This is a genomic window from Pseudoduganella sp. UC29_71 (assembly GCF_042693265.1).
In the GTDB taxonomy this organism is placed as follows: domain Bacteria; phylum Pseudomonadota; class Gammaproteobacteria; order Burkholderiales; family Burkholderiaceae_D; genus Rugamonas.
Genome location: NZ_CP170549.1, coordinates 1,592,013 through 1,821,142, shown reverse-complemented (window position 1 = coordinate 1,821,142; position 229,130 = coordinate 1,592,013). Strand labels below are relative to the sequence as shown.

Here is a 229,130-nt window from a genome sequence, read left to right as displayed (position 1 = left end):
CTCGAACTGCTGCGCTGCTTCGGACCGGACGAAGTCTACCTGACCAATGCCGAGCTGGCCAAGCGCAGCTCCCTGCCCAAGCCCACCGTTTCGCGTCTGACGCATACGCTCACCACGCTGGGCTATCTGAACTATTCCGAATCGCTGGGCAAATACCAGCTGGGCGCCGGCGTGCTGGCGCTCGGCTACCGCATGCTGTCCACCATGGACTTGCGCAAGCTGGCGCGGCCGCTGATGGAGGAACTGGCCGAGTATGCGCAGGCGTCGGTGTCGCTGGGCGCGCGCGACCGGCTCAGCATGGTGTACGTGGAGAGCTGCCGCAGCAGCGCCAACGTCACCTTGCGGCTGGACGTGGGCGCGCGCATTCCGATGGCCACCACCGCCATGGGCAAGGCGCTGCTGTGCGTGCTGCCTGAGGCGGAGCGCAACTACCTGCTGGACCGCGTGCGCCAGCGCGACGAGGCCAGCTGGCCGCAGATCAAGGCCGGCGTGGAGCAAGGCTTCAAGGATTACCAGGACCGGGGCTTTTGCATGTCGGCCGGCGAGTGGCAGGGCGATGTGCACGCGGTGGGCGTGCCGGTGCGCGGACTGGACGGCGAGCAGGTGATGGCCTTCAACTGCGGCGGCCCGGCTTTCCTGCTGTCGCATGCGCGGCTGGAGGAAGACCTGGGACCGAAGCTGGTGCAGCTGGTGCGCCGCATCGACACGATACTCGGCCGCGGCTGAACTGACCAAGAGGATGCAATGATACGTGACGAAGAAACCTTGAACCTGCTGCTGGACGGTGTGCGCCGCTTCGTGCGCGAAGTACTGGTGCCGCACGAGCAGGAAGTGGCGGAGACGGACGAGATTCCGCCAGCCGTGGTGGCGCAGATGCGCGAGCTGGGTTTGTTCGGTCTGTCCATTCCGGAGGCCTATGGCGGCCTGCAGCTGACCATGGAAGAGGAAGTGCGCGTGGCTTTCGAGATCGCCTATACCTCGCCCGCCTTCCGCTCGCTGATCGGCACCAACAACGGCATCGGCTCGCAGGGCATCGTCATCGACGGCACCGAGGAGCAGAAGCGGCATTACCTGCCCAAGCTGGCGGCGGGCGAGATCATCGGCTCGTTCGCGCTGACCGAACCGGGCTCCGGCTCGGACGCGGCCTCGCTGCGCACCACGGCCGTGCGCGACGGCGACCATTACATCCTGAACGGCACCAAGCGTTACATCACCAACGCGCCGGAGGCCAGCATCTACACGGTGATGGCGCGCACCGACCCGGCGCGCAAGGGCGCGGGCGCCATCTCGGCCTTTATCGTGGAGCGCGGCACGCCCGGCCTCGCGCTGGGCAAGATCGACAAGAAAATGGGCCAGCGCGGCGCGCACACCTGCGACGTGATCTTCGAGAACTGCCGCGTGCCGGCGGCGAACCTCATCGGCGGCAAGGAGGGCGTGGGCTTCAAGACGGCCATGAAGGTATTGGACAAGGGCCGCCTGCATATCGCGGCCGTGTGCGTGGGCGCGGCCGAGCGCATGCTGGAGGACGCGCTGCGCTACGCCATGGAACGCGAGCAGTTCGGCCACGCCATCGCGGACTTCCAGCTGATCCAGGCCATGCTGGCCGACAGCAAGGCCGAGATCTACGCTGCCAAATGCATGGTGCTGGACGCGGCGCGCAAGCGCGACAACAAGCAGGACATTTCCACCGAGGCGTCGTGCTGCAAGCTGTTCGCGTCCGAGATGTGCGGGCGCGTGGCGGACCGCTCGGTGCAAATCCACGGCGGCGCGGGCTACGTTTCAGAATACGCGGCGGAGCGCTTCTACCGCGACGTGCGGCTGTTCAGGATTTACGAGGGCACCTCGCAAATCCAGCAGATCGTCATTGCGCGCAATATGATCAAGGCGGCGCAAGGGTGATGGATATCGACGCCCTCCTCGCCAGCCTGCCGGCGCGCATCAGCGACATTCCGCGCCGCTGGGCCGCGCTCGCACCCGACGCGCCGGCGTTAAGCGAGGCCATGCCAGGGCTGCCCTCAGCGCCCGGGGCGCGCCGGGTCTGGACCTATGGCGAGCTGGTGGCGGCGGTGGATGCGGCGGCGGAGCGCCTGCGCGCGCTGGGCGTGCGGCCGGGGGACCGGCTGATGGTGGTGGCGGAGAATTCAGTGGCGCAGGTGGTGCTGATCTTCGCGGCGGCCAGCATGGATGCGTGGATCGTCAACGCGAACAGCCGCCTGTCGGCGCGCGAGATCGACCAGTTCCGCGAGCATGCGGGCGCGCGGCGCGTGATCTATTGCAGCGGCGTGTCGCCCGAAGCGGCGGCGCACGGCGAGCGGCATGGCGCGCAGCGCGAGCACTGGCTGTTCGGCGAATGGATGATAGGCCCGCTGAATGATTCGCCCGCCGCCGCGCCCGAGCCGGTGGCGTCCGGCGCGGACTTCAGCGCACGGCAGCCGGCAGCCCTCATCTACACGACCGGCACCACAGGCCAGTCCAAGGGCGTGATGCTGTCGCACCGCAACCTGCTGTTCATCGCGGCCGTATCGAGCACCCTGCGCGGCCTCACGCCGGCCGACCGCGCCTACGGCGTGCTGCCGATTTCGCACGTCTACGGCCTGGCCTCCGTCATGCTCGGCACGCTGTACGCGGGCGCCTGCCTGCACCTGCAGCCGCGCTTCGCAGTCGACGCCCTGCTGCATGCGCTGCGCGACGAGCACCTGACCATCCTGCAGGGCGTGCCCGCCATGTATGCCCGCCTGCTCGAAGCAGTCGGCCAGCAAGGCGGCGCGACGCTGCGCACCAGCTTGCGTTTCGCCTACGCCGGCGGTTCGCCGCTTGACCCGGTGCTCAAGCGCCAGGTCGAAGCGCTGCTCGGCCAGCCGCTGCACAACGGCTACGGCATGACCGAAAGCTCCCCCACCATCAGCCAGACCCGCCTCGACGCCCCGCGCGGGGACACCTCGGTCGGCTACGCCATCCCAGGCGTGGAGACCCGCCTCGTCGCAGCATCCGGCCCCTCGCAGGGCGGGACCGGCGAACTGTGGGTGCGCGGCCCGAACGTCATGCTCGGCTACTACAAGGAACCGGCGCTCACCGCCGCCGCCATCGATGCGGACGGCTGGCTGAACACGGGCGACGTGGCCCGCCAGGACCCGGACGGCGCGCTGTTCATCGTCGGCCGCACCAAGGAACTGATCATCCGCTCCGGCTTCAATGTCTACCCGCTCGAAGTGGAAACGGTGCTGAACGCCCACCCCGCCGTGGCGCAGTCCGCCGTGGTCGGCCGCCCTGCGGCAGACGGCAACGAAGAAGTCATCGCCTACGTCGAACTTGATCCGCGCCACGCCGCCAGCGGCGCCGCGCAGGAGCTGATCGCCGAACTGCACGCCCACCTGGCGGCCTCGCTCTCGCCTTACAAATGCCCCACGGAGATCATCCCCATGCAAGCCTTGCCGGCCGCAGCCACCGGCAAGATCCTCAAAAGCCAGCTACGCCAACTGGCACAAGGAAGAGCACAACAAATGGCGCACACCACGGAGACCAAAAAATGAAAAGCCTGTACAAGAAGATCGCTCTCGCGGCCCTGCTGTCGGCCGCCTGCGCCGGTGCGGCGCGCGCCGAAGAATTCCTGGTCGGCGCCGAACTGCCGCTGACCGGCTCGCTGGCCCGCGTCGGCGCCGGCATGCAGGAAGGCGTAATGGTGGCGGCCGAAGTGTTCAACAAGACCAACGGCAAGCACAAGGTCAAGATCGTCACCGTGGACGACGAATCGGCCCCCGCCAAAGCCATCGCGGCGGTGGAAAAGCTTGCCAGCCAGGGCGTAGTCGCCATCACCGGCGGCTACGGCTCCAACAACATCGCGCCCGCCTCCGACGCGGCCAACAAGCTCAACCTGGTCTACATCACCTCGGGCGGCGTGGACGACAGCCTGGTCTCCAGCGGCCGCAAGAATTTTTTCCGCATCAATAACACCGCCGGCTACGAAAAAGCCGTGCTGGGCCTGATCAACGACGTCGGCGCCAAATCCGTCTCCATCATCTACTCCACCAAGGAAGCCACCTCCGACCTGGCCAAGTCCATCGAAAAGGAACTCACGGCCAGAGGCATCAAGACGGCCTCGCATTCCTTCGACCCGGCCATCACCGACTTCAAGCCCATCATCAACAAGATCAAGCTGCAGGACAAGTCCGAACTGGTGCTCATGTCCGGCTACGAAAATGACTACGTTGGCATCCTGCGCGCCGCGCGCGTGCTCAAGCCGAACGTGAAAGCCATGGTGGGCGTGTGGTCGCTGGCCACGCCCAAGATGGCGGCCGAATTCCCCGACCTGATGCCCAATGTGTTCGGTACCGCGCTGCTGCCCTTCCCCGCCACCTTTGAAACGGCCGACGGCAAGGCCTTCGCCGAGACCTACAAGCAGCTGTACAAGAAGGAACCGGACTATCTCGGCCAGTTCGGCTATGTGCAATCGATGCTGCTGTTCGAAGCCATCGCACGCGCGGCCGACAAGGGCAGCGTGAAGAAAGGCGGCATCGCCGAGGAGATGCGCAAGACCGACCGCGAAACGCTGATCGGCCGCGTGCAGTTCGCCGCAAACGGCGACAATCCCAACTTCGTGCACCGCATGGGCCAGCACCAGGACAAGAAGATCGTGATCGTCTGGCCCAAGGCCAACGCCACCGGCAAGATCGCCTACCCGGCCGTGCCTTGGTAAGCGCGGCAAGGCCGGCCCATGACTGAACTGATACTCCAGGCCCTGTATTCGGGCCTGCTGCAAGGCGGCTCGTACGCGCTGATCGCGCTCGGCCTGGCGCTGGTGTTCGGCACCATGAAAATCATCAACCTCGCGCACGGCGAGCTGGTGCTGCTGGCCGCCTACCTGGCCTACACGGTGGAAGCCAAGGCCGGCCTCGGGCCGGTGTTCGCCATTCCGCTGGCGCTGGTGCTGGTCAGCTTCGCCTCGGTGTGCGTGTACTGGATCGTCAACCGCATCAAGAAGGACCGCGAAATCAACTCGCTGATCCTCACCTACGGCATCGGCGTCATCCTCACCAACGCCATCCTGCTGATCTGGAAGGCCGACATCCGCACCACCAGTTCCAGCTGGCTGCAGGAAGCCTTCGTGGTCGGCCCGCTGTACAGCATGCGCAGCGAATTGATCTTTTTCAGCGTCAGCCTGGCGCTGATGGCGGGCCTGTGGTGGTGGCTCACGCGCAGCTGGTACGGCCGCGCGCTGCGCGCCGTCTCCAGCAACCGCGATGCCGCCAAGCTGATGGGCATCAATCCCGGCAAGGTGGAGCTGGTGTCCTTCATCATTGCCGGCATCCTGGCCGCGTTCGCCGGCGTGGCGCTGTTCAGCTACGGCGTCATCCAGCCCTCCTACGGCAGCGCGCTCACCGTCAAGGCCTTCATCATCACCGTGCTGGCCGGCATAGGCTCGATTCCGGGCGTGCTGCTGGGGGCCGTGCTGCTGGGCGTGTGCGAGGCGCTCACGGTCACGCTGGCCAGCTCCGCGCTGCAGGAACTGGCCGGCATGTCGCTGTTCCTGCTGGTGCTCTTTGTCATGCCCAACGGCCTGTTCGGTGCGGCAAGGAGGCGCGGATGAGGATCAACAGCGGCGTACTGTCCGCGCTCATCCTGGCCTACCTGGTGGTGCCGCTCACGCTGTCCGGCAACCACTACGTGATGAGCACCATCGTGGCCGCGCTGGTGATCGGCGGCGTGGCGCTGTCCTGGGCGCTGCTGGGCAACCTGGGCGGCATGATCAGCTTCGGCCACTCGGCCTTCTTCGGCGTGGGCGCCTATGTGTCCGCGCTGGCCAGCATGCGCCTCGGCGTGCCGGTGCTGCCGGCCATGCTGCTGGGCGGCGCCGGCGCGGCGGCCGCCTCCATCGCCATGCTGCCGGTGCTGCGCCTGCGCGGCCCCTACTTCGCGCTCGCCATCCTGGCCTACGCCCACATTTTCCGCATCATCGCCACCGAATGGACCTCGGTCACGCGCGGCGCGGGCGGGCTGGCCAACATCCCCGTGCTGCCCACGCTGGCCGGCTACGACTTCAGCGGCAAGGCCGGCGCCTACCTCATCATCCTCACCATCGTGGTGGTGTTCGCCTTCATCTACGCCGCCATCCGCGCCAGCCACTACGGCCTGGCCCTGCGCGCCATGCACGACAGCGAAGACGCCACCCGCGTGGTGGGCGTCAACAGCACCCTGCTGAAGGCCGCCATGCTGGTGGTGTCCGCCTTCATGGCCGGCGTGGTGGGCGCCTTTAACGCGCACTACATCAACTTCCTGGAGCCGGACTACGCCTTCCACGGCCTGTGGGTGACACTGCCCATCGTGGCGGCCATCTTCGGCGGCTACCGCACGATAGCCGGCCCCATCGCGGGCGCGGTGTTCGTTTCGCTGGCGGACCAGCTGCTGTTCAAGGAACTGCTGCCCACCGGCCACCAGCTGGTGCTGGGCGTGCTGCTGGTGCTGATGATCGTGCTCAGCCCCAACGGCCTGATGCCGCTGCTGCGCGGATTCGGAAGGAAACGCAACGATGCTTGAACTGGACCAGCTCTCGGTGCGCTTCGGCGGCCTCACCGCCGTCAACGCCGTTTCGCTCAAGATCGCCAGCAGCGACGTGATCGGCCTGGTGGGGCCGAACGGCGCCGGCAAGACCACGCTGTTCAACGCCATTTCCGGCCTGGTGAAGCCGACCGCCGGCGGCATCCGCTTCGAAGGCCGCGACGTGATGCGCGCCCCCATGTACCAGCGCGCCCGCCTCGGCATCGGCCGCACCTTCCAGATTCCGCAGCCCATGCACGAGCTGACGGTGCGCGAAAACCTGGTGGTGGCGCAGCGCTTCGGCACCGGCAAGGTGGACAACGCGCGCATCGACGAGATCCTGGACTTCACCAGCCTGGCCGGCAAGGCCCGGCGCGACGCCGCCACCTGCCTCTCGCTGACCGAGCTGAAAGCGCTGGAAGTGGCCAAGGCGCTGGCCACCAATCCCAAGCTGCTGCTGCTGGACGAAGTGCTGGCCGGGCTGGAGACGAACGGCAAGCGGCGCTTCATGGGCATGCTCAAGGAGATGCACCAGCGCTTCGGCGTGGGCATCGTCATCATCGAACACGACATCGAAACCATCAGCAGCCTGTGCCCGCGCGTGGCGGTGCTCAATTTCGGGGAGCTGATCGCGGACGGCACGCCGGACGAGGTGTTCCGCGATCCGGCCGTCATCAAGAGCTATACCGGAAGCGCGGGCGGAGGCCACCATGCTTGAACTGAACAACGTGCGCGCCGGCTACGGCGCCATCAACGTGCTGTGGGACGTGTCGCTGGCCATGCAGCCGGGCCGGCTCACCACCATCATCGGCCCGAACGGCGCCGGCAAGACCACGCTGCTGCGCGCCATCATGGGCCTGGTGCCGCTGAAACAGGGCGAGATCAAACTGGACGGCAAGCGCCTGGACGGCACGCCCACCTGGGACATGGCCGACCGCAGCCTGGCCATGGTGCCCGAAGGCCGCATGGTGTTCCGCGACATGAGCGTGGAAGAAAACCTCATCGTAGGCGCATTCAACAAGGCGCACCGCGCGCTGGTGAAGACGCGGCTGGAGGCGGCCTACGAGATGTTCCCGCGCCTGCGCGAGCGGCGCGGCCAGCTGGCCGGATCGCTGTCGGGCGGCGAAGCGCAGATGCTGGCCATGGCGCGCGGGCTGATGTCCGATCCCAGGCTGCTGATCGTGGACGAACCCTCGCTGGGCCTGGCGCCGCTGGTGGTGAACGAGCTGTTCGAGATCCTGGCGCGGCTCAAGGCCGAGGGCCGCACCATCATCCTGGTCGAGCAGAACACCGAACGCGCCATCGGCGTGGCGGACCATGTCTATCTGCTGCAAGGCGGCAAAGTGGCCCTTTCGCAGCCTGCCGCAGAGGTCAGCCTGGCCCAATTGCACGACCTGTATTTCAACCACTAGGCCGCCACGACAGGCCAGCCGGGCGACCCGGAATGGCCGCGTGTGGTAAAAGTAGCCATGTGAAAAACAGGAGCAGGCATGAGTACGGGAGACCACGACCAGCGGCGCCACGACCGCCGCCACGGAGACAAACTGGGCACGCCACGTTACCTGGACCCGGGCGACACGGTGTTCAGCCTGTGGGGCCGCATCATCATGGCGCGCTACCGGCGCCTGGCGGCGGCGGCCACGCGCCACATCATCCAGCGTCCGCTGCACATCGGGATATCGGCCCGCATCTTCCATCCCGAGGAAGGCGCCAAGGGGCTGCGCAGCAAGAACCTGCAATACCTGGAAGAGTCCATCGCGCAGTGGGTGATGTCGCGCGACGTGCTGGTGTTCATGATCCCGACCGTGAACACAGACGGCCTGCTGCACCCCTCAAACATCCGCCTGCGCGACTACGCGCGCCACCTGGACGGCCTGGTGCTGCAAGGCGGCGCGGACGTTTCGCCGCAGAGCTACGCCGAAACGCCCACCCGCCCCGAGTGGAGCGGCGACCGCGCGCGCGACATGTATGAACTGGAGCTGCTGCATGAATTCGTTGAAGCGGGCAAGCCGGTACTGGGCATATGCCGCGGCTGCCAGCTGATCAACGTGGCCTTCGGCGGCTCTCTGTACCAGGACATCGCCTCCGACGTGCCGGACGCCGTGGCCCACGTGCACGACGACTACGACCGCCACCGCCACGAGATCGTGTTCCCGGAAGGCTCCTCGCTGGGGCGCATGCTCCGGATGCACAGCGGCCAGGCGCTGGTGAACTCCATCCACCACCAGGCCGTGAAGAACCTGGGCCGCGACATGACGGTGGAAGCGCGCTCCGCGCCGGACGGCATGGTGGAAGCCATCCGCTACACCAAGGCTCCCTTCGTCATGGGCCTGCAGTGGCACCCCGAATTCCACCGCGCCGGCGGCGTCGAACTGCTCGACTGCACGCCCATCCTCGACAACTTCCTGCGCGTGGCGCGCGAGACGCGCTTCTAGGCGCTTCCTTTAGCCCCGGAAACGGTTCACCGCCGCATCCACCACGCCCTCCACGCTGCCGCTTTCGCGGAACTGGTCGCGCAGGTATTGGGCGTCGCTGCCGGTGTGGGTCACCTGGGTCAGGTGGGCCAGGCCGGCGCTGCCGCCCAGCGCTTCCGCGTGCGGCTCCATCTTGCGCAGCGTGGTGAGGATGTCCTCGCGCAGCGACAGGCTTTCATAGGTCTTCGGGTGCACGATGGTGCCGTCCAGGCCGAAGCGGCAGGCCTGGAAGCGGTTGTAGTTGTAGACCAGGTAGTCGTCCTCCTCCGGCGCGGCTTCGTGCCGCTCCAGCAGGTAGCGGCACAGCGCCTGCAGGTACACCGCCAGCGCCGCCGCGCGCTCCACCGTTAGCGGCGTGTCGCACACGCGCAGCTCGATGGTGCCGTATTCCGGCTTGGGACGGATGTCCCAGTAGAAGTCCTTCATGCTCTTGATAACGCCGGTGTGCTCCATCTTGGCGAAGTAGCCGTGCTCGAAGTCGTTCCAGCTCAGCGTAAACGGCGCACGGCCGCTCATGGGGAAAGCGAACACCGAGTTCAGGCGCGCGGAGTTGAACAGCGTATCGCCACCCTGCACGAAGGGCGATGACGCCGACAGCGCGATGAAGTGCGGCACGTAGCGGCTCAGCGAGTGCAGCAGGAACAGCGCGTCGTCGCCGTTGGCGCAGCCGATGTGCACGTGCTGGCCGAAAATGGTGAATTGCTTGGCCAGGTAGCCGTACAGCGCCGACACTTCCTTGAAGCGCGGCTTGGCGAAGATGCGCCGCTCCGACCATTTCTGGAACGGGTGCGTGCCGCCGCCGCAAATGCCGATGTTGAGCTTCTCGCAGGCCTGCACCAGCGTGTCGCGGATCAGCTGCAACTGCGCCACCATCTCGGTGTGGTTGGTGTGCACGTCGGTGTTAATCTCGATCATGCTCTCGGTGATCTCGGGCGTCACATTGCCCGGGAAGGGCTTGCGGTTCAGCAGGTGCAGCAAGTCGGGACTGGACGCGGTCAGGTCGAAGTCCGCATGGCTGATCAGCTGGAGCTCCAGCTCCACGCCCATGGTCAGCGGCTGGGAATTATTGAACGGTTCAAGCGCCATTTATGCCTCCTCTTCTTCCGGCGTTTCATTGGCCCACATCAGCGCGTACTGCGTGAAGATGGGGCCGAGTACTTCCATTAACAGCGTCATCGCGGCCAGTGCGGCCAGCTCGTCTACCAGCACGATGCCCATGCTCTTGGTCTGCTCCAGCAGCAGGATGACGAACACCGACATCGGCGCCAGCGCCACGCCGGTGAGCGCGCCCTTGCGCCAGGTGACGCCGCCGACGTGCGCGAACACCGCCACCGCCACCGTCTTGACGACGAAGCGCGCGAGCAGCAGCACGATGGCCAGGCCGGCGCCGGTGACGACACGGTCCCAGTCCAGCGTGGTGACGGCAAACACGAACAGCAGCACCGTCAGCAGCTCGCCGATGGCGCCGAAATTGCGCTCGGTGCGGCTGAAGGCGATGCGGCGGTGGCGCGCCATCAGGCCGAAGGTCAGCGTGGCCAGCACCGGCGACAGGTTGGCCGCGTGCGTAATGGCCACCAGCAGCACCACGGCCAGCGCGAAAGCGATGGTGCCGTCGCGCGAGACGTGGCCCAGCTGGCGCAGCAGCGCGGGCACCGCCACGCCGAAGACGGCGCCCAGCACGGCCGACGCCAGCAGCTCGATGGCGCTGTGCGATACGGCCTGGCCCAGGCTGCCGGAGGTCTGGAACACCCACACGCCCACGATCACCTTGTACACGAACACGGCCAGCACGCAGTTAATGGCCACCAGGTGCAGCACCCGTTCGGTCACCTGCCCCGCGCTGTTTTGCTCGTTGATCACGCGCAGCACGCCGGCGGGAGAACTGGACATGGCCAGCGACGCCAGCAGCAGCGAAGTCAGCGGCGGCATGCCGGACAGGCTGCCGATGAAATACACGACCGCGAAGGTGGCGGCCGATTCGACCAGTCCGGTGACGGCGATCCACGGATTCAGGCGCAGCCACTTCAGGTTGATGCGGTAGCCGAATTCGAACAGGATGAGGCCGAAGGCCACGTTGGCCAGGATGGTGACGGGGCTGGAACTGTCGCTGGTGTAGAGGTCGGGGAAGGCCTGCGCTACCGCGAAGCCCACCAGGCCGTACACGCTGATGCGCGGTACACCCGACCAGCGGTGCATGATCTCGCCCGCCAGCCAGGCCAGGGCAATTGCAAAAGGCCAGGCCAGTTCGGCCGTGATAACTACTAAATCCGGCATAGATGTTTCCTCCAATGCAAGTACAGCTCGTATTTTATTGCATTACGTTAAATCGCGTCACACCCGAGGCCGGAGTAGAATCATGCACAACCCAACGCAAGAGAAGGAATCCCATGCTGGAACTCATCAGCGAACACGTTTGTTTCGGCGGCGTTCAGCGCTTTTACAAGCACGATAGCAGCGCAATCGGCCTGCCCATGCGCTTCTCCGTTTTCATCCCCGCGCACGCCGGGGCGGACCGGTTGCCGGCGCTGTTCTACCTGGCCGGCCTGACCTGCACCGAAGAGACCTTTCCCGTCAAGGCCGGCGCCCAGCGCGTGGCGGCCGAACTGGGCCTGATCCTGATCGCCCCGGACACCAGCCCGCGCGGCGCCGGCGTGCCGGGCGAAACGGACGCATGGGACTTCGGCGCCGGCGCCGGTTTCTATATCGACGCCACGGAGGCGCCGTGGAGCAAGCACTACCGCATGGAAAGCTATATCCATGAATTGCGGGACCTGGTGACGCAAGAGCTGCCGGTGGATGCCGCCCGTGTGGGCGTGTTCGGCCATTCGATGGGCGGCCACGGCGCGCTGACGCTGGCGCTGAAGCGGCCGGACGTGTTCCGTTCCGTGTCCGCCTTCGCGCCCATCGCCGCGCCCACCCGCTGCCCGTGGGGCAAGAGAGCCTTTGGCGGCTACCTGGGTTCAGACGAAGCGGCCTGGCGCGCGCATGACGCGAGCGAACTGATGGCTGCGGCCAGCACGCCTTTCCCGCAGGGCATCCTGATAGACCAGGGCCTGGGCGACAAGTTCCTGGCCGAGCAGCTGTATCCGGAAGCGTTCGAGGAAGCCTGCCGCAAGGCCGCGCAGCCGCTGCAACTGCGGCGGCATGCGGGATACGACCACGGCTATTATTTCATCGCCAGCTTCATCGAAGACCATTTGCGCTTCCATGCGCGCAATCTGGCGGGTTACGGCTCCGCCTAACCCGCCAACGCGCCCAGCCGCTACAGCTTGATCTCGGTCCCCAGCCGCGCCAGGAACTGGCCCAGCCACTGCGGGTGCGCGGGCCACGCCGGCGCGGTGACGAAGATGCCGTCGGTCACGGCCGAGTCCACCGCAATGTCCGCGTACTCCGCGCCGGCCAGCTTCACCTCCGGCGCGCATGCCGGATAAGCGGAAATCTTCTTGCCCTTGATAACGTCGGCCGCAGCCAGCAGCTGCGCGCCGTGGCACACCGCCGCGATCGGTTTGGACGCCTGGGCGAATTCACGGATGATTTCGAGCACGCGCGGGTTCAGCCGCAGGTACTCCGGCGCGCGGCCGCCAGCGATCACCAGCGCGTCGTACGCACTGACCTTCACGTCGTCGAAATTGGCGTTCAGGGCGAACTGGTGGCCAGGCTTCTCGGTGTAAGTCTGGTCGCCCTCGAAATCGTGGATGGCGGTCTTGACCTTCTCGCCGCTCTTCTTGCCGGGACACACGGCATGCACCGTGTGGCCGACCATCTGCAGTGCCTGGAACGGCACCATGGTTTCGTAATCCTCAGCGAAATCGCCCGTCAATAACAGTATCTGCTTGGCTGCCACGGTCATCTCCCAGTTGGTTGGAAAAGTACGACCTGGCCATGATAGCGTTATTTGACGGACAATGTGATTACTCGTGCAGCACTTTGCGGATAGTTTCCGCCAGGTCCTCCGCCACGAACTTGGCCACGTAGGCATCGGCGCCAACGCCCTTGACGTGGTCCTCGTTGGTCTTGCCGGACAGCGAGGAATGGATCACCACCGGGATCTTGCTGAAGCGCGCGTCCTGCTTGATCAAGCGGGTCAGGGTGAAGCCGTCCATTTCCGGCATTTCCAGGTCGGTCAGCACCAGCGACACGCGGTCCTCCACCGGGATGCCCTCGGCCTTGGCGCCGTCGGCAATGTGCAGCAGGCGCTCCCAGGCTTCCTTGCCGGACTTGGTCATCACGAAAGGCGCGCCCATGGCGGTCAAGCCCTGCTCGATGAGGCTGCGCGCCACCACCGAATCGTCGGCCGCCAGGATGATGGTTCCCGGCTTGAGCAGCAGCTTGGGGCCGATGGTTTCCGGGTCCACGTCTTTGCCATCGGTCGGCACCATCTTGCGCAAGATGGTTTCCACGTCCAGCACTTGCGCCAGGCGGGTATTGTTCACGTCGCCGTCCAGGCGCGCGATGCTGGTCACCATGCCGCCGGCCGTGCTGCCTTCGGCCGACAGCACCTGGCCCCAGTCCAGGCGCACGATCTCGTCCACCGACTCCACGGCGAAAGCCTGCGTGGTGCGGGCGAATTCGGTCACCAGCATGATGTTCAAGCCCGTCTTCGGCGTCACGCCGACGATGCCGGGCAAGTCCATCACGGAAATGATCTGGCCGCGCAGGTTGACCACGCCCAGCATATGCGGCGCGGAACCGGCCACCGCCGTCACTTCCGGCATGGCCACGATCTCGCGGATCTTGAAGACGTTGATGCCGTACAGCTCCGAATGCTCGCCATTGGCGTCGGCGCCGAGCCGGAACAGCAGCAGTTCAAATTTGTTGGAATTGGTTAAGTTACTGCGTTCGTCAATTTCTTGTTGAACTGAATTCATAGGGAATCGTCTCCATCGCAAGGGCTGCGACCAGTATAACGATATTGCCCAGCGTTACGAAACATTTCGCCCGCCGATGTTGCAATTGCGCTTGGGGCATAAAAAAGGAAACCCGCAGGTTTCCTTTTTTTCGAATTCTGGAGCGGGAGAAGAGTCTCGAACTCTCGACCTCAACCTTGGCAAGGTTGCGCTCTACCAACTGAGCTACTCCCGCAGAAGGCAGGATTATGACAGAAAGGTTTGCTATTGACCAGAGCGGCCGCCTATATAATTGCGCAAGTTTAAGAAAAGGATATGCATGGATGCGATAGAAACAGTCCTGGCGATGCTGCTGGCGGTGGTCGGCAGCGCCTACCTGGTGCGCCTGCTGCCGGTGGCCGTGCCGCTGCCGCTGATGCAGATCGCGCTGGGCTTCATCGTCGCAGCCTTTTCGCGCCATGGCATCGCCCTCGAACCGGAATTCTTCTTCCTGCTGTTTCTGCCGCCGCTGCTGTTCCTGGACGGCTGGCGCATTCCCAAGAGCGGCCTGTTGCGCGACCGTGGCGTGATCCTGCAACTGGCGCTGGGCCTGGTGGTGTTCACCGTGCTGGGCATGGGCCTGCTGATCCACTGGATGATACCGGCCATGCCGCTGCCGGTGGCGTTCGCGCTGGCCGCCATCGTCTCGCCCACCGATCCGGTCGCCGTCTCGGCCATCGCCTCGCGCACGCCCATCCCGAAGCGGCTGATGCACATCCTGGAAGGCGAATCGCTGCTGAACGACGCCAGCGGCCTGGTGTGCTTCCGCTTCGCCGTGGCCGCCGCGCTGACCGGCACCTTCTCGCTCACCAGCGCCACCCTCACCTTCCTGTGGCTGGTGGCCGGCGGCGTGGCCATGGGCGTAGGCGTCACCCTGCTCATCACCTGGGTGCAGCGCTGGCTCACGCGCCACTTCGGCGAACCGGCCGGTTCGCCCATCCTGGTCAACCTGCTGATGCCGTTCGGCGCCTACCTGCTGGCCGAACACCTGCATGCCTCCGGCATCCTGGCGGCGGTGGCGGCCGGCGTCACCATGAGCTATGTGGAGCTGGGCGGCCATGCGCTGGCGGCCACCCGCATCCAGCGTTCGGCCGTGTGGGACACGGTGCAGTTCTCGCTGAACGGCGTGATGTTCGTGCTGCTGGGCGAGCAGCTGCCCAGCATACTGACAGGCGCGCGCGCCTCGCTGGAGGAAGTGGGCCACGTCAATCCGTGGTGGCTGGTGCTGTATGCGTTCTCCATCACCGTCGGCCTGATGGTGCTGCGCTTTGCGTGGGTGTGGACGGCGCTCAAGCTCACGCTGTTCCGCAAGAGCCGCATGGGCCACGACGCGCCGCCGCCGCACTGGCGCCTGCTGCTGGCCACCTCGCTGGCCGGCGCGCGCGGCGCCATCACCCTGGCGGGCGTGATGACGCTGCCGCTGGCCATGGGCGACGGCAAGCCCTTCCCGGCGCGCGACCTGACCATTTTCCTGGCCAGCGCGGTGATCCTGCTGTCGCTGCTGGCGGCCAGCATCGGCCTGCCGCGCATCCTGAGCGGGGTGAACTTCCCAGAGGAGTCCGAGGAAAGCCAGGAAGAAGACCGCGCGCGCGAAGTGGCGGCCAACGCGGCCATTGCCGCCATCGAAAAGGCGCAGATCGAGCTGATGTCCACCAGCGTGGACGCGGACCTGTATCCGCAGGCGGCCGGCCGCGTTATTGCGCTGTACAAGCACCGGCTGGTGGAGCACAAGGAAGTGGACGAGGCGCGCCAGTTCCGCAAGCTGGACGCGGCCGAGAAGGCGCTGCGCATGTCGGCGCTGCAGGCCGAGCGCAAGGCCATCTTCAACCTGGCCCGGCACGGCCATATCTCGGACGACATTTCGCGCAAGCTGGTGCGCGAAATCGACCTGAGCGAATCGCGCTTCCGCTAAGCCATGCAGAACCGCCGCGCCATCTACTCCCTGTGCGCCGCCTGGCTGCTGTTCTGGAGCCTGATGGTGACGACCGCCGTGCAGGACGCGCTGCGCGACGGCGAGCACGCGCTGTGGAAGCCTATGCTGTGGGAGCTGTCCTCGGCGGTGGTGGCCACGGTGCTGATGGTGGCCCAGCGCACGCACACGCGGCGCTACGACCACTTGCTTCCCACGCCGCTGCGCTGGGCCGGCGTGCAGCTCTTGTGGGCGCCAGTGTACTGGCTGAGCTTCGTGCCGCTGGCGTTCGGCATCCGGCATGGCGTGTATGCGCTGGCGGGCGAGACCTACGCGCACGAGGCGTGGCCGCAGGTGTTCCTGTATGAGGACGTGAAGATCACGGTGTTCTTCGGCTTGTTCGTGCTGATCCAGTTCGGGCTGCTGTCCTACCGTGCGCTGCTGGAGGAGCGCGTGCGGGCCGCGCAGGCCGCCACGCTGCTGCGCCAGGCGCAGCTGCAGCAGCTGACGCAGCAGATGCAGCCGCACTTCCTGTTCAACGCGCTGAACACGATATCGTCGCTGATGCACACGGACGTGGAGCGCGCCGACGCCACCCTGATGCAGCTGGCCGACGTGCTGCGCGCCACCTTGGACCACTCCGGCCAGCAGCAGGCGCCGCTGGCCACCGAACTGCGCCTGCTGCGCGGCTACGCGCACCTGATGAGCGAGCGCTTCGAAGACAGGGTGAGCATCCGCTGGGACATCGACGAGACGCTGCTGGGCTGCCAGGTACCTCTGATGAGCATGCAGCCGCTGCTGGAGAACGTGTTCAAGCACACTGTCGAACAGCGCCGCCAGCCGACCGCCATCGCCATCAGCGCCCAGCGCGACGGCGCCGACTTGGTGCTGCGCATCGACGACGACAGCGGCACGCTCCGCTGCCCGGCCGGCAGCGCTGTGCTCGGCAACGCAGTGCTCGGCGGCAGCGGCAGCGGCGAGGTTGCTGATTCCGAAGATGCTGGCTGCGGCATCGGCGTGGGCAATTTGCGCGAGCGGCTGGCGGCGCTGCATGGCGACGCGGGCTCGCTGCGGCTGCTGCAGCTGGAACCTGCCGGCGTGCGCGCCGAAGTGAGGCTGCCATGCGCGTGCTGATCGTCGACGACGAACGCCCCGCGCGCGACAAGCTGCGCCGCCTGCTGTCGCAGGAGCCTGACATTGCCGCCATCGAGGAAGCCCGCGACGGCGTGGAAGCGCTGGAACGCGCCGCCGCCTTCGCGCCGGACGCCATCTTCCTCGACATCCAGATGCCCGAAGTCGGCGGCTTCGACGTGGCCGCCTCCCTGCCCGCGCCAGCGCCGCTGATCGTCTTCGTCACCGCCTACGACGAATACGCCATCCGCGCCTTCGACGCCAACGCCATCGACTACCTGCTCAAGCCCTACGACCAGCCCCGCCTGCGACGCGCCCTCCAGCGCCTGCGCGACCGCCTCGCCATCCACCGCGCCGCCCCCGCCGCATCCGCCGCCTTCGCGCCCGCACCAGCCGCCGCGCCATCGGCCGCAGCCCCGTCGGTCGCAGCCCCGTCCGTCGCAGCGCCATCGCCCGCCGCCGCGCTAGCGGCCAGTACGCCTGCAACGCCAGCCGCCCCGCCAGTCCTGCCCGTGCGCCAATTGCTGATCTCCGAGCGCGGCACCACGCGCATCGTAAAGGTGGACGACATCGCCTGGATCGAGACCGCCGACAACTACGTCATCCTGCACACCGCGGCAGGCCAGCCCCTGCTGCGCCAGACACTGGCCGGCCTGCTCGACAAACTCGGCCCCGGCTTCCAGCGCTGCCATCGCCGCGCCGCCGTGCGCCTGACCGCCATCGCCGCCATCGAAGTGGACGACAAGGGCGACGGCGAACTGCTGCTGCACACCGGCGCCCGCGCCCCGCTCAGCCGCCAATACCGCCCCGCCCTCCTCGCCCACCTCGGCGCGCGCGGCTAGCCGTCCCCGGCTCGCCCACCCGGCTCATCCTCGGCTCGCCCCCGGCTCATCCCCGGCTCGTCCTCGGCGCTTCCCCGGCTCGCCCCAAGCTGCCCCCGCTTCGCCCCATTTCGCTGGCCCGCCCGCGCGTGCCGCCATAAGCTTGTCTCCATCGCAACCCGCACCGTGGAGACCACCATGCCGAACACCCGCCTCTATTTTCTCGACTGGATACGCATCTGCGCCTTCTTCCTGCTCATCCTCTACCACACCGGCATGTACTACGTCACGTGGGGCTTCCACATCAAAAGCCCCTTCGCCAGCGACACCATCGAACCGCTGATGATGATGTCCTCGCCCTGGCGCCTGGGCCTGCTGTTCATGGTATCGGGCGTGGCCGCAGCCTTCCTGATGAAGAAACTGAGCACCGCCGCCTTCCTGCGCCAGCGCAGCGCGCGCCTGCTGCTGCCGCTGATCTTCGGCATGCTGGTGGTGGTGCCGCCGCAATCGTATTGCGAAGTCGTCGAGAAAGTGGGCTACGGCGGCAGCTACCTGGACTTCATGAAGCTCTACCTGTCCGCCTACCACGGCTTCTGCAAGGACGCCTCCTGCCTGGACCTGCCCACCTGGAACCACCTCTGGTTCGTGACCTACCTCTGGGTGTACACGCTGCTGCTGGGCGCCATCGCCGCCGCCTTCGGCCCGCAGCTCCAGCGCCTGTCGGACAAGCTGGGCGGCGCGCTCACCGGCTGGAAGCTGGTCGCCATGCCGGCCGCAGTCCTGGCGCTGGCCCGCGTCGCGCTGTACAGCCGCTACCCTTCCACCCACAACCTGGTGGTGGACTGGTACAACCACGCGCAGTACCTGCCGCTGTTCCTGCTGGGCGCACTGCTGGCGCACCAGCGTGCCGTTTGGCAGCGCATGGAAGCGCTGCGCTTTGCGGCGCTGGGCCTGGCGCTCGGCTGCTGGTCCGCACTGATGGCCTACTACGCCCTCACCGACAACATGAACCCCGATGACATCATGCCGCTGATCCAGATCCAGCGCGCGGTCTGGGGCCTGCTGCAATGGAGCGCCATGCTGGCCGTATTCGGCTTCGGCCACCGCCACCTGCAATTCGACAGCGCGAAGCGCCGCTACCTGTCGCAGGCCGTGTTCCCGGTCTACATCGTGCACCAGACCCTGCTCATCGTGTTCGCCCACGTCCTGCAGCCGGCCCGCATGCAGCCAGCCAAGGAAGGCCTGGTATTAGTGCTGCTGACGCTCACCTGCAGCTTCGCCATCTTCGAAGCCGTGCGCCGCGTGCCGCTGCTGCGTGCCTGTTTCGGCATCCATGTCGGCAGCAGCGCCGCGCAGGCTGGCCCACGCGCCGTGCAGGATACGCCGGCGCAGGCGGCCTGACTCAGTATTTCACGAACGTCAGCGTATGCTGCGCGGCACCCGGCAGGAAAGGCGTGGCCTTGCCGCTCACCCAGTCGGCGTGGCCGGCCAGGAAGAATGGCGACAGCGGATGGCCGCTTTGCCCGCCCGGCATATTGAAAATGCCCTGCTCCTCCTTGCCCGGCGAGACCACCATGCGCTCGGACTGACCGAACTTGCGTCCCGCCACGCGCGGCATGTGGCTGTCGCCCGGCAGCTGGTCGGCCGGGGCGGACAGCCAGCGCCGCAGCGCCGGCACCGCCGAGGCGATCGGATGCGCAATCTCCTGGGTGTTGCGCTCGCCCCAGGTGGCCGAGGCCAGCGGCTTGCCGTCCTTGGTCAGCGTGCCCACCGCGCGGTCGATGGCCGCCAGTTGCAGTTCTTTCCAGCTGGCGTATTGCGGCGGCAGCCAGCCGGCCGGCTGCTCGTCCAGCAGGCGCGCCACCACGGCCGGCCAGCGCGACGTGGCTGCCGCCATGTCGGCCTTCTCGGCCAGCTTGCCCATCTCCGCGCTGGCGCCGCCGTACAGCAGTTCGTACAGCGACCACATATAGGAGCGCGCAATCCGGTAGCCGACCGAGTCCACGCTGGCGTGCCCGCTCCAGCTCTTGCGCAGCAGCTCGCGCGCCGCCGCGCGCTGCGCGCCGATTGCGCCCGGCGCCGTGCCCGGTGCCGCCCCGCCTGCCGCCGCCAGCGGCACGGGCACGGCCCCTGCCGCCTCTGCGGCCCCTGCGCGCCCTGCCGCCCCTGCGGCCCCTGCGGCCCTTGCCGCCCCTGCAGCCCCTGCCGCCGGTGCCGCCGGTGCCGCCGGTGCCGCCGGTGCCATTGCGGCAGCGTCGTCCAGCACCGCCAGCGCACGGTCGCGCCAGCCGCGCATGAACAGCGCGCGGTCGTCCAGCGCCACGCTGTACACGCCCTGCTCGTTGGTCTTGGCGCCCAGTGCCGCCACGCTGTCGCGTACCTGGTGGGCGCGCGCGCCGAGGTCGAAGCCGCCGTCGCCCAGCTTGGCCGCGTCCGCGCCCATCAGCTGGCGGCTGTTGGCGGTGGACAGCTGCCCGTCCGCCGGATTGCGCACGGCGGGATAGGCGTCCGGCGCCAGCAGGCCGTCCCAGCCCGCGGTCTGTGTGTCTTCCGCCAGCGGGAAGGTGGACGCGGCACCGGGATGCGTGCGGCGCGGCAGCGGGCCGGCGATAGTCCAGCCGATGTGGCCCTTGCTGTCGCCCGCCACGAAATTCTGCGCCGGCAGTCCGGAACGGTTGGCCACGGCCAGCGCATCGTCCACGGTGGTGGCCATCTCCAGCGCCGCAGCGGCGAGGTTGACCGCGCCCCTGGCGTGCGCCACCCAGTGCACCGCGTAGCTGCGGCCAGCCACTTCGCGCACCGGGCCGAGCGAGGTTTCGCGCACGGTAAACTTGCCGTCCTCGGCGTCCTTGACCAGGATGACTTCCTCGTGCACCGCCGGCGTCTCCCAGCCGGCCGGCGTGCGCAGCTTGCCCGGCTGCGCCGGGTCGGTCGCCAGCGTCACCAGGTCCGCGTAGTCGCCGTAGCTGTTGGTGAAGCCCCAGGCCACATGCCCATTGCTGCCCGCCACCACCAGCGGCACGCCGGGCAGCGTCACGCCGGCCACGCGGCGCGTGGCGCCGTGGCCGTCCGGCACCATCAGCACGGCGCGGTACCAGATGTGCGGCAGCTGGATGCCGAGGTGCATATCGTCCGCGACGATGGCGCCGCCGCCCTGGCTGCGGCTGCCCGCCACGGCCCAGTTGTTGCTGCCCACCATGCCGTGCAATTCCGCACGCTCCAGCGCGGCCACGCGGCTGGAACCCGGCGCGCCCGCCGCCGGCGGCTTGCCCCACCAGGCGGGCGCCTGCGGCGGGAACGGCGTGTCCGGCGCCGGCACGGAGGCCGCGTCCAGCGGCGCGTCCCACTGGCTGGCTTCAGGCAGCAGCACGGCCAGCTGCTCGGGCGTGGCGTTGTCCTTCAGCCAGCCGCGCGCCAGTTCGCGCGCCTCCAGCCCGCCCTGCAGGTCGAAATACATGGCCCAGAACACCAGCAGCGAATCGGCCGCGCTCCAGGCGCGCGGGCCGACCCGGATCAGCGCGTATTCGAACGGCCGCGTGCCCAGGTTGTTCAAGCCGTCGTTCACGCCCGCCACGTAGCGCTCCAGCAGCGCGCGGTCGCCCTGCGGCATGGCTTGCAGGGCCGCTTCGGCGCGGGCGCGGAAGCGATGGAGGCGGTGCTCGCGGTCCAGCGGCAGCGCGCGCGGGCCGAACAATTCGGCCAGTTCGCCTGCCGCCACGCGACGCAGCAGATCCATCTGGAAGTAGCGGTCCTGCGCGTGGGCGAAGCCGGTTGCGTAGGCCACGTCCTTGCGGTCGGTGCCGGTAATGGTGGGCACGCCCTGGGAATCGCGGGCGATGCTGGCCGAGCCGGTCATGCCCGCCACGCTACGCCGGCCGTCCAGCTGCGCCAGGCTGCCGCGCAGGAAGAACCACAGGCCCAGTCCCAGCAGCGCCACCAACAGCAGCAGCGCCAGCACGATGCGCTTGATCCACTGTCCCAGTCCCGCTTTCCGCATACCTTCTCCCATCATTAATCTCATAGGAATATTGCCAGAAGTCCAACTGGAATGGGGTGACTAATTTGTAACGCCGGCGGCGACGTCAAGGCTGAGCCGTTGCCGCGCTGCCGCGCATCAGGGCCTGGTAGCGGAACGCTTCCCGCAGCGCCGCGCGCAAGCCTTCCTCGTCCCACGGCTTGGTGAAGAAGCGGTAGATCTCGCCGGTGTTGATGGCGCTGATCACCATCTCCAGTTCCGCATAGCCGGACAGGATGATGCGCACCGTGTCCGGATAGAGCTGCTTCACGCGCCGCAGGAATTCCGTGCCGTTCATTTCCGGCATGCGCTGATCGCTGATGATGACCTGCACCGGGTGCAGCGCCAGCAGGTCGAACGCGGCGCGCGCCGACTCCGCCGTCAGGATGGTGTAGCCGTCCACCCGCAGCATGCGCTTCAGCGAGGCCAGCACGTGGGGCTCGTCGTCCAGCAGCAGCAAGGTGCGCTGGGCGGGGTCCTGCGCGCCGGGCAGCGCCAGCCGCCGCCCGCTCTGCAGCAGCGCGGTGAAAGCCTCGCTGTCCAGCGGCCGGCTGAAATGGTAGCCCTGGATCTCGTCGCAGCCGCAGCTGCGCAGGTAAGCCAGCTGCGGCTCGGTCTCCACGCCTTCGGCAATGATGCTGAAGCCCAGGCTGTGGCCCAGCGCGATCACCGAGCGCACGATGGCCGTCACGCTGGGCTGGTCCAGCATCTCGCGCACGAAGGACTGGTCTATCTTCAAATGGCTCAGCGGCAGCAGCTTGAGCGAGGACAGGTTGGAATAGCCGGTGCCGAAATCGTCGATCGACAGCGCGATGCCCAGCCCCTTGAGCCGCGTGACCGTGGCCAGCACCTCGCCGATGTTGTGCATCATCATGCTCTCGGTCAGCTCCAGCTCCAGGTATTGCGGCGCCAGCCCGGTGTCGCGCAGCGCGGCCTCGATGTCGTCGGCCAGGCCGGGATCGCGGAACTGGCGCGCCGACACGTTGACCGCCACCCGCAGCGGCGCCAGCCCGGCCTGCTGCCAGGCGCGCGCCTGCGCGCAGGCGGTGCGTATCACCCAGCGGCCGATCTCGACGATCTGCCCGGTATCCTCGGCCACGCCGATGAAGCGGTCCGGCGACACCATGCCCAGCTTGGGATGCGGCCAGCGCAGCAGCGCCTCCATGCCGCTCAGCTCCCCCGTCTCCAGGCTCACCTTGGGCTGGTAGTACAGCCGCAGTTCCTGGCGCGGCAGCGCGTAGCGCAGCTCGGTCTCGATGGCGGCGCGCTCGGCCACCCGCGCCTGCATGGCCGCTTCGTAGAACTGCGCCTGGTTGCGCCCGGTTTCCTTGGCGCGGTACATGGCGATGTCGGCATGCTTGAGCAGCACATCGCCGTCCGCGCCGTCGGCCGGAAAGACGCTCACGCCCACGCTGCAGGTGATGGCCACCTCGGCCTCGCCCAGCATCACGGGCGCGGACACGCCTTCCAGCACGTTCTGCAGCAGCCCTTGCGGCAGCGCCGCCTCGCTGCCGCCCAACAGCAGCAGCATGAACTCGTCGCCGCCGAGGCGCGCCACCGTGTCGCTGGCCCGCACGCAGGCGCGCAAGCGCGCGGCCACGGTGCGCAGCAGCTCGTCGCCGGCCTGGTGGCCCAGGCTGTCGTTGACCAGCTTGAAATTGTCCAGGTCTATGAACACCACCCAGACCGCGTGGTTGTAGCGGCGCGCGTAGCTCAGCGCCTGCTCCAGCCGGTCGCTGAACAGGTGACGGTTGGGCAGCTGGGTCAGCGCGTCATGGTTGGCCTGGTGTTCGAGCTGCGCCTGGTAATCCATCACCTCGGTCATGTCGCTCAGCACGCAGACGTGGTGACTGGCCTCCTCGCTGCGCACCGGCGCCACGTGCAGCTGGCACCAGTACGGCGTACCGTCGCGGTGGCGGCACTGCAGCAGCCGCGTGACGTCGCTGCGTGCGTGCAGCGCCGCGTGCAGCGCTTCGCGCCCTTCCGCGTCGCCGTCGCAGCCCAGCAGCGGCTCCAGCGGCTGCCCCTGCACCGCCTCGGGCGCGTGGCCGGTAAGCTGGCCGAAGGCCTGGTTGGCGTACTCGATGACACTGCCGTCCGGCCCCTGGCCGGTGATGACGATGGCGCTGACGCTGGCCTCCAGCGCCCGCCCGCGCAGCGCCAGCGTCTGCTCCACCTGCTTGCGCTGGCTGATGTCCTCGATGGTGCCCAGCACGCCGATGATGCGGCCCTGCGCGTCATGCAGCGGCAGCTTGTTGATGAGGAACCAGTGCATGCTGCCGTCGGCGAACAGCATGTAGTCTTCCTGGTTCAGGTTGGCCAGGCCGGTGTCGATGATGGTGCGGTCGTCCGCCATGATGCGCGCGGCGTTCACCGCCCACGGGAGATCCGCGTCGCGCTTGCCGCCGATGAAGGCAGGCCCGCCCACGCCGGCCGCGCGCGCAAAGCTCTCGTTGCAGCCCCGGTACACCGAGTCCAGGTCCTTCCAGAATATCTGGTGCGGAATGTGGTTGATGACCAGCTGCTGCATCTCCTGCGAGGCGTGCAGCGCCTCTTCCATGCGCAGCTTGTCGGTCACGTCGTGCGCGAACACCAGCCGCGCCGGCCGGCCCGCCAGCGTGATCGAATGCGAAGAGATGTCCACCGTGATCAGCGTGCCGTCCTTCTTGCGGTGCACCCAGTAGCCGGCGCGCTGCGCGCCCTTTGCCGGCGTGGCGGCCAGGTCCGCCTCCAGCCGGCCCAGGTCGCGCTCCGGGCGGATGTCCCGTATCGTCATGTCCAGGAATTCGGCCTCGGTGTAGCCGTAATGGTGGACGGCGGCGGCATTCACCACCAGGAAGCGCAGCGTGACGAGATCGTACGCCCACATGGGATGCGGATGGGCTTCGAACAGGCGCTTGAAGCGCAGCCGCGAGCCATAGGAATCGAACTCGCCCAGTTCGTAGTGCAGCAGCAGATAGGTTTCCGGACTGTCCGCCGAGGCGGGCTGGTGTTCGATCAGCAGCGCCACCGGCTTGGCCTCGCCGTCCTTCTCGGCCAGCTCCATCTCGCCGCGCCAGTTGCCGCACGCGCGCGCCGTGGACAAGCCCTCGCTGCGCACGATGCTGCCGGCCCAGGGCGCATACAGCGCCGCCACCGGCATGCCCGGCCGCACCTCGTCCGACTGCGCGGCGGCGGAACGGTTCAAGGCCAGCACGCGGCCTTGCGCATCGGCCAGCACGGCCATGTGCGCGCGTGCGCCGAACAGGCGGTTGAAGCCTGCCAGCCTGTCGTCTCCATTGGGCGGCGCTTGTTCAGTAAGGACGCGGTCGGTGTGCATCGGGGCATCTGGTATTCCGGAAGTCAGCCCCATTCTAGACGAACGCCCGCGCCCATGGCACACATACCGTACAGTGCAGAGCTAACTTGCACACTGCTAGCTAGCGGTGGCAAGCCGCCGCTAGGGCTGCGGCCAGGCGCCCGTGCGCAGCGCCGCCGGTGAGGCGCCGTTGTCCTGGGCAAGCCAGCGCAGCGGCAGCGCGCCGGCGCGCCGGATGATGCGCTGCGGCGTAAAGCGCCACAGCCGCTGCGCCCCTTCGAACGCCACCAGGCCGGCCTCGGCCGCCGCGCCCTCCAGCAGCGCGGCCGCGCCGCTCATCTGCAGCAGCCCGCCGCTGGCAAAGTCCACGAACACCAGCCCGGCGCGCGGATTGAGCGCGATATTGCCCAGCGTGTTGAAGAACATATTGCCCTGGAAGTCAGGAATGGTCAGCGAGCCGTCCGCGTCCAGCCGCACGAAGCCGGGGCGGCCGCCCCGGTGCGACACATCCACCTGGCGCGTGCCGTCCGCCAGGTCCACGTAGGTGGCCACGTAAAAGGAATCGGCGCCGGCGATGAGGGCGCGCGCCGCATCGTCCAGCCGCGCCAGCTCGGCCGGCGCGGCGGGCGCCTGCTCAACAAAGACATAGTCGCGCAGCTGGATATATTGCGGGCAGTTGCCGAACGACTGCAGCACATCGATCTCGAAGCCGTCGCCGCCGCTGCGCCGCAGCGTGCCGTTCATGCGGTTGCGGCGGCGCGTGTGCAGTTCGATGCCGAGCAGGCCGATCGCGTCGCCCTGCTCCATGCCGGCATCGGCCGGGTCCTGCGGCACGCGCGGCAACGCCGCCTGCAGGCGCTGCGGATCGGGCGAATGGAGAAAGCCGGGACGGCCGGCGCGCAGCGTGGCCCATGCGTCGCCGGCAGGGTCCACCGCGCCCAGCACCACAAAAGGCAGCTGCGCGAAAAACTCGCGGTGCTGGTCCGGCATGTAGCCGCGCACCACCTTGCGGCCCAGCGCGTCCATGCGCTCGGCCATGCCCACCGTGCGCTGCAGGGCCACCTCGCCCGCGTGCCAGGGCGAGGCTGCGTCGCTTACCGAGCCGTCCATGGCAAGCTCCTTACGCGGCCAGGCCGGCCGGGGTGGACGCCATGGGCACGAAGCCCGGCAGCGCCTCCACCCGGCGCAGCCACGCGTTCACGTTCGGATAGCCCGACAGGTCCACGCCGCCTTCCGGCGCGCGGGCAATGTAGGCGTACAGCGCCACGTCGGCAATGGTGGGGGTCGCGGCGCCGGTGGCGAGCCAGCTTTGTCCGGCCAGCTGGCCGTCGATCAGTCCCAGGATGCGGTGCGCGCGCGCCACCACCTCGGCCGGGTCGGCCGCGCGGCCGAACAGCGCCACGGCGCGCGCGGCAGCCGGACCGTAGGCGATTTCCCCCGCCGCCACCGACAGCCAGCGCTGCACGGCGGCGGCCGAGCGCGCGTCTTCGGGCAGCCAGTCCGTGCGCCCCTCGCGCTTGGCCAGGTAGACCAGGATGGCGTTCGAATCGCTGACCACCGTGCCGCCGTCGTCCAGCACCGGCAGCTGGCCGAAACTGTTCAGCGCCAGGAACTCCGGCGTCTTGTGCTCGCCCTTGAAGATGTTGACCTCAACCACTTCGTGCTGCAGCCCCAGCAGGGACAGGAACAGGCGGACGCGGTGCACGTGGCCGGAGAGCAGGTGGGAATACAGTTTCATGGGGGGTCCTCGTGGTCGGTTTATTTAACTACAACACCGACAGTGTGAATTATTTCACCGACAAGGAGAACCATCACCAAAACCAATTCAGCATTCCATTTTATGGAATAGTAGGCAAGACTTCGAACAGCAGGAACAGCATGGTCTGGCTTTTGTCGAAATTGTCGTCGGCGACGATCACCAGGCTATCGTGGCCGTTCGGCAGTTTGGGGCCGAAGCTCATGGCCTCCATGTTATCGAGCTGGATGCCGAGCGTGTTCAGGTCCAGCACCAGGCGCTTGGCGGCAGGACGGTAGCTCGCGCCGGCCAGCGCCGCCACGCCGCGCATGTCGCTTGGGCCGCCCGCGGCCGTGTCCATTTCATACAGGCGGATATAGCTCTTGTAGGCGCCGGCCGCGTCCTGCACGGCGGAGCGCTCCAGCACCAGCAAGGCGTGCTGGTTGACGGCAAGGATTTCGGAGATGCCGTTGTCGGCGTTCTTGCCGGGGCCGGGCGTGCCGGGGATGGGGTCCATCTGGTAGGCGTACTGCGCCAGCATGCGGCCCTCGCGGTCCATGCGGGTGATGCGCGACACGCCGCCGGCCGTGGGCGTAGGCAGGGGGCCGTCCTGGTACAGCGGCGCTTCCATCGACACCCACATCGAGCGGCCGTCCGGCGCGAAGCTCAGGCCTTCGAAGGCCAGGTTGTCGCGCGTGCCCTTCTGTTCTACCGAGACGCGGAACATCTCGGGCAGCTGCGCTTCGCCCAGATAGCTGCCATCGCCCCGCGCGTGGCGCACGAAGGGATCGAAGCCGCGCTTGCGGTCCCCTTCGCTGGTGTACCAGATGCTGCCGTCCAGCGGGTCGATGCGCAGCGCTTCGATGTCCGGCACGTCGCCGCTCTTCCTGACGTCATACTCTTTCACGCCGGGATAGGTGGTGCCGTCGGCCTGTTTGAAGCTGTCCACGCCGGTGAGCGTGACGCTGCGGAAGGCGCTGCCGTCGTAGTCCATGCGCGCGGTGTAGAAACGCGCCGGGCTATGTGCGCTGCGGTCGTCGCTGGCCATCAGCCAGTTGCCGCTGGCGGCATCGTAGTCCACGCCGGACAGGCCGCCCACCATGGTGCCCTTGTAGGCCAGCCGGAGCGGGATGCGCTGCTCGCCGATAAAGCGCAGTGCGGCGACAGTACGTTCGGATGGCGCGGCCGCAGCCGGCAAGGTGGACAGCAAGCTTGCCGCGCACAGTGCTGCGGCCAGGAGTCGATTCATGATAACGGATTCAGGGCGGAAAACCCGTCATTATGCCGCATATGCCGCACGTGCCGCAGCTTAGGCCGTATGCAGCCTCTTATGCATATTGCGCAGCGCCAGCCACACGCCGGCCACCACCACCGGCACCATCACGCCGATCACCACTTCCGGATTGCCGACCAGTCCCAGCACCTTGGCCGCCTTGGTGGAATAACCCACCAGGCCCACCACGTAGTAGGAAATGGCCGCCACCGACAGGCCTTCAACCGCCTGCTGCAGGCGCAACTGCTGCGCCGCGCGCGCGTTCATCGACTGCAGGATCTTGCGGTTCTGCTGTTCCTGGATGATGCCCACCCGGGTGCGCAGCAAGTCGTTGGTGTTGGCCACGCGCCGCGCCAGCGCTTCCTGGCGCGCCGCCAGCGCTTCGCAGGTGTTCATGGCCGGCGTGAGGCGCCGGTCCATGAATTCGCCCACATTGGGGATGCCTTCGATGCGCACCTCGCGCAGCTCCTCGATACGCGCGTTCACCAGCCTGAAATACGCTTTCGAGGCCGAGAAGCGGTAGCTGGTTTCCAGCGACAGCTTTTCAATGCGCGCAGCCAGGCGCGTGATTTCGCCCAGCAGCGCCTGTTCGGTGGCGCCGTCCACGCTGCCGCCGTCGGCCTGCGCCGCGTCGGTCTGCACCATGGCGCCGGCCAGCTTCACCAGCTCGGCCTCGATGGCGTTCAGCGCCGGCGCGGCCTGCTGCGCCTGCGGCAGGCCAAGCAGCGCCATCATGCGGTAGGTTTCAATCTCCAGCACGCGCTGCACCAGGCGCCCGGCCTGCTGGGCGCGCATGCCCACGTCGCGGATGATGAAGCGGCTGAAGCCGTCGGACTGGATGGTGAAGTCGGTGAACAGCTCGCCGCCCTGCATCACCTGGCTGCCCGCCAGCGTGGTGCCTTCGAACACGCGCTGCAGCACCTCGGCCGAGGCCGGGCCGCGCTCCAGCACCACGTGCGCGGCCACCATCAGGCGGCCCTGCAGCGTGAGCAGCCATTCCTGCGGCAGGTGGGTAACCGGCATCTGCTCGAAAGCCTGCTCGGTGGGCACCTCGGCCGCCGGGCGGCCGGCGAAGGTATAGGTGGAAAACTCGGTGTGGCATTCCCACTTCAGGCGGAATCGGCCGAAGTCGTGGTAGAAGTATTTGGCGTCGCTGGCCGGCGCGGACACGCCGAAATGCTTGCACAGCGCGCCCAGCGTGGCGTGGTGGCTGTGGCCCAGCGGCGCGCCGGCGCCGTTGTCGGGATTGCGGTAGACGGCAAAATGGGAAATCAGTTCGGGTGCGTCCAGCTTCAGGAAGGGACGCGAATGAATCTCGGCCGCGAGCGGCACGCGCAACGAATGGTTCAGGCTTGAAAACACAATGCTCATGCTGGAATTTCCTTGGCAGCGGTACGGACGGCGCGCAACAGCAAATCGGCGCCGGGCGATAACAGATGGTCCTGCTGGCGGATGATGCCGAATGCGTCCATTTTACATGGCAAGTCGATCGGCAGGATGCTGAGGATATTCAGGTCGGCGTAGTAGCGCGCCACTTCCAGCGGCATCACGTGCAGGAAATCGGTCTGCTGCAGCAGCGGCGCCACCAGCAGCATGGCGGTGGTGTCGACCACGTTGGACGGCGGTTCCAGGCCGGCGCGGCGGAACATCATGTCGCAGCGGTGGCGCAGGATGCTGCCGGGCGGCGGCAATATCCACGGCTGGCCGGCGATGTCCGACAGCTGCAGGTTTTCCACGCCCATCAGCGGATGGCCGGGGCGGCCCACGGCGCACGCCGGTTCCTCGGTCAGCTCCTCGTAGATCAGGCCCGAGGTGCCGTCCCGCTCCAGGATGCGGCCTATCATGAAGTCCAGGTTGCCGCGCTGTAGCATGTCCAGCAGCACGTTGCTCGGTTCGAGCTTGACGCCGATGCGCAGCAGCGGCGCGTGTTCCTTCACGCGCGCGATGGCCTTGGGCAGCAGGGACATGGCCGGCGTCATGATCACGCCCACCTCCACCTGCCCCACCAGCCCGGCCTTGAGCGCCACCACGTCGTCGTGCGCCAGCGACAGGCTGGTGAGCGCCATGCGCGCGTGGCGTATCATGGTTTCGCCGTAGATGGTCGGCTCCATGCCGCGCGGCAGGCGCTCGAACAGGCGCACGTCCAGCATCTCTTCCAGATCCTTGATCTGCTTGGACGCGGCGGGCTGCGTCATGTGCAGCGCTTCGGCCGCGCGGTGGATGTTGCGGTGTTCGTCCAGCGCGATCAGCAGCAGCAGCTGGCGGGTCTTCAGACGGGCACGTAAAAACCAGTTCGGGTTGAGGGTATCCATCTGTAAATCATATCATTGCCGATATCGGTACGGCGCAATATCGGCGATATGGATATCAGCCTTGACAGCCGGGGCTGGGGTTCGCGGCCGGGCCTTCGTCGGTCTGCGGAATGAAGCGGATGGTGCCGTCCGGGTTGTAGTGCAGCTCCTCCACGGCCGCCGAGCGGCGGAACTCGCCGCCGGTGGGCAGCTTGTCGTTGTGGTAGAAGATGTAGGACTTGCCGTTGTGCTCAATGATGGCGTGGTGGATGGTTTTCACCACCGCGTTCTTCTTCATGATCACGCCGCGGTAGGTCCACGGCCCGGTGGCGCTCGGGCCGGTGGAATACGCCGTCTCCTCCGGGAACTCGCGCGACCAGGACAGGTAGTACGTGCCCTTGTGCTTGTGCAGATAGGTCGCTTCGGTGAAGTGCGGCACGGCCACGGTGTGGATAGGACCGTCCGCCTCGATCATGTTCTTCTTCAGCTTCACGTACTTCATCACCTGGTTGCCCCAGTACAGATAGGCCTGGCCGTCGTCGTCGATAAAGACGGCGGGGTCGATATCGTCCCACGAGATATCGGTTTCCCTGGTCATGTCGTTGGTGATGATGGCGCTGCCGCGCGCGTCCTTGAACGGCCCGGTCGGGCTGTCCGACACCGCCACGCCGATGGCCTTGCCCGGAATGGTCTTGTGCTCGACGGTGGAATAGAAGTAGTACTTGCCGTCGCGCTTGGTGATGTCGGCGGCCCAGGCGTCCTTCTTCGCCCACGCGAAGGTCTGCACGTTCAGCGGCGAGCCGTGCGCCTTCCAGTTCTTCATGTCGCAGCTGGAGTAGACCAGCCATTCCTTCATCAGGTAATCCTTGCCGTTTTCCTCGGCCTCGTCGCGGCCCACGTACAGATAGACGCGGCCCTTGTCGCTCAGCGCGGCCGGGTCGGCGGTGAATTTATCCTTGAACAGCGGATTGGCGGCATGCGCGTGCGCAGCCGCGGCCAGGGTGATGGCGCAGGCCAGCAGGGACTTCTTGAACATGACTTCTCCAGTTATTGTGTTTTTTTGCCGCCGATGGACATCAGCCGCTGCACCACGCAGAACACGAACAGCAAGGCGCCGATCACGATCTTGGTCCACCAGGAGCTGAGCGTGCCGTCGAAGGCGATCAGCGTCTGGATGGTGCCCAGTATCAGCACGCCCGACAGCGCGCCGGCGATGTAGCCGTAGCCGCCGCTGAGCAGCGTGCCGCCGATGACCACCGCCGCGATGGCGTCCAGCTCCGTGCCCTGCGCGTGCAGGCCGTAGCCGGACAGCATGTAGAACGAGAACAGCACCCCGGCCAGCGCGGCGCAAAAGCCGCTCAGCGCGTAGATCAGCACCTTGGTGCGGCCCACGGCCAGGCCCATCATGTGGGCCGACTGCTCGTTGCCGCCGATGGCGTACACCGCGCGGCCGAAGGCCGTGTAGTGCGCCGCGTAGATGCCCAGCGCCAGCAGCGCCAGCGCAATGATGGCGCCCGGCGACACGAAGCCGCCCAGGAACTCGATCTGCGTCTGCGACATGGCGACGAACACCGGATCTTCGATGGTGATGGAGTTAATGCTGATCAGGTAGCACAGGCCGCGCGCCAGGAACATGCCGGCCAGCGTGACGATGAAGGCCTGCAGCTTGAAGTAGTGGATCAGCGCGCCCTGCGCGGCGCCGAACAGCGCGCCCAGCACCAGCACGAAGGCGATGACGGCGGCCGGCGGCCAGTGGGCACTGTGCAGCAGCCAGGCCGAGATCATGGTGGCCAGCGCCAGCACCGAGCCGACCGACAGGTCGATGCCGCCGGACAGGATGACGAAACTCATGCCGATGGCGATCACCAGCAGGAAGGCGTTATCGATCAGCAGGTTGAACACCACCTGCAGCGACAGGAAGCCCGGGTAGGCGGCGCCGCCGGCGGCGAACATCACCACCAGCAGGAACACCGTCACCAGGGACGTGAAGTATGGGGCGGACGTGAAGCCGCGCACTTGGGACATCATGCTGCTTTCCTTTTCCAGATCTGCTTGAATTCCGGCGACTGCGACAGGCAGACCAGGAACACCACTACCGATTTGACCACCATGTTTACTTCCGGCGGCACGCCGAGCGAGTAGATGGTGTAGGTCAGCGTCTGGATGATGAGCGCGCCTATCATGCTGCCCGCCAGGCTGAATTTGCCGCCGGCCAGCGAGGTGCCGCCCAGGGTGACGGCCAGGATGGCGTCCAGTTCCAGCAGCAGGCCGGCGTTGTTGGCGTCAGCCGATTTGATGTTGGAGCTGATCATCAGCCCGGCCATGCCGGCGCAGGCCGAGCAGAACACGTAGACGAAGAAGATCAGCGCGGCGGTCTTCAGGCCGGCCAGGCGCGCGGCCACCGGATTGATGCCGACAGCCTGGATGAACAGGCCGAGCGCGGTCTTGCGCATCAGCAGCGAGACGGACAGCACCACGGCCGCCACCACGTACAGCGAGAACGGCAAACCGAACAGGTAGCCGCTGCCGAGGAAGAAGAACGGTTGGTAGTAGACCGTGACGATCTGGCCGTCCGTCAGCAGCTGTGCCAGGCCGCGCCCCGCCACCATCAGGATCAGCGTGGCGACGATGGGCTGCAGGCCGAGCGTGGAGACCAGCAGGCCGTTCCACGCGCCGCACAGGATGGCCGCGCCCATGGCGGCGCACAGCGCCCATACCATGGGGGTGTTGGCCTCGTACACCGGCTGGCCGTTGTGCATCACCATGGTGCCGCCGATGAGCATGGCGGCCACGGTGCCGGACAAGGCCACCACGGCGCCCACCGAAATATCGATGCCGCGCGTGGCGATGACCAGCGTCATGCCGAGCGCCGCCAGCATCAGCGGCGCGGCGCGGTTGACGATGTCGATCACGCTGCCGTACAGGTGGCCGTCCTTCCATTCGAGGTGGAAGAAGCCGGGGATGAAGATCAGGTCCACCAGCAGCAGCGCGAACAGCGCGGCCAGTGGCTTGACGAGTGGGTGCTGCAACAGCATGGCAATGCTTTCAGGATGGTGGCCGCCGGCAGCGTGCGGCGCTGCCGCCGCGCTGTCCGGGGCGGCGTGTGGGGCTGCGCCGGGCGTGGCGGCGGCGCGGGGTGCGTTCTGGACGGTCATGCCGCCTCCCCTGCGATGGCGTGCAGCACGGTGGTGTCATCGAGCTCGCCGCGCTGGTATTCGCCGCAGGCTTTGCGGTCGCGCATGATGATCATGCGGTCGCTCACACGCAGCACTTCCGGCAGCTCGGACGAAATGAACAGGATGGACATGCCCTTGCGGCACAGGCCCGACACATAATCCATGATCTCTTCCTTGGCGCGCACGTCGATGCCGCGCGTCGGCTCGTCCAGGATCATCAGCTTCGGTTCCGTCGCCAGCCAGCGCGCCAGCAGCACTTTCTGCTGGTTGCCGCCGGACAGCGAGCCGATAGGCGTTTCGATGCTGGCTGTCTTAATACCCAGCCACTTCACGTAGTTATTGGCCAGCTCCTGCTGGCGTTTCAGCGGAATGGCGCGCAGCATGCCGGCCTGCGCCTGCATCGCCAGGATCAGGTTCTCGCGCACCGACAACGACAGGATCGCGCCCTCGTGCTTGCGGTCCTCCGAGCAGAAGCCGATGCCCGCGCCGATCGCGTCGCGCGGATTGGCGAACGGCGCCGAGCCGGCGCGGTTCCCCGCCGTGACGCCGCCGCTGTCTGCCTTGTCCGCGCCGAACAGCAGGCGCGCCAGCTCGGTGCGGCCGGAGCCCAGCAAGCCGCACAAGCCAAGCAGCTCGCCCTTGCGGATGGCAATATCGGTCGGCAGCAGCGCCCCGCGCCGTGCCAGGCCGCGCGCCTCCAGCACCACTTCCGCCGCCTGCGCGGCCGGGCGAGCATCCCCGGCAGCGGCTTGCGCCACCTCGGCAACGCGCGCGCCCTCCTCGGCCGGTGCCCCTATCATCTTGTTCACCAGCGCGATGCGCGACAGCTCGCTGCAGGCGTACTCCCCTTCCAGCTGGCCGTTGCGCATGACGGTGATGCGGTCCGAAATCGCATACGTCTGGTCCAGGAAGTGCGTCACGAACAGGATCGCGATGCCCTGCCCGCGCAGCCGGCGCAGCACCGTAAACAGCAGCTGCACCTCCGCCTCGTCCAGGCTGGAGGTCGGCTCGTCAAGGATCAGCACCTTCGCGTTCACATTCAAGGCGCGCGAGATCGCCACCATCTGCTGCACCGCCAGCGAATAATTCGACAGCGGCGCCGATACATCGATGTCGATCTCCATCATCTTCAGCATGCGCGCCGCCTCGGCCTGCATGCCCTTCCAGTCGATCCGCCCCCACTTGCGCGGATAGCGGCCGATAAAGATATTCTCCGCCACCGACAAATTCGGGCACAGGTTCACTTCCTGGTACACCGTGCTAATGCCCAGCTCCTGCGCCTCCAGCGTGGACGCCGGCCGGATCGGCTTACCGTTCAACAGCATGGTGCCGCGCTCCGGCGTGTAGACACCCGTCAGCACCTTGATCAGCGTCGACTTGCCCGCGCCGTTCTGGCCCATCAGCGTATGCACCTCGCCGGGGAACAGGCGCAAGCCCGCGTCGCTGAGCGCCTTCACGCCCGGGAACTCCTTGTGGATGCCGGTCAGTTCCAGGACCGGCGCAACGTCCGAAACAGGCATTTAGTACTTCCGGTTCGGGAATTCCTTGGCCGCCACTTCGGCCGGGAACACGCCCTCGTTCACCACGATACGCTTCGGCACCGGCTTGCCGGCCTTCACGGCGGCAGCCGCTTCCATCAGCTGAGGACCGAGCAGCGGGCTGCATTCCACGGTCACGTTCAGCTTCCCGGCGATCATCGCCTCGAACGCGCCCTTCACGCCGTCGATGGAAATGATGATGATGTCCTTGCCCGGTTTCAGGCCCGCTTCCTCGATCGCCTGGATGGCGCCGATGGCCATGTCGTCGTTGTGCGCATACAGCACGTTGATGTTCTTGCCCTGCGCCTTGAGGAAGGCTTCCATCACTTCCTTGCCTTTGGCGCGGGTGAAGTCGCCGGTCTGGGTGCGCACCACTTTCAGCTTGGGATTGCCCTTGATGATTTCCTCGAAGCCCGCCTTGCGGTCGATGGCCGGGGCCGAGCCCACGGTGCCCTGCAGCTCCACGATGTTCAGCGTGGCGGCGGGCGACTTCTTGGCATAGTCCACCAGCCAGCGGCCGGCCTTGCGGCCCTCTTCCACGAAATCGGAACCGATCAAGGTCACGAACAGGGTCGGATCGCTGACATTAACCGAGCGGTCGGTCAGGATCACAGGAATCTTGGCGGCTTTCGCCTCGCGCAGCACCGTATCCCAGCCCGACTCCACCACCGGCGAGAACGCGATGATGTCCACACGCTGGGCGATGAAGGAACGGATCGCCTTCACCTGGTTCTCCTGGCGCTGCTGCGCGTCGGCGAATTTCAGCGTCACGCCGGCCTTCTTGGCCGCGTCCTTGACCGAAGCAGTATTCGCGGTGCGCCATTCGCTTTCAGCGCCAACCTGGGAAAAACCGATCACCAGCGGCTTCTGCGCGAAGGCCGGCGTGGCCATGCTGCCGATGGTGGTAACGCTAGCGGCTACCGCCGCACCCAGGATCGTCCTGCGAGTGAAATTCATGCTGGTCTCCAATATTAGTTATGCGCTCATAGTATGAGAAAGCGCCATAGCCATCCAATTCATTTTTTGATTGAATCGATATCGTTTTCGGTATCGATAACAAGGTGGTCAGGCCACCTTATGTTAACGCAGCAGCCGCAGGCCGTACAGGCCGCCCGCCATCGAGCCGGGATGGGCGGCAAATTTCACCGTCAGCTTGCGCGCCTGGCCGGGCTGGCCGGCGGGGATGGCGAAGTCGCGGGTGTAGATGTCGTCGGCCGCGTCGCTGCCCAGCGTAACCGTGTGCAGCACGTCGCCGTTGACCACGATGTCGAACTTGCGGCCGGCGTCGGCCTTCGAGAAAGTCAGGCGCAGGGTCCTGGCCTGGCCTTCCTTGTCGGTCAGCTCGTAGCTGAACCAGCCTTTCGCGTGGCGCCAGTGGCGGCCCTTGTTGATACCGGCATCCGCGCCCTCGCCCTTGAAGAAGTGGTCGGACTCGGGCTGCTGCTCGCCCGGTGCCACCTGGTCCACAGTGATGGCGTCCAGCGCCAGGCGCTCGGACTCGGCGCGCGCGTTCGCGGCGCGCATCACGGCCAGGTTGGCGGGCGTGGTCTGCTGCCAATACATCATGTAGCGCGAGTCGTGCAGGCGGAAGAACGGGATGAAGCGGATGCTCTCGGCGCCCGGCCCCTGCACCAGCCCCGGCGCGCGGAAGGTCAGCGGCTGGCCCGGCACCGGCTTGAACTTGTCCAGGAAGGCCTTGCTGTCGCTGACGAACAGCGGCGCCGCCTCCAGCGGACACACCGGCCCCTGGGCGATATGGCCCATGCGGCTATCGTCGGCGAAGTAATTGAGCTTTTCGTTGGCGAAGGGCTGGGTCTTGGCCGCCAGCACGATGGGGCCGTGCAGCACCGCGTAGTAGTTGGACTTGTCCGGCATCTGCTCCAGGCGGGTTTTCATCGGCAGCCGGATCTCCACCTTGTCGCCCTTCTTCCATTCGCGGGCGATGGACGCGTAGGCGCCGGGCTTCGCGTCCACCTTCTCGGCCTTGCCGTTGACGCGGATTGTCAGCGCGCCGGCCGCCACCCACTCGGGGTAGCGCACCTTCATCGTGAACCGGCCGCCGGATTCCAGCGTAATGCTGGTACGGTCCTCGTCGGGGAAGCGGGTTTCCTGGCGCAGCTGGATGCCCTTCGCCTTCCAGTTCAGCGTGGACGGGATGAACAGGTTGACGAACAGCGCGTCCCCTTCGTGCGCGTAAATGAATTCGCCGTACTTGGCGTGGCTTTCGATGCCCGAACCCACGCAGCACCACATGCCCTTGTCCACCTGCGAATACACGCGGTAGTGGTTGGGCCGCATGGGCGTGAAGTAGACGAAGCCGCCGGTGTCGGGCCGCTGCGAGGACAGGATGTGGTTGTACAGCGCGCGCTCGTAGTAGTCGCCGTAACTGCCTTTCTGGTCGCCCTGGAACAGCAGCTCGGTGAGCTTGAGCATATTGTAGGTGTTGCAGGTTTCCGGGCCTTCGGTCTCCTTCACCATGGAGCTGTAGTCCTTGTCGTCGTGGAAGTGCTCCTTGACGCTGTTGCCGCCGATGGCCACGGTGCGGTGGTCGTGCACGGTCTGCCAGAAGAACTGGGCGGCCTGCTGCCACTTCGGGTCGCCGGTCATGTCGCCGATGCGCTTGAAGCCGATCACTTTCGGAATCTGCGTGTTGGCGTGCAGGCCGGTGAGCTGGTCGCGGCCCTCTTCCAGCGGCTTGAGGATGGCCTGATGCGAGAATCTGATGGCCAGGTCGAGGTATTTTTTATCGCCGGTCATCTCCGCCACCTGGGCGAAGACTTCGTTCATGCCGCCATGCTCGCTGCGCAGCATCAGCTGCATCTGCTCGGGCGTGAGGTGGGCGCTCAATTGCAGCGCCCAGTCCGACAAGGCGATCAGCACGGTCTTCGCTTCGGCGTTGCCGGCCAGGCGCCACGCGTCGTACAGGCCGGCGTACACCTTGTGCAGGTTGTACCACGGGACCCATTTGCCGTTGACGGAAAAGTTGTCCGCCTTGAGCTTGCCCTGCGCGATGGCGTTCCACACGTCCTTGCCGCCGGGGATGCCGCCGATGTAGCCGTTGGCATTGCTCTCCTGGCAGCGCTTGAGCTCCGCCACGAAGTAGTTCAGGCGCTTCAGCACTTCGGGGTCGCCGGTGGAGGCGTACATCAGGGCCAGCGCGGACAGGTAGTGGCCGCCCAGGTGGCCATCCAGGCCGCTGGATTCCCAGTTGCCGTAGCTGGCGTCCTTCTGCGGCAGGCCCGCCTCGCGCAGGAAGGGAGCGAGCAGCTTGTCCGGTTCCAGTTCGAGGATGTATTTCAGGTCGGTGTTCTGGGCGTCCAGGAAGGGGCTGGGCGACAGGCGCACGTCGGACAGCGGGAACAGCTCGGCGGCGAAGGCGGGGGCGGCCAGTGCCAGCTGCAGCGCCAGGGCGATGGGGATGAGTTTCATGTCGTGGGGCGCGGCGTGACCCGCGCTTATTGCAAGTGGCTTTGGTAGCGGTTCAGGTCTCGCTGGTCCAATACCGGCCAGCCGTCCTTGTCCCATTTCATGTCGAGGATTTTCAGCTTTTGCTGGTATTTGTCCGCGGTTTCGTAGGCGTGAGTGACGAAGTAATCCTTGCCGTCGAAAGTGTAGGCGCTGTTGTGGCCCACGCCTTGCCAGTCCTTGTCGCCGGCGATGAGCAGCGAGCCGCCGCCTGCCGCCATGTCCTTGCCGCTCTTGTCCAGGTAAGGGCCGGTCACGTCATGCGCGCGGCCCACCACCACGTGGTAGGTGCTTTTCTCCTTCTGGCAGCACAGGCCCCAGGAGGCGAACAGGTAGTAGTAGCCGTCCTTCTTGAAGATGTACGGCGCCTCGATTTCCGCCGGGCCGCCGCTGTCGTCCGCCGTGAAGGCGGGACGCTCGCGGCGCGCAATGGTGCGCCATTCCTGCGGCTCGGCGAGCTTCGTGCGGTCGTCGTTCAGCTTCGCCAGCTTCAGCCCGCCCCAGAAGGAGCCGAAGGCCATCCAGCCCGAGCCCTTGCCGTCTTCGACCACGTTGGGATCGATGGCGTTCCAGTTGTCGCGGCCGGGAACCGACTGCAGTATCATGCCCTGGTCTTCCCACTTGTACTCCGGCGAGCGCGGGTCCAGTGTTTTATTCACGGTGACGCCGATGCCCGACGTGATCTTGCCGAAGCCTGACACCGAGTAGTACAGGTAGTACTTGCCCTTGTAGTGCTGCACGTCCGGCGCCCAGATATGACCGTCGAAACTGGGCGCGGCCTTCTTCGCCCACGCCGGCTGGCCGGGGAAGACGCGGCCTTCAGGCTTCCAGTCCTTCATATTGGTGGAGCTGTAGAAGGTGATGCCCGGCCCGGTGCTGAAGACGTAGTAGGTGTTGCCCTCCTTCGCCATCACCGGGTCGTGCACGCCGACCTGCGCCGCCTGCGCTGAAAAGCCCAGGCACGCTGCCACCGCCACTGCTGCTGCATATTTCATCGTCATTCCCATCCGTTTCTGCGCCGCGCGCCATGAGCCCGGACATCAGGCTCACGGCGTGCGGCACACAGCTTACTCTACAGCGACGACCACGACCGCCTTGGCCGGCAGCTTGACCTGCAGCTTGCCGTTGCTGGCTTTCGCCTCGAAAGGCACTGGCTTCACGGCTTGCGGCTTGGCGAAGGTGTTGTGCGCATCCATCGCGTCCGCCGTCAGCAGCTGGCCGCGCGCCACGCCGGCCTTGGCGCCCGCCACGTTCACCGACACGTCGGCAGCTTCCTTAGGATTGGTGTTCACCAGCGCCAGGTAGACCTTGCCGTCCTTGCCGCGCGCAGCCGAAGCGCTCACCTGCGGCACGCTCACGCTACCCACGCTGTACTGGCCGTTGCCGGACATGGAAACCGGCAGCGAAGTCGCGTCCTGGAACGGCACGTACATGCGGTAGGCGTGGTAGGTCGGCGTCAGCAGCATCTTGTCCTTGTCGGTCAGGATCATGGCCTGCAGCACGTTGACCATCTGCGCAATGTTGGTCATCTTCACGCGGTCGGCATAGTTGTGGAAGATGTTGAAGTTCAGCGCCGCCACCACCGCGTCGCGCAGGGAGTTCTGCTGGTACAGGAAGCCGCTGTTGGTGCCCTTCTCCACGTCGTACCAGGTGCCCCATTCATCGACATAGAAGCCCACCTTCTTGGACGGGTCGTTCTTGTCCAGGATGGCCACGTTGTTCTTGATCAGCTCATCCATGCGCATGGTGTTCTTCATGGTCGAGATCCACTCGCCTTCCGCAAAGCCGGTGGCTGCGCCCTTCACTTCCCACTTGCCGGTCGGGATGGTGTAGTAGTGGAAGCTGATCGCATCCATCTTGTGCTTCACGTTGGCCGACAGCACCTCGGTCCACTTGGTATCGTTGTCGTTGCCGCCGCTGGCGATGAATTTCGGCGACTGGCCGTGCGGCGCCTTCAGGAACTCGGCGGCCGTCTTGTACAGATTGGCGTAGTGCTCCGGCGTCATCTGGCCGCCGCAGCCCCAGGCTTCGTTACCGACCGCGAAATAGTCCACCTTGAACGGCTTGTCGCGGCCGTTCTTGCGGCGCAGTTCAGCCAGCGTGGACTTGGATGGCGACGTCATATACTCCAGCCATTCCGCCATCTCCTGGTTGCTGCCGGTGCCCAGGTTGCCGTTCACATAGGTCTCCGCGCCCAGCAGTTCGGCCAGGTCGAAGAACTCGTGCGTGCCCACCGCGTTGTTTTCCTCGACGCCGCCCCACATGGTGTTGACCTTGACCGGACGCTTGTTGCGCGGGCCGATGCCCTCGCGCCAGTGATACTCGTCGGCGAAGCAGCCGCCCGGCCAGCGCACCAGCGGCACGTGCAGTTCCTTCAGCGCGCCCAGCACGTCGTTGCGCCAGCCCTTGGTGTTCGGCTGCTTGGAATTCGGGCCTACCCACATGCCCTCGTAGATGCCGGTGCCCAGGTGCTCGGCGAACTGGCCGTACACGTTCTTGTTGATGACCGGGCCAGGCTTGGCCGCGTCGATGGTGACGCTCACTTCGCCCGCCGCGAAGGCCGCGCCGCTCGCCAGGCTCATGGCGAGGATGGTTTTCTTGATGATGTTCATTCCGTCTCCTAGTTTTGATTTTATCTAAATACAGCGACGAAGCCGCCATGCGGCTTGATCGTGATCTTGCTTGCCTTGCCCGCCGTGATGGCCGACCGGGTAAATTCGCGCTCGCCAGCGCCGTCCGTCATCAGCACGCCTGCGCGCTTGCCGATGAAAGACAGGTCCAGGTCCAGCGTCTTGTCCGATGCCTCGGAATTGATGCCCGCCACGTACCAGGCATTGCCCGCCTTGCGCGCAATGATGGCGAACTTGCCGGGGAAGCCAGCCACGAAACGGGAATCATCCCAGCTGCGCGGCAGCTCCTGCAGGAAAGCCTTCACATAAGGCGGCACGGTGGCCATGCCCTCCGGCACTTCGGCAAAGTGCTGGATACCCGACAGCAGCAGCACCGACTCGGCCAGCTCGAAGCCGTTGCGCGTGGCGCGCTTGATGTTGGGGATATCGCCGAACACCATGGGCGTAAAGTCCATCGGATCGAACAGATTGCGCGCGAACGGCAGCATGGCCATGTGCGGCGCCACCGCATCCTGGTCGCGCTGATCGAAAGTGGTGAACTCCAGGCCCTTGATGGCTTCGGCCGTCATCAGGTTCGGATAGGTGCGCGCCCAGCCGCGCGGCAAGGTGGCGCCGTGGAAGTTCACCAGCAGGCCGTAGTCGGCGGCGTCCTTCAGGATGTCGATGTAGTACGCGATCATGGACTTGCCGTCGCCGGCGAAGAAGTCCACCTTCACGCCCTTCACGCCCATGGCCTGCAGGCGCGCGAACTCGGCCCGGCGCGCCTCGCGCGTCAGCAGCTTGCCCTTGGGCGAATACTCGGTCTGGTTCCATGCGCCGGACGAGTTGTACCACACCAGCACGCCCACGTTTTTGGCGGCCGCGTAGGCGGCCAGCTCCTGCACCTTCTCGTAGCCGATCTTGCGGTCCCAGTCGGCATCGATCAGCGTATAGTCCCAGTGCATATCGGCCGCGTAGTCGATGAACTTCTTCTGCACATCGTAGACCGTATTGTCATCCTTCAGCAGCGCCCAGCTCCAGGACGCGTGTCCCGGCTGCGGCAGCGCCGGCGCGTTCGCGTCGCGCGGCGGGGCAGGCGCGGCCAGGTCCGTGCCCAGCGTCGAATTCACCAGCGTGGACAAGGTGCCGACCGCCAGCACGCGCCACGGCGTGGCGAGCGTGCCATTGGCCTCGGCCAGCAGCGCGCCGTCCGTAAACACTTCCGCCTCGGCCGGGCCGCCGATGCGGTACACGCCGTTCGGCGACTCCGCCTGCAGGCGCGAAGCATGGAAGCTGCCGTCCATATTCGCCTCGGTGAGGGCCACCCAGGTATCGCCGGTCTTGAACAGCGCCGGAAACACCCAGCCCGCCTTCATCGGCGACGGCGTCCCCACCGGGATACCCATCTGGTAATGCTCCTCGTACGACGGGTTGGTATTCTTCCACCCCGTCTGCGCCACCGACATCGGCTGCAGCCAGCCCTGCGCCGATTTGGCGAAGGCAAAGCTGGTGCTCTCGCTGACGAACTTCTTCAGCGGCAGCGAAGGATCAGAGACGACATAGCGGAAAGCCACACCGTCATTCGACACACGGAACGCCACCTCCATGGTCTGCTTCTGCGCGTTGCGCAGCGTATAGACCTGCTCATTGGCCGCATAGCTGATATTGCGGCGCTTGCCCACGGCCAGCTGATACTTGTCCGACACCGGCCGCGCTGCGGTCAGGCCGGCCAGCACCAGATCCTGCGTAAAGTCCGCGCCCTCCAGTATCAGGCCCAGCGCAGACGGCAGCAACACCGGCTTGCCATCGCGCGAAACAGCATACGTCACGCCGCCCTGCGCCACCCGCACGCTCACCGCCAGGCGGCCGTCCGGGCTGCTCAAGGCAGCATTGGCCGCCGGCGCAGCCCCGAAAACAGCCGCCAGCACCACGCCATAACTCAAATGCCAATTCTTCATAGTTCCAAATCCTCTTGGGGTCAGGTCCGGCATCACGCCACAAATCCTCTTGGGGTCAGGTCCGGCATCACGCCACGGGCTCAGCCATTCGACTGGTAACTGATGTGCTCGTGGCGCGATGCCGGACCTGACCCCAAGGTTATAACTAGACCCAGCCGGCGTCGACGATGAATTCCTGGGAGGTGCACATGGCGCTGTCGTCGGCGGCCAGGAACAGGATCATGGAGGCGATGTGGCCGGGCATGAGCTTGCCGGGCAGGCATTGCATGCGCTGGATTTCGGCTTCGGCGGCGTCGTCCACCCACAGGTCGATCTGGCGCTGGGTCATGACCCAGCCGGGGGTGACGGTGTTGACGCGGATGTTGTGCGGGCCGAGGTCGCGCGCCAGGCTGCGGGTCAGGCCGATCACGGCGGACTTGGTGGTGGCGTACACGGGGTAGCCGGCGCCTTTGGCGTGCCAGGAGATGGAGCTGACGTTGATGATGGAGCCGCCGCCTTTGCGCTTCATGCCGGCCAGTACGGATTGGGCGGTGAAGAACATGGGGCGCTGGTTGATGGCGATGCGCTCGTTCCAGTAGTCGAGGGTGACGTTTTCGGCTTCGTGGCGCTGGTCGTTGGCGGCGTTGTTGACCAGGACGTCGAAGTCGCCCAGCTTGTCGGCCAGGGCGGCGATGGTCGCTTGCAGCGCGGGGATGTCGGTGATGTCGCAGTGGCGGAATTCGGGCGCGGGGTGGCCGGCTGCGGCGATGCGCTCGACCAGCGCTTCGCTGGCGTCCTTGGCGATGTCGACGAAGCCGACCAGGGCGCCCTGGTCGGCGAAGGCCGTCACTAGCGCTTCGCCGATGCCGGTGCCGCCGCCTGTGATGAATACGCGCTTGCCGCGCAGGCTGCCGAATTTGGCATGTTCTGTCATGGTGTCTCCTGCTGTATTGTTATTTGTTGCTGTGCTGCGGCGGGTTACGGCTGCGCCTAACCCGCCCTACGCGTTGCTTCTCTACCTCTGCGGCGTGCGTCGCCGCTACCGTCAGGCCTTGCCCAGCGCGCCGTCGCGGCGGCGCCAGATGGCCAGCGGATTGTCTTCGCGCAGCTCCACCGGCAGCAGTGCTTGCGCCAGGTTCTGGTAGCACACCGGCCGCAGGAAGCGGTTGATCGCTCCGGTGCCTACCGAGGTGCTGCGGCCGTCGGCCGTTGCCGGGAACGGGCCGCCGTGCACCATGGCGGTGGATACTTCCACGCCGGTCGGGAAGCCGTTGGCCAGGATGCGGCCCACTTTGCGCTCCAGTACCGGCAGCAGCGCCTGCGCGTCGGCGTAGTCGCCTTCGTCCAGCTGCAGCGTGGCGGTCAGCTGGCCTTCGAGCTTCTCGGTGATGGCGCGCATTTCGGCGACGTCCTTGCAGGCCACCAGCAGCGAGGCCGGGCCGAACACTTCTTCATGCAGCGCGTGCTCGCCGAGGAAGGATGCGGCGCTGGTCTTGAAGAACGCCGGAGCGCCCTTGCCTTCCAGCTGTTCGCCGTTGGCCAGCGTGGTGACGCAGCCCTGGCTGGCCAGGTTGGCCACGCCGCGCTGGTAGCTGCCGGCGATGCCGGCGGTGAGCATGGTGGCCGGTGCGGTCGGCTGCAGCGCCTCGGTGGCCGCTTGCGCGAAGCGGTCCAGGTCCGGGCCGTCGATGCCCAGCACCAGGCCGGGATTGGTGCAGAACTGACCCACGCCCATCACCAGCGAGGCGGCGAAGCCCTGCGCGATGCTGTCGCCGCGCGCGGCCAGCGCCTGCGGCAGCAGGTAGACCGGATTGATGCTGCTCATTTCCGCATACACGGGTATCGGTTGCGGACGCGCTGCGGCCACTGCCATCAGCGCGGTGCCGCCCGAACGCGAGCCGGTGAAGCCGACCGCCTGGATGGCGGGATGCGCCACCAGCGTCTGGCCGATGCCGTTGCCGGTGCCGGTCAGCAGCGCGAATACGCCGGCCGGCAGGCCGCACTGTTCAACCGCCTTGACGACGGCGCGCGCCACCAGCTCCGAAGTGCCAGGATGCGCCGAGTGGGCTTTCAGCACCACCGGGCAGCCTGCGGCCAGCGCGGAGGCGGTGTCGCCGCCGGCCACGGAGAACGCGAGCGGGAAATTGCTGGCGGCGAAAACAGCCACCGGGCCGACCGGGATCAAGCGCATGCGCAGGTCCGGGCGCGGCGGCGTGCGGTCCGGCAGCGCGGTGTCGATGCGGGCGTCGCGCCAGGAGCCTTCGCGCAGCAGGTCGGCGAACAGCTTGAGCTGGTTGACGGTGCGGCCCCGCTCGCCCTCCAGACGCGCGCGCGGCAGGCCGCTTTCGGCCATGGCGCGTTCGATCAGCGTGTCGCCCAGCGCCATGATCTGCGCGCCGATGGCTTCGAGGAAGCTGGCGCGGTCCGCGTCGCTGGTGGCGCGGAAGGTGTCGAAGGCGGCGCCGGCCAGGCTGCAGGCCTGGTCGATCTGGGCCGCGTCCACCATGTGGAAGGCCGGCTCCATGGCCGCGCCTTCGGCGGGGTTCATGGCCTGGAAGGAGCCGCCGTTGCCTTTGACGGCAACGCCGCCGATAAGTGCTTCACCTGTAATGATCATAAGGCGGTCACTTTCGTGTAGCTGGTTTCAACGACTTCCAGGCGGTTGCGCAGCGCAGGGCCGAAGGCAGGCGCTTCGATCTCGAAGGTTTCGCCCGGCTGCACGCTGATGTTGTCGGCCACGCTCAGGGTGGCGGTGCCGAAGAAGTGGATGTGGACGTCGCCGGCGCGCTTGAACAGGCCGTACTTGAAGTGGTGGTACTCCAGGTTGGCGATGGTGTGCGACATATTCTCTTCGCCGCTGAAGAAGGCTTTCTCCCAGCGTACCTTGCCTTCCTTGTCCAGGATGCGCGAGGTTCCGGTGACGCTGGCAGGCAGCTCGCCCACCAGCAGCGCCGGACCCAGGCCGCAGGCGCGCAGCTTGGAGTGCGCCAGGTAGAGGTAGTTCTGGCGCTCGGTCACGTGGTCCGAGAACTCGTTGCCGATGGCGTAGCCGACGCGGTATGGCTGGCCGTCGTCGCCGATGATGTACAGGCCGGCGATTTCGGGTTCTTCGCCGCCGTCCAGCGCGAAGTCGGGCATCACCAGCGACTGGCCGGTGGCGGCCACGATGGAGCCGTCGCCCTTGTAGAACCATTCCGGCTGCACGCCGGCGGTGCCGGCGGCAGGCTTGCCGCCTTCCACGCCCATGCGGAACATCTTCATGGAGTCGCTCAGGGATTCGACGTCGCCGCCGATTTTCTTGTGCATGGAGTCGCGCGTGTCGGCGCTGCCCAGGTGGGTCAGGCCGGTACCGGTGACGTAGGCATGGGCTTCGTCCGCGTGGTCCAGCGGCGTGAGCAGGCGGCCGGCTGCGGCCACGTCGCCGTAGTTGTGGGTTTGCGGGCCGGCGTCGGCTTGCGCCAGTTCGGCCAGGCTTTTCTTCTGCGCGATGGCAGCTTGCGCCAGGGCGTAGGTGGTGGTGAAGCTTTCCAGTTCGCGGATGGTGGACTGCTCCAGCAGGCCAACGCGGCGTTCACCGTTTTCTTTCTTGAATTGTACGAGCAGCATGGGTATCTCCGGTTGTGGCGGGTTAGCGCAAAGCGCGTAACCCGCCAATCTTTTTAGTGTGAATGCTTGGGAACGGCCGAGCCGCGGCTGCCGACCAGGAAGTCGAAATCGCAGCCTTCGTCGGCTTGCAGCACGTGGTCTATGTACAGCTGCTGGTAGCCCGACTTGGCGCCCTCCACTTTCTGCTCGGCGCGCGCCGCCAGGCGCTGCTTCATTTCCTCGTCCGGGATTTCCAGGTTCAGCAGGCCGCCTGCGCAGTCCAGCGTGATGAAGTCGCCGTCGCGCACGATGCCTAGCGGGCCGCCGGCCATCGCCTCGGGCGCCACGTGCAGCACCACGGTGCCGTAGGCGGTGCCGCTCATGCGGGCGTCCGAGATGCGCACCATGTCCTTCACGCCTGCCGCCAGCAGCTTGGGCGGCAGGCCCATATTGCCCACTTCCGCCATGCCGGGGTAGCCTTTCGGGCCGCAGTTCTTCATCACAAGGATGGAGCTGGCATCGACGTCCAGGTCCGGGTCCATGATGCGTTCCTTGTAGTGCTCGAAGTTCTCGAACACCACGGCCTTGCCGCGATGCTGCATCAGCGCCGGGGTGGCGGCGGACGGCTTGAGCACCGCGCCGCGCGGCGCCAGGTTGCCGCGCAGGATGCAGATGCCGCCATCCTTGAGCAGCGGCTTGTCCAGCGGACGGATCACTTCATCGTCGTAGATCGGCGCATCGTTATTGTTTTCCCACAGCGTCTTGCCGTTGGCGGTCAGCGCGTCCTTGTGCGGCAGCATGCCGCCCTCGCCCATGCGGCGGATCACGCCCGGCAGGCCGCCGGCGTAGTAGAACTCTTCCATCAGGAAGCGGCCCGAGGGCAGCAGGTCCACCACGGTTGGCTGTCCACGGCCGATGCGGGTCCAGTCTTCCAGCTCCAGGTCCACGCCGATGCGGCCGGCGATGGCCTTCAGGTGGATCACGGCGTTGGTGGAACCGCCGATGGCGGCGTTCACGCGGATGGCGTTCTCGAACGCTTCCTTGGTCAGGATCTTGGACAGGCGCAGGTCTTCCCACACCATGTCCACGATGCGCATGCCCGACATATGGGCCAGCACGTAGCGGCGCGCGTCCACTGCGGGGATGGCGGCGTTGTGCGGCAAGGTGGTGCCCAGCGCTTCGGCCATGCAGGCCATGGTCGACGCGGTGCCCATGGTGTTGCAGGTACCGGCCGAACGCGAGTGGCCCGCTTCGGCGGCCAGGAATTTGTGCATGGAGATCTCGCCGGCTTTCACCTGCTCGTGCAACTGCCATACGGCGGTGCCGGAACCGATGCTCTTGCCGTCCAGCTTACCGTTCAGCATGGGGCCGCCCGAGACCACGATGGTGGGCACGTCCACCGACGCGGCGCCCATCAGCAGCGCCGGGGTGGTCTTGTCGCAGCCGACCAGCAGCACCACGGCGTCCATTGGATTGCCGCGGATGGATTCTTCCACGTCCATGGACGCGAGGTTACGGGTCAGCATGGCCGTTGGGCGCAGATTCGACTCGCCGTTCGAGAAGACCGGGAATTCAACCGGGAAGCCGCCGGCCTCCAGGATGCCGCGCTTGACGTGTTCGGCCAGCTTGCGGAAATGGGCATTGCAAGGGGTGAGTTCGGACCAGGTGTTGCAAATGCCGATGATGGGCTTGCCCTGGAATTCGTGGTCTGGAATGCCTTGGTTCTTCATCCAGCTGCGGTACATGAAACCGTTCTTGTCCTGCGTACCGAACCACTGCGCCGAGCGCAGTTCCACTTTTTTCTTCGTCTCCGACATGCAAAATCTCCTGTAATTTTTCGCACTGCAATAGTGGAATACTAAAGAAGGTATCGATGCCTTTCCAATGAATTAAAAATCGATATCGATACTAAAATTGATATCGCTTGTGAAAGTTGCCTTGCGCTTATAATCTGTATAACTTTTATACTCTTTCCCACCGTCCCATGAGCCTGCAATCCGTGCGCGAATTTTTTGCCTCCAGACAGCTGGACCTGCCCATTATCGAACTGGAGGTGAGCACCGCCACGGTGGCGCTGGCGGCCGAGGCGCACGGGGTGGAGCCGGGCCGGATCGCCAAGACGCTGTCGTTCCGACTGGGCGACGGCCGCGCCATCCTGCTGGTGGCCAGCGGCGACGCGCGCATCGACAACCGCAAGTTCAAGGACGCCTTCGGCAAGGGCCGCATGATGGACGCCGACGACGTGGTGCGCATGACCGGCCACCCGGTGGGCGGCGTGTGTCCCTTCGGCCTGGCCGAGCCGCTGCCGGTCTATCTGGACGCGTCGCTGCGCAAGTACGATGAAGTGCTGCCCGCCGCCGGCGCCGTGCACAGCGCGGTGCGCATCACGCCCGAACAGATTGCCGCCGTGACGGCCGGCCAGTGGGTGGACGTGTGCCAGCAGGCGTGAACGACGCCATGGTCAAGCCGCAGTCCGACGCCGAGCGGACGTGGAGCGAGATCAAGCACGAAATCGCCATGTTCGCCGATTTCGTGCGCCGGCCGCGCCGCACGCTGGGCGGCGAGAAAAAATGGCTGAGCCGCTTCCTGCTGCTGTGGGGGCTGTGCCTGGCCGTGGCGCTGCTGCAGATTCCGCTGGAACTGGGTTTCGAGCAGTTTGCGCCGTCCATCAAGTACGCCCTCACTGCCGACACCAGGTTCATGCTGATGGCGGTGTTCATCGCGCCGGTGGTGGAAGAACTGGCGTTCCGCGCCGGGCTGCGCAGCGCGCGCTACACCTTGTTCCTCGGGCCGGCGCTGTTCATCGTCTCGCGTCCCGGCACCTGGCAGCTGTCCCTGGCGCTGATGGCTGCCCTCGCCCTGATCGGCCTGATGGACTGGATCTACCGCCGCCATCTGGCCCGTCCCGGCCTGGTCATGCGGCGCGGCCGCGCCTTCCTGCGGCGCTACCGGCTCGTGGTATGGTCGTACGCCGGCGCGTTTGCCGTCATCCATGTCGGCAATTTCGAATATTCGCACAAGGCCGCCTTCCTGATGCCGCTGATGCTGCTGCCGCAACTGTTCTGCGGCCTGGTGTTCAGCTACATCCGCATCCGCCACGGCCTGCTCTACAGCATACTGCTGCACGCGGCCTACAACGCCAGCCTGTGCTCCGTGCTGCTGCTGGGATGACCTTCTTGCTATATTTTGGACATGGACTACGAAACCGTCGGCAAACTGATATTCGGCCTGAATCGGCTGCAATGTGAACTGAGCCAGTTCAGGGCAGCGGGCGCGCCCGCCGAGGGGGCCGCATGGGATGCGCTGCTGGCCGATGTCGCGGCGGCGGAAAACGTGCTGGACACGATACAGCGCCGCCCGGCCGAGCTGGACATCGACCAAGTGAAAGCCGCGCTGGAGCGCTGCGTTCGGGCCAGTGACACGCTGAAAGGCATGCAATGCTGATATTGAAAGTCATCATGGTCATATTCGTGGTCGCGGTGGGCATACCGTGCCAGCTGATCGACTACCGGCACCGCAGGAAGAACGCCTACGTGCCCGGCCATGGCTGGTCCTATTATTCACGCCTGAAGCGCGAGGGCAGCTGGGAGGGCCGCTTCATGATGAACAGCGCCTACATGGGCATCGCCCTCATCCTCGCCATGCTGGGCTTGCTGGCCGCCCATTTGTTCCGTGCCTGAAGGAGCTGACCAATGCCCTCACCATCCCGCAAACCTGAACCCGCCGCCGGCATCAAGCGCGTGGGCGCGACAGAGATCCAGCCGCTGCACCTGGCGCATTGCCATTGCGGCGCGGTGGAGCTGGAACTGTCGCTGCCGGACGGCATCGTCGACCCGCACCGGTGCGATTGCTCGATCTGCCGGCGCAAGGGTGCCATAGTCGCGCCGGTGCCCTTGTCCGGCATCCGTGTGGTCCGCGGTCAGGACGTGCTGACGCTGTACCAGTTCAACACCTGCAAGGCGCGGCACTACTTCTGCTCCGTGTGCGGCATTTACACGCACCACCAGCGCCGCTCCAATCCCGGGCAGTACGGCTACAACGTCGGCTGCCTGGATGGCGTTAATCCCTTCGACCTGGGCGACGTGCCGACCAACGACGGCGTAAACCACCCCGTCGGACCGCCAGCCATGACGGCACAGCCTTCCGGCTATTCCGGCACCCCGCTTGCGAAGAAGCTCGGCATCAAGTCCGGCCGCGCGGTTTACGTGTCCGCCGCGCCCGGCGATTACGCGGCCCTGCTGGCGCCGCTGCCAGACGATGTGGCGTTCGAGCCCGCCATGTCTGTAACGACCGACATCGTGCACCTGTTCTGCGACCGCAGCGCCGCGCTGGCCGCCCTGCTTGCCGAGGCAAAACGCACGCTGAAGCCCGATGCGGCCGTATGGGTGTCGTGGCCGAAGAAGGCCGCCAAAGTCCCGACCGACATCACCGAAGACACAATCCGCGCGCTGGCGCTGCCGCTGGGTTTCGTGGACGTCAAAGTGTGCGCCGTGAGCGAGATCTGGTCAGGTCAGACGCTGGTTGTGCGCAAGGAGCTGCGCGCGTAAGAGAATCGATGACCGGCCGGTGCCGCCCTGAAGCCGTCGGTCGCGCTGCATGATCTTTTGACCTAACAACTAATTCTTCAGCAATTGCCAGTAGTTCTCGGTCCCCTTGCCGTCGCTAATCACCGTCGCATAGATTGCCATGGCAGCCGTCACCTCATGGAAATCAGCCTGACGAGACGTGGTTTGTTCCTGTCCGAATAAAGGCGGCGCGCCAACCCCGCCACTGGACGCCTGCTTCGAGCGCGGCGGGCTTCCGTCTCCGTGCCCAAAACCGCCCATCAGCCGTACATCCCCGAACGAACGGCTGATGCCTCAAGCCGGCGCAATATAGCTGATCTGCCCGTCCTGAAAGCCTGTGGGGGTAAAGCGGTTCACGGCGATGCGCCAAAGGTATCGTAAAAGCAGTAGCCCATGAAGCCATGTGAGAAATCACGCCCAAGGCGGAGCTCACCATACTGTTTCGAGAACAGCGACACGGTGGCCCGCCGGCTGAAGATTCGATCCGGATCATTCAGTTTTCCGAAACGGGATTTGTTTCCCGCTTCACCTCGCAACCCTATGCGGTTGGCTGCAAGCCCGCCACCACGGCCATGCTGGTCCACGTCGATGATCCCGAATGCGGTCACCGAGATGCGGCCGCAGCCGCGAGCAAAGCGCTAATCACGGCGCCACTTCGACCACCCGGTCGTTATAGGCTACGGGCACCCAACGGTAGGATTGGCCGTCCTTGCGCAAATGGCCCATCCCCGGGAACGAGAAGTGGGGAGCAGCGACGACCACACCGCTCGCGGCCACTTCGTCGAAAAGCTTGCGGCGGGAGACTGAGGCTTCGGGCTGGTTCTCGTCGTACGAAATGGTGATCCCGGGATGTGCCAATTGAACCTCGGCGACGTGCGCCGAATCGCCCACGAACAGCATACGATGGCCCTTGCTCTCTACGAGGTAAGCGCTGTGTCCCGGCGTGTGGCCAGGCATCGGGCGGGCAGTGATGCCAGGCAGGACCTCACCGGTGTCCGGCAGATACTTGACGCGACCGGCATCCAGATACGGCCCCACAGTCGCCTTGGGCGCCGGTTGGTTGATCCAGTACGCCACTTCCTTGCGGTCGGCATAGACCACCGCATTCGGGAATAGGCGCTTGCCGCCAATCGACAGGCCGCCGGAATGGTCGCCGTGAATGTGCGTCAGCAGAACGGCATCGATTTGCTCGGGCTTGTAACCCGCTGCCGCCAAATTGGCCAGCAAATGGCCGCTGGTGGGGCCGAACAGCTCGCCGGCGCCGGTGTCTACCAGGATTCGGTGTTTGCCAGTGTCCAGAAGGTAGACATTGATGGACAGGTCCAGCTTGTCATGCAGGTGATTGGCACGCAGCTCGGCACGCGCCGTCTTTGCGTCGCTCAGGATCTCGGTGACGTCGCGCGCTGCCACGCCATCCGACAGGACGGTAACTTTAATATCGCCCAACATTGCGCGATGAAAGCCCGGCGCTTGGTCAGCCGCGAAAGCCTGCATTGGGGCCTGTGCGTAGATCGCAACCAAGGCCGCTGCAATCATTCGTTTCATGACAGTCTCCTCTTGAGGGTGGTGAATGATTGCCATTGTGGACGCGGCCGACCTATACTACAAATCAATTGTTTATATTCGACCCATAACCCATATGGATATAAGACCTCCCGACCTTGCTTTGCTGGTATCGCTCAACGCCCTGCTCCAGGAGAACAACGTGACACGGGCCGCCGCCCGGCTCCATATCAGCCAGCCTGCACTGTCCGCGCAACTGGCCCGCTTGCGAAACCTGTTCGGGGATCCGCTCCTTTTGCCTTCGGAAAGCGGCCGCGGCATGGTGCCTACCCCGCGTGCGCTGGCGTTACGTGATGGATTGCGGGAGTCGCTGCGTCAACTGGAAGCTGCCGTACGTGACCCCGAGTCGTTTGATCCGGCCCGGGCCGAACGCAGGTTCATGGTTGCTGCCAACGACAACGTCGTGACGATGTTTGGCATCGAGCTGGTGCGACGCATTGCAGCAAGCGGCGGAAAAGGCCTGCGTGCGGGTTTCTGCGAGCCGAACCTGGATGGTATCGTGGCCCGGATGGAACGAGGAGAGCTCGATCTGATCCTGGGTGCGGTGCAGTCGATCCCGCCACAGCTGAGGGCAGTGCCCCTCTCCAGCGAGCGGTACGTGATGGCACAAAGACGTGGCCACCCACGCGGGACACGCGCACCAACGCTGAAACAGTTCTGCGCTTTAGGACATGTGCTGGTCTCCACCAAAGGGGACTTTCACAGCTTCCTGGACCAGCGCCTGGGCGAACTCGGGCAGAAGCGCCAGGTCGTGGTGGTGGTACCGCATTACAACCTTGTACCGACCATACTGGCGAATACCGACTATGTGTGCACGCTGCCGATCAGGTTCCTGCAGAAGTTTGAAGGGCAGTTAGATATTTTCAAGCTTCCGTTCGACCTGCCCGAGTTTGCCATCGCGATGGCATGGCATCCGCGCAGCGAACACGACGCCGGACATCGCTGGCTGCGCGAGCAATTGAAGTCAGTTCAACTTTAGAGTCGGGCTGTAATGCCCCATCGGTTCCTGCTCAACTCAAGCCGCTAACGGCCACCGCACCCGCAAAAATCGACGAAAAAATGGCCAAAAATACCTGAAACGATAGGCGCATGTTGCCTGCAACACGATAAAAACCGATTACGGACTTAACATAGGGCTCATTAGTTACCCAATCCCGGCCGCGTTGCAATCAGTGCGTACAAGAGCGGCACGGAAACGATTAAAGTGAGGGCAAACAATCCCACGGCGAAGCGATTGTGCTTCACTGCCCCCTTGGGAGGATATCGTCCATACGTAATTAATCGAAGCAGTAGCCAACCGGGCCAATAGAATACTTTCTCGATCAATGCTCCAAAAAGTCGACTAACAAGGCCCTTAATAGCCGAGCCAATCGCATCAACAATCCAGTCACCCATGTAGCGTTCTCATATTAGGAAAACTGCAGAGACAATATTCCTAGCCGACAGGAGGCCGCTTAGCTGCGCTCACGCACGTAACTACCGATGGCCTTGCCGTGCAGCTCAGTCTCCATTTCGTAGGCCATCCCCAAGCGCTCTGCAACGCGACGGGACGATTCATTATCTGCACTGATAAGCGCCTGAACTTTAGGTTCGCGCCGCACCTCGAATACATAATTCAAGACCGCCTCAGCCGCCTCGCTCGCAATCCCTTTCCCCCAGAATGCCCGATAAGTATTCCATCCCATTTCTATCACAGTTGATTGTTCGCGAAAGAAAGCTCCCACACTGCCGACGAGCTGGCCAGTCTGCTTGTCCTCTATAGCCCACCAACCAGCGCCGTGGACGAGCCATAATCCGGCATGTGAAGTGAAGATTCGCCAAGCCGTCTGACGGTCAGCTGAGCCTAAGTGAACCGAGCTTTCCGGATTCATCAAATGGTCTGCAAACAAATCGAAGTCGGCGCGCCGATATTCGCGAAGCGTCAGTCGCTCTGTCTGAAGGTGCGGTACGGAAGTGGTGAAGGTGTAATTCATCAGGAGTGCATCCTTTAATTTTTGCGAAAGTACTAGGGGCTATGCACCATCTGCTGCTGGCCGTGAGACGGCAAGTTGCTATCACACGACAGATGGCCTGGCCCGCAGACTATTTCCAAGCTCCATACCGAACCACACAAGCACTGCAAAGCCGGCCAGTAAGGGAAGCGCTAGTAAAGCAAACCCGTAGGTGACCAACACTACAGGCGACCACATGATTAACAATCCAATAAAAGTTCCTAGGCTGATGGCTCTATGCAATGGGCGCGCGATAAAGATGCCTTCCAACATTCCTATTGACAGGCCGGTGATTGCGACCGCAAGCCACTGAGCCAAGCCAGGAAATTCTTCGAAGACTGTGTATGCGATAAAGGCTGCCAGCGGATTTGCCACGGCACCGCACGCACCCACTATCGCTGTCTTGGGTATCTTCATTGCAGGCGAAAGGTCAGATTTCCTGGTTTGTTGGACGGCTATCGGCCGGCTGCTGTTGTCCCAATGCGTTGAACATGCTGTCACCAGCTAGAGGTGGCGCACTTCTGCTGGCGGATGTTCCCAATTATCGTTTCTACCGTCCAGATAAGTAATGGGCGCATTCACCAGTTCTTCCGGCGTCACATCGTCCAGGCATGGCAGATTTACTGCATAGAACTCGCCCCAGCGCGGCGAGCGGCCGATGCCGAAAGAGCGGACACCGCAGTGCTTGCAAAACAATTGCTGGTCGGTCTTGGTCAGAAATTGATATTTGGTGAGCTCCGTTTCGCCCGACAGCAATCGAAACGCGGCCGGCTTCACGATAGCCGGCCAGAATCTGATCTTTGTGCAGATGGAGCAATTGCACCGGATGGTGCCTTCGCTCAGGTCGATGTCCGCTTCGAACCGGACGATGCCGCAATGACAGCTGCCACGATATGTCTTCACTTGTGTTCCAGTTGAGCCGGGATTGCACCGACTCTAGCAGGCCATTGCCGATATGGCAACCACGCTGCCGTTTATACGCGGGTCACCGGCACGCCGGCGCGTATGGTGTTGTGGACTTCGGCCACGGCATCGGTCTCGCGCAGCAGCCTGGCGATGTCGTCGGCGCAGGCGGATGAGCTGATGGAGGCGGTGTAGCGGATGTCGCTGGCCGCTAGGCCCACAGCGGCGAATTCGCCGCTTGCCTGCACGTGCGCGCCGTCGATGGGGATGCCCAGGCGCTGCGCTTCGCGGTACAGGTCGTTGCAATAGCAGGTGGCAAGCGCCAGCATGAGAAATTCGCCGCCATTCACGGCTGAACCCTGGCCGGAAGGCTTGGGCGGTATGGTCAGCGCTCGGCCGTTCCCAGCCGTGTCTACCGACACCAGATGCCCGGCGGCCGAACTGTCCACTGTCGCGGAAATGCGCATGCGCCTCCTCCTGTGAGTAATTTTGCACGCCTTCCGTATTGTGCCAGAATCGTTCCTCGTCAACATGCCAAGAACGAACACCATGCATCTGCCAACTCAATGGCCCGCAGCGCGGCTGGCGTCCCGAGTCTGCCGCTACGCTGTCTCGGCCACCGGTATGGCGGTGGCGGCGCAAGCCCTGGCGGACATGCCCCCTGCGACGCGCACCGCCTCCGAACAGACGTTGGCGTCTTTTTATCCCACGCCGGACAAGCGGGCTTTCGTAGGCCTGTCCGACCACGGCTGGCCGGCAACGGCGGCCATTGTTCTCGACAGGGACGGGAAAATCCTGCTGCTGGCCCGCCGCGGAGAGGCCAGGCCACACCCCGGCCGTCACGGTGAAGGATTGCCGGGGCGGCATCGTCAAGCTGCAGGACTTGGTGTCGAAGCCTGGCGGCAGCCGCTAGGGGCAGCTGCTAAGCACCCCGCTAAGCGCCGCCGCTTTGCGCGCGGCCTTGGCCTGGTACATGGCGTCATCCGCTGCGGCCAGCAGGCTCTCCAGCGTGGCGCCGGCCTGCGGGAACACGGCCGCGCCGATGCTGGCGGCGGCTTGCAGGGCGATGCCGTTCACCACATAAGGCTCGGCCATGAGCTTGCCGAGCTTGTCCACCACGTTCGCCGTTTCCGCCGCACCCGCGCCGCACAGCACCACGGCGAATTCGTCGCCGCCGAGACGCGCGGCCACGTCGGCCTTCCTGAGCTGCGAGGTGAGGCGCGCCGTGGCGCTGATCAGCAGCTCGTCGCCGGCCGCGTGGCCGTAGGTGTCGTTGATGGTCTTGAAGTTGTCCAGGTCCAGGTAGAGTACCGACAGCGGCGCGTGGCTGCGGCTGGCGATGGCAATCTGGCGCTCCAGGAAGTCGGTGAACATGGCGCGGTTGGCAATGCCGGTGAGGACGTCGTGCGTGGCCTGGTGCCTGGCCTGCTGCAGCATGGCGGACGCCTTCACCATCGCGTCCGCCACTTCGTCCGCCTCGCGCAGGCCGTAGCTGGCTGGCTGCACGCGCTCGCCGGCGCCCAGCGCCAGCGCGGGCGGTATCAGCCCGGCCAGAGAACGGCGTATGCGGGTGCCGATGCGCCACGCGAAGAACAGGCTGCTGCCCAGCAGGCCGGCCGTGGCCAGCAGCAGCGACCACAGCTTGCGGTTCATTTCGGCGCCGAGCTGGTCGAGCGGGATGCCGATCACCACGGTCCATTCGGAGTTGCTCGCTTGCGCCAGCACGGCCAGGATAGGGACGCCATCCAGCGACTGCGTCTCGAACGCGCCCTCGGACCGCTGGCGCAGGCGCTGCATCACCTGCGGAATCGCCTGCTTGCCCATGAAGCGCTTCATGTCCTGCGAGCGCGCCACGATCAGGCCGTTGCGGTCGATGACGCTGGTGACCCAGTGCGCCGGATAGCGCTGCTGCCGCAGCACGGCTTCAAAGCGTTCGGCGGCGATGGTTGCGGTCAGCGCGTAGCGCTGCCCTGCCGTGCCGCGCACGGGAATGCCGACCGAGACAATATGCCGGCTGGAGACCGGTCCCACGAACAGGCTGGATATAAAAGTGCTGTCGCGCGCCATGATGAAGCGCAGCGCCTGGTCCTGCGGATCGCGCGGCAGCGGCTGGCCGTACGGCAGGAAGGTATTTATGAGCTGCTGGCCGGCCGCGTCCTCCAGCACGATGTTAAAAATATTCTGCTGTGCGCCCAGCTTGCGCGCCTGCGCATCGAATGCCCGCAGATCGTTGGCGGCGAGGCCGGGTGACGTGGCCAGCGCCACCAGCGCCGACTCCACCATGGCCAGTTCCTTGTCGATCTCCAGCGCATTGGCGCGCGCCGTGGCCATGGCGCTGTGGACGAAATTGTCGCGGCTCTGCTGGTAGTCGTACCAGATCATGGCCACGGCCATGAGCGCGGCGGGAAGGATGCAGGCCAGTACCAGTAAAACCAGGCGGGAACGGATGGAGGGCGCGTGCTGGAGCGGGTTCGCGGGGACGGCGGAGAGTGTTTTCAAAGCTAATTCGCGTAACGTTTTCTTGCCATCTTACAATGAATCTCTCTGCGCAGATATTTCACCCACGATCAGGCTTGTATGCCAGAATTAGTTTTTCACCAACATGCCCTGAAAGACATGAACGTTAAAAAACTCGCTGTCCTCCTCGCCGCCAGCGCGGCACCCACCGCCTTCGCTGCAGCCTCCTTCGAGCACCAAGCCGCGTTTGCCAAGCCCCAGCAGATGGTGGACATTGGCGGGCGCAAGCTGAACCTGCATTGCAGCGGCAGCGGCCCGCTCACGGTGGTGTTCGACTCGCCATCCGGCGACGCGGCCTGGAGCTGGATCAATGTGCAGCCGCAGATCGCCATGCGCACCCGCGCCTGCGTTTTACGACCGCGCCGGGTTGGGTTTCAGCGAGCCTTCGCCGCGCGAAGGGGTGTCCGGCCATGCGGTGGAGGATCTCCATGCGCTGCTTGGCAAGGCCGGGATTGCGCCGCCGTATGTGATGGTCGGGAACTCCTACGGCGGCGCGAACGTGCAGCTGTACGCCTACCGCTATCCGGATGAGGTGAAGGGCCTGGTGCTGGTGGAGCCGCAGCACGAGGACGAGACCGAGCGGCTGGACAAGGTAGTGCAGGGCAAATTGAAGCAGGCGTACGCGCAGCAGAACGAGGAAGAAAAGGCTTGCGCGGCGCAGGCAGAGCAAGGCTTCAAGCCGGGCAGCGAGGAGCTGAAGCGGTGCATAGGCGGGATGCGGGACGGCTTCGGGCCGGAGCTGGCGCAGGCCTACCTGGGCGTGGTGTCGTCGGCCCAGCACTGGCGTGCGGCCACGTCGGAGGACTTCAACTTCGACAAGGGCAACGCGCAGCTGCGCGAGGCGCGGCGCAGCTTCGGCAATATGCCGGTGGTGGTGCTGACACGCGGGGTGAGTCCGTTTGCGGTGCCGGGCAAGCCGCAGAGCGCGCTGAACAAGGCGTTCGAGGCCGAGAACCGCAAGATGCACAAGGAAGTCGCGGCGCTGTCCAAACACGGAACCGAGCGCGTGGTGCCGGGCGCGGGGCACATCATCCAGGCCGACAAGCCGGAAGCCGTGGTCAAGGCCATAGCCGAGGTGCTGAACAAGCTGCGTTAGCGGTGATGGTGGCGGGTTACGGTGAGGGCGTTCCTAGGGCGGATTAGCGGGGCGTGCCCCGCTAATCCGCCGATACGCGGCCAGCCCGCTCAGCCCGCGCTGAAGCGGTACAGCGACTCGGTGAAGTAGGTATCGCCCGGACGGAGAATGGCGCCGGGCCACTCGGGATGGTTGGGCGAGTCCGGATGGTGCTGGGGTTCTAGGCACAAGCCGCTGCGGTAGTCGTAGCTGCGGCCCTTCCCTTTCAGGCTGCCATCCAGGAAATTACCGCTGTAGAACTGCAGCCCCGGTTCGCGCGTGAACAGTTCCAGCACGCGGCCGGACTGCGGGTCGCGCAAGGTGGCAGCCAGTCCCAGTTCGCCGCTCTGGTTGTTCAGCACCCAGTTGTGGTCATAGCCCTTGCCGTTGGCCAGCTGCGCGTCCCCTGCGCCGATGCGCGAGCCGATGGCTTGTGGGGCGCGGAAGTCGAACGGCGAGCCGGCCACCGGCGCCAGCTCGCCCAGCGGGATGGACTTGCCGTCGATCGGCGTGTAGCGGTCCGCCTGGATGGTGAGCTCGTGGCCCAGGATGTCGCCCTGCCCCGCCAGGTTGAAATAAGCGTGCTGCGTGAGGTTGACCGGGGTGGCCTGGTCGGTCACGGCGGTGTAGCGCACGCGCAGCTCGTTGGCGTTGTTGAGCTCATACACCACTTCCACCCGCAGGTTGCCGGGGTAGCCTTGTTCGCCGTCGCGGCTCAGGTACACCAGCGTGAGACCGACCGAGTCCGGCGCCACGAAGGGCGTGGCTTGCCACACTTGCTTGTGGAAGCCCTGCGCACCGCCGTGCAGGTGGTTCTCGCCGTCGTTCACGTCCAGCTGCACGGTGCGCCCGTCCAGCTCGAAGCGGCCGTGCTTGATGCGGTTGCCGTAGCGGCCGATCAGCGCGCCGAAGTACGGCACGTCGCCGCAGTACGGCGTCACGCTGTCGAAGCCGTGCGTCACGTCGGCCAGGCGGCCGTCGCGGTCGGGCACGTGCAGCTCGGTGACGATGCCGCCGTAGTTGGTGATCTTGACCTTCATGCCGCTGCGGTTGGTCAGCGTGTACAGGTTGACCGCCACGCCGCCGGTGGTGGCGCCGAACGGTGCTTCGGTAATGCGCAGTTCCATCATGCCTCCGATGCCTTGCCGAATACCGGCATGCCCTGCTCGTCCCAGCGCAGCGCCTTGACGAAGGTGTGGCGGTCCGGGTTCCACAGCGGGTCGCCGACAATCTCAGTATAGGTGCGCGCGTGGTAAACCAGCAGCACTTCATCGTCGTCGCCGTAGGTGAAGCTGTTGTGGCCGGGGCCGTAGATTTTGCCATCGTAGCAGGTGCGCAGCACCGGCTGCTCCAGCTTGGCCCACGAGGCCGGGTCCAGCAGGTCGGCGTTCTCGTCCGCCCAGAGCAGGCCCATGGCGTAGTTTTCGTCGGTGGCGCTGGCCGAGTAGCTGATGAATATCTTGCCGTTGCGCTTGAGGACGGACGGGCCTTCGTTGACCCAGAAGCCGCGGATTTCCCAGTCGAATTCCGGCTTGCTGAGCATGACCGGCGGGCCGCCCAGCTGCCACGGCGTTGCCATCGGCGCGATGTAGAGGTTGGAATTGCCTTCGATGGCCACGTCCTTTTGCGCCCACAGGTAGTACAGCTGGCCCTTGTGGGTGAAGGTGGTGGCGTCCAGGCAGAAGGTGTCGATGCCGGTGTCGATCTGGCCCATGAATTCCCACTCGCCTTCGAGCGGGTTGGCGTTCTTGTTGCGGATGGCGTACATGCGGTGCTGGAACAGCTTGTACTTGATCTCGCGGCTGGGCGCGGCGGCGAAGTAGACGTACCAGGCGCCGTCGTTGTAGTGCAGCTCGGGCGCCCATACCAGTTCGCTCCACGCGCCGCTGTCGGGCTTGAACCAGACGTCGACTTTCTCGGCGTCGGCCAGGCCGGCAATGGTGCGCGCGCGGCGCAGTTCAATGCGGTCGTACTGCGGCACCGAGGCGGTGAAGTAGTAATAGCCGTCGGTGTGCTTGTAGATATAGGGATCGGCGCGTTGCTCGATCAGGGGCTTCAAAGTCTCAGCCACGTAAGTCTCCAGTTCCAAAAATTCAGCCTGCCACATAGCCTTGCGATTTCATCTCGGCCTTCACTTCCGTGTAGTACGCGTCGCTGATGCGGTATTTGAACATCAGCATGCCCATCAGGAAGTGGAAGAAGCCGGGAATAATGGACAGCATCAGCGCGATGCCAGTGAGCGCGAACGGGGTCTGCTCCTGGTTGGGCTGGTAGTTAAAGTAAGTCAGCAGCACGCCCACCAGCACGCCGGCGATGCCCATGCCTGCCTTCTGGCACACGGAAATACCGCCGAAGGCAAAGCCGGAGACGCGCTTGCCGGTCTTCACCTGGCCGTAGTCGATGGTCTCGGCGATGGCCGACCAGAATACCGGCGCGTGCAGGTCCACCACGAAGGACAGCAGGAAGTACAGCACGAAGGCCAGCATGATGTCGCCCGGCTTTACCAGCGCGTAGATCATCACGCTGATGATGGCCACGCCGATCTGGGTGTAGCGGAACAGCTTGACCTTGCAATAGAACTTGGTGATCCAGGTCGAGGCGATCATGGACACGATGGCCGCGCCCACGCCGATGGACATGAAGGTGGACACCACGGCGGTGTTCCCGCCCAGGTAGTACTTGGCGTAGTAGATGGCCACCGAGCCGCGCAGCACGTAGCCGATGGTACCGGTAACACAGACGCCGCACAAAATCAGCCACTGGTCGTTGCGCAGCAGGAGCTTCAGTTGCACCCACAGCGACTGGCGCTCCACCACGTGCGTGACGCGCTCGGTGGTGGTGAAGAAGCAGAACAGGAACAGCGCCACGCCCATGGCGGCCATCACGGCCATGGCGGCCTGGTAGCCCACCGCAGGATTGCCGCTGCCCCAGCGCTCGGCCAGCACCGGCACCACGATGGTGACCAGGAAGCCGGCGATCTTGGCGAAGAACAGGCGGTAGCCGTTGGCCGACAGGCGCTCCTGCGGGTCGCCGGTCAGGCTGCTGGGCAGCGAGATATAGGGTATGCCCACGCCGGCCGTCATCACGGTCATCAGGATGTAGGTGGAATAGGCCCACAGCAGCTTGGCGTCGTAACCCCAGTCCGGGGTGGAGAACACGAAGAACACGCTGATGCCGTAGGGGACGGCGAGCAGCAGGAAGTATGGGCGGTAGCGGCCCCAGCGGCTGGTGTAGCGGTCGGTGATCTGGCCCATGACCAGGTCGGCGGCGGCGCCGACGAACTTCACCACCAGGAACAGCATCGCCAAATCGGCCGTGTGCAGGCCGTAGATGTCGGTGTAGAAGAAGGTAATGATCAGCATCATCGACGAGATCACCACGTTCAGGGCCATGTCGCCGGCGCCGAAGCCGATTTTTTCCAGCGTGCTGAGCTTTTGGGTACGCATAGTTGTTCCGATACTTTTAATGTACAAGAGCCGCCGGGGCGGAGGGCCTCGGCGGCTCGCGGCGGCTTACGGCGCTTTGCGCACCAAGCCGCCCTACGCCAATTTTCAACGCAGCTTACATCTTCCAGCGCAGCGACAGGCCGATGGTGCGGTCGTAGCGGCGCACGTCGCGCGGGTTGGTCGGGATGCCGTGGTAGTCGTTGTACGTGCGGTCCAGCAGGTTTTCCACGTCCAGCGTGACGCCCATGTTGTCGTTGATCTTGTACGACAGCGACGCATCGGCGGTCTTGATCGGATCCACGATCAGGTCCAGGCCCAGGGCGCGGTAGTTGTACGTATCGACGAAACGGCTGCGCCAGTTGTAGGCCACGCGGGCCGACCATGGGCCGCGCTCATACAGGCCGACGATATTGTAGGCGTTCTTCGACATACCCTGGAAAGGATTTTTCTTGCCATCCTCCATCAGGTAGCCCTTCATATAGGTGTAGTTCGCTTCCAGGCCGAAGCCGCTCAGCCAGCCGGGCAGGAAGTCGTAGAACTGGCGGTAGCCCAGCTCGATGCCTTCCAGCTGGCCGTCGTTCACGTTGCGCGGACGGTCCATGCGGTAGGTCTTGCCGTCGATCTGCTCCAGGCTCAGGCGGCGGATCACGTAGTCCTCGAACTTGTGCTTGAAGACGGTGGCGGTCACGCTGCCGGTCGGGGCGAAGTACCATTCCAGCGCCGCGTCCACGTTCTTGCCGACGATGGGCTTCAGGTCCGGGTTGCCGCCGTTGCCGTCGTACACGCCGGCCGAATTCGGCGTGGCGCCCAGCGATACGCCGGGGTTGAAGTCGCCGAAGTTCGGGCGCTGCACGGCCTTGCCGGCGTTCAGGCGGGCGATCAGGTCGCGGCGCAGCGTGGCTTTCAGGGTCAGGTTGGGCAGCACGTCGGTCGAGGACGTGTCGCGGTTCACCGCCACCGGATTGCCGTTGATGTTGCTGAAGCCGTTCACGTCCAGTTCGGTGCGCACCACGCGCACGCCGGCCGTGCCGTCGAACTGCACGCCGAAGGCGTCGAAGCCGAAGCGGGTCTTGCCGTAGAACGCGGTGGTGTCTTCACCGTTGCGGTACAGCGAGTACGGATCGGGCGCGGTCTTGCCGTCGCGGCCATACAGCTTGCGGATGGCGTCGATGTTGGCGTGCTGGTAGCCGGCGCACGCCACCAGCCACTGGTTCATGCCGTAGTCGTTGGCCAGCTGCATGGACGGGCACAGCAGGCCGGGCAGCGAGGAGACGGACGGCGGATTGGCCAGCCCGGGCAGGAAGTTGTTACTCTCGTGCATATACGACGCCTTGCGCTGCGCCAGGCGCACGCCGCCGCTGAATTCGCGGAAGAAGTGCTCGTCGCCGTTGTTGTAGATGGCGTCGGCGCGCCAGTCGTTCGACTGGCCGCCCGAGGCTTGCCAGTTGTCGATGAAGGCGCCCAGGCGGTAGTTGGCCGGGTTGGTCATGTCGTAGCCCGGATAGTCGAAGTAGGCGCCGCCGTTCACGTAGGTGCTGCCCACCATCTTGGTCGGGCTCGCCGTCATTTCCAGGATAGGGAATTCCTGCTTCCAGCGGCTGTTCACGCGGGAGAATTCGGTGGTCAGGCGCAGGTCCGGGGTCACGTCCCAGCGCGCGCCGATGGCGCCCTGGTGGCTTTCCGAGTCATCCTGCGGCGCCTGGTTGGAGCTGAGCGCGAACAGGCCGTTCGGATTGGTGGAGGTGACCGTGGCGACCTGCTTGGTTCCGGGGAAGAAGGTGTAGGTGGAATTCGCGTTCCAGCCCACGCCGCCGAGGAAGAACTGGCGCTCCATGTCGTGGTCGATGCGGGTGGACCAGCCTTCGGCGTACAGTTCCACCGTGTTCGACGGACGCCATTGCAAGGCCCAGTTGGCGGACAGGCGCACACGCTTGCCCAGCGCGTTCACGTGGCCCAGGTCGATCGGACCGGTGGCGGCAGGGTCACCCGGCACCAGGTGCTCCGGCGGCGCGCTCCAGGTGATTTCGTCGTGATAGTTGCCCTTCTGGTAGGACAGGCCGAGCAGCGCGCCCACATCGCCGAAATCGGTCTTCCAGCGGTTCGAGATCATGCCCGACGCTTGCGGATCGTTGGTCTTGGCCTTGTCGCGGTTTTCCACGCGGCCGGCCAGGTTGGCGGTAAAGCCCTTGAAGTCGAACGGACGCGAGGTGCGCACGTCGATCACGCCGGCAGTGCCGCCTTCGACCATGTCCGCGCTCTGGGTCTTGTAGACGTCCACGCGCTGCAGCATGGTGGTCGGGATGTCGGCCAGGAACAGGCTGCGGCCGTTGGAGGTGTAGATTTCGCGGCCGTTCAGCAGGGTCACGAGGCCGGGCAAGCCGCGCACGATGATGGAGCTGGCTTCGCCGGACTCGCGGCGGATCTGCACGCCGGAAACGCGGCCCAGTACTTCAGCCACGTTCTTGTCCGGGAACTTGCCCGCTTCTTCGGCAACGATGGAGTCAATCACCTCGTCGGCGTTGCGCTTGATGGTCTGCGCGCTTTGCGCCGCCTTGCGCACGCCGGTCACGGTCACGACCGGACCCGCGTCGGCGGCGGGCGCTTCCTGCGCCCAGACGGAGGCGCTACTCAGCAAGCCGGCTGCAAGCAGCGTGCCGACGGAAGCTTTCAAGATAAAAGTAGAAGATTTGGCCGCAATTTGGCCGGTGGTCCGTTCCATAAGGTCTCCGTCTGTTTTAGTTATATGTGCAGGAAGCACATCCCTGCCAGTTCGGAATCAATCTTATTAGGTAGACCGAATACAATCCAATCAATTTTTAACCGTTTCCGATACCGTTTTCGATATCCCGTGCCGTGCGCGAAAGCGTGACATTACCATACCCGCGCACTGTAGAAGGAGTGTCATGCGCTTGTCATTCAAGCAAGGTAGAGTCTTGCCGTTATCAACCGACGGAAGCACCGCAATGACCAAGAATAAGACACTGGCAGCAGTCATCGCCTCCCTAGCCGCAGCCAGCCTGGCCGGCTGTTCCAGCAACGGCGACGTGCCGCCGGCGCCAACGCCCGCGCCCTACGCCGAAGGCACCACGGTGACGCTGGCGCTGCTGGAAACCACCGACCTGCACGCCAATGTCATGAGCTATAACTATTACTCACTGGCGGAAGACACCACGCTGGGTGTGGAGCGCACCTCCACCCTGGTGCAGGCCGCGCGCGCCGAGTTCCCGAACAATATCCTGCTCGACAACGGCGACACCATCCAGGGCACGCTGCTGGGCGACCTGCAGGCCGTCACCTCGCCGGTGCCGTGCAGCGCCACGCTGGCCATCCACAAGGCCATGAACAGCATGAAGTTCGACGCGGGCGGCATGGGCAACCACGAATTCAACTACGGCCTGCCCTACCTGAGCCAGGTGACCAATACCGAATTCGGCATTGCTGGCGTGAGCAAGCCCGCAGGCAACTGCGGCGCGCCCACCTTCCCGCTGGTGCTGACCAACGTGACCGGCGTGGCCAGCGGCAAGCCCATCTTCTCGCCCTACACCCTGTTGGCGCGCGAATTCGCCGGTACCGGCCCGGACGGCAAGCCGGTCAGCGTGAAGCTGAATATCGGCGTAATGAGCTTTGTGCCGCCGCAGATCCTGGAATGGGACCAGAAGAACCTGGCCGGCAAGGTGGCCGTGACCGGTGCGGTGGAAGCGGCGCGCAAATACGTGCCCGAACTGCGCGCCAAGGGCGCCAACCTGGTGGTGGCGCTGTCGCACGGCGGCCTCGATGCCAGCGCCTACAGCCCGAAGATGGAAAACGCCAGCTACCACCTGACCACGCCGGGCATGGACATCGATGCGCTGATGATAGGCCACTCGCACTTGATCTTCCCCAAGGGTAAAGAGACCGGCGCCGCCGCGCTGGACCCGTCCTTCACCGCCCTGCCCGCCAGCGCCAACGTGGACGGCGTGAACGGCTTCGTGAACGGCGTGCCCACCGTGATGGCGCAGAGCTGGGGGCGCCGCCTGGGCATCATCAAGCTGCAGCTGGTCTACCAGGGCAACAAGTGGGTGGTTGCGCCGGGCAAGACCACAGTGGAATCGCGCGGCTTCAAGTACACCGACGGCACCACCAACGTGAAGGCCGATCCGGCCATCGCCGCGCAAGTGATCACGGAGCACGCCGCCACCATCGCCTACGCCAAGCAGCCGCTGGGCGTGAGCACGGACTTCCAGATGTCGGCCTACTTCGCGCTGGCCGGCGACGTGAGCGCCATCCAGCTGGTGAACCAGGCACAGATCGACTACGTGAAAAACTTCATCGCCACCAGCACCGACGCCACGCTGGCCGGCTACAAGTCGATTCCCGTGATCTCGTGCAGCGCGCCGTTCAAGGCCGGCCGCAACGGCCCATCCGACTTCACCGACGTGGCGCCGGGCGCCAGCGCGGCCGCGCCGGTGGGCCTGCAAGTGCGCAATCCGGGCGACCTTTACCTGTACAGCAATAACAACCTGCAGGCGGTGAAGATCAAGGGTTCGGACCTGAAGGCGTGGCTGGAAACGGCGGCGCGCCAGTTCGGCCAGATCGACCCGGCTAAAACGGCCGAACAGGACCTGGTGCCGAGCTACGGCACCATCTACAACTACGACGTGTTCTACGCCGAGAACAACGAGCTGACATACCAGATCGACGTGACCAAGCCGGCCGGCAGCCGCATCGTGGGCCTGAGCTACAAGGGCAAGCCGGTGGCGGACGCGGACGACTTCATCGTGGCCACCAACGACTACCGCGCGGGCGGCGGCGGCGCGGTGCCCGGCATCGACGGCAGCAAGACCATCATCAAGTCGCCGGACGCCAACCAGACCGTGGTGAGCAACTACCTGCAGGCGCTGGGCAAGAGCAGCGGCAAGGTCACGCTGGCGGCCAACGGCAGCGCGCGCAGCTGGAGCTTCGTGAAAGTGGCGACGGCCGGTCCGGTGATCCTGCGTTCGGCGCCGGGCCACCTGGCGCAGGCCAAGGCCAGCGGCCTGGCCAACGTGACGGCCGAAGGCGGGCTCGATGCCAGCGGCTTCGCCAAGTACACGATAGACCTGAGCAAGTGATGCCCGCCATGAAAAGCACACATCTGCTTGCGGGGGCATCGGTGGTGCTGGCGGGCGCGGTGCTGGCCTGGAGCTCGCACCGCGCCAGCGCTCCGGCGGCCGCGCCGTCGGCTGCACAGATAGAAGCGGCCGCCATGGCGGCTGCGCAGACCGGCAATCCCGAAGCGCGCCAGCAGCTACAACGCTGGGCGCGGCAAGGGTTGCCGGTGGCCGAGCGTGAGCTGGGCACGCTGTACCGCAAGCAGCCGGAGCGCCAGGGCGCGGCACGCCAGCTGCTGGAGCACGCGGCGCGCGCAGGCGACGCGGAAGCGGCGTTCCAGCTGGGCGAGCTGCTGCGCGGAGGCAGTCCGGTACAGGCGGGCTTGCCGGAGCAGGCATGGCCGTGTACCGCCAAGCCGCCGAGGCGCGCCACGCCAAGGCGGCGCTGATCCTGGGGCAGATGGCGGCCAACGGCGAAGGCATGCGCAAGGACGCGGCGGCGTCCGTACGCTGGCTGGCCGTCGCCAGCGAGCTGGGGAACGCGCACGCGATGTTCTTGCTGTCCAACGCCTACCGATATGGGATAGGAGTGCAGCGCGACGAGGCCAAAGGCCTGAAGCTGCTGGAAGACGCGGCTGAACACGAATACCCGCCCGCGCTTCAAGACCTTGCCATGGCCGTGCAAAACGACGACGCGCAGCGCGCCGGGCATTTGCTGAAAGAAGCAGCGGAACACCGGCGCAATAACTGGAACAAGTATTAGCGGCACGGATTAGCGCCACCGGCGGCGCGCGGCGGGTTAGGCGGCGCATGCCGCCGTAACCCGCCGAACCGCAGTCAACCGCCCCCGCCGCGCAGCTCCAGCGCATAGGCACGGGTGGTGCTCGGCAGCCGGTAGCGTGCGCGCGGGCCGCTGTGGTCCACCATCGCCAACGAATGGCTCACCAGCCCTGCCAGCGCATCGATCGCCTCATACAGCGAGAACCCGTGCGGTGCCAGCGCGGCAGCTGCCGCCTCGATCCCAAATCCATCCGGCAACGCCGCCAGCTGCTGCAAGGCGCAGCGCATAGGCTCGGCCAGCAGCGCATAACTCCAGTCCAGCGCCGCGCGCATCGACTGGTGCCGTAGCGGCGCATTACGGCGGCCACGGCGCAGCAGCCGCAGCATGTCCTCCAGCCCCGCCGCAGTCTGCTCCACGCCCAGCGCAGGCACGCAGGCCGCAGCCAGCTCGATCGCCAGTGGCAGCCCCTCCAGCCTGCGGCAGATCACCGCGATCTGCACCGCCACGCGCTGCGCCGGCAGAAAGCCGCCGTCCGCCGCGCGCACGCGCGCCACGAACAGCTGCACCGCGCTGTACTGCAGCAGGTGCGCCGCATCCACCACGTCCACGTCCGGCACTGCCAGCGGCGGCACGCGCCAGACCGTCTCGCCTGCAGCTAACAAGGGCTGGCGGCTGGTCACCAGCAGCCGCAGTTGCGGGCAGCGCTGCAACAGCTCCTCCGCCAGCCGTGCCACCGCATCCGGCACATGCTCGCAATTGTCCAGCACCAGCAGCACCGGCTGCTGGCCTATGCCGGCGGCCAGCGCGGCAAGCGCCTGGGTGTCCGCCAGCGCAGTATATGCCTCACCAGGCGACGCACTGGGTACCGCCCCGAGGGTCGCCCCGGGTGTCGGGCCAGGCGCCTCCCCGGGCACCTCGCCAGGTGCCGCGCTGGGTGCGGCGCTGGATGATGCCCCAGCCGCCGGGCCAGAACTCGCGCCCGGAGCAGCAATCCCAGAGTGGCCGTTGAGCGCCAGTCCCAGAGCGCCCGCCACGACACCGGCGACGCCCGCCGCATCGCCAGCCTCCGCCAATTCAGCCCACGCCACGCAACGCTCAGGCACGGCCGACGCAGCCGCAACCCGATGCGCCATGCCCAGCGCCAGCAGCGTCTTGCCGATACCGCCGGTGCCGGCCAAAGTCAGCAAGCGGCAGCCGTCCAGGCGCCCCAGCGCATCGTGCAGCTGCGCCTCGCGGCCTATCAGCTCCGCCATCGGCAGCGGCAAGGGCCGCGCGCGAAGCCGCATTTCCACGCTCCACGACGCGGCGGCCGCAGCGGCCGCACCGGACGCACCGGACGCACCTAACGCACCGCGCACACCATGCACACCATGCACACCATGCACACCGGACACGCCGGCCGCACCGGGCGTCGCCGCATTCAGCCGCCCCGCAAACACATAACCCCGCCCCGCCACGGTCCCGATCAGATTCCTGTCCTCGCCCAGCGCCTTGCGCAGCGCAGCAATCTGCACCCTCAAATTGCTCGCGTGAATGTCCTGCCCGGGCCAGGCCAGCTCCAGCAATTGGTTCTGGCTGACTACCGTCCCGCGCGCCGCAATCAGCGCCATCAGCACCGCCGTCGCGCGCGGCCCAAGGGCAACAGCGCTACCGCCGCCCTCTCCCGCGTACAGTTCACCCCTCGCCGGCAGCAGCGTAAAGCGACCGAAAGCGATGACCTCTGTACCATGTTCCAGCAATGTATCCATACGGCCCAGCGTAACGCGGCGGCGCACAATGCCCTACCCCCGATTGGGGTATACAGGACGTAAAATACGGTTGTCCCATGTAAAATATTGCCTTTACCAAACTTCCTGACCGTGAACGCTCCGCAACCCATCCGAGTTTTAGTCGCCGACGACCATCCCATGCTGCGCGAGGGCCTGGCTGCCGTGCTCGAACATTGCCCGGACGTGGCGCTCGTGGCCGAAGCGGGCGACGGCGCGCAGGCAGTGGAGAAGTACCGCGAACACCGGCCGGACGTCACGCTGATGGACCTGCAAATGCCGGTGATGAACGGCATCGACGCCATCACGGCCATCCGCGCGCAAGATCCGCTGGCGCGCATCATCGTGCTCACCACCTACAAGGGCGACGTGCAAGTGCTGCGCGCATTGAAGGCCGGCGCGGCAGGCTATCTACTGAAAAGCATGCTGCGCAATGAACTGCTGGACACCATCCGCAAAGTGCACGCGGGCCAGCAGCACATCCCGCCCGAAATCGCCGCCGAGATGGCCGCCTATTTCGCCGCCGACGCCCTCACCGCACGCGAAACCGACGTGCTGCGCCTGGTCGCGCTGGGCAACTCCAACCGGCGCGTAGCGGCGGAACTGGGCATCGCCGAAGAAACCGTGAAAGCGCACATGAGCGGCCTGCTGGCCAAGCTGGGCGCCAACGACCGTACGCACGCCGTCACCATCGCCATCCGGCGCGGCATCATCGACCTCTGAGGCGCTTGCCTCAGCGAAGGCCGCAGCGGCAGCAGCAGCAGCAGCAGCAGCGGCATCGGCAGCGGCAGCGGCAGCAAGCTGTATACTAGCCATCCGCTCAGCCATTCCACCCTACATGCCGCAACGCTGGAAAACCCTCGCCATCCTGGCCTGCACGCAAATCATGTCGTGGGGCGCGCTGTACTATGCCATCGCCATCCTCGCCCCCGAGATCCAGCGCGAGATGGGCTGGCGCAACGAAGCCGTGGTGGGCGCGTTTTCCTGGAGCCTGCTGGTGTCCGGCCTGGCCGCCACGCCCATCGGCGCGCTGCTGGACCGGCACGGCGGACGCGGCGTGATGGGCGCCGGCTCGCTGCTCGGCGCCATCGGCTTTGCGGTCCTCAGCCAGGTACACAGCCTGCCGGCCTACTACGCCGCCTGGACCATACTTGGCCTCGCCATGGCCATGACCATGTACGAAGCCGCCTTCGCCACCATCAACCGCCAGTTCGGCATGGACAGCCGCAAAGCCATCTCCACGCTCACCCTGTTCGGCGGCTTCGCCAGCACCGTCTCCTGGCCGCTGACGCAATACCTCGACGCGCACGCCGGCTGGCGCGACACCTGCCTGATCTACGCGGCGGCCCAGCTCCTCCTCAGCCTCCCGCTGCACCTGCTGCTCCCGGCAAGCAAGCACCTGCCGCCGCTCCACAGCGCCCCGGTGCCCGACGCCGCCTCTGCCCACGCCCCTGCCGCCGGGCCAGCCAACCATGCCGGCCCGCGCGACCATACGCTGCAGGAAGCGGTCCGCCATCCGGCCTTCTGGAAGCTCGCCTTCGCCTTCTCCGCCAACAGCTTCATCTTCTCCGCGCTGTCCGTGCACCTGATCCCGCTGCTGCAGCAATACGGCCACGGCGCCGCGCTGGCCGTCTGGATGGCCGCCCTGGTCGGTCCCATGCAAGTGGCCGGCCGCATCGGCGAAATGACCATCGGCCGCAACGCCCTGCCCCGCACCGTGGGCAAGATCACCTTCGGCGCCCTGCCCGCTGCCCTGCTCGCGCTGCTGCTGTTCGGCGCCCACGCCTGGGCCGCCGCCCTGTTCTGCATGATGTATGGCATGAGCAACGGCATCCTCACCATCGTGCGCGGCACCATCCCGCAAACCATGTTCGGCCGCCGCCACTACGGCGCTATCTCCGGCGCGCTGGCCGGCCCCGCCCTCATCTCGCGCGCCGCCGGCCCGCTCGCCGTGGCCGGGCTGGTACAGCACAGCGCCCCCGCCAGCCTGCTGCTGGTGCTGCTCGCCGTGGCCATCGCCTCGCTCGCCTTCTACCTGCTCGCCATCCGGGAGACCGACAGATGATGTTCAAAGCACGTACCGCTTTCGCAATCGTAATGCTCCTGGCCTGGCAGGCTCCGGCCTGCGCCCAATCGGGCTGCCTGGACATCTTCCGCAACCCTCAGCGCCTGTATCCCAACAACACGGCCAGCGCGTCGGCAGCGCCTCTGACGCTTGCACCCGGCACGCCACTGCAAACCGTCGCCTACCGGCCGCCGGGCGACAGCGCCGCGACGCTGGAAGACTACCTGACAAAATACTGCACGACCGGTTTCCTGGTCCTGAAGGACCAGAACATCGTGTTCGAGCGCTATCTGCATGGCAGCTCCGCTTCCGACAAACTGCTCTCGGCCTCCATGTCCAAGACGGTGCTGTCGCTGCTGATCGGCATCGCCGTCTCCGAAGGCAAGCTTGCCCTCACAGAGCGCGTGGACGCCGTCCTGCCGGACTTCAAGGACAGCGCCTTCGCCGCCGCCACCGTTGAAGACCTGCTCCGGATGTCCTCAGGCGCCGCCCTGGTCAACTCCTTCGAACCGGGTGCCGACTCCGACAACCGCGCCACCAATCCCATGGTTTCGCCGCGCCAGAACGTGCGCGAATATCTGCGCCAGAAACGCGACCGTTCATCGGCGCCGGGCACGCAATTCCAGTACAACGGCGCCCAGACCGCGCTGCTCGGGGCCATGCTGCGCCAGCGCGTCGGCACCGACCTGACCAGCTATCTCGAGCAAAAGCTGTGGATACCGATGGGCGCGGAAAGCAGCGCGCACTGGATCAAGAACCAGCACGGCGAAGAAGGCGTGCAAGGCCAGTTCGCCGCCACGCTGCGCGACTATGGCCGGCTCGGCTACCTGGTGATGAACCAGGGCCGCATCGGCGGCAAGCAGGTCGTCCCCGCCGACTGGATCGCCAGCATGACCACGCTGCGCACCGACAAGGCGCAGCCCGGCAGGCCGCCCTATTACGGCCTGCACATCTGGATACCGCAGGCAGCCGGCGGCCGCGCCTTCTTCTGGGGTGTCAACGGCCAGAACATTTTCATCGATCCGCTGGCGCGGGTGGTGATCGTCCATACCGGCAATTCCCCCAAGGCGGAATTCGACGGCAACCGCCACCTGTTCGCCCTGCGCGACGCCATCGTGCGCAGCTTGAAAGCCCCCGCCCAAGTTTGCGAAAAGTAGCGTGCGCCGCCGCACCGCCCGTCTCACTACCATGGCCACATTGCAAACCATGCGGAAGGCCAGCCATGTCAGCGACAGTGGGCGATTTCCTCTTGCAGCGCCTCGGCCAGTGGGGCGTGCGGCGCGTGTACGGCTATCCGGGCGACGGCATCAACGGCATCGTCGGCGCCTTCGGACGGCAGGACCAGATCGAGTTCATCCAGCCCCGCCATGAAGAAATGGCCGCCTTCATGGCCACCGCGCACGCCAAGTTCACCGGCGAAACCGGCGTCTGCCTGGCCACCTCGGGTCCCGGCGCCATCCACCTGCTCAACGGCCTGTACGACGCCAAGATGGACCACCAGCCCGTGGTGGCCCTCATCGGCCAGCAGGCGCGCATGGCCATGGGCGGCGACTACCAGCAGGAAGTGGACCTGCTGTCGTTGTTCAAGGACGTGGCGCACGAATACGTACACGTGGCGAACGATCCGGCGCAGGTACGCCACCTGATCGACCGCGCCATGCGCATCGCCAAGGAGCAGCGCACCGTCACCTGCATCATCTTCCCCAACGACGTGCAGGACCTGGACGCGGTGCCCAAGCCGCCGCGCGAACACGGCGCGCTGCACACCGGCATCGGCGCGCTCAGTTCCAGTATGCAGCCCAACATCGAAGCGCTGCAGCACGCAGCCGGCATCCTCAACGCCGGCGGCAAGGTCGCCATCCTGGCCGGCGCCGGCGCGCTGCACGCCACCGATGAACTGATGGCCGTGGCCGACCTGCTGGGCGCCGGCATCGCCAAAGCCCTGCTGGGCAAGGCCGCCGTGCCCGACGACCTGCCCTACGTGACCGGCTCCATCGGCCTGCTGGGCACCAAGCCCAGTCACGACATGATGAACGGCTGCGACACCCTGCTGATGGTGGGCTCGTCCTTCCCCTACGCCGAGTACCTGCCGAAGGAGGGCCAGGCGCGCGGCGTGCAGATCGACATCGACGCCCGCCGCACCAGCCTGCGCTACCCGATGGAGCTGAACCTGGTGGGCGACGCCAAGGCGACGCTGGCCGCGCTGATCCCGCTGCTGCAACGGAAGACGGACCGCAGCTGGCAGCAGCAGATCCAGGAAAACGTGCAGCGCTGGTGGCGCGTGCTGGAAGCGCGCGCCATGAACGACGCCGACCCGGTCAATCCGCAGCGCGTGTTCTGGGAACTGTCGCCGCGCTTGCCGGATGGCGCCATTCTCACCATCGACTCCGGCTCGTCGGCCAACTGGTACGCGCGCGACGTGCGGCTGCGGCGCGGCATGATGGCCAGCCTGTCCGGCGGCCTGGCCACGATGGGGCCGGCCGTGCCCTACGCCATTGCCGCCAAATTCGCCTGGCCCGAGCGGCCAGTGATCGCGCTGGCCGGCGACGGCGCCATGCAGATGAACGGCATCAACGGCCTGATCACCATCGCGCGCCTGTGGCGGCAGTGGGCCGACCCGCGCATGGTGGTCATGGTGCTGAACAACGGCGACCTCAATCTGGTGAGCTGGGAACAGCGCGGCACCGGCGGCGACCCGCGCTACGCACCTTCGCAAGGGCTACCGGACTTTCCGTACGCCGCCTACGGCGAGCTGCTCGGCCTCAAAGGCATCCGCGTCTCGCGCCCGGAAGACATCGGCCCCGCATGGGACGAGGCCTTGCGCTGCGACCGTCCCTGCGTGCTCGAAATGGTCACCGACCCGAACGTGCCGCCGCTACCGCCGGACGTCTCGCTCAAGCAGGCCCGCGCCTACTTCTCGGCGCTGCTCAAGGGCGACCCGGATTCCATCGCCATCATCAAGGCCACCATCAAGGAGACCTGGGACTCGTGGTTCCCGCCCAAGACCTAACCGTAGGGCGGCTTAGGCCGCAGGCCGTAAGCCGCCATCACTGGAACGCCACCTCCGCAAAGCTGCGCAGCTTACGGCTGTGCAGCTTGTCCACGCCCAGCTCGCGCAGCAGCTCCACCGCGCGGATGCCGATGCGCAGGTGCTGGTCCACGCGCTCGCGGTAGAACGCGTTGGCCATGCCCGGCAGCTTGATCTCGCCATGCATCGGCTTGTCGCTCACGCACAGCAGCGTCCCGTACGGCACGCGGAAGCGGAAGCCGTTGGCCGCAATGGTCGCGCTTTCCATATCCAGCGCCACCGCCCTGCTCTGGCTGAAACGCCGCTCCGGCGTGCGCTGCGGCAGCAGCTCCCAGTTGCGGTTGTCGGTGCTGGCCACGGTCCCGGTGCGCATCACGCGCTTCAGGTCATGCCCGGTCAGCTTGGTCACTTCGGCCACGGCCGCTTCAATGGCCACCTGCACCTCGGCCAGCGGCGGAATCGGCACCCACAGCGGCAAGTCCTCGTCCAGCACATGGTCTTCGCGCACGTAGCCGTGGGCCAGCACGTAGTCGCCCAGCTCCTGCGTGTTGCGCAGGCCCGCGCAGTGGCCCAGCATCAGCCAGGCGTGCGGACGCAGCACGGCAATGTGGTCAGTGATGGTCTTGGCGTTGGCCGGCCCCACGCCGATGTTGACCATGCTGATGCCGCTGCCGTCCTTGCGCACCAGGTGGTAGCCCGGCATCTGCGGCAGGCGCGGCAAGGGTGAGCCCAGTTCGTCGCCCGGCTCGGACGGCGCGCCGGCGCGGCGCAGCACCAGGTTGCCCGGCTCCACGAAAGCCACGTAGTCGTCATCCCCTTGCGCGGCGCGGCCCATGATTTCGTGGCCCAGCTTGATGAACTCGTCGATGTAGAACTGGTAGTTCGTGAACAGCACGAACTTCTGGAAGTAGGCGGGCAAGGTGCCGGTGTAGTGGCGCAGGCGCTGCAGCGAGTAGTCCACGCGCGGCGCCGTGAACAGCGACAGCGGCTGCGCTTCGCCGAACGGCGCCTCGAACGTGCCGTTGGCGATGCCGTCGTCCATGGCGGCCAGGTTGGGCAGGTCGAACACGTCGCGCATCAGCAGGCGGCGCTCGGCGCTCATGCTGCCTTCAATGTGGTCGTTCTCGGCGAAGGAGAAATGGATGGGGATGGGCTGGGCGCTCATGCCCACTTCGATCTGCACCTGCTGCTTGCTGCCGTGGTTTTTCAGCAGCAGGCGGAATTGCTCGTGGTAGTAGCGCGCGAACAGGTCGGGACGGGTGAGCGTGGTTTCGTAGGTGCCGGGACCGGCCACGAAGCCGTAGGACAGGCGCGAATCGGCGCGCGCCACGGTATCGGTGTGTACCCGCACGTAGGGGTAGCAGGCGCGTACATGCTTCTCGGGCGTTTCGCCGTCCACGAAGCGTTGTAGCGATTCACGCAGATGCCGTATGCTGCCGTCATACAGCTCCTGGACCCGGGCCAGCGCGGCCGCCGGGTCGTTGAAGCGCTCGGGCGCGATGAAGGGACGGTTCTGCATGGTCGTTCTCCTTTACTAGTCAGCTTTATTCTATTGTATCGGCGATCACGTTGCAGTGCAGCATTTTGATTATTTTGAGGAGACGGGAATGAAGGTGTGCATAGTCGGCGCGGGCGCCATCGGCGGATTTCTGGGTGTGCGGCTGGCGCGGTTGGCCGAAGCGGACCTGCGCGTGACTGCGCTGGCGCGCGACGCCACGCTGGCCGCGCTGCGCGAACATGGCTGGCGCATGCAGACTGCGGACGGCCTGCTGCAAGCGCCGGCTGCCACCGCGGATGCTGCCAGCCCGGCGGACATCGCCGCGCTGGGCGCGCAGGACCTGGTCATCATCGCCGTCAAGAGCCAGTCGCTGGGCGCGGTGGCGCCGTCCATCGCTCCCCTGCTCGGGCCGGACACGGTGGTGCTGCCCGCCATGAACGGTGTGCCGTGGTGGTTCGACGCCAGGCCACTGGAGAGCGTGGACCCGGGCGGCCGCATCGCCGCCGCCATCCCGCAGCGGCATGTGCTGGGCTGCGTGGTACATGCCAGCACCTCCACTGCCGAACCGGGGCTGGTGGTGCACAAGATGGGGCAAGGCCTGATCATCGGCGAGCCGGAGGGCGGTGTGTCGGACCGCGCGCGGCGCGTGGTGGCGCTGCTGGCACAGGCGGGCTTCAACGCCACGCTGTCCGAGCGCATCCGCTACGACATCTGGTACAAGCTGTGGGGAAATATGACCACCAACCCGGTGTCCGCCATGACCGGCGCCACCGCCGACCGCGTGCTGGACGATCCGCTGGTGGCGGCGTTCTGCATCTCGGCCATGCACGAGGCGGCGGCGATAGGCCGCTGCATCGGCTGCGCCATCGATGAAACGCCCGAGGACCGGCACAAGGTCACGCGCAAGCTGGGCGCGTTCAAGACGTCCATGCTGCAGGACGCGGAAGCGGGCCGGCCGATGGAGATCGACGCGCTGGTGTCGGCGGTGCGCGAGATCGGCCAGCGCGTCGGCGTGGCCACGCCCAATATCGACGCCCTGCTCGGCCTCACGCGGCTGTTCGCCCGCACGCACGGGCTGTATCCGGACGCCTGAGGCCCGACCCAGCTGCCGCTTAGCTGCAGCTCAGCTGCCGCTCCACTGCCGCTCAATGCGCCGCATCTCTGGCCCGCAGGCGGCGGCGCGCGGCGCGCGCGTGCGGCACCCAGGCATGCACGGACCAGCGGCGCCACATCGTCAGGCCGCGTATCCATTCGTCGGTGGCGTAGGCGATCCACAGGCCGACCAGTCCCAGCCCGAAGTAAATGCCCAGCAGCCAGCTGCCGCCGGCCAGCACGATGGCCATCGACGCGGCGCCCGCCGCCACCGGGTAGCGCGCATCCCCCGCCGCCCTCAAGGCATTGATCACCACCAAATTGAAGGTGCGGCCCAGTTCCAGCAGCACTGCGATCCACAGCAGCACGGAACCGTTCCTGATGATGACCGGGTCTTGCGTGAAGCAGCCCAGCAGCCACGGTCCGGCCAGCGCCACGCTGCCCGAGATGACGCCACTGATGACCAGGCCGCGCCCGAGCGCGCCGCGCACCAGGCCGTGCGCCTCGCGCAGCTCGCCCGCGCCTATCATGTGGCCCACCATGATCTCGACCGCGAACGCGGTCGCAAGGCTGAACATCACCACCACGCTGCCCACCTGGTGCACATAGGCCAGCGTCGCCAGCGCCTGGGCGCCCAGCGTGCCGGCCACCGCCATGCTGGCCATGAACGCCAGCCGCCATGCGATGTTCTCCGCCGCAGCCGGCACGCCGATGTGCAGCACAGCGGCCAGTTCGGCGCGGCGCAGCTTCCACCAGTCGCTGGCTACGGGGTGGATGTTCAGATGGCGGCGCCACAGCATCAGGTGCAGCACCAGGCCGAGCACGCGGCTGAGCAGCAGCGCGAAGGCGAAGCCGGGCAAGCCCATGGCGGGGACCGGTCCCCATCCGTACATCAGCGGCACGGCCAGCACCAGGTGGCTGAAATGCATGGCCACCAGCACCACCAGCGTGTCGCGCGTGCGCAGGTGGGCGCGCATCACGCTGGCCATGGCCGCATTCCACGCGTCGAACAGCATGGCGGCGGCCAGCGCCTGCAGGAAAGGCGTGGCCAGCGGCAGCACCTCGGCCGGCGCGCGCATCAGTCCCAGCAGCCAGCCCGCGCCCGCAAAGGCCAGCAGCGCGGTAAAGGCGCCCAGCCAGGTGCTCGCACCCAGCATCGCCAGCGCCACCTTGTCCGCCATGTCGCGCCGGCCACCGCCCAGGTTCTGCGTGATGACCACACCGATGCCGGAACCGACAATGCGGAACAGCAGGAACAAGGTGACCGAGATATTGTTGGCGATAGCGAAAGCGGCGCCGTAGGTATCGGACAAGCGCGCCGCCATCGCCGTGCCCACCACGCCGGCCAGCACGGCAAGGAACAGTTCTATCAGCAGAGGCCAGGCGAGGGTGAAAATGTGGGGACGGGGAGCGGCAGCGGTAGTCATCCCGCCATGATAGCGATTTTCGCCCGCTCACGCAGGCAAAATGTTATCGCTCACACGGCGTCCAGCGACACCAGCTGGGCGGGATCCGGATAGGACCGTAACGGCGAGAAGTCCGACTTCCAAAAAGCGAGTTCGAATAACTCTCCCTGCTCATCCAGATTCAGCGAAATAACGACGGACACGCCGTCCGCATCTACATATTTCGCTTCAGCCGCGCGCCGCCCGAACAGGCGCTGCACTCCGGGCCTTGACAAAAACCGCACGCCGCCCATACCGCCGTCGGCCATATCCTCAACCAGACCGGCCCGCAACCGTTCCCCGGTCTCGTTTGCCTGGCCTAGCAGCACCGCGAGCAAGGCAAGCTCGTTCGGCCGCAGCGGCCTACCTGATTGGGGTGATTCGTCCAACATTGGTCGCTCCATCCATAAATTTGTAGGCCAGGAACTCGAACCATTGTCCGTCGATACAGACACGACAGCGATTGGGACCGCCAAGCAATTCCCCCTCGCGCGCAGCCAGATCGGCCACTATTGCCGCACGCACGGAGTGGCGCTCAATTCCTACAGCATCGCAATGCCGGAACGCATGCGCCTCCTGGGTAACTGTTCTCCCAAAACACACTCGTCAGTGCCGGTTCGTCACCATAGTATGCTCCGCTTTTTCCGCGCGGGATGCTAGCGTGCGACGGATGAGCAACCATTATCGATGCGGGCCTCCTGTCTGAGAAGGGTATCTGAAGCGGTTTTGCGACCGATCAATTGCGACAGCCCTTTTACCTCTGCGGCGGCCCTGGCGCCGCAGCCAGCAGCAAGGCTGGCGCGGCGCGGGGGATGAGCCGTCGTCCCTGCGTCAATGCAGTTTCACCGATGGCGAGATACGCTTGCGCAGCCAGTCGGCCAGCGTGACGGCGGCGGCGCGGACGAAGCCGTGCAGCGCCATCAGGTGCTTCTGGTACATCAGCCCGTACAGCAGGTTGGCGAAGGCGCCGCTCACCGGCACCTTGCTGCCGAACGAGCCGCCCAGCAGCACGCCCACCGCCGCCACCGGGCCGAGCGACACCAGCGAACCGTAGTCGCGGTAGCTGAACTCGGGCAGCGGCTTGCCTTCCTTGCGGCCCAGCGCGGCGGCCAGGAACACGGCCTGCTGGTGCGCCACCTGCGCGCGGGGCGGCGCGGCGCCCTTCACCGGGCAGACGAAGCTGGCGCAGTCGCCAATGGCGAACACGTTGGGATCGTCCACCGACTGCAAGGTGGCCTTCACCATGATCTGCCGCATGCGGCTCAGCGACAAGCCCAGCGTGCCTGTAATGGCGGGGCCTTCCACGCCGGCCGCCCACAGCGTCAGGCTGGCCGGACGCACCTTCCCTTCCCCCACATGCACGCTGTCCGCGCCCACCTGCGTGACGCCGGTGCCGGTGCAGATCTCGATGCCGCGCGACTTCAGGTATGCCTCGGCGCGCGCCGACTGTTCCAGCGGCAGGTGCGGCAGCAGGCGCGGGCCGCGTTCCAGTATGGTGATGCGCACGTCGCGCGCCGGGTCGAGCGTGTGGATCTTGTACTTGGCAAGCGCGCGGGCGCTGTAGCCCAGCTCCGCCGCCAGCTCCACGCCGGTGGCGCCGCCGCCCACGATCACCACGTTCACCTGCTGTCCCGCGCCCTCGCTGGCCCGCACGCAGGCGCCGAAGAAGCGGCGGTAGAAGCCCTTCGCCTCGCGCACATTATCCAGCGTGCAGACGTGTTCGGCCGCGCCGGGCACGCCGTAGAAGTTGGTCACGGCGCCGAGCGCCAGCACCAGCGTGGTGTAGCCCAGCGTGCGCGCGGCGCGCACTTCGCCCACGTCGTCCGACAGGCATGGCGCCAGCTCCAGCATGCGCGCCGCCCGGTCCACCGAGCGCAGCTCCGCGTGCATGAAGGTGAAGCCATGTTCGGCCGCCTGGGCCGAGTATTCAATCTGGAACACCTGCGGATCGCGCTTGCCGGAGGCAACCGTATGCAGCAGGGGTTTCCAGAAGTGGGTGGGCGAACGGTCAACCAGTATCACCCGCGCACGGCCCTTGCGGCCCATGGTGTCGCCAAGCCGGGTTGCCAGTTCGAGGCCGCCTGCGCCTCCGCCTACGATAACGATGGTTTGCATGGATTTTCCCTCCTTCTGACTGTTAATATAGTCCCCTCAAAAGGAAAACAAAAATTACTTCTTTCGACTGATTGATAAGGTATAGCTTATGTATCACGCGAGTTTCCGCCAGCTCCAGGCACTGGTTCTTGTCGGCCGGCACGAAAGCGTGTCACGCGCAGCGGAGGAAATGCACGTGACGCAGCCCGCCATCTCCGCCCAGCTGCGCGCACTGGAAGAACTGGCCGGCACGGCCCTCACGCGCAAGGTAGGCCGCAACATCCAGCTCACGGCGGCGGGCGAAGTGCTGCTGCAATTTTCCGAACGCATCCTGCAGCTGTGGGAGCAGGCCGGCGACGAACTGGGCGAACTGCACGGCGTGAGCAGCGGCACGCTGCGCATCGGCGCGGTGGTGACGGCCGAGCACTTGCTGCCGTCCATGCTGGTGAAGTTCACCACCGAGCGTCCCAACGTGCGCATGAAGCTCCACGTGGGCAACCGCAGCGAGATCGTGGCCATGCTGTCGCGCAAGGAGATCGACCTGGCCATCATGGGCACGCCGCCGCGCGAGTTCCGCATCAACGCGGCGCGCTTCGCGCACCATCCGATGGCTTTCGTGGCCAGTCCCAAGCATGCGCTGATGCGCAAGAAGCGCGTGACGCTGGACGACGTGGTAGCCGCCAACCTGCTGGTGCGCGAGCGCGGCTCTGGCACGCGCACCACGGTGGAGCGCGTGTTCAAGGAAGCGGGCCACACGCTGCACTTCGGCTCCGAAGTATCGAGCAACGAGGCCATCAAGAGCATGGTGGCGGCCGGCCTGGGGGTGGGCTTCGTGTCGGTGCACGCGTGCGCGCTGGAGTTCGAGGCCGGGCTGATCGATATCCTGCCGATGAAGGAAAGCCCGGTGGAAGGCGACTGGCACGTGATGCACCTGGTGGACCAGCCGCTGCCGCGCATCGCCGCCGCCTTCCAGGACTTCATGGTCACCTCGGGCCAGGAGCTGATCGGCGCGGAACTGGAATCCTTCTACCGCAAGCACAGGAAGCCCGGCCGATAAAGTTGCCGCAAGGAATTTGGTCCGTCCACCTTGATATATTGGTCAGGCCAAAGTAGAATCAATTGTGCAAAAGTGCAACATGCAAGTTCTCCCCGCAGAGACCTCGGCACGCCATTCCCCGCCCTCGTCGAAACGGCACCGGACACGCGAGGTGTCCCCACAGCTCCCGGCGTGCCGGGACGCTGCTTCTTCCCTGCTGTCCCACAATCCGGAGTACACATGAAAAAAAGAACATGGGAGACACTGGCGCGCACGGCATTCGCCGCCGCCATCATCGGCAGCGCCGCCTGCGCGCACGCCACCACGCTGCCGCTGCAAGGCGCCGTCATCACCGCCAGCTACAACGGCACGGCGGCCGCCATGCTGGGACTGGACGACGCCTTCAGCGGCTCGGCCGGCGGCAACACCACCGCGCTCGATCCGCTCAACGCCAGCGTTGAGTTCCTCAGCGCAGACTTCGCCTTCGCCTTCGACTTCGCGGCCGACGGCACCCTGTCCATCTACAACAACAGCGGCGCGCCGCTGGACCCGGGCGCCTACAGCTTCCGCTTCGACTTCGGCAGCACGCTGGCCGCGCCCATCACCGCCTTCAAGCTGCTGGACGGCAGCGCCGTCGGCGGCCTGCCGCTGTTCTCCATCCTGGACGGCGGCACCGCGCTCGGCCTGGACCTGGGCGCCCTGTCCTGGAACGGCGACTTCACGCCCATCACCGCCAGCATCGAGGCGGCGCAGGCGGCGGCCGTGCCGGAGCCGGGCAGCATGGCCATCCTGCTGGCCGGCGCGGGTGCGCTTGCGCTGGTGCGTCGGCGCAGCAGCAGCAGCAGCAGCAGCAGGGGCAGCGGCAGCGCCGCACCGCGCACCTAAAAGACAGCAGTTCCACTATAGATTCCTGCCACAGGAGCACACATGAGACACTTCCGTTTCAAGGCCGCGCTTTGCCTTGGGATGCTGCTCGCCGTTTCGGCGCCGCCATCCCTGAACGCCGCAGCCATCGATCCCGCCCGCCAGGCCGCGCCGGCAGACGGCTGGGCCGGCCAGGCCGGCGGCACCGCCGGCGGTTCCGCCGCCATCAGCAGCTACATCTACACGGTGAACAACCGCGCGCAGCTGCTGGCCGCCCTCAACAACGGCGGCAACAACGCCAAGATCATCAAGCTGGTGGGCACGGTGGACATGAGCGAGGGCATCCCCTACGCCAACACCGGTGACCAGGCCGCGCGCGGCGTCATCCGCATGAAGCCCAACACCACGCTGATCGGCGACGGCGCCAACGCCGGCATCATCAACGGCCACATCCAGGTCACCAACATCAGCCAGGTCATCATCCGCAACCTGAAGATCGTGGCGCCCTGCGACGTCGGCCCGATCTGGGATCCGACCGACGGCGCAAACGGCAACTGGAACTCGGCCTATGACGGCATCGCCGTCTCCGGCGCGGACCACGTCTGGGTGGACCACGTCAGTTTCAGCGACGGCGCCATGACCGACAACCTGCTGCCCATCGAGAACGGCATGCCCAAGCAGTGCCACGACGGCGCGCTGGACATCACCAACGCCTCCGACTACGTGACCGTGTCCTACAACGTGTTCACGCAGCACCGCAAGAACAACCTGATCGGCTCCAGCGACAGCGCCTCGGCCGACGAGGGCAAGCTGCGCGTGACCTTCAGCAACAACGTCTTCCGCGACGTCACCAGCCGTTCGCCGCGCGTGCGCTACGGCCAGGTCCACCTGTTCAACAATTACTTCGTGGGCAGCACCACCGAGCCGCTGTACGGCTACGAGTACAGCGTGGGCGCGGGCTACAACGCGAAGATCCTGTCCAACGCCAACGTGTTCGACATCGCCGGCACCAGCAACTGCGCGCAAGTGGTGAAGAACCCCGGCGGCACGCCCACCGGCGCCTTCAAGGACACCGGCTCGCTGCAGAACGGCGCGCCGCTGGCCGGCTGCACCGTTCCCAACACCGTCGCCTGGACGCCGCCGTACGCCTTCAGCGCCCGCCCTGCCGCGCTGGTGAAAGCGAACGCCCTGGCGCAGGCCGGCGGCGGCAAACTGGCCACCACCATCTCCGGCACCGGCGACGTTTCCGTCGATCCCGGCCTGACGCTGACCTGCCCGGCCACCGGCCTGTACTTCTGCGACGACTTCCAGAACGGCAGCAGCGCCAACTGGGACCTGCTGCCCGTGGCCGGCGCCAACGGCTCCTTCTCCGTCAAGGCCGAAACCGTGGGCGGCACCAACAAGGTGATGCAGTACACCGCCGCCACCACCGGCGGCGTGCTGGCCCTGCTCAAGTCCAGCGCCATGGCGGCCGTGCCGTCCGGCGACTACTTCGTGGAAGCGCGCATCAAGCCGCTCACCAACGGCACCACCGGCAACAAGCAGCTCTACCTGATCACGCGCTACGTGAACGCCACCAACTGGTACGGCGGCGGCCTGAACGTGCAAAGCTCCACCGCCAGCACCCAGGTGGAAATCGCCAAGATGCTGAACAACTCGCTGAGCCGCCCCAAGCAGGTGAAAAAGCCGATCCAGATGGACACCCAGTTCTACACCGTGCGCTTCGAGATGACAGGCAGTACCCTGACCATCTACCTGGACGGCGAATCGCTGGGCAGCGTCACCGACACCAGCTTCAGCGCGCGCGGCCTGGTCGGCCTGTACACGGCCAACAAGTCCTTCCAGATCGACGACGTGCGCATCGGCGACCCGGCGCTGAAGCCGGCCCAGCTCACGCTGAACCCTTCCGGCACCACCTACGCCGCCGAAGCGGGCGACGCGCCGCTGCAGGTGGCCGTCACCGCCGTCAAGGCCGACGGCACGGCCGACGACTACAACGCCAGCTCCAGCAACCCGGCCGTGGTGGCCGTGGGCGTCAACGGCGGCACGCTGACCGTGACGCCGGTGGGCGCGGGCACGGCCAGCATCATCGTCACCAGCGAATCCGATCCCACGCTCAAGCGCAGCATCGCCGCCACCATCGCGCCGCAGTTCATCCAGCCGACGCAGACGTATGGCCTGGCCGGCATCGCCAGCCCCGCCGTGCAGCAGGAAGGCGTGAACGTGGACGCGGCGCTGCAGCTGACGTTCGACAGCCCGCCCGTGCTGGGCACTGGCGGCACCATCCGCGTCTTCCGCAAGGCCGACGACGCGCTGGTGGACGTGATCAGGATCAGCGGCGAAACCGAGGAAATCGGCTACGCCGGCCAGGCCGCCATCCGCAAGGTCAACAGCACGCCGGTCACCATCAGCGGCAACACGCTCGCCGTGCGCCCGCACAGCAACCGCCTGGCCTACGGCACCGAGTACTACGTGGCCATCGCCAACGGCACCGTCATCGGCACCCTGGGCGGCGCGCCCTTCCTCGGCATCGGCAAACTGGGCGGCTGGACCTTCGCCACCCGTTCCGGCCCGCCGGCCGTGTCCTCCACCCTCACCGTGGCGGCCGACGGCAGCGGCGACTTCGACACCGTGCAGTCCGCGCTGAACTTCGCCATGAAGGAACTGGCCAAGGCCGCGCCGGTCACCATCAGCATCAAGAACGGCACCTACCAGGAGCTGCTCTACCTGCGCGGCAAGGATAACGTGACGCTGAAAGGCGAAAGCCGCGACGGCGTGGTGATCCAGTACACCAACCACGACACGCTCAACACCGGTTCCGGCGGCAGCCAGGCGCCGGGCAGCGCCGCGCCGTCCGGCGGCCGCTCCGTGCTGCTGGTGGAAACGTCCGACATGCTGCGCCTGGACACGCTCACCATCCGCAACACCACGCTGCGCTCATCCTCCATTTCGGCGCAGGCCGAAGCCATCTACTTCAACAACGACGCGGGCCGCCTGGTCGCCATCGACGCCGCCTTCCTCAGCGAGCAGGACACGCTGCAGCTGAAAGGCTGGTCGTGGTTCTACCACGCGCTGGTGGCCGGTAATGTGGACTTCATCTGGGGCGGCAGCCGCGCGGCCCTGTTCGAGGAAAGCGAAATCCGCTCGGTGGGCGACACCACCAGCGCCACCAGCGGCGGCTACGTGCTGCAGGCGCGCGTGCCGAACGCCGCCGACAAGGGCTATGTGTTCCTGAACAGCCGCCTGACGCACGGCGCCGGCCCCGGCCCGCTGCACGGCGACGTGCCGAACGGCGCCACCTGGCTGGCGCGCAGCCCCGGCGGCACTGCCACCTGGGACAACATCGCCTTCATCAACTGCAGGATGGACAGCCACGTGGCGCCGGCCGGCTGGGCGGGCCTGGGCGTGAACGGCCAGCCCGCGCCGAATCCAACCGTGCCGACCGCCGCCAGCGGCTGGCGCGAGTTCGGCACCACGGACCTGGCGGGCAATCCGCTCAACCTGGCCACCCGCGTGGGCGGCTTCCAGCTCAGCGCGGGCGACGTGGCGGCAGGCTTTGCCACGCGCGCGCTGGTGTTCGGCGCCTTCAACGGCGGCGCCGGCTGGGATCCGCAGCCGTAAAAGCAGGTGCGCAAGCCGGAGGAATGAGGTATAACGCTGGGCGAAATCAAGCGCACATCGTCAACCTCACCTCCGGCTTCACCATCATGCTTCATACACGGCTCAACCGGACCTTCAACCGGGCCTTCTTCCGGACCTTCTTCTGCGCCGTTCTGCTGCAGCTGGCCACGCCCGCTGCGGCGCTCGATCCCGGCGTCCTCCTGCAGGACTACAACCACACCGTCTGGACCGTCAAGGACGGCGCCCCGACCGCCATCCAGTCGCTGGCGCAAACGCCGGACGGCTGGCTGTGGCTGTCCACCGCCACCGGCTTGTACCGCTTCGACGGCGTGCGGTTCGAACGCTTCCGCCCCCGCAACCGCGAATTGCCGCGCCAGCGCATCTACGCCATAGCGGCCGAGGCCAGCGGCGGCCTGCTGGTCGGCTTCTTCGGCGGCGGCATCGCCGCCATCGACCGGCACGGCGACCTGGCGCTGCTGGCCGACATGGATGAAAGGAGCAGCGTCGCCGCCGGCTTCGCGCGCGACAGCGACGGCAGGCTGTGGACCGTCAGCGAGACGGGCGTGCATCACCAGGAAGGCGGCAAGTGGCGCAAGGCGGGCAAGCAGGACGGCCTGCCGGAAACACCCGCCAGGGCGGTGCTGCTGGACCAGTACCGCCAGCTCTGGATTTCCACCCCGGCCGGCCTGTTCGTGCGCAGGACGGGCGGCGCGCGCTTCGAGCTGGCTGCGGCAGCCGGTGCCGTCTCGATCGCCGGGGCTGGACACGGCGGCAACCTGTCGCTATCGCCCGACGGGCGCCTGTGGCTGGCCGACGCCACCGCATTGCGTGCCGTGCCGAACGCGGCCCCGGCGGGCGGCGCCGCGCAGGCCATGCCGCGTCCCGCCTGGTTCAACCAGGCCGAATCGCGCCGCTCGGGCCAGTTCGACCGCGACGGCAACCTGTGGTCGGCCTCGTGCCCGGAGGGCCTCTGCATTATACGCGGCGCAAGCGGACGCCGCGAAGCGGATACCGTACTCGAAATCGCCAACGCCCCCGCCGAGCGCGCCGGCCGGCCATGGCAAGCCGGCCCGCCGATGGTGAACGCCCTGCTGGAAGACCGCGAGGGCAACGTATGGATCGCCACCCACTCCGGCCTGGAACGCTTCCGCGACAACAAGGTGCTGCGCACCAGCGTCCCCGGCGCCCATGGTGGGTTCAGCATGGCCCGCAGCGGCGACGGCGACGGCGGCGTGTGGATGGTCGATCCGCGCACGGCCACCGCCTGGCAGTTCGGCGGCGCTGAAGGAGCGGCCGCCGCGCCGGTGGCGCACCGCGAACAGCCCTGGCTCCATGCCACCAATGCCAGCGACGGCGCGCTGCTGCTGGCCGGCCTGCGCCATATCGAGCGCCGCCACCAGGGCACGGTCAGCCGCATCCCGTATCCGCCCGGGCCGGACGGCAAGGCGATGGACCTGCACGTGCAAGGCATGCTGGACGACGGCACCGTGCTGTGGGCGGCCTTCACGGAGCTGGGCTTCTGGGGCTACGCGGACGGCCGCTGGCTCCCGCGCAGCAAGTTCAACTTCCCGCCCCGTATCTACGTGGGCACGGCGGCCGGCAAGGGCCGGATGTGGCTTGTTTGCGCTGACGGATCGATCCAGCTTTACGACAACGGCAAGCTCACGCGCTACGACGGCCAGGCCGCAGGTTACTTTACCGGCGTCTTCGTCTTCGCAACGCCCGGCGCGCCGGCCGGCGGCGACGTGCTGGCCAGCGGCGACAAGGGTCTGCTGGTGCTGCTGAACGGGCGCTTCCGCAAGCTGGCGGCCGCGGACCCCGAAGCGCTGAGCAGCATCACCGGCGCCGCGGCGACGCCGGACGGCGACCGCTGGCTCAACGGCGCCAAGGGCCTGGTGCACGTGCGCGCGGCCGACTGGCGCGCCGCGCTGGCCAGTCCGGACCTGCCGCTGCGCTATGAACTGCTGTCCGCGCTGGACGGCTATCCCGGCCAGGCATCGATCAACTTCCGCCTGCCCACCATCCTGAACGACGGCCACGGCAAACTGTGGCTCATGACCACCGAAGGCCCGGCGACGCTGGCGCCGCAGCGCCTGCGCCGCAACACCGTGGCGCCGGTTCCCTACATGGGCCGCATCCGCGCCGGCGGCGCGGAGTACAGCGCGGCGCCCGGCCTGCGCCTGCCGCCGGGCTCGAACAGTTTCAGCATCGAGTTCGCCGCGCCCAGCCTGGCCCAGCCCGAGCGGGTGCAGGTGCAATACCAGCTGCAAGGCGTGGACGCCGGCTGGCAGGACGCGGCAGCGCGCCGCACCGCCTACTACACCAACGTCGGCCCCGGCGCCTACCGCTTCCGGGTGCGCGCCGTCAATGAGGACGGCGCAAGCAGCGGCCAGGAGGCCGGTGCAGCCTTCGAGACCGCGCCCACCTTCACGCAGACCGCCTGGTTCAAGGCCCTGTGCGGGCTGGCCGGCGCCGCCCTGCTGTACGCGCTGTACCGCCTGCGCCTGCGCACGGAGACGGCCAAGGTGGCGGAGCGGCTGCGGGTGCGCATGTCCGAGCGCGAACGCATCGCCCGCACGCTGCACGATACGGTGCTGCAAAGCGTGCAGGCGCTGATGCTGCGGCTGCACAGCGTGGCGGCCGAGCTGCCCGGCGGCAGCGGCGCGCGCACCAGGCTGCTGGCCATCCTCGACCAGGCCGAGCGCACCGTCGCCGACGGCCGCGATCAGGTGCATGAGCTGCGCAGCGGCCAGCTTGGCGACGCGCAGCAGATCGCCGAGGCCATCGAGCGCGCCACCCGGCTGCAGCGCGAGCACCATCCCGGCGTGGCCTTCAGCGTGGCCGCCGACGGCACCGCGATGGCACGCGCCCTGCAGCCGCAAGCGGCCGAGGAGCTGTGCGCCATCGCCATCGAGGCGGTCAACAATGCGTTCAGCCATGCGCAGGGCAGCCGCATCGCGGTGCGCATGGCCTGCGGCGCGGACGGCGTGGAGCTGACCGTGGCCGACGACGGCAAGGGCACGGGCGCGGCGCGCCGGCCGGGCGACAGCCTGCACTGGGGCCTGATCGGCATGCGCGAGCGCGCCGGCCGCATCGGCGCCCGCTTCGATATCGGCAGCGCGGAAGGCGCCGGGACCCGCGTCCGCGTGCAGGTGCCTGCCGCCCTCGCCTACGCCCGCGTGCAATCAAATCCGTGAGAATTTCGGTATTGCCTCAAAAGAATGTTGCCAATTTAGCAGGCTCGGACAATAATTGCCGCGTTTGTCCTATCCGAGCCCCTACATGAATTTGCGCCTCACCCCGATCGCCCTGGCGGCCGCCCTGCTCGGAACGGCCGCCGCCGCCCAGGCACAGCAGCCCGCACCCAAGGCCCCCGCCAGGCAAGCCGCCAAGGAAGCCGCTCCCGAGCCCATCGCCAAGGTCGAAATCAAAGGCAGCGCCGAGGAATACGACGCGCGCCGCGACGACACGGCCAGCAAGACCGTGATGAACCACGAGGAGATCATCAAGTACGGCGACACCAATGTGTTCGACGTACTGAAACGTGCCCCCGGCGTGACGGTGATCGGCAATGCCATCCGCATGCGCGGCCTGGGCAACGGCTACACGCAGATCATGGTAAACGGCGAGCGCCCGCCTCCGGGCTTCACCATGGACACGCTGGCGCCGGACCAGATCGAGCGCATCGAAGTGGTGCGCGCGGCCACCGCCGAGCACTCCATGCAGGCCATTGCCGGCAGCATCAACATCATCCTGAAAAAAGTGGTGTCCAAGCCGCAGCGCGACGTGCGCATCAACACGGCCTACTCGGAGCAGCAGCGCAACCTGTTCGTCAACGGCACGCTGGCCGACCGCGACGGCCGCCTGTCCTGGTACCTGAACGGCGTCGCCTCGCGCTTCCTCGGCAAGAATCCCAGCGACAGCACCGAACAGTTCAGCGCCCCGTCCGGCCAGGTGGTGCAGCTGCGCGACAAGGCCACCCGCCAGAGCAACGACTCCGCCTCGGTCGGCCTGTCGCCGCGCCTGAACTGGAAGCTGGACGACGATGGCCAGTTCAACCTCAGCTCCTACATCCAGTCGCAGCGCTTCAACTGGGGCTCCGACACCTTGACCGCCAACCGCGTCGGCAGCTTCCCCGTGCCGGACTACGTGGAGCGCAACAGCGAGGGCCGCAACCGCTCGTCCTATGGCAATTTCGACGTGAACTGGGTGGTGAAGCTCGCCGGCGGCAAGCTCGATGCCAAGGCCAATATGGGCCGCGCCAACACGGACAGCGCTTACCACTCGCTGTCCTACACGGCGGACCGCCAGACCGTGCTGCTGCGCGATACATCCTCCGAGTCGCAGTTCACGCACTCCGGCACCACCGGCAAGTACACCCGCACTATGTTCGACGGCCACGCGCTGTCCACCGGCTGGGAAGCCAGCCGCCAGGGTTCGGACGACAGCAACCACCGCGTGGAAGGCGTCGTCGGCCTGGCGCCGAACCGCATCGACGAAGCCTTCAATCCGGTGGTGACGAAGGTGGCGGTGTACGCGCAGGACGAATGGAACGTCAGCAAGGACTGGTCGGTCTACCTGGGCGCGCGCTGGGAGACCATCAACACCGACAGCGCCGGCACCGGCCTGCAAACCACCGAGTCGCGCAACCGCGTGCTCAGCCCCGTGGCGCAGACGCTGTACAAATTCCCCGACAAGAGCGGCCGCCAGCTGCGCCTGGCACTCACGCGCACCTTCAAGGCGCCCAACACCGGCCAGCTCACCGCGCGCCGCTACGAGGCCGACCTGAACACGCGCTTCACGCCCGACAGCAGCGGCAACCCGGACCTGAAGCCCGAACTGGCCACCGGCGTGGACCTGACCTATGAGCACTTCTTCGCGCCTGGCGCCGTGTTCTCGGTGGGCACCTCGCAGCGCCGCATCTCGGACTACATCCGCAGCAGGCTGGGACAGGACGCGCGCGGCTACTGGCTGGTGCAGCCGGTCAACGACGGCAACGCCACCGTGCGCTCGCTGGACGTGGAACTGAAGTTCCCGCTCAAGGCCATCATGAAGGACGCGCCGGGCTTCGACTTCCGCGCCAGCGCCAACCGCAACTGGTCCAAAGTGGACTCCGTGCCCGGCCCGGACAACCGCCTGGACCAGCAGATTCCGCTGACCATGGTGCTGGGCACCGACTACCGCGAAGACAAATACAGCGCTGGCGCCAGCCTGTCCTACCGCCAGGGCGGCGCAGTGCGCATCTCCGAGCAGCAAAGCAGCCGCCTGCAGGGCCGGCGCGAGCTGGAAGGCTACTTGCTGTACAAGATCCGCACCGGCTACCAGCTGCGGCTGGCCGTCAGCAACGCGCTGGGCGAGGACAACCTGAGCGACTCCCAGTACCTGGACAGCAACGGCGGCAGCCGCACCTGGACGCGCTCGCCCGGATCGGCGCGCTACCAGGCCAACCTGGAGATGAAATTCTGATCAGCGCGCGCCGCCCTGGCCGCCGGCGCCGCTAGCCTGCTCAGGCGGCGGCACGGCCGCCAGGCTGGTCAGCGCACACCGGGTTTGCATCTGCAACGCCCGATAAGCGTACACCCGCTCAGGCGCGGTTCCCGCGTTGCCCGCGCACAGTTCCGCAGCGCCCGGCGCCACCTCGGCCTCCGCGTACTGGTATCCATGCACGATATTCAGCCACTGGGTCAGCAGCGCGCGTTGCCCGGGCCTGGCCAGGATGGCACTGGCCGCGCCTTTTTTGGCCGCCTGCGTGGACGCATCGGACAGCACCGCGTCCACTTCGCCGCTGCCTCCCGCTTGCGCAGCCAGCAGCCGTGCCAGGCCGGGTTCTATCCACAGCGCCGTGCGCAAACCCTGCACCAGTTCGTCCGCCGCCGCATCGGCTTGCCAATCGTCCGCGCTGCGCGGCTGCTTGCCGGCCTGGTAGCGCGGTATGCGCACCATGGCATAGCTGAAGGTGGAGGTATTGCCGGCGCCATCCGCGTAGCTCTTGCTGATCACCTTCTTCTGCCAGTAGGCGGCGGGAGCGTCCAGCGCATGCAGGCACGCGCCTTCCGCAATCAGCGGGCAATCCGGCGCGGCCGCCGCGCCCGACAGATCGCCCTCGAACTGCACCCGCACCATGGCGCCACGGCCCACGGCGCCAAACACCGGAATGACGGGGACGGAGGCCACGGGAGCGGCGTTGTCGAGCCAGTCCACCTCGTACGCCGTCAGCGACAGCGGCGATAGCGGCTTCGTGTCCAGGCCGTAGCCAAAGCGCACTTCGCATGCGCCGCTGGCACCGGTCTGGTTTTTCACGCGGTCGACGGCGCAAGCGGCGACCGTGTACACGCCGTCTTCCGGGAAGTCGATCATGCCCTCCAGTGCGCCGTCCGCATTCCGGCTGACCGGCACCTCCCATCGCTGCGTGGCAGGACCTGTGACGCCCAGCACCAGCGATTCCACGCCCGCATCCGCGTCGAGAGCCCGGACCTTCAGCTGCCGCTCCCGGCTCCAGCCGGCAAAACTGCCGCAAGCAGACCATGCTCCCGCGCCGGAACGGCACTCGAGCACCGGCGGCAGCGCATCCACGCGGATCGTTCCAAGCGCCGCCCTGGCGTACTGGCGCTGATAGTTCACGTTGCGCGCATCCCGTACCAGTTCGAAGCTGGCGCCGTGCCCGCCCAGCGGCGCAGCCGGCTGCTTCATGCAGCCGCTCCCCCCGAGCTCCGCCAGCGGCGCCGTTTGCCCGTCAATATAAATCTTTTGGCATACGCCGTCGGCAACCGCGCCGGCATACCTGAGCACTGGCCGTGCCGACGTCAGCAGCACCCCTCCGGCCCGGGAGGCCGGTTCGAGCAAGATGCTGCGCCCGTCCGGCTCGGCATCGACCGCGGCCGCGAATTCGGCGGCGGCCTGGCTGCCCACGATTTTCTCGTTGTACTCCCAGCTTGGATGGTAGCTGCCGTTCAGATTGGCCTGCAGTGCCGCCGAGTCCTGGGGCGCGCGGAACCAGCGCTGCTGGCTGGCATAAAAGGGCTTGCCACCCGGCCTGCACCAGCCATGCCGGTTCACGACGTCAGCGCCGTACCTGCTCACGTTCAGCGTCCGCCAGCCATATGTTCCGGCCGTCTCCACTATCATCCCGTTCAGCCGCTTCAGCACCGCCGTGCGGACAAACTCCAGCTCTTTCCTGGAAAACAGCAGCTGCGACACGCCTGTCGCCAGTCCGATATCTTCGGCCTGCAGGTCCTGCACGTCGCCCATGTCGCTGCGGGTGCAGCTGGCGCTGTCGGACTGCGACGCAAAATCCGGATACGGGACCGAGACGATGCTCCGCACCGCATACTCGTCGTTATTCATGCGGAACACGTTGTTGCGGAACGTGTCGGCAAACCGGTGGTAGTCCTTCCGCAGCGCGTCGAAGCGGTGCTCCAACGCCACCGCCAATTTCTGCTTCTTCTCCTCGCTCGCCAGGTTTTTCAGCATCAGACCCACCATCATCGGCCCAAACAACACATCGTTGCCGCCGCCGCTCAACAGCAACAGATCGATGCTGGTTTTCCTGCGCTCGCGCGCGGCGCGCTGCGTGCCTAGAAAGGTGTGCAATTGCTCGATCTGGGGCTGCATGGTGACGTCGGTATCGAGCACAGCGTCCTTGCCGGTGTACTCTTTCACGCTGCGCTCTTTCATCACGTCCTTACGCAAACGGACGCCGGTATAGGAGCCCAGCAGGCTATCCGACAGCTTGCCTCCCGAGCACGCGAAGCTGACCACCGTCAGCGCGCCCGCCGCCAGCGCCTGCCTGTAGCGGGCATTGGCGACGCTATCAGGCTGCCGGAGCAGCTTCAAGCCCGCCCGCAGCGGGCCGGCGTAGGCCGAGCGGTGGCACCATGGGTCCATCCAGACCGCCGGCACGAAGACGGACTTCGGCGGCATGCCCACTTCGGACGTGTCCTGCACTTGCTCGTAACGCTTCGGCGCGTCCGGATTCCCTTCCCCCGATGCGAAGGAATCCCCCAGCGAGACAATCAGTACATCCTCCGGCACACTGGAGTTGAGCTGCACGGCGTCGCTGCCAGGCATCTTGATCTTGATCCTGACCGGCGTTTCCGCGTTCGACGCCAGGGTCGCCTGCACAGCGCAAAAGCTCGCCCCGCGCTGCGGCCGTGTATTGCCGATCTGGTCCGGCAGGGAGAACTCGCACGATTGCGGCGTTGCGCCGCCCGGCGCCAGGACCGTGATCAGGACGCGCCGCGCGCCGTAATTGCAGTCCGCTGCCTTGCCCGGCAATTTGGTCGTCAGGATATCCCAGCCGGGTATGTTGAACAGCGCCGCCGCGCTGGCCGACAGTCCGGCGTCGGGCAACTGGTAGTCCAGCGGAGGCGTTTGTTTGTCGAGCAGCCGGCGGTAGTCCTCCCACCCCATCTTCCCCCCGGACGCACCGGCGGGGGCGCAGCCCTCGTTGCGCGCCTCTTTGAACAGGTCCGCATCGAAGGCGCCCAGGCGCGGCGTCACCCTGACTGCGATCCGGTATCCGCCGTCCTCCACCACGTAATCGCAGCGCCCTGCCAGCGGCGCAAGCAGGCAGCAAAATACCGTGAGCAGGCCTAGTTTCCGCACAAATGGTTGGCGCATTTCATCCTCCGACGGGGTTGGATCTTGCATTGGGCAAAGCATTATGCGCCGTTGCCGGACCCAAAATATTCACCAAAAGTAACGAGCAGCCATGTTTCCGCATTGCGTTATAATGTTGCAGTTAAGATAATTATCCACTGCAATGAAAGTCCGTTCCCTGCTTGCCCTGACCATCACGGTTGCCCTGGTGCCCGTGGTGGTGTTTTTCGCTGCGCCGCTGGCGCGCCTGGTGGACGCCGAGCGCGACGCGGGCGTGCGCAGCCTGCAGGAGGCGGCGCGCGCCACTTCGGTGGCGGTGGACGCGCAGTGGAACGAGGCCGCGGGCCTGATGCGAGCGCTGAGCGCCTCCAGCAAGCTGGAGGCCGAGCAGTTGGACGCTTTCGCCGCCAAGGCCCGGTCGCTGATGGCCGGCCGCGACGCCGACCTGGTCCTGTACGACGCCAACGGCCAGCAGCGCGTCAACACGGCGCTGCCGGAAGGCGTGGCGTTGCCGGACACCCGCGCCGAGCGCGCACGCATCAGCAAGATGCTGGACGGTTCCAGGGTGATGGTCACGGACCTGCTCGACGGTTCCGTCACGCGCAAGCCCATGGTGGCGCTGGAGTACCCGTTCTCGCTGGCAGAAGACCGCGCCTACGTGATGGCCTACGCCTTCGAAGCGGCGCTGATGGCCAGGGCGCTGCCGCCGCCGGACCATGACGGCACCACCTACCAGATCTACGACAGCAAGGCCCGGCTGATCCAGTCCAACCGTCCCGGCGCCGTGGCAGGCACAGCCGCGCCGCCGGCCATTGCCGCCGCCATGCGCGCCGCGCAAAGCGGCCTGGTGTCGCTGCCGGACGGCGGCTATGCCTTGCTGGCCTCGTCCCGCCTGTCCAACTGGTGGGTGGTGGTGACGACCAGCGCCGACCGCATCGACGGCAACGCGCGCCGCATCGCGCTGCTGTCCGGCCTGGGCCTGCTGATGGCGCTGCTGCTCGCGGTGGCCACCGCCTGGGCCATCAGCGCGCGCATCGCCAAGGCCATCGCGCAGACCAGCGCCGCGGCCGGCGCCATCGGCTCGGCGCCGCCGCAGCGCCCCGCCCCATCCGGCATCGCCGAGGTGGATGAACTGGGCGAGAGCATCTACCAGGCCTCGCACCTGCTGGCCGAGGCGGCGGCCGAACGCGAGCGGCTGCTGGTGCAGGCGCAGCACGCGCGCGAAGTGGCGGACGCGCAAAACCGCGCCAAGGATGAATTCCTGGCCATGCTGGGCCACGAGCTGCGCAACCCGATGGCGCCCATCAGCGTGGCGGCCCACATGCTGGCCATGCCCGGCCTGAGCGAGCAGCAGCTGCGCCAGGCCAGCGACGTGATCGCGCGCCAGAGCAGCCATATGAACCGCCTGGTGAACGACCTGCTGGACGTGTCGCGCGTGACGCGCGGCCTGATCTCGCTGGAGCGCAAGCCGCTCAGCATCGGGCCGGTGATCGCCAGCGCCGTCGAACAGACCGGCAGCATGGCCGCCAGCCAGCACCACACGCTGACCGTGGCGCCCATGGCGGAAGAGCTGTGGGTGAACGGCGACGCGATCCGGCTGGTGCAGGTGCTGGCCAACCTGCTGGCCAACGCCATCAAGTATTCGCCGCCGCGCTCGGAAATCCGGGTGGAGGCCGCACGCGACGGCGGCGAGCTGGTGCTCACCGTGAGCGACAACGGCAGCGGCATCGAAGCGGGCCTGCTGCCGCGCATCTTCGAGCTGTTCTCGCAAGGCGTGCGCCGGCCGGACCGCGCCGACGGCGGCCTCGGACTGGGCCTGGCGCTGGTGAGGAAAATCGTGGAGCTGCACGGCGGCAGCGTGGCCGCCTACAGCGAAGGGCCGGGCATGGGCAGCCGCTTCGTGATCCGCATGCCGCTGCACACCATGCCGGCGCATGCTGCGCGGCAGTGACAATTCGCGTATCTTATTGCGCTGGAACTGGAGTAAGGTAGACGCCCCGCTGCAACCCTCTGTTGGAGGCATGCATGACAGCAAAGCGAGTCACCCGCACGGCATTCACCCGCCGCGCATTGTCCCTGTGCTTCTTCCCCTTGCTCACGGTAGTGGCGGGCAACTTCACCCTGCTCAAGCTGCCGCAGGCGCGTGAAACGCTGGAGGCCGTGCAAAGCTTTGACAGCAACGCCTTCTGGTATGACGGACCCTACTGGTACTTCCTGCTCGCGCTGGCCTACTGGGCCTTCGCTGCCTGGTATTGCGCCCGCATCATGCTGGGCAAGCGCTTCCCGCTGGACGATATCGGCCACTGCGTCAGTCCGCGCTATGCATGGGCGCTGGTGAACTGGCTGCCGCGCGTGCTGGGCCTGATGAGCTGCCTGCCCATGACGCTGTATTTCGCGCTGGGCGACCGGCCGTCCGGCCTGTACTGGCTGCCGCTCGCGGTGCTGTCCGGCGTCTTCCTGGCGTTCGTCGTGGTGCGCAAGAAGCTGTTCGGCGTGGCCGGCTGGGAGCACCGGCCCGGCTGGGCCTATCCCCGCTTCAATGAACTGGGCACGCTGGCCGTGCTGATGATAGCGGCCATGGTGACGGTATCGTGGCTGCTGCTGTTGTCCATCGTCGTGGGCAACGCCGACGCCGCGCGCGCCGTCGGTTCGCCTGCCTTGCTGCTGGCCGCGCTGGGCGGCTGGACGCTGTTCGGCAGCATCGCGCTGATGTACATCCCCAAGAGCCGGGGCTGGCCGGCGCTCACCTTGCTGCCGTTCGCCATCGCGCTCGCCGCCTCGTTCAGCAATGAGAACCACCTGGTGGCGCAGTCGGGCGCTTCGGCAGCCGGCGCCGAACACAGCGCGCCCGACAAGCTGATCGCCGACTTCCGCGCCTGGAAGGACAAGCATGACGCAAGCCGTCCCGGGCAGCCGATTTACCTGGTGGCGTCGGCCGGCGGCGCCTCGCGTGCCGCCTACTGGACCGGGGCCGTGCTGTGGCAACTGGAGAATTTCGCGCGCGCCAATGGGCGCAGCTTCGCGCCCAACATCTACGCCATGAGCGGCGTATCGGGCGGCAGCCTGGGACTGGCGGCCTTTGCGGGCGCGCTGGCCAGCCAGCCCGGCCAGCAAGCCGCCCCGCTGCCGCGCACCATGCTCGATTTCCTGGGGCAGGACTTCCTCGCCCCAGCCATCGGCTACATGCTGTATCCGGACGCGCTGGCGCGCTTTTCGCCCGTGCCGTGCACGGCCTGCGACCGCTCGCGCGGCCTGGAGGAAAGCTGGGCCGAAGACTGGCGCCGCCTGATGCCGGACGACCCGGCCGCCGACTGGTTCCAGCGCAAGCTCCCCGCGCTGAAACAGGGCCGGGACGACCTGCCGCACCTGATCCTCAATTCAGCCTCCGTCAGCGACGGCAAGCGCGTGGTACAAGCCGGACTGGACTTCCTGCCGCCCGAAGCCTACGACCTGCTCGACAAGCGGCTCGACACCAGCCGCCTCACGCTGGCCGGCGCGGTCCACAACAGCGCCCGCTTCCCCTACATCAGCCCGGGCGGGCTGGTGTACGTGCGCAGCCCAAAATCGGAGTGGGACTACCTGGTGGACGGCGGCTACTTCGAGAACTCGGGCGTGGCCACCATCAACGCCATCCTCAACCGGCTGAAGGCCGAACCCGGGCTGCTGCGGCCCGAGGACCAGGTGGTCGTGATCGTGATCGAAAACGATCCCGTTTGGGAGCACGAATGGCTGTGCAAGGGCGACCAGGAAAACATCTGCAAGCACGACGCGAGCGACGCCGCAGCGGACAAGGCGAACGCCGTGGCGCGGCAGGCGCCTGCGGGTGCAGGCAGCGACCGCGCCAGCGCCTGCCCCGCCGCCGCGAAAACGCCGCTGCTGGCCGAAGTGACGATACCGCCGCTGGCGCTGTACCAGAGCCGGAACGCGCGCGCCCACGCGGCTGAAGCGGAAGCCATCCGCATCCTGGGCGGCTGCACGGCGCGGCGCGTGGTCGAACTGCGCTACCCCAAGGTGGAAGGCGAAAAGGAACCGCCCATGAGCTGGTTCCTGAACGCAGGCAGCAGGAAGATCATGGAAAAGAAACTGGGCGGCGAGCGCCCGGACGCGTCGCAGAAGGCCTACCTGGCCTTCCGCGAGCAATGGCAGCAGATGCAGCGCTATATCGCGCCGCCGGCGCCGTGAATCAGCGCAGGTTGTAGAACGCGCCGCGGCCCGGATAAGTAGCGGTTTCGCCCAGGTCTTCCTCGATGCGCAGCAGCTGGTTGTACTTGGCCATACGGTCCGAACGGGACATGGACCCGGTCTTGATCTGCAGCGCGTTGGTGCCCACGGCGATGTCGGCGATGGTCGAGTCTTCGGTTTCGCCCGAACGGTGCGAGATCACGGCGGTGTAGCCGGCGCGCTTGGCCATTTCGATGGCGGCGAAGGTTTCGGTCAGCGTGCCGATCTGGTTGATCTTGATCAGGATGGAGTTGGCGATGCCCTTCTGGATGCCTTCCTTGAGGATCTTGGTGTTGGTGACGAACAGGTCGTCGCCCACCAGCTGCACGCGCTTGCCCAGTGCCTCGGTCAGGATGGCCCAGCCTTCCCAGTCGCCTTCGGCCATCGCATCCTCGATCGAGATGATCGGGTACTTGTCGCACCACGAGGCCAGCAGGCCGGTGAACTCGGCGGCGGTCAGGCTCAGGCCCTCGCCTTCCAGTTCGTACCTGCCGTTCTTGTGGAATTCGCTGGCCGCGCAGTCCAGGCCCAGCGCAATCTGCTCGCCCGGCTTGTAGCCCGCTTCCTCAATCGCCTGGATGATCAGCTTGATGGCTTCCTCGTGCGACGACACCGACGGCGCGAAACCGCCCTCGTCGCCCACCGCCGTGGTCAGGCCCTTCTTGTGCAGGATCTTCTTCAGTGTGTGGAACACCTCGGCCCCGTAGCGGATGGCTTCCTTGAAGGTTGGTGCGCCCACCGGGATGATCATGAATTCCTGGATGTCCAGGTTGTTGTCGGCGTGCGCGCCGCCGTTAATCACATTCATCATCGGCACCGGCATCTCCATGCCGCCCGAGCCGCCGAAGTAGCGGTACAGCGGCAGGCCGGCTTCATCTGCGGCCGCCTTGGCCACGGCCATGGACACGGCCAGCGTGGCGTTGGCGCCCAGGCGCGACTTGTTCTCGGTGCCGTCCAGTTCAATCAGCGTGCGGTCGATGAAAGCCTGCTCGTTGGCGTCCAGGCCGATGATGGCTTCCGCGATCTCGGTATTGATGTTCTCGCAGGCGCGCAGGACGCCCTTGCCGAAGTAGCGCTTCGGGTCGCCGTCGCGCAGCTCGATGGCTTCGCGCGAACCGGTCGATGCACCCGACGGCACGGCCGCGCGGCCGGTGACGCCGGACTCCAGCAGCACGTCGCATTCAACGGTGGGATTGCCGCGCGAATCGATAATCTCGCGTGCGATAACGTCAACAATTGCAGTCATTCCAGGTCTCCAGTAGTGTCGATACGTACATCTCGTTACATACATCTCGTAGGGCGGGTCAGGCGCGCAGCGCCGTAACCCGCCGCTCAATGCGCAGGTGCGCCCAGCTTCATGATCTTCAATGCGTTGGTGCCGCCCACCAGCCCCATAGGCTCGCCCCAGGTCAGCACCACGGTATCGCCGCGCGCCGCGATGCCGCGCGCCACCAGCAGTTCCTCGACCGAGCGCAGCACCATCTCGCGGTCGCGCGTCTGCTTCAGTTCCAGCGCCTGCACATTGCGGTACAGCGCCAGCTTGCGCTGCGTGGCCACGCTAGGCGTGAGCGCGATGATGGGAATATTGATGTTGTTACGGCTCATCCACAGGCAGGTCGAGCCGGATTCGGTCAGCGCCGCGATGGCCTTCACGCGCAGGTGGTGCGCCGTGAACAGCGCGCCGTAGGCGATGGACTGGTCGATGCGGCTGAAGGTGGTGTTGATCAGGTCCACGTCCGGGTTGGACGGGTTCCACTTCTCGGCGTCCAGGCAGATCGCGGCCATGGCTTCCACCGTCTCCACCGGATACTTGCCGGAAGCGGTTTCGGCCGAAGTCATCACCGCGTCGGTGCCGTCCAGCACCGCGTTGGCCACGTCCGATACTTCGGCGCGGGTGGGCACGGCGTTGACGATCATCGATTCCATCATCTGGGTCGCGGTGATGGCCAGCTTGTTGGAGGCGCGCGCCATCTTGATCATGCGCTTTTGCAGCGCCGGCACCGCCGCGTTGCCCACTTCCACGGCCAGGTCGCCACGGGCCACCATGATGCCGTCGGACGCGTCCAGGATCTCCTGCAGCGCGGGAATCGCTTCGGCGCGCTCGATCTTGGCGATCATGAACGGCTTGTGCTGATAAGGCTCGCCGGCGATGTTGGCCAGCTGGCGCGCCATCACCATGTCGGTGGCGTTCTTCGGGAAGGACACGGCAATGTAGTCCGCCTGGAAGCTCATGGCGGTCTTGATGTCCTCCATGTCCTTGGCCGTCAGGGCCGGCGCGGTCAGGCCGCCGCCCTGGCGGTTGATGCCCTTGTTGTTGGACAGTTCGCCGCCGATCTTCACGGTGGTGTAGATTTCACTGCCGCTGATGCGGTCCACCACCAGCACGATCAGGCCGTCGTTCAGCAGCAGCACGTCCTGCGGGCGCAGGTCGCGCGGCAGGTCCTTGTAGTCCAGGCCCACGCGCTCCTGGTTGCCCAGTTCGCCGTTCTCGCCCCACTTCGCGTCCAGGATGAAGCGCGCGCCGTTTTCCAGCTGGATCTTGCCTTCTTCGAATTTGCCGACGCGGATCTTCGGCCCCTGCAGGTCGGCCATGATGGCTACCTCGCGGCCGCAATGCGCAGCCGCCTCGCGCACCATGCGGGCACGGTCCACGTGGTCCTGTGCTTTGCCGTGCGAGAAGTTCAGGCGCACGACGTCCACGCCGGCCTTGAACATGCGGATCAGGGTTTCGATGTCGTTCGACGCTGGGCCGATGGTGGATACGATTTTGGTTGCGCGTGGAGTCAGGATGGACACGTTGTCTCTTTCGTTCGTTTGTTTGTCAGTTTGGTGAAGATAGCCGTGGCTTAACCGCTGTTCCTCAAGCCGGCGGCGACGCCGTTGATCGATAAATGGATGCCCTCGCGCGTGGCGGCGTCCGAGTCGCCTTCGCGGAAGCGGCGCAGCAGCTCGACCTGCAAGTGGTTCAGCGGGTCGATGTAAGGGAAGCGGTTGCGGATCGAGCGTTGCAGCAACGGGTTGGCGTCCTGCAGCTCGGCCTGGCCGGTGATCTCCTTCAATGCGGCGATGGTGCTCTCATGCTCGGCGCGGATGCGGCCGAAGATGGTTTCGCGCAGCGTCACGTCGCTCACCAGCGTGGCGTAGCGGCTGGCGATGGCGATGTCGCTCTTGGCCAGCACCATGTCCATGTTCGACAGCAGCGTGTTGAAGAACGGCCAGTCGCGGTACATCTGCTGCAGCAGCGCCAGCCCGTCCTTGTTCTGCGCCAGGAATTTCTTCACGGCCGAGCCGAAGCCGAACCAGCCCGGCAGCATCACGCGGCACTGCGCCCAGCTCAGCACCCACGGAATGGCGCGCAGGTCTTCGATCGAGGTGGACTTCTTGCGCGAGGCCGGACGGCTGCCGATGTTCAGCGCGGCGATTTCCGAGATCACGGTCGATTCCCAGAAATACGTCTCGAAGCCTTCGGTCTCGTACACCAGCGAGCGGTAGCTGCGCATCGCCTCGTCCGACAGCGCCTGCATGGCGGCCAGCTGCGCCGCGTCCGGCTCGATGCCGCGCGGCGGCAGCATGGTCGCTTCCATGGTCGCTGCCACCATCACTTCCAGGTTGCGGCGGCCCACTTCAGGGTTGGCGTACTTGGCGGTGATGACTTCACCCTGCTCGGTCAGGCGGATGCGGCCCTGCACGGCGCCCTGCGGCTGCGCCAGGATGGCTTCGTAGCTTGGGCCGCCGCCACGGCCGACCGAACCGCCGCGGCCGTGGAACAAACGCATCTTCACATTGTGGCGCTTGAACACTTCCACCAGCTCGATCTCGGCCTTGTACAGCTCCCAGCCCGAGGTGAGGAAGCCGCCGTCCTTGTTCGAGTCCGAATAGCCCAGCATGACTTCCTGCAGGCTGCCGCGCGAGCGCAGCAGGTCCATGTACAGCGGCAGGCGGAAGGCGCGGTCCATGATGTCCGGACCGGCCTGCAAGTCGCCGATGGTTTCGAACAGCGGAATGATGTTGACCGCCATCGACGATTCCTCGGTCACCGAACCGGCGCGTAGCAGGCCGTGCTCCTTCAGCAGCAGCGCCACTTCCAGCAGGTCGGACACGCTATCGGCCTTGGAGATGATGTAGTTGGTGATCGATTCGGCGCCGTAGGCGCGGTGCGCCTCGCCGACGGCGCGGAAGATGGCCAGCTCGCCGGTGGTCTCTTCGGAATACGTGGTGTACGGGGAAATCAGCAGGCGCGGCGTGTGCAGCTCTTCCAGCAGCAGCTTGCAGCGCTCGGATTCGGACAGCGCGGCGTAGTCCACGCCGGGACGCGCGCTGGCCAGGATTTCGGCCACCACGCGCTGGTGCACGTCCGAGTTCTGGCGCAGGTCGATCGGCGCCAGCGAGAAGCCGAACACCTTCACGGCGCGGCGCAGCTGGCGCAGGCGGCCCCGGGCCAGCACGGCCGAGCCATGCGTCACCAAGGATTCATGCACGGTTTCCAGGTCGGCCAGCAGTTCCTGCGCCGAGGCGTAGGGCTGGGCGCCCGCGCCGGGAGCGGCCGGCGCGAAGCCGGCAGCGGCGGCGGCCGGCCAGATGGTGGCCACGGCGGCGCGCGCGCTTGCGGCGGCGCTGGCAGCGGCGCCGGCGTCGGCGCGGCCGGCGGCAGCGGCACTGGTCAGCAGCGCGCGGTTGGCGGCCAGGCGGTTATGGATGCCGTAGATGGCGCGGCGGTACGGCTCGTCCACGCGGTGCGGCGAATGGTCGGGCGACGCGTCGGCCAGCTGGCGCAGCTGCTCGGAGCAGCCGGTCATGGTCTGCGCCAGCGACAGCTGCGAGGCCAGCTTGTGCAGCTCGCCCAGGTAGTGTTCCAGCGCCACGTCGGCCTGGCGCGCCAGCGTGGCGCGCAGCACGGTGGCGGTGACGAAGGGGTTGCCGTCGCGGTCGCCGCCGATCCAGCTGCCCACTTTCATGAACGTCGGCAGCTCCTCGCTGGCCCAGCGCGCGTCCAGCTTGGCCAGCATGTCCTGCAGGGTGCTGTACAGCTGCGGCAGGCCGCTCAGGATGGTGCGGTCAAAGAAGGACAGGCCGTTTTCCACCTCGTCCAGCACGGACAGCTTGGCCGTGCGCAGCAAGCGGGTCTGCCACAGCGTATGGATGCCGCGCGCCAGCGCCTCGTCGTTGTTTTCCTGCTCTTCGGGCGTCATCTGCACGCGGTCGCGCTCATCGAGCTCGCGCGCGATGGCCATCTGGCAGTTCAGGGTGCTCTTGCGCTGAACCTCGGTCGGGTGCGCGGTAAACACGGGGCTGATGTGCGCTTCGGCGAAGAAGTCGCCAAAGGCTTCGGTGCGGCCGGCGGCCACCACGTTCTGCACCGCCTTGGCCAGGCTGCCCAGGCGCGGCGCGGAACCGGCCAGCAAGTGCGCGCGGCTGCGGCGGCTGTGGTGCTGGTCTTCCGCGATATTGGACAGCAGCGAGAAGTAGCCGAAAGCGCGTATCAGCTGGCTGGTTTCGTCCGGCGACAGCGCGTGCAGCGCCTCTTCCAGCTGCGCCTGGGCGCCCGCGTCCTGCTCGCGCCGGAAGCGGATCGCCAGCTGGCGCACGTTTTCAATGCGGTTGAATGCCTCATCCCCATGCTGCGCGCGTATCGTCTCGCCCAGCATGCGGCCCAGTTGGCGGATGTCGCGCCCCAGTAACTCGTCCTTGAACTCCACCGACTTTGAACCGTCCATCTCCCGCCTCACCAGTATGTAGTAATTTTTCAGTTTAGAATCAGAATTACAGCAAAACTTGCACGGAGACACAATGCACCGTGCCAGATACCTGCTATATCGTAAATTTACTACATTATGTGACAGAAAAGCCAGGAACGGCAACTGAATTCTTTGCCGTTTCGTATATGGATTTGGAATGGCGCCACACTCTGGCGCACGCGTTAATCAGCGTACGGATGGCGCGCGCGCGCCGGTGCATGCTGTGGGCTGGACCAACCAGAGGAGAACAGCATGACTAACCGTATCGGCAACAAGGACGTCGCCCAGCAGCGCAACAAGGCGGAAAAAGCCCGCATCAAGCGCACGAACCGGGAAATGGAGGCCGTGAAGCAGGCCGCCGCCCGGGCCAAATACCGCAACGAAGTAAAGGGCCGGATTTCGGCCGCCCAGGCCGCACAGACGTTCCAGGCTTCGTCCTAAGCTGCGCTCCAAGCTGCGTTCCAAGCAGCGTGCCGCGCCAGCGCCGCCGGCGCTGGCGGCCCCTTCCCGCCTCGTTCATCAATAGTATTAAACCGCCTGGTCAATTTCGGAATTGCGCCGGCGCGGCCAAGATCGCAGAATCTCGGCCGTGCCATGCTCATCCTGAAGGACGGCTACCGGCGGCGCCCCCCTCTCCCGCGTCCGTGCCGCCATCCCATGCACATCCGCACGACTACGAAGAGGACAATTGATGGACACAACACGCATTGCCGCGCCGCTGCTGCTTGTGTGCGGCGGCCTTGGCCTGCCCGCGCAAGCGGCTGAACTCAGCCTGGCGCGCATCTTTTCCGACCACGCCGTCCTGCAGCGCGACCAGCCCATCGCGCTCTGGGGCACCGCGCCTGCGGGGCGCCAGGTCACGGTCTCGCTGGGCGAACGGGTGGTGCGCGGCAGCGCCGACGCCCAGGGAAAGTGGAAGATCCAGCTACCGCCGCAGTCCGCAGGCGGACCGTACGCGCTGACCGTGGGATCGGATGGACAAACAGTCAGCCGCACCGACATACTGGTTGGCGACGTCTACCTGTGCGCGGGCCAGTCGAATATGGAATTTACCGTGCGCGCATCGACCAATGCCATGGGCGCGGCCTACGGGGCGCGCAACGACCGCCTCCGCTACCTGAACATACAGAAGACCAGCGCGGCGACGCCGCAGGAAGACCTGCAGGCCCCGGTCCAGTGGACGCCCCTGGCGCCGGAAACCGTCGGCGACGCCTCGGCCGTCTGCTACTACATGGCGCGCTCACTGCAGGAGCGTTACAAGATCCCGGTCGGCTTCATCAACGCCAGCTGGGGCGGCACCATGATCCAGAGCTGGATCGGCGCCGAGTCGCTGCGCCGCCTCGGCGACTACAGCGAAGGGGTGGACGCGGTGGCGCAATACGGCGCCGATCCGGCCGCCGGAATGCGTGCCGAGGACGCCCGCAACGAGGCCTGGTGGCGCGCGCACGACCCGGCCGCGGCGGCGCAGCGCGCCTGGATTGCGCCCGGCTTCGACGACAGCGGGTGGCCTGCCGTCACGCCGGCCGGCTCCTGGAAGGACAGCGGCGTGGCCGGCTTCAAGGACTTCGACGGCGTGGCCTGGTACCGCACCGCCGTTACGCTGACGCAGGCCCAGGCGCAGGCCGCGAATGCGCTGCAGCTCGGTCCCGTCGACACCTACGACACCACCTGGGTCAACGGCGTACGCGTCGGCGGTGCAGGCCTGTCGTGGACCTGGCGGAACTACGCCGTGCCGCCGGGCGTATTTAAGCCAGGCCGCAACGTCATCGCCATGCGCGTGCTGAACGGCGGACAAGGCGGCGGCCTGTCCGGGCAGCCGGCCAGCCGCAACATCGTCACGGCCGATGGCCAGGCAATTCCCCTGCCCGCAGCCTGGAAGGTGCAGCGCGGCAGCGGATTGAAAGGCTTGTCCGTGCGCCCGGCGCCGTGGGAGGTGCCGACCAGCCTCACCACGCTGTACAACGGCATGATCGCACCGCTGGTCGGCTACAAATTCAAGCTGGCCGCGTGGTACCAGGGCGAGGCCAATGCCGGCGAGGACGCCGCGAACCCCGGCGGGCCGCGACAATACCGCGCGCTGCTGCCGCTGTTGATGCAGGACTGGCGCCAGCGCTTCGGCCAGCCCGCGCTGCCGTTCTTCGTCGTGCAGCTGCCCGCCTTCGGCAGGCCTGCGCGCGCGCCCGGCTACTCCGCCTGGGCCGAGCTGCGCGCGGCGCAGGCGCAAGCCGTGGCGCAGGATGCGCACGCGGGACTTGTCGTCACGCTCGACGTGGGCGACCGCTTCGACATTCATCCGAGCCAGAAGACGGTCGTCGGCGAGCGCCTGGCGCGCGCGGCGCGCAGCGTCGCCTACGGGGAAAACACGGCGGGTGGCAGCCCGGCGCCAGTATCGGCGCGGCGCGACGGCCGCGATATCGTCATCGCGTTCCGGGGCACGGGCGGCGGGCTGGCGACCTATTCGTCCAACCGCGCCAACGGCTTCGAAGTGTGCGCGGGCGAGGCCTGCCGCTATGCCGAGGCGCGCGTGGACGGCGACACGGTCGTGCTGTCCGGCGCGGGAGATCCCGCCGTCACGCGCGTGCGCTACGCCTGGGCCGATGCGCCCTTCGTGAACCTGTTTGGCGGCGATGACCTGCCGGCCGCGCCGTTCGAGCTGGACGTGCAATAACCGGCAGCACACGCCCGCTGGGCGCGGCGCTGCCCCCTCCGTCGTGCAACACCACACTCATTTGAATTGGACATCCCGATGCAAGAGCAAAATAACCCAGGCTGGCGCCCCTTGCTGGCACTTTTCCCCCTCTGGCTCATCGCACCGGCTGTGCACGCGGCGAGCGATGCGCTGGCGCCCACTGCCCACTGGAGCGCCTACACCGCCGGCCGCGCATCCACGCCGCCGATGGGCTGGAGCAGCTGGAACGCGTTCGGCACCGACATCGATGAAGCCAAGATACTGGGCTCGGCCCAGCGTATCGTGGACACCGGCCTGGCCGCCAAGGGCTACCGCTACATCAACATCGACGACGGATGGGCGCTGCGCCGCCGCATACCGGACGGCCACCTGGAAATACGGCCCGACCGCTTCCCTTCATCCGTGACCGGCGGCGCCAGCAGCTTCCGGCCCTTCACCGACAAGCTGCACGCGATGGGACTCAAGGCCGGCATTTATTCAGATCTCGGCCGCAACACCTGTTCCCAGGCCTATTCCGGCAGCGACGCCGACCTCCCCAAGGGAAGCGTGCTGGAACGCGAGGTGGGGCTTTACGGCCGCATCGACCAGGACATCGCGCTCTTCTTCGCCGACTGGGGCTTCGATTTCATCAAGGTCGACGGCTGCGGCCTGCGCGCCTACGGCGCGGCAAGCCCGAAAGTGCGCTCCGGCCAGTACCGCGCGCTGCAACCGGTGCTGGACCTGGAATCGGTCAGCCGCTCCGACATCCCGGCGGTGCAGGCGGAGTTTTCGGAGATTAACGCGGCGCTCCGGCGCAACAAGCCCGATGGCGACTTCCTGCTGTCGCTCTGCGTCTGGGGCGCGGCCGACGTGCGCGCGTGGGGCAAAAACTACGGCAACCTCTCCCGCACCAGCGACGACATCACGCCGTCGTGGACGCGCATGCTGAGCAATTTCGACAGCGCGGCCAGGCGCGAACTGTACGGCCATCCCGGAAGCTGGAACGACCCGGACATGCTGTACATCGGCAAAGGCGACTTCGATGCCGAGCACCTGGTGGAGGCCCGGTCGCACTTTTCGCTGTGGGCCATGCTGAACGCGCCGCTGATGATAGGCGCCGACCTCAGGACCATGCCGCAACCGCTGATGGACATCGTCGGTAATGCCGACATCATCGCAGTGAACCAGGATGCCGCCGGCAACCAGGCCACGCTCGCCTATGACGCGGACGATTTGCAGATACTGGTCAAGCCGCTGGCATCGGGCCAGAAGGCGGTGGCCATCGTCAACCGGGGCATCGCGCCGATAGAAGTCGATCTGACCGCCGAGCACCTGAAGTTCAGCAAGGACGCGCCGGTTACGTTGACCGATCTCTGGACCAAGGCCGATGCCGCCTTCACGAACGAGACCAGGCTGCGCGTGGCTCCGCGTGAAACACGGATCTTCCGCGCCTCCGGCACGCGCGCGCTGGCGCAGGGCATCTACCTGTCGGAGCAGACTGGCAGCGTGAACCCGGCCGTGGACGGCGTGGTCCGGCCGCAGGCCGATCCCACGATCTTCCGGTCGTCCGCCGGCTGGACCGGGACCAAGGGAGCAGGCGAAAGGCCTATGTACGCCGGCTGGGGTGGCGCCCGCGCCGACAGCACGCCCTACGGCCAGGTGATGCGGATCGCCGGCACGCCTTACGCTGCCGGCATCGGCATCCTGGCCAATTCCAGGCTGGAGGTGCGCAATCAAGGCTATGGTCGCCTCAACGCCCGGGTTGGCGTCGACGATTCCGCGCATAACCGCGTCCATGACGTCACCTTCATGATCTACGGCGACGGCAAGCTGCTGGCAAAGAGCAAGCCGCTGCGCTGGGGCCAGCCGGCGCAGGCACTCAACGCCGACGTCGCCGGCTTCAAGGTAGTTGAGCTGGTCGCACGCAGCGCGGCCAAGACCAATGAACAATTGCCGGTCAACTGGGGCGACGCCGCGCTGTTGTCGCCGTCGGGGCCTGGGAAGTAGGCGGCGCATCGTTATCTCAATTAACTCAAGCTAGCTGCGTGCGGACTTCAAATATTTGCAGCGGCGTCACAATCTGGCCTTATCATGTCACGCCAAGATGAACCCGCCGGAGATAACGATGCAAAAAACCACAGTCCTGGGCGCATGCCTGCTAACCCTGCTGCCCGCCTTCGCGCACGCCAGCGAGACCGTCAACGGCAGCTTCACCGCCAGCAAGGCCTGCGAGGCATACGCCTCCTTCGCCAAGGGGACCAATCCCGGCGGCGTGCAGGTCAAGCCGGGCAGCACCTACGAGGTGCGCGAGGTGAACAAGCCGGGCAACTACGAACAGCTGCGCGTGGAAGTGCCGGGCGCCACGCCGCCGCTGCGCTGGGTAGCGCGCGACTGCGGCACGGCAGCGCTGGGCGGCGCCGCGCCGGCCCCGTCCGCGCCGGTGAGCCAGGACGGCCCGCAGGACAGCGCGGGCGGCAAGCGCGAAATGTGCTCCACCGCCAACCAGCAAGACAGCTACCTGCTGGCCCTGAGCTGGCAGCCCGGCTTCTGCGAACACACGCCGCGCACCTCCGGCAAGCCCGAATGCGCGGCCATGGACAAAGGCAGCCTGGTGGTCTCCAACCTCACGCTGCACGGCCTGTGGCCGAACAAGAAATCCTGCGGCACCAGCTACGGCAACTGCGACGGCAAGCCCTTCGCGCTGAAAAAAGAGACCGTGGCGCAGATCGCACCGTGGATGCCGAACTTCTACTACGAAAACAGCTTCGGCAAATATGAGTGGAACAAGCACGGCAGCTGCCAGGCGCTCGACCCGGACGCCTACTTCACCAAGGCCGTCGCCGCGGTACAGGTCGTCAACAGCTCCGCCATCGGCGAGCAGATCCTGAAAAACATCGGCGGCTCCTTCAACGCCGACAAGTTCTTCGCCACGCTGCGCAGCCAGTACGGCGAAGCCGCCGCCAGCCGCGTGATGCTGGTATGCGCCGGCCAGAGCTACCTGCAAGAGATCCGCGTGCAGCTGCCGCTGGACTTCAGCGTGGACAAAGGCCTGGCAGGCCTGGTCGGCGCCACGCCCGGCCAAGGCCCGCAAACCTCCCGCTGCGGCCCCGAAATCCGCGTCGAAGCCAGCGGCAGAAACTAGCTTCCCCCGGGGTCAGATCCGGCATCACGCCAAATCGCACCTAAACCACCCGGGGTCAGGTCCGGCATTACGCCAATATGGCGCGATGCCGGACCTGACCCCGGGCTAAATGGCGTGATGCCGGACCTGACCCCGATTTTTAGAAGGCCATGCGCAGGCCGACGTTGACTCGGCGGCCGACGTCTTCCAGCGTCAGGAACTGGCTTTCGTTGAGCGCGTATTCGTGCATCCGGGCGTTGCTCAGGTTGATCGCGTCGGCGTACAGCGCCAGCGTGGGCGTGATGTTGTAGCGCAGGCTGGCGTCGGTCTGGCCGTAGGCGGCCCGGTTGCGCGGCATGGTGCTGCCGCCGCCGCAGTCCACCGAGAAGTGGTTGCGCCAGTTGTAGCTGACCCGCGCCGAGAATTTGCTGTTCTCGTAGAAGATGGAGCCGTTGTACGATTGCGGCGACAGGCCGGGGTAGCCGCACGAGGTGTCGCCGCCTTCGCGGGTGGCCTTGGCGTCCACGTAGGTGTAGTTGGCGGCGACGCCGAATCCTTGCAGCCACGGAATGGCGCTGTCGAAGGCGTACTGGCCGGCCAGCTCGAGACCCTTGATCTTGCCGGACTGGCCGTTGCGCACGCGCGTGTCGTGCACCACTTCGTCGTACTGCGGTATCTTCAGGTCCACCAGCTTGGTCTCAAGGAAGTTGGAGACCTTTTTCTGGAATACGGCCGCGCTGACGTAGTTGGTCTTCGAGAGATACCATTCGTACGACAGGTCCAGGTTCTTGGATTCCATCGGCTTCAGGTAGGGATTGCCGCCGCCGGTCTGCACGTCGCCGTAGCGGCCGCCGTACCAGTTGTCCACGCCCATCTGGTTCAGCGTGGGCCGGGTCTCGGTCCTCGATGCGCCCAGGCGCAGCAGCATGTCGCTGGTCAGGTCGAACTTCACGTTGGCCGACGGCAGGAAGCTGTTGTAGCTGTTGCTGACCGTGGTGGTGCTGGACGGGCCGTAGTTCAGGATGTAGGTGGTGTCGTTCGGGCTCTTGGCCGCCGACAGCAAGGTGCGGCTGATGCCGGTGGAGGCCGAATTGACGTGCACCACGCGCATGCCCGCGTTGGCGGACCAGCCCTCGCCTTCCCACTTCGAGTCCACGAAGAAGCTCGATACCTTTTCCTTCACACCCCACATATTCGGCTTGGTGTAGTCGATCGCCATGGGGCCGTTCGGATACTTGGTCTTGTCCGAGTACAGCGCCGGGTCGTTCGACTGCGCCAGCAGCGAGGGCTGGTTCAGGTAGTTCATGTAGGCGTAGGGGTCGAAGCGCAGGTAGGCGCTGGGCATCTGCACGCCGTCGCCCATGAAGTTGTCCATCGGCGTGACGGTGAACAGCGAGGCCGGCAAGGCGACGTGGTAGCCGCTGAAGGCGTTCCAGGAGTCGCTGTTCCACTGGCTGCGGCCGACGTTGCGCTGCGAGTAGGCCACGCCGGAGTCGAGGCCCTTGAAGTAGCCCAGGTCGTGGCTCCAGCCCAGGTTCAGGCGCCCTTCGTGCAGCTTGTCGGTGTTGCGGATGTCGCCGAAGGAGACGGCGTGGGCGCGCACGGCGGTGGGATCGGCGATGCCGTCGCCGAAGGTGATGCTGGGGGTGCCGTTAAAGGTGAGTACGTCGCCATTCTTCGGCACCATGCCCGCCACGATCCACATGTCCGGCGACTTGGACGAGGTGCGCGAGCTGGACACGTCGCCTTCCAGCTTCCATTCCGGCGCCAGCGCCCATTTCGAGTTCAGGCCGAAGGCGCGCGTGGTGGACAGGCGGTCGCCGCCCTTGACGATCATGTCGTTGGAATTGGCTTCGCCCAGCAGCTTGCCGCTGCCGGCGATGGCCGGGTTGTTGGCGTAGAAGGTGGCGCCGGGGCGCAGGAAGCTGGTGATCTGGTTGTTGGAGTCGTACTTCACGCCGAGCTGCTGGGGGTTGTTCCAGTCGCTGAAGGCGATCACCGCGTTTTCCTGGTCCAGGCGCGAGTACAGGGCGTCGGCGGTGAGCTTCCAGGTTGGCGACGGGTTGTACTGCACCGTGAGGTTGCCGACCAGGCGCTTGCGGGTTTCGTCTTCCTGCTGGAAGCCGTAGCTCTGCGGTATGTAGAGCTTTTTGGTGGTGACGTCGGCCATCGTCAACCCTTTGGAATTGAGGTCGCCGTTGATCATGTTGACGTCGCGGTAGTTCCAGGCGTCGGTGACGGCCTTGTTCTGCTTGGACTTGCGGTCGGTGAACGACAGGGAGCCGGTCACGCCGAAGGTGCGCTCCTCGTTGGCGAAGGAATACATGCCGCTGGCGTTGGGCGTGTGCTTGCGGGAGTTGGAGTCCCACGAGTCCGACACGTTCACCACCGAGGTGTGGCCGACCTTGCCGGACAGCGGACGCGCGGTCTGGATGTCCACCGTGGAGCCGATGCCGCCTTCCGGCAGGAAGGGCTGCGAGGTCTTGTAGACCAGGGCTTTGGAGATCAGGTCCGAGGACAGCAGGTCGAACGAGAACTCGCGGCCGCCGGTGTCGCTGGTCATGGTGCGGCCGTTCACCAGCACGTTGTTGAACTCCGGTCCCAGGCCGCGCACCGAGATGTAGCGCCCTTCGCCGTTGTTGCGCTGGATTTGCACGCCGGTGACGCGCTGCAGCGATTCGGCGATGTTCGTGTCCGGGAACTTGCCGGCGTCTTCGGCCGACACGGCGTCCACCACGCCGTCCTGCATGCGCTTGGTGGTCAGCGATGAGCTGAGCGAGGCGCGGATGCCGCTGACGATGACCTTGGGGCCTGCGTCCACGGGTTCGCCGGCCGTCTGCGCCGAGGCGCACACGGACGTGAGCAATTCGGCGATGAGCGCCGCCAGTACGGTTTTACGTAGTTTGTTACTAGGCATTTTGTCTCCGATGGTTATTTGAACTAAGGCGCTTGCGAGCGCCCTTTTTTCTCTCGTCGGTATTTATATTTTTGCCTGCTGGGAGTCATCCTACGTAGCTGGACATGCGCTAACCAATGGTTTCTTTGTTAAATAGTATTCCGAAAACGTATAAGTCCTGGTTGGAAAAGTACCGGTGCCGGTGCCCCGCCCACCATTTTCCGAGGGCGGATCAGGCAAAATAGCGCCATGAAAATTACCCTTGTCAGAGCGCCCGCATCGGCGGGCAGGCGCGCCTGGATCGGCGCTTCGGTGGCGCTGGGCGCTTCGGCCAGTCCCTGGATGCGGGCGCTGGCGGCCGCGCCGGCGGAGGACCAGCATGCGCATCCGAATCCGAATCCGAATCAGCATCAGCATCAGCATCAGCAGCCGCACCAGCATGATTCCGCCGCTGCCTCGCCGCTGGCCGCTTGGGCCGACAGCGAGCCGCAGGCGGCGCTCGGGCTGGCGCGGCGTGTGTTCGCGGCGTTCGAACGGCTCGGCGAGCCTTTCCCGCCCGCGCGCATGACTCCAATCGACGCGGCCGAATCGGGCGGCGACTTGCGCACAGCGGCAGCGGCGGCGCTGCTGCTGCTCGACACGCGCGTGCTGCTCACTGCCGCCATCTCGCCGGAAGCGCGCATGAGCGTGCGGCGCAGGCTCACGTCCGCCACGCTGGTGCAGGCCGGCTGGCGCCTGTTCCTGGCGCGGGTGGATAATCCGGCCCGGGTGCCGGGCAAGCTGGCGGCGCACAGCCCGAACGCGGTTCCCGTCCATGGCGCCTATGCGCCGGATACGCCAGGTGGGCTGAACATGGGGACGGTGGGCCGCCCCACCACACGCGGCGACGTCGCCCAGCGCTGGATGGACCTGGACGTATACGACGAGGCGCCGCTGGACGCGCAGCTGGAAGACCTGCCGTTCGACTTCAAGATCCTGCGCATCTACGCCCGCGACGCGGGCCGGCGCAGCGCCATGATCCAGCTCGACATCGGCGCCGGCACGGCCGACATCGGCGCACGGGACGGCGCAGCGCTCACTTTCAACGTGCTGCCAGCGAAGGCAGTGCGGCTGGACATCCGCGATGCGGACGGCGCGCCGGTCACCTGCTCACTGCTGATCCGCGATGCGCTGGGCCGGGTCTATCCCTCCCAGACGCGGCGCTCGGCACCGGACATGTTCTTCCAGAAGCGCATCTACCGCGCCGACGGCGAGACAGTGACGCTGCCGCCCGGCCGCTACCAGCTTGAGGCGGGGCGCGGCCCGGAGTACCTGATGCAGCGCGCCGAGTGGCTGGTGCCGGAACACGGCGCGCCGCGCTGGGACATCAGGCTGGTACGCTGGATCGATCCGGCGGCGCGGCACTGGTACAGTGGCGACCATCATATCCACGCGGCCGGCTGTTCCCACTACCAGCATCCGGAGGAAGGCATATCGCCCGAGATGCTGGTGCCGCAGGTACGCGGCGAGGCGCTCGCGATCGGCAGCGTGCTGACCTGGGGACCGGGCTTCCACACCCAGAAGCGCCACTTCTCGGGGCGCGACCATGCGGTGTCGACGCCCTCTTCCATTCTGCATTACGACCTGGAAGTGTCGGGCTTCCCGTCCGCCCACTGCGGCCACCTGGGACTGCTGCAGATGCGGAGCATGGACTATCCGGGCACCACGCGGCCCGACCAGTGGCCTTCTTCCAACGCTCCGGTGCTGCGCTGGGCGCGTAGCCAGGGCGCCCTCACCGGCTACACGCACGCGGGGCTGGGGCTGTGGGCCAATACCCCGGCGCTGCCGAACGATGCCATGCCGCCGTTTAACAGCATCGGCGCCAACGACTACATCGTCACCCTGCCCGAGGGGCTGGTGGATTTCATCGGCACCTGCAACCAGCCTGCCGCGTCGGAGCTGAACATCTGGTATCACACGCTCAATGTGGGGCTGTGGTCCACCATCGCCGGCGAGACCGACTGGCCCTGCATCTTCGACGAGAGCATCGGCATGGGCCGCAGCTACGTGAAGGTGGAGGGGCCGCTGAGCTACGCCGCCTGGTGCGCAGGCATCAAGGCCGGCCGCGCCTATGTGTCCGAAGGCCGCGCGCACCTGATGGACTTCAGCGCCAGCGCGAGTGGCGCTCAGCGCGACGTGGGCGGCGGCGACTTGCATCTGGCACGGCCTGCTACGGTGACGCTGCGCGCCGACGTGGCCGCGCGGCTGGAGCCGGAACCCAGCGCCGCCACGGAAGCCATCCGCAGCCTGGCGCCGCTGGACAAGCCGTACTGGCACATCGAACGCTGCCGCCTCGGCGCCACGCGGCAGGTGATGGTGGAGCTGGTGGTCAATGGCTTGCCGGTGGAGGCGCGCAGCATGGCGGCGGACGGCGACATCAGGACGCTGAGCTTTGAGTACGCGGTGACGCGCAGCTGCTGGATCGCGCTGCGCATCCTCGGCGCGGCGCACACCAACCCTATCCGCGTGATCGTGGACGGCAAGCCGATTCGCAGCAAGGGCAGCGCCGCGTGGTGCCGCGCGGCGGTGGACCAGTGCTGGCGCGAGAAAATGCCGCGCATCCGTCCCGCCGAGCACGCCGCCGAGGCGGAGCTGTACGAGCGCGCGCGCCGCTTCTACGAGCGCATGATCGCCGAGGCGGCAGCATGAGGGCCATGCTGGCCGCCCGCCGCCGCCTGCGCGCGCGGGCATCGCTAGGCGTGGCGCTGGCAACGCAGGCGGCGCTGACGCCGCAATGCGCTGCGGCCGCGCCGGCACCGCCTGCCCCGGCGCAGGCACGCGCGCACACGCCGCCCAAGCCATCGGGGGCAGCGGCCACCGCGAGCTATGTGTTGAAACGGTTGCCCGACATGCCCGACGGCGCGCCGGCCTTCGTCATCCTCGGCCCGGACGGCCAGCCGCTGAAACGCATCGAATGCCTGCAAAACGGCTGGGTGCGCGCCGACGAGCTGGCGGCGCAATTACTGAGTTCCACCGCCGTCATGTCCGCCATCATCGCCAGGCGCGGCCAGGTGGGCATCGAAGACCTCGGCCCCGCCATGCATAACTGCGTGCCGGCGGCCCCGCCGCAGCGCTAGCCCCCGCCGCGGTACTGCCGTGGCGTGACGCCGACTTCCGCCAGAAACTGGCGGTTGAAATTCGATAGGTTGGCGAACCCGCACTCCTGCGCGATCAGCGCGATCGGCCGGTCCGTCTTGCGCAACTGCAGGCACACAGCGCTGCAGCGTATGGCGCGGACGTAGTCGCTATAGGTCTTGCCGGTCTCGCGGCGGAAAAAGCGGCTAAACGCCGCCGGCGAAACGCAGGCGATGGCGGCAGCGTCCTCCACCCGCAACTCGCCGCCGATATCGCCATGTATCCAGTCCAGCACCTTCTGCACCGGACGGCCCGTCTCCGCGCCCCGGCTGGCGGCAATGGCGCTCAGGCTGGCGGCGTGTTCGTGCAGGCAGGCGAAGATCTCGAGCAGCAGCGGCAAGCGCTGCAAGGCCGGCAAGCCCGGCATGCGCGCCAGCAGTGCGCTGACGCGGGCATGGCATGCACCGGTAATGCGCAGGCCCAGCGCGGCCCGCTCCAGCACCCCGCGCAACTGCGCCAGCTCCGGCAAGGTGGGCTGCTCGAAGAACTCGGACGGTACTTGCAGCACGGTCACCAACAAGCCTTGCGCGCGCGCCCCAGCGACCGGCATCCACAAATGCGGCAGGTTCGGGCCAAGCAGGGCCATGTCGCCGTCCTCGAACGGCAGCGCGCTGTCGCCGACAAAGCGCACGCCGCTGCCGCGTTCTATCCAGGTCAACTCTATCTGCGGATGCCGGTGCAGCCGGCCAATTTCCCCGCCGTCGATACGCAAGTAGCGGAACGACTGCGCCGGATGGCTGACGAATTCCTGCGCGATCTTCATGGAGGCCTCGTAATCTCGTCCTGCGATTATAGCAAGCCGCGATATCGGCCATAATGTGCAGATTAACCCCAATTAAGCGCACAAAATGTGCATGAACAAGGAGATTCCATGACCACCATCAGCGTAGACCGGCACGACCTGGCCCTGCTGGCCGAACTGCAGCGCGACGGCCGCGCCACCAACGCCGCCATCGGCGAGAAGGTCCACCTGTCCACGTCCCAGGTGAGCCGCCGCATCCAGCGGCTGGAGGAGGCCCGCGTGATCGACCACTACGCCGCCATGCTGGACCCGCTGGTGGTCGGCCTCGGCGTAATGGCCTTCGTCCACGTGACGCTGGACCGCCACGGCAGCGCCTGGGGCGAAACCTTCGAACAAGCCATCAGCGACCTGCCCGAAGTGCTGGAGTGCTTCTCCGTGACCGGCGAGGCGGACTACGTGATCCGCGTGGTGTCGCACGACCTGGCCTCGTTCTCGGAGCTGATGATGAACCACCTGCTGCGCATTCCCGGCGTGACCAACGTGAAGTCGAACATGTCGCTGAAAAAGGTCAAGCAGGTAACCGAGCTGCCGCTGGACCATATCGCGCAGCCGCGCCAGTCCAAGATGCGGGTGCATTTCGCCAACTGAGCCGCGCTTGTCGGCCCGTTCTTACAGCCCAACGCGGCGCGCGCCGCTTGGGCAGCGCGGCGGCGACGCACATACTAGCCCTTTTCAGGAGGGCATCATGGAAAACAAGGATGACGCGCGCAACGCGCAAAAAAGCGAACCGGGCAACGTGGCCAGCGGCCATCCGGCCAACAATGTGATCACGCCGCAGCGCCAGGGCATCGCTTCCACTGAAGCGCGCCCCACGGTGGACCGGGGCGCATGCGACTTCACTTCCCAGCGCCACGGCGAATCGGCCCAGTCGGAGCAGGCGGCCCGCCACGGCGCACCGGAAGACGGCGGCACCTCCGGCGAACGCGGCACGCGCGGCTCGGGCATGCCGGTCGACAGCGGCGCCGGCCAGCTGGCAGACGACCGGCCGGGCCGCGACACGCCCAAGGGCGGCTGAGGCCACGCGCCACCGCCTGCCCTTCCGAACAGCCCCGTTGCCCTGCTAGAATCGGGAACGGCAATGACAGCAGAGGCACAACGTGGCGGACAAGAAGGTGGAGATGGAATCCAGGGGCGCATACCGCAGCGGCGTGGCGGCAAGGCTGGCCGGGCTGCCGGTGGAGACGCTGCGCGTGTGGGAGCGCCGCTACAGCGTGTCCGGCGCGGACCGCTCGCCGCACGGGCAGCGGCTGTACTCGCCCGAACAGGTGCGCCGCCTCGGCCTGCTCAAGCGCGTGGTGGACCTGGGCCACCCGATCGGCACCGTCGCGTCCCTGCCATTCGAGGAACTGGCCGCCATGGCGGGCGGCCTGCCGCCGCCGGCCGAGCTGGCGCGCGAAGGGGCAGGCTCGGTGCCGCTGCGGGTGGCCGTGGTGGGTGCCGCCATGGCGCGCCGGCTGGCCGCCGTGCACACCGAGCCGCCGCTGGAGATCGTCCACACCTGCAGCACGCTGGAGGCCGCGCCGGCCGCCCTGCCCGGCGTGCAGCTGGACGTGCTGCTGATTGAATCGTCCGAAATGTCTGCCGACACGGTGCCGTTGGTGGCCGCCGCGCGCGCCGCCGCGCCGGGGGCCGCGCTGGTGGTGATGTACCGCTTCTGCGACAGCGCCACCGTGCGCCGCCTGCGCGAACAGGGCTGCCTGGTGGCGCGCGTGCCGGCCGATCCTGCCGAAGTGACGGTGCTGTGCAGTTCTGCGCTGGCGGGCCACCCGCTGCAGGCCGTGCTGCCGGTCACGCCGCCGGCCGCGCCGCGCCGCCTGGACGAGCAGGCGCTGGCCATCCTGGCCACGGCGCCCAACAGCATCAACTGCGAATGCCCGCGCCACCTCGCCGACATCCTGATGATGCTGGGCAGTTTCGAGCGCTACAGCCAGCAGTGCGCCGCGCGCCACGCGGACGACGCCGCGCTGCACGAGGAGCTGAGCAACTCGGCCGGGCAGGCGCGCGTGCTGCTGGAAACCGCGCTTGAGCGCCTGGCGCGGGCGGACGGCCTGCCGCTGCCACCGTCGCTGGCTTGAGCGCCGCCGCCCTGCCTAGCTCGCGGCGCGGCGCTTGAGCAGCCGCATGAAGCCGCCCAGCAGCGGTATCTTTTCGTACAGTTCTTCGGCTGCGTCCCAGTAGTCGCGGTGCATGGCCACGCGCCCGTCCGTGCCGAACTCCAGATGCGATGCGCCGCGTATGGTGTGCATGCCGGCCGCGCGCTGCATGCGGAAGTGGAACTCCCAGGTCAGGAAAGCATGTCCACGCTGCGCCATGCGCTGCCGCACCACGAAGCGCGGCTGCGCGACCTGGGCGAACATGTGCTCGAAGATGCGGATAATGGCCGCGTGGCCGCGCACTTCGTTGAACGGGTCCTTGAAATACGCGTCCGGAGAATACACCTCGCGTACCTGGCCCACCGTCTCCGGTGCCAGCGTTTCGTAGAAGCGCACCAGGCGCTCCAGTGCGTGCAGTTGCTGTTCGTCGTTCATAGTCCGGTTACCTTGCGTACCATCCAGAAGTAGGCGCTGTAGGGCAATAGCCGCAGCAGCCGCAAGCTGTTGCTGAAGCGGCGCGGGAAGTGTATGTGGAATTGGCCTTGCTCCAGGCCCCGCACCAGCGCCTGTGCGGCCGCCTCGGGAGTCATCAGGGCGGGCATGGCGAAGTCGTTGCCTGCCGTGAGATCGGTGGCCACGAAGCCGGGATTGATCTGGTAGACGCTGACGCCGCGCGGCGCCAGGTCCAGGTACAGCGTTTCGGTGAGGTTGATGAGGGCAGCCTTGGTGGGCCCGTACACCAGCGCCTTGGGCAAGCCGCCGTAACCTGCGACGGAAGCGACGATGCCGATGCCGCCGCCGCCCTGCTCCAGCAGCGTGGGGAGCACGGCGTCCAGGCAGTTGTACACGCCGCGCAGGTTCAGGTCGAGCAGCAGGTTGGCGTGCTCCAGCTTGAAGCCGTCGGCGCGCATGGCGTGGTAGCCGCCGGCGACGACCAGCACCATATCGATGCGCCAACCGTGCCGCTCGATCTGTTCGCGTGCGGCGTGCACGGAGGTGGCGTCGGTGATGTCGAGCGGCGCTGCGAGGGCGCGCGGCTGGCCATGGCATAGCGCTTCCAGCAGTGGCGCGCGGCGCGCCGAGACAGCCACGCTGGCGCCGCGTTCGAGCAGCAGCTGCGCGGTGGCGGCGCCGATGCCGCTGGAGGCGCCAATGATCCACACGCAGCGGCCGTTCCAGTCGCGGACCGGCTTATTGAGCGCCATCGCCATCTTTCGGCTTGATGAACGACAGCGTCACCGACCCCAGGCCGATGCCGAACTTGCTGATGGCGGCGCGGTTCAACATGACGTTTTCGCTGATCATGAACATCCAGTCCTCGAAACCGACATTGATCGTCTTGCCCTCCACCGGCAGCGCGAGCACGTAGTTCCAGCGCAGCGCATTGCCGGCGACGACGCCGTGCGCCTCGCCCACCACGTCCGCCGCCGTGCCGGTGTAGCGGCCCTCGCCGGTCTTGCGCAGCGTCCAGACGCGGCGCTGGCGGGTGCCGTCGGCGTACACGAATTGCTCGTCCAGGGTGCCGGTGTCGCCCTGCCAGCTGCACAGCATGGTGACGGTGAAGCGCTTCTGTACGGTGCCGCTACGGTCCTGGAACATGCCGTAGGCAAGCACGCGGCCGTTGAAGTAGCGCTGCACATCGAGCGCGGGCGCCTGGGCGGCGTAGTGCGAGGGTTCGGCGGGTGCGGCGCAGCCGGACAGCAAGCCGGCCAGCATGGCGCTCAAGGCGGCGCCGGCATAGCAGGCGCGCAGTAGTTTGGCTTGCATGGATGTCTCCTGGTGAGGCTTTTGAGGCTGCCCGTGGCTGCACGCATGAGCAGCAGCCAGGCCAGCAGCTTGAGTGCGCATGGCAGCAAGGCGTACGCGGCGGCCAGTACTGCGGTGCCTTGCGGCGCCCCCATCGGGCCGGGGCCGGGGCCGGGGCCGGTGCCGGGACCGGCGCTGCCGGGCTGGTAGCCGAGCAAGGCGAGCAAGGGCAGTGTCGCCCCCGCCGCGAGTGCCAGCGCCAGCTGCGTGCACCAGTTCCACCAAGCGAAATACGGCGCGGGGGACGGCGCGGCGCGGCCAAGCACAGCTAGCGGAGCGCCGGCCGCAGGCGCGTGGAGCTGCGCAGCGGTACCAGGCGCAGCTAGCGGGGCGCCGGGTACGGGCGCGGCTGCCACGAGGCCGGCCGCAGGCGCGGCGGCGGGTTCGGACAGGCTTGCCAACAAGGCGGGCGGCAGTGCCAGATCCGCGCCACCGGCGAGGCCGGTCAGCACGCAGATGGCGGCGAAAGCGGCGCCGTCGCCGGGCCCGAGCGCGTAGGCCCAGATGAATACCAGGGCGCACATCAGCATGCCGCATTGCCATGCCGCGATCTCTCCCCAGCGCCGGGCAAGCGCGGACCACAGCGGCATGGAGCCGGCCGCCGCGAGCAGGTAGAGCACCAGTAGCGGACCGGCCCAGCTATCGGGCAGGCGCACGCGGTCCGCCGCGAAGAACACGAACAGCGTGGCAGGCACTGCGCCCGCCAGTGCGCTGGCTGCGTAAATGCTGAACAGCGCACGGAAGGGCGCCTCGCGCCAGGGCGCTATCAGTTCCGCCAGGCCGGCTTTGCCATGCGGCGCAGCGCAAGGCCCGGCCGGCCGGGGCCCCACAAGCTCTGCCAAGCTGGCGCCGTTGTCGGGCGCTATGGGAAGCCCGCCGGGCCGGGGGGCGCGCCGCAGCAGCAGCCAGGCTGCGCACAACAGGCCGGCGCCAAACACCAGGGACAGCGCGCCATAGCCCAGCAGGCCGCTGCAACCCGCAGCCAGCACGGCGCCAAGCAGGCCGCATCCCTCGCGCGACGACATCAGGCATACGCGATCGGATGCATCTGCGGCTAGCGCCGCGCCCCAGCTCTGGTGCGCGATGGTCGCCAGTCCGTAGCCCAGGTAGACAAGCATCAGCGCGGCGCCGAACCAGGCCAGCAAGGCAGCTGCCGCAAGCGGCGGCGGGTGGAACAGGGCCGCGCAGCCTGCGAGCAGAAGCGGCAGCGACAGCGCTGCATGCCAAGCATAGCCACGCCCATTGCGAGCCATCCACCAGCCCAGCAAGGGGTCGGCCAGCGCAGCCAGCACGCGCACTGCCAGCAGCACGGTTCCCACTTCCGCCAACGGCAGCCCGCCGCTGCGCACGTACAGCGGCGGCGCGAACAGGTAGACCGGCAGCGCCATCATCGCCAGCGGCAGCGCGAACAAGGCGTAGCTGACCAGCGCCCGCCGGTCCAGCACCCGACGCGCCTGCCCCGCAGGCTGCGGCAATGGCGAGTGCAGCGACGGCGCCTGCGCAAGCGGCTGTGGCCTTGGCGTGCGCGGCAAAGGCGCCGGCCCGGGCGGTTGAGGGTCCACCGAAGGCGGCTGCGCAATCGGCAACGGCCCGGGCGTGCGAGGCAAAGACGCCGGGCCGGGCGCTTGGGAGCGCGGCGGAGGCGGCTGAGCGCTCATGGCTGCGGGGCGGCGTTGCGCAGCAGGGCTGTGCGGAGCGCGGGCGCCGTGGTGCGGGGAGAGAGCCAGATGGCAAAGAAGGCTTGCGCAAACTCGGCGTCCTGTAGTCCGCCCAGCGGCGCACCGTTCAGGTAGAAGCGCATGCCCTGCCCCGGCGTGTAGCGCCCCGCAATGCGGTCGTGCTTGCGCACGTCCGGAAACAGCGCCAGCATGGCCGCCAGCCATATCCTGCGCTGGGCAGCGCTCCCCGCGCCTACCTTCTCCATCTGCTCCGCGCTCGCCTCGGCGATGCGGCTCCCCTGCAGATCGCGCGCGTAGCGCAGTTCCAGCACGAAGGGCGTCGCGCCAGGTTCACTGTCCCGGTATCCTCGCGGCCCGACCCACAGCCGGGCCTCGTAGACCAGCAATCCGAACCACCGGTAGCTGCCCTCGCCAGCCAGCCGCAGCGGCTGCAAGTCTTCCACGATAGCCAGCGGCGCAGGCGGCTCCAGCACGGCGGGCGCCGCAGCGCAGCACACGCCGGCGGCAGCGGCCAGCAGCAGCGCCGCCGCGCAGCCACGCGTGAAAGCGCCGGCCGGCCCCGCGCACGCCGGTCCCATGTCAGTCCTTCACCAGAGTGAACTGCACCACGTCCGTATTGCCCGCATCGAACGCACCTTCGCAATAGGCCAGGTAAAACTCCCAGGTCCGCATGAAGCGCGCGTCGAAGCCCAGCGGCGCGATCCACTCCTGCTCGCGCAGGAAAGCGGCGCGCCAGCGGCGCAGCGTTTCCGCGTAGTCGCGGCCGAAGCGCAGCTCCTGCTCCACGCGCAAGCCGTGCTGCGCCGCGTGCCGGCGGAACTCCGCCTGGGACGGCAGCATCCCGCCGGGGAAGATGTATTGCTGGATGAAGTCGGTGCCCTTGCTGTAGCGCTCAAACAGCTCGTCCGCGATGGTGATGGTTTGCACGCAGGCGCGCCCGCCCTGCTTCAGCTTGCGCGCCACGCAGGTGAAATAGTCGGCCCAGTACAGCTGCCCCACCGCCTCGAACATCTCGATGGAGGCGACGGCGTCGTACTGCCCTTCTGCGTCGCGGTAATCGCACAGCTGGAGGTCAGCCTTCGCAGACAGGCCCGCCACTGCCAGCCGCACCTTTGCATACGACAGCTGCTCGTGCGACAGCGTCAGCCCCGTCACATGCACGCCTGCACGCGCCGCCGTTTCGGCGAATCCGCCCCAGCCGCAGCCTATCTCCAGCACGCGCGCGCCCGGCGCCACCTGCAGCTGCGCCAGCATGCGCGCGTACTTGGCAGCTTGCGCCTGCTCCAGGCTCATGCCCGGCTCCAGGAACAGCGCGCTGGAATAGGTCATCGACGGGTCCAGCCAGCGCTGGTAGAAGGCATTGCCCAGGTCATAGTGCGCGTGGATGTTTTTCCTGCTGCCGCGCCGGGAATTGCGGTTCAGCAGATGGCGCAAGCGGTACAGCAGGCTGCCCCACCAACTGCCGTAGACCAGCGACTCTAGCTGCGTTCGATTGCGCGCCAGCAGTTCCACCAGGCCGGGCAGATTGTCGGTGCTCCAGCCGCCCTCGATAAAGCTTTCGGCAAGACCGATGTCGCCCGAACGCAGCACCGCGCCACACACTTTCCAGCTGGCCAGCCGCAGCGTAATCGGCGTCGCCCCTTCGCCGTACAGCGTGGTGCCGCCGTCGGGTACCTGCAGAAGCAGCGCGCCGTGGCGCAGCCGGGACAGCGCCGCCAGCAGTACGCGCGCGGCGGCCGGCATTGCGGACGCGCCAGCGGAAGGCTGGATGGAAGGAGCAGTGACGGCGCGCTTCAGCACGCAGCCGGTCATGGGCACTTGAGTGGTCATTTCGATAGTTCCTCGGTTGGGGCTGGGGGTTTGCTGAAGAAGGGAGCGCGCTTGCACCACAGGCGCAGCGCTTGCCAGTGAATCCTGGCCATCACGCCGAGCGTAAGCAGCGGATGGGCGGCGCAGGCGCGCAGCACGGCGGCATCGCTGAGCGGCTGCGCCGTACCGCTGATGCTGGTGGACAGCGCGAGCTCGCCGCCGTCCAGGTAATCGATGCAGGCCAGGTGGCGCTCGCCCTCGCCGGCGCGCGCGGCGCGCACGAAGCGGAAGCGGTAGCTGCCCCGAAGCGGCAGGAAGGGCGACACATGAAACGACTTTGCCGCTTCCAGCAAGGCACCGTTGGCGATGCCCCCGCCGTTTTCCAGCAAATACAGATGCCGCTCGCCGAAGGTATTGCGCACGTCGCACAGCACGGCGCGCAGGACGCCGTCGGCGCGGTGGCAGAACCAGAACGACACCGGATTGAACAGATAGCCCAGCACGCGCGGCATGGTCTGCAGCCAGATCTCGCCGTCCGCATCCTGCACGCCGTGCCGCGCTAGCAGCGCCGAGATCCACGCCTGCAGCGGTTGCGTGCCGTCGCCATGGTCCGCGTCGTGGAAGGCCAGCAGGTTGAAGCGGTTGCGCGAGAACCAGCGCAGCGCAGGCAAGCCCGCGTCGGGCGCATGCACGGGCACGCGCAGATAGAACACGCCGTAGCTGAACGCGTTGCGCACCGGCCGCAGGCGCTTGTGACGTACCTGGCCCTGGCACAGCTGAACGATGGATGGCGCTTTATGTCGCATTGGTCGCATTGGTCGCATTGGTCGCATTGGTCGCATTGGTCGCATTGGTCGCATGGGTTGCATGCGATGCATGGCTCAACACCGTCTTCTGCACCAGCGCGGCAGCAATCTGCAGGCCGGACTTCAGGCCATCCTCGTGGAAGCCGTAGCCGGTCCAGGCGCCGGCGAACCAGGTGTGCGCCTGCCCTTGCAGCGCAGGCAAGCGCTGTTGCGCGGCCACGGCCCGCTGGTCGAACACGGGATGCGCATAGTCGAAACTGGCCAGCACGCTGCCGCGCGCCGGTTCGTCGATCGGGTTGAGCGAGACCATCACCGGCGTGGTGAACGGCAGCGGCTGCAGCATATTGAGCAGGTAATGCACGCACACGCGGGAAGCACCGTATTCGTCCACGCCGCCCTGGTAGTTCCAGGCCGACCACGCCTTGCGCCTCTGCGGCAGGCAGCGGCTGTCCGTATGCAGCACGGCGCGGTTGGGCTGGTAGCGGATGGCGCCCAGCACTTCGCGCTCGGCCGCGACGGGACGTTCCAGCATGGCCAGCGCCTGGTCGCTATGGCAAGCCAGCACCACTTCGTCGTACAGCTCCGTGCCGCTGCCGGTGCGCAGCCCCACGGTCAGCGCGCCGCCGCCCGGCAGGCGCTGCACCTGCCGCACCGGCATATTCAGGCGGCGCTGCGGAATGCTGGCCAGCATGCGCTGCACGTACTCGCGCGAGCCGCCGCTGACAGTACGCCATTGCGGCCGGCCGCTCACCTGCAGCAGCCCGTGGTTATGGCAGAAGCGGACGAAGCTCGACAGCGGGAACTCCAGCATCTGCCCGGTGGGGCAGGACCAGATGCAGGCCGCCATGGGCAGCAGATACCAGTCGCGGAAGGCGCGCCCGTAGCCGTGCAGGTCGAGGTAGTGGCCCAGCGCCATGCCCGCCGTGGCGGCCAGGCCGGAGCCGGGGGTGCTGTCCAGCGCCAGCGCCGTGGCGGCGCGATTGAAGCGCAGGATGTCGCGCAGCATGCCGAGAAAGGCGGGACGCAGCAGATTGCGGCGCTGCGCGAACACGGTGGCCAGGCTGGCGCCGGCCCATTCCAGCTGGCGGCCGCCCAGCGGCAGCTTCACGGAAAAGGACATGTCGGTGCCGGCGGTGTCCACGCCGAGCGTGTCGAACAGGCGCGTGAGGTTCGGATAGGTGGCATTGTTATAGACCAGGAAGCCCGTGTCCACGCCATGGGTCACGCCGTCCAGCGTCACGTCCACCGTGTTGCTATGGCCGCCAAACCAGCCGCCGCCTTCGTACAGCGTGACGTCCTGCCCCAGCTGCGCCAGCCGATGCGCGCACGCCAGTCCGGCTATCCCGGCCCCTACTACCGCAATTTTCATGAAACCATCCTCGTGTTGTAGGAATGAACTGCCTAACACCACAACACTACGGACAATTACGGGTCACGTCCAGCCATCACGCGTCAGCTCGGCCACTATTCCAGTTCATTAACGGGTCACTCCGTCATGCAAAGCCATACTGATAGAATAGCAAGCTAACCCTACCTCCCGAGGCTTCCCATGGACCTGCGGCACCGTAACAATATCCGCCTCGCGGGCGGCAGCGGCAAACCCCTGATGGTGCTGCTGCACGGCTTCGGCTGCGACCAGAGCATGTGGCGCTACATGGTGCCGGCCTTCGAGGACAGCCACCAGATGCTGCTGTTCGACCTGGTGGGCAGCGGCGGCTCTGACCTATCGGCCTATGACCGCGACAAGTACGGGACCTTGCACGGCTACGCGGACGACCTGATCGAGATCATCGCCGCCCACGCCGGCGGACCGGCGGTGTTTGTCGGCCATTCGGTCAGCGCGATGATAGGCCTGCTGGCCTCCAACAAGCGGCCCGACCTGTTCGTATCGCAAGTCATGGTGGGGCCGTCGCCCTGCTACATCGACAGCGACGGCTACCGGGGCGGCTTCTCGCGCGCCGACATCGACGACCTGCTCGACACCATGGAAGGCAACTACCTCGGCTGGTCCAGCAATATGGCGCCGGCCATCATGGGCGCGCCGGACCGCCCCGAACTGGGCCAGGAACTGACCAACAGCTTCTGCCGCACCGATCCCGAGATCGCGCGGCACTTCGCGCGCGTGACCTTCCTGTCCGACCACCGCGCCGACCTGCCGCTGTCGCGCACGCCGGCACTGATCCTGCAATGCACGGACGACCTGATCGCGCCGGTGGAAGTGGGCCAGTACATGCAGCGCGCCATGCCGGGCAGCGTGCTGACCATGATAACGAACACCGGCCACTGCCCGCACATGAGCGCGCCGGGCGCCAGCGTGGACGCGATCCGCCACTTCCTGGGCCGCGCGGATTGACCATGGCCGGTCCGCCTTCGCCCGGCGATTGGGACGACGCGCCCTGCGGGCTGCTCGTCACCGCCGTCGACGGCGCCATCCTGCGCGCCAACGCCACCTTCTGCCGCTGGCTCGGCTACACCGAACCCGACCTGGCGGGCGTACTGCGCTTCTCGCAGCTGCTGCCGATGGGCGCACGCGTGTTCCACCTGACGCACTGGGCGCCGCTGCTGCAGATGCAAGGCTCGGTATCGGAAGTGCAGCTCGACCTGCTGCACCGCGACGGACGGCGTGTGCCGATGCTGCTCAACGTGCAGCGCAAGCAGCGCGCCGGAGAGGATGGCAGCGTGCAGGTCGACGAGATCGCCGCCTTCGTGGCCACCGACCGCAAGCTGTACGAGCGCGAGCTGCTGCAGGCGCGCCGCAACGCCGAGGCGGCCGCCGAGAGGCTGCGCGAAGCGGAAACCCGGCTGCGCGCGCTGAACGACGCGCTGTCGCTGGAGCACCGCCGCAAGGACGAATTCCTGGCCACGCTGGCGCACGAGCTGCGCAATCCGCTGGCGCCGATGGCCAGCGTGCTGGAAACACTGCGCCGCCAGGACAGCGACCCGGCCCACCTGGACTGGGCGCGCGCCATGCTGGAACGCCAGCTGCGCCAGATGACGCACCTGGTGGACGACTTGTTGGACAACGCCCGCATCAGCCAGGGCAAGATCGAGCTGCGGCTGGAGAAGGTGGACCTTGGCGCCCTGCTGCGCGCGGCAGCCGAAACGGCGCGCCCGGCCTTCGACTCGGCCGGGCAGACGCTGACGCTGGACGTGGCAAGCGCTGCGGAGGGCGGCGTCAATCGCGGCATCGATCGCGGGACCGGTAGCGGCACCGATCGCAGCATCGATGGCGACACCGGTAACGGCATCGCTGGCGGCCGGGATGCCGGCGGCGTCGCGCCCTGCTCGCCGCTGCTGCTGCGCGGCGACCCGGTGCGGCTGACCCAGGTCGTCTCCAACCTGCTGACCAACGCCAGCAAATACACGCCGGCGGGCGGCAGCGCGCAATTGTCGCTGCGCCGCGAAGGCCAGCAGGCGGTGATCACGGTGCGCGACGACGGCATCGGCATACCTCCCACGCAGCTGGACCATATCTTCACCATGTTCTCCCAGCTCACGCCAGCCATGGAGCGTGCGGCCGGGGGGCTGGGCATCGGCCTGTCGCTCACGCGCGGGCTGGTGGACCTGCACGGCGGCAGCATCAGCGCGCACAGCGCCGGCACCGGCCAGGGCAGCGTGTTCACCGTGCGCCTGCCGCTGCCGGAGGAAGAACTGGCGCCACAGGCAACTGCGGCGCCGGAGGCGGTCGGCCATGCCGGCGGCGTGCGGGCGCTGATCGTGGACGACAACGTGGATGCGGCCGACAGCCTGGCCATGGCGCTGGAGTTCGTCGGCTACGATACGCATGCCGCCTACACGGCCGGCAGCGCGCTGGAGGCCATCGCCGCGTTCCAGCCTCGCCTGGCCCTGCTCGACATCGGCCTGCCGGACTTCGACGGCTACGAGCTGGCGCGCCGCATCCGGCAGCTGCCCGGCGGCGCCGGGATATTACTGATTGCCGCCACCGGCTGGGGCCAGGACGCCGACCGCCAAGCCGCGCTGGACGCCGGCTTCGACCTGCACATGACCAAGCCGGTCGATTTCATGCAGCTGCACCAGGCCATCGCGCAGCAGCTCGCATAACGCCATGGCCGGCACCAGGCATCATTGGGCCTTGCGCACGGCCGCCAGATAAGGCGCCGTGCGGCTGCCCTCGGTCCGCGCCACCGACGCCGGCACGCCGGCGGCCACGATAGTGCCGCCCTCCTCGCCCGCGCCCGGCCCCACGTCGATCACCCAGTCGCTGTCCGCCAGCACCTGCATATTGTGCTCGACCACCACCACCGTGTTGCCCGCATCGACCAGCCCATGCAGCTGCACCAGAAGCTTGTCGATATCCGACGGGTGCAGGCCGGTAGTCGGCTCATCCAGCACGTACAGCGTGTTGCCGCGCCCCGTGCGCTGCAGCTCCGTGGCCAGTTTGATGCGCTGCGCCTCGCCGCCGGACAGCTCGGTGGCCGGCTGTCCCAGGCGCAGATAGCCCAGCCCCACTTCGCGCAGCGTTTCCAGCGCGCGCCGCAGCGGCGCCTCGTCGGCGAAAAACTCCCAGGCCGCGTCCACCGTCATCCCCAGCACCTCGGCGATGTTGCGCTCGCGGTAGCGCACCTCCAGCGTCTTCGCGTTGTAGCGCGCGCCGTGGCACACCGGGCAAGGCGCGTACACGCTGGGCAGGAACAGCAGTTCCACCATGACGAAGCCCTCGCCCGCGCAGTTCTCGCAGCGGCCCTTGGCCACGTTGAAGGAGAAACGCCCCGCGTCGTAATGGCGGGCGCGCGCCGGCTTGGTGGCGGCGAACAGCTTGCGCACATGGTCGAACAGGCCGGTGTAGGTGGCCAGGTTGGAGCGCGGCGTGCGGCCGATGGGTTTCTGGTCCACCTGCACCAGCCGCCTGATGCCGCCCAGTCCCGCCGCGCCGCCGGCGATGCGCCCGCCCACCGGGCCGGTGTCGGCCGCGCCGGTGAGCGGATCGTCAGGATCGTCGTCCGCCGCCGGGGCCTGGCCCAGCTGCGCGGCCACCAGCTGCACCAGCGCCTGGCTCACCAGGCTGGACTTGCCCGAGCCGGACACGCCGCTCACGCCGGCCAGCACGCCCAGCGGAAAGTCCGCATCCAGCCGGTCCAGGTTGTTGCGCACCACGCCGCGCAGGCGCAGCCAGCCTGCCGGTTCGCGCAGCGGGCGTGCGGCGCGCCGCGCCTTGCCGAACAGGTAGTGCGCGGTGCGCGACTGCGCCACCGCTTCCAGCCCCGGCGGCGGTCCGCTATAGAGCACATGGCCGCCATGCTCGCCCGCCTGCGGCCCCACGTCCACGATCCAGTCCGCGTGGCGGATCACGTCCAGCGCGTGCTCCACCACGAACAGCGAGTTGCCGGACGCCTTCAGCCGGTCCAGCGCGCGCAGCAGCGCTTCGGTGTCCGCCGGGTGCAGGCCGGCGGATGGCTCGTCCAGCACGTACACCACGCCGAACAGGCTGGAACGCACTTGCGTGGCCAGGCGCAGCCGCTGCAGCTCGCCCGGCGACAGCGTGGGCGTGCTGCGCTCCAGGCTCAGGTAGCCCAGCCCCAGGTCCAGCAGCACTTCCAGCCGCGCCGCCAGGTCCTGCGCGATGCGCCGGCTCACGATGGCCTTCTCCGGATGCAGCGCGGCGGCACGCTTGCCCTTGGTCGGTGGCCGCCCTTCCGCATACGGCTGCAACAGGTCCGCCAGCCGGCGCAGCGGCAGCCGGGCAATGGCGCCGATATCCAGGCCGGCAAACGTGACCGAGAGCGACTCGGGCCGCAAGCGCTTGCCGTGGCAGGCCGGGCATTCGGTGCTCACCATGTATTGCGCCACCCGCTTTTTCATGGAGGCGCTCTCGGTGGTGGCGAACGTCTGCAGCACGTATTTGCGCGCGCCGGTGAAGGTGCCCTGGTAGCTCGGCGTTTCCTTGCGCTTGAGCGCACGGCGCGCCTCGGCCGGTTCCAGCCCCGCGTACACCGGCACGGTGGGCTGCTCGTCGGTGAACAATATCCAGTCGCGCTCCTTGCGGCTCATCTCGCGCCAGGGCTTGTCCACGTCGTAGCCCAGCGTGACGAGGATGTCGCGCAGGTTCTGGCCGTGCCAGGCGGTCGGCCAGGCCGCCACCGCGCGCTCGCGGATGGTGAGCGTATCGTCCGGCACCATCGACGCCTCGGTGGCCTCGTACACCCGGCCCAGCCCATGGCACTGCGGGCAGGCGCCCTGCGGCGTATTGGGGGAAAACGATTCGGCGTACAGCAGTTCCTGGCCGGGCGGGTAGTCGCCGGCGCGCGAGTACAGCATGCGCAGGGAATTGGACAGCGTGCTCACGCTGCCGACGGACGACCGCGTGGTCGGCGCGCCGCGCTGCTGCTGCAGCGCCACCGCCGGCGGCAAGCCCTCGATGGACTGCACTTCCGGCACCGCCATCTGGTGGAACAGGCGCCGCGCGTACGGCGACACGGATTCAAGATAGCGCCGCTGCGCCTCGGCATACAGCGTGCCGAACGCCAGCGAGGACTTGCCGGAGCCGGAAATGCCGGTGAAGACCACCAGCGCGTTGCGCGGAATGTCCACGCTCACGTCCTTCAGATTGTGCTCGCGCGCGCCGCGCACGCGCACATAGCCCTGGTCGGCCTCGCCGGGTATCGCCATAACGCCTCCTTGTCAGCCGCCAGACTGCCCGGCGGTGCGGAGCGCGTCTGTGCGCGAGCGTACCGAGCCGCAGGACGCGGCTCAGCCCTGCGCTTCGATGCGCTTCAGGCGCTGGCCGTGGATGCCCCAGATGCAGTCGGCGCCGTCCACGGTCCCGCACAATACCCAGCCGGTGCCGATCTTGCGCACGTCGATGGGGGTCTCCAGCTCCTTGGCCAGCTTCTCGGCCCACATGCGGGCCGCGCCCTGCCCTTTGAACAGTTCATTGCCTTCGTAGATCACGGTGGCGTCGAAAACGGGAGCGGCGAAGATGGTGTTCATGGCGAGACCTGTAGTAGCAAATGCAGGCATTCTACAACGCCTTGCCGCCCCCGCAAGCGACCTTTTGCCCGTCGCCGGACTGTTCGCAGAACGGCGCCTTGCCGCCGCAGGCGACCTGTTTGCCGTCCGGGGACTTGGCGCAGAACGGCGCCTCGCCGCCGCAGGCCACCTGCTTGCCGTCCGACGAGCTCTCGCAGAACGGCGCCTTGCCGCCGCAGGCCACGGCGCCGCCGTCGGCCGATTGCTGGCAAAACGGGGCGTTGGCGCCGCAGGCCACGGCCTTGCCGCTGGCCGAGACCTGGCAGAAAGCCGGCGCGTTACTGCTGCTGTGACTGCCGCTATGGCTGCTGCCTGCACCGCCCCCGGGAGGAGGCATGACCGCAACGCAGCCGGCGCACAGCGCGGCCACCACCAGCGCCGCGGCGCTGCTTACCAGGTTAGGTTTGTTCATGCCGAGATATTACCACATAACAATGCCATATTTACAAGTCGCTCGGCATGTGCGGTGGCGTACAGATGAGTTAGTTGACTGCGCGCATCATGTGCCTGTAGTCAAAAAATAATCCACTGGGAGAAAACTATGAACACCATCAAACTCATCGGCGCCATCCTCATCGTGTGCGGCATTGCCGGCATTGCGTTCGGGAGCATCAGCTTTACCAAGGAAACCCACAAGGCCAGCCTGGGTCCGATCGCCCTGGCGGTGCAGGAAAAGGAAACCGTCAATATTCCGCTGTGGGCCAGCATTGCGGCCATCGCCGCCGGCGCCGCCGTGCTGGCGGCCGGCTCACGCAAGGGCTGAGGAACCCGCCCGCGCCAGCAGCAGCTGGCAGCGCGGCGACAGCTGCGCCAGCCGCAGCGCCTTGCCGGCCCGGGCGTAGCGCTCGGCCAGCGCCTCCAGCGCGGCTATGGCGGAATGGTCCGCCAGGCGCAGGTGGCGGCAGTCCACCACCACGGCGTGCGGATCGTCCGCCGGCACGAACAGTTCCTGGAAGTGGGTGGTGGACGCGAAGAACAGCGTGCCGTGCGGCGTGTAGGTGCGCTGGCCGGCCACGGTGTCGTCCACATCGGCGCGGATGTCGCGCGCATGCTGCCACGCAAAGCTCAGCGCGGCGATCACGATCCCGCACATCACTGCCGTCGCCAGGTCCGTGGCCACCGTAATGCCGGTCACGGCCACGATCACCAGCGCGTCGTGGCGCGGCACCTTGCCCAGCACGCGCAGCGAACCCCAGGCGAACGTCTGCTGCGCCACCACGAACATCACGCCCACCAGCGCCGCCAGCGGAATGCGCTCGATCCACGGCGACAGGAACAGGATAAACAGCAAGATCATCACGCCCGCCACGGCGCCGGACAGGCGCGTGCGCCCGCCCGAGCCGAGGTTGATCATGGTCTGGCCTATCATGGCGCAGCCGCCCATGCCGCCGAACAGGCCGGACACCACGTTGGCCGCGCCCAGCGCCACGCATTCGCGGTTGGCCTGGCCCTGGGTGCCGGTGATGTCGTCGGTGAGGTTGAAGGTGAGCAGCGTTTCCAGCAGGCCGACCATGGACATCAGCACCGCGTACGGCAGGATGATGCGCAGCGTGTCCAGCGTCAGCGGCACGGAGGGCAAGTGGAAAGCCGGCAGGCCGCCTGCCATGTGGGCCATGTCGCCCAGGGTGCGGGTGGGCAGGCCAAGCAGCGCCGTCAGCAGGCCCACGCCGGCGATGGCGGCCAGCGCCGGCGGCACGGCCCGGGTCAGCCTGGGCAGCAGCCACACCACCGCCATGGTGAGCGCCACCAGGCCCGCCATCAGCAGCAGCGGCGCGCCCTGCAGCCAGTGGCCGTCCAGCTTGAAGTGTTCCAGCTGCGCGCCGGCGATGATGATGGCCAGGCCGTTGACGAAACCCAGCATTACCGGATGCGGCACCATGCGGATCAGCGCCCCCATGCGCAGCAGGCCGAACAGCGCCATCAGCACACCGCCCAGCACCACCGTGGCCAGCAGGTATTGCGCGCCGTGCTGCGCCACCAGTGCCACGATCACCACCGCCATCGAGCCCGCCGCACCCGAAATCATGCCGGGCCGGCCGCCGCACAGCGCGGTGACGGTGCAGATGAAGAAAGCGCCGTACAAGCCCATCAGGGGATTGAGCTGGGCCACCAGGGCAAAGGCGATGCATTCGGGCACCAGCGCGAAGGACGTGGTAAGCCCGGCCAAGAGGTTGTTGCGAATAGCGTTCATGGATGCTTGCGGACGGCTGAAAATAAAACAGCCCACGCTTGGTGGGCTGCTGCAGGGTCCGGCAGTATAACAGATTGGGGCAACCTCAGGCCCGCGCACCCTGGCGGCGGCGCAGCCAGACCATGGCGCCAAGGCCGATCGCCAGCAGCGGCGCGCTGCCCGGCAGCGGCACCACGCGGGCGAAGCCTTCGATCACGTCGTTCTGGCAGGTCTCGCCCCAGTGCATGGCGAAGGCGGACAGGTTGATCAGGCTGGTGCCGGTCATGTCCAGGGTGAAGGTCAGCTTCTGGTCGGCCGTTACGGTCCAGGTGCCGGTCTTGCCGGCCTGCGCCACGGCGGTGGACGAGCCGCTGGTCTTCACCTGCGCGGCCTGGCCGTCGCGGTAGGTGCACGGCTGCGAGCAGTTCAGCACGTCTTCCGAGTTGAGGATGTTTTGCGCGTTGGCGGTGCCGCCCAGGTTGTACAGCTGGAAGGTGCCGCCGGTGTTGCTCCAGCGGTTGTTCAGGCTGAAGCCCCACTGCCACTTGGTGCCAGTGCTGGCGTTGTCGCTCAGGTAGTGGGTGTCACCGGCGACGACTTTCGGGTTCCAGGCCGAGGCCAGGAACAGGTCGCCGTAGGCGATGCCGGCCTGCCCCACGGGACCCGGATCAGTCCAGGGATCCGCGCCCGCGTGGCCGGCAAACGCCGTGGCGATGGTGATGGTCAGCACGCTGCCCACGCGCGTAATGGTGGCGCCGCTGATGTCGTACATGGCCGCGCCGATCACGTCGCCGCTGCCGTGCGCATTCGAGCCCCAATAGGCATTCGTGCCGGTGTCCGAGATGGCGCCGGCCTGCGCTGCGGGCGCGGCAAGCAGCACCAGCGCGGCGAGGAGCGAGCAGCCCATCGTACTGAACATTCTTTTCATGATATTTCCCGCATAAACTGACAATTCCTAAGAGCATTATCCGTGCCGTGCGGATACAGATCTTTAAAATCAGTAGCTTATCGCTCTGCCAATTTCCAAAGCGCATTAAAGTGTAAAAAAAACCGACAGTTCACATTCTGCTCCGCAACAGGCATATTGCTGTAGAACGGCCGGCGTGCCAACATATCGGCGCCGCATTTTTATCTTCCGGGAAAATATGTTACACCGAACCAACAAATTGGCAGCCGTGGCTGTAGCGCTGGCCGGCTTGAGCGGCGCCTTGGGCGGCTGCAAGCAGCACTCCACGGCCGCGCAAATCGCCCAGGCCAAGGTGTTGCACCAGCAGGGCAAGCTCAGCGCGGCGCGCATCGAGCTGAAGAATGCGGTCGAAGCAGATCCGGTGGATGCGGACGCCCGCTACGCGTTGGCCCTGGTGTACATCGACACCGGCGAAGCGCTGTCGGCGGAGAAGGAAATCCGCCGTGCCATCACGCTCGGCTACGCCCCCGCGCACACCCTGCCCGTGCTGGGCAAGGCGCTCGTGATGCAGGGCGAATTCAAGAAAGCGCTGGCGGAAACCGACGCGGCGGCCGCCGGCCAGGACCCGGCCCTGCTGTGCGTGCGCGCCGACGCCTACCTGGCCATGAACCAGCGCGGCGAAGCCCGGCAGCTGTTCGCCAGCGTGCTGGCGCAGAAGCCCGGCTTCCCTGCGGCGCTGATCGGCCTGGGCCGCGTGGCCTTCCTGGAAGAAGGCGCGGACGCCGCGCGCAAGTATGCCGACCAGGCGCTGGCGGCAGCGCCCGGCAGCACCGAAGCCTTGATGTTCATGGGCGACCTGCTGCGCGCCCAGCAGCAGTCCGCGCAGGCGCTGGCCATGTACGACAAGGCACTGGCCGTCAATCCCCTGCACCGCACCGCCCACGTGGAAAAAGCCTATCTGCAGATCGCCACCGGCCAGTTCGCCGGCGCCCAGGCCGACCTGAAGGCCGCTGCCGAGACCACGCCCCACAGCTTGCTGGTGACTTACACGCAGGCGCTGCTGGATTTCTCGCGCGGCAAGCACTCGGACGCCAAGGAAGGCCTGCAACTGGTGCTGAACTCGGCCCCCGAGCACATGCCCAGCGTGCTGCTGGCCGGCGCCGTCGATTACAGCCTGGACCTGCTGCCGGCCGCCGAGAAGCACTTGCGCGTGTACCTGAAAGCCCACCCCGAGAACATGTATGCCCGCAAGATGCTGGCCAGCGTGCTGCTGCGCACCGGCCAGTCGCCGGACGCGCTCGCCGTGCTCACGCCAGCCATCAAGACCACCAGGGACGACGTGCAGGTACTGGCGCTGGCTGGCGAGTCCTACATGCAGGCGCGCGACTTCAACAAGGCGGCCGAGTTCTTTGCCAGGGCCAGCGAACTCGACCCCAAGGCGGCCAACCTGCGCACCCAGCTCGGCTTGAGCAAGCTGGGCAAGGGCGACAGCGCGCAGGCGCTGGACGACCTGCACGCGGCCACGCGGCTGGACGCCAAGTCCAAACACGCCGGCATGTCGCTGGTGCGCACCGAGCTGGCGCTGCAGCACTTCGACCGGGCCTACACTGCCGTCCTGGCGCTGGAAAAGGAACAGCCGGACGTGGCCGCCGTGCAGGACCTGAAAGGCATGGTCTACCTCGGCAAGCAGGACGCCGCGCGCGCCCGCGCCAGCTTCGAGAAGGCACTGCAGCTGGACCCGGCCTACTTCCCGGCCGTGGCCAACCTGGCCCAGCTGGACGTGGCCGGCAAGCAGCCGGCCGCCGCGCGCCAGCACCTGACAGCCTTCCTCGACAAGAACAAGACCAGCCTGGAAGCCATGACGGCGCTGGCCACGCTGGCCTCTAGCACCGGCGACAAGCAGGATGCCACGCACTGGCTGGAGCAAGGCGCGGCGGCCTATCCGGACGCCGTGGCGCCGGCCGTGCGGCTGCTCACCCACTACCTGCTCATCGGCGAGAAGCAGAAGGCGCTGTCGCTGGCGCGCAAGGTGCAAGTGGCCAATCCAAGCGACCCGGACCTGCTGGACCTGCTGGGCAAGAGCCAGATCGCCAGCGGCGAAATGGTGGGCGCGCTGGAGACGTACAAGAAGCTGGCCGCCGCCGCGCCCCGCTCGGCGCAGGTGCACATGCAAGTGGCGGCGCTGCACATGCTGCTCAACAATACGGCCGCCGCGGAAGACCAGCTGAAAACCGCGCTGGCGCTGCAGCCGGACTTTCCGGCGGCGCAAGTGGCGCAGGCCGAGCTGTACGTGCGCAACGGCCAGCATGAACTGGCCGTGCTGATGGCGCGCCAGCTGCAGCGCACATATCCGAAGGCGGCGGCCGGCTTCCAGCTGGAGGGCGACGTGCTGGTGAACCAGAACCGCCCGGCGCTGGCCCTGCCCGCCTACGAGCAGGCGTGGGCCAACGCCAAAACCAATGAACTGCTGGTCAAAACCGTCAACGGCCTGCGCCTGGCGGGCCGGCACAAGGAAGCCGAGGCGCGCATGGCCCAGTGGCTGCAGCAGCATCCGAAAGACGTGCGCGCCTTGCTGTTCCGCGCAGAAATGCTGATGGCGGACAAGCAGTACCAGCCGGCCGCCCAGCAGCTGGAAGCCGTGCTCGGCATGGAGCCGAAAAATGTGCAGGCGCTCAACAACCAGGCCTGGACTTATCAGCAGCTCAAGGACGCGCGCGCCCTGCCCGTGGCCGAGCAGGCGGTGCAGCTGGCGGGCAACCAGCCGGCCGTGATGGACACGCTGGGCTGGATACTGGTCGAGCAGGGCGACGCCGGGCGCGGCCTGGCCATCCTGCAGAAGGCCAGCGCGCTGGCGCCGAAGGCGCGCGACATCCGCTACCACGTGGCCATGGGGCTGTACAAGACCGGCAACAAGGACGGCGCGCGCAAGGAATTGCAGCACCTGATGGCGGGCGATATGCAGTTCGCCCAGGCCGATGAAGTCAGGGCGATGCTGAAGCGGATGGATTAAGCATATTCCTATGTGCGCTTGCGCACCGACGTCGCGCCCGGCTTGCGCGACCATGGCGTCCTACAGGGAGAACACCATGAAAACCGGAACCATACAGCAAGCCACTTTCCGCAACTTCATGATAGAAGCGACCGCCGTCCAGATGGGTACGGAATGGCGGCCGCAGTTCCGGGTTTCCCGCGGCAACCGAAAGACCAGCTGGTGCACGCCGCGCGTGCATGCCTTCTCCAACAGCGCACTGGCGGTGGACGCCGCCATCCAGCATGCCAAACTGGAAATCCAGCGCGGCTGGGGTTCCTGCTTCGCCTGAGCCTGCTAAGGGATTGCGCTACCGACGCCGCTATAGACACAGCTATTGACGCAGCCGCTGCGCCCGCATGGCCGCCTTGTTGCGGTACATTTCGGCGTCGCCGTCGGCCAGCATGCGGGCGATGGTGTCGTGCCGGCGCGGGTCGAAATCCACCTGGCCCACGCTGAACACGATGTCGTAGCCGCGCTGCTCCTCGGCATTGCGCAGCGCCAGCGCCGCGCGCAGCCGCTCGATCGCGGCCTGGGTGTCGGCCTGGCTCGCGTCCAGCAGCAGCGTAACGAACTCGTCCCCGCCCATCCTGCCGATCAGGTCGCTATTGCGGAACACATGGCGCAGCACGTCCGAGAACGTGGCCAGGGCGCGGTCGCCCTCGGCGTGGCCGCGCGTGTCGTTGATCTGCTTGAAATGGTTGAGGTCGAAGAACAACAGCGAAGCCGCCTTGCCCAAGCGGCGGCACACGTGGATGGCCTGCTGCGCCAGCATCTCGAAACCGCGCCGGTTGGACAGCTTGGTCAGCTCGTCCATGGTGGCCATCTGCACGGCCGCCATTTCCTGCTGCACCATGGCGGCCAGATCATGCAGTAGAGCAATATCCTCCTCGCCCAGGGTGCGCGGCTGGTGGTCCAGCAGGCACAGCGTGCCGAGCTTGCAGCCGTTCGGCGCAAACAGCGGGCAGCCGGCGTAGAAACGCACATGCGGTTCGCCCAGCACCAGCGGGCTGTCGTGGAAACGCTCGTCGAGCAGCGCGTCCGGCACCTGCATGATGTCGTCGCCGAGGATGGCGTGGCTGCAAAACGACACTTCGCGCGGCACCGGTTCGCCCAGCGGGCCGGAACAGGACAGAGAGAACACCGAATCCGATGCCACCAGCGTGACCTTGGCGATGGGCACCTGGAACAGGCGCTTGGCCAGCCGGGTCAGGCGGTCGAAGCGTTCGTCGGGACCGGCGTCGAGCAGCGGCATGGCGTTGAGCGTGGCGACGCGCGTTGCTTCGTTGGCAGGCATGGCGGACGCAAGCATGTTCCCTCCCCGGTTTTTCTTATACATCCTAGCGAAAATGCAATCCGGCCACAACCGTTTCCGCGAACGCGGCCTTGGTCTGCGGCTGGCGCGCGTCCAGCAAGGCCGCAAGCAGGCCTTGCATGTGGCGCAGCAATTCGGGATGGCGGGCGTCGCGCGGGTGCAGGCTGAGGCGGACCAGCGGCTGGCCGGCCTGGCGGCGCCGCATCAGGTCCAGTGCCAGCCGCGAACAGTAGCGCCCGGCGCCGTTGCGCGCGGTGTACACCAGCGACAGGGCCGGCACGGCGGGACCGTCCAGGCAGTGGAAGGCGCCCAGCGTGGTGGTGTAGCGCAGCGGCGTCTCGCGCAGCGCGGCCCAGGCGCCCTCGCCCAGCAGCCAGGCCGGCGGCACGAAGCCCTGCAGCGGCCAGCCGCGCTGGGCGAACCAGTCCTGTCCCAGCCGCAGGCGCCGCCGGGCCTGCTCCACCCGCAGCGCGGCGAACTCGCCCTCGCCCTGCGTGAACAGGCGGCGCCAGAACAGTTCGCGCGGCGTGCGCGGCGGCGGTCCCGTGTCCAGGTGGCGATAGCCGTGCAGCGCCAGCTCGTGGCCGCGCGCCAGTACGCGCTCCAGCCCGGCCTCGTATTCCGGCGGCGAGGCCGGGTCACCATGGAAGCGCGGCACCACCAGCCAGGTCAACGGAATGTCGGCCACCGCCTGCACCGCCTGCCACAGGCGCAGGCAGTCCGCCCAGGTGGCAGGCGCCACGTCGTGGATGGACACGCACAGCGCGCGCGCCTCACTGGCTGGCACGGGCGTCCTCCGGCGCCAGCAGCGCGCGGTAGCGGGCCAGCAACTGCGGCAGGATGCGGTCCCAGTCATAGCGCGGGCAGGCCGTGCGCCGCGCCTGTTCGCCCATCTGCGCCACGCCTTGCCGATACAGCGCGTCCACGCCCTCGCACAGTGCGGCGGCGCTGCCCGGCTCGACCACCACGCCGGCGCCCTCGTCCAGCAGTTCGGCCACCGCGCCGCCGCTGGTGACCACGGCCGGCACGCCGCAGGCCATGGCCTCCAGCACCACCAGCCCGAAGGTTTCCCGGTCGCCGGGATGCACCAGCGCATCGCAGCTGGCCAGCAGGCGCGCCAGCGCGCGCGGGTTGGGCTGGAACGGCAGCTCCGTCACCGCGCCGCAGCGGCGCCGGCTGCGCCCGCCCACCATCAGCAGGTGGTACGGCGGGCCGAGGCGCTTGACGGCGCTGGTAAGCACGTCGAGCCGCTTGCCTGCGCTGAAGCGGCCGGCGTACACCAGCAGCCGCGCCGACGGCGGCAAGCCCAGCTCGGCGCGCAGGCCGGGATCGCGCCGCTCCGGCGTGTAGATGCTGGTGTCGATGCCGAGCGGCTGCTGCGCGGCATGCAGGCCCAGTTCGCCCAGGCGGCGCACCATGGCCGCGCTGGGCGCCAGCAACAGGTCGCACTCGCGGTACAGGCGCTGCACGTAGCGGCCCGCCATGCGGCCGGCAACGGGGCCGAAGCGGCGCCGCACCAGCTGCGGCAAGTCGGAATGGAAGAAGGCCAGCACCGGCACCTGCAGGCGCTGGCGCGCGCGCAACGCGGCCCAGGCGCAGGGGCCGGCGTCGCCGGCTTCGATCAGGTCGGGCTGCAGCGAGGCCAGCACGCGGGCGGCGCTGTCGGCAGAGCGCGGCAAGCGGTAGCCACCCAGGCCGGGCAAGGCCAGCCCCGGCAGCGCGGCCGTGTACGGCGGACCCGCGCTGGCCAGCACGCCGGCGTGCGGCGGCAAATTGGGACTGGCGATGGTGTGGCGTACGCCGCTGTGCCCATGCAGCCAGCGCGCCTTGGCGTCCAGATAGGTGCTGACGCCACCGCCGGCGCCTGCGTACAGCATCGTCACATCAACCACGTGCATAGTGCCCTCCCGCTGCCCTGCCGGGTTCGACCCGGCCACAGCGCATTCGTTCGCGCCGCTGCGTCCACAAAACTATGTGAACAGGCTAACAGAAGCGAGGCGCGCGCGGTGCCATGCTGGCTTGGCACCGCTGTCCCTTGTTCCCATTTTTTCGAAAGGAAAGCAAATGTTCCGTCTTCAATCTTTGAGTCCGACCATCACGGACATGATCCGCTTCGACCACTCGCACGTGCTGGTCACCTTCCACCAATACACCGCCGGCAAGCCGGCCAGGGTAAAGAAGGCGCTGGCGGAAACGGTGTGTTCGGCGCTGGAAATTCATGCCCGGCTGGAAGAGGAAATTTTCTACCCGGTGTTGCGCGAGCTGGGCATCGGCGAACCCGTGCTGCACAAGAGCGTGCCCGAGCACAATACGATGCGCCAGATCATTGGCGACATCCGCCGCGCCGGCGCCGACAGCACCGCGCTGGACCGCCTGCTGCCGCAGCTGATGCGCGAAGTGATGCATCACGTGGCCGACGAGGAAACGGTGCTGCTGCCGGAAGCGGAGCGCCGCATCGGCCAGCAGCGCCTGAACGAGCTGGGCGCGCAAATGACCAGCCGCCGCATGCAGCTGCTGGCGCCGCAGGCGGGCAAGGTGGCGCTCAACACGGTGCTGGGCTTCTCGCGCAGCACGTCGGCCATCGTGGCGGCGCTGGGAGTGGCGGCGGTGGCTTATCTGGCGGTGGCGCGGTCGAAGCCGAAGACCTTGGCCAGGGCATAGTGTGGCCTTGCCTTGCCTGGCCTTGCCTGGTCCTGCCCAGGTGGACAGGGGACTGTCCAGGGCGCTGTCAGCGCGCCGGCTTTTTCTTCTCCTCGGGCAGGTTTTCGTCGATGTCGCTGGAGGCGGATTTCACGCGCTTGTAAGTGAGCGGTCCGGCATTTTCGGGCAAGGCCGGGCCGGTGTAGCGCAAGGCCAGTTCGGCCAGGGCGCTGCTGGTGTCGCTGCCGAAGCCGGACAGCGCGGTAAAGCGCAGGTGGCGGGCCGTGACGGCCTGGCCGAAGTCGATGCTCTGCTCGTCGAAGGTGGAGACCAGCGCGCCGCGCTTCAGTTCGCGCCAGTTGGCGCCGTCGTCGCTGACGTGGATGACGTAGTCGCGCACGTCGCCTTCATGGTCGCGGTGGTTCTGGCGCGGCATCAGCACCAGGCCGGAGAAGCTCACCGGCTGCGGGAAGGCCAGCGCCAGCTCGCGCGCGGCGCCGTTCTTGCCGCCGGCGCTCCAGAAGGTGTTGGGATCGCCGTCGATGGCGCTGGCGGCGTCGCGCCCGCCGGCTGCCGTTGACGCCGTGGCGCCCAGCTTCTTCATCACCTGCGTATCGAACAGCACGGTGCGCAGCTGCGCCGCCGCCAGCTCGGCTTGCGGATTGAAGCCGCTGCCGGCCATGTAGTCGAGCACCGACTTGCGCAGCTGGCGCGCCACCACGCGGCGGTCCAGGTCGCGCTCCAGGTCCACGCTGGCCACCATCAGCTTGCCCGCGCCGACCCGGGCTTCGAACAGCAGGCCTAGCTTGAAGTTGCGGTTCCAGTCGTCCACCGGCTGCACGATGGGCTGCAGCGCCTGCGGCAGCCGGTCCAGGTTGACGGCGCGGGTGTTGGCCACCAGCTCGTTCCACTGCCAGTCATTGAAGGCCCCGGTGGGGAACTGCGACAATGCGGGGTGGCGCTGGTCCACCCACACGCCCAGCATGCGGCCCCACGCGGGGCTCATCAGGCGGTTCCAGAACACCGGCACCGTGTCCAGCGGCGGCGAATTCCAGTCCAGGTCCGCCGCCAGCGGCAGGTAGAGCACTTTGCCGCCCGCGTTCAGGCTGGCCTCGGCCGCCGGCCAGCTGTGCGTGACCAGCACGCCGTCCGGCGCGGCCGTGGCTTGCTGCTGCGGGTAGACCCAGATACTCCAGTCGTTCTCCACGTCCATGCCGTGCAGGCCGACCACCAGTTTGTAGGCCTGCGGCGCCGGCAGCGCGGACAGCGCGGCCTGCACCGTGCCCAGCTTGATGTTCTTGCCGATGGCGACGGCTTGCTGCGGGAAGTCGCCGCCGGCCGCCACCTGGCCCGAGGCGTCCACCAGCTTCCAATAGGGGCGCGCGTTGGCCAGCGGACGTTCGCCGAAGTGCGCGATCTCCACGTCCGCCGTCAGCGTTTCGCTGGACGTGTAGACGCGCTTGGGCACGCGCGCCAGCGGCACGGTCTGGCCGTTGAAGCGGCGGAATTCCTTGGCCGTGACGTAGCCTTTCGGCTCCCAGAAGGTGTCCAGCAGGCCAACCAGCGCCGTGCCTTGGCCGAGGTAGTCGTGCAGGTCCAGCAGCTGGTAGCCCATCATGCCGGGCGTGCGCAGGTTGGCTTCGATGTCTTCTTTGTAGCTGTTCAGCTGGAACTTGCCGGAGGCGTAGGCGAAGTCCTTGTTGCGGTGGGCCATGCCGTGTCTGGCCAGCGAGTCGCGGAAGATTTCGTAGTTGCCCGGCTGGAGATAGCCTTTGAATTTGTCGATCACGCTGAAGTCGGGATAGGCCACCCACTGCCCGGTCTCGTGCGACAGCACCGGCACGTGGATGTCCGCCAGCGATTCGCCGTAGTCCTTGCCGAACCAGGCCTTGTTGCCGCGCAGCGGCTTGGGGCCAATGCGCTGCATGGCCAGGAAGTCCGTGCCCTCGCCCAGGCCCGGCACTTCCTTCTCGGTGTGGCCGGTGCCGTTGGAATACAGGCGGCGCGGGTCGGCCGCGCGGTAGTGCGCTATCCACTTGTCGAAGGCGGCCTTCCAGTTGCCCTTGGGTTCATTGCTTGGGCTGAGCAGCAGGAAGGACGGGTGGTTGCCGTAGGCGCGGATGATGCGCTCGGTCTCTTCGTACAGCATCTTCTCCATGGCCGTACCGGGAGAGACTTCGTTCCACATGCCGGGCTCCGGCTGCAAATACATACCCACTTCGTCCGCCGCCTGGAAGGCCGCTTCCGGCGGGCAGAAGGAGTGGAAGCGGATATGGTTGATGCCCCAGTCCTTATTGATCTGGAAGATCTTGCGCCAGTAGGCCACGTCGGTGGGCGGATAGCCGGTGAGCGGGAAGTCGCCGCCGTGGTGGGTGCCGCGCAGCAGCAAGGTGCGGCCGTTCAGCACGAAGTCCTTGCCGCGCGCGGCAATCCGGGCGAAGCCGAAGCTGACTTCCCGGCTATCGCTGGCGGCGGCGCCCTTCAGTTGCAGCCTGATCTTGTGCAGCGCCGGATGGAATTCGTCCCAGGTCTGCGCATTAGCAGGGAACTGCACCTTGATTTCTGCGGTGCCGCCGCCCTCGCCCCAGCTCACCTTGTGCGCCACGCCATTGGCCGTCAGCACGCCGCTGCCCGCGCGGCCGGCCGCGTTGCCGATGCGGACTTTCAGCAGCACAGACTTGTCCTGCACATCCGGATAGGCTTGGGCGTCGTCCAGCCACACGGGCGTGGTGGCGCGCAGCTCCACCTTGCCGATGATGCCGTTCCAGCTCATGCCCAGCGAATCGGACACGCTGTGCGCATCCGGCCGGTACGGCATCAGCATGCGGTTGTCCACGCGGACGGACACGCGGTGCTTGCCGGGCGCCAGCTGGCCCAGGTCGTACTCGTGCTCGGCCACCAGGCTCAGATTGGCGCCGGCCTTTTTATCGTCCACCCAGGCCGTGGAACCCCAGCGCGGCCGTTCCAGGAACAGCACCACGCGCTTGCCCTTCCAGGCCGCCGGCACCTCCACGTCGCGCTGATACCAGGCCGCGCCGAGATAGTGGCGCGGCGGCTGGGACAGAAACGGCACTTTCACCTTGCCCGGTTCCGTATGCGGCTTGTAGTCCTCGCGCTGGTCCCAGTTCTTGTCGTACAGGGACAGCACCCACGGCGTCTTGGCGGTGATCGGGTCGCCCTGCCCCTGCGCCTGCAGGATGCCGGGGATGGCGATCTTGCCGGTCAGGTCACGGCTGTACCAGCCCCGGGCCATGCCCTCGTCGTTGCGGTCCATGGCGAAGCGCCACTGGCCGGACAGGTCGCGCACTTCGGCGGCATGCAGGGGAACGGCCAGCCAGCAGGCGGCGATCAGGAAAACAGGGGAAGTTCGGGCCACGAGTAACCTTGAAGACGGACGGAGGATGGCCGATTATGAATCAATCCCCTGCCGCCATTTGCGCATCCTCGTGAGTGTTTTTGCCGATTTTTGGAATTTGTTCTCAAAAGCTGTCACAGGCGCGCGGCGGGCGCCGTCTTATGAGTATGAAGGCGGCACACTGGGTGCCGTCCCACACTGAAAGAGAGACCATCATGAGCGCACGTATCCCGTTCTTCACCCTGGCCCATGCACCGATGAAGGCCATGGTAGCCCTGTCCACCGCCGTCAAGCAAAGCTCGCTCGGCCCGCGCCTGGTGGAGCTGATCAACCTGCGCGTCTCGCAGATCAATGGCTGCGGCGTGTGCGTGGACATGCACTGGCGCGACCTGGTAAAACAAGGCGCCGACTACCGCCACCTGAACGCCATCGCCGGCTGGCGCGAAGCCCCGGCCTCCTTCTTCAGCGCCCGCGAGCGCGCCGCGCTGGGCTGGGCCGAAGCCGTGAACGCCCTGCCGCACAAGGACGACACCGACGCCGCCTACGGCGAACTGCGCGAGCACTTCAGCGAAGCCGAAGTGGCTGAAATGGCCTACGCCATCTCCGTCATCAAGGGTTGGAACATGATCAACCTGAGCCTGCGCAACCAGATCCCGGAAGTGCCGCCTCCAGGCATGTAATCCGCGCAGGAGATTTCCGGACCGCAATTCCTGGAAGCAACTCCGCGGCACAACTCTGGCACAAGCGCTACCATGGGCGTTTTTTGCCAGAGAGGGTGCCGCATGTACAAACTGCTGACCGCCGCCAGCTTGATCCTGGCCTGCACGGGCGCCGCCGCCGCGCCCGTGGAACCCATCGCCGCCCTCGACGTGCCGCGCTACATGGGCACCTGGTACGAGATCGCCAAATACCCCAATTCCTTCCAGCGCCGCTGCCTCGGCAACACCACCGCCACCTATACCCTCCAGCCGGACAAGACCGTCAAGGTGAGCAACCGCTGCGAAGTGGAGAAAGGCGAAGCCATCGTGGCCACCGCCGAGGCACGCCAGGTGGGCGCTGCCACGTCGCCCAAGCTGGAGGTGCGCTTCGCGCCGGCCTGGCTGTCCTTCCTGCCCTTCGTGTGGGCCGACTACTGGGTGATCGACCTGGACGAGCAATACCAGCTGGCCGCCGTGAGCGAGCCGAAACGGGAGTATTTGTGGATTTTGTCGCGCACCCCGCAGGTGGAGCCGCCAGCGTATGCGGCGCTGCTGGCGCGCCTGGAAAAGCAGGGATACAGCCTGCAGAAGCTGGAAAACACGCCGCAGGCCGGGAAGAAGTGATTACGCCGAGGTGGCCGCGTCGCCCACCTTGCGCGCGCGTGGCGGGCGGGCTGGCGGCGGGCCGTCCAGCAGCGGGCTGTAGCCGGGGAAGCTCATGCGCAGGATGCGCAGCACGGTGGTGCCGAACTGGCGCGTGAGCGAACCGGTGTTGTACGGCAGCCGGTACTGGGCGCACAGCGCGCGCACGCGCGGCGCCACGTCGGCGTAACGGTTGCTCGGCATGTCCGGGAACAGGTGGTGCTCGATCTGGTGGCTCAAGTTGCCGCTCATGATGTGGAACAGCTTGCCGCCCTTGATGTTGCAGGAGCCGAGCAGCTGGCGCACATACCAGTGCGCGCGGCTTTCGTTCTCCACTTCGGCCTTGGTGAATACGTGCACGTCCATCGGGAAGTGGCCGCAGAAGATGATCAGGTAGGTCCACAGGTTGCGCACGATGTTGGCCACCGCGTTGGCGCCGGCCACGTAGAAGAAGAACGGGCCGGCCAGCAGCGGGAACAGCAGGTAGTCCTTGCGCGCCTGGCGCAGGATCTTGGCGCGCGTGCGCAGCCACATCGGGCGCAGGCTGGACCACTTCATGCGGCCCTGGATCACGCGGCCCAGCTCCAGTTCCTGGATCGCGATGCCCCACTCGAAGAACACGGCCAGCAGCAGCGCCCACAGCGGGTTGCCCAGGTTGAAGGGCTTCCAGCGCTGGCCGGAGAACAGGCGCAGCAGGCCGTAGCCGGCCACGTCGGCGTCCTTGCCCAGCACATTGGTCCAGGTGTGGTGCTTGACGTTGTGCGCGTGCTTCCACTGGTCGGACGGGCATACGTGGTCCCACTCCCAGCGGCCGGACTGGATTTCGGGATCGCGCAGCCAGTCCCACTGGGCGTGCAGCACGTTGTGGCCGATCTCCATGTTTTCCAGGATCTTGGCGGCGCCCAGCGTGAGCACGCCCAGCACCATCACGGGCCAGAAGAAGGCCCAGCCGGCCAGCGCGTGGCCCCATTGCGGCAGCAGCGCCAGGCTGGCGTAGATGGCCAGGCGGCCGCCGATTTCCAGGTAGCGGTGCACTTTCAGCAGGCGGCGGATGTAGCGCGCGTCGCGCTCGCCGCGGCTGGCCATGACTTCGTTGCGGATCGCCTCGACCTCGTTGCCAAAGGCGGCGATGTCGGCGGGGGTAAGGTGGGATGGAATAGGCATGGAATTCTCGTAATGGGTTTTACAGCGCCAGTTCGACGTCGCCGACGGCGCTGCAGACGCACACTTGCACGGTGTCGCCCGGCTCGGCGATCAGGGCGCCGTTGCGCAGGTCGCGCACGCAGCCGCTCACCAGCTTGGTGTCGCAGCCGTGGCAGATGCCCATGCGGCAGCCATGCTTGGGATTGAGGCCGGCGTTTTCGGCGATCAGCAGCAGGCTGGTGACGCCGTCCGACTGCGCCTCGGTGGCGCTGCCGGCGAAGTTGACCCGCCCGGCCCTGGCTTCGGCCGTGGCGTCGGCCAGCGGCGCGTGGAAGCGCTCCACATGCAGCAGGTGCGACAGGCCAGCGGCCCGCCAGTGCGCCTCGACGGCTGCCAGCAGGCTGGCCGGGCCGCAGGCCCACACTTCGCGCTCGCGCCAGTCCGGGCAGGCCGCTTCCAGCTGTCCGGCGCTGAAATGGGCGCCCCCGTCCCGGGTGTAGTAGCGCTGCAGCTGGTAGTGGCGCTGCGTGGCGGCCAGCTGTTCCAGCTCGGCGCCGAAGATCACGTCTTTCGCGCGCGGCGCGTAGTGCATGTGCACCGCATCCGGCACCACTTCGTATTCCTGCACGTAGTTGCGCAGCATGCTCATGACGGGCGTGATGCCGCTGCCGCCGGTGATGAACAGCGGATGCACCGGCATCGATTCAGGCAGCACGAAGTCGCCCTGCGGCTCGCCCAGCGGCAGGTACTCGCCCACGCGCACCTGGCGCACCAGGCGCTGCGACACGCGGCCGTCCGCGACCGCCTTCACGGTGACGGTGATGCAGCCGTCCTCGCGGTCCGGCGCGGACGAGATGGAATAAGTGCGGGTGTGGCGCTGGCCGCCGATCGGCACGCCCAGGCGCACGAACTGGCCGGGACGGTGGCTGCGCCAGCCCGCGCCGGGGCGCAGCGTCAGGGTGCGGCTGTCCGCGGTTTCCTCGCGCACGGCCACCACGCGCGCCATCAGGGCGTGCGAGGTCCAGAGCGGGTTCACCAGCTCCAGGTAGTGCGAGTGGCGCAGCGGGTAGGCGAACATGTCCGCCAGGCTGGCCAGGGAAGATCGTAAAGTCATCAGGATAGCAAACGCATGACAAATAATAAGGATGGACATGATTGTGTACACTTGTACACATCAAGTCAAGCCCCGGCTGCGTAAATAACAGGCATCCATGTCATGCTGCTGTCACAAATCCGTGCCATGCCCGTGTAAAATGGGGTACACCTGTACACATTGAGTCTATGAGCGATCACGAATCGGAAGAAGGCGCGGCCCGGCCGGAGCGAAAAACCGGCACCCGCAAGGCCCTGCTGCAGGCGGCGCTGACGCTGGTGGGCGAAGGCCGCAGCTTCACCAGCCTGGGGCTGCGCGAGATCGCGCGCCAGGCCGGCGTGGTGCCGAACGCCTTTTACCGCCACTTCCGCAATACCGACGAACTGGGGCTGGAGCTGGTGGACGAGATGGGCATCACCTTGCGCCGCCTGCTGCGCGAAGCGCGCCAGATCGACGTCTCGCGCGGCTCCATCCTGCGCCGCTCGGTGCGGGTGTACCTCGATTATGTGAAGGCGAACCGGCTGCAGTTCCAGTTCATCGCCACCGAACGCTCGGGCGGCAGCCGCATCCTGCGCCTGGCCATCCGCACCGACGTGACCCACTTCACCAATGAAATGGCGCAGGACATCCGCGCCCTGGGCCGCTACAAGGACCTGCCGACGCCGCGCCTGCAGATGGTGTGCGGCCTGATCGTGATGACCATGCTGGCCGCCGCCACCGACATCCTGGACCTGCCGCCCGGCCAGCCGCTGCTGGAAGGCGAGATGGAGGAAAACTTCGTGCAGCAGCTGCACGTGATCCTGCTGGGCGCGTCCAAGTGGCAGGAGAAGGACGAGCACCACTCGGCGCTGCTGTCGCGGCGCAAGTAACTCCCTGCGCGGAGGCCCGAATGGCACAAAAAGTGGGCTTATTGTCCTTTCCGTGCGCGGGGCCGCTCCTATAATGCGGCCATATTTCTAGCATTGCATCCTGGGAGCGACACTCGCATGGCGAACAATTTGCGCGGGCCGCGCACCATCCTGAATCGCGCCGCGCGGCGCGACATCGAGCGCTACGCCGTCACTGGCTGGCCGGCGTTTAAGGCGGGGCGTCCATGGCAGCCAAGATAGCACTGGTAGTTTTCCCCGGCTTCCACCTGCTCGATTTGTCCGTCCTGTCGGTGTTCGGCATCGCCAATCACTTCGTGCCGGACAGTTATGCGGTCGATATCGTCTCCATGAAGGGCGGGCTGGTGCACAGCATGTCCGCCGTGGGCGTGGAAACCAGGGCATTCGACGAGACGCGCTACGACACGGTGATCGTCGGCAGCTCGCCGGCCGTCCCCGCGCCCTGCCCCGGCCTGGTGGAACGCCTGCAGGCTTGCGCCCGCAGCGCGCGCCGCATCGCCAGTATCTGCACCGGCGCCTTCGTGCTGGCCGAAGCCGGCGTGTTCGATGGCCGCTCGGTTACCACCCACTGGGGCTTTGCCGACGCGCTGGCGCGCCGTTTCCCCGCCATCAACGTGGTGCCGGACAAGATCTTCATCCGCGACGGCAGGACCTGGAGCTCGGCCGGCATGACCGCCTGCATCGACCTGGTGCTGGGCATGGTGGAGGCGGACCTGGGCCACGACGTGACCAAGAAAATCGCCCAGACCATGGTGCTCTACCACCGCCGCTCGGGCGGGCAAAGCCAGTTCTCGCTGCTGGCCGAAATCGATCCCAAGCAGGAGCGCATCCGCCGCGTGCTGTCCTTCATCAAGGAGAACCTGCGCGAACCGCTGAGCATCCAGCAGCTGGCCGACCTGGTGAACTGGAGCCCGCGCCATTTCAGCCGCGCCTTCCAGGCCGAAACCGGGCTGTCGCCGGCCAAGGCGATTGAGAAGCTGCGCGTGGAAGCGGCCCAGGCGCTCATCGAAAGCGGCCACACCTCCGCCTCGCGCGTCGCCGCGCAAACCGGTTTCGGCGACGACGAAAGAATGCGCCGCGCCTTCCTGCGCGTGCTGGGCGAAGCGCCGCAGGCCTTCATGCGCAGCGCGCGCACCGGCAAACTCTCCCTGGGCATGTAAGCGCCCGCACGGCTGCACGGCCTCGCCATGGCCGTTTCTGCGGCTTTCCCGTCCCTTCGGCGCCGCCTCCCCTTCGTATAATCTCTTGGCCATACCGCCGTCGCCGCTCGCGGAGCGCGCGACGTTTTTTTTGCCCAAGGAGCATGCATGACCGATCGTCGATTATTCCTCAAAGCCGTGGCGGCCGGAGGCGGCCTGTTGCTGCAGGTCGCCATCCCCGGCGCCCGCGCCCGCGACAGCGCCGCAGCCGCTGCCTGGGAGGCCAGTGCAGTGCTGCGCATCGCCGGCGACGGCAAGGTCACGATGACCATGCCTTACGTCGAGATGGGCCAGGGCACCTACACCTCGATCCCGATGCTCATCGCCGAGGAACTGGAGCTGGACCTGAAGGACGTGATACTGGAGCACGCGCCCGCCGACGACAAGCGCTACGTCAATCCCGCGCTGGGCTTCCAGGTGACCGGCGGCTCGACCACCATCCGCGCGGCCTGGCTGCCGATGCGCCAGGCCGGCGCCGCCGCCCGCATGCTGCTGGTGCAGGCCGCCGCCGCGCAATGGCAGGTCGATCCTTCCGCGTGCCGCGCGCAGCAGGGAACGGTCATCCACGCCGCCAGCGGCCGCAGGCTGCGCTACGGCGAACTGGCCGCCGCAGCGGCCGCCCTGCCGCTGCCCGCGCCGGAAGCCATCGTGCTCAAGCAGCCCGGTGAGTTCCGCCTGATCGGCAAGGCCGCACGCCGCCTCGACACGCCGGGCAAGCTGAATGGCTCGGCGCAGTACGGCATGGACGTCCGGCTGCCCGGCCTGAAAGTGGCCGCGCTGGCCATCAGCCCTGCGCACGGCGGCCGCCTGGCCGGCCTGGACGAGGCGGCCGCGCTCAAGGTGCCCGGCGTGCGCCAGGTGGTGCGCCTGGACGACTGCGCCGCCGTGGTGGCGGACAACTATGGCGCGGCGCAGAAAGGCCTGGCGCTGCTGGCCCTGCGCTGGGACGACGGCCCGAACGCGAAGCTGTCCACCGTCGATATCGTGGCGGACATGGCCAGGGCGGCAAAGCAGGCGTCGGCGAAGGTGCGCAGCGAGGGCGCGCCGGAGCAGGCGCTGGCCGGAGCCAGCCGCGTGCTGGAAGCTACTTACGAGCTGCCCTTCCTGGCCCACGCGGCCATGGAACCGATGAACTGCACGGTGCACGTGCAGGCGGACCGCTGCGAAGTGTGGACCGGCACCCAGGTGCTCACGCGCGCCCGCGCGGCAGCCGCCAGGGTGGCCGGGCTGCCGGAGGACAAGGTCATCGTGCACAACTTCCTGCTGGGCGGCGGCTTCGGCCGCAGGCTGGAGACCGACGGCGTGGAACGCGCGGTGCGCATCGCGCGCGAAGTGAAGCATCCGGTCAAGGTGATCTGGAGCCGCGAGGAAGACATCCAGCACGATATGTACCGCCCCTATTTCTACGACACCGTGCGCGCCGGCGTGGACGAACAAGGCATGCCGGTGGCCTGGTTCCACCACCTGACCGGCTCGTCGGTGCTGGGCCGCTTCCTGCCGCCGGCATTCAACAACGGCTTCGATCCGGAGACGGTGGACGGCGCCGAGGCCCCGCCCTACTCGTTCCAGGCCATCCGCGTGGACTACACGCGCCACGAGCCGCCGCACATTCCCACCGCCTTCTGGCGCGGCGTGGGTCCGACCCACAACGTGTTCGTGGTGGAGAGCTTCATCGACGAGCTGGCGGCCGCCGCCAAGGCCGACCCGCTGGCCTACCGCCTGGCCATGCTCGGGCAGAACCCGCGCGCGGAGGCGGTGCTCAAGCTGGCCGCGCAGAAGGCCGGCTGGCAGGGCCCGCGCCCCGCCGGCGCAGGGAAAGCCATGGCCGGCCGGGGCCTGTCGGTGCAGTTCGCGTTCGGCACCTACATGGCCATGGTGGTGGACGCGCGCGTGGAGGACGGGGAGGTGCGCGTGAGCCGCGTGGTGTGCGCGCTCGATTGCGGCGTGGTGGTCAATCCCGACACCGTGCGCGCCCAGGTCGAGAGCGCCGTGGTATTCGGCATCTCCGGCGCGCTGTGGGGCGACATCACGTTCAGCAACGGCCGCGTGGAGCAAAGCAATTTCCACGACTACCGCGTGCTGCGCATGCACGAGACGCCCGTCATCGAAACCCACATCGTGGCCAGCAACGAAGCGCCCGGCGGCATGGGCGAACCGGGCACCTCGGCGCTGATGCCGGCCCTGGCCAACGCCATTTTCGCCGCTACCGGCAAACGCATCCGCAAGCTGCCGATCGCCACGGCCTTGCAGGCAACCTGACAGGAGTACACATGATTTCCCTGAACATCAATGGCAAAGCCACCAGCATCCAGGCCGAGGCGGACACCCCGCTGCTGTGGGTGCTGCGCGACGAACTGCACCTGTCCGGCACCAAGTTCGGCTGCGGCATGGCGCTGTGCGGCGCCTGCACCGTGCACCTGGACGGCCAGCCGGCGCGCGCCTGCGTCACGCCCGCATCGGCTGCGGTGGGCAAGAAGATCACCACCATCGAAGCGGTAGGCGCCACGCCGGTGGGCAAGCGCGTGCAGCAGGCCTGGGCCGAGATCGACGTGCCGCAATGCGGCTACTGCCAGTCCGGCCAGATCATGGCGGCCACCGCGCTGCTGCGCGCCATCCCCAAGCCCACCGACAAGGATATCGACCAGGCCATGTCGGGCAACATCTGCCGCTGCGGCACTTATCCGCGCATCCGCGCCGCCATCCACAAGGCGGCGGGGCAGGCATGACGGCGCGCCTGCTGCCCAGGCTGTGCGGCGTGCTGGCCGCGCTGCGCTGGCGCGCTGGAACTATGGGCCGCCGCCGGCATGCCCTGCCCCGACTAAACCGCACCACCACACCAGAGGAAACCCATGAGCGCACCGATCCACGCCATCCAAGCCCCGAACCAGTACGTCGAGGTCAACAACCGCAAGCTGGCCTACCGCTCCATGGGCGCGGGCCGCGCCATCATCCTGTGCTGCCGCTTCCGGGGCAATATGGACTCCTGGGACCCGGAGTTCCTGGACACGCTGGCAGGCCAGGGTTTCCGCGTCATTACTTTCGATTACAGCGGCCTGGGCCTGTCGGGAGGCACGCCGACCTACAACCCGCTGCAGATGTCGTCCGACCCGCTGGACCTGGCCGCCGCGCTGGGCCTGGAGCAGGCGGTCATCGCCGGCTGGTCGCTGGGCGGCATCGTGGCGCAGGTGGTGCTGGCGCGCCAGCCGGCCTGGCTGACCCACGCCGTGCTGATCGCCACCACCCCGCCCGGCCCGCTGGCGAAGCCGGCGGAACAGCTGTTCTACGACCTGGCGCGCATGGAGGAAAACACGCTGGAGGACGAGACCGCGCTGTTCTTCGAGCCCGCGTCCCCGCGCAGCCGCGAGGCCGCCAGCCGTTCGGCCGCGCGCATCGCCGCGCGCCATGCCGAGCGCAGCGTGCCGGTGCCGGCCGCGTGGGCGGCGTCCAACATTGGCGACAAACCCAACCCGCAGCCCTTCCCCGCACCGCAGGTGCTGGAAGCGCTCAAGCGCACCAGCATTCCGCTGCTGCACATCGGCGGCGACCACGACATCATCTTCCCGGTGGAGAACTGGTACGCGCTGAACGGGCAACTGCCGACGCTGGAACTGCTCACCTACCCCAGCGCCGGCCACGGGCCGCAGCACCAGCACCCGAGGGCGGCCGCAGACTACATCGGCAGCTTCGTGCGCAACACGGGCGCCGCCTGACCGCAGCCGGCGTAGAATCGCCTCGTCACCAGACACCAATCTAGTTTCGGGAGCGCAACATGAGAAAGTGGATCTTGCTGGCCGCCTTCGCGGCGACCTCCGCCCTGGCCCACCACGGCTGGAGCGAATACGACGCGCAGCGGCCGTTGACGCTGAGCGGCACTATCGAGGAGGCGGGCTACGCCAACCCGCACGGTTTCATCCGGCTCAAGACCGGCACCCAAAGCTGGACCGTGGTGCTGGCGCCGCCGTCGCGCATGGAAAGCCGGGGCCTGGCCAGGGATGCGCTGGCGCCCGGCAAGCCAGCCACCGTGATGGGCTACCCGCACCGAAGCAAGGGCGACGAACTGCGCGCCGAACGCATCACCCTCGCCGGCGAGACGACGGAGCTGCGCTGATGCCCCTGGTGGCGGGCGCCGCCGACTGGCTGGCGACCACGCCGCTGTCGCAAGCCATGCGCGGCAGCCCGTGGCTGTATCCCGTGGTGGAAACGGTGCACATCGCCGGCTTTGCCGTGCTGGTGGGCGCCGTGGCCCTGTTCGACCTGCGCGTGCTGGGCTGCGCCAAGACGCTGCCGCTGCGCGCGCTGGGCCGGCACCTGCTGCGCTGGGCGCTGGCCAGCCTGCTGTTGGTCATCCCCGCCGGCGTGCTGCTGTTTGCCTCCCAGCCACGGGAGTTTCTCAGCAACCCGGTGTTCCTGCTCAAGCTGGCACTGCTGGCGACGGCCGGGCTGAACGCAGCGGCCTTCCACGCCGGGGCCTACCGCGGCGTGGCCGCCTGGGACGCCGGACACGCCGCCCCGCCGCTGGCGCGGGCACAGGCGGCGCTATCGCTGCTGCTTTGGCTGGCCATCATCACCTGCGGGCGCATGCTGGCCTACGTTTAAGGCGGTACTGGCGCGCTTACGGCACCGGAATCAGCGCCGGCTTGGCCTTGTCTTTCACCAGGAAGGCGACGAACTTGGCGGGCTTGGTCTTGCTGGCGTTGCGGCCGACCGTGTGCAGGTCGGCAGGGCCTTCGTAGAAGGTGTCGCCGGCCTTCAGGGTGACTTCCTTGCCGCCCTTGACGCCCATGATGATGGAGCCTTCCAGCACGTAGACGATGGCGTGCGCGTCGTGGCGGTGCACGGGGTCTTCGCCGCCCGGAGCATATTCCACCGAAATCATCAGCATTTCCTTGCCGGGCGATTCGGGGATGTCCTTGTTCATCAGGGGCTTGACGGTGACGCCGCCGGGTGCCGCCTGGGCCAGGGTCATGGACAGGCCCAAGGCGAGGCCGAGGCCGATTTTCTTGATGTTCATCTTGTTTCTCCAGTGAGGTGTATGGATGGGCTACAGAATGATTCTAGGAGCGCGCCGCCGCCTCCGCTAGGCCTGTAGCGGCCTCCTCACTGGTGAGCGATACGCACCAATCCGCGCACGCGGCGCGCCTCAGGCGGCGCGGGCACGCTCGCGGTAGGCGCTGGGCGATTCGGACAGGTTGCGCTGGAAGCACTGGCGCATGCGCGCCTCGTCGCCAAAGCCGCATTCGCGCGCGATCTGGTCGATATTGCGGCCGGACTCCTCCAGCATGCGCCGCGCCGCCTCCAGGCGGAACATCTCCACCGCCTTGGCCGGCGTGCGGCCGGTGGTGTCCTTGTAGACGCGCGAGAAATTGCGGGGACTCATCAGCACGCGGCGCGCCAGCGCTTCCACCGTCAGATTTTCCTCGCCCAGGTTATTCGTGATCCACAGGTGCAGCTCCTCGAACTTGTCGCCGTCGCGCAGCTGCGACTGGAGCAAGGCGCTGAACTGCGCGTGCCCGCCCGGGCGCTTGACGAACACCACCAGTTCGCGCGCCACGGCCAGCGCCAGGTCGCGTCCGCAGTCGGCTTCCACCAGCGCCAGCGCCAGGTCGATGCCGGCGGTGACGCCGGCCGACGTCCACACCCTGTCCTGGTGCGTGAAGATGGCGTCGCGGTCGATCTCCACCTTGGGATGCAGTTCCTTGAGGCGGTCGCACAGGCGCCAGTGGGTGGCGGCGCGCTTGCCGTCGAGCAAGCCTGCCTGCGCCAGGACAAAAGCGCCGCTGCACACGGAGGTGGTGCGGCGCGTGCCGGGCGCCGCCGCGCGCAGCCAGTCCACCAGCGGCTGCGCGTGCTGCACCACTTGCTCGATATTGGGCGCGCCCGGCACGATGATGGTGTCCACGCCGGCCAGGTCGAAATCGGCCAGCGCTTCGGTGTGCATGGGCACGCCTTCCAGCGTCTGCACCGGCCCGCCCTCCACGCTTACCGTGTGGCGCGCATAGCCGGCCTGCCCGCGCTGACGCATATGCCGGTCCGCGCACCAGAACACGGTTTGCGGACCGGCCATGTCGAGCATGCACATGCCGGGAAAAGCTACAAACAGTACCAAGGGCCGGCGTGGCGCGCTTGGCAGGAAATCGCCGTTGTTTGGCATTTACTCACTACTCCTGCAGGGTTAGTCTACTTCCTGTCAACATTGTCTCAGAATAATCCGCTGCATCTCATGAATTCATTCACCACAGCAGAATCCGATCCGCTGGCGTCCAGCTTCGCCACCACCTACGCGGGCGTGGTGGCGTTCATCGCTGTCGCCACCGAGGGCAGCTTCGCCCGCGCGGCGGACCGCCTGGGCATTGGCCGTTCCGCCGTGAGCCGCAGCATCCTCAAGCTGGAAACCCAGCTCGATACCCGCCTGTTCCTGCGCACCACGCGCAGCACCACGCTCACCAGCGAGGGTGAACTATTCTACGAGTATTGCAGCCCCGGCGTGGAACGCATCGTGCAGGCAGTGGAGGAAATGCGCGACCTGCGCTCGGGCGCGCCGCGCGGCCAGCTGCGCCTGTGCGCCACGCCCGGCTTCGGGCGCAAGGTGGTGGCGCCGCTGCTGGGCGGCTTCCGCGCGCTCTACCCCGACATCACGGTGGATCTGGTTTTGGACAGCAATCCCGCCGACTTCATCGCCAGGCGCGTGGACGTGGCTTTCCGCAACGGCCGCATGGACGACAGCCAGGTGGTGGCCAAGCAGCTGATTCCCATGCAGCTGCTGGTGTGCGCCTCGCCGGCCTACGCGCAGGCGCACGGCCTGCCGGCCAGTGTGGACGAAATCGCCCTGCACCGATGCATCACATACCGGCTCGCGTCCGGCCGCGTGCAGGAGTGGGAACTGAGGGTGGGCGGCGTGGCGCGCACTTTGCAGCCCAGGGCCGCCTCCACCTTCAACGACAGCGACCTTGTCCTGCAGGCGGTGCTGAACGGCGAAGGCCTGGCGCAGCTGGCCGGCTACCAGGTGTGCGAGCTGCTGCGCAGCGGGCAGCTGGTGGCGGTGCTGCCGCAGTACGCGCCGGACGACCGGGGGCACTATCTGTGCTACCTGAACCGGCGCCACCTGCCCACCCGCACGCGCGTGTTCATCGACTACATCACGCTGCAGATCCGCGCGCTGGACCTGTACTGCGTCGGCAACCTCTCCCAGTCCTGAAGCACGCCATTGGTGCCTGCCGCTCACCAGTGTGTGGCCGCCCGCGCACCTACCGGCGCGTCCGCGGGCACCCTACACTGAACCTTGCACGCGATGTCCGCGACCGGGTCCCTCAGCCGCCCTGAGCGCAAAAACAGGAGCTTTATTATGAAAATCGTCGTTATTGGCGGCACCGGCCTGATCGGCAGCAAAACCATCAAGATCCTGCAAGAGCGCGGCCACGACGCCATTGCCGCCTCGCCCAACTCCGGCGTCAACACCGTTACCGGCGAAGGCCTGGCCGCCGTGCTGGCCGGCGCCGACGTGGTGATCGACGTGGCCAACTCGCCCTCCTTCGCGGACGACGACGTGCTGGCCTTCTTCACCGCCTCCGGCCGCAACCTGCTCAAAGCCGAAGCCGAAGCGGGCGTGAAGCACCATGTCGCCCTGTCGGTGGTGGGCACCCAGCTGCTGGCCGAAAGCGGCTACTTCCGCGGCAAGATCGCCCAGGAAAATCTGATCAGGGAAGGCAAGGTGCCGTACACCATCGTGCATTCGACCCAGTTCTTCGAATTCCTCGGCGGCATAGCGCAGTCCGGGGCGGACGGCAATGCGGTGCGCCTGTCGCCCGCGCTGGTGCAGCCGATTTCGTCGGACGACGTGGCGCTGGCCATGGCCGATTACGCCACCGGCGCGCCGCTCAACGGCACGGTGGAAATCGCCGGCCCGGAAGCCTTCCCCTTGTCCGAGCTGGTGCAGCAATACCTGGTCTCCATCGGCGATCCGCGCAAGGTGCAGGCCGATGCCGGCGCGCGCTACTTCGGCGCGCTGCTGGACGAACGCACCCTGGTCCCGGCCGGCAAGGCGCGCCTGGGCAGGTCCACCATCCAGAACTGGCTGCGGAACAAATGAAGAAGCCGCTCGCTGCCCCGCCGCTGTCGCTGCTCGACAAATACGTAGGGCAGGATATCCAGCCCTTGTACACGACGACGGTGCGGGTGACGGGGGGCGAGGCCGAACATGGGCGCGCCTCCGGCGTGGCCCGTTCGGACGACGGCAATCTCGACCTGGCCTTGCGCCTGCCGCCCGAACTGGGCGGACCGGGCGGCGGCACCAATCCCGAACAGCTGTTCGCGGCCGGCTTTGCGGCGTGCTTTCATGGGGTGATCAGCTTGCTGTCCGCGAAGGCGGGCCTGAGTGCCGGGGGCGGCTCGGTGGAGGTATCGGTTTCCTTCGCACGCGACCCGATGGACGGCATGTATCTGCTCACGTCCGCCCTCAAGGTACGCCTGCCCGGCATGCAGCAGGCCACAGCCGAAGAGCTGGTGCGCAACGCGGAGCGGGTCTGCCCTTACGCCAAGATGGCGCGCGAAGGCTTGCTCAGCGTGGTCACGCTGGTCGATTGAAACAACGCGCGCGGCGCCGGCTGCGGCTGCGGCTGCAGGCCGGCCAGCAGGCCCTGTTCCATGGCGCTCAGCACCACTTGCGTGCGGGTCGAGACGTCGAACTTGTGCATCAGCTGCTTCATATGCGTCTTGACCGTGCCCACGCCGATGCCCAGCTCGCGCGCGATCAGCTTGTCCGGCAAGCCGTGTGACAGCACGGACAGCACGTCGGCTTCGCGCCGCGTCAGCGGCGGCCGGCCCAGCGCGTTGGCCACGCTGCGGCCGGCCGCGGCGCCCAGGTAGCGGCAGCCAGAGGCCAGCAGGCGCACGCATTCCACCAGTTCGCCCGCGTCGGCCTCCTGCAGCAGGTAGCCGTGCACGCCGCTGTCCACCGCATGCCGGATCTCGCCCGCCTTGCCGTTCTGCGTTACCACCAACAGCCGCACGGCGCGCTCGTGCTGGGCGCAGCCGCCCTCGCGCGCGGCGCGCAGGGCGGCGGCGTAATCGGCGATCACCACGCAAGGCTCGTCGGCGCAGGGCCAGCCGCCCGGCGCGCTGACGTCCATGCCGGGCTGGCCGGCCAGCATGGCGCCCAGCCCGGCGCAGACGATGGGACAGCTGTGCATCAGGTAGACCCGGATGCGCTTGGCCAGGGGGCGGCCGGAGAACGTCGGTAAAGGGGCATTCATGAGGGGCTCCTTGCGGCTGGCGGCAGGACGTTTACTCGAGGTTGGCTTTGTCCAGGCCGAAGGCCTTGTCGAAGGAACCCGGCACGCACTTGAAGGCCACGTTGACGCGGTTCCAGGCGTTGATTGCCATGATTTCGAAGGTCAGGTCGGACAGCTCCTTCTCGGACAGCTGGGTGCGCACGCGGTCGTAGATTTCGTCCGGCACGCCGTTCTCGGGCAGGCGGGTCAGCACCTCGGTCCAGGCCAGTGCGGCGCGCTCGCGCGGCGCGAACAGCGTCGATTCGCGCCAGGCGGCCAGGTGGTGCAGGCGCAGCGCGCGCTCGCCGTGGATGGTGGCCTGCTTGATGTGCATGTCCACGCAAAAGCCGCAACCGTTCATCTGCGAAGCGCGGATGGATACCAGGTCGAGGATGGATTCTTCGATCGCGCCATGCTTGATGACGGTGTTGAGCTCAACGAGCTTCTTGAACAGCTCGGGGGATTGTTCCTGGTAGTTGATACGCTGCGTCATGGTGTTCTCCTGGTTGGTGAGTCTGATGTCCGCTGGCGAAAGCTCGCGGTACAGGGCCATTCTAGGAGGCCGCCAGCGGTGCCGGTAGGCACACGCAGGGCTGCACGCTGGTGAGCGCCAGGCACCAATCGCCGCGCGCGGCGCGCCAGTGGTGCGTGCCGGTCAACAGCATGCGCTCCGGCGCGGATCTAGCGGCGGCGGCGGCGCGCGCATACACTGGACCTCCTAGCCAAAGGAGACAACAACCAATGAAACCGCTTGCCCCGCCGCCCTTATCGCTGCTCGACAAATACGTCGGGCAGGACATCCAGCCGCTCTACGTCGCCACCGTGACGGTGACCGGCGGCGAAGCGCGGCACGGGCGGGCGTCAGGCGTGGCGCGCTCGGACGACGGCAACCTGGACCTGCGGCTGCGCATGCCGCCGGAACTGGGCGGCCCGGGCGGCGGCACCAATCCGGAGCAGCTGTTCGCGGCCGGTTTCGCGGCCTGCTTCCACGGCGTGCTTTGCCTGCTGGCTGCCAAGGCCGGAATGAGCGCGGACGGCTGCTCGGTCGCCGTGGCGGTGTCCTTCGCGCGCGATCCGGTGGACGGCATGTATCTGCTCACGGCCGAGGTGAAGATCCGCCTGCCCGGCATGCGGCACGCCACGGCCGAGGAGCTGGTGCGCAACGCCGAACGCGTCTGCCCTTACGCCAAGATCGCGCGCGAGGGCATGCTGAACGTGATCACGCTGGTGGACTAAGCGGCCAGCAGGCCGCGCTCGAAGGCCGCCAGCACCACCTGGGTGCGGCAGGCCGCGTCCAGCTTGTGCATCAGCTGCTTCATATGGGTCTTGACCGTGCCCAGGCCGATGCCCAGCTCGCGCGCGATGGTCTTGTCCGGGCAGCCGCGCGCCAGCACGTGCAGCACCTCCTCCTCGCGCGGTGTGAGCTGCTGGCGGCCCAGCGAATTGAGCACGCCCTGCTTCGCCGCTGCGCACAGGTAGCGGTTGCCCTGCGCCGCCGCGCGCACGCCGGCCAGCACGTCGTCGGCCGCGCACTCCTGCACCAGGTAGCCCAGCACGCCCGCTTCCATGGCGCGCAGCACCTGGCATTCCTTGCGCAGCGACGTGAACACCATCAGGCGCGTACGGCGCTCGCGCAGGCGCGCCGCCTGCATCACGGACGCGTAATCGGCAATCACCACGCAGTCCTCATCGGCGGCGGGCCACTGCGCGGACGCGCTCACCTGCAGGCCGGGCTGGCCGGACAGGATGGCGCGCAGGCCGGCGCGCACGATAGTGCAGTCGTGCAGCAGATAGATGCCGGTGCTGCTGGCCGCGCCGCTCATACCCCCCCCGCCACGTAGGCCGGGCGGACCGGGGCCTGCGCCCGCCGCGCGGGGCTGCGGGCCGGGGCCGGGCTGCTGTCCATCTCGATCACGCCTTCCTCCTGCTCCGCGTCGCGCAGGCGGAACACGTCCACGCTGCGGGTGAGGCGCTGCGCCTGCTCGCCGAGCGACACGACGGCAGCCAGCGACTCCTCCACCAGCGATGCGTTCTGCTGCGTGGCGCCGTCCAGTTCGGACAGCGTTTGATTCACCTGCTGCAAGCCGATGCTCTGCTCGCGGTTGCCGGCGCTGATATCGGCCACCAACCCTGCCACGCGGCGCACGCCGCCCGTCACGCCGGCTATCGTGGCGCCGGCCCCGCGCACCGCGCGGCTGCCTTCGCCCACCTGCTCGATAGATGCCGCGATCAAGTCCTTGATCTCGCGCGCCGACTGCGCGCTGCGCTGCGCCAGGCTGCGCACCTCGCCCGCCACCACGGCAAAGCCGCGCCCCTGCTCGCCGGCCCGCGCCGCCTCCACCGCCGCGTTCAGTGCCAGCAGATTGGTCTGGAAGGCGATGCCGTCCATCAGGCCCACGATGTCGCCGATGCGGCGCGACGAGGCGTCGATGCCGTCCATGGTGGCCAGCATGGCGCCCACCGCCTGCTCGGCGTGCTGCGCGTCGGCGGCGGTGCGTTCCATCAGGCTGTGCGCCTGCGCCGCCTTGTCGGCGTTGTGGCCGACGGTGACGGTGAGCTGCTCCACCGTGGCGGCGGTTTCCTCCAGCGAGGCGGCCTGGCGCTCGGTGCGGATGGCCAGGTCTTCATTGCCGGCGCTGATCTGCGACGAGGCGGCTGCGACGGTGTCCGCGCCGCCGCGCACCTGGCCCACCATCTGCTGCAGGCGCATATTCATGCCGTTCAGCGCGCGCAGCAGCTCGCCGGTTTCATCGCGCCAGCCGGTCACGGCCACCGAACGCAGGTCGCCGGCCGCCACGCGGCGGGCGATCTCCACCGCCTGGTGCAGCGGACGGGAAATCAGGCGCGCCACCCAGCCCGCCAGCAGCATGCCGAGGATGACGGTGGCGGCGATCAGGCCGCTGATCATGGTGCGCGACCGGGCGTAGGCGCTGGCGGCCGACGCGGCCGCCGCGTCGCTGCCCGCCTCGCCCGCGGCCACCAGCCGCGCCACCAGGTCGGACGCTTCGAAGTTGTACTTGCGCGACTCGCCGCGCACCAGCGCCAGGGCGCCGCCGTGGTTGCCGGCCCGGCCCTGCGCCACCACCTGGCGCACCGCGCTGCGGTAGGAATCCAGCGCGGAGCGGAACTTCAGGAAGTCGGCCTGCTCGGTGCCAGATTTGGGCGCCTGCCCATAGGCTTCGACGGCCGCCAGCAGGCGCGCCATCTCCTCGTTCATTTGCGTTTCGTAGTAGTCGAATTCCACCGCCTGGGTGGACAGCGCGTGCTGCAGCTCGTAGGTGCGGAAGCGCAGCAGGTCTGATTTGATGAGCAGCACGTTACGCACCGCCGGCGCCCAGCGCTGGGTGATGTCGCTGTTTACGCTGTTCAGGTGGCGCAGCTGCAGGAAGCAGAACACGCCCAGCGCGACGGTGAGCGCCAGCACGGCGGCAATGGCGGCGATCAGTTTCTGTGCAATCTTCAGATGATAGAACCAGTTCATGTCAGTCTCCGGTTTGTGATGTATGCGGGTTCAGGCGGCGCGCAGCTGCATGCTGCCTTGCAGGAAATTCAGTGCGGCCCTGGCGGGCAAGGGCTTGCTGTAGTGGTAGCCCTGGATCTCGTCGCACTGCCAGCCTTGCAGCAGCGCGCGCTGGGCTTCGGTCTCCACGCCTTCGGCGATCACCGTCATGCCCAGGCTGTGGCCCAGGCCGATGGTGGCCTGCACGATGGCGCTCTGCTGCTTGACCGTGCCCATGTTGCGCACGAAGGACTGGTCTATCTTCAGCTTGTCGATGGGGAAGCGGCTCAGGTAGGCCAGGCTGGAGTAGCCGGTGCCGAAATCGTCGATGGACAGGCGCAGGCCCAGTGCGCGCAGCCGCTGCAGCAGCACGATGGCGCTCTCGGCGTCCTCCATCATCACGCCTTCGGTGATCTCCAGTTCGATACAGGACGGGTCGATGTGGGTGCTGGCCAACAATGCTTCGATATGGGGCAGGAAGCCCGGCGCGGCGAACTGGCGCGGCGAGATGTTTACCGCCACCACCAGCTTGCGGCCGCTGTCGGCCTGCCACACGCTGAGCTGGCGGCACACTTCCTCCAGCACCCATTCGCCGATGGAGACGATCAGCCCGGACTCCTCCGCCATGGGGATGAAGTGGCCGGGAGAGACCAGTTCGCCGCCGCGGCGCCAGCGTATCAGCGCCTCGAAGCCGATCAAGCCGCCGTGCGACAGCGATTGCTGCGGCTGGTAATGCAGTTCCAGCTCCTTGCGCTGCACCGCGTGGCGCAGCTGCGCTTCCTGGTCCAGCCGCAGCCCGGCCTGCGCGTTCAGGCTCTCCGAATAGCGCACCAGCGTGTCGCCGCCGGCCTGGCGCGCCGCCTGCAGCGCGGCGTCCGCATTGCGCAGCAGGACGTCCGGCTCGGCGCCGTCCTGCGGGTAGCACACCGCCCCCCAGGCTCAGCGTGGTGAACACCTCGTGGCTTTCGCACTCGTACGGCTGGCCCACCTTGTCGCGCAGCGCCGAGATGGCGGCGTCGAACTCGGGGCTGTCGCGCCGGCCCTGGTACAGGATGGCGAAGTTGGCGCCGTCCAGCCGGTACACCTCTCCGCCGTGCGCTTCGGCGGCATGCCGGATGCGACGCGCCAGGCCGATGATCATGCGGTCGCCGAAGCTGTGGCCGTAGCCGCCGACGATGCGCGAGAAGCGGTCGATGGTGCCCAGCACCACCACGTGCGGCCGCGTGGGCAGGCTGCGCAGGCGCGCCTCGAAGGAACGACGGTGCGCCAGGCCGGTGAGCGGATCGTGGCCGGCCTGGTGCACCAGCTGCTGCTCGACGCGGAAGCGTGCCCGCACGTGGTACAGCAGGAAGGCGCCGGTGAGCAGCGCGACGACGTCGAACAGGTGCACCAGGCGCGTCATGCCGGCCCCGGAGGACCGTTCGATCAGCACCGACAGCGAAACGCTGGCGGCGATCAGGCATATCAGCAGCGCGTACGCGGCCCAGCGCGCATGGCTGGCGCTCCAGCGCAGCTTGGGCGGGGACGGAATCTGCACCTTGGTGGCGGCGGGGGACGGCAGGCTGCGGGCGGCGATGCTCATTATGGCTCCCTAGATGGCGGAAGGATCGACAGGATCGACAGGATCGGAAGTTGCGGAAATTGCGGAACCCTCGCAAGCGCGGACGACGGCGTTGATCAGCTCCTCGCCCTGGAACGGCTTGCTCAGGAAAGCGGCTGCCCCGCCCTGCTGCGCGCGCTGGCGCACTGCAGGCTCGGGGAAGGCGGTGAGCATAATCAGCGGCACTGCGCAGCCATTGCGGCGCAGGTGCTCCAGCAGCTGCAAGCCGCTCATGCCGGGCATTTGCAGGTCGCTGATGATGCAATGGACGGTGTGCTGCGCGCCTGCGGCAAGCAGGCTTTCGGCGCAGTCGAAATCGGTGGTGGCGTAGCCGTAGGAGCGCAGCAGGCTGCTCACGGCGCTGCGCACGTCGTCATGGTCGTCGACGATGGCGAAGCGAAACTGCACAGGACTGGTGGAACTGGTGGAACTGATCACGGCGTACTCCCTGAAACATCATGGGAGTACGATACAGGGCGCGCCCTGGTAGCGGAATCATACAAGGGTATAGGGTGGCTATACCCGGAGCTCGGTTCAGCGCGGGCGCGCCGTGTCGATGCCGAGCGCCTCGGCCATGCGCACCAGGTCGGCGAAAGTGCCCGCCTGCATCTTGCGCATGGCGTTGCCGCGATGGATTTTGACCGTCACTTCGCTCGTGCCCAGCTGGCCGGCGATCTGCTTGTTCATCAAGCCGCTGGCGGCCAGGCCCATGATTTCCCGTTCGCGCGGCGTGAGCGACCGGTAGCAGGCTTGCAGGGCGTGCTGCGCCTGCCCCGCTTCGCGCCGCGCGCGGTCCACCTCCAGGGCCGCGTTGACGGCGTCGATCAGGTCCTGGTCGCGGAAGGGCTTGGCCAGGAAGTCCAGCGCGCCGGCCTTCATGGCGCGCACCGACATCGGAATGTCGCCATGGCCGGACATGAAGACGATGGGCAGCGCCACGCCGTCCCGATTGAGTTCGGCCTGGAACTCCAGGCCGCTGATGCCCTGCAGGCGCACGTCCAGCAGCAGGCAGCTGGGCGCTTCCTCGCGCGGGTGGGCCAGGAATTGCGGCACCGAGCCGAAATCGATCACGCGCAGGCCCACCGAGCGCAGCAGGCTGGAAATGGCGGCGCGCAGCGGCGCGTCGTCGTCGACGATATAGACGTTCATGCCGGGTCGGCCTCCATGGCGGGCAGCGAGAAGTGCAGCACGGCGCCCTGCGGCGCGGGACCGGCCCAGATGCGGCCGCCGTGCGTTTCAATGATGGAGCGGCAAATCGGCAAGCCCATGCCCATGCCGTCCTCCTTGGTGCTGAAGAAGGCGTCGAACAGCTTGGGCAGGTGCTCGGGCGGAATGCCGGGGCCGGTGTCGGACACGCTGCACAACACGCCGCCCTGCTCGCACAGGCCGGTGCACAGCAGCACTGCCTGGCCGGGCGCATTCTGCGCGCCGGCCTGCATGGCCTGCATGGCGTTCATCAGCAGGTTGATGAGCACCTGCTGCAGCTGCACGCGGTCGCCGCGCACCGGCGGCAGGCCGGGTGCCAGCTCCAGTTTCAACGACACCTGGTGGCTGGCCAGCTCGCGCCGCACCAGGCCGGCCGCTTCCTGCGCCACGTCGTTCAGCGCCAGCGGCAAATGGCGCGGATCACTGCGGCGCGCCAGCGCGCGGATGCGGCGTATCACTTCGCTGGCGCGGCCGGCCGCCTCCAGCAGGCTGGCGATGGCGCTGCGCGCCTCGCCCAGGTCCGGCTGCGGACGGTTCAGCCAGCGCAGGCTGGCCTCGCCGTTGGTGGCGATGGCCGCCAGCGGCTGGTTCACTTCATGGGCGATGGAGGCGGCCAGCTCGCCCAGCATGGTCACGCGGGTGACGTGGGCCAGCTGCGCCTGCGAGCGGTGCAGCGCTTCCTCGCGCGCGATCAGGGCGTTGGTGGCTGCCTGCCAGCGCAGCGCCAGGAAGGCCGTGATGCCGATGGCGGCCAGGCTGACCACCATACGGCCGGCCGCCGGTCCGGAAAAGAACGCCGCATGCGACAGCGCGTACGCCAGCAGCGTGAGCCCCAGGCACACGGCGCTGGTGAGCATCACGCCGCGGCGGCGCCAGACGCTGGCCGACAGCAGCACCACCACCACGTACATGACGGCGATCGCCACGTCCAGCGGCGTGAATGCATCGACTGCGAAGATGGTCAGCGTCAGGCCGACCAGCAATAACGACAGCAAGGGGCTGCCCTGAACCCTGACCATGCCCGGCCTTCCTCATACGGATTGGTATGGCCATATTATAGTTCGATAGCAACAGGAATAACCTCAGACCAAAGTATTAGATCGGCAAGGCCGTCGGCCGGCGCGGCGCGCCCGAAAAGATAGCCCTGCAGGCCGTTGCAGCCCATACGGCGCAGCGCCTCCCATTGCGCGTCCGTCTCCACGCCCTCGGCCACCACGCTCAGGCCCATGCTGTGCGCCAGCGTGACGATGCTGCGCACGATGATGGCCGCGTGCGGGGTGCGCAGCATGTCGCGCACGAAGGAGCGGTCTATTTTCAACTGCTCGATCGGCAGGCGCTGCAGATAGCTGAGCGAGGAATAGCCGGTGCCGAAATCGTCCAGCGAGAAGCCCACGCCGCTGGCCTTGAGCTGCTCCATCTTGGCGATGATGTCGTCCACGTCGGCCAGCAGCATGCTTTCGGTGAGTTCCAGCTTGAGCAGGCGCGGGTCGGCGCCGCTGGCGGCCACGATCTGCAGCACATGCGCGGCGAAATCGGGCTGGCGGAACTGGCGAGCGCTGACGTTGACCGCGATGGTGAACTCGCACGTGCGGGGGGATGCCGCCCACTGCACCAGCTGGCTGCAGGCGGTGGCGAGCACCCAGTCGCCGATATCGATGATCAAGCCGCTCTTTTCCGCCTGCGGGATGAATTCGGCCGGCGGCACCTGGCCCCGGCGCGGGTGCTGCCAGCGCAGCAGCGCCTCGGCGCCGGTGGGCCGGCCGTCCGCGTCCACCACCGGCTGGTAGTGCAGCGCCAGTTCGCCGCGCGCCAGGGCGAAGCGCAGGTCCGACTCCAGCATGGCGCTCGCGTCCAGCGCGGCCTGCATCACCGGATCGAAGAAGCGGAAGGTGGCGCGGCCGGCCGCCTTGGCCTCGTACATGGCCATGTCGGCCTGGCGCAGCAGGTCGCCGATGGTGTGGCTGCCGGCGCCGAACAGCACCACGCCGATGCTGGGCGTGCTGCGCAGCTCGTGGCCGTCCAGCGGATAGCACAGGCTGAGCGCGGAGACCACCTTCTGTGCCACCACTTCGGCGTGCGCGGCCGCCTCCGTGGCGCTGGCGCCCAGGTGTTCCAGCAGGATCACGAACTCGTCGCCGCCCAGGCGGGCCACGGTGTCGCTGTCGCGCGTGACCTGCTGCAGGCGGAAGGCCACCATTTCCAGCAGGCGGTCGCCCATGTCGTGGCCCAAGGTGTCGTTGAGGGACTTGAAATTGTCCAGGTCCACGAACAGCACCGCGCCATGGCAGCCGCCGCGCTCGCACTTGGCGATGGCGTGGCCGAGCCGGTCCAGCAGCAGGCGGCGGTTGGGCAGCTTGGTCAGGCCGTCGTAGAAGGCCAGGCTGGCGATTTCGGCTTCGGCCAGTTTGCGCGCGCCGATGTCCATGCACGTGCCGACCATGCGCAGCGCCGTGCCGTCGGCGGCGCGCTCGCTCACCTTGCCGCGGCTTTGCAGCCACACCCAGTGGCCGGCGCGGTGGCGCATGCGGTACTCGGCCTCGTAGGCGCGGCTGGCGTCGGCCAGGTGCGCGGACAGGTGATCGGCCAGCGCGGCTTCCAGCGCTTCCCGGTCTTCCGGATGCACCATCTGCCGCCAGGTGCCCGGCTCGTGCGGCAGCTGGCCCGGCAGGTAGCCCAGCATGGCGGCGGCGCGGCCGTCGCCGGTGCGCACGTCGCGCACCAGGTCCCATTCCCACAGGCCCAGGTTGGCGCCGTTCAGGGCCAGCTCCACCCGCTCGGCGGCGGCGGCGCGCTCCACTTCGCCCGCCAGCGCCAGCCGCTCCAGCGCCATGCGGCGGCGCTGCGCCAGCGCCAGGCCGCCCACGCCGGCGGCGCCGGTCAGCAGCCAGGCCATGCCGCTGATCCAGGCCAAGCCGTGCCAGCCGGCCTCGATCTGCGCCTGCTCGCGCGCCAGGCTCACCACCAGCGTCTTGTCCAGCCCGAGTTCGTGCAGCTGCACGGTGCGCTGGACCACCAGGCGGCGCTCGCCGGCCAGCACCGTCAGGGGCAGGCCGCTGTGTCGATGATAACGAAAAAAGAGGTCGGCGCCGGCGTCGGCGCGCATGGCGGCAGGGTTGGCCGGCACGTACAGGATGCGGTGGCCGCTGTCGTCCGTGATGGCGCTGCTCATGTCGGGCGCGTACAGCGCCGAGCGCATCACGGCGTCGAAGTATTCCGGGTTGAGGATGGCGCTCACTGCGCCGTTGTTGCGCCCCGCCTCGTCCACCGTCGCCAGCGACAACTTGATGTTGAACACTCCCGGCGTGTTTTCAAAGGGCTGCGACAGGTACAGCGTGTCCGGCGAGCGCATTTGCGCCACCTGGCTGGTGTAGCGCTTGTCGTCCAGGCGGGCGTCGCGCAGGTCGTCGTCGGAGAGCTGGATGCGGCCGTCGCGGTTCACCACCACCAGCGCGCGCACGCCCGGCATGGCGCGCTTGAGCGACTGCAGCAGCAGCTGGCGGCACTCGCGCCCGCAGGCGCCGGCCGAACCCGGTGTGCCGAAGGCGCTGCGCGCACTGTCAAGCGCATTGCGCACGCCTTCCAGCTGGTGGCGCAGGTTCTCGTCGATGATCATGGTCTGGATGCGCATGCGCTCGATGTCCGAGCCCACCAGCAGGCGCCGCTCGGTCCAGATGAAGTATGCCGCCATCAAACCGCTCATCAGCAGCACCAGCGCCAGCACCAGCCACTCGGCAGTGGCGCGGCGCGGACGACGCAAGCGGGCTAACAGTTCGACTGGCATGGCTTCCTCCGGTATGGTGACGGCCGCAGCTGCGGCGATAAGCCACTATAGGCAACTGCGGCGCGCCTGAAAATCACACCTGGGTATGCGGCACCATACTTAAGTGTGATGGCGCCGTCCCCAGGCATGGCTTACAGTGCCGGATAGTCTGTGTAGCCGCGCGCGCCGCCGCCGTAGAAGGTGGCTGGATCGGGTGTGTTGTAGGGGCCATTGCAGGCGATGCGCTCCACCAGGTCGGGATTGGCGATGAACTGGCGGCCGAAGGCCACCATATCTGCGCTGCCCCGGGCCAGCAAGTCCTCCGCCTGCTCCGGCGACAAGCCCGCGTTGGCGATCACCACGCCGCCGTAGTTGGCGCGGATCAGCTCCAGGAGCCGCGCCATGTCGCTGGCGCCGCCCCAGGCATTGGTGTCGGCGCCGTGCACGTAGCCGATGCCGTAGCCGTCCAGCATGCGCAGCACGTAGGCGTAGGTGTCGTCGGCACGCTCGTCGAGCGCGTTGTTGTACAGCGCATAGGGCGAGATGCGCACGCCGACGCGCTGCGCCGGCAACTCTTCCAGCACCGCTTCGAGCACCAGGCGCAGGAAGCGCGCGCGGTTTTCCACGCTGCCGCCGAATTCGTCGCTGCGGCGGTTCACATGGGGCGACAGGAACTGCTGCGGCAAATAGCCGTTGGCCGCGTGGATTTCCACGCCGTCCAGTCCGGCCCGCACGGCGTTGGCGGCGCCGGTGCGGAACTCGGCCACTGCCGCGTGGATCTCGGCCACCGTCATGGCGCGCGACGGCGACGCGGCCAGCCGCGTGTAGTAGCCGTTGCGCAGCGCGCCGTACACCTGCAGCATGGCCAGGTCGTCGTTGAAGCCGGACGGCGACAGCGGCTGGCGGCCGTCGAGCAAGGCATAGCTGCCCACGCGGCCGCCGTGCCAGAGCTGCATGAAGATCTTGCCGCCCCGGCTGTGGACGGCGGCGGCCACCCGCTCCCAGCCCGCCACCTGGGCCTCGCTGTGGATGCCGGGCGCCAGTTCAAAGGCGGCCGAATCGGGCGACACATTGGTGGCTTCGCTGACGATCAGCCCGGCCGTGGCGCGTTGCATGTAGTATTCCGCATTGAGCGCCGTGGGCACGCCGCCCTCGCCGGCGCGGGAACGGGTGACGGGGGCCATGGCGGCGCGGCTGCTGAAGGTCAGGCCGCCCAGGGTCAGCGGCTGCAGGATGTTTTTCATATTCGGCTCCGTGTAAGTGAATGACGCCACTGTAGCGGCGCGGCGGCGCGCCGATAAGTAGGCGGGCGCCGGCAACACCGTTGCGCTGCACGCAAAGATGAGGAACCATAGATGGACCGTTTCGCGGAATTGAAGGCGTTTTGCCTGGTGGTGGCCAGCGGCGGGTTTTCCCCGGCCGCGCGCCAGCTGGGGATGGCCGCGTCGTCGCTGACACGGCTGGTGGACGCGCTGGAAAAGCGCCTCGGCACGCCCCTGCTGAACCGCTCCACGCGCAAGGTGACGCTGACCGACAGCGGCCGGCAGTACTACGCCAGCGCGCAGTCCATCCTGGCGCAGCTGGACCAGGCGGACGACGCGGCCGCCGCCCGCCACGGCCAGGCCTGCGGCCTGCTGCGGGTGACGGCGCCGGTAACGTTCAGCACCATGTTCATCGCGCCGCTGCTGGGCGACCTGGCGCGCCGCCATCCGCAGCTGGAACTGGACCTGCACCTGAGCGACGCGGTGAGCAATATGGTGGACGAGAACATCGACGTGGCGATCCGCATCGGCGCCGCGCAGCAGCAACCCAACCTGATCGCGCGCCGCCTGAGCGGCCACCGGCGCGTGATCTGCGCCAGCCCGGCCTACCTGGCGCAGCACGGCACGCCGCGCGCGCCGCAGGACCTGCTGGACCACAACTGCCTGCTGTTCTCCTACGGCGCGACGCGGCGCGGCTGGCGCCTGCAGTGCGAGGACGGCGAGCACGATGCCGACTTGCCGGTGCGCGGCACGCTCAGCATCAACAACTCGGAAATGCTGCGCCGCGCGGCGCTGGACGGGGTGGGCGTGGCCATGCTGCCGGAGTGGCTGGTGCGCGCCGACGTGGCGGCCGGCACCTTGCTGCCGCTGCTGGACGGCTACCAGGCCAATCCCCAGGAAATGGAAATCGGCCTGTACGCCATGTACGCCGCCAACCGGCGCGGCTCGCCGGCCATCAAGGCCTTCGTCGACCTGCTGGCCGAGCACCTGGCGCGGCAGCAGGCTTAGCGCAGCAGCCCTGGCGCAGCGCGCGGCGCAGAGAGGTGGGAGCCTTGCCTCTCCCTTAGTCCAGATAGACGCGCTATCGTGCGCTGCCCAGAATGGAGCCTCCACACAATCCAGAGGACATGCCATGACCACCACCCGCACCATCAATACCGTCACCGCGCGCGACGGCACGCTGATCCACTTCAAGGACTGGGGCCACGGCCCGGCCGTGGTGTTCAGCCACGGCTGGCCGCTGCAGGGCGACGCATGGGAGGACCAGATGATGTTCCTGGCCGAACACGGCTACCGCGTCATCGCGCACGACCGCCGCGGCCACGGCCTGTCGAGCAAACCCTGGCACGGCAACGACATGGACACCTACGCCGACGACCTGGCCACGCTGATCGAGGCGCTGGACCTGAACGGCGCCACGCTGGTGGGCCATTCCACCGGCGGCGGCGAAGTGGCGCGCTATATCGGCCGCCACGGCACCGGCCGCGTGGCGCGCGCCGTGCTGGTGGGCGCGGTCACGCCGCAGATGCTGGTCGGCCCGTCCAATCCGAACGGCGTGCCGATGGAAGTGTTCGACGGCATCCGCAGCGCCGTGCAGGCCGACCGCTCGCAGTTCTTCAAGGACCTGACCACCGCCTTCTACGGCTTTAACCGCGACGGCGCGAAGGACTCGCAAGGCCTGCGCGACACCTTCTGGCTGCAGGGCATGCAATGCAGCATCCGCAGCGCCTACGCCTGCATCAAGCAGTTCTCGGAAAGCGACTTCACGGAAGACCTGAAGAAGATGAACGTGCCGACGCTGGTAATCCACGGCGATGACGACCAGATCGTGCCGATCGCCGCCACCGCGCGCCGCGCCGTGGAGATCCTGCCCCAAGGTACGCTGAGCGTGTACGAAGGCGCGCCGCACGGCCTGCCTGCCACCCACAAGGACAAGCTGAACGCCGAACTGCTGGCTTTCCTGCGCTCCTGATCCGGTACGACATGGCCGCGACCAACAACAAGCTCACGCTCCCGCTGCTGGCCGCAGCCATGCTGCAGTTCGCGCCGCTGGCGCTGCCCGCGCACGCGGCGGCGCCGCAGGTGCACAGCCAGGCACCCGGCTATTACCGCATGATGCTGGGCGAATTCGAGATCACCGTGCTATCCGACGGCACGCACGCCTTCCCCATCGATACTGTGATGAACAACATCACCCCGGCGCAGATCGGCCGGGACCTGGACGATGCTGGGCTGGCGCAGCCGCTGCAGGGTTCCATCAACGCTTTCCTCGTCAACACCGGCAAGCGCCTGATCCTGATCGACGCGGGAGCCGGTGCGCTGTACGGCGACTGCTGCGGCAGGCTGCTGCAGCATCTGCGTGCGGCGGGCTATCAGCCGGAACAAGTGGACATGGTGCTGCTCACCCACCTGCACAAGGACCACGCGGGCGGCGTCATGCGCCAAGGCGCGGCGGCGTTCCCGAACGCGGTGCTGCGCGTGGCGCAAGGCGAAGCTGATTACTGGCTGAGCAAATCCGAACAGGATGCGGCGCCGGAGTTCCTGCGCTCATTCTTCGACAGCGCGCGCGCTGCCGTCGCGCCGTATCAGGCAGCGGGCCGCTTCCAGCCCTATGCAGCATACGGCCAGCTGGAGCCGGGCATCCGTTCCCTGCCCGCGCCGGGCCATACGCCCGGCCACGCGGCCTACCTGGTGGAGAGCCAGGGCCGCAAGCTGCTGGTATGGGGAGATATCGTGCATGTGGCGCCGCTGCAGTTTCCGCATCCGGACGCCACCGTCAAATACGACAGCGACGCTGCCGGCGCGCAGCGCCAGCGCCGCGAGCTGCTGGACATGGCGGCCAGCCAGCGCATGGTGGTGGGCGCCGCGCACATCGCCTTCCCGGGCCTGGGCAGGATAGGAAAGACAGGCGGGCCTGTGGGCACCGGCGGCAGCTACCGCTGGCTGCCGGTCAACTACGAAGGCACGCCCGGCGCCGACTGAGCATGCCCAGCACGCCAGGGCGGCGGGGCAGCGATACGGCGTGGCGGCGTGGCGGCGGGTAGCGCGCGGCGTCAGGACGCCAGGTCGGCCGGCACCTTGCCGCCGTTGGCGGCCAGCTTCGCCATCACCTGCTTGTGCAGCCAGATATTCATGCTGGCCGAATCGTTGGTGTCGCCGCTGTAGTGCAGTTCCTTGGCCAGCTCCTTGCGCGCTTCCAGGCTGCTATCGAGCTGCAGCAGCTTGAGCAGGTCGACAATCGACGTGCGCCAGTTCAACGGCTGGCCCGCGCTTTGCGCCTTCTGATCCAGGATGGCCACCACATCCACCTCGGGCATGGCGCTGGCCGGCGCTGACGCAGGCGCGGCCGGTGCGGCGCCCGGGGCTGCAGGGGCGCCCGGGGTTGCAGGGGCGGCCGGCGTGCTGGCCTGCGTCACCGCAGGATGCGAACCGGGGAAAATCTTGTGGAATATATTGCTCAGGATACCCATGATAAAACCTTTTCAAAGTGGTGCTGTGTGAAGGGAGCACCTACTTTGAGACCGGTCCGGTTTCCGTGTCTGTTCGTTAGCTAACGCAGCGCAGCACTTGTCAGCGTCACCTTGCCCGCCGCCAGCCCTTCGCTGGAGGCGCTCACCGTGATCGTACCCGCCTGCCCCGGCTTGGTGCGCACGATGGCCAGCACCAGCCCGTTATATGCGGTGCGCTCGGGCGACTGGAAGGACACGTGGCTGGTGGCGTCGCCATTGTCGGTGGCCGCCAGCTCGCCTGGGCCGCTGACAGTGAAGCGCACCGCGTTGCTGCTGCGCGGCACCGGCCTGCCCTCCTTGTCCGTGATGGCCACGGTGATGAAGGAAAGGTCCTTGCCGTCGGCCTGCAGCGCGCTGCGGTCCGCCGTCAATGCCAGTTTTGCGGCCTTGCCGGCCGTCTGCACAGTATCCTCGGCCCACGGCTTGCCCTGCTTGTAGACCACCGCCTTCAAGGTGCCGGGCTGATACACCACGTCGTCCCAGCGCAGCCGGTAATCTCGCGCGCCGCGCTGCTTGCGGCCCAGCGATTTCCCGTTCAGGAACAGCTCCGCCTCGTCGCCCGAGGTGTACAGGTGCACAGGCGTCACCTGCCCCACCCGCTCCGGCCAATTCCAGTGCGGCAGCAGGTGCGCCATCGGCAGGTCCGGGCGCCAGCGCGCCTGGTACAAGTAGTAGCGGTCTTTCTTGAAGCCGGCCAGGTCGACGATGCCGAAGTAGGAGCTACGCGACGGCACCGCCACCTTCTTCAGTTCCGCCAGCTCCTTCTCGGCGCGGGCGCGGGCGGCCGGGTCGGTGAAATTGAGTGCGTTGGTGCTGTCGGCGTTGTACGGCGTCGGCTCGCCCAGGTAATCGAAGCCGGTCCAGACGAATTCGCCCGCCACGAAGGGATTGTCGTCCAGGCCCTTGAATTCCAGTTCCGGCGCGGACGCCCAGCGCGGCGCCGACAAATCGTAGCTACTGACCTGGAAGTTGGCCGCGCCCTGCGACTTGTCGTCGCTGACCGGGAAGAAGTACTCGCCGCGCGAGCTCACGGTGGACGCGGTTTCGCTGCCGATCACCGGGATCTGCGGCGCGCTCTTGTGGAAGGTCGGGTACTCCCACGGCTTGTAGTTGAAGCCCACCACGTCCACGGCGGTCTGGAAACCGTTATAGCCCGAGACCACGTGGTTGAAGCCGGCGGTGGTCAGCCGCGTGCGGTCCTCGCTGCGTACGATGTCGGCCAGGTGCGCCGCCATCTTCCAGCCTTCCGGCTCGCCCTGCTCGCGTATCTCGTTCCCGATGCTCCACATGATGATGCTGGGATGGTTGCGGTCGCGCTGCACCATGGCGCGCAAGTCCTTCTCGTGCCATTCGTCGTACAGCAGGCCGTAGTCGTTCTTCTTCTTGCCGAGGCGCCAGGCGTCGAACGCTTCTTCCACGATGAGGAAACCCATGCGGTCTGCCAGCTCCAGCATCTCCGGCGCGGGCGGGTTGTGCGTGGTGCGGATGGCGTTTACGCCCATGTCGCGCAGGATTTCCAGCTGGCGTTCCAGCGCCCGCACATTGAGCGCGGCACCCAGCGCGCCCAGGTCGTGGTGCATGCACACGCCCTGGATCACCACGTGCTCGCCATTCAGCAGCAGGCCGCGCGCCGCGTCGAAGGCCACGGTGCGGATGCCGAACGGCGTTTCCACCTCGTCCACCACCTTGCCTTCGCCGGACACGGTGGTCACCGCCACATAGCGTTGCGGCGTCTTCGGACTCCAGAACCTGGGCTGGCTGACTTGCAGCGACTGCGCCAGCAGGATCTGGCGCCCCGCGCCCACCTTGGTGAGCGCGGAAGGGCTGCTCTGCGCCAGCGCGGGGCCGGTGCGGCGCCCTGCCGCGTCCAGCGCATAGATGGCGGTGGACACTTGCGCCGCCGTGGCGTTGCCGCTGTTTTCCAGCGTCACCTTCACGTCCACCGTGGCGGCATCGGCCTTGACGATGGGCGTGGTGACAAAGGTGCCGTTGTGCGCCACATGCAGCGGCGCCGCCTTCACCAGCCACACATTGCGGTAGATGCCGCCGCCCGGATACCAGCGCGAAGACTCGGGCGGATTATCGATGCGCACCGCCAGCACGTTCTCCGCGCCCGGCTTGAGGTGCTTGCTCAGGTCCACGCGGAAGGAACTGTAGCCATATGGCCAGCCACCGACCTGCCGGCCGTTGAGCCATACCGTGGCGTGCGACATGGCGCCGTCGATGTCGAGATAGATTTGCTTGCCGGCGTCGCCGGCCGGCACGGTGAACTTCTTGCGGTACCATGCCACGCCCCACCACGGCAGCTTGCCGGTCTCGCCTTCGTACTCCTGCTTGAACGGCCCCTCGATGCCGAAGTCGTGCGGCAGGTCCAGCTTGCGCCAGGCAGCGTCGTCCAGCGCCTCCGCCGCCCCGGCGCCCGCCGCGCCGGCCGGCTCGCCTTTCATGAAGCGCCAGTCGGCATTGAAGGAAGTACGTTCGGCGGCATGGGCGGAGCAGCTCATGCCCACGCTGGCGGCAAGCAGCAGATGGGGAATCAGGCGCATGGCAGGCGGATAAGTTGATGGTCGGGCGCCTAGTATCAACTTGAAAAGCTTTACTGATCAATACCAAAAATCGTATAGCAAAAGCGAAAAAAGGACTAGCTCCCCGCCCCACATTACGGCGCTTCCACTGCCTTCAGGCTGAACACTTCGGCGCTGGACAGGATGTCGTTGGCGTCCAGGCCGCCCAGCAGCATCAGGCGCTCGCCCGGAAGCAAGGTGGCGGAGTGGCTGAAGCGCTTGCGCAGCGCCACCTTGGCCGGGGTCCAGCGGTCGGCGGCATAGTCGTACAGTTCGGCCGTCGGCAAGGCACCGCTGGTGACCACGCCGCCTTCGGCCAGCACGCGGCCGCTGGGCAGCAAGGTGGCCGTGTGCAGGTGGCGCGCGCCTGCCATGGGCGCGGCGGGCATCCACTTCTGCTGCGCGGCGTCGTACAGTTCGGAGCTGGCCAGCGAGCGGTTCGAGCCGAAGCCGCCGGTAACCAGCACTTTCCCGTTCGGCAGCAGGTTCGCCGTGTGCGACCAGCGCTGTTCGCGCAGCACGCCGCCGTGCGACCAGCTGTCGGTGGCGGGATCGTAGACCTCGCTGTCGGACAGGCCGCCCAATTCGCCCGCCCCTGCGCTGAGCAACACCTTGCCGTTCGCCAGCAGCGTGGCCGCGTGCAGCTGGCGCGCGGTGCGCATCGGTGCAGCCTTGGTCCAGGTTTGCGATTGCGGATCGTAGATGACGGCGGTAGCCAGCGCCATCGTGTCCTCGTACTCGTCGTCGTCCGGATAGCCGTGGCCGCCGGCGATGAACACGCGGCCGTCGCGCAGCAAGGTGGCGGTATGCGCGGCGCGCAGCGCTTCGCTCATGGGGCCGAGCGCGAACCAGGTGTTGGCGGCGGGGTCGTACACTTCGGCGTTGTTGCGGAAGGTGGTGCGGTCCACGCCGCCGGTGACCAGCACGGTGCCGTTGGCCAGCAGCGTGGCGGTGTGCTGCGAGCGCGCCACCGTCATGGTTTCGGACTCGGTCCATTTGTCGGTCTTGGGGTCGTAGATTTCCGTGTGCGTGGTGGCGGCGCCGTCGCGGCCGATGCCGCCGGCCACCAGAACGGTGCCGTCGCGCAGCACGGTGGCCGTGTGGCCCTGGCGCGCGATCAGCATGGGAGCGGCTTCGCCGTCGCGCGCGGCGGCGGAGCGCTGGGGCGCGGCCGCGGCCGTCCCTGCGGCGGCGGGCGCGGCGCCCAGCAGGGTTAGGTGCAGCGCGGCGGCGCACAGCAGTGCGGCGCGGCGCGGGTAGTCTTGAGGATGGATGTCATGGGGGCTGGTCGGCAAAGTGATGCGTTGAGCATTGCGCTGCGGGGTGGCGCCCGGCAAGCGGCGTAGCGCCGCGGCTTGCGCCGCAGTCGCCGCACCGCCCTGGCGGGCGCCGGGGTACTACTGCTTGCGCTGGCGGCGCACGGCGCCCAGCAGGGCCAGGCCGCTCATGAACAGCAGCAGCGCCTGCGGTTCCGGCACGGCGCTCACGGCTGCGCCGCCCAGATCCGCCGCCACCGCGTTGCCGAAGGCGTCGCCCAGTACCACGTCGCCCAGCGACAGCGCGCTGCTGCCGGAGGCCACGGCGGTGAAGTACAGCGTGGCCAGCGTGAACGAGTCCTGCTGGAAGGCCAGGTCGGACAGCAGCGAGATTTCGGCCAGGTTGAACACGCCGCTGACGCTGTTGCCCAGGCTGGCGTCCAGCGCTTCGAACACCGACAGGTCGCCCAGCGCCGCGCCCAGCGTGTAGCCGGTGAGGCTCAACACGCCGGAGTTGAACAGCACATTGAAGTCGAACGCGCCCAGATCGGCGCCTGCGGCCAGGTCCGAGACGCGCACATCCACGGCCACGCTGCCGCCTACGGCGACACTGGCGGCGGTCGGGGTGAAGCTGAGGGTGGTGGCCATGGCAGGGGCGCCGATGGCGCTGGCGGCCAGCAGGCTTGCGGTCAGCGCCTTGCGCGCGTGCTTGCGAATGAGTTTGAACATGGTGTCTCCGATTGAATTAGTTGGCGATGGCGCAGTTGACGCTGGTGCAGATGCTGGACAGCTTGCGGGCGTCCAGCGCGGTGATCTTGCCGTCGTTGTCGAGGTCCGCGCCCGGCAACTCGGATGCGTCGCGGTTCAGCTTTTGCGTCAGCAGGGCCACGTCGCGGCTGTCAACCACGCCGTCGCCATTCAGGTCGCCGTTGGTGGTCTGTGCCACGGCGAATTCGCCGCCGCGGTTTACGACGGCCCAGGCGGTACGGGTGGCAGGATCGACGCCGTAGGTGCCCAGCGCGTAGCCGGCCTTCCACGGGCCGACCACGAACTTGGCGCTGCCGCCGATGTTGCGGGCGGCAGCCTGTTCCCATACGTTGCCGTTGAACGGACGGGCCACCAGCGCCAGCGGGCCGCGTGCGTTGGCGTCATAGGTCAGCGACAGGGTATAGACGTCCGCCTCTTCGCTGCCGATGGCATTCTCCATGCCCCACAGGGTCAGCGCGTCGCTTTTCAGCCTGGCGGCGCCGCCGGCATCGATCTCGCTGCGGGCGGCCCAGCCGGTGTTCACGTCCTGGATCGCGACGCGGCCGTCGTACAGCGTGGTGGAGACGGCGTTGGCGCCGTCCAGGATGGCCATCTTCGTGCCGCCCCACTTGGCGCCGGCAGGCGCGGCGTCGATGATGTTGCTGAAGCTGGCGCCGGGCTGCACGATGAACTCCTTGCCGTTCAGGCTGTAGCCGTAGCTCTCGCGCTTGAAGAAGGTCAGCGCCGGGGTGCGGGTCAGGTCGCAGTCGCGGCCTGCGCCCAGCGAACCGCCGCAGCCATTGTCGGACGCGTAGTGGTCCACCGTCAGGCGCGGGCCGTCCACGGTGAAGATGTAGTAGCCGATGCTGAACAGCTCCTGCGCAATCGGCATTTCCTGGCGGTTGGCGGCGTTGTAGACCTGGTCTTTCGACGGCACCGACGGCACGTAGAACTTGTAGCTGTCCGAGGAGTGGATGATGTTCTGCACGGTGGCGGTGCCGTCCGGGCTCTTGACGATGGAGCGGTGATGCATGTGGTCGTGGCCGCCCAGGAAGTAGCGCACCTTGTTGCGCGCCATGGCGCCGATCAGCACATTGCGCTGCGCGGCGTTGGACGACGGGTCCGCGCCCAGCAGCACGTCGGTGTGGTTCTGGCCGACCAGCTCCTTGTGCGCGAACACGAAGCCGTGGCTGTCGGCTGGCTTGCTGTCGAGCTGCTGGCCGATCCAGCCCAGCTGGTCCAGCGCGGCCGAGTTGACGGCCGGCGTGCTGCCGGTGGTGCGCGTGTACTGGTCCACGGCGATGAAGCGGGTATTGCCGTAGTCGAAGGAGTAGGTCAGGCCGGTCAGGCCCACCGGCGTAGCCGGGCTGGCGTGGTTGACGGCGCCGGCCACGTTGGCGCCCTGGCCGCGCGTTTGCGGGAAGTTGGCGATGAAGCGCGCGGCGGCGGTGGCGGACGGCTCGTGGTTGCCACGCACAGGGTAGAAGCCGATCTGGTTGTTGTACAGGGTTTGCGCAGCCACGTTCCAGGTATCCAGGCCGCCGGTGCTGCCGTTGTCGGTCAGGTCGCCCACCTGCACCACGAACTTCACTTGCTGTTCGACGAACTTGGGCAGGATCTGGTTGATGATGCCCAGCGCGACAGTGTTCGGGTTGTTGCCAGCGTCGTTGCTGGTCCATTGGGTGTCGGCCATGACGCCGAATTTGAATGGCTCGGCGTGCGCCGTGGCGGCGGCGCTCATGCCGAGGGCGGCCAGCAGCAGGTGGTGCTTCAATTTGAATGGGGTGTGCATAGTCGGCTTCCGTGGGGGAGTTGTGTCGCTGCGCGGGCCGCAGCTCAGCCGAGGATGGTAGATTGCAAGTGTGTCAACGCGATGTCATGTCTGACACGGAAAATAGGCCGAACGGCTTACGCCCAAGGTGCCGCGTTGCCGCTCAGGGCTGCACCAGCATGGCGTGGCGCAGCGGGACGGCCACGCCGACATCCTTGCCTTCGGCGTCCAGCGCGCGGGCGGAAACGACCTGGATGTGCGCGGCCGGCGCGACGCTGACGGCGCGGAAGGTGATCGAAGCGAGCAGCCCGCCGCTGGCGGACGCGCCGGCGGAGCGCGCCGGGCTGGCGGGGCTGGCCGGGTTGGCGATGCTGGCCGAGCCGGGCTGCATCGCAGCGGCCTGCCGCGACGCGTCCAGCGTGATCGTCCCAGCCCGGTCTACCTGGCTGGCGAGGGCCGACTGCAGGCCCCAGTAGTCACCGCCCTCCACCCGCATCACCTCGAATGCTTGCCCGTCGAAGCTGACGGTAAGCGGCACGGAATCGACAGGCCGCGCGGCGCGCAGGAACAGCTGCACGGTGAAGTTGCTTCCCACGCGGGACCGCGGGCGGATCTTCCAGTCCAGCAGCGTCCCCGCACCTTGCGCCGCGCGCACCGCCTGAGCCACTTGATCCGCTTGATCCGCTTGGCCCGCGCCGAACGACTCGGCCAGCCCGGGGCCTGGCGGCAGCTGCATGCGTGCGCGTTGCTGCCGCACGTCCGCGTCGTCCTTGCTCACTTCTATCGTCATGGACCCGGTGCCGATGACGACAATCGGCGTATCGTCGGTATCCGCTGCGGGCACCACCTGCACGCGGCCGTTCTGCGGCGGCAGCATCTCAAGACTGTTGGCGCGCAGTGCGAAGTACAACGCCGATTCCGGCTCGGCATCCTTCAGAAAGATCGACATGCGCCGGTCGGTACGCACGCCACCTGCGTAGTCGAATGCCAGACCGCAGGAGCGCGCCAGCTCGTCGAAGGCCTGCCGCAGGCTCACGTTGTACAAGTCGAGCGTCAACGGCATTGCCGCCGCGCCATGGCATGCGGCGGGCGTAGCGGCCAGTGCCGCCACGAGGGCCAAGGCCACGCCGGGACGCCGCGTCATGCCGCCTGCCCGATCAAGGCCAGCGAGGCGGCGCGCGACAAGGCCTGGACGCGGTTCTGCACATTCAGCTTGCGGTAGATGTTGTAGACGTGCTTCTTCACCGTGTGCGCGCTGATCCCCAGCGCCTGGCCGATTTCCGCGTTGATCTTCCCTTCCTGCAGCCGGCGCAAGATCTCAATCTCGCGCTCGGTGAGCGGGTCGGCCAACGCCGGCGCTTGGGCCTGCACGCCAGCAGCCTGCGGCCGCTGCGCCGCCTGCCGCTGCCACGCCAGATGCATGCAAGGCAGCAGCAGCTCCACAAAATACTTGTGCCGCGCCCTGCCCTCGTCCGGCATGCCGATCAGGACAAACATGGTTGCCCCGCCTTGCAGGTCGCCCGAGCCGTGCAACAGCAAGCTCCCCGGCACCAGCGCCGCGATCTGGTGCCGCACATCGCCCAGCGCAGCGGCTCCAGCAACGCCAGCGCCTATGCCGGCGCCGCTCAGTGCACAAGGCAGGCCGTAGTGCCTGCGGCAGACAGCCGACAGCCGTTCCGCCAGCGCGCACAAGGCCTCGGCCAGCACCGCATGCGCCATATCGCCATGCAGGCAACGCGCGTCATGCAAGTCGCCGCGCGGATCGAACTGCAGACACACCATCGCCTGATGTGGCAACAGCGTTTGCAGCAACCCTTGCGACCATGAAGACAGCCCGGCCAACGTACGCACCGTGGCCGCCCGCTCGATCACGCGAACCAGGTATTCCAGCTCGTGCGCTGACGGCGTGACGATATCGTCCATGCGGGGGCCGGAGAACGTATTCAGCGCGTCAGCGAAAGGCGGTAGCCGTCGCCACGCACGGTCTCTATCATCGCGTGATGGCCGCTGGCCTGCAAGGCCTGCCGCAAGCGCCGCACGCGCGTGTCCACCGCGCGCTCGTTGACGGAACTGTCGTTGCCCCACACTTGCGTCAGCAAGGCCGCGCGCGTATGGATGCGTTCCGGATAGCGCATGAAATGACGCAGCAGCGAAAACTCGGCAGGTCCCAGCGCCAGGTCCTGCTCGCCCGCAGAGACGCTTTGCGAGTCCGGGTCCAGCTGCAAGCCGTTGAGCTCCATGCCCGGCTTGCGCGGCAACTGCACCTGCACGCGGGCGCGCAGCTCGCGCGGACTGAACGGCTTGGCGATGTAGTCGTCCGCCCCGCACTCCAGGCCGAAGACCACGTCCTGCGGCTGGCTGCGGGCGGTCAGCATGATGACCGGCAGCGAGCGGGTCGGCGCATGTGCACGCAGGCGGCGCAGCAGGTCGATGCCCGACTGCCCCGGCAGCCCCCAGTCCAGCACCAGCAGATCCGGCGTACCTTGAGCCAGCATCAGCAGGGCCGCCTCCGCGCTGCCCGCGCAGCGCACTTCATACCCACTCAGCGAGGCCGCGATCAGCTCCTGAATCGCCGCTTCGTCCTCGACCACCATCACCTTGAAGCCCATGATCCCCGGTCCCTGTTTTATGTTTTTAACGGCGGGCCTTATTGGATCACAGGATTATTACAAAGGCATGACAATATATTATGTTTGGTGTCAGGCTCCCATCATGCCTTGGCCGCACACGCGTACCGTTTCGCCGCTGATGCCGCTGGCGCCGGGCGTGCTCAGGAAGGCCACCAGTTCGGCCGCGTCCCTCGGCTGGCCGGCCTGCATCAGCGCGTTCAGGCGGCTGCCCACTTCGCGCGTGAAGAACGGCAGCTTGGCCGTCATGGCGGTTTCGATGAAGCCCGGCGCGATGGCGTTCACGCAGATGCCGCGCGGCGCCAGCAATGGCGCCTGCGCCGCCGCGTAGCCGATCAGCGCCGCCTTGGTGGCCGCGTAGTTGGTCTGGCCGAAGTTGCCGGCCACGCCGCTGATGGAGGACAGGTAGACGATGCGGCCTTGGTCGCGCAGCAGCCCCGCCGCGAGCAGCGTGCTGTCGATGGCGGCGATGGCTGCGAAATTGATGTTCACCACCAGGTCCCAGTCCTGCGGCCGCATATTGGACAAGGTGCGGTCGCGCGTCACGCCGGCGTTGTGTACCAGGATATCCAGGCCGCCGCCTTGGCTGCGCAGGAAGTCCGCCAGCTGCTCCGGCGCGCCGGATGCGGTGATATCCAGCGTGAGCGGCACGGCGCCGAACTGCGCGCAGGTCGCGCGCAGCTCGTCGGCGGCTCCCGCGACGTCCAGGCAGATAACGCGCGCGCCCTCTTGCGACAGGCGTTCCACGATGGCCTTGCCAATGCCGCGCGCGCCCCCTGTGACCAGCGCCATCTTCCCAGCCAGTACCTGCGCCGCAGCCCCGGACTGCGGCGCGGCCACGCGCGCCGTGACGCGCACCGCCTGCCCCGATACATAAGTAGCCTGTTTGCCGCAGAAGAAGCGCACCACGCCCGCCAGCCGGTCCACGGCATCGGCGGCGACATAGGCAGTGTTCACGCAGACGCCCTTGCGCCCCAGTTCCTTGCCCAGCGAGCGTGCGAAGCCCTCGATGCCGCGCGCCACCGCAGCCTGGACCGGATCGCCGCCCGCTTCCACCAGCGGCGCGCAAAGCAGCACGCGGCCGTTGCGGGCGATGCGGCGCACAATGGGATGAAACGCGTCGTACAACGCGCGATAGTCGCCCGGCGCACGGCAGCCCGTGGCGTCCATCACTACGATGCCGATCTGCTGACGCGCGTCCCCGGGCATGTCCGCCAGCACCGTGGCGCCCGCGTCCGCCAGCGCAGCGCGCAGCGCCGGCGCCGCGTACCCTCCGGCCGGTGCGCACAGCAGCGCGCCTTGGCCCTCGAAAGGCCGCGCCTCGTACCCGCCCGCCGCGCGCGCCAGCACCACCGGCTCGGGCAAGCCCAGCGCGCGCGCGAATCGGCGCGGCCAAGCGGTTGCCGTGCAATTTCATCAGTATGTCGCCCATGCCGCTTTATCCTTGCTGTATATCGATAGGCGGCCATGATAACCGAGCGGGTAGCGGCTCCGGCTCGGCAAGTTACTCTAATCGCGTACGCTGTAGACGTAGTCCCCCGGCGGCAGCATGAACCGAGGCGCGGGTTTGCCTGCCTGCAGCCTGATAACATCCGCCGGCACTGAGTCAGCTGGCTCTCCCTTCACGTGCGCATAGGCCAGCTTGGTCCCCGTCACCGGCAACAACTCGCGAGGCGCAGCAGACGGCTTGAAACCGGCCAGCGACTGCATCCAGTCCGGCCTCCCGCTAGTGCCATCCATGCCGTAGCGCGGGTGCACCACCTGCATATCCATCGCATAGCGCGGGCCGCCGAACACCTCATAACCGCCGGCTGGAGAGCGCAGCACGAACGGCGTTGCCCGGGCCGCGCGCGCAAGCGCTTTGTCGTACATCGCATGTTCCGCCTCCTGCTTGACGTGCGCCATCATGGCAACCTGGTCGATCGTCAGCGGGTCGAGTCCCGTCATGTGTTTAAGCTGCGCCGCCATCATGGCTGTACCTACGCCATTGCCGACGCGCGGCATTTCGCTCGCGTGGCCATAGCCCACGAAAATGAACGCCTTTGCGGCAGGGTCTTTCGCAAAGATGCGGTCAACCAGGTTGCGTGCCTGGCCGACCTCGCGCCGTTCGGACCTTTGGTCGAATGATTCGCCTTCAACTTCATCGAACGGTTCGTACTGCACCATTTTCCACCCGTCCCTGGCGGCGTCGCGCAGGAAGTTCCCGTACACCGGTTCGCGCGAATAATAGCCGTCCGAAAGCGCCAGGTAACCCTTCTCGAACGGCGTGTTCTCGAAGGTTTCCGCTGCCAGCCAGCTGTAACCTATCTTGCGCAATTCGCGCGCCAGCCGCATGGCAAAGGCGCGGTGCATGGGGACGTGGTGGGCTTCGTTCAGGATGACGATGCGGTGCCTGCGCGCTTCGCGCACGATGGCGTCCAGCGCGTCGTCGACGCTGGCTGCCGCCAGGCGGTCGGTATCGTCGGCATATCGGTTGGCGGCACGGCGAAAGAGCGCCGCCTGTTCATCAAACGCCTCCATGGCGCCCTCGGGGTCGCCGGTGAACGAACGCTGGGTGCCCAAAGTCTGCAGGCTGCTGTTAAGCGCCTTCTTTGCCTGCTCGACCTCGCTCAGCGCAAGTGCATGCGTGGCCAGCACGGCACGCGGCCCTTGCACTGCCTGCTCGGCCTTGTGTAGATTCACTTCCGGATCTACCCCGGCGGTGGCCACTGTGCTCAATGCGGCCAGCGCCGCCCATGCCGTTGACCTCAGCATCATCCGCCCCTCTTATGATTAACTCAATATTTCCAAAGAGTATCACATCAATGGGGGACCTGGCCATGCTATGGCCGGCTGTGCGGCCAGCGGGCGTAGAGCTCCAGCGCCTTGGCGGGTCCGGTACCGAACCAGGCGTAGCCGTTGCGGCGTTCCAGGCTGACGGCGTTGACGTCGTCGTGGATGCTGCGGTCGCGGTCGCCGAAAATGGGCTTCATGGTGGCGATGTCGTAGTAGCGCGACCAGATCGGGCCGGCGCCGGGCTTGGCCACCAGCATGCGGCCGGCGATTGGCTCTTTGCCGGTCCATTCCACGTCGCGCAGTGCGGCGCGCTGCAGCCAGGCGGCGGTGCCGCGTACGGCGGCCACGGCGTCGGGCGATGGGTCGGGAAGGCGCATCAGCAGGATGATGAGGGCTGCGCTTTCGCCGCTGGTGAGCGATGGCGGTTCGAAGTTGCGCGCGCCGACGGGAGACAGCGTGATCGGGTCGTGCTGCTGGCACCAGGCGGTGCGCACGCCGCCGATGACGATCTGGGAAGCCAGTATCAGCTGCACGGCCCTGGCGGCGGCGGCGCGCGCTTCGCCGGCCATGGCGGCGGGGACGAAGGCGTAGTCGCCCTTTGCTGCCGCTGCCTCGTCCAGCAGCTCGACCACGCTGCCCATGGCGTTGTCGTTGAAGGTGATGGCGTCGTGGTAGCCGCCTTGCAGTGGGTAGATCTGCGGGTAGCCGCCGTTCGGGTATTGGGCGTTGAGCAGGTAGCGCAGGCCCTTCAGGAAGGACTGGCGGTAGGCGTCGCCGCCGGCACCCGGAGCCTGGGCCTGCACGCGGGCGAGGAAGCGCAGTTCGGTGGTGGTGGCGTCGTTGTCGATGGTGCCAACGTAGTTCCAGGCATCTTTGCGCGGCGGCGAACCGGGTACCACGTCGTCCACCACGTAGTGTTGGCCGCGCTGGCGCGGGGGCGCTGCGCGGTTGGTGTTCTTGCCCCAGCCGCCGGCGGGGGTCTGGTAGCTGAGGATGTTGGCGGCCACCAGGCGCGCTTCGGCGCTGCCGTACCACGCGGCTTGGCGGTTGAGCGGCATGCCGCCGTCGTGGCTGGTGTTGTGCGGGGGCGCCGGCGGCGTAGCACTGCCGGTGGGCACTGCGGCGGTGGGAGCTGCGGCTGTCGGAGCGGCAGCGCCGCGCTCGGCGGCCAGTACGGCTTTGTCGGCGGCCATCAGCGCGCGGGAACGGGCGAGGTAGTCGCGCCAGGCAGCCTGCTCCGCCGCCGGCAGCGCTGAGCTGGAGATGCGGGCTTCGGTCAGCGTGTCGTACGGCTGCATGTAGCCGATGATGGCGGCATGCGCCGTGGGCAGCATGCCGCCTGACGCCAGCAGCGCGGCCGCGGCAAAGGCGGTGGCAAGCGCGCGCGGCAGGCGGGCCAGGCGTGACGGCGGCGTGGTCATGTTCTTCATTACGGAATCCTTATGATGCGGAGCGCCATATAGGGCCGGCCGGGCAATGCGATGCTGCGGCCGTTCTTGTCGGCGAAAGTGTAGTTGTCGCGTTTGACGATCTCGAACGTGCCGTCCACCGGCGTGACGGTCATGTTCCAGGTGTCGATGACTTCGGCGCGGAACTTCATGCCGTCCTGCAGTCCGGTCTTGAACAGCACGAAAGGCCAGTCCTTGGGCGTGCCGAGGCCGAAGTAGCCGAGGTAGTACTGGGCGTGCTTGCCCGCGAACGGATGGTTCTGCCATTTGTCGATCGGCTCCAGCCCTTCCGGCGGGCTCTCGCTCAGGATCTTGCGGAAGAAGGCCAGGCGCGGCGGGCTGCTGCCCTTGAAGGTGCCGCCTTTCGCCAGCCAAACCATGCCGTTCGGATCTTCATAGCTTTCGCTGTGGCCGACGTAGGTGCCTGCAATCGCGCCTTCCCAGAAGCGCAGCACCATCTCCTCCGGCTTGAGCTGGCCCCAGCGGCGCGAGAAATTGCCTTCGTATTTCACCTCGTCGTACACCACCGGTTTGTTATAGACGTCGCGGAACAGCACCGCGCGCTCGAAGTCTTCCGCGATGGCGCCGCTTTGCACGCTCACGTGCGTCACCCAGGGCTGGGTGTGGTTATAGAACACGAAGGCGTTGTGGATGGAACGCAGGTGGTTGTACGGGTCCTCGCGCTGCACGGTCTGGAAGTAGTTGTCCCAGTCCGCCATCGTTTTCTCCTTGAGGAAGTCGAACTCGTTGGCCATGGACCACCACACGTTGCGGTAGGCGCTCAGGCGCGCCACCACGTAGCGCAGGTAGCGTTGGTTCACGTCGGCAGGCAGGCGGTCGAAGCCCCAGTAGCCCTTGTCGTAGGGATGGAACAGGATCAGGTCCGCTTCGATGCCGATGTCGCCCAGCTGGCCAACGCGCCGCTCCAGGTGGCGGAAGAACTCGGGATTGAAACGCGTGAGGTCCCACGCTTTGGGCGGGTGGCCCGCGAAAGGGAAGCGCGGCGGTTCGTTCTTGTCGTCGTGGTTGGGGAAGATGGCCATGCGCAGCTTGTTGAACGGTGCGGCGGCCAGCGTTTTCAGGGTCTGCTGCTCGAGCGCTTCGGTCTGGTGCGCCCAGGCGTAGCTGGTGGTGCCCACTTGCCAGAACGGCGTGCCGTCTTCGTAGGCGAAGTGGCGGGTGTTATGCACGCGCACCGGGCCGTGATTGCCGGCCGACGGCGCCGTGGCTGTGACCTTGCCTTTGCGGCCGTTCAGCTGCGCGCGGTTGCTGTGCGTTTCATATTCCCAGTCGCCGCTTTCGGGCGGCATGAAGCGGATCTTGTACTGGCCGTCGCCGTCGTAAAAGCCAGCCACCTTCACCGTTTGCGCGCCCTGGCGGAACGTGGCCGACAGGTCCACTTCCATGAAGGGATTGCCGCTGGAAGGGCCGGGCAAGGCGATTTCCGCCCTGCCCCAGCGTTCCACGGTGGTCTGCGCAAGGGCCGCCGGCGCCGGCAGCGTGGCCAGCGCAATACTGGCGGCCAGCGCGCAGGCCAGCAGATACAGCTTTCTCATCAATTCGTCTCCTTAAGGTACCCGTACGATGCGCAAGGCCATATAAGGCCGAGCCGGCAAGGCGATGCTGCGGCCGGCCTTGTCGGCGAAGGTGTAGTTGTCGCGCTTGACGATGTCGAACACGCCGGCCACCGGCGTTACCGTCATGTTCCAGGTGTCGATCACTTCGGCCCTGAATTTCATGCCATCGGCCAGGCCGGTCTTGAACAGCACGAAGGGCCAGCTGGCCGGCGCCTGCTCGCCGAAGTAGCCCAGGTAGTACTGGGCGTGTTTGCCAGCGAACGGGTGGCCCTGCCATTTGTCTATCGGTTCCAGGCCTTCGGGCGGGCTTTCGCCGAGGATCTTGCGGAAGAAGGCCAGGCGCGGCGGGCTCTGGCCGCGCAGCACGCCGCCCTTGGCCCACCAGACGATGTCCTGCGGGTCTTCATAGGTTTCGCTGTGGCCCACATAGGTGCCGGCGATGGCGCCCTGCCAGAAGCGCAGCACCATTTCCTCCGGCGTGAGCTGGCCCCAGCGCTGCTGGAAGTTTCCTTCGTATTTCACTTCGTCGTAGACGATGGGTTTGTTGTAGACGTCGCGCAGCAGCACGGCGCGTTCGTAGTCTTCGGTGATGGCGCCGCTTTGTACGCTCACGTGCGTTACCCAGGGCTTGGTGTGGTTGTAGAAGACAAAGGCGTTGTGGATGGAGCGCAGGTGCTGGTAGGGATCTTCGCGCTGCACGGTCTGGAAGTAGCTGTCCCACTCTTCCATGGTCTTGGATTTGACGAAGTCGAACTCGTTGGCCATCGACCACCACACGTTGCGGTAGGCGCTCAGGCGCGCCACGACGTAGCGCAGGTAGCGCTGGTTGACGTCCGGCGGCATGCTGTCGAAGCCCCAGGCGCCTTTGTCGTAGGGGTGGAACAGGATGATGTCGGCTTCGATACCGAGGTCGCGCAGCTGGGCTACGCGCTGTTCCAGGTGGCGGAAGAAGGCGGGGTTGAAGCGGGTGTAGTCCCAGGTCTTGGGCGGCTGGCCCTCGAAGGGGTAATACACCGGCTCGTTCTTGCTGTGTTCATAGCGCTTGGGGAAGACGCCCATGCGGAGCTTGTTGAACGGCGCGGTGGACAGGGTCTTCAGGGTCTGGTCTTCGAGCTGGTCGCCCTGGTGGGTCCAGGCGTAGCTGGTGGTGCCGACTTGCCAGAACGGGCTGCCATCGGCATAGGCAAAGTGGCGGGTGTTGTGGACGCGCACCGGGCCGTGATTCGTGGCCGAGGGTGCGGTGGCGGTCAGCTTGCCTTTGCGGCCGCGCAGTTCGGGGCGGTTGCTGTAGGTTTCGTATTCCCACACGCCCACGGTGTCCGGCATGAAGCGGATCTTGTATTGGCCGTCGCCGTCGTAGAAGCCGGGAACCTTGAGCTGGCGGGCGCCCTGGCGGAAGGTGGCGGAGAATTCGACGTCCAGGAATGGATTGCCCGTGCTGGGGCCGGGCAGCGTGATTTCGGTGCTGGCCCAGCGTTCAACGATGGCAGGCGTGGGGGTGCCTGGCGGCACGGCGCCGGCGACAGCGGCGGCGGCAGTGGCGGCAGAGGTGGCAGCGGCGGTGGCGCTGGCCGGGCCGAGCGCGAAGTAGAGTGCGAGGCCGAGCGCAAGGCTGGCGGCGATGTTGAGCGCGGCGACGGCTTTGGAGACGGTATGCGTGTTCATGGCAGCTTCCTGAAGCCTTCGGCGCGCACGGTCCAGCCCTGGGATGGGAAGCCGGGTGCGTTGCAGGCGGTTGGTGTGCAGCCGGGGGCGCCTTCCCAGCCGCCGGCCATCATGGCGACAGCGGCAAGCAAGGCGCCGTTTCCGGGCAGGTAGACGGGCAGGCCTTTGTTGGGGTTGTGGCCGGCCTGCGTGTAGCCGTTGTTCGGGCCGTCCGATTTGAGCAGCACGTCCACGGCCTGCGTGGTGGCGCCGAGGCGGGCGGCGGTCATGGCGATCATGGGGTAGTCCCAGCCCCAGATCTTGGCGGCCCAGTCCCAGTTGGCGAGGACGGCGTCCAGCGTGCGGCGCATGGTGGCGCGGTCCACGCCGTCGCCGGGGAGCTGGCCGAGCGCCATCAGGAAAGATGGGTGGTCGTGGCGGCTGTCGACGTTGTCCCAGGTGTCGGGGTGGGATTCGACAGCGACGTATTTGCCGTCTTTTGTCGGCAGCGCGGACAGGTGGGTGCGTTTGTGTTCCCAGTCCGGGTCGCGCGGCAGGCCGGCGCGCTCGCGCCATTGCTGGGCGGCTTCCAAGGCCCAGGCCCAGTAGCTCAGCTCATAGGCGGGGTTCATGCTGGTGGATTGGTCGTAGATCTCCTGCGCGATCCAGAGCGGTGGGCCGAGCACATAGCGCTGCCCTGCTTCGTCCCAGTGCAGCATGGAGGCCATGGCTTGCGCGGTTTCGGAGACCAGTTCGCCGTAGCGGGCCACGGTGGCGGGCGTGGGGTTGGCGCGGTATAGCAGTTCGGCGAGGTGGATGGCGTGGGGCTGGTTCCAGGCGATCAGCGGGTTGCCGCCAGGGCTTTCGCGGCCTTCTGGGCCGGTCATTTTCATCCAGCGTGCGCCTTTGAGGCCGCGCTCGGCGGCGACGGCGCGGGCGGACGGCAAGGTACGCTGGTACCAGCCGAGCGTGCGGGCCGTGTATTCCGGGCGGCCCCACAGGGCGAAGTGGGCGGTGTGCCACCAGACCATTTCGGTGTGGTGCTTGCCGAACCAGGTGGAGGTGGTGAGGCCGCTTTCCTGGGCGGGCAGGTCGTCGCCCAGCTGGATGGCGGCCAGGTATTGGGACAGGACGACGCGGCGTTCCAGCTCGCGTGCGCGCGGGTCGGTGCTGCCGGTGAAGTCGACGGCGGCGCCGGATTGCCAGTAGGCGCGCCAGTGGTCGGCGGCGCGGTCGAAGGCGCGGGCGGCCGACGGCGCGGCGCTGGCCGAGGAGACCGAAGCGCCAGCTGGGACTGCGGCGACGGTCGCGGCCCCGGCGGCTGGGGTGATGGACGCGGCGGCCGTGGCGGGCGCGGCGGCGGAAGGAGTTGGGCTGCGTGGGGTGAAGGTCAGCGTCAGGTCGAGGATGCGGCCGGAGGCGGGGGTGATGTCGAAGGCGTGGGGGCCGCTGCGCTTGATGGTGATGGGCGCGCTGGCTGCCAGCGTCATGCCGTAGCGGGATGCGTCGCGGCTGTGCTCCAGCGCCAGGGTGCGCGCGGTTTGCGCCAGCACGGTGGTCTGGTGCGCGTCCGGCCTGGACCAGTCAAGCGGCGGATTGTGGCGGGCAGCGGCCTGGTCGTAGCCCAGCGGCAGCGCGATGCGCACGGCCACGCGCTGCGGGCCTTGCGCGAACAGCGGCGTATCGATGTGCAGCGCCAGGGTGTCGCTGTCCGGGCTGACGCTGCTGCGCACAGCGGCCGGCTGGCCGAGCAGCTTGACGCGGCTGTCGAGCTGTCCGCGCCACAGGTCCAGGCGCTGATCCACCGCGCTCACGTCGGCAGCCGTCAGCGGCCGTGCGCCCTCGCCTGCCAGCACGAAGCCGATCTGCGGCAGCGGCTGGATGTGCGGATTCTCGCGCAGCCATTGCCCTGCCGGCGATCCGGCATTGGTGGGATAGCCCTGCGTGCGGCCGTGCGCGGTGTAGCTGCGGTTGGCGTCGGACAGCTTGTAGTTGTTCGGATTGGCGTTCTCGTGCCATGACCAGCGCGCCTGCGTTTCCAGCGGCGTGCCGCCGACGCGGTAATGCTCGGGCAGCGTTTGCAGGCCCGTGACGTCGGCCGTGAAGCAGAAGCGCCCGTTGCCCACGCTGAGCGGGGACATGATGTCGATCGCGGTGAGATGCGGCGAATGGCGCGCGGCCAATGCCTGGCGGTCGATGGGAGGCGAAGCGCCGGCAAGCGCCGGGCCGGCAAGAACTGCAAGAAGTACGGCGGCGCTGCGGAACGTCATGGCGATGCAATCTCCGGTGGGCAATAGCAAACGCGGCCCCGAAGGGCCGCGATTTTCATACCACTACATTAGAACTTGTACTCAACCGACATGCGGTACACACGGCCCATCATGTCGGCCATGCTGGTCACGTAGCCGCCGCTGTAGATGCTGTTGGACGTGAGTGGCGGCCATTCGTTGGTCAGGTTGTTCACACCCAGGCTGATGGTGGCGTTCTTGAAGCCCTTGTAGCGCACGTTCAGGTTGTACTGGCTGTACGAATCCACCGTGGTCAGCGTGGAACCGGTACGCGGCGTCAGGTCGTTCAAGCCGGTCTGGAAGCGCTGCGACAGCGTGCCGCTCCAGTCGCCGGTGGTGTAGGTCAGTGCCGCGGTGTACTTCCAGCGCGGGTTAATCTGCGGCATGCCGGCCAGGCCGGAGTTCGGGCCTGCGCCGCCGAAGCGGCCATCATTGGTGATGATGCCGATGTTCGTCAGCCATGGGCCGTCCTTCTCGCTCTGGAACTCATACTTGTGATACCAGGTGGCGTCGATCTTTGCATCGAAGGTGCCGACGCTGGTGGTCGGGAAGCGGTAGCTGCCCGATACGTCCGCGCCACGGATGCGGGTCTGGCCGCGGTTGGCCTGGCTGGCCACGATATGGTCGATCACGCCGTTCGAGCCGCGAATGATGTATTCGGCGTACTTGGTCGGGTTCTGCTGCACTTCGGCGATGGTCAGCGCGCCCAGCACGTCCTTCAGCTTCAGGCCCCAGTAGTCCACCGTGATGGCCAAGTCCTTGATCGGCTCGTAGGCGCCGCCGAAGGAGAAGCCGCGGGATTTCTCAGGCTTGAGGAAGGAATTGTTCGGCGTCTTGGTCCAGTAGTTGGTGGTCACGTTGCAGACCTGGTCCGCCGTGTAGCCTGCCTTCGGCGTGCCGGTCCCGGCCACGGTAGGCTGCGAGCTTGGGCACAGGACCGGATCGTCCATCACCTGGGTGCGCACTTCCGGCGTCGGGTTCTGGATGTCCATGATGGACGGCGCGCGGAACCCGGTGGACAGGGAGCTGCGCAGCACCAGGGACTTCAGCGGCTGCCAGCGCGCGGCCAGTTTCGGATTGACCGTGGTCTGCTTCAGATCGTCGTAGTGGTCGGCGCGCACGGCGCCGTTCAGCAGGAAGGTCGAGGTCAGCGGCGCATCCACCTCCATCACCAGCGAGGAAATGTCGCGGCGCAGTTTCTTCGCCACGCCTTGCGGGGTTTCGCCCACCAGGTCGGACTGCACCACGTTGCCGGAAGCATCGATGTTGTAGGAACCGTCGGCCTTCTTCAACACATAGTCCAGCGGTGCGTTAAAGGTACGCGCCGAGTCGCGGCGCAATTCGCCGGACACCGCCAGCGTCAGGTCGCCGCCGCCGAGCGCCATCAGCGCCTTCGAGAAGGTCGCGTCCACGCTCTGGTTGTAGGCCTTGTTGAGGCGGTAGGTGTAGTCGTTCGCCTGGATGCTGCGCAGGTATTCCAGGCCGGCCGCGTCCTGCAGGCCGAACGGGTTCAGGATGCCCTTGTCGAAGCCTTCCTGCGCCTTGGTGTACAGAATGTAGCCTTCGCCGACGCGCGTGTCGCGCTTGGACATGCCGTGGTTCAGGCCCACGCGGTAGTCCCAGCCCAGCACTTCGCCTTCGGCCGACAGCACGATGCGGTCGTTGGTCTGCTGGTCGTTGCGGTAGGCAGGTCCCAGTTCTGCAGGCCCCCACTGGAAGTAGACGGTGCGGTTGTTCAAGTTCAGGTTGCTGACCGTGCCAGGCGTTTTGCTCTGGTCGATGAACATGGTCGGCGTGTTGGCGCCGGTGTTGCTGCCCACTACCTGCACACCCGGCGTGATGCCTTTGCCAGGGTAGAAGCGGCTGGTCGACGGCAGCGAGTAGGTGGTGAACGGCTGGGTGGCGCCCGGCACTTGCATGCCGCGGTATTTCTGCACCGTGAAGTCGCTGTGCAGCAGGTCCAGGTCGATCTTGTGGCCGGCCACGTTCCAGCTGGCGCGCGCGGCCACGTTGGTGATTTCGCTGCCGTCGGTGACGGCGGTCCAGAACAGCGGATTGCGGGCGCAGCCCGGCGCATAGGTCGGCGGATTATTCAGGCTGGCGTTGCCCAGCGTGACCATGGAGTACGGCGTGCCGCCGCAACCGGTGGCGAAGGCCGGGTTGTAGTTCGAGTTGGCCGCACGGGTGAAGCCGAAGTTGGCGAACGGGTTGGGGTTGCGCGCGTCCGGCGTGATGCCCAGGCCCAGCGTGCGCAGGATTTCTGGATCGTGCTGCTGCGGGCGGTCCGACTGGAACAGCGCCGACTTGCGCTGGTGGTCCACCGCGACATAGACGTTGTAGCCGTCGCGCGCCAGGTTGCCGGTACCCATGATGGCGCCGACGCTCTTGGTGTCGCCAGCCGTGCCCATGTCCGGACGGGCGTATTCAGCCTTCAGGGTCATGCCCTCGTAGCCGCGCTTGGTCCAGTAGTTCTGCACGCCGCCGATGGCGTCCGCGCCGTAGATCGAGGCGGCGCCGCCGCTCAAGGTTTCCACGCGGTCCAGCGCCATGCGCGGGATCACGTTCACGGATACATATTGATCTTGCAGCGGCTCGTTGGCCAGGCGGCGGCCGTTCAGCAGCGTCAGCGTGCGCATCGGCCCCAGGCCGCGCAAGTTGGTGACGGGGCCGGCGGCGCCCGAGTTGGTGCCCAGCGACAGCGACTGCGGCTGCTCCAGCACCAGGTCTTTCAGTTCGGTGTGGCCCCGCGCGGCCAGTTCGGTGGCTTTGATGGTGGTCAGCGGCGTGGCGCCTTCGTCGGCGGCGCGGCGGATCAGCGAGCCGGTCACGACGACGGCCTGCACTTGCTGGTCGCCGGCCTGCGCGCTTTGCGCATAGGCCGGAGCGGCCATCTGCAACACTGCCAGGCTGACGGCGGCCGCCAGCGCTGCGCGTTCCAGATTGGGTTTACCGGTTTGTTTCATGGGGCATCTCCTCCTCAAGGTGTCTAGTCGAATTGGCTCGATCAATCTTTTATTTGGTATAGCCAGATACTAAATTGGTTAGACCACCTTAACAAGAAAAACCGTACATATCAGGCCAGACAGGCTACGGCGTTGCTATTTACCCACATTGCCGGCAACGCCGCAGCAGGCCCGCGCGGTCCCGGTCAGACCATTTTCACCCGCATCGGCATGGGCAGCGGCGCGCCGCGGTCCGGCATGGGCGCGCGGTCCGGCGGCGTCAGGCCGGTCACCAGGTCGGCGATGCGCACCGAGGCCCCGCTCTCGAAGCAGCGGTTGGCGGCCACGCCCACCAGGCAGGAATACGCGCCGGCGCGCTCGTCGGACACGCGCTTGTATTTATCGGCCGGCGCGTCGCCGAAGATCTCCTTGAGCATGACGTCGTCGCCGCCGCCATGGCCGCCGGTGCCGGTCCACGGTTCGATGTCGCGCGGGTTGCCGCGCAGCGGGATCACGCGGATCTGCACGTTGTTGCTCTTGCTCTGCACCTCGTTGGCGCCCGCCACGCCGGCCGATTCGACAATGCGGTGCTCCAGCCGGCCCTTGGTGCCGTTGAAGGCGATGTGGTAGCCCTCCCAGGCGTCGTAGGCCGACAGCGCGTAGTTCAGCTGCACGCCGTTGTCGTACTTGACCATCACGTTCATGGTGTCCTCGATATTGATCTCGGGGCGCCACACGCACTGGTCGCGGTAGTAGCCGTCGTGCTTCTCGTTGTCCAGATAGAGTTCCTTCAGGCCCTGGTCGGCCGCCAGGTCGAAGTAGAAGGTGCACTTCTCTTTCTCGGTGCAGGTCAGGCAGCGCTGGTGCGCGCCCTGCAGGCCCATGCGCTTGGCCGTGGCGGGCGTGTAGAACTGGCGCGAGCCGAAGGCGTGCACCATTTCCGGCTGCGCGCCCAGCCACCAGTTCACCAGGTCGAAATGGTGGGTGGCCTTGTGTATCATCAGGCCGCCCGAATTGGCCTTGTTGCTGTGCCAGCGGCGGAAGTAGTCCGCGCCGTGCCTGGTGTTCAGCAGCCAGGTGAAGTCCACCGACATCACGTCGCCGATCTCGCCGCTCATCAGGATGTCCTTGACTTGGGTGCGGGGCGGCGCATAGCGGTAGTTGAAGGTGACGCGGATATGGCGCCCGCTGCGCTTTACGGCATCGAGGATGCGCTGCGCCTTTTCGGCCGTGGTGGTCATCGGCTTTTCGGTGATGACGTCGCAGCCGGCGTCCAGCGCGCGCACGATGTAGTCGTCGTGGCTGGCGTCGGTGGTGGTGACGATGACGAATTGCGGCCTGGTCTCGCGCACCATGCGCTCGAAGTCGTCCGGCGCGTAGGCCTTGGGCGTGCCGGTGCCGGTGGCGGTGATCTTCCTGACAGCCAGCGCAGCGCGGCCGGCGTTGCGGTCGCATACCGCCACGATCTCGTTGCGGTCGCGGTAGGTGCCGGTGATGGCGCCGGTGAACATGCGGGCACGCGAGCCTACGCCCACCACGGCGTAGCGCTTGCGCGGCTCGGCGGCGAAGACGCTGTTCGCGCCCGCCGCCAGCACCAAGCCTGCAGCCCCCGCAGCCGCCTTCAAAACAGTACGCCGATCCATCGGTCCGTGGCCTTTTTCATCCATGCTGTGTCCCCTCGCTTTATAAGTTTCAGGCATTAGTGCCGAAAACATGGTAGCCCCGGGCAGACATTGCGGCAAGACCAATTACAAAATTGGCTGGACCAATCAACTATTTGAGCGAAAAAGGAAAACGGCCTCAGGCCGGCCAGGAGCGCAGCACCTGGTCCACCACTTCGTGCAGCTGCTGGCGGGTGGCGCCGTCCACGGCCTGCACCGCCATGCCGTTGGACACGGTCATCACATAGCGCGCCAGCTGCACCGGGCAGGCGTCGGCCGGCAGGTCGCCTTCGCGCCTGGCGCGTTCGAAGCGTTCGCACAGCAGGTCCTTCTGCTCGGCGCGGCGTTCGGCCAGCGAGGTCCTGATCGGCATCGCTTCCTCGCCGCAGGCCAGCGCGCCGTTGATGACCAGGCAGCCGTGCGGCTTGCCATCCTCGGTCTGTGCATCCGCCGTGTCGCGCAGCAGGCGGGACACCACGGCGCGCGCGTTCGGCTCCATCAGCGCGGCAATGAACTGCGGCTCATGGCCCGCGCGGTAGCGCTCGGCCGCCATGCGGAACAGGTTCTCCTTGTTGCCGAACACGGCGTACAGGCTGGGGCGGTTCATGCCCATGGCGTCGGTCAGGTCCTGCAGCGAACTGCCCTCGTAGCCCTTTTCCCAGAACACTTGCATGGCCTGCTCCAGCGCCGCGTCCTCGTCGAAGGAGCGCGGGCGGCCGGTCTTGCGGGGTGGCGTGGAACTATCTTTCATACCGATCGGTTAAAAATTCATTGACAAATGTTGCACTGCAGTAGATTATGAACCGATCAGTAAAAAACTCAAGCACTTTTACTGCACTGGCCTAAAGGATACCCATGCAAAACCAATCAAACGCCCTGCCCGCGCGCGACGATGCGCTCGACGGCGCCCTCGCGCCCACCCATTCTCCTTCCCCTTCGCCCAGCGCGCCGCCGACCCGCGCGGCCTGGCTGGCCGTGCTGTCCGTGGCGGTCGGCTCGTTCGCGCTGGTGACCACCGAATTCCTGCCGGTCGGCCTGCTGCCCGCCATCGCCGCCGAGCTGGGCGTGACCGAAGGCATTGCCGGCATGATGGTCACCATCCCGGGCCTGGTGGCCGCCTTCGCCGCCATCCTCGTCACCGTCGGCGTTGGCAAGGCGGACCGCCGCCATGTCATCCTGGGCCTGACCGCCCTGCTCGCCATTTCCAACCTCATCGTTGCGCTGTCGCACTCGCTGCCGCTGGTGCTGCTGGGCCGTGCGCTGCTCGGCATCGGCGTGGGCGGCTTCTGGGCCATCGGCGGGGCGCTGGGCGGGCGACTGGTGCCCGAAGCGTCCGCCACGCGCGCCACGGCCGTCATCTTCGCCGGCATTTCGCTGGGCACGGTGGCCGGCGTGCCGGCCGGCGCGGTGATCGGCGAAGCGCTTGGCTGGCGCCTGGCCTTCGCCGCCGCCGGCGCCGTGTCCGTGCTGGTATTCCTTGCGCAGCTGTTCCTGCTGCCCAAGCTGCCCACCGACAAAGCCACTACCTTCGCCCACCTGCCTGCGCTGCTGCGCGTGAAAAAAGGCCGCCTCGGCATGCTGGCCACGCTGCTGGTGTTCATCGGCCAGTTCGCCGCCTACACCTATGTCACGCCCTTCCTGACCCAGATCGGCGGCCTGAGCGCGAAGGCCACCAGCGCCCTGCTGCTCGTGTTCGGCGCCGCCGGCTTCGTCGGCAACCTGATCGGCGGCTGGGCCGTGGCGCGCAGCGTGCGCAACTCGCTGATCGCCACCGGCCTCGTGATGGGCGTCTCGGCCGCGCTGCTGCCCGTGCTGGGCACCAACATCTGGGGCGCCACCGCGCTCATCATCACCTGGGGCCTGGCCTTCGGCATGATGCCGATCTCGGTGCAGACCTGGATGTTCAGGGCCGCGCCGCACGCCATGGAAAGCGGCGGCGCCGTGTTCGTCGCCACCGCGCAAGTGTCGCTGGCCAGCGGCGCGCTGGTGGGCGGCGTGGCGGTCGACCACCTGGGGGTGGCCAGCGCCATGTTCGTAGGCGGCGCCTTCGCCATCGCCATGGCCGCCGCCATCGCCGCCTGGGCCGGCCGCGACGACGGCCCGCCGGTCAAGCTGCACGCGGTGCACTGACCAGCGCGCAGGCGGCAAGGCCGGCTGCTGCCGCCCGGCTGCCGCCCATGTGCCGCCCAGGTGCCGGCGGCGCGGGAATGGACTATCATGGCAGCTCCGCCCAACCTGCGACGACTACGATGCGTTTCCAGTTCCCTGCCGCGCTGACGCTTGCCCTTGCATTGGCCACTGCCGCCCACGCGGCACCGCCGGCCGTGTCCGCATGGGGCGTGCCGGCCGTCAGCGAAGACATGCTGGCCGCCGACTACTGGATACGCCGCGCCCCGTCCCCGACCGCCACCTTGCGCAGCAGCGCGCAGCTGGCGGCGCAGCGCCGCGCCGCCTATGCGCCCGGCGGCGGCTTCATCGACCTGGCGGCGCTGCCGGCCACCCTCACGCGGGAGCAGATTGCCGAGTGGCTGCGGCAGGCGGAGCAGTCGCCCATCAAGCTGGTGGTGGACATCAAGGGACGGCAGGTGACGCCGGCCCAGCTGCAGGCGCTGCGCAGCAGCACCGCCGCCGATGCCGTCGCGGCCACGCCGACACGGTATGGACTGAGCGTACGCCGCACGCCCATGCGGACGCTGCCCACCGACCTCCAGTTCTTTGCCGGCGTCGACCAGCGCGACTATGAAAGCCTGACCGCCGGCGTGCTGTTTCCGGGCGAGCCCGTGGTGATAGCGCACCGCAGCGCTGACGGAGAATGGCTGCTGGTCATGACGACGCAAGGCCCGGCCTGGGTGAAGGCCACGAATATCGCCGAGGGCCAGCCGCGCGCCGTTTTCTCCTATGCCGCGCAGGCGCCGGGCCGCGTGGTGACGGGCGACCAGGTCCGCACCGTCTCCACGCCGGACGCGCCGGACGTATCGGAACTCGACCTGGACATGGGCGTGGCCTTGCCCGGCGCGGACTACTCGCCCGGCGAGCCGGTGAACGGCGCCAGCAGCGTCGCCTCGTGGGTGGTGAAATTGCCGGTGCGCCTGCCGGACGGCAGCCTGGCGTTTCGCAGCGCGCTGGTGCGCCGCACTGCCGACACCGCCCCCGGCTACCTGCCGCTCACGCGCGCCAACATCCTGCGCCAGGCATTCAAATTCCTGGGCGAGCGCTATGGTTGGGGCCACCAGTTCAACGCGCGCGACTGCAGCGGCCTGACCAGCGAGGTCTATCGCAGCATGGGCCTGCTGCTGCAGCACAATTCCGGACTGCAGGGCAGCAGCACGGCGCTGCATCACCGGACGTTCACCGCGCAGGACACGCACGCCGAGCGCGTGCGCGCGCTGCGCCAGGCCGAGGTGGGCGACCTGGTCGTGGTCCCGGGCCATGTGCTCATGATCATCGGCCACGTCAACGGCGAGCCCTACGTCATCCAGGACGTGCCCTATGCGGTGTTCAAGGACCCCGCCACCGGCCAGCTGCGCCGGACCAAGCTGAACCAGGTATCGGTCACGCCCCTGCTGCCGCTATTCGCCGACGACAAAACCTTGTACGTGGACGCGATGACCAGCCTGGTCCAGGTTACCCGGCAATAAACGCGCAACGCCTCCGGTCAAACCGACCGGCCCCCAGGCGCTCGCGCCACCTCCCCCCTCGCCGATAGCAATTCCTTTGCACATCTGGCATTTTCTCCATATAATGTTGCGAATCGTTCTCATTTGCATTCTCATTCTCAATCATATCCAATGACAACCTCCCTCCGCCATTCCCGGCCGGCGCGCATGGCGCTGGCAGTTTCCCTGGCGCTATGCGCCATGCAAGGCCACGCTGAAGAGCAGCTGCACGTTGCCGCCGCGGATGCGGTGCTGCCGCAAGTCGTCGTGCAAGGCAGCAGCCTGTCCGGCGCCACCGAAGGTTCAAGCTCCTACACCAAGGGGGCCATGTCCACCGCCACCGGCCTGGACCTGTCCGTGCGGGACACGCCGCAGTCGATCTCCATCGTCACCCGCCAGCGCATCGAGGACCAGGCCATGATGTCGGTGGCCGACGCGCTGGGCGGCACCATCGGCATTTCGGTCAAGCCAGTGGACCGGGGCCGCAACCAGCTGTCGGCGCGCGGCTTCGACATCACCAATTTCCAGTTCGACGGCATCCCCATGGCCACCGGGAACATCGGCATCGAAACCGGCAACACGGCGCTCTACGACCGCATTGAAGTGGTGCGCGGGGCCACCGGCCTGCTGGGCGGCGCGGGCGATCCGTCGGCGGCCGTGAACCTGGTGCGCAAGCATGCGGACAGCAAAACCTTCACCGGTTCCGTCAGCGCCCAGCTGGGCTCGTGGAAGCAGCGCACCGGCACCGTGGACCTGAGTGCGCCGCTGAACCAGGACGGCTCGGTGCGCGGCCGCTTCGTGGCCAGCGTCGGCAAGCAGGACGCCTTCATCGACCTGGAACACACGGACAACAAGCTGTTCTACGGCGTGGTGGACGCGGACCTCGGCAAGAACACGCGCCTGAGCGTGGGCCTGAGCGACCAGCGCGACCAACGCAACGGCGTGCTGTGGGCCGGCCTGCCCTACTGGTACGCGGACGGCAGCCGCACCGACTGGGGCACCGGCAAAACCACGGCCACCCGCTGGAACCAGTGGGACACGCACGAGCAGACCGCCTTCATCAACCTGCAGCACACGCTGGCCAACCGCTGGACGCTGCGCGCCGACGTGAGCCACCACCGCCAGAACGAGGACTCCAAGCTGCTGTGGATGTGGGGCGACCCGGACCGCGCCACGGGCCTGGGCCTGCAAGCCCTGCCCTACCACTACATCTCCGATCCCAAGCAGACGCAAGCCGGCGTCAGCGCCGGCGGCCCGTTCCAGCTGTTCGGCCGCCATCACGAGCTGAACGTGGGCCTGGTCCACAGCCGCCTGACGGACGGCTGGAGCAACCGCGACCTGGTGGGCGACATGGCGCCGCTACCGGACTTTAACCACTGGGACGGCTCCTATCCGGAACCGGCCATGGGCGCGCGCTACCGGGGTTCGCGCGGCACCACCGAGCAGTCCGCCGTGTATGCCGCGTCCCGCCTGCAGTTGACCGATGCCCTGAAGGCCATCGTCGGCGGCCGCGTGAGCAACTGGCAGCGCAAGGAGGAAGCGGCGGCGTGGACTGCATCGGCCTACCAGATCGACCACAAGCGCGTGTTCACGCCGTACGCGGGCCTGGTGTACGACCTGAGCCCGCAAACGTCCGCCTACGCCAGCTACACCGACCAGTTCAAGCCGCAGACCAGCCGCGACCGCAACGGCAACTACCTCGACCCGCTGGAAGGCAAGAGCTACGAGGCCGGCCTGAAAGGCGAATTCATGGACGGCAAGCTGAATGCCTCGGCGGCCGTGTTCCGCACCGAGCAAAGCAATTTCGCCGTGGCCGATGTCGGCTACTTCGTGCCCGGCACCACCAATCCCGCCTTCCGCACCGCGCAGGGCGTCACGGTGAAGGGCTATGAAATGGAAGTGAACGGCGACCTGGCGCGCAACCTGAACCTGAGCGTGGGCTGGACCCGCTTCTCCGCGCGGGATGCCGACGGCGTGGACGTGGCGGTGGACCATGCGCGCAAGCAGTTCAAGCTGTTCACCAAGTACACCATGGTGGACGCATGGCGCGGCGTGAGCTTCGGCGCCGGCGTGAACTGGGAAGGCGGCCGTCCGGCCAGCGCGGTCAATCCCGCCACCGGCGCCACGGAGAAGGTCGGCCAGGGCGCCTATGCGCTGGTGGACGCGATGGCGCGCTACGCCTTCAGCGACCAGCTTTCGCTGCAGCTGAACCTGTCCAACCTCACCAACAAGAAGTATCGCTCGGGCAGCTACTGGTGGGGCGCGCCGTACACCTACGGCCAGCCGCGCAAGGTGCTGCTGACGATGGATTACCGCTTCTGACATGGGACAGGCCGCCATGAAACACGCCGCCAGCCACATCGTGTCGCGCGTTGCCGCCAGCCTGCTGGGAGGGTATGCCTTTGTGTGGGGCTGCGTGGTGCTGGGCATCGCGCTGCTGCTGGCGGCCGGCGTGCCTTACGGCGAGGCCCGCACGGTGGCGTATCTGCTAGCCTTCCTGGTCTTCCTGGTTTGCTTCTGCTGGGCTTATGCGGCGGCCAGCCTGCTGCGCGTGTGGTGCGTGCTGCTGGGCGGCGGCGCGGCCATGACGGGCGCCGCATGGCTGCTCACGCGCGCCTGAGCCTCGCCCACAGACTCGCGCCCACTGCCCCGCGCCCACTGACGCCCACCCTTACCGGAGTTCCCCATGTTCCCATCCTTCCGCCTGTCCATGGCCTGGCTGCACACCTGGTTCGGCCTGGTGCTCGGCTTTATCTTGATGGCCGTGTTCTTCTTCGGCACGCTGTCCGTGTTCGACCGTGAAATCGACCGCTGGGCCATCCCGCAAACCCGCTTCGCGCCGCAGCCCATGCCGTCCTACGACCAGCTGCTGGCGCCGGTGTTCCGCCAGATCGCGCCCGAGGACGAGGAAATCGAAGCGGCGCGCGGCCGCATCGGGGCCGCTCCCGTGGTCGGCCCGGCGCGCAGCTGGAGCGCCTACACCACGCACCGCGATCCGGTGCTGCAGCTGTTTGCCGAGTTCGGCGTGTCCAACAACCCGGCCGATCCGGACGAGCATGTGCACGGCCACGTCACCATCGACCCGCGCAGCGGCCGCGTGCTGCCGCACGACCAGCTCAAGATCGGCAGCGGCTTTTTCTACCCGCTGCACTACAGCCTGCACATTGAATGGAAAGGGCTGGGCTACTGGATCGTGGGCCTGGCGGCGCTGGCCATGCTGGCCGCGCTGGTGAGCGGCGTGGTCATGCACCGCAAGGTCTTCCGCGAGCTGTTCACCTTCCGGCCCGACAAGCAAACGCAGCGCAGCGTACTGGACCTGCACAACCTGACCGGCGTGGCGGCCCTGCCCTTCCACTTCATCTTCGCGCTGACCGGCCTGGTGATCTTCGCCGGCATCTACCTGCCGGTGGACCAGACCCTGCTCAAGCCGCAGGCCATGGAGCACGCCATGGCCGAGGCCAGGGCCAAGGGGCTGCCGTTCAAGCCGGCCGGCGTGGCCGCGCCGCTGGCGTCCGTGGATGCGATGGTGGTGGAAGCGAAGCGCCGCTGGGCCGCGCGCGGCATGCCGGGCACCGTGGGGTTCCTGGTGGTGAACCATATCGGCGACGCCAACAGCTATGTGAGCATCTACCGCGCGGGCAGCGACCGCGTGGCGCTGGTCGGCCAGGCCGTGCACTTCAACGCCAGCGGCGACGTGATCAGCGCAGACCCGGTGCCCGCGGCGGCGTCCGGCATCAACGAATTTCTCACCGGCCTGCACCTGCAGCATTTCGAGCACTGGCTGCTGCGCTGGTTCTATGTGCTGGGCGGCTTGTCGGGCTGCGCCTGCATCGCCACCGGCTTCATTTTCTACGTGGAGAAGCGCAAGCGGCAGCACGCCAGACAAGGCGCGGCCGGCGCGCGCTGGGTGGACGCGCTGGCCACGGCGGCCGTCACCGGCATGCTGATCGCGGCACTGTCCATGCTGGTGGCCAACCGCCTGCTGCCGGATGATATGCCGCACCGGGGCGACTGGGAAAGGAACGTGTTCTGGGGCGCCTGGCTGCTGTCGCTGCTGCACGCGGCATGGCGCAGCGCGCCGGTGCGGGCGGCGCGCCTCTCGCCCGCGTGGCGCGAGCAATGCTGGACGGTGGCGGCGCTGGCGGTCGCCGCCGTGGTGCTGAACGCGGTCACCACCGGCGACCACCTGCTCAAGACCGTGGGCGAAGGCTACTGGCCAGTGGCAGGCCTGGACCTGGCCCTGCTGTCCAGCGCCGCCCTCGCCATGCTGGCCGCGCGCAAGCTGCGCCGCCGAGAACAGCATGACAGCCTGCCTGCGCCCCGCAGCCGCGAGGGCGGCGCATCATCCGCCAGCCTGTCGGCCAGCCACCGCGCCAGCCCGGCCGAGCAGGACGGTGTCACTTCACGAGGCTCCCATGCATAACGTTTTGATATTGACCGCCGCCATCGCGGCCGCCGTGGCCGGCGCCGGCTGGCTGGCGCTATCGATGGAGCCTCACTGGCAACAAGTGTGTGGCGGCCTGCCCGCCTCGGCCGTCACGGTCCGCCAGCTGCGCGCGCTGGGCGCCCTCGCCTGGCTCGCCTCCCTGCTGCTCTGCCTGTGGGCAGACCACGCCTCGATGGCGGCGCTGGTCTGGGTGATGTCCCTTGCCGGATCAGCCCTGACGGTGGCCTTCACGCTAAGCTGGCGCCCCCGCTGGCTGGCGCCGCTCGTGGCCTGGGCGCGGCATTGAGCAACTTAGTCCTGGAACGGGTCAAGCAGCCTGACTTGGGCTGCTAAAACAGAGCGAAATCCCCTATCCCGTGTCACCCACGTCATATCGCGCACGATGGCAATCGCCGCGATCTGCTTGTCCATGGCGTGAGGGTCGTTTCTTTTCTCCGGTCAGGAGCGCTCCCCACACTTGCGCGCAGTCGGCGTCGAATTCAATTATCCGGCCGGTGAAACTGCCCAGCAGCCCGTCGAGCCAATGCTCGTAACTCCCGGCCTGTAATAATTCTTTTCTCCTGCGCGCCTGCGCAATGCCGGCCCGAATCTCGCCTATCGCCTGGACCGGCAGGAAAAGCTCCGCATCCCCCACGGTCTGGAAAAAGCGCGCCACGCCGGGGTGGCACCGCCCGCCCTTGCGGTATTCGGCAATGACGCTGGTATCGATCAGATAAGCCATGCGCCGGTCACCGGACCTCGAACACATCGTCATCGTCAAAATACGGCATGGCGGCAAGCACCTCTTTTAACAGCCGCTTGGGCGGCTGCTCCAGCAGTGCCGCGCGCAAGATGTCGCGATGCTCGGCCTCGGCGCTGCGGTGATGGTCCGCAGCGCGGCGGCGCAAGGCGTCCACCACGCTCTGCTCGAGATTCCGTACCAATAACTGGGCCATGGCCGCCTCTGAATGCTATCAATGCTATCGAAAGTATAAAACATTTCGCCCTAATCCGCCCGGAACCGAGGGGTTTCCGCCCAATATTAGTGTCTAGGGTCTAAAATACGCACTTGGGCGAAAAAGGGGTCAGCGCCGACACCGTAGCGCCCAGGGCAAGAACGACTATTCCTGTGCCTGAAAACTTATCAAGTGAATACCGGCACCGACCGCATACGAGGGAAACCATGGCAACACCAAAATCAAAAATCATCTACACACTGACCGACGAAGCGCCGCTGCTGGCGACCTATTCCCTGCTGCCCATTATCAAAAAGTTCACAGCGCCTGCCGGCGTTGACGTGGTCCCCAGCGATATTTCGGTGGCGGCGCGCGTGCTGGCCGAGTTCCCCGAGTACCTGACCGACGAACAGAAAGTACCAAACACCCTGGCCGAACTGGGCGCCCTGACCCAGCTGCCGGACACCAATATCATCAAGCTGCCCAACATCAGCGCCTCCGTGGCCCAGCTGCAAGCCTGCGTGCGCGAGCTGCAAAGCCGCGGCTACAAGCTGCCGGACTACCCGGAAGACGCGAAAACCGACGAAGAAAAAGCCCTGAAGGCCCGCTTCGGCAAGTGCATCGGCAGCTCGGTCAACCCGGTGCTGCGCGAAGGTAACTCCGACCGCCGCGCACCGAAGGCCGTCAAGGAATTCGCGCGCAAGAACCCGCATTCCATGGGCGAGTGGAGCCAGGCTTCGCGCACCCACGTGTCGCATATGCACCATGGCGACTTCTACCACGGCGAAAAGTCCATGACCCTGGACAAGCCGCGCGACGTGAAGATGGAACTGATCACCGCCTCCGGCAAGACCATCGTGCTGAAACCGAAGGTCTCGCTGCAAGCCGGCGAAATCATCGACAGCATGTTCATGAGCAAAAAAGCGCTGCTCGAATTCTACGAGCGCGAGCTGGAAGACGCGCGCAAGACCGGCGTGATGTTCTCGCTGCACGTGAAAGCGACCATGATGAAGGTGTCGCACCCCATCGTGTTCGGCCACTGCGTGCGCATCTTCTACAAGGAAGCGTTCGCCAAGCACGCCAAGCTGTTCGACGAGATCGGCGTGAACGTGAACAACGGCATGGGCAACCTGTACGAGAAGATCGAAAAGCTGCCGGCGTCGCAGAAGGAAGAAATCCTGAAGGACCTGCACGCCTGCCACGCCAACCGTCCGGAACTGGCCATGGTCGACTCGGCCAAGGGCATCACCAACTTCCACTCGCCGAACGACATCATCGTGGACGCATCGATGCCGGCCATGATACGCATCGGCGGCAAAATGTGGGGCGCCGACGGCCGTCCGAAGGACGTCAAGGCTGTGATGCCGGAATCGACCTTCGCCCGCATCTACCAGGAGATGATCGGCTTCTGCAAATGGCATGGCAACTTCGATCCGAAGACCATGGGCACCGTGCCTAACGTGGGCCTGATGGCGCAGCAAGCCGAGGAATACGGCTCGCACGACAAGACCTTCGAAGTGCCGGAAGGCGGCATCGCCAACATTACCGACCTGGCCACCGGCGAAGTGCTGCTGACCCAGACCGTGGAAGAAGGCGACATCTGGCGCATGTGCCAGGTGAAGGACGCGCCGATCCGCGACTGGGTCAAGCTGGCCGTCACCCGCGCCCGCAACTCCGGCATGCCTGCCGTGTTCTGGCTGGACACCTACCGTCCGCACGAGAACGAAGTGATCAAGAAGGTGCAGACCTACCTGAAAGACCACGATACCACCGGCCTGGACATCCAGATCATGTCGCAGACGCGCGCCATGCGCTACACGCTGGAACGCGCCTTCCGCGGCCTGGACACCATCTCGGTGACCGGCAACATCCTGCGCGACTACCTGACCGACCTGTTCCCCATCTTGGAACTGGGCACCTCGGCCAAGATGCTGTCCATCGTCCCGCTGATGGCCGGCGGCGGCATGTACGAAACCGGCGCCGGCGGTTCGGCGCCGAAGCACGTGAAGCAGCTGGTGGAAGAAAACCACCTGCGCTGGGATTCGCTGGGTGAGTTCCTGGCGCTGGCGGTGTCGCTGGAAGACATGGGCATCAAGACCGGCAACGCGAAAGCCAAGCTGCTGGCCAAGACCCTGGACGAAGCCACCGGCAAGCTGCTGGACAATAACAAGTCGCCATCGAGCCGCACCGGCGAGCTGGACAACCGTGGCAGCCACTTCTACCTGTCGCTGTACTGGGCGCAGGCCCTGGCCGCGCAGAACGAAGACGCGGAACTGAAAGCGCACTTCGCGCCGCTGGCCAAGGCCCTGGGCGAGAACGAAGCGAAGATCGTCGCGGAACTGGCCGAAGTGCAAGGCAAGGCCATGGACATCGGCGGCTACTACTTCCCCGAGCCGGCCAAGACCTCGGCCGTGATGCGTCCTAGCGCGACCTTCAACGCTGCGCTGGACACCATCTGATAAGGTTACTTCGGTAAAGCAAAGCCCCCGGCGCCTGTGGCCCGGGGGCTTTTTTGTTTGGGAGAACAGCGATGCCGATCAAGATGATCGATGGCTACGAAGTCGAGTACACCGGCGAACTGCTGGAAGGGACCGCGCAATGGGGCGCCTTCGTGTCCATCTACGCGCCCTCCAGCAACCCGATGCACATGGCGCACATTTACCCGAAGCGGCGCGTGTCGGCGGACCTGAAGCTGATGGACCAGCACAGCGCCGAGGCGGAGGCCGAGCGCGCCGCCGCCCAGATCCTGAAAGAGCTGCGTTCCTAGCGCGGCGCTTACTCCACGTATGCCGGCGCGGCGATGCGCTTGCCGAGCATAAAGGCGTCCGCCACGATGCGCAGCGGCGCGAAATCGGCATCCGACTGGCCGGCCGAGACCAGCGCGTGGAAGTGCGCGTACAGGCCGGGATACTCGCGCTCCGCTTCCTTCATCACGGCCTTGCCGTCGATCTCCAGCGTGGTGCCGCCCATGTGCAGCGCCAGCTTGCCGCCGTCCTGCGCTTCGGCGTAGATGCTCCACGTCTGCAGGTTCTCCTGCAGGAAATCGAACGCCGCGCTCACCGGCACGCCGCCTTCGGTGGCCATGTCCAGCTGCACCTCGATGGGCGCGTCGCAGTTCACCGGAATGTGCAGGTCCGCCTTCTTCACCACCACCAGGTCGCCCACCACGGCCGTCAGGATGGACAAGGCATTGATGCCCGGATCGAACACGCCCATGCCGCCCGGCGCAAATATCCAGGCCTGGCCCGGATGCCACTGGCGCACGTTTTCCTTCCACACGATCTGCACGCTCTTGAGCGGATGCTGGGCGATCCAGTCGCGGGTGGCGCCCACGGCCGGCGCAAAGCGCGAATGCCAGCTCGCCAGCAGCGTCTTGCCCTGCTGCGCGGCGAAGTCGCGCAAGGCTTCGGCCTCGCCCAGCGTGGCGCCGGGCGGCTTTTCCAGGAACACGTGGCGGCCGCTGGCCAGCGCCTCCTTGGCGATGCGGTGGCGCACCTGCGGCGGCGTGCAGATGGCCAGCGCTTCGATTTCGGGATGGGCGGCCAGCATGCCGGCCATGTCGTTGTAGGCGGTAATGCCGTCCGGCCGCGCGTGCGGCGAGCAGCCGGCCACCAGCTCGAAGCCCGGATTGGCGCGGATGGCGGGGATGTGCTGGTCAACCGCGATTTTGCCGAGGCCGACCAGGCCGATCTTGATAGGGGAAGTAGTTGCCATGACGTAGATGCAAGTTGTGGAGTATTCCGGCAGCGTACCCGCCTTCCGCAGCCTCCACCTATATCTTTTTTTACGCGAGCTATGAGTTTTTTGCAGAGTTTCGGCATAGCCGGCGGCGGCCGGCCAGCAGCAGGCAGGGGGAAGTGTCTCGTTTTTCGCTTTTTACTAAAAGCTGCTAACCACTACTACCTCGTGCTACTCGTCGGGAAGGCGCGCTAGGTCCGGACGAGGTCGCCGCCGTAAGCGCCGTAAAGGGCAACACCATCCCGCAGATCCGTGAAGAAAAAAAAACCCGCTTACACGGATAAGCGGGCAAAGAGGGAACGGGCGTGCGGAAAGAGGAAAAAACCGCGCACCCGGCTCCGGAGAACTGTCGTTCCGCTAGCGCAGCATGTTGCCGTCGCCGTCGTAGCGGATTTCCTGCATCAGGACCGAACGCTTGTGGCTGCCGCCGCCGGGCAGCGCATTGTCGTGGTAGAACAGCAGCGTCTTGCCGCCCTGCTCCAGGATGGCGTGGTGGTTGGTGGAGATCTTCAGGTAGTCGATCAGCACGCCCTTGTAGCTGAAGGGTCCCAGCGGCGAAGCGCCGGTTGCGTAGACGATCTGGCCCGGCCAGCCGGTGGAGAAGGAAAAGTAGTACACGCCCTGGTGGCGATGCAGGAACGGCGCCTCGCCATACGGCTTGCTGTCGGCCGGGAAGCCGCTCACCGCCACGTCGCGGATCGGCCCCACGGTGCCGCGCAGGTCCGGCGCCAGCTCCACCACCTTGGGCACCCGCGTGCCGAAGTACATATAGATGCGGCCGTCGCCGTCCACGAACACGGCCGGGTCGATCGGCTCGGCGCCCGCGTTGGCGTCGCGCGCCTTGTCCACCAGCGGCTTGCCCAGCGCGTCCACGAACGGGCCTTCCGGCGAGTCGCTCACGGCCAGGCCGATCTGGGTCTGGTTCACGGGCGCGAAGAAGTAGTATTTGCCCTTGTATTCCAGCGCTTCCGGCGCCCAGGCGTTGGCGCCCGCCGCCGCCCATTTGAACACCGTGGCCGGCAGGAACGGCCCCTTGTCTTCCCAGTGCGCCAGGTCGCTGGACACCAGCAGCCGCCAGGAGGTGGAATCCCACTTGTCGCCGGAGTTGTTCTGGTCGTCCGTGGCGTAGACGTAGTATTTGCCCTTGAAGTAATGGGGCGAGGGGTCGGCGCTGAAGTTCTTCGTCAGCAGCGTTTGCGCCGACAGCGGCGCGCAGAGCGGCGCGGACAGCACAGCGCAGGCCAGCGCCAGCGCGGATCGTTTCGTCGTCATTTGAACTGCACTCCTTCCACGTGGGGGCCAATGTCGAGCAGGTTGGCCTCAGGGCCTGTCAGCTTGCGTCCGCCCACGGTGACGTTGTCGATGACGATGTTGCGCACCTTGCGGCTCGCGTCGTGGCCGTAGATGACGGAGGCGCTGGGCGAACCCAGGCCGCTGTAGCTGATGTTGCGCAGCGTGATGTTCTCGATGCCGCGCCCGGGACTGGTGTTGTACTTGGGCGTGTAGGCGATGTGCAGGTTGAACAGCTTGCCCTCCTCGATGCGCTCGACGCGGATATCCTCGAACGTCACGTCGCGCACCAGGTTGTCGTCGCCGGCCATGATGCCGATGGCGCCTTCGTATTCCGGGTCGTCCTCGTCATGCTCCAGGATGTCGATATTGCTGAAGCGGATGCGCTCCAGCACTTCGGCCTCCGGGTGCGCCGGCGTGGGCGTGTTGCCGTGGATGCCGATCATGACGGCGTGCGCCACGTCGGCCCACAACGTAGTGTCCCTCACGCTGATGTCGCGCGTGTTGCCCCAGATGTCCCAGCGGTGGTTGTACAGCGTGATGCAGTCGTCCGAGGTGCGGATAAAGCTGTCCGAGATCTTCACGCGCTCGCAGGCGAAGTGGCCCAGGCCGTCGGACCACTGGCCGCCGCCTATGGTGCGGATGCTGCGCTCTTCCAGATCCTGCGAGGTAATGCAGCGCATGGTGCCTTCGGGCTGGTTGACGAAGATGGGGCCATCGATCAGCACGTTGCGCGAGTTGCGGATCTGGAGCTGGCTGGCGCCCATGAACAGGCCGTCGCTGTAGACCTTGACGTTTTCCACGCCGTCGATGATGAGCGGCCGTTTCAGCACGGCGGCGCCGTCGATGTAGACCGTGGTGTTCGAGCGCAGCTTGAATTCGCCGTCGTGCAGGCCGGGCGCGAAGTAGACCACGGGCTGGGTGAAGTCGGGCGTTTCGCCTTTGCCGGTGCTCATGCCGGTGGCCCCTTCCGCCGGACGCGGCATGTCCTTGCGGATGGCGTGGGTGAACAGGTGCAGGTTGTGGTGGCGGTCGCCGTCGAATTCCACGCTCAGGTTTTCCGCGCGGTTCAGCGTGAAGTAGGCCACGCCGCCTTTCACCACCGGCTTGATGCCGCGCGCCGTAGGCCGCACGGCCACTTGCGAGAAGGCGCCGTTATTCTTCTGCACCGCCACTTCGACCGCGCCGTCAAAATTGAAGTAGACCATGGACGCGTCCTTGACCGGCTTGTCCAGGTCCACCTTCACGTTGTACTCGTACAGGTCCTGCCACACGCCGCCGGGCGTGCGCACGCGCACGGTGTAGTCGTCGTTGTGGTGGGTGTAGCGGAACGCTTCGGGGAAGCGGTGCACTTGCAGGGCGTTCTGCGGGGCGGCCGTGGCCGTTGCCGTCGATGCCGCGACTGCAAGCCCGGCGGCCAGCAGGCGGATGAATTTACTGATCACTATGTCTCCTTGTTATAGTCGCCGCTCAGGGCGTGATGCGGAAGTAATCGATGTCCGCCCAGGCGTTCTTTGCCGCCGCCGTGGCGGGCACGGTGCTGAACAGGCCCAGCTGCGCGCCCACCCAGCGGCCCACGCCGGCCTTGAACGGCTGCCCGGCGGGGATGAAAGTCTTGTTATCCAGGCTGTAGGAAAACTGCGCCATCGCGTCCGCGTCCACGCGCACGCGCAGGTAGGCCGTGGCGGCGGGCACGGTAGCCATCACCTCGCTGCGCTCCGCGCACTTGTCCGGTGGCGGTGCTTCGCACACGGCGCGCACCAGCTGTGCCGCCTTGCCTTCCCGGCGCAGGCCCACCCACGCGTAGCGGATGCCCAGCACCACCAGGCCCGCGCGCTGCCCGTCCGCACCGCCGGCGGCGTCCCGCGTCCCGCCCAGCGTGATGCTGGCGTCCGCGCCGAACACCGGCGCCGGGAATTTCTGTGTCAGCACGGACGGCGTTTCGCGCAGGTTGGCGCCGCCGGCCATCGGCTGCGCTGGCAACCGCAAATAGCCGGGGCGCGCCGTCAGCGAAGCCCAAGAAGACAGATAGTTCGCGTTCCACTGCCATTGCAGGCCCAGCGCCTTGCCGGAAAATTCATCCGTGGTGGCCGGAACCTGCACGCCTCGGTCGCGGCCCGCCGGCTTGGCGTGGCGCAGCACCGGCTCGCCCACGCCGTCGCCGTCCTTGTCCTCGCCGATCACCGGCCAGCCGTCCTTCCACCGCATGGGCTGCAGATGCACCACGCGTCCGTACGCGCCCTTGTCCTGGAAGTGATAGAACCAGTCGCGCCCGTCGATGCCGTCCACCCACGCGCCCTGGTGCGGCCCGTTCACGGCCGACATGCCCTGCGCCATCACGATGCGGTCCTCGTACGGACCTTCGATGCTGCGCGAGCGGAACACGGCTTGCCAGCCGTTCTCCACGCCGCCCGCCGGCGCGAACACATAGTAGTAGCCGTGCGCCTTGTGCAGCTTGGGGCCTTCGATGGTGAAGTAGCCCGGCAGCTTGTCGCCGTTGATGATGTCCCTGCCCTTCTCGTCGAGCAGCCTGCTGCCGTCCGGCGCCATGCTGCGCAGGGTGAGGATGTTGTTGATGCCGGAACGGCTCTTGGCCCAGCCGTGCAGCAGCCAGGCCTTGCCGTCGTCGTCCCACAGCGGCGCCGGATCGATGATGCCCTTGCCGGCCAGGATCAGCCGGGGCGCGCTCCAGGGGCCGGCGAACTTCTCGGCCGTCATCACGTAGATGCCCACGTCAGGGTCCGGATAAAAGATCCAGAACTTGCCGTCGTGGTGGCGCAAGGCCGGCGCCCACACGCCCTTGCCCGGCTGCGGCACGGCGAAGAACTGCGCCGGCGACAGCTGCGGCAGCGCGTGGCCCACCAGCTCCCAGTTCACCATGTCGCTCGATTGCAGCAGCGGCAGGCCGGGCGCGTTGCTGAAGCTGGAAGACGTCATATAGAACATGTCGCCGACGCGGATCGCGTCCGGGTCGGAGTAGTCGGCGTGCAGGACCGGGTTGCGGTAATGGCCGTCGCCCAGGTCCGCCGTCCAGGGCTGGGCGGGAGCGGCCCACACCGCCTGCGGCGCCGCTGCGGCCATGGCCAGCAGGAATAGCTGTCTGATCATCCGTGTCTCTCGTTTTGTTTGTTCTGCTTGGCATTTTCAGCCGACATGGGTATTATAGTTGTTATCGATAACAGACCGCAAGCGTTTTAGCGCGCGAGCATGGAGACCGCAATGTACGAAAAAACCTACCACGCCACCCATCCCGACATGATGGCGCAAGTCAGCAACGATCAGCTGCGTGAGCGCTATTTGATCAGCAAGCTGTTCGTGGCGGACAGTGTGCAGCTCAATTACTGCCATCATGAGCGTTTCGTGATTGGCGGCGCGGCGCCGGTGAGCGGCCCCGTTTCCCTGCCCCGCCACGCCGAGCCGGCGTCGGCGGCGGGCCAGCCCTACCTGGTGCGGCGCGAGATGGGCGTCATCAACGTCTCGGGCGGCACCGGCCGCGTCACCGTGGACGGCACGGCCTACGAACTGGCGCCGCGCGACGGCCTGTATCTCCCCATGGGCACGCAGGACGTCACCTTCGAATCGCTGGACGCGGGCCAGCCGGCGCGCTTCTACCTCGCCTCCACGCCGGCCCATGTCCGCTATGAGGTGAAAAAGATCTCCAACGCGGAAGCCGTGCCGCTCGAACGCGGCAGCGCCGAAACCTCGAACGCCCGCACCATCTACCAGTACGTCATTCCCGGCGTATGCCAGTCCGCGCAACTGCTGCTTGGCCTCACCATCCTGAAAACGGGCAGCGTGTGGAACACCATGCCGCCGCACCTGCACGACCGCCGCTCGGAAGTGTATTTCTACTTCGACCTGAAGGACAGCGAGCGCGTATTCCACTTCATGGGCGAACCGGATTCGGCGCGCCACATCATTGTGGCCAACGAGGAAGCGGTGGTGTCGCCGCCGTGGTCCATCCACATGGGGTCGGGCACGGCCAACTACGCCTTCATCTGGGCCATGGGCGGGGAAAACCTCGACTACACGGACATGAATGTGCTCGACATCTGCCAGCTGAAGTAAGGGGCCGCCATGTCCGAACTGTTCAATCTCGCGGGGCGCACCGCCCTCGTCACCGGCGCCAACACGGGCCTGGGCCAGGCCATCGCGGTGGCGCTGGCGCAGGCCGGGGCCGACATCGTGGCCGTGGGCCGCAGCGACGCCGCCGACACTGCCGCGCGGGTGGCGGCCGTCGGCCGCCGCTTCGACTTCATCGCGGCCGACCTGTCCGGCGCCGAACCGGCGCAGCGCATCGTCGCCGAAGCGCTGGCCCGGCAGGGCCGGCTGGACATCCTCATCAACAACGCCGGCATCATCCGCCGCGCGGATAGCCTGGACGTCAGCGAAGAGGATTGGGATGCGGTCATCAACACCAATCTCAAGGCGCTGTTCTTCCTGTCCCAGGCCGCTGCGGCGCACATGGCGCAGCAGGGCGGCGGCAAGATCATCAACGTGGCCTCGCTGCTGTCCTTCCAGGGCGGCATCCGCGTGCCGGCCTACACCGCCAGCAAGAGCGCGGTGGCCGGGCTGACCAGGGCGCTGGCCAACGAGTGGGCCGTCAAGGGCATCAACGTGAACGCGCTGGCGCCGGGCTACTTCGACACCAACAACACGGCGGCCCTGAAGGCGGACCCGGAGCGCAGCGCGTCCATCCTGGCGCGCATCCCGGCCGGGCGCTGGGGCCAGCCCACCGACCTGGGCGGCGCCGCCGTGTTCCTGGCCAGCCGCGCCAGCGACTATGTGCACGGCATCGTGCTGCCGGTGGACGGCGGATGGCTGGCGCGATGAAGGGGCGCATCGTCTGCTACGGCGAAGTGCTGGTGCGGCTGTCCGCGCCGGCCGGCCAGCTGCTGCTGCAATCGCTGCCGCATTCGGCCGGCCTGGAGGCGTGCATCGGCGGCGCCGAGGCCAATGTGGCGGTATCGCTGGCGCAGTTCGGCCACGACGCGGCCATGGTCAGCGCGCTGCCGGACAACGCGCTCGGCCACGCGGCGCGCAAAGTGCTGCGCGGGCATGGCGTGGACACCGGCGCCATCGCCTTCCGTCCCGGCCGCATGGGCTTGTACTTCCTCACGCCGGGCGCCGTCACGCGGCCGCCCGAGATCATCTACGACCGCGCCGGCTCGGTGTTCGCCGAAGCGCAGGACGGCTTGCATGACTGGACTGCGCTGCTGGACGGCGCCGACTGGCTGCACGTTTCCGGCGTCACGCCCGCCATCGGTCCCCGCGCGGCCGAAGCGGTACTGACCGCCGTGCGCGCCGCCAGCGCGCTGGGCGTGCGCGTCGCCTACGACGGCAACTACCGCGCATCGATGTGGGCCGCCCAGGGCCAGGACGGCGCCGCCGTGCTGCGCGAGCTGATGAGCCATGCCGACCTGGCCTTCGCCGACCAGCGCGATATCGCGCTCGTACTGGGCCGGCCGGAACTGGCCCAGGCGCCGGGTGCGCCCGCCGACGCGGCGGGCACGCGCGCCGACGCCGCCGCAGCGGCTTTCGCCGCCTTCCCCAAGCTGGGCGCCCTGGCCGCCACGGTGCGCGCGCAGCACAGCGCCGGCCGCCACACGCTGGCCGCCACCCTGCACACCCGCGCCGCCACATTTGCCGCGCCGGCCGTGGAGCTGGACGGCATCGTCGACCGCATCGGCACCGGCGACGCCTTCGCGGCCGGCATCCTGCACGGCCTGCACAGCGGCTGGACGCACGCCGAGACGCTGCAATTCGGCCTGGCCGCCGCCGCGCTGAAACACGGCATCGCGGGCGACTTCAACCTGGCCACCACCGCGCAGGTGCGGGCCGCCATGACGGGAGCGCTCGATGTACGTCGCTAAACCCGCAGTGCGCACCCGCCCGGCGCCTGCAACCGCGTGCGGCGTCGCCGTTGCCGCCGTTGCCGCTGTCTCCGCTGTCTCCGCTGTTTCCGCTGTTTCCGCTGTTTCCGCTGTTTCCGCTGCTACCGCTGTCGCCGCTGTCGCCGCTGTTGCCGCCACAGCCGTCGCGGCCGGGAGCGCCGCATGAGCCGCGCCTGGAGACTCCAATGGGAACACGGCAGCGCCGAAGTGCAGCCGCTGGGCGGCATGCTCGGTCCTGTCACGCTGCGCCTGGAAGGCGGCCGCGAATTCGACATCATGCACGTCGCCCCCTGGCACGGCATGACCGCCGCCGACGCCCTGCCCGGCATCCTGCAGCGCCTGCGCGGCGAATGGCCCTGCGTCCCCTTCGGCCGCGCCGACCAGCCGCTCGACCTGCCGCCCGCCTGGCGCACGCACCCCGCCGGCGACCAATGGGACCATGGCTACGCCGCCAACCACGCCTGGCACTGCGTCGACGCCACGCCACAGCGCCTGCACCTGGCCATCGACTACCCCGCAGATTCGCCCGTTACGCGCGTTGAACGCATCATCGCTGCCGATCCGCACGCGCCGGCGCTGGACATCACGCTCATCGTCCACGTGCGCAGGGAAGCGCGCCTGCCGGCCGGACTGCACCCCACCTTCCGCCTGCCGCCCGCCGCCGGCCGCGTGCTGGTGCAACTGGCCGCGCACGAGGGCGTGCACAGCTACCCCGCCAACGCCCCCGGCGCCATCTCCCGCCTGCGCCCCGACACCCGGTCGGCCAGCCTGGCCTGCATGGCCGGCACGGACGGCCCGCTGGACCTGAGCCGCCTGCCCCTGCCCGGCCCCAGCGAGGAGCTGCTGCAAGTGCGCGGGCTGCAGTCCCCCGCCCCGGCAGGCGACCCGGTGGGCGCCGCTCCCGCGCCGTTCACGCTGCACTACCTCGACTACGCCGCCAGCGTCGGCATGTGGTGGGACACCGCCCAGCTGCCCGACCTGATGCTATGGATCAGCAACGGCGGCCGCATCCACTTCCCCTGGATGAGCCGCCATCTCGCCATCGGCGCCGAACCGGTCAACAGCCTGTTCGACCTGGGCCGCGTGGCGCAAGCGCCCGCCGGCCACCCGCTGGCCGACCGCCTCGGCATCGCCCTGTCCCCGCAGCGGCCGTGGCAAACGCAATACCGCATCGCAGCCTGGCACCAGGCCGCCCAAGTTCAATCCTGACGAGTACACCATGCATCCAAACTTCCGCGCCAGGGACATGCTGCTGTCCCACATCGCCCACACCATGCAGTTCTACCACCCGCGCAGCATCGACCCCAGCGGCGGCTTCTACCATTTCTACATGGACGACGGCACCATCTACGACCGCAGCACGCGCCACCTGGTGAGCAGCACACGCTTCGTATTCAACTACGCCATGGCCTACCGCCGCTTCGGCGACGCGTCCTACGGCGACGCGCTGCGCCACGGCGTGGCCTTCCTGCGCAACGCCCACCGCGACCCGCACACCGGCGGCTACGCCTGGCAGCTGGAATGGAAAGACGGCGCCAAACGCGTGCTCGACGGCGACAACCACTGCTACGGCCTGGCCTTCGTCATGCTGGCCTACTCGCACGCACTGGCCGCCGGCATGGAAGAAGCGCGCGCCTGGATGGATGAAACCTTCGCGCTGATGGAGCGCCGCTTCTGGCAAGCGGACTACGGCCTGTACGCCGACCAGGCCAGCGCCGACTGGTCCGTGCTGGACGGCTACCGCGGCCAGAACGCCAATATGCACGCCTGCGAAGCCATGCTGGCCGCCTACGAAGCCTCGGGCGAGCAGCGCTACCTGCACCGCGCCGAGCAGCTTGCGCACAACACCACGGTGCGCCAGGCCGCGCTGGCCGGCGGCATGATCTGGGAGCACTACCGCGCCGACTGGTCGGTAGACTGGGACTACAACCGCGACGACAAGACCAATATCTTCCGTCCCTGGGGCTACCAGCCCGGCCACTTCACCGAATGGGCCAAGCTGCTGCTGAACCTGGAGCGCCACGCCGCCGCGCTGGCCGGCCCGGCGGACTGGCTGGCGCCGCGCGCCGCGCAGCTGTTCAACCTGGCGCTGGACAAGGCCTGGGACCGGCAGCACGGCGGCATCCACTACGGTTTCGGCCCGCAGGACGAAATCTGCGACGGCGACAAATACTTCTGGGTGCAGGCCGAAAGCCTGGCCGCCGCCGCCGTGCTGGCCGTGCGCACCGGCGAGCAGCGCTACTGGGACTGGTACGACAGGATCTGGGCCTACAGCTGGGAGCACATGGTGGACCACCGCCACGGCGCCTGGTACCGCATCCTCGCGCCGGACAACCGCAAGCTCACCGCCGAGAAAAGCCCGGCCGGCAAAGTCGACTACCATACGATGGGTGCCTGCTATGAAGTACTGAACGTGATCGGAAACGCGCAATGAGCAACGACTTCCCAGCCTTCGTCGCCGCCGGCGAAGCGCTGACCGACCTGATACGCACCGGCCCGGACGGTTGGCGCAGCCTGGTGGGCGGCTCCACCTGGAACGTGGCGCGCGTGGTGGCCAGCCTGGGCCTGCCCAGCGCCTTCGCCGGCGCCGTCAGCCGCGACGTGTTCGGCGCCCAGCTGGCCGCCGCCAACGCCGCCGCCGGCCTGGACGGCCGCTTCCTGCAGCAGCTGGACAAGGCGCCGCTGCTGGCCGTGGTGCACGAACTCGATCCGCCCGCGTATTTCTTCATCGGCGACGACAGCGCCGACCTGCATTTCGACGCCGCTGCGCTGCCGCCGGGCTGGCAGGCCGGCGCGCGCTGGGTGCACTTCGGCGGCATCAGCCTGGCGCGCCAGCCACTGGCGGACAAGCTGCTGGCCCTGGCCGAAGAACTGAAGCTGCACGGCGTCTCCATCAGCTACGACCCCAACTTCCGCGCCCTGATGGACCAACGCTACGACCCCATACTGCGCCGCATGGCCGCGCTGGCGGACGTCATCAAGGTATCGGACGAAGACCTGCGCGGCCTGTTCCGCACCAGCGACACGGACCAGGCTTTCGCCGCGCTGCGCGCCATGAACCCGGACGCCATCTACCTCTACACGCGCGGCGAGCATGGCGCCCGCATCTACCAGGGCGCCAGCAGCTGGAGCGCGCCCGCGCCGAAGGTCAGCGTGGTGGACACGGTGGGCGCGGGCGACGCCAGCATCGGCGCCCTGCTCTACAGCTTCATCGCACGGCCGGCCGACACGCTGGAAGGTCACCTCGGCTTCGCCGTGGCAGCCGGCGCGGCGGCCTGCACGGCGCCCGGCGCCACGCCGCCCACCTTGCAGCAGGTGATGCAGCTCATGCGTCCCATCCCTCCGACGTCTCCAGTGTACCCAACTCCAGGGAAAAACGCCGTATGAAATCCATCCTGCTTTTCCTCGCCGCCCTGCTGCTGCAGCTGAACGCCGCCGCCCAGGTCAACGAGCAGCCGGGCCTGGCCAGCGTGGCCTCGCCGGACAAGAACCTGAACTTCGTTTTCTACCAGAAGGCCGACGCCGCCGGCAAGCGCGCCCTGTACTACCGCGTCACCTACAAGCACAAGACCATCGTCCTCGACTCGCTGCTGGACCTGCAGCTGGACAACCACCTGTCCGAGAGCGCCATGGCGCTCAAGGTGGACAAGCAGGCAAAATGGTTCGACAACCTCGCCATCACCGGCATCCGGCACGGCGCGCACGACAGCAGCTGGACGCCTGAAACCGGCGAGCGCGCCACCATCCGCGACCACTACAACCAGATGACGGTGAACATGGTCAAGGACGACAACCCCATCTACTCGCTGTCGCTGGAAGTGCGCGCCTACAACGAAGGCGTGGCCTTCCGCTTCGTCTTCCCCGAAAACGAGAAGGGCACCTACTACCGGGTAGTGCAGGAGAACACCGAGTTCACCTTCCCGGTCGAGACCAAGGCCTGGTTCCACGGCTGGGCACAAGCGCCTTACCAGCTGCTGCCGCTGTCCGGCTGGCCGGACGAATCGGAACGCCCGCTCACGCTCGAACTGCTGGGCCGCATCCACGTGGCGCTGCTGGAAGCGAACATGGTGGACTACTCGCGCACCAAGTTCAAGCTGCACAAGACCAAGCCGAACACCATCGTCACCTCCATGCACGACCCGGCCGACCTGATCTCGCCGTTCTCCACGCCGTGGCGCGGCATCATGGTGGCCGAATCGGCCGGCGCGCTGGCAGACAACAGCCACTTCATCCTGAACCTGAATCCGCCCTCCGCCATTCCCAAGGCCGACTGGATCAAGCCCGGCAAGATCATGCGCGTGATGACGCAGACCACCGCCAGCGCCAAGGCCAATATCGACTTCGCCGCGCGGCGCAAGCTGCAGTACATCCTGTTCGACTGGAAGTGGTACGGCCCCGCCTTCTCCTTCGATTCGGACGCCACCAAGGTAGCGATACCGGACTTCGACCTGCCCGAGATCATCCGCTACGCAGGCTCCAAAGGCATCGGCGTGTGGCTGTACGTGAACCAGCAGGCCCTGCTCGCGCAAGGCGACACGCTGTTCAAGACTTACAAGCAATGGGGCGTGAAAGGCGTGAAGTTCGGCTTCGTGCAGGTCGGCTCGCACCGCTGGACCACCTGGCTGGAAAAGGCCGTGCACCAGGCCGCCGAGGCTGGCCTGATGGTCAACATCCACGACGACTGGCGCCCCACCGGCGAGCAGCGCACCTGGCCCAACCTGATGACCTCCGAAGGCATACGCGGCAACGAGGAAATGCCGGATGCCACGCACAACACCGTGCTGCCGTTCACGCGCTTCCTGGCCGGCGCGGCCGACTACACCATCTGCTACTACGACCCGCGCATCAAGACCACGCACGCGCACCAGCTGGCGCTCGCCGCCATCTATTACAGCCCGCTGCAAACGCTGTACTGGTACGACAAGCCCGAGATGTCGGCCAATGAACCGGAGCTGGAGTTCTGGGACCGCATCCCCACCACCTGGGACGACAGCAAGCTGCTGCAAGGCGCACCGGGCCAGTTCGTCAGCACCGCGCGCCGCAAGGGGCAGGACTGGTTCGTCGGCACCATCACCAACAATGGCGCGCGCAAGGCCAGCGTGAAGCTGGACTTCCTCGAACCGGGCCGCAACTACACCGCCACCATCTACGCGGACGACGCGGCCGCGCCCACCAAGACCAAAGTCGGCGTCAGCAAGCGCCGCGTCAATGCAGACTCGGTCATCGAAGCCGAGCTGCTGCCATCCGGCGGACAGGCCATCTGGCTGACGCCGGAATCGTAAGGAGACAATCGAATGAACACCCGCCAGGCGCACTACCGCTTCCTCAGTACCTTTGTGTACGTGTATTTCTTCGCCCAGGCGATGAGCATCTCGCTGCTGGCCCTGTGGCTGCGCACCACCTTGCAGCTGAGCGGCACCGAGACCGGCATCGTCTTCGCCGCCAACTTCATCGCCGCCATGTGCTCGCAGCCCATCTACGGCTTCGTGTCGGACCGCATCGGCACCCGCAAGCACATCCTGTGGGTGGTGAGCGCGCTGTGCGCCCTGAGCGGCTTGTTCTTCCTGTTCGTGTACGGCCCGCTGCTGCAGTCCAACGTGGTGCTGGGCGCGGTCGTGGGCGGCATCTACCTCGGCGTCACCTTCATCGCCGGCAGCTACGCGATCGAATCCTATGTGGACCGCATCGGCCGCCGCCACGGCTTCGAGTACAGCCGCGTGAGGCTGTGGGGGTCGCTGGGCTTCGCCAGCGCCGCCATGTTCTCGGGCCGCATCTACAACGTCAACCCCAGCATCAACTTCTTCCTGGCTTCCACCGCCGGCGTGGCCATGATGGCCATGCTGCTGCTGTGGCGCACCCGCGACGACGGCGGCGACACGACCGCCGCCAGCAGCGTGCGCCTGGCCGACGCGCTCGGCCTGCTGCGCGACCCGAAGTTCTGGCGCTTCATGGTGTTCGTGCTGGGCGTGACCAATATCTACCTGGTGTTCGACCAGCAGTTCCCGAGCTACTTCACGTCGCAGTTCCCGGACCCGAAAACCGGCGCGGCCATGTTCGGCTACCTGAACTCGGCGCAGATCTTCATCGAGGCGGGCGGCCTGTTCCTGTCGCCGCTGCTGGTCAAGCGCATCGGCGCCAAGAACGGCCTGCTGCTGGCCGGCTCCATCATGCTGGTGCGGATCGCCGGCTCCGGCCTGGCGGTCGGCCCGGTATCCATCTCCGCGCTGAAGATGCTGCATTCTGTGGAGCTGCCCATCCTGGTGGTGTCCATCTTCCGCTACATCGCCTGCCACTTCGACAACCGCCTGGCCTCCACGCTCTACATGGTGGGCGTGAGCTTCGGCCACTCGCTCGGCCTGGCCATCCTGTCGCCGCTGGTCGGCAAGAGCTACGACCTGATAGGTTTCCCGGCCACCTATCTCACGCTGGCGGCGCTGGGCCTGGGCTTCCTGTCCGCGTCCGCCTGGGCCTTGCAGCCCACGCCGCCCGAAATCGGGCGCGGCGCCGGCAAGGCCGCCGCCCCGGCCCGTCCCACACAACCGGCGTCCAACGCCAACTGATTAACTGATATAGCTGCTGATATAGCCGATATCGCTGATACCGCAGCAAGGAGCAAAGCATGTCCCCAACCCCAACCCCACGCCTCAACCCGGCCGTCATGGAGCCGCTTAGCGCCGCCCTGCCGCGCCACTGGGAGGCCCAGCCGGACCAGGCCGCGCTGCAGCAGGCCATCGCACAGGTGCTGGCCGCCATCGACCGCAACCTGGAACACTTCGGCACGCAATTCCCCGCGCCGTCCAGCGTCAACTCGGTCTACCCCGCCATCGGCAATATCGAATGGACCAACGGCTTCTGGACCGGCATGCTGTGGCTGGCCTATGAAGTGAGCGGCGCGGCGCGCTACCGCGAGGCGGCAGAAGCCCACGTGCGCAGCTTCCACGAGCGCCAGGCGCAGCGCATCAACACCAACCACCACGACCTGGGCTTCCTGTACAGCCTGTCCTGCATCGCCGCGCACAAGCTCACCGGCAGCGAACTGGCGGCCGAAGCGGCCATGGGCGCGGCGCGCCTGCTGCTGGAGCGCTACATGGAGCGCGCCGGCATCATCCAGGCCTGGGGCGACCTGAACGACCCTGAACAGGCCGGCCGCATGATCATCGACTGCAACCTGAACCTGCCGCTGCTGTACTGGGCTGCGCAGCACAGCGGCGAGCGCGCCTTCGCCGACGCGGCCAACCGCCACATCGAAGCGGCCGCGCGCCACATCGTGCGCGCCGACGGCTCCACGTTCCACACCTTCTTCTTCGACCCGGCCACCGGCCAGCCGCGGCACGGCAAGACCCACCAGGGCTACGCCGACGATTCGTGCTGGTCGCGCGGCCAGGCCTGGGGCATTTCCGGCTTCCCGCTGGTGTACCGCCACAACGGCGACGCGCGCCTGCTGGAGCTGTCCAAGGTGGTGGCCAACTACTTCCTGAACCGCCTGCCCGAAGACGGCATCGCCTACTGGGACCTGATCTTCACCTCCGGCCCGGAGCAGCGCGACAGCTCGGCCGCGGCCATCGCCGCCTGCGGCCTGCTCGAGCTGTCGCGCCAGCTGCCGGCCGCCGACCCGCTGCGCGGCGCCTACCGCCACGCCGCCGCCGGCATGGTGCAGGAGCTGTCCGGCCGCTACCTGATCGCCGGCGGCGCGCCCGGCAGCGGCCTGCTCAGGCACGCCGTGTACCACAAGCCGCAAGGCATGGGTGTGGACGAATGCTGCATCTGGGGCGACTATTTCTATTTCGAAGCGCTGGTGCGGCTGACGCACAGCGGCGGCGACTGGCAACCATACTGGTAAGGACCACGACATGACACTGCAACACCAAATTCTCGCCATCGACGAAGGCCGCCAGCGGCTGCACCTGATCGACACGCGCGACCCCGCCGCCGGCTGGAGCCGCAACCTGGCGGACTTCCCGCTGGCGCGCGACCTGCAGCGCATCGGCCCGGACCGCGCGCTGGTCGGCTTCGAGCGCGGCTTTTTCGAGCTGGCCATCTCCACCGGCGAAGTGCTGCGCGTGTGCGACCGCTGGCTCGGCGTCACCGCCGCCTGCCGCCTGGACAACGGCGACACCCTGGTGACCGGCATGGACCTGGACTTCGGCAGGAACGGCATCAACGTGCTGACGCTGGACCGCGACCTGGTGCAAACTGCCTCCGCACGCCGCGAAGGCGACTACGTGCGCCTGATGCGCCCCGCCGGCGCCAGCTACCTGCTGTGCACCAACGACCATATCCTGGAGACGGACCACAGCCTGAACGAAGTACGCAAGCTGGCTGCGCCCGGCTTCGAGCACGCATGGAAGGCCCAGCGCATGGCCGACGGCGGCACGCTGGTGTCGGCCGGCTACGGCGCCTTCATGGCGCGCTTCGACGCGCAAGGCCGGCTGGCCTCCACCTTCGGCGGCGCTGCGCAGCTGCCTGCGGCGGTGCGGGACGACGTAGCGCCCTTCTTCTACGCCACCTTCCAGGTGCTGGACAACGGCCACGTGGTGGTCGCCAACTGGCAGGGACACGGCCCCGACAACGGCGCCAAGGGCCGCCAGCTGCTGGAGTTCGACGCGGCCGGCACGCTGCTGGGCAGCTGGTCCGACGCGGACAAGCTGTCCTCGCTGCAGGGCATACTGGTGCTGTGACGGGCAAGGAGAGCACATGATCAAGCATCCCCTGGCACGCGCGCTGGCCGCGCTCGGCCTGGCGCTGGCGGCCGGCACGGGTAGCGCCGCCGCCATCGAGTTCGACAACCCGCTGGTGCTGCAGCGCGCCGATCCCCACGTGCAGCTGCAGGCGGACGGCAATTACTATTTCACCGCCACCGCGCCGGAATACGACCGCATCGAACTGCGCCGCGCACGCGACCTGAATGCGCTGCGCGCGGCGGAAACCAGGGTGGTGTGGCGCAAGCACGAGGCCGGCCCGATGAGCCACCATATCTGGGCGCCGGAACTGCACCGCATCGGCGGCAAGTGGTACATCTACTTCTCCGCCGGCCGCGCCGACGCGCAGTGGGACATCCGCCCCTACGTGCTGGAGAACGCCTCGGACGACCCTTTGAAAGGCGATTGGAAAGAGCTGGGCCGCATCGACACCGGCTGGGACAGTTTCTCGCTGGACGCCACCAC

General features: G+C 67.2%; 187 protein-coding genes, 1 tRNA gene and 3 pseudogenes (2 of these 191 cut by a window edge). 86 read left to right on the top strand and 105 right to left on the bottom strand.

The window, feature by feature from the left end:
- The 9 genes from ACFJI2_RS07985 to ACFJI2_RS07945 all read left to right on the top strand — a co-directional run.
- Positions 1-726, top strand: the 3' portion of a protein-coding gene (locus tag ACFJI2_RS07985; RefSeq protein ID WP_377704518.1) for an IclR family transcriptional regulator. Its footprint begins 75 nt before the window's first position; the window shows 726 of its 801 coding nt (coding positions 76-801); the start codon falls outside the window, past its left edge; it ends in the stop codon at positions 724-726.
- Between the two features lie 18 nt (positions 727-744).
- Entirely contained in the window at positions 745-1,899 is a 1,155-nt protein-coding gene (locus ACFJI2_RS07980) for an acyl-CoA dehydrogenase family protein (RefSeq protein WP_107871938.1), read from the top strand.
- Positions 1,899-3,530, top strand: a complete 1,632-nt coding sequence (locus tag ACFJI2_RS07975) for a class I adenylate-forming enzyme family protein (protein WP_377704517.1) — start codon at positions 1,899-1,901, stop codon at positions 3,528-3,530. Before ACFJI2_RS07980 ends, ACFJI2_RS07975 begins: the two co-directional genes overlap by 1 nt.
- Entirely contained in the window at positions 3,527-4,693 is a 1,167-nt protein-coding gene (locus tag ACFJI2_RS07970) for an ABC transporter substrate-binding protein (RefSeq protein ID WP_377704516.1), read from the top strand. The genes ACFJI2_RS07975 and ACFJI2_RS07970 overlap by 4 nt, the downstream gene beginning before the upstream one ends.
- A gap of 18 nt (positions 4,694-4,711) precedes the next feature.
- Entirely contained in the window at positions 4,712-5,584 is an 873-nt protein-coding gene (locus ACFJI2_RS07965) for a branched-chain amino acid ABC transporter permease (RefSeq protein WP_377704515.1), read from the top strand.
- Positions 5,581-6,531 (top strand): branched-chain amino acid ABC transporter permease, encoded by a 951-nt coding sequence (locus ACFJI2_RS07960; RefSeq protein ID WP_377704514.1) that lies wholly within the window; start codon positions 5,581-5,583, stop codon positions 6,529-6,531. Before ACFJI2_RS07965 ends, ACFJI2_RS07960 begins: the two co-directional genes overlap by 4 nt.
- Entirely contained in the window at positions 6,524-7,249 is a 726-nt protein-coding gene (locus tag ACFJI2_RS07955) for an ABC transporter ATP-binding protein (RefSeq protein ID WP_377704513.1), read from the top strand. The genes ACFJI2_RS07960 and ACFJI2_RS07955 overlap by 8 nt, the downstream gene beginning before the upstream one ends.
- Positions 7,242-7,943: an ABC transporter ATP-binding protein gene (locus ACFJI2_RS07950; protein ID WP_377704512.1), complete on the top strand. Its 702-nt coding sequence runs from the start codon at positions 7,242-7,244 to the stop codon at positions 7,941-7,943. The genes ACFJI2_RS07955 and ACFJI2_RS07950 overlap by 8 nt, the downstream gene beginning before the upstream one ends.
- Positions 7,944-8,021: 78 nt before the next feature.
- Positions 8,022-8,966: a gamma-glutamyl-gamma-aminobutyrate hydrolase family protein gene (locus ACFJI2_RS07945; protein WP_377704511.1), complete on the top strand. Its 945-nt coding sequence runs from the start codon at positions 8,022-8,024 to the stop codon at positions 8,964-8,966.
- Between the two features lie 9 nt (positions 8,967-8,975).
- Here ACFJI2_RS07945 and ACFJI2_RS07940 read toward each other — a convergent pair whose 3' ends face one another.
- Together ACFJI2_RS07940 and ACFJI2_RS07935 are read right to left on the bottom strand one after the other, a co-directional pair.
- Complete coding sequence (locus tag ACFJI2_RS07940; RefSeq protein WP_107871920.1) at positions 8,976-10,091, bottom strand: YbdK family carboxylate-amine ligase; 1,116 nt, start codon at positions 10,089-10,091, stop codon at positions 8,976-8,978.
- Complete coding sequence (locus ACFJI2_RS07935) at positions 10,092-11,279, bottom strand: cation:proton antiporter (protein WP_377704510.1); 1,188 nt, start codon at positions 11,277-11,279, stop codon at positions 10,092-10,094.
- Positions 11,280-11,392: 113 nt separating this feature from the next.
- On the opposite strand from ACFJI2_RS07935, the gene fghA reads away from it, so the two are divergent.
- Positions 11,393-12,247, top strand: a complete 855-nt coding sequence (fghA, locus tag ACFJI2_RS07930) for an S-formylglutathione hydrolase (protein ID WP_377704509.1) — start codon at positions 11,393-11,395, stop codon at positions 12,245-12,247.
- Between the two features lie 20 nt (positions 12,248-12,267).
- Here fghA and ACFJI2_RS07925 read toward each other — a convergent pair whose 3' ends face one another.
- The 3 genes from ACFJI2_RS07925 to ACFJI2_RS07915 form a co-directional block, all read right to left on the bottom strand.
- Entirely contained in the window at positions 12,268-12,849 is a 582-nt protein-coding gene (locus ACFJI2_RS07925) for a DJ-1/PfpI family protein (RefSeq protein WP_107872431.1), read from the bottom strand.
- A 67-nt stretch (positions 12,850-12,916) separates the two neighbouring features.
- A complete protein-coding gene (locus tag ACFJI2_RS07920; RefSeq protein ID WP_377704508.1) occupies positions 12,917-13,873 on the bottom strand; it encodes a chemotaxis protein in 957 nt (318 codons plus the stop codon).
- Positions 13,874-14,011: 138 nt separating this feature from the next.
- Positions 14,012-14,087: transfer RNA gene (locus ACFJI2_RS07915), tRNA-Gly, on the bottom strand.
- 84 nt (positions 14,088-14,171) lie between these two features.
- Here ACFJI2_RS07915 and ACFJI2_RS07910 point away from each other — a divergent pair.
- The 4 genes from ACFJI2_RS07910 (at position 14,172) to ACFJI2_RS07895 (ending at position 19,153) form a co-directional block, all read left to right on the top strand.
- The gene (locus ACFJI2_RS07910; protein WP_377704507.1) at positions 14,172-15,803 is read left to right on the top strand and encodes a Na+/H+ antiporter; all 1,632 of its coding nucleotides are present in this window, start codon (positions 14,172-14,174) and stop codon (positions 15,801-15,803) included.
- Between the two features lie 3 nt (positions 15,804-15,806).
- A complete protein-coding gene (locus tag ACFJI2_RS07905; protein ID WP_377704506.1) occupies positions 15,807-16,934 on the top strand; it encodes a sensor histidine kinase in 1,128 nt (375 codons plus the stop codon).
- A complete protein-coding gene (locus ACFJI2_RS07900) occupies positions 16,922-17,773 on the top strand; it encodes a LytR/AlgR family response regulator transcription factor (RefSeq protein WP_377704505.1) in 852 nt (283 codons plus the stop codon). Before ACFJI2_RS07905 ends, ACFJI2_RS07900 begins: the two co-directional genes overlap by 13 nt.
- Before the next feature lie 177 nt (positions 17,774-17,950).
- A complete protein-coding gene (locus tag ACFJI2_RS07895; protein ID WP_377704504.1) occupies positions 17,951-19,153 on the top strand; it encodes an acyltransferase family protein in 1,203 nt (400 codons plus the stop codon).
- 1 nt (position 19,154) lies between these two features.
- Here ACFJI2_RS07895 and ACFJI2_RS07890 read toward each other — a convergent pair whose 3' ends face one another.
- The 20 genes from ACFJI2_RS07890 to ACFJI2_RS07795 all read right to left on the bottom strand — a co-directional run bounded on the left by ACFJI2_RS07890 (position 19,155) and on the right by ACFJI2_RS07795 (position 48,491).
- A complete protein-coding gene (locus ACFJI2_RS07890; protein ID WP_377704503.1) occupies positions 19,155-21,749 on the bottom strand; it encodes a penicillin acylase family protein in 2,595 nt (864 codons plus the stop codon).
- A gap of 85 nt (positions 21,750-21,834) precedes the next feature.
- Positions 21,835-25,086, bottom strand: coding sequence for an EAL domain-containing protein (locus ACFJI2_RS07885; protein WP_377704502.1), 3,252 nt, complete (start codon positions 25,084-25,086; stop codon positions 21,835-21,837).
- A gap of 120 nt (positions 25,087-25,206) precedes the next feature.
- Positions 25,207-26,175 (bottom strand): pyridoxamine 5'-phosphate oxidase family protein, encoded by a 969-nt coding sequence (locus ACFJI2_RS07880; RefSeq protein WP_377704501.1) that lies wholly within the window; start codon positions 26,173-26,175, stop codon positions 25,207-25,209.
- A 10-nt stretch (positions 26,176-26,185) separates the two neighbouring features.
- Positions 26,186-26,803: a glutathione S-transferase family protein gene (locus ACFJI2_RS07875; protein ID WP_377704500.1), complete on the bottom strand. Its 618-nt coding sequence runs from the start codon at positions 26,801-26,803 to the stop codon at positions 26,186-26,188.
- A 100-nt stretch (positions 26,804-26,903) separates the two neighbouring features.
- Positions 26,904-28,049, bottom strand: coding sequence for an esterase-like activity of phytase family protein (locus ACFJI2_RS07870; RefSeq protein WP_377704499.1), 1,146 nt, complete (start codon positions 28,047-28,049; stop codon positions 26,904-26,906).
- Positions 28,050-28,109: 60 nt separating this feature from the next.
- Complete coding sequence (locus tag ACFJI2_RS07865; RefSeq protein WP_377704498.1) at positions 28,110-29,444, bottom strand: DUF3422 family protein; 1,335 nt, start codon at positions 29,442-29,444, stop codon at positions 28,110-28,112.
- A complete protein-coding gene (locus tag ACFJI2_RS07860; protein WP_107980078.1) occupies positions 29,441-30,385 on the bottom strand; it encodes a LysR family transcriptional regulator in 945 nt (314 codons plus the stop codon). Before ACFJI2_RS07860 ends, ACFJI2_RS07865 begins: the two co-directional genes overlap by 4 nt.
- A 55-nt stretch (positions 30,386-30,440) precedes the next feature.
- Complete coding sequence (locus tag ACFJI2_RS07855; RefSeq protein ID WP_028833882.1) at positions 30,441-31,400, bottom strand: glycoside hydrolase family 43 protein; 960 nt, start codon at positions 31,398-31,400, stop codon at positions 30,441-30,443.
- 11 nt (positions 31,401-31,411) lie between these two features.
- On the bottom strand, positions 31,412-32,392 hold the full coding sequence (yjfF, locus tag ACFJI2_RS07850; protein WP_377704497.1) for a galactofuranose ABC transporter, permease protein YjfF: 981 nt from the start codon (positions 32,390-32,392) through the stop codon (positions 31,412-31,414).
- Positions 32,389-33,399: an ABC transporter permease gene (locus ACFJI2_RS07845; RefSeq protein WP_377705809.1), complete on the bottom strand. Its 1,011-nt coding sequence runs from the start codon at positions 33,397-33,399 to the stop codon at positions 32,389-32,391. The genes yjfF and ACFJI2_RS07845 overlap by 4 nt, the downstream gene beginning before the upstream one ends.
- A gap of 116 nt (positions 33,400-33,515) precedes the next feature.
- Positions 33,516-35,060, bottom strand: coding sequence for a sugar ABC transporter ATP-binding protein (locus ACFJI2_RS07840; RefSeq protein ID WP_377704496.1), 1,545 nt, complete (start codon positions 35,058-35,060; stop codon positions 33,516-33,518).
- The gene (locus tag ACFJI2_RS07835) at positions 35,061-36,035 is read right to left on the bottom strand and encodes an ABC transporter substrate-binding protein (protein WP_107871885.1); all 975 of its coding nucleotides are present in this window, start codon (positions 36,033-36,035) and stop codon (positions 35,061-35,063) included.
- A gap of 123 nt (positions 36,036-36,158) precedes the next feature.
- Positions 36,159-38,507: a beta-L-arabinofuranosidase domain-containing protein gene (locus ACFJI2_RS07830; protein ID WP_377704495.1), complete on the bottom strand. Its 2,349-nt coding sequence runs from the start codon at positions 38,505-38,507 to the stop codon at positions 36,159-36,161.
- A 26-nt stretch (positions 38,508-38,533) separates the two neighbouring features.
- Positions 38,534-39,538 (bottom strand): arabinan endo-1,5-alpha-L-arabinosidase, encoded by a 1,005-nt coding sequence (locus ACFJI2_RS07825; protein ID WP_377704494.1) that lies wholly within the window; start codon positions 39,536-39,538, stop codon positions 38,534-38,536.
- A gap of 72 nt (positions 39,539-39,610) precedes the next feature.
- A complete protein-coding gene (locus ACFJI2_RS07820; protein WP_107871881.1) occupies positions 39,611-41,155 on the bottom strand; it encodes an alpha-L-arabinofuranosidase C-terminal domain-containing protein in 1,545 nt (514 codons plus the stop codon).
- A gap of 20 nt (positions 41,156-41,175) precedes the next feature.
- The gene (locus tag ACFJI2_RS07815) at positions 41,176-43,110 is read right to left on the bottom strand and encodes a glycoside hydrolase family 97 catalytic domain-containing protein (protein WP_377704493.1); all 1,935 of its coding nucleotides are present in this window, start codon (positions 43,108-43,110) and stop codon (positions 41,176-41,178) included.
- A gap of 145 nt (positions 43,111-43,255) precedes the next feature.
- Positions 43,256-44,023: an SDR family NAD(P)-dependent oxidoreductase gene (locus ACFJI2_RS07810; RefSeq protein ID WP_377704492.1), complete on the bottom strand. Its 768-nt coding sequence runs from the start codon at positions 44,021-44,023 to the stop codon at positions 43,256-43,258.
- Positions 44,024-44,134: 111 nt separating this feature from the next.
- Complete coding sequence (locus tag ACFJI2_RS07805; protein WP_377704491.1) at positions 44,135-45,706, bottom strand: aldehyde dehydrogenase (NADP(+)); 1,572 nt, start codon at positions 45,704-45,706, stop codon at positions 44,135-44,137.
- Complete coding sequence (gene araD1, locus ACFJI2_RS07800) at positions 45,703-46,695, bottom strand: AraD1 family protein (protein WP_132137169.1); 993 nt, start codon at positions 46,693-46,695, stop codon at positions 45,703-45,705. The genes ACFJI2_RS07805 and araD1 overlap by 4 nt, the downstream gene beginning before the upstream one ends.
- 53 nt (positions 46,696-46,748) lie before the next feature.
- Entirely contained in the window at positions 46,749-48,491 is a 1,743-nt protein-coding gene (locus ACFJI2_RS07795; RefSeq protein WP_107871872.1) for an IlvD/Edd family dehydratase, read from the bottom strand.
- 167 nt (positions 48,492-48,658) lie between these two features.
- Here ACFJI2_RS07795 and ACFJI2_RS07790 point away from each other — a divergent pair, with 167 nt between their 5' ends.
- Genes ACFJI2_RS07790 through ACFJI2_RS07770 form a run of 5 tightly spaced genes read left to right on the top strand, consistent with a single transcriptional unit; the run spans position 48,659 to position 51,221 of the window.
- Positions 48,659-49,123, top strand: a complete 465-nt coding sequence (locus ACFJI2_RS07790) for a YbaK/EbsC family protein (RefSeq protein ID WP_107871870.1) — start codon at positions 48,659-48,661, stop codon at positions 49,121-49,123.
- Positions 49,108-49,845 (top strand): type II CAAX prenyl endopeptidase Rce1 family protein, encoded by a 738-nt coding sequence (locus ACFJI2_RS07785; protein ID WP_377704490.1) that lies wholly within the window; start codon positions 49,108-49,110, stop codon positions 49,843-49,845. The genes ACFJI2_RS07790 and ACFJI2_RS07785 overlap by 16 nt, the downstream gene beginning before the upstream one ends.
- A 21-nt stretch (positions 49,846-49,866) precedes the next feature.
- Positions 49,867-50,118: a hypothetical protein gene (locus ACFJI2_RS07780; protein ID WP_377704489.1), complete on the top strand. Its 252-nt coding sequence runs from the start codon at positions 49,867-49,869 to the stop codon at positions 50,116-50,118.
- The gene (locus ACFJI2_RS07775) at positions 50,112-50,354 is read left to right on the top strand and encodes a hypothetical protein (RefSeq protein WP_107871864.1); all 243 of its coding nucleotides are present in this window, start codon (positions 50,112-50,114) and stop codon (positions 50,352-50,354) included. Before ACFJI2_RS07780 ends, ACFJI2_RS07775 begins: the two co-directional genes overlap by 7 nt.
- Positions 50,355-50,366: 12 nt before the next feature.
- Positions 50,367-51,221: a GFA family protein gene (locus tag ACFJI2_RS07770; protein WP_377704488.1), complete on the top strand. Its 855-nt coding sequence runs from the start codon at positions 50,367-50,369 to the stop codon at positions 51,219-51,221.
- Between the two features lie 371 nt (positions 51,222-51,592).
- On the opposite strand, the gene ACFJI2_RS07765 is transcribed toward ACFJI2_RS07770, so the two are convergent.
- The gene (locus ACFJI2_RS07765; RefSeq protein WP_377704487.1) at positions 51,593-51,823 is read right to left on the bottom strand and encodes a hypothetical protein; all 231 of its coding nucleotides are present in this window, start codon (positions 51,821-51,823) and stop codon (positions 51,593-51,595) included.
- A gap of 58 nt (positions 51,824-51,881) precedes the next feature.
- On the bottom strand, positions 51,882-52,784 hold the full coding sequence (locus ACFJI2_RS07760; RefSeq protein WP_377704486.1) for an MBL fold metallo-hydrolase: 903 nt from the start codon (positions 52,782-52,784) through the stop codon (positions 51,882-51,884).
- 25 nt (positions 52,785-52,809) lie between these two features.
- On the opposite strand from ACFJI2_RS07760, the gene ACFJI2_RS07755 reads away from it, so the two are divergent.
- Complete coding sequence (locus ACFJI2_RS07755) at positions 52,810-53,781, top strand: LysR family transcriptional regulator (protein ID WP_377704485.1); 972 nt, start codon at positions 52,810-52,812, stop codon at positions 53,779-53,781.
- A gap of 475 nt (positions 53,782-54,256) precedes the next feature.
- Here ACFJI2_RS07755 and ACFJI2_RS07750 read toward each other — a convergent pair whose 3' ends face one another.
- From ACFJI2_RS07750 to ACFJI2_RS07725, 6 genes are all read right to left on the bottom strand, one after another.
- Positions 54,257-54,775: a GNAT family N-acetyltransferase gene (locus ACFJI2_RS07750; RefSeq protein ID WP_377704484.1), complete on the bottom strand. Its 519-nt coding sequence runs from the start codon at positions 54,773-54,775 to the stop codon at positions 54,257-54,259.
- A gap of 81 nt (positions 54,776-54,856) precedes the next feature.
- Complete coding sequence (locus tag ACFJI2_RS07745) at positions 54,857-55,210, bottom strand: hypothetical protein (protein ID WP_377704483.1); 354 nt, start codon at positions 55,208-55,210, stop codon at positions 54,857-54,859.
- An 87-nt stretch (positions 55,211-55,297) separates the two neighbouring features.
- Positions 55,298-55,696, bottom strand: a complete 399-nt coding sequence (locus ACFJI2_RS07740) for a GFA family protein (RefSeq protein WP_377704482.1) — start codon at positions 55,694-55,696, stop codon at positions 55,298-55,300.
- A 71-nt stretch (positions 55,697-55,767) separates the two neighbouring features.
- Positions 55,768-56,163 (bottom strand): OsmC family protein, encoded by a 396-nt coding sequence (locus tag ACFJI2_RS07735; RefSeq protein ID WP_377704481.1) that lies wholly within the window; start codon positions 56,161-56,163, stop codon positions 55,768-55,770.
- Between the two features lie 442 nt (positions 56,164-56,605).
- On the bottom strand, positions 56,606-58,195 hold the full coding sequence (locus tag ACFJI2_RS07730; protein WP_377704480.1) for a diguanylate cyclase domain-containing protein: 1,590 nt from the start codon (positions 58,193-58,195) through the stop codon (positions 56,606-56,608).
- An 87-nt stretch (positions 58,196-58,282) separates the two neighbouring features.
- Positions 58,283-58,453: a hypothetical protein gene (locus ACFJI2_RS07725; RefSeq protein ID WP_377704479.1), complete on the bottom strand. Its 171-nt coding sequence runs from the start codon at positions 58,451-58,453 to the stop codon at positions 58,283-58,285.
- Between the two features lie 70 nt (positions 58,454-58,523).
- Between ACFJI2_RS07725 and ACFJI2_RS07720 the strand changes: the two genes are divergently transcribed.
- The gene (locus ACFJI2_RS07720; RefSeq protein WP_377704478.1) at positions 58,524-59,309 is read left to right on the top strand and encodes an alpha/beta fold hydrolase; all 786 of its coding nucleotides are present in this window, start codon (positions 58,524-58,526) and stop codon (positions 59,307-59,309) included.
- Positions 59,310-59,398: 89 nt separating this feature from the next.
- Here the strand turns inward: ACFJI2_RS07720 and ACFJI2_RS07715 are convergent, their stop codons facing one another.
- The 4 genes from ACFJI2_RS07715 to ACFJI2_RS07700 form a co-directional block, all read right to left on the bottom strand.
- Positions 59,399-60,457: an aldose epimerase family protein gene (locus ACFJI2_RS07715; protein ID WP_377704477.1), complete on the bottom strand. Its 1,059-nt coding sequence runs from the start codon at positions 60,455-60,457 to the stop codon at positions 59,399-59,401.
- The gene (locus ACFJI2_RS07710; RefSeq protein WP_377704476.1) at positions 60,454-61,434 is read right to left on the bottom strand and encodes a glycoside hydrolase family 43 protein; all 981 of its coding nucleotides are present in this window, start codon (positions 61,432-61,434) and stop codon (positions 60,454-60,456) included. The genes ACFJI2_RS07715 and ACFJI2_RS07710 overlap by 4 nt, the downstream gene beginning before the upstream one ends.
- Positions 61,421-62,773: an MFS transporter gene (locus tag ACFJI2_RS07705; RefSeq protein WP_377704475.1), complete on the bottom strand. Its 1,353-nt coding sequence runs from the start codon at positions 62,771-62,773 to the stop codon at positions 61,421-61,423. The genes ACFJI2_RS07710 and ACFJI2_RS07705 overlap by 14 nt, the downstream gene beginning before the upstream one ends.
- A gap of 115 nt (positions 62,774-62,888) precedes the next feature.
- Positions 62,889-65,444 carry a TonB-dependent receptor gene (locus ACFJI2_RS07700; RefSeq protein ID WP_377704474.1) on the bottom strand — a complete coding sequence of 852 codons (2,556 nt, stop codon included), beginning with the start codon at positions 65,442-65,444 and terminating at the stop codon, positions 62,889-62,891.
- Between the two features lie 292 nt (positions 65,445-65,736).
- Between ACFJI2_RS07700 and ACFJI2_RS07695 the strand changes: the two genes are divergently transcribed.
- Genes ACFJI2_RS07695 through ACFJI2_RS07685 form a run of 3 tightly spaced genes read left to right on the top strand, consistent with a single transcriptional unit; the run spans position 65,737 to position 68,605 of the window.
- Complete coding sequence (locus ACFJI2_RS07695) at positions 65,737-67,863, top strand: bifunctional 2',3'-cyclic-nucleotide 2'-phosphodiesterase/3'-nucleotidase (RefSeq protein ID WP_377704473.1); 2,127 nt, start codon at positions 65,737-65,739, stop codon at positions 67,861-67,863.
- Between the two features lie 8 nt (positions 67,864-67,871).
- Positions 67,872-68,291 carry a hypothetical protein gene (locus ACFJI2_RS07690; RefSeq protein ID WP_377704472.1) on the top strand — a complete coding sequence of 140 codons (420 nt, stop codon included), beginning with the start codon at positions 67,872-67,874 and terminating at the stop codon, positions 68,289-68,291.
- Complete coding sequence (locus tag ACFJI2_RS07685; RefSeq protein ID WP_377704471.1) at positions 68,240-68,605, top strand: tetratricopeptide repeat protein; 366 nt, start codon at positions 68,240-68,242, stop codon at positions 68,603-68,605. Before ACFJI2_RS07690 ends, ACFJI2_RS07685 begins: the two co-directional genes overlap by 52 nt.
- A 74-nt stretch (positions 68,606-68,679) precedes the next feature.
- Here ACFJI2_RS07685 and ACFJI2_RS07680 read toward each other — a convergent pair whose 3' ends face one another.
- Positions 68,680-69,909, bottom strand: coding sequence for an ATP-binding protein (locus ACFJI2_RS07680; protein ID WP_377705808.1), 1,230 nt, complete (start codon positions 69,907-69,909; stop codon positions 68,680-68,682).
- A gap of 207 nt (positions 69,910-70,116) precedes the next feature.
- Positions 70,117-70,233, bottom strand: a pseudogene (locus tag ACFJI2_RS07675) (hypothetical protein); the annotation flags it as partial.
- Between the two features lie 225 nt (positions 70,234-70,458).
- On the opposite strand from ACFJI2_RS07675, the gene ACFJI2_RS07670 reads away from it, so the two are divergent.
- The 4 genes from ACFJI2_RS07670 to ACFJI2_RS07655 all read left to right on the top strand — a co-directional run bounded on the left by ACFJI2_RS07670 (position 70,459) and on the right by ACFJI2_RS07655 (position 75,464).
- Positions 70,459-71,112: a response regulator gene (locus tag ACFJI2_RS07670; RefSeq protein WP_377704470.1), complete on the top strand. Its 654-nt coding sequence runs from the start codon at positions 70,459-70,461 to the stop codon at positions 71,110-71,112.
- A gap of 115 nt (positions 71,113-71,227) precedes the next feature.
- On the top strand, positions 71,228-72,454 hold the full coding sequence (locus ACFJI2_RS07665; protein ID WP_377704469.1) for an MFS transporter: 1,227 nt from the start codon (positions 71,228-71,230) through the stop codon (positions 72,452-72,454).
- A 32-nt stretch (positions 72,455-72,486) separates the two neighbouring features.
- Positions 72,487-73,611, top strand: a complete 1,125-nt coding sequence (locus tag ACFJI2_RS07660) for a serine hydrolase domain-containing protein (protein ID WP_377704468.1) — start codon at positions 72,487-72,489, stop codon at positions 73,609-73,611.
- 65 nt (positions 73,612-73,676) lie between these two features.
- A complete protein-coding gene (locus ACFJI2_RS07655) occupies positions 73,677-75,464 on the top strand; it encodes a thiamine pyrophosphate-requiring protein (protein WP_377704467.1) in 1,788 nt (595 codons plus the stop codon).
- Positions 75,465-75,501: 37 nt separating this feature from the next.
- Here the strand turns inward: ACFJI2_RS07655 and ACFJI2_RS07650 are convergent, their stop codons facing one another.
- Positions 75,502-77,001 carry an AMP nucleosidase gene (locus tag ACFJI2_RS07650; protein WP_377704466.1) on the bottom strand — a complete coding sequence of 500 codons (1,500 nt, stop codon included), beginning with the start codon at positions 76,999-77,001 and terminating at the stop codon, positions 75,502-75,504.
- A gap of 88 nt (positions 77,002-77,089) precedes the next feature.
- Here ACFJI2_RS07650 and ACFJI2_RS07645 point away from each other — a divergent pair, with 88 nt between their 5' ends.
- Positions 77,090-78,073, top strand: coding sequence for a 2-dehydropantoate 2-reductase (locus ACFJI2_RS07645; RefSeq protein ID WP_377704465.1), 984 nt, complete (start codon positions 77,090-77,092; stop codon positions 78,071-78,073).
- 52 nt (positions 78,074-78,125) lie between these two features.
- Here the strand turns inward: ACFJI2_RS07645 and ACFJI2_RS07640 are convergent, their stop codons facing one another.
- From ACFJI2_RS07640 to ACFJI2_RS07630, 3 genes are all read right to left on the bottom strand, one after another.
- Complete coding sequence (locus ACFJI2_RS07640) at positions 78,126-79,499, bottom strand: MATE family efflux transporter (RefSeq protein WP_377704464.1); 1,374 nt, start codon at positions 79,497-79,499, stop codon at positions 78,126-78,128.
- Positions 79,500-79,549: 50 nt separating this feature from the next.
- Positions 79,550-79,909 (bottom strand): DUF6984 family protein, encoded by a 360-nt coding sequence (locus ACFJI2_RS07635; protein WP_377704463.1) that lies wholly within the window; start codon positions 79,907-79,909, stop codon positions 79,550-79,552.
- Between the two features lie 439 nt (positions 79,910-80,348).
- Positions 80,349-81,632 (bottom strand): NAD(P)/FAD-dependent oxidoreductase, encoded by a 1,284-nt coding sequence (locus ACFJI2_RS07630; RefSeq protein ID WP_377704462.1) that lies wholly within the window; start codon positions 81,630-81,632, stop codon positions 80,349-80,351.
- An 88-nt stretch (positions 81,633-81,720) separates the two neighbouring features.
- Here ACFJI2_RS07630 and ACFJI2_RS07625 point away from each other — a divergent pair, with 88 nt between their 5' ends.
- From ACFJI2_RS07625 to ACFJI2_RS07605, 5 genes are all read left to right on the top strand, one after another.
- Positions 81,721-82,668 (top strand): LysR family transcriptional regulator, encoded by a 948-nt coding sequence (locus ACFJI2_RS07625; RefSeq protein ID WP_107871822.1) that lies wholly within the window; start codon positions 81,721-81,723, stop codon positions 82,666-82,668.
- Between the two features lie 219 nt (positions 82,669-82,887).
- Positions 82,888-83,532 carry a PEP-CTERM sorting domain-containing protein gene (locus tag ACFJI2_RS07620; protein WP_377704461.1) on the top strand — a complete coding sequence of 215 codons (645 nt, stop codon included), beginning with the start codon at positions 82,888-82,890 and terminating at the stop codon, positions 83,530-83,532.
- A 42-nt stretch (positions 83,533-83,574) separates the two neighbouring features.
- Positions 83,575-87,132 (top strand): pectinesterase family protein, encoded by a 3,558-nt coding sequence (locus tag ACFJI2_RS07615; RefSeq protein ID WP_377704460.1) that lies wholly within the window; start codon positions 83,575-83,577, stop codon positions 87,130-87,132.
- Between the two features lie 86 nt (positions 87,133-87,218).
- On the top strand, positions 87,219-90,329 hold the full coding sequence (locus tag ACFJI2_RS07610) for a two-component regulator propeller domain-containing protein (RefSeq protein ID WP_377704459.1): 3,111 nt from the start codon (positions 87,219-87,221) through the stop codon (positions 90,327-90,329).
- Between the two features lie 85 nt (positions 90,330-90,414).
- Positions 90,415-92,598: a TonB-dependent receptor plug domain-containing protein gene (locus ACFJI2_RS07605; protein ID WP_377704458.1), complete on the top strand. Its 2,184-nt coding sequence runs from the start codon at positions 90,415-90,417 to the stop codon at positions 92,596-92,598.
- Here ACFJI2_RS07605 and ACFJI2_RS07600 read toward each other — a convergent pair whose 3' ends face one another.
- Complete coding sequence (locus ACFJI2_RS07600) at positions 92,599-95,751, bottom strand: hypothetical protein (protein WP_377704457.1); 3,153 nt, start codon at positions 95,749-95,751, stop codon at positions 92,599-92,601.
- 142 nt (positions 95,752-95,893) lie between these two features.
- Here ACFJI2_RS07600 and ACFJI2_RS07595 point away from each other — a divergent pair, with 142 nt between their 5' ends.
- Positions 95,894-97,681 (top strand): sensor histidine kinase, encoded by a 1,788-nt coding sequence (locus tag ACFJI2_RS07595; RefSeq protein ID WP_377704456.1) that lies wholly within the window; start codon positions 95,894-95,896, stop codon positions 97,679-97,681.
- Between the two features lie 74 nt (positions 97,682-97,755).
- A complete protein-coding gene (locus ACFJI2_RS07590) occupies positions 97,756-99,912 on the top strand; it encodes a hypothetical protein (RefSeq protein ID WP_377704455.1) in 2,157 nt (718 codons plus the stop codon).
- Between the two features lies 1 nt (position 99,913).
- Here ACFJI2_RS07590 and eno read toward each other — a convergent pair whose 3' ends face one another.
- From eno to ppc, 3 genes are all read right to left on the bottom strand, one after another.
- Entirely contained in the window at positions 99,914-101,197 is a 1,284-nt protein-coding gene (gene eno, locus ACFJI2_RS07585) for a phosphopyruvate hydratase (RefSeq protein ID WP_377704454.1), read from the bottom strand.
- A gap of 86 nt (positions 101,198-101,283) precedes the next feature.
- Positions 101,284-102,747, bottom strand: coding sequence for a pyruvate kinase (pyk, locus tag ACFJI2_RS07580; RefSeq protein WP_377704453.1), 1,464 nt, complete (start codon positions 102,745-102,747; stop codon positions 101,284-101,286).
- A 50-nt stretch (positions 102,748-102,797) separates the two neighbouring features.
- A complete protein-coding gene (gene ppc / locus ACFJI2_RS07575) occupies positions 102,798-105,665 on the bottom strand; it encodes a phosphoenolpyruvate carboxylase (RefSeq protein WP_377704452.1) in 2,868 nt (955 codons plus the stop codon).
- 273 nt (positions 105,666-105,938) lie between these two features.
- On the opposite strand from ppc, the gene ACFJI2_RS07570 reads away from it, so the two are divergent.
- The 4 genes from ACFJI2_RS07570 to ACFJI2_RS07555 all read left to right on the top strand — a co-directional run bounded on the left by ACFJI2_RS07570 (position 105,939) and on the right by ACFJI2_RS07555 (position 111,496).
- Entirely contained in the window at positions 105,939-106,127 is a 189-nt protein-coding gene (locus tag ACFJI2_RS07570; RefSeq protein WP_377704451.1) for a hypothetical protein, read from the top strand.
- A gap of 250 nt (positions 106,128-106,377) precedes the next feature.
- Positions 106,378-108,354, top strand: a complete 1,977-nt coding sequence (locus tag ACFJI2_RS07565; RefSeq protein ID WP_377704450.1) for a sialate O-acetylesterase — start codon at positions 106,378-106,380, stop codon at positions 108,352-108,354.
- A 78-nt stretch (positions 108,355-108,432) separates the two neighbouring features.
- Entirely contained in the window at positions 108,433-110,361 is a 1,929-nt protein-coding gene (locus ACFJI2_RS07560) for an NPCBM/NEW2 domain-containing protein (protein ID WP_377704449.1), read from the top strand.
- Positions 110,362-110,479: 118 nt separating this feature from the next.
- A complete protein-coding gene (locus ACFJI2_RS07555) occupies positions 110,480-111,496 on the top strand; it encodes a ribonuclease I (RefSeq protein WP_377704448.1) in 1,017 nt (338 codons plus the stop codon).
- 139 nt (positions 111,497-111,635) lie between these two features.
- Here the strand turns inward: ACFJI2_RS07555 and ACFJI2_RS07550 are convergent, their stop codons facing one another.
- Positions 111,636-114,392, bottom strand: a complete 2,757-nt coding sequence (locus ACFJI2_RS07550) for a TonB-dependent receptor (protein ID WP_377704447.1) — start codon at positions 114,390-114,392, stop codon at positions 111,636-111,638.
- Between the two features lie 228 nt (positions 114,393-114,620).
- On the opposite strand from ACFJI2_RS07550, the gene ACFJI2_RS07545 reads away from it, so the two are divergent.
- Together ACFJI2_RS07545 and ACFJI2_RS07540 are read left to right on the top strand one after the other, a co-directional pair.
- Complete coding sequence (locus tag ACFJI2_RS07545; RefSeq protein ID WP_377704446.1) at positions 114,621-117,059, top strand: CehA/McbA family metallohydrolase; 2,439 nt, start codon at positions 114,621-114,623, stop codon at positions 117,057-117,059.
- Entirely contained in the window at positions 117,056-117,487 is a 432-nt protein-coding gene (locus tag ACFJI2_RS07540) for a hypothetical protein (RefSeq protein ID WP_377704445.1), read from the top strand. Before ACFJI2_RS07545 ends, ACFJI2_RS07540 begins: the two co-directional genes overlap by 4 nt.
- On the opposite strand, the gene ACFJI2_RS07535 is transcribed toward ACFJI2_RS07540, so the two are convergent.
- The gene (locus ACFJI2_RS07535; RefSeq protein WP_377704444.1) at positions 117,484-118,308 is read right to left on the bottom strand and encodes a helix-turn-helix domain-containing protein; all 825 of its coding nucleotides are present in this window, start codon (positions 118,306-118,308) and stop codon (positions 117,484-117,486) included. The two genes, ACFJI2_RS07540 and ACFJI2_RS07535, sit on opposite strands and share 4 nt — an antisense overlap.
- A 108-nt stretch (positions 118,309-118,416) precedes the next feature.
- On the opposite strand from ACFJI2_RS07535, the gene ACFJI2_RS07530 reads away from it, so the two are divergent.
- The 3 genes from ACFJI2_RS07530 (at position 118,417) to ACFJI2_RS07520 (ending at position 120,422) form a co-directional block, all read left to right on the top strand.
- Entirely contained in the window at positions 118,417-118,935 is a 519-nt protein-coding gene (locus ACFJI2_RS07530) for an Lrp/AsnC family transcriptional regulator (protein ID WP_107871787.1), read from the top strand.
- A 97-nt stretch (positions 118,936-119,032) separates the two neighbouring features.
- Positions 119,033-119,362 (top strand): hypothetical protein, encoded by a 330-nt coding sequence (locus tag ACFJI2_RS07525; protein ID WP_377704443.1) that lies wholly within the window; start codon positions 119,033-119,035, stop codon positions 119,360-119,362.
- 82 nt (positions 119,363-119,444) lie between these two features.
- Positions 119,445-120,422, top strand: a complete 978-nt coding sequence (locus tag ACFJI2_RS07520) for a MerR family transcriptional regulator (RefSeq protein WP_377704442.1) — start codon at positions 119,445-119,447, stop codon at positions 120,420-120,422.
- A gap of 15 nt (positions 120,423-120,437) precedes the next feature.
- Here ACFJI2_RS07520 and ACFJI2_RS07515 read toward each other — a convergent pair whose 3' ends face one another.
- The 8 genes from ACFJI2_RS07515 to ACFJI2_RS07480 form a co-directional block, all read right to left on the bottom strand.
- Positions 120,438-120,875 (bottom strand): nuclear transport factor 2 family protein, encoded by a 438-nt coding sequence (locus ACFJI2_RS07515; protein ID WP_377704441.1) that lies wholly within the window; start codon positions 120,873-120,875, stop codon positions 120,438-120,440.
- Positions 120,872-121,651 (bottom strand): SDR family NAD(P)-dependent oxidoreductase, encoded by a 780-nt coding sequence (locus ACFJI2_RS07510; protein WP_377704440.1) that lies wholly within the window; start codon positions 121,649-121,651, stop codon positions 120,872-120,874. The genes ACFJI2_RS07515 and ACFJI2_RS07510 overlap by 4 nt, the downstream gene beginning before the upstream one ends.
- Positions 121,632-122,207: a DUF3833 domain-containing protein gene (locus ACFJI2_RS07505; protein ID WP_377704439.1), complete on the bottom strand. Its 576-nt coding sequence runs from the start codon at positions 122,205-122,207 to the stop codon at positions 121,632-121,634. Before ACFJI2_RS07505 ends, ACFJI2_RS07510 begins: the two co-directional genes overlap by 20 nt.
- Positions 122,162-123,691, bottom strand: coding sequence for an MFS transporter (locus ACFJI2_RS07500; protein WP_377704438.1), 1,530 nt, complete (start codon positions 123,689-123,691; stop codon positions 122,162-122,164). Before ACFJI2_RS07500 ends, ACFJI2_RS07505 begins: the two co-directional genes overlap by 46 nt.
- Positions 123,692-123,900: 209 nt before the next feature.
- Positions 123,901-124,503 (bottom strand): chalcone isomerase family protein, encoded by a 603-nt coding sequence (locus ACFJI2_RS07495; protein ID WP_377704437.1) that lies wholly within the window; start codon positions 124,501-124,503, stop codon positions 123,901-123,903.
- A gap of 1 nt (position 124,504) precedes the next feature.
- Positions 124,505-125,755, bottom strand: a complete 1,251-nt coding sequence (locus ACFJI2_RS07490; RefSeq protein ID WP_377704436.1) for a class I SAM-dependent methyltransferase — start codon at positions 125,753-125,755, stop codon at positions 124,505-124,507.
- On the bottom strand, positions 125,752-126,540 hold the full coding sequence (locus ACFJI2_RS07485; protein WP_107980112.1) for a DUF1365 domain-containing protein: 789 nt from the start codon (positions 126,538-126,540) through the stop codon (positions 125,752-125,754). The genes ACFJI2_RS07490 and ACFJI2_RS07485 overlap by 4 nt, the downstream gene beginning before the upstream one ends.
- Positions 126,530-127,909, bottom strand: a complete 1,380-nt coding sequence (locus ACFJI2_RS07480) for an NAD(P)/FAD-dependent oxidoreductase (RefSeq protein WP_377704435.1) — start codon at positions 127,907-127,909, stop codon at positions 126,530-126,532. The genes ACFJI2_RS07485 and ACFJI2_RS07480 overlap by 11 nt, the downstream gene beginning before the upstream one ends.
- 180 nt (positions 127,910-128,089) lie before the next feature.
- Here ACFJI2_RS07480 and ACFJI2_RS07475 point away from each other — a divergent pair, with 180 nt between their 5' ends.
- Together ACFJI2_RS07475 and ACFJI2_RS07470 are read left to right on the top strand one after the other, a co-directional pair.
- Entirely contained in the window at positions 128,090-128,893 is an 804-nt protein-coding gene (locus tag ACFJI2_RS07475; protein ID WP_377704434.1) for an alpha/beta fold hydrolase, read from the top strand.
- 2 nt (positions 128,894-128,895) lie between these two features.
- Positions 128,896-130,602 carry an ATP-binding protein gene (locus tag ACFJI2_RS07470; protein ID WP_377704433.1) on the top strand — a complete coding sequence of 569 codons (1,707 nt, stop codon included), beginning with the start codon at positions 128,896-128,898 and terminating at the stop codon, positions 130,600-130,602.
- Positions 130,603-130,623: 21 nt separating this feature from the next.
- On the opposite strand, the gene ACFJI2_RS07465 is transcribed toward ACFJI2_RS07470, so the two are convergent.
- From ACFJI2_RS07465 to ACFJI2_RS07455, 3 genes are all read right to left on the bottom strand, one after another.
- A complete protein-coding gene (locus ACFJI2_RS07465; RefSeq protein ID WP_377704432.1) occupies positions 130,624-133,167 on the bottom strand; it encodes an excinuclease ABC subunit A in 2,544 nt (847 codons plus the stop codon).
- 81 nt (positions 133,168-133,248) lie between these two features.
- Positions 133,249-133,488, bottom strand: coding sequence for a hypothetical protein (locus ACFJI2_RS07460; protein WP_056396048.1), 240 nt, complete (start codon positions 133,486-133,488; stop codon positions 133,249-133,251).
- A gap of 31 nt (positions 133,489-133,519) precedes the next feature.
- Positions 133,520-133,939: a hypothetical protein gene (locus ACFJI2_RS07455; protein ID WP_377704431.1), complete on the bottom strand. Its 420-nt coding sequence runs from the start codon at positions 133,937-133,939 to the stop codon at positions 133,520-133,522.
- A gap of 129 nt (positions 133,940-134,068) precedes the next feature.
- Here ACFJI2_RS07455 and ACFJI2_RS07450 point away from each other — a divergent pair, with 129 nt between their 5' ends.
- Positions 134,069-134,290 (top strand): hypothetical protein, encoded by a 222-nt coding sequence (locus ACFJI2_RS07450; RefSeq protein WP_377704430.1) that lies wholly within the window; start codon positions 134,069-134,071, stop codon positions 134,288-134,290.
- On the opposite strand, the gene ACFJI2_RS07445 is transcribed toward ACFJI2_RS07450, so the two are convergent.
- Both ACFJI2_RS07445 and ACFJI2_RS07440 read right to left on the bottom strand, forming a co-directional pair.
- On the bottom strand, positions 134,276-135,718 hold the full coding sequence (locus tag ACFJI2_RS07445) for a SulP family inorganic anion transporter (protein WP_377704429.1): 1,443 nt from the start codon (positions 135,716-135,718) through the stop codon (positions 134,276-134,278). The genes ACFJI2_RS07450 and ACFJI2_RS07445 overlap by 15 nt on opposite strands.
- An 85-nt stretch (positions 135,719-135,803) precedes the next feature.
- Positions 135,804-136,625 (bottom strand): VPLPA-CTERM sorting domain-containing protein, encoded by an 822-nt coding sequence (locus ACFJI2_RS07440; RefSeq protein ID WP_377704428.1) that lies wholly within the window; start codon positions 136,623-136,625, stop codon positions 135,804-135,806.
- 217 nt (positions 136,626-136,842) lie between these two features.
- Here ACFJI2_RS07440 and prsT point away from each other — a divergent pair, with 217 nt between their 5' ends.
- Positions 136,843-139,614 (top strand): XrtA/PEP-CTERM system TPR-repeat protein PrsT, encoded by a 2,772-nt coding sequence (gene prsT / locus ACFJI2_RS07435; RefSeq protein ID WP_377704427.1) that lies wholly within the window; start codon positions 136,843-136,845, stop codon positions 139,612-139,614.
- 8 nt (positions 139,615-139,622) lie between these two features.
- On the opposite strand, the pseudogene ACFJI2_RS07430 reads toward prsT, so the two are convergent.
- A pseudogene (locus tag ACFJI2_RS07430) lies at positions 139,623-139,688 on the bottom strand (hypothetical protein); the annotation flags it as partial.
- Between the two features lie 2 nt (positions 139,689-139,690).
- Between ACFJI2_RS07430 and ACFJI2_RS07425 the strand changes: the two are divergent.
- Positions 139,691-139,924, top strand: a complete 234-nt coding sequence (locus ACFJI2_RS07425; RefSeq protein ID WP_132375574.1) for a hypothetical protein — start codon at positions 139,691-139,693, stop codon at positions 139,922-139,924.
- A gap of 42 nt (positions 139,925-139,966) precedes the next feature.
- On the opposite strand, the gene ACFJI2_RS07420 is transcribed toward ACFJI2_RS07425, so the two are convergent.
- From ACFJI2_RS07420 to ACFJI2_RS07410, 3 genes are read right to left on the bottom strand one after another with little or no spacing between them, the layout of a single operon-like run.
- On the bottom strand, positions 139,967-140,944 hold the full coding sequence (locus tag ACFJI2_RS07420) for a sensor domain-containing diguanylate cyclase (RefSeq protein ID WP_377704426.1): 978 nt from the start codon (positions 140,942-140,944) through the stop codon (positions 139,967-139,969).
- Positions 140,945-140,972: 28 nt separating this feature from the next.
- Entirely contained in the window at positions 140,973-141,734 is a 762-nt protein-coding gene (locus ACFJI2_RS07415) for a DUF2334 domain-containing protein (protein WP_377704425.1), read from the bottom strand.
- Positions 141,721-142,845 (bottom strand): glycosyltransferase, encoded by a 1,125-nt coding sequence (locus ACFJI2_RS07410; RefSeq protein ID WP_377704424.1) that lies wholly within the window; start codon positions 142,843-142,845, stop codon positions 141,721-141,723. The genes ACFJI2_RS07415 and ACFJI2_RS07410 overlap by 14 nt, the downstream gene beginning before the upstream one ends.
- Positions 142,846-143,011: 166 nt before the next feature.
- Here ACFJI2_RS07410 and ACFJI2_RS07405 point away from each other — a divergent pair, with 166 nt between their 5' ends.
- Entirely contained in the window at positions 143,012-143,608 is a 597-nt protein-coding gene (locus ACFJI2_RS07405) for a hemerythrin domain-containing protein (protein WP_377704423.1), read from the top strand.
- 67 nt (positions 143,609-143,675) lie between these two features.
- Here ACFJI2_RS07405 and ACFJI2_RS07400 read toward each other — a convergent pair whose 3' ends face one another.
- Positions 143,676-146,963, bottom strand: a complete 3,288-nt coding sequence (locus ACFJI2_RS07400) for a discoidin domain-containing protein (protein WP_377704422.1) — start codon at positions 146,961-146,963, stop codon at positions 143,676-143,678.
- A 194-nt stretch (positions 146,964-147,157) separates the two neighbouring features.
- Between ACFJI2_RS07400 and ACFJI2_RS07395 the strand changes: the two genes are divergently transcribed.
- A complete protein-coding gene (locus ACFJI2_RS07395) occupies positions 147,158-147,622 on the top strand; it encodes a carboxymuconolactone decarboxylase family protein (protein ID WP_107871747.1) in 465 nt (154 codons plus the stop codon).
- A 102-nt stretch (positions 147,623-147,724) separates the two neighbouring features.
- Positions 147,725-148,264 carry a lipocalin family protein gene (locus ACFJI2_RS07390; RefSeq protein WP_377704421.1) on the top strand — a complete coding sequence of 180 codons (540 nt, stop codon included), beginning with the start codon at positions 147,725-147,727 and terminating at the stop codon, positions 148,262-148,264.
- On the opposite strand, the gene ACFJI2_RS07385 is transcribed toward ACFJI2_RS07390, so the two are convergent.
- Both ACFJI2_RS07385 and ACFJI2_RS07380 read right to left on the bottom strand, forming a co-directional pair.
- Positions 148,265-149,446: a fatty acid desaturase family protein gene (locus ACFJI2_RS07385; RefSeq protein WP_377704420.1), complete on the bottom strand. Its 1,182-nt coding sequence runs from the start codon at positions 149,444-149,446 to the stop codon at positions 148,265-148,267.
- Between the two features lie 19 nt (positions 149,447-149,465).
- Positions 149,466-150,539, bottom strand: a complete 1,074-nt coding sequence (locus tag ACFJI2_RS07380; RefSeq protein ID WP_377704419.1) for a ferredoxin reductase — start codon at positions 150,537-150,539, stop codon at positions 149,466-149,468.
- A gap of 167 nt (positions 150,540-150,706) precedes the next feature.
- On the opposite strand from ACFJI2_RS07380, the gene fabR reads away from it, so the two are divergent.
- The 7 genes from fabR to ACFJI2_RS07345 all read left to right on the top strand — a co-directional run bounded on the left by fabR (position 150,707) and on the right by ACFJI2_RS07345 (position 157,200).
- The gene (fabR, locus tag ACFJI2_RS07375) at positions 150,707-151,387 is read left to right on the top strand and encodes an HTH-type transcriptional repressor FabR (RefSeq protein ID WP_377704418.1); all 681 of its coding nucleotides are present in this window, start codon (positions 150,707-150,709) and stop codon (positions 151,385-151,387) included.
- Between the two features lie 224 nt (positions 151,388-151,611).
- Positions 151,612-152,565, top strand: coding sequence for a GlxA family transcriptional regulator (locus ACFJI2_RS07370; RefSeq protein WP_377704417.1), 954 nt, complete (start codon positions 151,612-151,614; stop codon positions 152,563-152,565).
- Between the two features lie 147 nt (positions 152,566-152,712).
- Entirely contained in the window at positions 152,713-154,863 is a 2,151-nt protein-coding gene (locus ACFJI2_RS07365) for a molybdopterin cofactor-binding domain-containing protein (protein WP_377704416.1), read from the top strand.
- A gap of 11 nt (positions 154,864-154,874) precedes the next feature.
- The gene (locus ACFJI2_RS07360) at positions 154,875-155,330 is read left to right on the top strand and encodes a (2Fe-2S)-binding protein (RefSeq protein ID WP_377704415.1); all 456 of its coding nucleotides are present in this window, start codon (positions 154,875-154,877) and stop codon (positions 155,328-155,330) included.
- A gap of 123 nt (positions 155,331-155,453) precedes the next feature.
- Complete coding sequence (locus tag ACFJI2_RS07355; RefSeq protein ID WP_377704414.1) at positions 155,454-156,314, top strand: alpha/beta fold hydrolase; 861 nt, start codon at positions 155,454-155,456, stop codon at positions 156,312-156,314.
- A 59-nt stretch (positions 156,315-156,373) separates the two neighbouring features.
- Positions 156,374-156,712 carry a DUF6152 family protein gene (locus ACFJI2_RS07350; protein ID WP_377704413.1) on the top strand — a complete coding sequence of 113 codons (339 nt, stop codon included), beginning with the start codon at positions 156,374-156,376 and terminating at the stop codon, positions 156,710-156,712.
- Positions 156,712-157,200, top strand: coding sequence for a hypothetical protein (locus ACFJI2_RS07345; RefSeq protein ID WP_377704412.1), 489 nt, complete (start codon positions 156,712-156,714; stop codon positions 157,198-157,200). Before ACFJI2_RS07350 ends, ACFJI2_RS07345 begins: the two co-directional genes overlap by 1 nt.
- A 16-nt stretch (positions 157,201-157,216) precedes the next feature.
- Here the strand turns inward: ACFJI2_RS07345 and ACFJI2_RS07340 are convergent, their stop codons facing one another.
- A complete protein-coding gene (locus tag ACFJI2_RS07340; protein WP_377704411.1) occupies positions 157,217-157,615 on the bottom strand; it encodes a cupin domain-containing protein in 399 nt (132 codons plus the stop codon).
- A 129-nt stretch (positions 157,616-157,744) separates the two neighbouring features.
- Positions 157,745-158,755: a GlxA family transcriptional regulator gene (locus ACFJI2_RS07335; protein WP_377704410.1), complete on the bottom strand. Its 1,011-nt coding sequence runs from the start codon at positions 158,753-158,755 to the stop codon at positions 157,745-157,747.
- A 69-nt stretch (positions 158,756-158,824) separates the two neighbouring features.
- Here ACFJI2_RS07335 and ACFJI2_RS07330 point away from each other — a divergent pair, with 69 nt between their 5' ends.
- The 3 genes from ACFJI2_RS07330 (at position 158,825) to ACFJI2_RS07320 (ending at position 161,184) form a co-directional block, all read left to right on the top strand.
- The gene (locus ACFJI2_RS07330; protein ID WP_377704409.1) at positions 158,825-159,799 is read left to right on the top strand and encodes a LysR substrate-binding domain-containing protein; all 975 of its coding nucleotides are present in this window, start codon (positions 158,825-158,827) and stop codon (positions 159,797-159,799) included.
- Positions 159,800-159,946: 147 nt separating this feature from the next.
- Positions 159,947-160,690: an SDR family oxidoreductase gene (locus ACFJI2_RS07325; protein WP_377704408.1), complete on the top strand. Its 744-nt coding sequence runs from the start codon at positions 159,947-159,949 to the stop codon at positions 160,688-160,690.
- Entirely contained in the window at positions 160,687-161,184 is a 498-nt protein-coding gene (locus tag ACFJI2_RS07320) for an Ohr family peroxiredoxin (protein ID WP_377704407.1), read from the top strand. Before ACFJI2_RS07325 ends, ACFJI2_RS07320 begins: the two co-directional genes overlap by 4 nt.
- Here ACFJI2_RS07320 and ACFJI2_RS07315 read toward each other — a convergent pair.
- Together ACFJI2_RS07315 and ACFJI2_RS07310 are read right to left on the bottom strand one after the other, a co-directional pair.
- Positions 161,130-161,852: a LuxR C-terminal-related transcriptional regulator gene (locus tag ACFJI2_RS07315; protein ID WP_377704406.1), complete on the bottom strand. Its 723-nt coding sequence runs from the start codon at positions 161,850-161,852 to the stop codon at positions 161,130-161,132. The genes ACFJI2_RS07320 and ACFJI2_RS07315 overlap by 55 nt on opposite strands.
- Positions 161,853-161,883: 31 nt before the next feature.
- The gene (locus ACFJI2_RS07310; protein WP_132138565.1) at positions 161,884-162,363 is read right to left on the bottom strand and encodes a carboxymuconolactone decarboxylase family protein; all 480 of its coding nucleotides are present in this window, start codon (positions 162,361-162,363) and stop codon (positions 161,884-161,886) included.
- 248 nt (positions 162,364-162,611) lie between these two features.
- On the opposite strand from ACFJI2_RS07310, the gene ACFJI2_RS07305 reads away from it, so the two are divergent.
- Positions 162,612-163,106: an Ohr family peroxiredoxin gene (locus ACFJI2_RS07305; RefSeq protein ID WP_107871714.1), complete on the top strand. Its 495-nt coding sequence runs from the start codon at positions 162,612-162,614 to the stop codon at positions 163,104-163,106.
- On the opposite strand, the gene ACFJI2_RS07300 is transcribed toward ACFJI2_RS07305, so the two are convergent.
- The 9 genes and pseudogenes from ACFJI2_RS07300 to ACFJI2_RS07260 all read right to left on the bottom strand — a co-directional run bounded on the left by ACFJI2_RS07300 (position 163,103) and on the right by ACFJI2_RS07260 (position 173,179).
- The gene (locus tag ACFJI2_RS07300) at positions 163,103-163,693 is read right to left on the bottom strand and encodes a LuxR C-terminal-related transcriptional regulator (RefSeq protein WP_377704405.1); all 591 of its coding nucleotides are present in this window, start codon (positions 163,691-163,693) and stop codon (positions 163,103-163,105) included. The two genes, ACFJI2_RS07305 and ACFJI2_RS07300, sit on opposite strands and share 4 nt — an antisense overlap.
- Complete coding sequence (locus ACFJI2_RS07295) at positions 163,690-165,351, bottom strand: methyl-accepting chemotaxis protein (RefSeq protein ID WP_377704404.1); 1,662 nt, start codon at positions 165,349-165,351, stop codon at positions 163,690-163,692. Before ACFJI2_RS07295 ends, ACFJI2_RS07300 begins: the two co-directional genes overlap by 4 nt.
- Positions 165,352-165,381: 30 nt before the next feature.
- Positions 165,382-166,296 (bottom strand): putative bifunctional diguanylate cyclase/phosphodiesterase, encoded by a 915-nt coding sequence (locus ACFJI2_RS07290; RefSeq protein WP_377704403.1) that lies wholly within the window; start codon positions 166,294-166,296, stop codon positions 165,382-165,384.
- A 46-nt stretch (positions 166,297-166,342) separates the two neighbouring features.
- Positions 166,343-166,771, bottom strand: a pseudogene (locus tag ACFJI2_RS07285) (GGDEF domain-containing protein); the annotation flags it as partial.
- Positions 166,772-166,960: 189 nt separating this feature from the next.
- Entirely contained in the window at positions 166,961-167,407 is a 447-nt protein-coding gene (locus ACFJI2_RS07280) for a response regulator transcription factor (protein WP_377704402.1), read from the bottom strand.
- A gap of 96 nt (positions 167,408-167,503) precedes the next feature.
- A complete protein-coding gene (locus ACFJI2_RS07275; protein ID WP_377704401.1) occupies positions 167,504-168,118 on the bottom strand; it encodes a response regulator transcription factor in 615 nt (204 codons plus the stop codon).
- Positions 168,115-169,194: a sensor histidine kinase gene (locus ACFJI2_RS07270; protein WP_377704400.1), complete on the bottom strand. Its 1,080-nt coding sequence runs from the start codon at positions 169,192-169,194 to the stop codon at positions 168,115-168,117. Before ACFJI2_RS07270 ends, ACFJI2_RS07275 begins: the two co-directional genes overlap by 4 nt.
- A gap of 35 nt (positions 169,195-169,229) precedes the next feature.
- Entirely contained in the window at positions 169,230-171,956 is a 2,727-nt protein-coding gene (locus ACFJI2_RS07265) for an EAL domain-containing protein (protein ID WP_377704399.1), read from the bottom strand.
- 131 nt (positions 171,957-172,087) lie between these two features.
- Positions 172,088-173,179, bottom strand: coding sequence for an alkene reductase (locus ACFJI2_RS07260; protein WP_377704398.1), 1,092 nt, complete (start codon positions 173,177-173,179; stop codon positions 172,088-172,090).
- Positions 173,180-173,290: 111 nt separating this feature from the next.
- Here ACFJI2_RS07260 and ACFJI2_RS07255 point away from each other — a divergent pair, with 111 nt between their 5' ends.
- The 3 genes from ACFJI2_RS07255 (at position 173,291) to ACFJI2_RS07245 (ending at position 176,179) form a co-directional block, all read left to right on the top strand.
- Positions 173,291-174,205 carry a LysR family transcriptional regulator gene (locus ACFJI2_RS07255; RefSeq protein ID WP_377704397.1) on the top strand — a complete coding sequence of 305 codons (915 nt, stop codon included), beginning with the start codon at positions 173,291-173,293 and terminating at the stop codon, positions 174,203-174,205.
- 142 nt (positions 174,206-174,347) lie between these two features.
- The gene (locus ACFJI2_RS07250) at positions 174,348-175,169 is read left to right on the top strand and encodes an alpha/beta fold hydrolase (RefSeq protein ID WP_377705807.1); all 822 of its coding nucleotides are present in this window, start codon (positions 174,348-174,350) and stop codon (positions 175,167-175,169) included.
- Positions 175,170-175,180: 11 nt separating this feature from the next.
- Complete coding sequence (locus ACFJI2_RS07245; RefSeq protein WP_377704396.1) at positions 175,181-176,179, top strand: MBL fold metallo-hydrolase; 999 nt, start codon at positions 175,181-175,183, stop codon at positions 176,177-176,179.
- Between the two features lie 71 nt (positions 176,180-176,250).
- Here ACFJI2_RS07245 and ACFJI2_RS07240 read toward each other — a convergent pair whose 3' ends face one another.
- The 17 genes from ACFJI2_RS07240 to ACFJI2_RS07160 form a co-directional block, all read right to left on the bottom strand.
- Positions 176,251-176,667, bottom strand: coding sequence for a DUF3597 domain-containing protein (locus tag ACFJI2_RS07240; protein ID WP_377704395.1), 417 nt, complete (start codon positions 176,665-176,667; stop codon positions 176,251-176,253).
- Positions 176,668-176,747: 80 nt separating this feature from the next.
- Entirely contained in the window at positions 176,748-179,252 is a 2,505-nt protein-coding gene (gene galB, locus ACFJI2_RS07235) for a beta-galactosidase GalB (RefSeq protein WP_377704394.1), read from the bottom strand.
- 113 nt (positions 179,253-179,365) lie between these two features.
- Positions 179,366-180,607: a Kelch repeat-containing protein gene (locus tag ACFJI2_RS07230; RefSeq protein ID WP_377704393.1), complete on the bottom strand. Its 1,242-nt coding sequence runs from the start codon at positions 180,605-180,607 to the stop codon at positions 179,366-179,368.
- 60 nt (positions 180,608-180,667) lie between these two features.
- Positions 180,668-181,255, bottom strand: a complete 588-nt coding sequence (locus ACFJI2_RS07225) for a PEP-CTERM sorting domain-containing protein (RefSeq protein ID WP_377704392.1) — start codon at positions 181,253-181,255, stop codon at positions 180,668-180,670.
- 16 nt (positions 181,256-181,271) lie between these two features.
- Positions 181,272-183,065 carry a metallophosphoesterase gene (locus ACFJI2_RS07220; RefSeq protein WP_377704391.1) on the bottom strand — a complete coding sequence of 598 codons (1,794 nt, stop codon included), beginning with the start codon at positions 183,063-183,065 and terminating at the stop codon, positions 181,272-181,274.
- Positions 183,066-183,207: 142 nt separating this feature from the next.
- Complete coding sequence (locus ACFJI2_RS07215) at positions 183,208-183,993, bottom strand: cohesin domain-containing protein (RefSeq protein WP_377704390.1); 786 nt, start codon at positions 183,991-183,993, stop codon at positions 183,208-183,210.
- A 191-nt stretch (positions 183,994-184,184) separates the two neighbouring features.
- Positions 184,185-184,967, bottom strand: coding sequence for a response regulator transcription factor (locus tag ACFJI2_RS07210; RefSeq protein ID WP_377704389.1), 783 nt, complete (start codon positions 184,965-184,967; stop codon positions 184,185-184,187).
- Positions 184,968-184,987: 20 nt separating this feature from the next.
- Positions 184,988-185,653: a response regulator gene (locus ACFJI2_RS07205; RefSeq protein ID WP_377704388.1), complete on the bottom strand. Its 666-nt coding sequence runs from the start codon at positions 185,651-185,653 to the stop codon at positions 184,988-184,990.
- 90 nt (positions 185,654-185,743) lie between these two features.
- Positions 185,744-187,036, bottom strand: a complete 1,293-nt coding sequence (locus ACFJI2_RS07200; RefSeq protein ID WP_377704387.1) for a 3-oxoacyl-ACP reductase — start codon at positions 187,034-187,036, stop codon at positions 185,744-185,746.
- Positions 187,037-187,180: 144 nt separating this feature from the next.
- Positions 187,181-188,428 carry a hypothetical protein gene (locus ACFJI2_RS07195; RefSeq protein ID WP_377704386.1) on the bottom strand — a complete coding sequence of 416 codons (1,248 nt, stop codon included), beginning with the start codon at positions 188,426-188,428 and terminating at the stop codon, positions 187,181-187,183.
- 65 nt (positions 188,429-188,493) lie between these two features.
- Positions 188,494-189,876 carry a pectate lyase gene (gene pelA, locus ACFJI2_RS07190; protein ID WP_377704385.1) on the bottom strand — a complete coding sequence of 461 codons (1,383 nt, stop codon included), beginning with the start codon at positions 189,874-189,876 and terminating at the stop codon, positions 188,494-188,496.
- A complete protein-coding gene (locus ACFJI2_RS07185) occupies positions 189,876-191,450 on the bottom strand; it encodes a DUF5060 domain-containing protein (protein WP_377704384.1) in 1,575 nt (524 codons plus the stop codon). The genes pelA and ACFJI2_RS07185 overlap by 1 nt, the downstream gene beginning before the upstream one ends.
- Before the next feature lie 12 nt (positions 191,451-191,462).
- Positions 191,463-193,136, bottom strand: a complete 1,674-nt coding sequence (locus ACFJI2_RS07180; protein ID WP_377704383.1) for a DUF5060 domain-containing protein — start codon at positions 193,134-193,136, stop codon at positions 191,463-191,465.
- Entirely contained in the window at positions 193,133-195,385 is a 2,253-nt protein-coding gene (locus tag ACFJI2_RS07175) for a hypothetical protein (RefSeq protein WP_377704382.1), read from the bottom strand. The genes ACFJI2_RS07180 and ACFJI2_RS07175 overlap by 4 nt, the downstream gene beginning before the upstream one ends.
- A 68-nt stretch (positions 195,386-195,453) precedes the next feature.
- A complete protein-coding gene (locus tag ACFJI2_RS07170) occupies positions 195,454-198,366 on the bottom strand; it encodes a TonB-dependent receptor domain-containing protein (RefSeq protein ID WP_377704381.1) in 2,913 nt (970 codons plus the stop codon).
- A gap of 185 nt (positions 198,367-198,551) precedes the next feature.
- Positions 198,552-200,012, bottom strand: a complete 1,461-nt coding sequence (locus ACFJI2_RS07165) for a Gfo/Idh/MocA family protein (protein ID WP_377704380.1) — start codon at positions 200,010-200,012, stop codon at positions 198,552-198,554.
- 133 nt (positions 200,013-200,145) lie between these two features.
- On the bottom strand, positions 200,146-200,757 hold the full coding sequence (locus tag ACFJI2_RS07160) for a TetR/AcrR family transcriptional regulator (protein WP_377704379.1): 612 nt from the start codon (positions 200,755-200,757) through the stop codon (positions 200,146-200,148).
- Positions 200,758-200,861: 104 nt separating this feature from the next.
- On the opposite strand from ACFJI2_RS07160, the gene ACFJI2_RS07155 reads away from it, so the two are divergent.
- The 6 genes from ACFJI2_RS07155 (at position 200,862) to ACFJI2_RS07130 (ending at position 208,395) form a co-directional block, all read left to right on the top strand.
- Entirely contained in the window at positions 200,862-202,136 is a 1,275-nt protein-coding gene (locus tag ACFJI2_RS07155) for an MFS transporter (RefSeq protein ID WP_377704378.1), read from the top strand.
- Positions 202,137-202,255: 119 nt separating this feature from the next.
- Positions 202,256-203,644, top strand: a complete 1,389-nt coding sequence (locus ACFJI2_RS07150; RefSeq protein WP_377704377.1) for an SH3 domain-containing protein — start codon at positions 202,256-202,258, stop codon at positions 203,642-203,644.
- A gap of 150 nt (positions 203,645-203,794) precedes the next feature.
- Complete coding sequence (locus tag ACFJI2_RS07145; protein WP_377704376.1) at positions 203,795-205,984, top strand: TonB-dependent siderophore receptor; 2,190 nt, start codon at positions 203,795-203,797, stop codon at positions 205,982-205,984.
- 16 nt (positions 205,985-206,000) lie between these two features.
- Positions 206,001-206,282: an iron uptake protein gene (locus ACFJI2_RS07140; protein WP_107872402.1), complete on the top strand. Its 282-nt coding sequence runs from the start codon at positions 206,001-206,003 to the stop codon at positions 206,280-206,282.
- Positions 206,283-206,348: 66 nt separating this feature from the next.
- The gene (locus ACFJI2_RS07135; RefSeq protein WP_377704375.1) at positions 206,349-208,085 is read left to right on the top strand and encodes a PepSY-associated TM helix domain-containing protein; all 1,737 of its coding nucleotides are present in this window, start codon (positions 206,349-206,351) and stop codon (positions 208,083-208,085) included.
- Complete coding sequence (locus tag ACFJI2_RS07130) at positions 208,078-208,395, top strand: DUF3325 family protein (RefSeq protein ID WP_377704374.1); 318 nt, start codon at positions 208,078-208,080, stop codon at positions 208,393-208,395. The genes ACFJI2_RS07135 and ACFJI2_RS07130 overlap by 8 nt, the downstream gene beginning before the upstream one ends.
- 63 nt (positions 208,396-208,458) lie before the next feature.
- Here the strand turns inward: ACFJI2_RS07130 and ACFJI2_RS07125 are convergent, their stop codons facing one another.
- Together ACFJI2_RS07125 and ACFJI2_RS07120 are read right to left on the bottom strand one after the other, a co-directional pair.
- A complete protein-coding gene (locus ACFJI2_RS07125) occupies positions 208,459-208,830 on the bottom strand; it encodes a hypothetical protein (RefSeq protein WP_377704373.1) in 372 nt (123 codons plus the stop codon).
- Positions 208,831-208,837: 7 nt separating this feature from the next.
- Positions 208,838-209,044 (bottom strand): DNA-binding protein, encoded by a 207-nt coding sequence (locus ACFJI2_RS07120; RefSeq protein ID WP_377704372.1) that lies wholly within the window; start codon positions 209,042-209,044, stop codon positions 208,838-208,840.
- A 227-nt stretch (positions 209,045-209,271) separates the two neighbouring features.
- On the opposite strand from ACFJI2_RS07120, the gene ACFJI2_RS07115 reads away from it, so the two are divergent.
- Both ACFJI2_RS07115 and ACFJI2_RS07110 read left to right on the top strand, forming a co-directional pair.
- Complete coding sequence (locus tag ACFJI2_RS07115; protein ID WP_107871649.1) at positions 209,272-211,503, top strand: NADP-dependent isocitrate dehydrogenase; 2,232 nt, start codon at positions 209,272-209,274, stop codon at positions 211,501-211,503.
- Positions 211,504-211,574: 71 nt separating this feature from the next.
- Entirely contained in the window at positions 211,575-211,811 is a 237-nt protein-coding gene (locus ACFJI2_RS07110) for a hypothetical protein (protein ID WP_107871647.1), read from the top strand.
- A gap of 8 nt (positions 211,812-211,819) precedes the next feature.
- On the opposite strand, the gene ACFJI2_RS07105 is transcribed toward ACFJI2_RS07110, so the two are convergent.
- The 4 genes from ACFJI2_RS07105 to ACFJI2_RS07090 form a co-directional block, all read right to left on the bottom strand.
- Positions 211,820-212,758 carry a Gfo/Idh/MocA family protein gene (locus tag ACFJI2_RS07105; RefSeq protein WP_107980151.1) on the bottom strand — a complete coding sequence of 313 codons (939 nt, stop codon included), beginning with the start codon at positions 212,756-212,758 and terminating at the stop codon, positions 211,820-211,822.
- A gap of 381 nt (positions 212,759-213,139) precedes the next feature.
- Positions 213,140-214,054 (bottom strand): family 43 glycosylhydrolase, encoded by a 915-nt coding sequence (locus tag ACFJI2_RS07100; RefSeq protein ID WP_377704371.1) that lies wholly within the window; start codon positions 214,052-214,054, stop codon positions 213,140-213,142.
- Complete coding sequence (locus tag ACFJI2_RS07095; RefSeq protein ID WP_377704370.1) at positions 214,051-215,517, bottom strand: hypothetical protein; 1,467 nt, start codon at positions 215,515-215,517, stop codon at positions 214,051-214,053. Before ACFJI2_RS07095 ends, ACFJI2_RS07100 begins: the two co-directional genes overlap by 4 nt.
- Before the next feature lie 25 nt (positions 215,518-215,542).
- On the bottom strand, positions 215,543-217,180 hold the full coding sequence (locus tag ACFJI2_RS07090) for a glycoside hydrolase 43 family protein (RefSeq protein WP_377704369.1): 1,638 nt from the start codon (positions 217,178-217,180) through the stop codon (positions 215,543-215,545).
- Between the two features lie 111 nt (positions 217,181-217,291).
- Between ACFJI2_RS07090 and kduI the strand changes: the two genes are divergently transcribed.
- From kduI to ACFJI2_RS07035, 11 genes are all read left to right on the top strand, one after another.
- On the top strand, positions 217,292-218,140 hold the full coding sequence (gene kduI / locus ACFJI2_RS07085; RefSeq protein ID WP_377704368.1) for a 5-dehydro-4-deoxy-D-glucuronate isomerase: 849 nt from the start codon (positions 217,292-217,294) through the stop codon (positions 218,138-218,140).
- A 9-nt stretch (positions 218,141-218,149) separates the two neighbouring features.
- Positions 218,150-218,905 carry a 2-dehydro-3-deoxy-D-gluconate 5-dehydrogenase KduD gene (kduD, locus tag ACFJI2_RS07080; RefSeq protein WP_377704367.1) on the top strand — a complete coding sequence of 252 codons (756 nt, stop codon included), beginning with the start codon at positions 218,150-218,152 and terminating at the stop codon, positions 218,903-218,905.
- Entirely contained in the window at positions 218,890-219,945 is a 1,056-nt protein-coding gene (locus ACFJI2_RS07075) for a sugar kinase (RefSeq protein WP_377704366.1), read from the top strand. Before kduD ends, ACFJI2_RS07075 begins: the two co-directional genes overlap by 16 nt.
- Before the next feature lie 183 nt (positions 219,946-220,128).
- Positions 220,129-221,175, top strand: coding sequence for a hypothetical protein (locus ACFJI2_RS07070; RefSeq protein ID WP_377704365.1), 1,047 nt, complete (start codon positions 220,129-220,131; stop codon positions 221,173-221,175).
- 10 nt (positions 221,176-221,185) lie between these two features.
- On the top strand, positions 221,186-222,400 hold the full coding sequence (locus tag ACFJI2_RS07065; protein WP_377704364.1) for an AGE family epimerase/isomerase: 1,215 nt from the start codon (positions 221,186-221,188) through the stop codon (positions 222,398-222,400).
- Positions 222,397-223,353 (top strand): carbohydrate kinase, encoded by a 957-nt coding sequence (locus tag ACFJI2_RS07060; RefSeq protein WP_377704363.1) that lies wholly within the window; start codon positions 222,397-222,399, stop codon positions 223,351-223,353. The genes ACFJI2_RS07065 and ACFJI2_RS07060 overlap by 4 nt, the downstream gene beginning before the upstream one ends.
- Entirely contained in the window at positions 223,350-225,248 is a 1,899-nt protein-coding gene (locus tag ACFJI2_RS07055; protein ID WP_377704362.1) for a glycoside hydrolase family 97 catalytic domain-containing protein, read from the top strand. Before ACFJI2_RS07060 ends, ACFJI2_RS07055 begins: the two co-directional genes overlap by 4 nt.
- 12 nt (positions 225,249-225,260) lie before the next feature.
- Entirely contained in the window at positions 225,261-226,526 is a 1,266-nt protein-coding gene (locus ACFJI2_RS07050) for an oligosaccharide MFS transporter (protein ID WP_377704361.1), read from the top strand.
- A 59-nt stretch (positions 226,527-226,585) separates the two neighbouring features.
- On the top strand, positions 226,586-227,806 hold the full coding sequence (locus ACFJI2_RS07045) for a glycoside hydrolase family 88 protein (protein ID WP_377704360.1): 1,221 nt from the start codon (positions 226,586-226,588) through the stop codon (positions 227,804-227,806).
- A 10-nt stretch (positions 227,807-227,816) separates the two neighbouring features.
- Positions 227,817-228,644, top strand: coding sequence for a hypothetical protein (locus tag ACFJI2_RS07040; RefSeq protein WP_377704359.1), 828 nt, complete (start codon positions 227,817-227,819; stop codon positions 228,642-228,644).
- A gap of 16 nt (positions 228,645-228,660) precedes the next feature.
- Positions 228,661-229,130, top strand: the start of a protein-coding gene (locus ACFJI2_RS07035) for a family 43 glycosylhydrolase (RefSeq protein WP_377704358.1). 574 nt of this gene lie beyond the right edge of the window; the window shows 470 of its 1,044 coding nt (coding positions 1-470); it begins with the start codon at positions 228,661-228,663; the stop codon falls past the right edge of the window.

What these genes read in the sequence shown, in the direction of transcription:
- ACFJI2_RS07655 (WP_377704467.1), top strand. Translation starts at nt 73,677, where the DNA reads ATGTCAGCGACAGTGGGCGATTTCCTCTTGCAGCGCCTCGGCCAGTGG.
- ACFJI2_RS07525 (WP_377704443.1), top strand. Translation starts at nt 119,033, where the DNA reads ATGGAAAACAAGGATGACGCGCGCAACGCGCAAAAAAGCGAACCGGGC.
- ACFJI2_RS07540 (WP_377704445.1), top strand. Translation starts at nt 117,056, where the DNA reads ATGAGGGCCATGCTGGCCGCCCGCCGCCGCCTGCGCGCGCGGGCATCG.
- ACFJI2_RS07770 (WP_377704488.1), top strand. Translation starts at nt 50,367, where the DNA reads ATGCCCTCACCATCCCGCAAACCTGAACCCGCCGCCGGCATCAAGCGC.
- ACFJI2_RS07890 (WP_377704503.1), bottom strand. Translation starts at nt 21,749, where the DNA reads ATGCGGAAAGCGGGACTGGGACAGTGGATCAAGCGCATCGTGCTGGCG.
- ACFJI2_RS07555 (WP_377704448.1), top strand. Translation starts at nt 110,480, where the DNA reads ATGCAAAAAACCACAGTCCTGGGCGCATGCCTGCTAACCCTGCTGCCC.
- ACFJI2_RS07590 (WP_377704455.1), top strand. Translation starts at nt 97,756, where the DNA reads ATGACAGCAAAGCGAGTCACCCGCACGGCATTCACCCGCCGCGCATTG.
- fabR (WP_377704418.1), top strand. Translation starts at nt 150,707, where the DNA reads ATGAGCGATCACGAATCGGAAGAAGGCGCGGCCCGGCCGGAGCGAAAA.
- ACFJI2_RS07495 (WP_377704437.1), bottom strand. Translation starts at nt 124,503, where the DNA reads ATGGGACCGGCGTGCGCGGGGCCGGCCGGCGCTTTCACGCGTGGCTGC.
- ACFJI2_RS07840 (WP_377704496.1), bottom strand. Translation starts at nt 35,060, where the DNA reads ATGCCTGTTTCGGACGTTGCGCCGGTCCTGGAACTGACCGGCATCCAC.
- ACFJI2_RS07620 (WP_377704461.1), top strand. Translation starts at nt 82,888, where the DNA reads ATGAAAAAAAGAACATGGGAGACACTGGCGCGCACGGCATTCGCCGCC.
- ACFJI2_RS07125 (WP_377704373.1), bottom strand. Translation starts at nt 208,830, where the DNA reads ATGGCTTATCTGATCGATACCAGCGTCATTGCCGAATACCGCAAGGGC.
- ACFJI2_RS07570 (WP_377704451.1), top strand. Translation starts at nt 105,939, where the DNA reads ATGACTAACCGTATCGGCAACAAGGACGTCGCCCAGCAGCGCAACAAG.
- ACFJI2_RS07945 (WP_377704511.1), top strand. Translation starts at nt 8,022, where the DNA reads ATGAGTACGGGAGACCACGACCAGCGGCGCCACGACCGCCGCCACGGA.
- ACFJI2_RS07530 (WP_107871787.1), top strand. Translation starts at nt 118,417, where the DNA reads ATGACCACCATCAGCGTAGACCGGCACGACCTGGCCCTGCTGGCCGAA.
- ACFJI2_RS07940 (WP_107871920.1), bottom strand. Translation starts at nt 10,091, where the DNA reads ATGGCGCTTGAACCGTTCAATAATTCCCAGCCGCTGACCATGGGCGTG.
- ACFJI2_RS07880 (WP_377704501.1), bottom strand. Translation starts at nt 26,175, where the DNA reads ATGGACGGCTCGGTAAGCGACGCAGCCTCGCCCTGGCACGCGGGCGAG.
- ACFJI2_RS07225 (WP_377704392.1), bottom strand. Translation starts at nt 181,255, where the DNA reads ATGTTCAAACTCATTCGCAAGCACGCGCGCAAGGCGCTGACCGCAAGC.
- ACFJI2_RS07560 (WP_377704449.1), top strand. Translation starts at nt 108,433, where the DNA reads ATGCAAGAGCAAAATAACCCAGGCTGGCGCCCCTTGCTGGCACTTTTC.
- ACFJI2_RS07680 (WP_377705808.1), bottom strand. Translation starts at nt 69,909, where the DNA reads ATGCGGCTTCGCGCGCGGCCCTTGCCGCTGCCGATGGCGGAGCTGATA.
- kduD (WP_377704367.1), top strand. Translation starts at nt 218,150, where the DNA reads ATGTCCGAACTGTTCAATCTCGCGGGGCGCACCGCCCTCGTCACCGGC.
- ACFJI2_RS07615 (WP_377704460.1), top strand. Translation starts at nt 83,575, where the DNA reads ATGAGACACTTCCGTTTCAAGGCCGCGCTTTGCCTTGGGATGCTGCTC.
- ACFJI2_RS07115 (WP_107871649.1), top strand. Translation starts at nt 209,272, where the DNA reads ATGGCAACACCAAAATCAAAAATCATCTACACACTGACCGACGAAGCG.
- ACFJI2_RS07775 (WP_107871864.1), top strand. Translation starts at nt 50,112, where the DNA reads ATGCTGATATTGAAAGTCATCATGGTCATATTCGTGGTCGCGGTGGGC.
- ACFJI2_RS07110 (WP_107871647.1), top strand. Translation starts at nt 211,575, where the DNA reads ATGCCGATCAAGATGATCGATGGCTACGAAGTCGAGTACACCGGCGAA.
- ACFJI2_RS07960 (WP_377704514.1), top strand. Translation starts at nt 5,581, where the DNA reads ATGAGGATCAACAGCGGCGTACTGTCCGCGCTCATCCTGGCCTACCTG.
- ACFJI2_RS07090 (WP_377704369.1), bottom strand. Translation starts at nt 217,180, where the DNA reads ATGATCAGACAGCTATTCCTGCTGGCCATGGCCGCAGCGGCGCCGCAG.
- ACFJI2_RS07345 (WP_377704412.1), top strand. Translation starts at nt 156,712, where the DNA reads ATGCCCCTGGTGGCGGGCGCCGCCGACTGGCTGGCGACCACGCCGCTG.
- ACFJI2_RS07935 (WP_377704510.1), bottom strand. Translation starts at nt 11,279, where the DNA reads ATGCCGGATTTAGTAGTTATCACGGCCGAACTGGCCTGGCCTTTTGCA.
- ACFJI2_RS07265 (WP_377704399.1), bottom strand. Translation starts at nt 171,956, where the DNA reads ATGCCAGTCGAACTGTTAGCCCGCTTGCGTCGTCCGCGCCGCGCCACT.
- ACFJI2_RS07820 (WP_107871881.1), bottom strand. Translation starts at nt 41,155, where the DNA reads ATGAACATCATCAAGAAAACCATCCTCGCCATGAGCCTGGCGAGCGGC.
- eno (WP_377704454.1), bottom strand. Translation starts at nt 101,197, where the DNA reads ATGACTGCAATTGTTGACGTTATCGCACGCGAGATTATCGATTCGCGC.
- ACFJI2_RS07255 (WP_377704397.1), top strand. Translation starts at nt 173,291, where the DNA reads ATGGACCGTTTCGCGGAATTGAAGGCGTTTTGCCTGGTGGTGGCCAGC.
- araD1 (WP_132137169.1), bottom strand. Translation starts at nt 46,695, where the DNA reads ATGCTGCTCGTACAATTCAAGAAAGAAAACGGTGAACGCCGCGTTGGC.
- ACFJI2_RS07325 (WP_377704408.1), top strand. Translation starts at nt 159,947, where the DNA reads ATGAAAATCGTCGTTATTGGCGGCACCGGCCTGATCGGCAGCAAAACC.
- ACFJI2_RS07355 (WP_377704414.1), top strand. Translation starts at nt 155,454, where the DNA reads ATGAGCGCACCGATCCACGCCATCCAAGCCCCGAACCAGTACGTCGAG.
- ACFJI2_RS07260 (WP_377704398.1), bottom strand. Translation starts at nt 173,179, where the DNA reads ATGAAAAACATCCTGCAGCCGCTGACCCTGGGCGGCCTGACCTTCAGC.
- ACFJI2_RS07565 (WP_377704450.1), top strand. Translation starts at nt 106,378, where the DNA reads ATGGACACAACACGCATTGCCGCGCCGCTGCTGCTTGTGTGCGGCGGC.
- ACFJI2_RS07900 (WP_377704505.1), top strand. Translation starts at nt 16,922, where the DNA reads ATGCGCGTGCTGATCGTCGACGACGAACGCCCCGCGCGCGACAAGCTG.
- ACFJI2_RS07205 (WP_377704388.1), bottom strand. Translation starts at nt 185,653, where the DNA reads ATGGGCTTCAAGGTGATGGTGGTCGAGGACGAAGCGGCGATTCAGGAG.
- ACFJI2_RS07335 (WP_377704410.1), bottom strand. Translation starts at nt 158,755, where the DNA reads ATGCCAAACAACGGCGATTTCCTGCCAAGCGCGCCACGCCGGCCCTTG.
- ACFJI2_RS07815 (WP_377704493.1), bottom strand. Translation starts at nt 43,110, where the DNA reads ATGAAGAATTGGCATTTGAGTTATGGCGTGGTGCTGGCGGCTGTTTTC.
- ACFJI2_RS07535 (WP_377704444.1), bottom strand. Translation starts at nt 118,308, where the DNA reads ATGAAGATCGCGCAGGAATTCGTCAGCCATCCGGCGCAGTCGTTCCGC.
- ACFJI2_RS07825 (WP_377704494.1), bottom strand. Translation starts at nt 39,538, where the DNA reads ATGAAATATGCAGCAGCAGTGGCGGTGGCAGCGTGCCTGGGCTTTTCA.
- ACFJI2_RS07145 (WP_377704376.1), top strand. Translation starts at nt 203,795, where the DNA reads ATGACAACCTCCCTCCGCCATTCCCGGCCGGCGCGCATGGCGCTGGCA.
- ACFJI2_RS07625 (WP_107871822.1), top strand. Translation starts at nt 81,721, where the DNA reads ATGTATCACGCGAGTTTCCGCCAGCTCCAGGCACTGGTTCTTGTCGGC.
- ACFJI2_RS07380 (WP_377704419.1), bottom strand. Translation starts at nt 150,539, where the DNA reads ATGACTTTACGATCTTCCCTGGCCAGCCTGGCGGACATGTTCGCCTAC.
- ACFJI2_RS07315 (WP_377704406.1), bottom strand. Translation starts at nt 161,852, where the DNA reads ATGAATGCCCCTTTACCGACGTTCTCCGGCCGCCCCCTGGCCAAGCGC.
- ACFJI2_RS07715 (WP_377704477.1), bottom strand. Translation starts at nt 60,457, where the DNA reads ATGATGGAACTGCGCATTACCGAAGCACCGTTCGGCGCCACCACCGGC.
- ACFJI2_RS07360 (WP_377704415.1), top strand. Translation starts at nt 154,875, where the DNA reads ATGATTTCCCTGAACATCAATGGCAAAGCCACCAGCATCCAGGCCGAG.
- ACFJI2_RS07705 (WP_377704475.1), bottom strand. Translation starts at nt 62,773, where the DNA reads ATGCGTACCCAAAAGCTCAGCACGCTGGAAAAAATCGGCTTCGGCGCC.
- ACFJI2_RS07630 (WP_377704462.1), bottom strand. Translation starts at nt 81,632, where the DNA reads ATGCAAACCATCGTTATCGTAGGCGGAGGCGCAGGCGGCCTCGAACTG.
- ACFJI2_RS07050 (WP_377704361.1), top strand. Translation starts at nt 225,261, where the DNA reads ATGAACACCCGCCAGGCGCACTACCGCTTCCTCAGTACCTTTGTGTAC.
- ACFJI2_RS07905 (WP_377704506.1), top strand. Translation starts at nt 15,807, where the DNA reads ATGCAGAACCGCCGCGCCATCTACTCCCTGTGCGCCGCCTGGCTGCTG.
- ACFJI2_RS07130 (WP_377704374.1), top strand. Translation starts at nt 208,078, where the DNA reads ATGCATAACGTTTTGATATTGACCGCCGCCATCGCGGCCGCCGTGGCC.
- ACFJI2_RS07060 (WP_377704363.1), top strand. Translation starts at nt 222,397, where the DNA reads ATGAGCAACGACTTCCCAGCCTTCGTCGCCGCCGGCGAAGCGCTGACC.
- ACFJI2_RS07895 (WP_377704504.1), top strand. Translation starts at nt 17,951, where the DNA reads ATGCCGAACACCCGCCTCTATTTTCTCGACTGGATACGCATCTGCGCC.
- ACFJI2_RS07210 (WP_377704389.1), bottom strand. Translation starts at nt 184,967, where the DNA reads ATGGACGATATCGTCACGCCGTCAGCGCACGAGCTGGAATACCTGGTT.
- ACFJI2_RS07745 (WP_377704483.1), bottom strand. Translation starts at nt 55,210, where the DNA reads ATGAAGATACCCAAGACAGCGATAGTGGGTGCGTGCGGTGCCGTGGCA.
- ACFJI2_RS07860 (WP_107980078.1), bottom strand. Translation starts at nt 30,385, where the DNA reads ATGGATACCCTCAACCCGAACTGGTTTTTACGTGCCCGTCTGAAGACC.
- ACFJI2_RS07550 (WP_377704447.1), bottom strand. Translation starts at nt 114,392, where the DNA reads ATGCCTAGTAACAAACTACGTAAAACCGTACTGGCGGCGCTCATCGCC.
- ACFJI2_RS07750 (WP_377704484.1), bottom strand. Translation starts at nt 54,775, where the DNA reads ATGAATTACACCTTCACCACTTCCGTACCGCACCTTCAGACAGAGCGA.
- ACFJI2_RS07395 (WP_107871747.1), top strand. Translation starts at nt 147,158, where the DNA reads ATGAGCGCACGTATCCCGTTCTTCACCCTGGCCCATGCACCGATGAAG.
- ACFJI2_RS07795 (WP_107871872.1), bottom strand. Translation starts at nt 48,491, where the DNA reads ATGTCGGAGACGAAGAAAAAAGTGGAACTGCGCTCGGCGCAGTGGTTC.
- ACFJI2_RS07790 (WP_107871870.1), top strand. Translation starts at nt 48,659, where the DNA reads ATGAGCCTGCAATCCGTGCGCGAATTTTTTGCCTCCAGACAGCTGGAC.
- ACFJI2_RS07830 (WP_377704495.1), bottom strand. Translation starts at nt 38,507, where the DNA reads ATGAAACTCATCCCCATCGCCCTGGCGCTGCAGCTGGCACTGGCCGCC.
- ACFJI2_RS07910 (WP_377704507.1), top strand. Translation starts at nt 14,172, where the DNA reads ATGGATGCGATAGAAACAGTCCTGGCGATGCTGCTGGCGGTGGTCGGC.
- ACFJI2_RS07170 (WP_377704381.1), bottom strand. Translation starts at nt 198,366, where the DNA reads ATGAAACAAACCGGTAAACCCAATCTGGAACGCGCAGCGCTGGCGGCC.
- ACFJI2_RS07425 (WP_132375574.1), top strand. Translation starts at nt 139,691, where the DNA reads ATGAAAACCGGAACCATACAGCAAGCCACTTTCCGCAACTTCATGATA.
- ACFJI2_RS07275 (WP_377704401.1), bottom strand. Translation starts at nt 168,118, where the DNA reads ATGAACGTCTATATCGTCGACGACGACGCGCCGCTGCGCGCCGCCATT.
- ppc (WP_377704452.1), bottom strand. Translation starts at nt 105,665, where the DNA reads ATGGACGGTTCAAAGTCGGTGGAGTTCAAGGACGAGTTACTGGGGCGC.
- ACFJI2_RS07070 (WP_377704365.1), top strand. Translation starts at nt 220,129, where the DNA reads ATGAGCCGCGCCTGGAGACTCCAATGGGAACACGGCAGCGCCGAAGTG.
- ACFJI2_RS07650 (WP_377704466.1), bottom strand. Translation starts at nt 77,001, where the DNA reads ATGCAGAACCGTCCCTTCATCGCGCCCGAGCGCTTCAACGACCCGGCG.
- ACFJI2_RS07660 (WP_377704468.1), top strand. Translation starts at nt 72,487, where the DNA reads ATGCTCCTGGCCTGGCAGGCTCCGGCCTGCGCCCAATCGGGCTGCCTG.
- ACFJI2_RS07810 (WP_377704492.1), bottom strand. Translation starts at nt 44,023, where the DNA reads ATGACAGAACATGCCAAATTCGGCAGCCTGCGCGGCAAGCGCGTATTC.
- ACFJI2_RS07295 (WP_377704404.1), bottom strand. Translation starts at nt 165,351, where the DNA reads ATGAACTGGTTCTATCATCTGAAGATTGCACAGAAACTGATCGCCGCC.
- ACFJI2_RS07950 (WP_377704512.1), top strand. Translation starts at nt 7,242, where the DNA reads ATGCTTGAACTGAACAACGTGCGCGCCGGCTACGGCGCCATCAACGTG.
- ACFJI2_RS07135 (WP_377704375.1), top strand. Translation starts at nt 206,349, where the DNA reads ATGTTCCCATCCTTCCGCCTGTCCATGGCCTGGCTGCACACCTGGTTC.
- ACFJI2_RS07545 (WP_377704446.1), top strand. Translation starts at nt 114,621, where the DNA reads ATGAAAATTACCCTTGTCAGAGCGCCCGCATCGGCGGGCAGGCGCGCC.
- ACFJI2_RS07980 (WP_107871938.1), top strand. Translation starts at nt 745, where the DNA reads ATGATACGTGACGAAGAAACCTTGAACCTGCTGCTGGACGGTGTGCGC.
- ACFJI2_RS07735 (WP_377704481.1), bottom strand. Translation starts at nt 56,163, where the DNA reads ATGCGCATTTCCGCGACAGTGGACAGTTCGGCCGCCGGGCATCTGGTG.
- ACFJI2_RS07975 (WP_377704517.1), top strand. Translation starts at nt 1,899, where the DNA reads ATGGATATCGACGCCCTCCTCGCCAGCCTGCCGGCGCGCATCAGCGAC.
- ACFJI2_RS07460 (WP_056396048.1), bottom strand. Translation starts at nt 133,488, where the DNA reads ATGAACACCATCTTCGCCGCTCCCGTTTTCGACGCCACCGTGATCTAC.
- ACFJI2_RS07450 (WP_377704430.1), top strand. Translation starts at nt 134,069, where the DNA reads ATGAACACCATCAAACTCATCGGCGCCATCCTCATCGTGTGCGGCATT.
- kduI (WP_377704368.1), top strand. Translation starts at nt 217,292, where the DNA reads ATGTACGAAAAAACCTACCACGCCACCCATCCCGACATGATGGCGCAA.
- ACFJI2_RS07855 (WP_028833882.1), bottom strand. Translation starts at nt 31,400, where the DNA reads ATGTTCAAGAAGTCCCTGCTGGCCTGCGCCATCACCCTGGCCGCGGCT.
- ACFJI2_RS07845 (WP_377705809.1), bottom strand. Translation starts at nt 33,399, where the DNA reads ATGCTGTTGCAGCACCCACTCGTCAAGCCACTGGCCGCGCTGTTCGCG.
- ACFJI2_RS07140 (WP_107872402.1), top strand. Translation starts at nt 206,001, where the DNA reads ATGAAACACGCCGCCAGCCACATCGTGTCGCGCGTTGCCGCCAGCCTG.
- ACFJI2_RS07330 (WP_377704409.1), top strand. Translation starts at nt 158,825, where the DNA reads ATGAATTCATTCACCACAGCAGAATCCGATCCGCTGGCGTCCAGCTTC.
- ACFJI2_RS07760 (WP_377704486.1), bottom strand. Translation starts at nt 52,784, where the DNA reads ATGAAACGAATGATTGCAGCGGCCTTGGTTGCGATCTACGCACAGGCC.
- galB (WP_377704394.1), bottom strand. Translation starts at nt 179,252, where the DNA reads ATGCGCCTGATTCCCCATCTGCTGCTTGCCGCCAGCGTGGGCATGAGC.
- ACFJI2_RS07755 (WP_377704485.1), top strand. Translation starts at nt 52,810, where the DNA reads ATGATTGCCATTGTGGACGCGGCCGACCTATACTACAAATCAATTGTT.
- ACFJI2_RS07665 (WP_377704469.1), top strand. Translation starts at nt 71,228, where the DNA reads ATGCCGCAACGCTGGAAAACCCTCGCCATCCTGGCCTGCACGCAAATC.
- ACFJI2_RS07480 (WP_377704435.1), bottom strand. Translation starts at nt 127,909, where the DNA reads ATGAAAATTGCGGTAGTAGGGGCCGGGATAGCCGGACTGGCGTGCGCG.
- ACFJI2_RS07270 (WP_377704400.1), bottom strand. Translation starts at nt 169,194, where the DNA reads ATGGTCAGGGTTCAGGGCAGCCCCTTGCTGTCGTTATTGCTGGTCGGC.
- prsT (WP_377704427.1), top strand. Translation starts at nt 136,843, where the DNA reads ATGTTACACCGAACCAACAAATTGGCAGCCGTGGCTGTAGCGCTGGCC.
- ACFJI2_RS07870 (WP_377704499.1), bottom strand. Translation starts at nt 28,049, where the DNA reads ATGAATCGACTCCTGGCCGCAGCACTGTGCGCGGCAAGCTTGCTGTCC.
- ACFJI2_RS07475 (WP_377704434.1), top strand. Translation starts at nt 128,090, where the DNA reads ATGGACCTGCGGCACCGTAACAATATCCGCCTCGCGGGCGGCAGCGGC.
- ACFJI2_RS07075 (WP_377704366.1), top strand. Translation starts at nt 218,890, where the DNA reads ATGGCTGGCGCGATGAAGGGGCGCATCGTCTGCTACGGCGAAGTGCTG.
- ACFJI2_RS07955 (WP_377704513.1), top strand. Translation starts at nt 6,524, where the DNA reads ATGCTTGAACTGGACCAGCTCTCGGTGCGCTTCGGCGGCCTCACCGCC.
- pelA (WP_377704385.1), bottom strand. Translation starts at nt 189,876, where the DNA reads ATGAAGAACATGACCACGCCGCCGTCACGCCTGGCCCGCCTGCCGCGC.
- ACFJI2_RS07710 (WP_377704476.1), bottom strand. Translation starts at nt 61,434, where the DNA reads ATGTGGCAGGCTGAATTTTTGGAACTGGAGACTTACGTGGCTGAGACT.
- ACFJI2_RS07605 (WP_377704458.1), top strand. Translation starts at nt 90,415, where the DNA reads ATGAATTTGCGCCTCACCCCGATCGCCCTGGCGGCCGCCCTGCTCGGA.
- ACFJI2_RS07485 (WP_107980112.1), bottom strand. Translation starts at nt 126,540, where the DNA reads ATGCGACATAAAGCGCCATCCATCGTTCAGCTGTGCCAGGGCCAGGTA.
- ACFJI2_RS07510 (WP_377704440.1), bottom strand. Translation starts at nt 121,651, where the DNA reads ATGGCGATGGCGCTCAATAAGCCGGTCCGCGACTGGAACGGCCGCTGC.
- yjfF (WP_377704497.1), bottom strand. Translation starts at nt 32,392, where the DNA reads ATGATGTCCCAAGTGCGCGGCTTCACGTCCGCCCCATACTTCACGTCC.
- ACFJI2_RS07725 (WP_377704479.1), bottom strand. Translation starts at nt 58,453, where the DNA reads ATGCAGGTTCAGCTTGCGCCCGCCAATGTCCACCATCTGCTGGGGCTT.
- ACFJI2_RS07040 (WP_377704359.1), top strand. Translation starts at nt 227,817, where the DNA reads ATGACACTGCAACACCAAATTCTCGCCATCGACGAAGGCCGCCAGCGG.
- ACFJI2_RS07160 (WP_377704379.1), bottom strand. Translation starts at nt 200,757, where the DNA reads ATGAAAGATAGTTCCACGCCACCCCGCAAGACCGGCCGCCCGCGCTCC.
- ACFJI2_RS07780 (WP_377704489.1), top strand. Translation starts at nt 49,867, where the DNA reads ATGGACTACGAAACCGTCGGCAAACTGATATTCGGCCTGAATCGGCTG.
- ACFJI2_RS07695 (WP_377704473.1), top strand. Translation starts at nt 65,737, where the DNA reads ATGACCAAGAATAAGACACTGGCAGCAGTCATCGCCTCCCTAGCCGCA.
- ACFJI2_RS07165 (WP_377704380.1), bottom strand. Translation starts at nt 200,012, where the DNA reads ATGGATGAAAAAGGCCACGGACCGATGGATCGGCGTACTGTTTTGAAG.
- ACFJI2_RS07150 (WP_377704377.1), top strand. Translation starts at nt 202,256, where the DNA reads ATGCGTTTCCAGTTCCCTGCCGCGCTGACGCTTGCCCTTGCATTGGCC.
- ACFJI2_RS07195 (WP_377704386.1), bottom strand. Translation starts at nt 188,428, where the DNA reads ATGATGCTGAGGTCAACGGCATGGGCGGCGCTGGCCGCATTGAGCACA.
- ACFJI2_RS07185 (WP_377704384.1), bottom strand. Translation starts at nt 191,450, where the DNA reads ATGAGAAAGCTGTATCTGCTGGCCTGCGCGCTGGCCGCCAGTATTGCG.
- ACFJI2_RS07215 (WP_377704390.1), bottom strand. Translation starts at nt 183,993, where the DNA reads ATGTCGATCTTTCTGAAGGATGCCGAGCCGGAATCGGCGTTGTACTTC.
- ACFJI2_RS07875 (WP_377704500.1), bottom strand. Translation starts at nt 26,803, where the DNA reads ATGAAACTGTATTCCCACCTGCTCTCCGGCCACGTGCACCGCGTCCGC.
- ACFJI2_RS07045 (WP_377704360.1), top strand. Translation starts at nt 226,586, where the DNA reads ATGTCCCCAACCCCAACCCCACGCCTCAACCCGGCCGTCATGGAGCCG.
- ACFJI2_RS07220 (WP_377704391.1), bottom strand. Translation starts at nt 183,065, where the DNA reads ATGCACACCCCATTCAAATTGAAGCACCACCTGCTGCTGGCCGCCCTC.
- ACFJI2_RS07350 (WP_377704413.1), top strand. Translation starts at nt 156,374, where the DNA reads ATGAGAAAGTGGATCTTGCTGGCCGCCTTCGCGGCGACCTCCGCCCTG.
- ACFJI2_RS07835 (WP_107871885.1), bottom strand. Translation starts at nt 36,035, where the DNA reads ATGAATTTCACTCGCAGGACGATCCTGGGTGCGGCGGTAGCCGCTAGC.
- ACFJI2_RS07385 (WP_377704420.1), bottom strand. Translation starts at nt 149,446, where the DNA reads ATGCCTATTCCATCCCACCTTACCCCCGCCGACATCGCCGCCTTTGGC.
- ACFJI2_RS07490 (WP_377704436.1), bottom strand. Translation starts at nt 125,755, where the DNA reads ATGACCACTCAAGTGCCCATGACCGGCTGCGTGCTGAAGCGCGCCGTC.
- ACFJI2_RS07645 (WP_377704465.1), top strand. Translation starts at nt 77,090, where the DNA reads ATGAAGGTGTGCATAGTCGGCGCGGGCGCCATCGGCGGATTTCTGGGT.
- ACFJI2_RS07515 (WP_377704441.1), bottom strand. Translation starts at nt 120,875, where the DNA reads ATGAACGACGAACAGCAACTGCACGCACTGGAGCGCCTGGTGCGCTTC.
- ACFJI2_RS07390 (WP_377704421.1), top strand. Translation starts at nt 147,725, where the DNA reads ATGTACAAACTGCTGACCGCCGCCAGCTTGATCCTGGCCTGCACGGGC.
- ACFJI2_RS07865 (WP_377704498.1), bottom strand. Translation starts at nt 29,444, where the DNA reads ATGAGCATTGTGTTTTCAAGCCTGAACCATTCGTTGCGCGTGCCGCTC.
- ACFJI2_RS07885 (WP_377704502.1), bottom strand. Translation starts at nt 25,086, where the DNA reads ATGCACACCGACCGCGTCCTTACTGAACAAGCGCCGCCCAATGGAGAC.
- ACFJI2_RS07180 (WP_377704383.1), bottom strand. Translation starts at nt 193,136, where the DNA reads ATGAACACGCATACCGTCTCCAAAGCCGTCGCCGCGCTCAACATCGCC.
- ACFJI2_RS07320 (WP_377704407.1), top strand. Translation starts at nt 160,687, where the DNA reads ATGAAGAAGCCGCTCGCTGCCCCGCCGCTGTCGCTGCTCGACAAATAC.
- ACFJI2_RS07340 (WP_377704411.1), bottom strand. Translation starts at nt 157,615, where the DNA reads ATGAACATCAAGAAAATCGGCCTCGGCCTCGCCTTGGGCCTGTCCATG.
- fghA (WP_377704509.1), top strand. Translation starts at nt 11,393, where the DNA reads ATGCTGGAACTCATCAGCGAACACGTTTGTTTCGGCGGCGTTCAGCGC.
- ACFJI2_RS07635 (WP_377704463.1), bottom strand. Translation starts at nt 79,909, where the DNA reads ATGTTGGACGAATCACCCCAATCAGGTAGGCCGCTGCGGCCGAACGAG.
- ACFJI2_RS07640 (WP_377704464.1), bottom strand. Translation starts at nt 79,499, where the DNA reads ATGACTACCGCTGCCGCTCCCCGTCCCCACATTTTCACCCTCGCCTGG.
- ACFJI2_RS07685 (WP_377704471.1), top strand. Translation starts at nt 68,240, where the DNA reads ATGGCCGTGTACCGCCAAGCCGCCGAGGCGCGCCACGCCAAGGCGGCG.
- ACFJI2_RS07595 (WP_377704456.1), top strand. Translation starts at nt 95,894, where the DNA reads ATGAAAGTCCGTTCCCTGCTTGCCCTGACCATCACGGTTGCCCTGGTG.
- ACFJI2_RS07175 (WP_377704382.1), bottom strand. Translation starts at nt 195,385, where the DNA reads ATGACGTTCCGCAGCGCCGCCGTACTTCTTGCAGTTCTTGCCGGCCCG.
- ACFJI2_RS07420 (WP_377704426.1), bottom strand. Translation starts at nt 140,944, where the DNA reads ATGCTTGCGTCCGCCATGCCTGCCAACGAAGCAACGCGCGTCGCCACG.
- ACFJI2_RS07440 (WP_377704428.1), bottom strand. Translation starts at nt 136,625, where the DNA reads ATGAAAAGAATGTTCAGTACGATGGGCTGCTCGCTCCTCGCCGCGCTG.
- ACFJI2_RS07720 (WP_377704478.1), top strand. Translation starts at nt 58,524, where the DNA reads ATGTGCAGCCGCAGATCGCCATGCGCACCCGCGCCTGCGTTTTACGAC.
- ACFJI2_RS07310 (WP_132138565.1), bottom strand. Translation starts at nt 162,363, where the DNA reads ATGACGCAGCGTATCAACTACCAGGAACAATCCCCCGAGCTGTTCAAG.
- ACFJI2_RS07365 (WP_377704416.1), top strand. Translation starts at nt 152,713, where the DNA reads ATGACCGATCGTCGATTATTCCTCAAAGCCGTGGCGGCCGGAGGCGGC.
- ACFJI2_RS07405 (WP_377704423.1), top strand. Translation starts at nt 143,012, where the DNA reads ATGTTCCGTCTTCAATCTTTGAGTCCGACCATCACGGACATGATCCGC.
- ACFJI2_RS07300 (WP_377704405.1), bottom strand. Translation starts at nt 163,693, where the DNA reads ATGAGCGGCGCGGCCAGCAGCACCGGCATCTATCTGCTGCACGACTGC.
- ACFJI2_RS07245 (WP_377704396.1), top strand. Translation starts at nt 175,181, where the DNA reads ATGGCCGCGACCAACAACAAGCTCACGCTCCCGCTGCTGGCCGCAGCC.
- ACFJI2_RS07690 (WP_377704472.1), top strand. Translation starts at nt 67,872, where the DNA reads ATGAAAAGCACACATCTGCTTGCGGGGGCATCGGTGGTGCTGGCGGGC.
- ACFJI2_RS07465 (WP_377704432.1), bottom strand. Translation starts at nt 133,167, where the DNA reads ATGGCGATACCCGGCGAGGCCGACCAGGGCTATGTGCGCGTGCGCGGC.
- ACFJI2_RS07505 (WP_377704439.1), bottom strand. Translation starts at nt 122,207, where the DNA reads ATGCAAGCCAAACTACTGCGCGCCTGCTATGCCGGCGCCGCCTTGAGC.
- ACFJI2_RS07610 (WP_377704459.1), top strand. Translation starts at nt 87,219, where the DNA reads ATGCTTCATACACGGCTCAACCGGACCTTCAACCGGGCCTTCTTCCGG.
- ACFJI2_RS07410 (WP_377704424.1), bottom strand. Translation starts at nt 142,845, where the DNA reads ATGCACGTGGTTGATGTGACGATGCTGTACGCAGGCGCCGGCGGTGGC.
- ACFJI2_RS07370 (WP_377704417.1), top strand. Translation starts at nt 151,612, where the DNA reads ATGGCAGCCAAGATAGCACTGGTAGTTTTCCCCGGCTTCCACCTGCTC.
- ACFJI2_RS07445 (WP_377704429.1), bottom strand. Translation starts at nt 135,718, where the DNA reads ATGAACGCTATTCGCAACAACCTCTTGGCCGGGCTTACCACGTCCTTC.
- ACFJI2_RS07155 (WP_377704378.1), top strand. Translation starts at nt 200,862, where the DNA reads ATGCAAAACCAATCAAACGCCCTGCCCGCGCGCGACGATGCGCTCGAC.
- ACFJI2_RS07120 (WP_377704372.1), bottom strand. Translation starts at nt 209,044, where the DNA reads ATGGCCCAGTTATTGGTACGGAATCTCGAGCAGAGCGTGGTGGACGCC.
- ACFJI2_RS07455 (WP_377704431.1), bottom strand. Translation starts at nt 133,939, where the DNA reads ATGAACAAACCTAACCTGGTAAGCAGCGCCGCGGCGCTGGTGGTGGCC.
- ACFJI2_RS07240 (WP_377704395.1), bottom strand. Translation starts at nt 176,667, where the DNA reads ATGGGTATCCTGAGCAATATATTCCACAAGATTTTCCCCGGTTCGCAT.
- ACFJI2_RS07055 (WP_377704362.1), top strand. Translation starts at nt 223,350, where the DNA reads ATGAAATCCATCCTGCTTTTCCTCGCCGCCCTGCTGCTGCAGCTGAAC.
- ACFJI2_RS07305 (WP_107871714.1), top strand. Translation starts at nt 162,612, where the DNA reads ATGAAACCGCTTGCCCCGCCGCCCTTATCGCTGCTCGACAAATACGTC.
- ACFJI2_RS07970 (WP_377704516.1), top strand. Translation starts at nt 3,527, where the DNA reads ATGAAAAGCCTGTACAAGAAGATCGCTCTCGCGGCCCTGCTGTCGGCC.
- ACFJI2_RS07600 (WP_377704457.1), bottom strand. Translation starts at nt 95,751, where the DNA reads ATGCGCCAACCATTTGTGCGGAAACTAGGCCTGCTCACGGTATTTTGC.
- ACFJI2_RS07965 (WP_377704515.1), top strand. Translation starts at nt 4,712, where the DNA reads ATGACTGAACTGATACTCCAGGCCCTGTATTCGGGCCTGCTGCAAGGC.
- ACFJI2_RS07920 (WP_377704508.1), bottom strand. Translation starts at nt 13,873, where the DNA reads ATGAATTCAGTTCAACAAGAAATTGACGAACGCAGTAACTTAACCAAT.
- ACFJI2_RS07470 (WP_377704433.1), top strand. Translation starts at nt 128,896, where the DNA reads ATGGCCGGTCCGCCTTCGCCCGGCGATTGGGACGACGCGCCCTGCGGG.
- ACFJI2_RS07100 (WP_377704371.1), bottom strand. Translation starts at nt 214,054, where the DNA reads ATGACGACGAAACGATCCGCGCTGGCGCTGGCCTGCGCTGTGCTGTCC.
- ACFJI2_RS07805 (WP_377704491.1), bottom strand. Translation starts at nt 45,706, where the DNA reads ATGATCATTACAGGTGAAGCACTTATCGGCGGCGTTGCCGTCAAAGGC.
- ACFJI2_RS07065 (WP_377704364.1), top strand. Translation starts at nt 221,186, where the DNA reads ATGCATCCAAACTTCCGCGCCAGGGACATGCTGCTGTCCCACATCGCC.
- ACFJI2_RS07105 (WP_107980151.1), bottom strand. Translation starts at nt 212,758, where the DNA reads ATGGCAACTACTTCCCCTATCAAGATCGGCCTGGTCGGCCTCGGCAAA.